This is a genomic window from Lysinibacillus sp. FSL P4-0201 (assembly GCF_038593425.1).
Lineage (GTDB): Bacteria > Bacillota > Bacilli > Bacillales_A > Planococcaceae > Lysinibacillus > Lysinibacillus capsici.
Window position 1 is genome coordinate 1844043 of sequence record NZ_CP151995.1, and the last position, 229444, is coordinate 2073486.

General features: G+C 39.5%; 256 protein-coding genes, 1 pseudogene, 2 CRISPR repeat arrays, 1 riboswitch and 1 other annotated feature (2 of these 261 only partly in view). Of the genes and pseudogenes, 198 read left to right on the top strand and 59 right to left on the bottom strand.

Translation table 11 applies throughout. The features are described 5' to 3' along the window. From MKY76_RS08975 to MKY76_RS09015, 9 genes are all read left to right on the top strand, one after another. A protein-coding gene (locus MKY76_RS08975) for an ABC transporter ATP-binding protein (protein ID WP_048390257.1) crosses the window boundary here: on the top strand, positions 1 to 656 show its 3' portion. It extends 301 nt beyond the left edge of the window; only the last 656 of its 957 coding nucleotides appear in the window; its start codon lies beyond the left edge, outside the window; it ends in the stop codon at positions 654 to 656. After that, the gene (opuFB, locus tag MKY76_RS08980; RefSeq protein WP_342557683.1) at positions 646 to 2166 is read left to right on the top strand and encodes an osmoprotectant update ABC transporter permease/substrate-binding subunit OpuFB; all 1521 of its coding nucleotides are present in this window, start codon (positions 646 to 648) and stop codon (positions 2164 to 2166) included. Before MKY76_RS08975 ends, opuFB begins: the two co-directional genes overlap by 11 nt. A 118-nt stretch (positions 2167 to 2284) precedes the next feature. Next, positions 2285 to 2923, top strand: coding sequence for a DUF2975 domain-containing protein (locus MKY76_RS08985; RefSeq protein WP_257961310.1), 639 nt, complete (start codon positions 2285 to 2287; stop codon positions 2921 to 2923). Between the two features lie 11 nt (positions 2924 to 2934). Continuing rightward, a complete protein-coding gene (locus tag MKY76_RS08990) occupies positions 2935 to 3153 on the top strand; it encodes a helix-turn-helix transcriptional regulator (RefSeq protein ID WP_004229412.1) in 219 nt (72 codons plus the stop codon). Positions 3154 to 3178: 25 nt separating this feature from the next. Next, complete coding sequence (locus tag MKY76_RS08995; RefSeq protein ID WP_048390263.1) at positions 3179 to 3502, top strand: multidrug efflux SMR transporter; 324 nt, start codon at positions 3179 to 3181, stop codon at positions 3500 to 3502. A gap of 13 nt (positions 3503 to 3515) precedes the next feature. Beyond that, positions 3516 to 3878: a multidrug efflux SMR transporter gene (locus MKY76_RS09000; RefSeq protein ID WP_048390266.1), complete on the top strand. Its 363-nt coding sequence runs from the start codon at positions 3516 to 3518 to the stop codon at positions 3876 to 3878. 422 nt (positions 3879 to 4300) lie between these two features. Beyond that, the gene (locus MKY76_RS09005) at positions 4301 to 4951 is read left to right on the top strand and encodes an HAD family hydrolase (RefSeq protein WP_269898707.1); all 651 of its coding nucleotides are present in this window, start codon (positions 4301 to 4303) and stop codon (positions 4949 to 4951) included. Positions 4952 to 5100: 149 nt separating this feature from the next. Next, positions 5101 to 5532, top strand: a complete 432-nt coding sequence (locus tag MKY76_RS09010; protein ID WP_036081468.1) for a hypothetical protein — start codon at positions 5101 to 5103, stop codon at positions 5530 to 5532. 79 nt (positions 5533 to 5611) lie between these two features. After that, positions 5612 to 7804, top strand: a complete 2193-nt coding sequence (locus MKY76_RS09015; RefSeq protein ID WP_103117834.1) for a YheC/YheD family protein — start codon at positions 5612 to 5614, stop codon at positions 7802 to 7804. Between the two features lie 76 nt (positions 7805 to 7880). Here the strand turns inward: MKY76_RS09015 and MKY76_RS09020 are convergent, their stop codons facing one another. Next, positions 7881 to 9092: an ATP-grasp domain-containing protein gene (locus tag MKY76_RS09020; RefSeq protein WP_257961307.1), complete on the bottom strand. Its 1212-nt coding sequence runs from the start codon at positions 9090 to 9092 to the stop codon at positions 7881 to 7883. Positions 9093 to 9232: 140 nt separating this feature from the next. Here MKY76_RS09020 and murF (MKY76_RS09025) point away from each other — a divergent pair, with 140 nt between their 5' ends. Both murF (MKY76_RS09025) and murF (MKY76_RS09030) read left to right on the top strand, forming a co-directional pair. Continuing rightward, complete coding sequence (gene murF, locus MKY76_RS09025) at positions 9233 to 10627, top strand: UDP-N-acetylmuramoyl-tripeptide--D-alanyl-D-alanine ligase (protein ID WP_342557684.1); 1395 nt, start codon at positions 9233 to 9235, stop codon at positions 10625 to 10627. 142 nt (positions 10628 to 10769) lie between these two features. Further along, positions 10770 to 12155: a UDP-N-acetylmuramoyl-tripeptide--D-alanyl-D-alanine ligase gene (gene murF, locus MKY76_RS09030; protein ID WP_048390276.1), complete on the top strand. Its 1386-nt coding sequence runs from the start codon at positions 10770 to 10772 to the stop codon at positions 12153 to 12155. A gap of 345 nt (positions 12156 to 12500) precedes the next feature. Here murF (MKY76_RS09030) and MKY76_RS09035 read toward each other — a convergent pair whose 3' ends face one another. Next, positions 12501 to 13442, bottom strand: coding sequence for an NlpC/P60 family protein (locus tag MKY76_RS09035; RefSeq protein WP_342557685.1), 942 nt, complete (start codon positions 13440 to 13442; stop codon positions 12501 to 12503). Positions 13443 to 13683: 241 nt separating this feature from the next. Then, complete coding sequence (locus MKY76_RS09040; RefSeq protein WP_342557686.1) at positions 13684 to 14049, bottom strand: VOC family protein; 366 nt, start codon at positions 14047 to 14049, stop codon at positions 13684 to 13686. A 599-nt stretch (positions 14050 to 14648) separates the two neighbouring features. Then, a riboswitch (cobalamin riboswitch) is annotated at positions 14649 to 14841 on the top strand. Positions 14842 to 14870: 29 nt separating this feature from the next. Between MKY76_RS09040 and MKY76_RS09045 the strand changes: the two genes are divergently transcribed. From MKY76_RS09045 to MKY76_RS09085, 9 genes are all read left to right on the top strand, one after another. Further along, complete coding sequence (locus tag MKY76_RS09045; protein WP_004229388.1) at positions 14871 to 14993, top strand: hypothetical protein; 123 nt, start codon at positions 14871 to 14873, stop codon at positions 14991 to 14993. Positions 14994 to 15055: 62 nt separating this feature from the next. Continuing rightward, entirely contained in the window at positions 15056 to 15223 is a 168-nt protein-coding gene (locus MKY76_RS09050) for a hypothetical protein (RefSeq protein ID WP_167444835.1), read from the top strand. Between the two features lie 88 nt (positions 15224 to 15311). Then, positions 15312 to 15941, top strand: coding sequence for a TetR/AcrR family transcriptional regulator (locus MKY76_RS09055; RefSeq protein WP_231595547.1), 630 nt, complete (start codon positions 15312 to 15314; stop codon positions 15939 to 15941). A gap of 15 nt (positions 15942 to 15956) precedes the next feature. Further along, positions 15957 to 16976: a 2,3-butanediol dehydrogenase gene (locus MKY76_RS09060; RefSeq protein ID WP_257961304.1), complete on the top strand. Its 1020-nt coding sequence runs from the start codon at positions 15957 to 15959 to the stop codon at positions 16974 to 16976. 177 nt (positions 16977 to 17153) lie between these two features. Next, positions 17154 to 18515: a PepSY domain-containing protein gene (locus MKY76_RS09065; protein WP_342557687.1), complete on the top strand. Its 1362-nt coding sequence runs from the start codon at positions 17154 to 17156 to the stop codon at positions 18513 to 18515. Positions 18516 to 18694: 179 nt separating this feature from the next. Beyond that, positions 18695 to 20173: a HAMP domain-containing sensor histidine kinase gene (locus MKY76_RS09070; RefSeq protein WP_103117839.1), complete on the top strand. Its 1479-nt coding sequence runs from the start codon at positions 18695 to 18697 to the stop codon at positions 20171 to 20173. Then, positions 20151 to 20837, top strand: a complete 687-nt coding sequence (locus MKY76_RS09075; protein ID WP_048390285.1) for a response regulator transcription factor — start codon at positions 20151 to 20153, stop codon at positions 20835 to 20837. Before MKY76_RS09070 ends, MKY76_RS09075 begins: the two co-directional genes overlap by 23 nt. Before the next feature lie 115 nt (positions 20838 to 20952). Beyond that, the gene (locus MKY76_RS09080; RefSeq protein ID WP_081011066.1) at positions 20953 to 21663 is read left to right on the top strand and encodes an ankyrin repeat domain-containing protein; all 711 of its coding nucleotides are present in this window, start codon (positions 20953 to 20955) and stop codon (positions 21661 to 21663) included. Positions 21664 to 22380: 717 nt separating this feature from the next. Beyond that, positions 22381 to 23463 (top strand): hypothetical protein, encoded by a 1083-nt coding sequence (locus MKY76_RS09085; RefSeq protein ID WP_342557688.1) that lies wholly within the window; start codon positions 22381 to 22383, stop codon positions 23461 to 23463. Between the two features lie 111 nt (positions 23464 to 23574). Here MKY76_RS09085 and MKY76_RS09090 read toward each other — a convergent pair whose 3' ends face one another. From MKY76_RS09090 to MKY76_RS09105, 4 genes are all read right to left on the bottom strand, one after another. After that, positions 23575 to 24180 (bottom strand): response regulator transcription factor, encoded by a 606-nt coding sequence (locus MKY76_RS09090; protein ID WP_004229368.1) that lies wholly within the window; start codon positions 24178 to 24180, stop codon positions 23575 to 23577. Continuing rightward, positions 24177 to 25289 (bottom strand): sensor histidine kinase, encoded by a 1113-nt coding sequence (locus tag MKY76_RS09095; RefSeq protein ID WP_115673960.1) that lies wholly within the window; start codon positions 25287 to 25289, stop codon positions 24177 to 24179. Before MKY76_RS09095 ends, MKY76_RS09090 begins: the two co-directional genes overlap by 4 nt. A gap of 13 nt (positions 25290 to 25302) precedes the next feature. Then, entirely contained in the window at positions 25303 to 26430 is a 1128-nt protein-coding gene (locus tag MKY76_RS09100; protein ID WP_103117842.1) for a DUF418 domain-containing protein, read from the bottom strand. A 152-nt stretch (positions 26431 to 26582) separates the two neighbouring features. Beyond that, positions 26583 to 27215 carry a methyltransferase domain-containing protein gene (locus MKY76_RS09105; protein WP_312143633.1) on the bottom strand — a complete coding sequence of 211 codons (633 nt, stop codon included), beginning with the start codon at positions 27213 to 27215 and terminating at the stop codon, positions 26583 to 26585. 208 nt (positions 27216 to 27423) lie between these two features. On the opposite strand from MKY76_RS09105, the gene MKY76_RS09110 reads away from it, so the two are divergent. After that, on the top strand, positions 27424 to 27666 hold the full coding sequence (locus tag MKY76_RS09110; protein WP_004229360.1) for a hypothetical protein: 243 nt from the start codon (positions 27424 to 27426) through the stop codon (positions 27664 to 27666). A 50-nt stretch (positions 27667 to 27716) separates the two neighbouring features. Here MKY76_RS09110 and MKY76_RS09115 read toward each other — a convergent pair whose 3' ends face one another. Further along, the gene (locus tag MKY76_RS09115; RefSeq protein ID WP_131519845.1) at positions 27717 to 28766 is read right to left on the bottom strand and encodes an NAD(P)/FAD-dependent oxidoreductase; all 1050 of its coding nucleotides are present in this window, start codon (positions 28764 to 28766) and stop codon (positions 27717 to 27719) included. A 147-nt stretch (positions 28767 to 28913) separates the two neighbouring features. Between MKY76_RS09115 and MKY76_RS09120 the strand changes: the two genes are divergently transcribed. From MKY76_RS09120 to MKY76_RS09165, 10 genes are all read left to right on the top strand, one after another. Beyond that, a complete protein-coding gene (locus MKY76_RS09120) occupies positions 28914 to 29702 on the top strand; it encodes an ABC transporter ATP-binding protein (RefSeq protein WP_048390300.1) in 789 nt (262 codons plus the stop codon). Positions 29703 to 29715: 13 nt separating this feature from the next. Beyond that, the gene (locus MKY76_RS09125) at positions 29716 to 30642 is read left to right on the top strand and encodes an iron-hydroxamate ABC transporter substrate-binding protein (protein WP_048390303.1); all 927 of its coding nucleotides are present in this window, start codon (positions 29716 to 29718) and stop codon (positions 30640 to 30642) included. Positions 30643 to 30665: 23 nt separating this feature from the next. After that, a complete protein-coding gene (locus MKY76_RS09130; RefSeq protein ID WP_279494624.1) occupies positions 30666 to 31667 on the top strand; it encodes an iron ABC transporter permease in 1002 nt (333 codons plus the stop codon). Then, entirely contained in the window at positions 31660 to 32667 is a 1008-nt protein-coding gene (locus MKY76_RS09135; RefSeq protein WP_048390307.1) for an iron ABC transporter permease, read from the top strand. Before MKY76_RS09130 ends, MKY76_RS09135 begins: the two co-directional genes overlap by 8 nt. A 157-nt stretch (positions 32668 to 32824) precedes the next feature. Further along, on the top strand, positions 32825 to 33766 hold the full coding sequence (locus tag MKY76_RS09140; RefSeq protein WP_342557689.1) for an NERD domain-containing protein: 942 nt from the start codon (positions 32825 to 32827) through the stop codon (positions 33764 to 33766). A 546-nt stretch (positions 33767 to 34312) separates the two neighbouring features. Next, positions 34313 to 34732 carry a MarR family transcriptional regulator gene (locus tag MKY76_RS09145; RefSeq protein ID WP_054550884.1) on the top strand — a complete coding sequence of 140 codons (420 nt, stop codon included), beginning with the start codon at positions 34313 to 34315 and terminating at the stop codon, positions 34730 to 34732. Between the two features lie 10 nt (positions 34733 to 34742). Next, a complete protein-coding gene (locus MKY76_RS09150; protein ID WP_342557690.1) occupies positions 34743 to 35942 on the top strand; it encodes an MFS transporter in 1200 nt (399 codons plus the stop codon). Between the two features lie 162 nt (positions 35943 to 36104). Continuing rightward, positions 36105 to 36974: an iron uptake system protein EfeO gene (gene efeO, locus MKY76_RS09155; protein WP_048390316.1), complete on the top strand. Its 870-nt coding sequence runs from the start codon at positions 36105 to 36107 to the stop codon at positions 36972 to 36974. A 9-nt stretch (positions 36975 to 36983) separates the two neighbouring features. Continuing rightward, positions 36984 to 38243, top strand: coding sequence for an iron uptake transporter deferrochelatase/peroxidase subunit (gene efeB / locus MKY76_RS09160; protein ID WP_048390318.1), 1260 nt, complete (start codon positions 36984 to 36986; stop codon positions 38241 to 38243). Then, positions 38218 to 39933: an FTR1 family protein gene (locus MKY76_RS09165; protein WP_313871938.1), complete on the top strand. Its 1716-nt coding sequence runs from the start codon at positions 38218 to 38220 to the stop codon at positions 39931 to 39933. The genes efeB and MKY76_RS09165 overlap by 26 nt, the downstream gene beginning before the upstream one ends. 41 nt (positions 39934 to 39974) lie before the next feature. On the opposite strand, the gene MKY76_RS09170 is transcribed toward MKY76_RS09165, so the two are convergent. Further along, a complete protein-coding gene (locus tag MKY76_RS09170) occupies positions 39975 to 40829 on the bottom strand; it encodes a pentapeptide repeat-containing protein (RefSeq protein WP_342557691.1) in 855 nt (284 codons plus the stop codon). 138 nt (positions 40830 to 40967) lie between these two features. Here MKY76_RS09170 and MKY76_RS09175 point away from each other — a divergent pair, with 138 nt between their 5' ends. The 4 genes from MKY76_RS09175 to MKY76_RS09190 all read left to right on the top strand — a co-directional run bounded on the left by MKY76_RS09175 (position 40968) and on the right by MKY76_RS09190 (position 46613). Further along, entirely contained in the window at positions 40968 to 42572 is a 1605-nt protein-coding gene (locus MKY76_RS09175; protein ID WP_259948813.1) for a PucR family transcriptional regulator, read from the top strand. Between the two features lie 129 nt (positions 42573 to 42701). Then, entirely contained in the window at positions 42702 to 43970 is a 1269-nt protein-coding gene (locus tag MKY76_RS09180) for a cytosine permease (RefSeq protein WP_288580393.1), read from the top strand. Beyond that, positions 43967 to 45070 carry a DUF917 domain-containing protein gene (locus MKY76_RS09185; RefSeq protein WP_257961294.1) on the top strand — a complete coding sequence of 368 codons (1104 nt, stop codon included), beginning with the start codon at positions 43967 to 43969 and terminating at the stop codon, positions 45068 to 45070. Before MKY76_RS09180 ends, MKY76_RS09185 begins: the two co-directional genes overlap by 4 nt. Continuing rightward, the gene (locus tag MKY76_RS09190) at positions 45063 to 46613 is read left to right on the top strand and encodes a hydantoinase/oxoprolinase family protein (RefSeq protein WP_342557692.1); all 1551 of its coding nucleotides are present in this window, start codon (positions 45063 to 45065) and stop codon (positions 46611 to 46613) included. The genes MKY76_RS09185 and MKY76_RS09190 overlap by 8 nt, the downstream gene beginning before the upstream one ends. A gap of 17 nt (positions 46614 to 46630) precedes the next feature. Here the strand turns inward: MKY76_RS09190 and MKY76_RS09195 are convergent, their stop codons facing one another. After that, on the bottom strand, positions 46631 to 47305 hold the full coding sequence (locus MKY76_RS09195) for an HAD-IA family hydrolase (RefSeq protein WP_342557693.1): 675 nt from the start codon (positions 47303 to 47305) through the stop codon (positions 46631 to 46633). 6 nt (positions 47306 to 47311) lie between these two features. Next, complete coding sequence (locus tag MKY76_RS09200; protein ID WP_016994653.1) at positions 47312 to 47545, bottom strand: hypothetical protein; 234 nt, start codon at positions 47543 to 47545, stop codon at positions 47312 to 47314. Between the two features lie 190 nt (positions 47546 to 47735). On the opposite strand from MKY76_RS09200, the gene MKY76_RS09205 reads away from it, so the two are divergent. The 11 genes from MKY76_RS09205 to ptsP all read left to right on the top strand — a co-directional run bounded on the left by MKY76_RS09205 (position 47736) and on the right by ptsP (position 58363). Further along, the gene (locus MKY76_RS09205) at positions 47736 to 48512 is read left to right on the top strand and encodes a hypothetical protein (protein WP_066037439.1); all 777 of its coding nucleotides are present in this window, start codon (positions 47736 to 47738) and stop codon (positions 48510 to 48512) included. Beyond that, the gene (locus MKY76_RS09210; RefSeq protein ID WP_048390347.1) at positions 48509 to 48865 is read left to right on the top strand and encodes a GntR family transcriptional regulator; all 357 of its coding nucleotides are present in this window, start codon (positions 48509 to 48511) and stop codon (positions 48863 to 48865) included. Before MKY76_RS09205 ends, MKY76_RS09210 begins: the two co-directional genes overlap by 4 nt. A 9-nt stretch (positions 48866 to 48874) precedes the next feature. Continuing rightward, positions 48875 to 49582, top strand: a complete 708-nt coding sequence (locus tag MKY76_RS09215) for an ABC transporter ATP-binding protein (protein ID WP_066037440.1) — start codon at positions 48875 to 48877, stop codon at positions 49580 to 49582. A gap of 87 nt (positions 49583 to 49669) precedes the next feature. After that, complete coding sequence (locus MKY76_RS09220; protein ID WP_009370928.1) at positions 49670 to 50590, top strand: ABC transporter ATP-binding protein; 921 nt, start codon at positions 49670 to 49672, stop codon at positions 50588 to 50590. Beyond that, on the top strand, positions 50568 to 51509 hold the full coding sequence (locus MKY76_RS09225) for an ABC transporter permease (protein WP_342557694.1): 942 nt from the start codon (positions 50568 to 50570) through the stop codon (positions 51507 to 51509). Before MKY76_RS09220 ends, MKY76_RS09225 begins: the two co-directional genes overlap by 23 nt. 178 nt (positions 51510 to 51687) lie before the next feature. Continuing rightward, on the top strand, positions 51688 to 53631 hold the full coding sequence (nagE, locus tag MKY76_RS09230) for an N-acetylglucosamine-specific PTS transporter subunit IIBC (protein WP_342557695.1): 1944 nt from the start codon (positions 51688 to 51690) through the stop codon (positions 53629 to 53631). A gap of 88 nt (positions 53632 to 53719) precedes the next feature. Next, entirely contained in the window at positions 53720 to 54889 is a 1170-nt protein-coding gene (gene nagA / locus MKY76_RS09235; RefSeq protein WP_342557696.1) for an N-acetylglucosamine-6-phosphate deacetylase, read from the top strand. 66 nt (positions 54890 to 54955) lie between these two features. After that, positions 54956 to 55666 carry an SIS domain-containing protein gene (locus MKY76_RS09240; RefSeq protein ID WP_328011839.1) on the top strand — a complete coding sequence of 237 codons (711 nt, stop codon included), beginning with the start codon at positions 54956 to 54958 and terminating at the stop codon, positions 55664 to 55666. A 20-nt stretch (positions 55667 to 55686) separates the two neighbouring features. After that, positions 55687 to 56391: a glucosamine-6-phosphate deaminase gene (locus MKY76_RS09245; RefSeq protein ID WP_103117861.1), complete on the top strand. Its 705-nt coding sequence runs from the start codon at positions 55687 to 55689 to the stop codon at positions 56389 to 56391. Continuing rightward, positions 56388 to 56654, top strand: coding sequence for an HPr family phosphocarrier protein (locus MKY76_RS09250; RefSeq protein WP_004229305.1), 267 nt, complete (start codon positions 56388 to 56390; stop codon positions 56652 to 56654). The genes MKY76_RS09245 and MKY76_RS09250 overlap by 4 nt, the downstream gene beginning before the upstream one ends. Beyond that, positions 56651 to 58363, top strand: coding sequence for a phosphoenolpyruvate--protein phosphotransferase (gene ptsP / locus MKY76_RS09255; protein ID WP_342557697.1), 1713 nt, complete (start codon positions 56651 to 56653; stop codon positions 58361 to 58363). Before MKY76_RS09250 ends, ptsP begins: the two co-directional genes overlap by 4 nt. A 40-nt stretch (positions 58364 to 58403) precedes the next feature. Here ptsP and MKY76_RS09260 read toward each other — a convergent pair whose 3' ends face one another. Together MKY76_RS09260 and MKY76_RS09265 are read right to left on the bottom strand one after the other, a co-directional pair. Next, positions 58404 to 59075, bottom strand: a complete 672-nt coding sequence (locus tag MKY76_RS09260) for an HAD family hydrolase (protein ID WP_342557698.1) — start codon at positions 59073 to 59075, stop codon at positions 58404 to 58406. 70 nt (positions 59076 to 59145) lie between these two features. Continuing rightward, the gene (locus MKY76_RS09265) at positions 59146 to 59913 is read right to left on the bottom strand and encodes a sporulation protein (RefSeq protein ID WP_054550900.1); all 768 of its coding nucleotides are present in this window, start codon (positions 59911 to 59913) and stop codon (positions 59146 to 59148) included. Positions 59914 to 60024: 111 nt separating this feature from the next. Between MKY76_RS09265 and MKY76_RS09270 the strand changes: the two genes are divergently transcribed. The 3 genes from MKY76_RS09270 to MKY76_RS09280 all read left to right on the top strand — a co-directional run bounded on the left by MKY76_RS09270 (position 60025) and on the right by MKY76_RS09280 (position 62052). Then, positions 60025 to 60879 carry a LysR family transcriptional regulator gene (locus tag MKY76_RS09270; protein WP_131519859.1) on the top strand — a complete coding sequence of 285 codons (855 nt, stop codon included), beginning with the start codon at positions 60025 to 60027 and terminating at the stop codon, positions 60877 to 60879. A gap of 76 nt (positions 60880 to 60955) precedes the next feature. Beyond that, on the top strand, positions 60956 to 61690 hold the full coding sequence (locus MKY76_RS09275; protein ID WP_131519860.1) for a sulfite exporter TauE/SafE family protein: 735 nt from the start codon (positions 60956 to 60958) through the stop codon (positions 61688 to 61690). A 41-nt stretch (positions 61691 to 61731) separates the two neighbouring features. Next, entirely contained in the window at positions 61732 to 62052 is a 321-nt protein-coding gene (locus MKY76_RS09280) for a YnfA family protein (protein WP_004229297.1), read from the top strand. A gap of 44 nt (positions 62053 to 62096) precedes the next feature. Here MKY76_RS09280 and MKY76_RS09285 read toward each other — a convergent pair whose 3' ends face one another. From MKY76_RS09285 to MKY76_RS09295, 3 genes are all read right to left on the bottom strand, one after another. Next, positions 62097 to 62861, bottom strand: a complete 765-nt coding sequence (locus MKY76_RS09285; RefSeq protein WP_131519861.1) for a class I SAM-dependent methyltransferase — start codon at positions 62859 to 62861, stop codon at positions 62097 to 62099. Between the two features lie 261 nt (positions 62862 to 63122). Further along, complete coding sequence (gene nhaC, locus MKY76_RS09290; RefSeq protein WP_131519862.1) at positions 63123 to 64499, bottom strand: Na+/H+ antiporter NhaC; 1377 nt, start codon at positions 64497 to 64499, stop codon at positions 63123 to 63125. 101 nt (positions 64500 to 64600) lie between these two features. Beyond that, entirely contained in the window at positions 64601 to 65365 is a 765-nt protein-coding gene (locus MKY76_RS09295; RefSeq protein WP_066037452.1) for a TSUP family transporter, read from the bottom strand. Positions 65366 to 65755: 390 nt separating this feature from the next. Here MKY76_RS09295 and MKY76_RS09300 point away from each other — a divergent pair, with 390 nt between their 5' ends. The 8 genes from MKY76_RS09300 to MKY76_RS09335 all read left to right on the top strand — a co-directional run bounded on the left by MKY76_RS09300 (position 65756) and on the right by MKY76_RS09335 (position 73401). Further along, on the top strand, positions 65756 to 66376 hold the full coding sequence (locus MKY76_RS09300) for a DUF47 family protein (protein WP_004229078.1): 621 nt from the start codon (positions 65756 to 65758) through the stop codon (positions 66374 to 66376). A gap of 15 nt (positions 66377 to 66391) precedes the next feature. After that, positions 66392 to 67408, top strand: a complete 1017-nt coding sequence (locus tag MKY76_RS09305) for an inorganic phosphate transporter (protein ID WP_004229076.1) — start codon at positions 66392 to 66394, stop codon at positions 67406 to 67408. Positions 67409 to 67754: 346 nt separating this feature from the next. After that, on the top strand, positions 67755 to 68453 hold the full coding sequence (locus tag MKY76_RS09310; protein ID WP_054550906.1) for a response regulator transcription factor: 699 nt from the start codon (positions 67755 to 67757) through the stop codon (positions 68451 to 68453). Further along, on the top strand, positions 68450 to 69898 hold the full coding sequence (locus tag MKY76_RS09315; RefSeq protein ID WP_054550907.1) for a HAMP domain-containing sensor histidine kinase: 1449 nt from the start codon (positions 68450 to 68452) through the stop codon (positions 69896 to 69898). The genes MKY76_RS09310 and MKY76_RS09315 overlap by 4 nt, the downstream gene beginning before the upstream one ends. Then, on the top strand, positions 69895 to 70968 hold the full coding sequence (locus tag MKY76_RS09320) for a sigma-E factor regulatory protein RseB domain-containing protein (protein ID WP_269898685.1): 1074 nt from the start codon (positions 69895 to 69897) through the stop codon (positions 70966 to 70968). Before MKY76_RS09315 ends, MKY76_RS09320 begins: the two co-directional genes overlap by 4 nt. A 9-nt stretch (positions 70969 to 70977) precedes the next feature. Next, on the top strand, positions 70978 to 71199 hold the full coding sequence (locus MKY76_RS09325; RefSeq protein ID WP_004229062.1) for a hypothetical protein: 222 nt from the start codon (positions 70978 to 70980) through the stop codon (positions 71197 to 71199). 107 nt (positions 71200 to 71306) lie between these two features. Further along, on the top strand, positions 71307 to 71522 hold the full coding sequence (locus MKY76_RS09330) for a hypothetical protein (protein ID WP_103117869.1): 216 nt from the start codon (positions 71307 to 71309) through the stop codon (positions 71520 to 71522). A 103-nt stretch (positions 71523 to 71625) separates the two neighbouring features. After that, entirely contained in the window at positions 71626 to 73401 is a 1776-nt protein-coding gene (locus MKY76_RS09335; protein ID WP_342557699.1) for a sodium:proton antiporter, read from the top strand. A gap of 262 nt (positions 73402 to 73663) precedes the next feature. Here MKY76_RS09335 and MKY76_RS09340 read toward each other — a convergent pair whose 3' ends face one another. Beyond that, positions 73664 to 74017 carry a DUF4260 domain-containing protein gene (locus MKY76_RS09340; protein ID WP_048390391.1) on the bottom strand — a complete coding sequence of 118 codons (354 nt, stop codon included), beginning with the start codon at positions 74015 to 74017 and terminating at the stop codon, positions 73664 to 73666. Beyond that, on the bottom strand, positions 74018 to 74443 hold the full coding sequence (locus MKY76_RS09345; protein WP_342557700.1) for a MerR family transcriptional regulator: 426 nt from the start codon (positions 74441 to 74443) through the stop codon (positions 74018 to 74020). A 123-nt stretch (positions 74444 to 74566) separates the two neighbouring features. Here MKY76_RS09345 and MKY76_RS09350 point away from each other — a divergent pair, with 123 nt between their 5' ends. The 3 genes from MKY76_RS09350 (at position 74567) to MKY76_RS09360 (ending at position 77926) form a co-directional block, all read left to right on the top strand. After that, positions 74567 to 75073: a sigma-70 family RNA polymerase sigma factor gene (locus tag MKY76_RS09350; RefSeq protein ID WP_342557701.1), complete on the top strand. Its 507-nt coding sequence runs from the start codon at positions 74567 to 74569 to the stop codon at positions 75071 to 75073. Next, on the top strand, positions 75066 to 76256 hold the full coding sequence (locus MKY76_RS09355) for a hypothetical protein (RefSeq protein WP_342557702.1): 1191 nt from the start codon (positions 75066 to 75068) through the stop codon (positions 76254 to 76256). Before MKY76_RS09350 ends, MKY76_RS09355 begins: the two co-directional genes overlap by 8 nt. A gap of 221 nt (positions 76257 to 76477) precedes the next feature. Beyond that, positions 76478 to 77926: a tetratricopeptide repeat-containing diguanylate cyclase gene (locus MKY76_RS09360; protein ID WP_342557703.1), complete on the top strand. Its 1449-nt coding sequence runs from the start codon at positions 76478 to 76480 to the stop codon at positions 77924 to 77926. A gap of 51 nt (positions 77927 to 77977) precedes the next feature. Here the strand turns inward: MKY76_RS09360 and MKY76_RS09365 are convergent, their stop codons facing one another. Beyond that, on the bottom strand, positions 77978 to 78526 hold the full coding sequence (locus MKY76_RS09365) for a GNAT family N-acetyltransferase (RefSeq protein WP_115673984.1): 549 nt from the start codon (positions 78524 to 78526) through the stop codon (positions 77978 to 77980). A 165-nt stretch (positions 78527 to 78691) separates the two neighbouring features. Between MKY76_RS09365 and MKY76_RS09370 the strand changes: the two genes are divergently transcribed. The 9 genes and pseudogenes from MKY76_RS09370 to MKY76_RS09410 all read left to right on the top strand — a co-directional run bounded on the left by MKY76_RS09370 (position 78692) and on the right by MKY76_RS09410 (position 86848). Then, complete coding sequence (locus MKY76_RS09370; protein ID WP_048390401.1) at positions 78692 to 79162, top strand: DUF2975 domain-containing protein; 471 nt, start codon at positions 78692 to 78694, stop codon at positions 79160 to 79162. Positions 79163 to 79172: 10 nt separating this feature from the next. Beyond that, a complete protein-coding gene (locus tag MKY76_RS09375; protein ID WP_004229042.1) occupies positions 79173 to 79394 on the top strand; it encodes a helix-turn-helix transcriptional regulator in 222 nt (73 codons plus the stop codon). Between the two features lie 118 nt (positions 79395 to 79512). After that, positions 79513 to 80163 carry a TetR/AcrR family transcriptional regulator gene (locus MKY76_RS09380; protein WP_131519867.1) on the top strand — a complete coding sequence of 217 codons (651 nt, stop codon included), beginning with the start codon at positions 79513 to 79515 and terminating at the stop codon, positions 80161 to 80163. 56 nt (positions 80164 to 80219) lie between these two features. Then, positions 80220 to 82538: an ABC transporter permease gene (locus MKY76_RS09385; RefSeq protein WP_342557704.1), complete on the top strand. Its 2319-nt coding sequence runs from the start codon at positions 80220 to 80222 to the stop codon at positions 82536 to 82538. Between the two features lie 5 nt (positions 82539 to 82543). Beyond that, positions 82544 to 83299 (top strand): ABC transporter ATP-binding protein, encoded by a 756-nt coding sequence (locus MKY76_RS09390; protein ID WP_342557705.1) that lies wholly within the window; start codon positions 82544 to 82546, stop codon positions 83297 to 83299. A 103-nt stretch (positions 83300 to 83402) separates the two neighbouring features. Next, a pseudogene (locus MKY76_RS09395) lies at positions 83403 to 83922 on the top strand (sigma-70 family RNA polymerase sigma factor). After that, positions 83909 to 84571 carry a TIGR04104 family putative zinc finger protein gene (locus MKY76_RS09400; protein ID WP_048390411.1) on the top strand — a complete coding sequence of 221 codons (663 nt, stop codon included), beginning with the start codon at positions 83909 to 83911 and terminating at the stop codon, positions 84569 to 84571. The pseudogene MKY76_RS09395 and the gene MKY76_RS09400 overlap by 14 nt, the downstream one beginning before the upstream one ends. A 141-nt stretch (positions 84572 to 84712) precedes the next feature. Continuing rightward, the gene (locus MKY76_RS09405; RefSeq protein ID WP_004229030.1) at positions 84713 to 85264 is read left to right on the top strand and encodes a biotin transporter BioY; all 552 of its coding nucleotides are present in this window, start codon (positions 84713 to 84715) and stop codon (positions 85262 to 85264) included. 18 nt (positions 85265 to 85282) lie between these two features. Further along, positions 85283 to 86848 carry an amidohydrolase gene (locus MKY76_RS09410; protein WP_342557706.1) on the top strand — a complete coding sequence of 522 codons (1566 nt, stop codon included), beginning with the start codon at positions 85283 to 85285 and terminating at the stop codon, positions 86846 to 86848. A 34-nt stretch (positions 86849 to 86882) separates the two neighbouring features. Here the strand turns inward: MKY76_RS09410 and MKY76_RS09415 are convergent, their stop codons facing one another. Continuing rightward, positions 86883 to 87092, bottom strand: coding sequence for a hypothetical protein (locus tag MKY76_RS09415; RefSeq protein ID WP_328011821.1), 210 nt, complete (start codon positions 87090 to 87092; stop codon positions 86883 to 86885). A 212-nt stretch (positions 87093 to 87304) separates the two neighbouring features. Here MKY76_RS09415 and MKY76_RS09420 point away from each other — a divergent pair, with 212 nt between their 5' ends. The 23 genes from MKY76_RS09420 (at position 87305) to MKY76_RS09530 (ending at position 106316) form a co-directional block, all read left to right on the top strand. After that, positions 87305 to 89074, top strand: coding sequence for a glycerophosphodiester phosphodiesterase (locus tag MKY76_RS09420; RefSeq protein ID WP_313871965.1), 1770 nt, complete (start codon positions 87305 to 87307; stop codon positions 89072 to 89074). A 216-nt stretch (positions 89075 to 89290) separates the two neighbouring features. Beyond that, positions 89291 to 90241, top strand: coding sequence for a stalk domain-containing protein (locus tag MKY76_RS09425; protein ID WP_342557707.1), 951 nt, complete (start codon positions 89291 to 89293; stop codon positions 90239 to 90241). A 318-nt stretch (positions 90242 to 90559) separates the two neighbouring features. Beyond that, positions 90560 to 91351, top strand: coding sequence for a DeoR/GlpR family DNA-binding transcription regulator (locus MKY76_RS09430; RefSeq protein WP_004229022.1), 792 nt, complete (start codon positions 90560 to 90562; stop codon positions 91349 to 91351). A 13-nt stretch (positions 91352 to 91364) separates the two neighbouring features. Beyond that, on the top strand, positions 91365 to 92630 hold the full coding sequence (locus MKY76_RS09435) for an aminotransferase class III-fold pyridoxal phosphate-dependent enzyme (RefSeq protein WP_004229019.1): 1266 nt from the start codon (positions 91365 to 91367) through the stop codon (positions 92628 to 92630). A 43-nt stretch (positions 92631 to 92673) separates the two neighbouring features. Further along, positions 92674 to 93693 carry a phosphotransferase gene (locus tag MKY76_RS09440; protein ID WP_269898676.1) on the top strand — a complete coding sequence of 340 codons (1020 nt, stop codon included), beginning with the start codon at positions 92674 to 92676 and terminating at the stop codon, positions 93691 to 93693. Between the two features lie 25 nt (positions 93694 to 93718). Further along, positions 93719 to 95125, top strand: a complete 1407-nt coding sequence (eat, locus tag MKY76_RS09445) for an ethanolamine permease (protein WP_048390427.1) — start codon at positions 93719 to 93721, stop codon at positions 95123 to 95125. A 20-nt stretch (positions 95126 to 95145) separates the two neighbouring features. Next, the gene (locus tag MKY76_RS09450) at positions 95146 to 95889 is read left to right on the top strand and encodes an HAD-IA family hydrolase (RefSeq protein ID WP_342557708.1); all 744 of its coding nucleotides are present in this window, start codon (positions 95146 to 95148) and stop codon (positions 95887 to 95889) included. Positions 95890 to 95893: 4 nt separating this feature from the next. Then, positions 95894 to 96184 carry a hypothetical protein gene (locus MKY76_RS09455; RefSeq protein WP_004229009.1) on the top strand — a complete coding sequence of 97 codons (291 nt, stop codon included), beginning with the start codon at positions 95894 to 95896 and terminating at the stop codon, positions 96182 to 96184. Positions 96185 to 96199: 15 nt separating this feature from the next. Next, positions 96200 to 97681, top strand: a complete 1482-nt coding sequence (locus MKY76_RS09460; RefSeq protein WP_342557709.1) for an aldehyde dehydrogenase family protein — start codon at positions 96200 to 96202, stop codon at positions 97679 to 97681. A 14-nt stretch (positions 97682 to 97695) separates the two neighbouring features. After that, positions 97696 to 97977: a BMC domain-containing protein gene (locus tag MKY76_RS09465; protein WP_004229005.1), complete on the top strand. Its 282-nt coding sequence runs from the start codon at positions 97696 to 97698 to the stop codon at positions 97975 to 97977. Between the two features lie 16 nt (positions 97978 to 97993). Then, on the top strand, positions 97994 to 98608 hold the full coding sequence (gene pduL, locus MKY76_RS09470; protein ID WP_342557710.1) for a phosphate propanoyltransferase: 615 nt from the start codon (positions 97994 to 97996) through the stop codon (positions 98606 to 98608). 5 nt (positions 98609 to 98613) lie between these two features. Continuing rightward, a complete protein-coding gene (locus MKY76_RS09475) occupies positions 98614 to 99234 on the top strand; it encodes a hypothetical protein (RefSeq protein WP_257961260.1) in 621 nt (206 codons plus the stop codon). Positions 99235 to 99249: 15 nt separating this feature from the next. Further along, entirely contained in the window at positions 99250 to 99537 is a 288-nt protein-coding gene (locus tag MKY76_RS09480) for a BMC domain-containing protein (RefSeq protein ID WP_112117869.1), read from the top strand. Between the two features lie 30 nt (positions 99538 to 99567). Further along, on the top strand, positions 99568 to 100338 hold the full coding sequence (fabG, locus tag MKY76_RS09485) for a 3-oxoacyl-ACP reductase FabG (RefSeq protein WP_016995121.1): 771 nt from the start codon (positions 99568 to 99570) through the stop codon (positions 100336 to 100338). A gap of 18 nt (positions 100339 to 100356) precedes the next feature. Then, on the top strand, positions 100357 to 100632 hold the full coding sequence (locus MKY76_RS09490) for a BMC domain-containing protein (protein WP_048390439.1): 276 nt from the start codon (positions 100357 to 100359) through the stop codon (positions 100630 to 100632). A 16-nt stretch (positions 100633 to 100648) separates the two neighbouring features. Beyond that, entirely contained in the window at positions 100649 to 101491 is an 843-nt protein-coding gene (locus MKY76_RS09495) for a phosphate propanoyltransferase (protein ID WP_066037475.1), read from the top strand. 6 nt (positions 101492 to 101497) lie between these two features. Beyond that, entirely contained in the window at positions 101498 to 101767 is a 270-nt protein-coding gene (locus MKY76_RS09500; RefSeq protein ID WP_016995124.1) for a EutN/CcmL family microcompartment protein, read from the top strand. Continuing rightward, the gene (locus MKY76_RS09505; protein WP_112117870.1) at positions 101757 to 102149 is read left to right on the top strand and encodes a BMC domain-containing protein; all 393 of its coding nucleotides are present in this window, start codon (positions 101757 to 101759) and stop codon (positions 102147 to 102149) included. The genes MKY76_RS09500 and MKY76_RS09505 overlap by 11 nt, the downstream gene beginning before the upstream one ends. 34 nt (positions 102150 to 102183) lie before the next feature. Next, entirely contained in the window at positions 102184 to 103122 is a 939-nt protein-coding gene (gene mdh, locus MKY76_RS09510; RefSeq protein WP_342557711.1) for a malate dehydrogenase, read from the top strand. A gap of 171 nt (positions 103123 to 103293) precedes the next feature. Continuing rightward, the gene (locus MKY76_RS09515) at positions 103294 to 103827 is read left to right on the top strand and encodes a cysteine hydrolase family protein (protein WP_342557712.1); all 534 of its coding nucleotides are present in this window, start codon (positions 103294 to 103296) and stop codon (positions 103825 to 103827) included. Continuing rightward, complete coding sequence (locus MKY76_RS09520; RefSeq protein ID WP_115674000.1) at positions 103817 to 104362, top strand: GNAT family N-acetyltransferase; 546 nt, start codon at positions 103817 to 103819, stop codon at positions 104360 to 104362. The genes MKY76_RS09515 and MKY76_RS09520 overlap by 11 nt, the downstream gene beginning before the upstream one ends. Positions 104363 to 104387: 25 nt before the next feature. Beyond that, complete coding sequence (locus tag MKY76_RS09525; protein ID WP_048390452.1) at positions 104388 to 105257, top strand: DMT family transporter; 870 nt, start codon at positions 104388 to 104390, stop codon at positions 105255 to 105257. Positions 105258 to 105893: 636 nt separating this feature from the next. Beyond that, a complete protein-coding gene (locus MKY76_RS09530; protein ID WP_131519882.1) occupies positions 105894 to 106316 on the top strand; it encodes a hypothetical protein in 423 nt (140 codons plus the stop codon). A gap of 35 nt (positions 106317 to 106351) precedes the next feature. On the opposite strand, the gene MKY76_RS09535 is transcribed toward MKY76_RS09530, so the two are convergent. Next, entirely contained in the window at positions 106352 to 107425 is a 1074-nt protein-coding gene (locus tag MKY76_RS09535; protein WP_054550935.1) for a hypothetical protein, read from the bottom strand. Continuing rightward, complete coding sequence (locus tag MKY76_RS09540) at positions 107418 to 107972, bottom strand: sigma-70 family RNA polymerase sigma factor (protein ID WP_054550936.1); 555 nt, start codon at positions 107970 to 107972, stop codon at positions 107418 to 107420. Before MKY76_RS09540 ends, MKY76_RS09535 begins: the two co-directional genes overlap by 8 nt. Positions 107973 to 108135: 163 nt before the next feature. On the opposite strand from MKY76_RS09540, the gene MKY76_RS09545 reads away from it, so the two are divergent. From MKY76_RS09545 to MKY76_RS09555, 3 genes are all read left to right on the top strand, one after another. Continuing rightward, positions 108136 to 108693, top strand: coding sequence for a GNAT family protein (locus MKY76_RS09545; RefSeq protein WP_048390456.1), 558 nt, complete (start codon positions 108136 to 108138; stop codon positions 108691 to 108693). Positions 108694 to 108869: 176 nt separating this feature from the next. Then, positions 108870 to 109469, top strand: coding sequence for a hypothetical protein (locus MKY76_RS09550; RefSeq protein ID WP_342557713.1), 600 nt, complete (start codon positions 108870 to 108872; stop codon positions 109467 to 109469). Between the two features lie 46 nt (positions 109470 to 109515). After that, positions 109516 to 110499 carry a hypothetical protein gene (locus MKY76_RS09555; RefSeq protein WP_342557714.1) on the top strand — a complete coding sequence of 328 codons (984 nt, stop codon included), beginning with the start codon at positions 109516 to 109518 and terminating at the stop codon, positions 110497 to 110499. A 251-nt stretch (positions 110500 to 110750) separates the two neighbouring features. Here the strand turns inward: MKY76_RS09555 and fumC are convergent, their stop codons facing one another. Together fumC and MKY76_RS09565 are read right to left on the bottom strand one after the other, a co-directional pair. Then, positions 110751 to 112142, bottom strand: a complete 1392-nt coding sequence (fumC, locus tag MKY76_RS09560; RefSeq protein WP_066037483.1) for a class II fumarate hydratase — start codon at positions 112140 to 112142, stop codon at positions 110751 to 110753. A 278-nt stretch (positions 112143 to 112420) separates the two neighbouring features. Beyond that, positions 112421 to 112636, bottom strand: a complete 216-nt coding sequence (locus tag MKY76_RS09565; protein WP_259948915.1) for a hypothetical protein — start codon at positions 112634 to 112636, stop codon at positions 112421 to 112423. Between the two features lie 386 nt (positions 112637 to 113022). Here MKY76_RS09565 and MKY76_RS09570 point away from each other — a divergent pair, with 386 nt between their 5' ends. The 3 genes from MKY76_RS09570 (at position 113023) to MKY76_RS09580 (ending at position 115967) form a co-directional block, all read left to right on the top strand. After that, entirely contained in the window at positions 113023 to 113580 is a 558-nt protein-coding gene (locus tag MKY76_RS09570; RefSeq protein WP_342557715.1) for a hypothetical protein, read from the top strand. A gap of 435 nt (positions 113581 to 114015) precedes the next feature. Continuing rightward, positions 114016 to 114747 carry an AAA family ATPase gene (locus MKY76_RS09575; RefSeq protein WP_048390527.1) on the top strand — a complete coding sequence of 244 codons (732 nt, stop codon included), beginning with the start codon at positions 114016 to 114018 and terminating at the stop codon, positions 114745 to 114747. Further along, positions 114744 to 115967, top strand: coding sequence for a GNAT family N-acetyltransferase (locus tag MKY76_RS09580; protein WP_342557716.1), 1224 nt, complete (start codon positions 114744 to 114746; stop codon positions 115965 to 115967). The genes MKY76_RS09575 and MKY76_RS09580 overlap by 4 nt, the downstream gene beginning before the upstream one ends. 30 nt (positions 115968 to 115997) lie before the next feature. On the opposite strand, the gene MKY76_RS09585 is transcribed toward MKY76_RS09580, so the two are convergent. After that, the gene (locus MKY76_RS09585; RefSeq protein ID WP_066037486.1) at positions 115998 to 117380 is read right to left on the bottom strand and encodes a PLP-dependent aminotransferase family protein; all 1383 of its coding nucleotides are present in this window, start codon (positions 117378 to 117380) and stop codon (positions 115998 to 116000) included. A 110-nt stretch (positions 117381 to 117490) separates the two neighbouring features. On the opposite strand from MKY76_RS09585, the gene MKY76_RS09590 reads away from it, so the two are divergent. Continuing rightward, complete coding sequence (locus MKY76_RS09590) at positions 117491 to 117931, top strand: GNAT family N-acetyltransferase (RefSeq protein ID WP_066037487.1); 441 nt, start codon at positions 117491 to 117493, stop codon at positions 117929 to 117931. A gap of 104 nt (positions 117932 to 118035) precedes the next feature. Here the strand turns inward: MKY76_RS09590 and MKY76_RS09595 are convergent, their stop codons facing one another. Beyond that, positions 118036 to 118728, bottom strand: a complete 693-nt coding sequence (locus tag MKY76_RS09595) for a methyltransferase (protein WP_342557717.1) — start codon at positions 118726 to 118728, stop codon at positions 118036 to 118038. Between the two features lie 384 nt (positions 118729 to 119112). On the opposite strand from MKY76_RS09595, the gene MKY76_RS09600 reads away from it, so the two are divergent. From MKY76_RS09600 to MKY76_RS09625, 6 genes are all read left to right on the top strand, one after another. Further along, the gene (locus MKY76_RS09600; protein ID WP_342557718.1) at positions 119113 to 119562 is read left to right on the top strand and encodes a CPBP family intramembrane glutamic endopeptidase; all 450 of its coding nucleotides are present in this window, start codon (positions 119113 to 119115) and stop codon (positions 119560 to 119562) included. 72 nt (positions 119563 to 119634) lie between these two features. After that, complete coding sequence (locus MKY76_RS09605; RefSeq protein ID WP_048390683.1) at positions 119635 to 119820, top strand: hypothetical protein; 186 nt, start codon at positions 119635 to 119637, stop codon at positions 119818 to 119820. Further along, the gene (locus tag MKY76_RS09610; protein ID WP_016993359.1) at positions 119813 to 119980 is read left to right on the top strand and encodes a hypothetical protein; all 168 of its coding nucleotides are present in this window, start codon (positions 119813 to 119815) and stop codon (positions 119978 to 119980) included. The genes MKY76_RS09605 and MKY76_RS09610 overlap by 8 nt, the downstream gene beginning before the upstream one ends. 8 nt (positions 119981 to 119988) lie before the next feature. Then, the gene (locus tag MKY76_RS09615) at positions 119989 to 120621 is read left to right on the top strand and encodes a hypothetical protein (protein ID WP_131519892.1); all 633 of its coding nucleotides are present in this window, start codon (positions 119989 to 119991) and stop codon (positions 120619 to 120621) included. Between the two features lie 81 nt (positions 120622 to 120702). Further along, positions 120703 to 121689 carry a YafY family protein gene (locus MKY76_RS09620; protein ID WP_259948936.1) on the top strand — a complete coding sequence of 329 codons (987 nt, stop codon included), beginning with the start codon at positions 120703 to 120705 and terminating at the stop codon, positions 121687 to 121689. A gap of 45 nt (positions 121690 to 121734) precedes the next feature. Further along, a complete protein-coding gene (locus tag MKY76_RS09625) occupies positions 121735 to 122364 on the top strand; it encodes a type 1 glutamine amidotransferase family protein (RefSeq protein WP_259419062.1) in 630 nt (209 codons plus the stop codon). 54 nt (positions 122365 to 122418) lie between these two features. Here the strand turns inward: MKY76_RS09625 and MKY76_RS09630 are convergent, their stop codons facing one another. Beyond that, positions 122419 to 122916 carry a hypothetical protein gene (locus MKY76_RS09630; RefSeq protein WP_066037492.1) on the bottom strand — a complete coding sequence of 166 codons (498 nt, stop codon included), beginning with the start codon at positions 122914 to 122916 and terminating at the stop codon, positions 122419 to 122421. Between the two features lie 93 nt (positions 122917 to 123009). Here MKY76_RS09630 and MKY76_RS09635 point away from each other — a divergent pair, with 93 nt between their 5' ends. Together MKY76_RS09635 and MKY76_RS09640 are read left to right on the top strand one after the other, a co-directional pair. Continuing rightward, entirely contained in the window at positions 123010 to 123750 is a 741-nt protein-coding gene (locus tag MKY76_RS09635; RefSeq protein ID WP_342557719.1) for a sulfite exporter TauE/SafE family protein, read from the top strand. A gap of 12 nt (positions 123751 to 123762) precedes the next feature. Beyond that, on the top strand, positions 123763 to 124698 hold the full coding sequence (locus tag MKY76_RS09640) for a PD-(D/E)XK nuclease family protein (RefSeq protein WP_342557896.1): 936 nt from the start codon (positions 123763 to 123765) through the stop codon (positions 124696 to 124698). Positions 124699 to 124735: 37 nt separating this feature from the next. Here the strand turns inward: MKY76_RS09640 and MKY76_RS09645 are convergent, their stop codons facing one another. Continuing rightward, a complete protein-coding gene (locus MKY76_RS09645; RefSeq protein ID WP_066037514.1) occupies positions 124736 to 124969 on the bottom strand; it encodes a DUF3923 family protein in 234 nt (77 codons plus the stop codon). Between the two features lie 226 nt (positions 124970 to 125195). Between MKY76_RS09645 and MKY76_RS09650 the strand changes: the two genes are divergently transcribed. From MKY76_RS09650 to MKY76_RS09660, 3 genes are all read left to right on the top strand, one after another. Further along, a complete protein-coding gene (locus MKY76_RS09650; RefSeq protein ID WP_342557720.1) occupies positions 125196 to 125849 on the top strand; it encodes a hypothetical protein in 654 nt (217 codons plus the stop codon). Between the two features lie 125 nt (positions 125850 to 125974). Next, entirely contained in the window at positions 125975 to 126127 is a 153-nt protein-coding gene (locus MKY76_RS09655) for a hypothetical protein (RefSeq protein WP_167444836.1), read from the top strand. Between the two features lie 179 nt (positions 126128 to 126306). Then, complete coding sequence (locus MKY76_RS09660) at positions 126307 to 127467, top strand: MFS transporter (protein WP_342557721.1); 1161 nt, start codon at positions 126307 to 126309, stop codon at positions 127465 to 127467. Between the two features lie 66 nt (positions 127468 to 127533). Here the strand turns inward: MKY76_RS09660 and MKY76_RS09665 are convergent, their stop codons facing one another. The 4 genes from MKY76_RS09665 to MKY76_RS09680 form a co-directional block, all read right to left on the bottom strand. Beyond that, the gene (locus MKY76_RS09665; protein ID WP_342557722.1) at positions 127534 to 127881 is read right to left on the bottom strand and encodes a VOC family protein; all 348 of its coding nucleotides are present in this window, start codon (positions 127879 to 127881) and stop codon (positions 127534 to 127536) included. Between the two features lie 107 nt (positions 127882 to 127988). Next, a complete protein-coding gene (locus MKY76_RS09670) occupies positions 127989 to 129155 on the bottom strand; it encodes a Ger(x)C family spore germination protein (protein WP_054548797.1) in 1167 nt (388 codons plus the stop codon). A gap of 130 nt (positions 129156 to 129285) precedes the next feature. Further along, complete coding sequence (locus MKY76_RS09675) at positions 129286 to 129531, bottom strand: YkuS family protein (RefSeq protein WP_004228871.1); 246 nt, start codon at positions 129529 to 129531, stop codon at positions 129286 to 129288. Between the two features lie 81 nt (positions 129532 to 129612). Beyond that, positions 129613 to 130590, bottom strand: a complete 978-nt coding sequence (locus MKY76_RS09680; protein ID WP_131519899.1) for an arginine deiminase family protein — start codon at positions 130588 to 130590, stop codon at positions 129613 to 129615. Between the two features lie 115 nt (positions 130591 to 130705). Here MKY76_RS09680 and MKY76_RS09685 point away from each other — a divergent pair, with 115 nt between their 5' ends. Then, positions 130706 to 130906 (top strand): transmembrane Fragile-X-F protein, encoded by a 201-nt coding sequence (locus tag MKY76_RS09685; protein ID WP_313872002.1) that lies wholly within the window; start codon positions 130706 to 130708, stop codon positions 130904 to 130906. A gap of 136 nt (positions 130907 to 131042) precedes the next feature. Here MKY76_RS09685 and MKY76_RS09690 read toward each other — a convergent pair whose 3' ends face one another. After that, a complete protein-coding gene (locus tag MKY76_RS09690; protein ID WP_054548794.1) occupies positions 131043 to 131618 on the bottom strand; it encodes a TIGR00730 family Rossman fold protein in 576 nt (191 codons plus the stop codon). A gap of 79 nt (positions 131619 to 131697) precedes the next feature. Between MKY76_RS09690 and MKY76_RS09695 the strand changes: the two genes are divergently transcribed. Continuing rightward, entirely contained in the window at positions 131698 to 132015 is a 318-nt protein-coding gene (locus MKY76_RS09695; protein WP_054548807.1) for a MazG-like family protein, read from the top strand. 10 nt (positions 132016 to 132025) lie between these two features. Next, entirely contained in the window at positions 132026 to 132469 is a 444-nt protein-coding gene (locus MKY76_RS09700) for a GNAT family N-acetyltransferase (RefSeq protein ID WP_342557723.1), read from the top strand. Between the two features lie 33 nt (positions 132470 to 132502). Here MKY76_RS09700 and MKY76_RS09705 read toward each other — a convergent pair whose 3' ends face one another. Next, positions 132503 to 132955 carry an NUDIX domain-containing protein gene (locus MKY76_RS09705; protein WP_259418988.1) on the bottom strand — a complete coding sequence of 151 codons (453 nt, stop codon included), beginning with the start codon at positions 132953 to 132955 and terminating at the stop codon, positions 132503 to 132505. Positions 132956 to 133050: 95 nt separating this feature from the next. Here MKY76_RS09705 and MKY76_RS09710 point away from each other — a divergent pair, with 95 nt between their 5' ends. Then, on the top strand, positions 133051 to 133551 hold the full coding sequence (locus MKY76_RS09710; RefSeq protein WP_227744841.1) for a hypothetical protein: 501 nt from the start codon (positions 133051 to 133053) through the stop codon (positions 133549 to 133551). 270 nt (positions 133552 to 133821) lie between these two features. Here MKY76_RS09710 and MKY76_RS09715 read toward each other — a convergent pair whose 3' ends face one another. From MKY76_RS09715 to MKY76_RS09725, 3 genes are all read right to left on the bottom strand, one after another. After that, positions 133822 to 134526 carry a Fic family protein gene (locus MKY76_RS09715; RefSeq protein WP_048390571.1) on the bottom strand — a complete coding sequence of 235 codons (705 nt, stop codon included), beginning with the start codon at positions 134524 to 134526 and terminating at the stop codon, positions 133822 to 133824. Positions 134527 to 134529: 3 nt separating this feature from the next. Then, positions 134530 to 134715, bottom strand: a complete 186-nt coding sequence (locus MKY76_RS09720) for an antitoxin VbhA family protein (RefSeq protein WP_131519903.1) — start codon at positions 134713 to 134715, stop codon at positions 134530 to 134532. Between the two features lie 304 nt (positions 134716 to 135019). Continuing rightward, entirely contained in the window at positions 135020 to 136192 is a 1173-nt protein-coding gene (locus MKY76_RS09725; RefSeq protein WP_193767302.1) for a multidrug effflux MFS transporter, read from the bottom strand. Positions 136193 to 136468: 276 nt separating this feature from the next. Here MKY76_RS09725 and MKY76_RS09730 point away from each other — a divergent pair, with 276 nt between their 5' ends. The 4 genes from MKY76_RS09730 to MKY76_RS09745 all read left to right on the top strand — a co-directional run bounded on the left by MKY76_RS09730 (position 136469) and on the right by MKY76_RS09745 (position 139249). Beyond that, the gene (locus tag MKY76_RS09730; RefSeq protein ID WP_342557724.1) at positions 136469 to 137320 is read left to right on the top strand and encodes a GNAT family N-acetyltransferase; all 852 of its coding nucleotides are present in this window, start codon (positions 136469 to 136471) and stop codon (positions 137318 to 137320) included. Between the two features lie 103 nt (positions 137321 to 137423). Then, a complete protein-coding gene (locus MKY76_RS09735; protein WP_103117911.1) occupies positions 137424 to 137957 on the top strand; it encodes a GNAT family protein in 534 nt (177 codons plus the stop codon). Between the two features lie 160 nt (positions 137958 to 138117). Beyond that, positions 138118 to 138333 carry a hypothetical protein gene (locus tag MKY76_RS09740; RefSeq protein WP_054548789.1) on the top strand — a complete coding sequence of 72 codons (216 nt, stop codon included), beginning with the start codon at positions 138118 to 138120 and terminating at the stop codon, positions 138331 to 138333. Positions 138334 to 138469: 136 nt separating this feature from the next. Then, positions 138470 to 139249 carry a class I SAM-dependent methyltransferase gene (locus MKY76_RS09745; RefSeq protein ID WP_342557725.1) on the top strand — a complete coding sequence of 260 codons (780 nt, stop codon included), beginning with the start codon at positions 138470 to 138472 and terminating at the stop codon, positions 139247 to 139249. Positions 139250 to 139458: 209 nt separating this feature from the next. Here MKY76_RS09745 and MKY76_RS09750 read toward each other — a convergent pair whose 3' ends face one another. Next, entirely contained in the window at positions 139459 to 139854 is a 396-nt protein-coding gene (locus MKY76_RS09750; RefSeq protein WP_048390581.1) for a hypothetical protein, read from the bottom strand. A 192-nt stretch (positions 139855 to 140046) separates the two neighbouring features. Here MKY76_RS09750 and nagZ point away from each other — a divergent pair, with 192 nt between their 5' ends. From nagZ to MKY76_RS09785, 7 genes are all read left to right on the top strand, one after another. Next, a complete protein-coding gene (gene nagZ / locus MKY76_RS09755; RefSeq protein ID WP_342557726.1) occupies positions 140047 to 141735 on the top strand; it encodes a beta-N-acetylhexosaminidase in 1689 nt (562 codons plus the stop codon). Positions 141736 to 141801: 66 nt separating this feature from the next. After that, positions 141802 to 143238 carry a helix-turn-helix domain-containing protein gene (locus tag MKY76_RS09760; RefSeq protein ID WP_342557727.1) on the top strand — a complete coding sequence of 479 codons (1437 nt, stop codon included), beginning with the start codon at positions 141802 to 141804 and terminating at the stop codon, positions 143236 to 143238. Positions 143239 to 143441: 203 nt separating this feature from the next. Next, the gene (gene deoD, locus MKY76_RS09765; protein ID WP_342557728.1) at positions 143442 to 144149 is read left to right on the top strand and encodes a purine-nucleoside phosphorylase; all 708 of its coding nucleotides are present in this window, start codon (positions 143442 to 143444) and stop codon (positions 144147 to 144149) included. A gap of 62 nt (positions 144150 to 144211) precedes the next feature. Continuing rightward, entirely contained in the window at positions 144212 to 145393 is a 1182-nt protein-coding gene (locus MKY76_RS09770) for a nucleoside transporter C-terminal domain-containing protein (RefSeq protein ID WP_342557729.1), read from the top strand. A gap of 171 nt (positions 145394 to 145564) precedes the next feature. Then, entirely contained in the window at positions 145565 to 145993 is a 429-nt protein-coding gene (locus tag MKY76_RS09775; protein ID WP_048390590.1) for a hypothetical protein, read from the top strand. 165 nt (positions 145994 to 146158) lie between these two features. Beyond that, positions 146159 to 147097: a rhodanese-related sulfurtransferase gene (locus MKY76_RS09780; RefSeq protein ID WP_288580612.1), complete on the top strand. Its 939-nt coding sequence runs from the start codon at positions 146159 to 146161 to the stop codon at positions 147095 to 147097. 287 nt (positions 147098 to 147384) lie between these two features. Continuing rightward, on the top strand, positions 147385 to 148278 hold the full coding sequence (locus MKY76_RS09785) for an SDR family oxidoreductase (RefSeq protein WP_054548781.1): 894 nt from the start codon (positions 147385 to 147387) through the stop codon (positions 148276 to 148278). Between the two features lie 166 nt (positions 148279 to 148444). Here MKY76_RS09785 and MKY76_RS09790 read toward each other — a convergent pair whose 3' ends face one another. Continuing rightward, positions 148445 to 148936 (bottom strand): DinB family protein, encoded by a 492-nt coding sequence (locus MKY76_RS09790; protein WP_281116165.1) that lies wholly within the window; start codon positions 148934 to 148936, stop codon positions 148445 to 148447. Between the two features lie 227 nt (positions 148937 to 149163). On the opposite strand from MKY76_RS09790, the gene MKY76_RS09795 reads away from it, so the two are divergent. From MKY76_RS09795 to MKY76_RS09860, 14 genes are all read left to right on the top strand, one after another. After that, entirely contained in the window at positions 149164 to 149379 is a 216-nt protein-coding gene (locus MKY76_RS09795) for a helix-turn-helix transcriptional regulator (RefSeq protein WP_279494689.1), read from the top strand. Then, positions 149369 to 149860: a hypothetical protein gene (locus tag MKY76_RS09800; protein WP_054548804.1), complete on the top strand. Its 492-nt coding sequence runs from the start codon at positions 149369 to 149371 to the stop codon at positions 149858 to 149860. The genes MKY76_RS09795 and MKY76_RS09800 overlap by 11 nt, the downstream gene beginning before the upstream one ends. A gap of 177 nt (positions 149861 to 150037) precedes the next feature. Further along, entirely contained in the window at positions 150038 to 150631 is a 594-nt protein-coding gene (locus MKY76_RS09805; protein ID WP_342557730.1) for a VanZ family protein, read from the top strand. Positions 150632 to 150786: 155 nt separating this feature from the next. Then, positions 150787 to 151098, top strand: coding sequence for a hypothetical protein (locus MKY76_RS09810; RefSeq protein WP_115674031.1), 312 nt, complete (start codon positions 150787 to 150789; stop codon positions 151096 to 151098). Between the two features lie 140 nt (positions 151099 to 151238). Then, positions 151239 to 151487, top strand: a binding site (T-box leader). Between the two features lie 78 nt (positions 151488 to 151565). Next, positions 151566 to 151715, top strand: a complete 150-nt coding sequence (locus MKY76_RS09815) for a hypothetical protein (RefSeq protein ID WP_196333027.1) — start codon at positions 151566 to 151568, stop codon at positions 151713 to 151715. 525 nt (positions 151716 to 152240) lie between these two features. Then, positions 152241 to 152471 carry a hypothetical protein gene (locus MKY76_RS09820; protein WP_259949007.1) on the top strand — a complete coding sequence of 77 codons (231 nt, stop codon included), beginning with the start codon at positions 152241 to 152243 and terminating at the stop codon, positions 152469 to 152471. Positions 152472 to 152561: 90 nt separating this feature from the next. Beyond that, entirely contained in the window at positions 152562 to 153068 is a 507-nt protein-coding gene (locus MKY76_RS09825) for a GNAT family N-acetyltransferase (protein ID WP_342557731.1), read from the top strand. Between the two features lie 138 nt (positions 153069 to 153206). Next, the gene (locus tag MKY76_RS09830; protein ID WP_281216584.1) at positions 153207 to 153710 is read left to right on the top strand and encodes a hypothetical protein; all 504 of its coding nucleotides are present in this window, start codon (positions 153207 to 153209) and stop codon (positions 153708 to 153710) included. 243 nt (positions 153711 to 153953) lie between these two features. Then, positions 153954 to 154451 (top strand): sigma-70 family RNA polymerase sigma factor, encoded by a 498-nt coding sequence (locus tag MKY76_RS09835; RefSeq protein WP_342557732.1) that lies wholly within the window; start codon positions 153954 to 153956, stop codon positions 154449 to 154451. Further along, entirely contained in the window at positions 154438 to 155553 is a 1116-nt protein-coding gene (locus tag MKY76_RS09840) for a hypothetical protein (RefSeq protein WP_342557733.1), read from the top strand. The genes MKY76_RS09835 and MKY76_RS09840 overlap by 14 nt, the downstream gene beginning before the upstream one ends. 219 nt (positions 155554 to 155772) lie before the next feature. Next, entirely contained in the window at positions 155773 to 156597 is an 825-nt protein-coding gene (locus MKY76_RS09845; protein ID WP_342557897.1) for a copper amine oxidase N-terminal domain-containing protein, read from the top strand. A gap of 538 nt (positions 156598 to 157135) precedes the next feature. Further along, positions 157136 to 158242 carry an alpha/beta hydrolase gene (locus MKY76_RS09850; RefSeq protein ID WP_342557734.1) on the top strand — a complete coding sequence of 369 codons (1107 nt, stop codon included), beginning with the start codon at positions 157136 to 157138 and terminating at the stop codon, positions 158240 to 158242. Positions 158243 to 158402: 160 nt separating this feature from the next. After that, positions 158403 to 160532, top strand: coding sequence for a DNA topoisomerase III (topB, locus tag MKY76_RS09855; protein ID WP_326141666.1), 2130 nt, complete (start codon positions 158403 to 158405; stop codon positions 160530 to 160532). Positions 160533 to 160639: 107 nt separating this feature from the next. Then, on the top strand, positions 160640 to 161485 hold the full coding sequence (locus MKY76_RS09860) for a nucleotidyltransferase (RefSeq protein WP_342557735.1): 846 nt from the start codon (positions 160640 to 160642) through the stop codon (positions 161483 to 161485). A gap of 80 nt (positions 161486 to 161565) precedes the next feature. Here MKY76_RS09860 and MKY76_RS09865 read toward each other — a convergent pair whose 3' ends face one another. Then, positions 161566 to 162177, bottom strand: coding sequence for a TetR/AcrR family transcriptional regulator (locus MKY76_RS09865; RefSeq protein ID WP_342557736.1), 612 nt, complete (start codon positions 162175 to 162177; stop codon positions 161566 to 161568). A 202-nt stretch (positions 162178 to 162379) separates the two neighbouring features. On the opposite strand from MKY76_RS09865, the gene MKY76_RS09870 reads away from it, so the two are divergent. From MKY76_RS09870 to MKY76_RS09960, 19 genes are all read left to right on the top strand, one after another. Beyond that, on the top strand, positions 162380 to 163132 hold the full coding sequence (locus tag MKY76_RS09870) for a glucose 1-dehydrogenase (RefSeq protein ID WP_004228793.1): 753 nt from the start codon (positions 162380 to 162382) through the stop codon (positions 163130 to 163132). Positions 163133 to 163595: 463 nt separating this feature from the next. Further along, positions 163596 to 164954: an aspartate kinase gene (locus tag MKY76_RS09875; RefSeq protein ID WP_342557737.1), complete on the top strand. Its 1359-nt coding sequence runs from the start codon at positions 163596 to 163598 to the stop codon at positions 164952 to 164954. A 104-nt stretch (positions 164955 to 165058) separates the two neighbouring features. Next, entirely contained in the window at positions 165059 to 165244 is a 186-nt protein-coding gene (locus tag MKY76_RS09880; protein ID WP_016994978.1) for a hypothetical protein, read from the top strand. Positions 165245 to 165448: 204 nt separating this feature from the next. After that, positions 165449 to 166132, top strand: a complete 684-nt coding sequence (locus MKY76_RS09885; RefSeq protein WP_328025332.1) for an adenosylcobinamide amidohydrolase — start codon at positions 165449 to 165451, stop codon at positions 166130 to 166132. Further along, positions 166129 to 167085, top strand: coding sequence for an adenosylcobinamide-phosphate synthase CbiB (gene cbiB, locus MKY76_RS09890; protein ID WP_342557738.1), 957 nt, complete (start codon positions 166129 to 166131; stop codon positions 167083 to 167085). Before MKY76_RS09885 ends, cbiB begins: the two co-directional genes overlap by 4 nt. Then, complete coding sequence (locus MKY76_RS09895; protein WP_342557739.1) at positions 167072 to 168166, top strand: threonine-phosphate decarboxylase; 1095 nt, start codon at positions 167072 to 167074, stop codon at positions 168164 to 168166. The genes cbiB and MKY76_RS09895 overlap by 14 nt, the downstream gene beginning before the upstream one ends. Beyond that, positions 168163 to 168771 (top strand): histidine phosphatase family protein, encoded by a 609-nt coding sequence (locus MKY76_RS09900; RefSeq protein WP_313872036.1) that lies wholly within the window; start codon positions 168163 to 168165, stop codon positions 168769 to 168771. The genes MKY76_RS09895 and MKY76_RS09900 overlap by 4 nt, the downstream gene beginning before the upstream one ends. Positions 168772 to 168783: 12 nt before the next feature. Further along, a complete protein-coding gene (locus MKY76_RS09905; RefSeq protein WP_333006722.1) occupies positions 168784 to 169359 on the top strand; it encodes a bifunctional adenosylcobinamide kinase/adenosylcobinamide-phosphate guanylyltransferase in 576 nt (191 codons plus the stop codon). 20 nt (positions 169360 to 169379) lie between these two features. Continuing rightward, positions 169380 to 170156, top strand: a complete 777-nt coding sequence (cobS, locus tag MKY76_RS09910; RefSeq protein ID WP_342557740.1) for an adenosylcobinamide-GDP ribazoletransferase — start codon at positions 169380 to 169382, stop codon at positions 170154 to 170156. After that, on the top strand, positions 170129 to 170725 hold the full coding sequence (locus tag MKY76_RS09915) for a histidine phosphatase family protein (protein ID WP_342557741.1): 597 nt from the start codon (positions 170129 to 170131) through the stop codon (positions 170723 to 170725). The genes cobS and MKY76_RS09915 overlap by 28 nt, the downstream gene beginning before the upstream one ends. Continuing rightward, entirely contained in the window at positions 170677 to 171069 is a 393-nt protein-coding gene (locus tag MKY76_RS09920; RefSeq protein WP_342557742.1) for a bifunctional adenosylcobinamide kinase/adenosylcobinamide-phosphate guanylyltransferase, read from the top strand. The genes MKY76_RS09915 and MKY76_RS09920 overlap by 49 nt, the downstream gene beginning before the upstream one ends. Before the next feature lie 31 nt (positions 171070 to 171100). After that, entirely contained in the window at positions 171101 to 171595 is a 495-nt protein-coding gene (locus tag MKY76_RS09925) for an ECF transporter S component (RefSeq protein WP_103117933.1), read from the top strand. Further along, the gene (locus MKY76_RS09930; protein WP_233732640.1) at positions 171592 to 172278 is read left to right on the top strand and encodes a hypothetical protein; all 687 of its coding nucleotides are present in this window, start codon (positions 171592 to 171594) and stop codon (positions 172276 to 172278) included. Before MKY76_RS09925 ends, MKY76_RS09930 begins: the two co-directional genes overlap by 4 nt. 435 nt (positions 172279 to 172713) lie before the next feature. Further along, on the top strand, positions 172714 to 174447 hold the full coding sequence (locus tag MKY76_RS09935) for an ABC transporter ATP-binding protein (protein WP_342557743.1): 1734 nt from the start codon (positions 172714 to 172716) through the stop codon (positions 174445 to 174447). Further along, on the top strand, positions 174444 to 176255 hold the full coding sequence (locus MKY76_RS09940; RefSeq protein ID WP_342557744.1) for an ABC transporter ATP-binding protein: 1812 nt from the start codon (positions 174444 to 174446) through the stop codon (positions 176253 to 176255). Before MKY76_RS09935 ends, MKY76_RS09940 begins: the two co-directional genes overlap by 4 nt. A 41-nt stretch (positions 176256 to 176296) precedes the next feature. Beyond that, entirely contained in the window at positions 176297 to 176716 is a 420-nt protein-coding gene (locus MKY76_RS09945; RefSeq protein WP_004228761.1) for a DUF1801 domain-containing protein, read from the top strand. Between the two features lie 126 nt (positions 176717 to 176842). Next, on the top strand, positions 176843 to 177826 hold the full coding sequence (locus MKY76_RS09950) for an alpha/beta hydrolase (RefSeq protein ID WP_342557745.1): 984 nt from the start codon (positions 176843 to 176845) through the stop codon (positions 177824 to 177826). Between the two features lie 2 nt (positions 177827 to 177828). After that, positions 177829 to 178500, top strand: coding sequence for a response regulator transcription factor (locus tag MKY76_RS09955; RefSeq protein WP_279494706.1), 672 nt, complete (start codon positions 177829 to 177831; stop codon positions 178498 to 178500). Beyond that, on the top strand, positions 178497 to 179486 hold the full coding sequence (locus tag MKY76_RS09960; protein WP_342557746.1) for a HAMP domain-containing sensor histidine kinase: 990 nt from the start codon (positions 178497 to 178499) through the stop codon (positions 179484 to 179486). Before MKY76_RS09955 ends, MKY76_RS09960 begins: the two co-directional genes overlap by 4 nt. A gap of 34 nt (positions 179487 to 179520) precedes the next feature. Here MKY76_RS09960 and MKY76_RS09965 read toward each other — a convergent pair whose 3' ends face one another. Together MKY76_RS09965 and MKY76_RS09970 are read right to left on the bottom strand one after the other, a co-directional pair. Then, positions 179521 to 180390, bottom strand: coding sequence for a DMT family transporter (locus MKY76_RS09965; protein ID WP_103117938.1), 870 nt, complete (start codon positions 180388 to 180390; stop codon positions 179521 to 179523). Positions 180391 to 180499: 109 nt separating this feature from the next. Further along, on the bottom strand, positions 180500 to 181357 hold the full coding sequence (locus MKY76_RS09970) for a LysR family transcriptional regulator (protein ID WP_342557747.1): 858 nt from the start codon (positions 181355 to 181357) through the stop codon (positions 180500 to 180502). Between the two features lie 136 nt (positions 181358 to 181493). On the opposite strand from MKY76_RS09970, the gene MKY76_RS09975 reads away from it, so the two are divergent. The 5 genes from MKY76_RS09975 (at position 181494) to MKY76_RS09995 (ending at position 185358) form a co-directional block, all read left to right on the top strand. Then, positions 181494 to 182702: an MFS transporter gene (locus MKY76_RS09975; protein WP_342557748.1), complete on the top strand. Its 1209-nt coding sequence runs from the start codon at positions 181494 to 181496 to the stop codon at positions 182700 to 182702. Between the two features lie 29 nt (positions 182703 to 182731). Then, positions 182732 to 183112: an SRPBCC domain-containing protein gene (locus MKY76_RS09980; RefSeq protein WP_048390658.1), complete on the top strand. Its 381-nt coding sequence runs from the start codon at positions 182732 to 182734 to the stop codon at positions 183110 to 183112. Positions 183113 to 183224: 112 nt separating this feature from the next. Then, positions 183225 to 183941 carry a toast rack family protein gene (locus MKY76_RS09985; RefSeq protein WP_342557749.1) on the top strand — a complete coding sequence of 239 codons (717 nt, stop codon included), beginning with the start codon at positions 183225 to 183227 and terminating at the stop codon, positions 183939 to 183941. A gap of 128 nt (positions 183942 to 184069) precedes the next feature. Then, positions 184070 to 184594 carry a hypothetical protein gene (locus MKY76_RS09990; RefSeq protein ID WP_112117924.1) on the top strand — a complete coding sequence of 175 codons (525 nt, stop codon included), beginning with the start codon at positions 184070 to 184072 and terminating at the stop codon, positions 184592 to 184594. Between the two features lie 32 nt (positions 184595 to 184626). Beyond that, on the top strand, positions 184627 to 185358 hold the full coding sequence (locus tag MKY76_RS09995; RefSeq protein WP_342557750.1) for an alpha/beta fold hydrolase: 732 nt from the start codon (positions 184627 to 184629) through the stop codon (positions 185356 to 185358). A 124-nt stretch (positions 185359 to 185482) separates the two neighbouring features. Here MKY76_RS09995 and MKY76_RS10000 read toward each other — a convergent pair whose 3' ends face one another. From MKY76_RS10000 to MKY76_RS10010, 3 genes are read right to left on the bottom strand one after another with little or no spacing between them, the layout of a single operon-like run. Further along, on the bottom strand, positions 185483 to 187957 hold the full coding sequence (locus MKY76_RS10000; RefSeq protein WP_342557751.1) for an ABC transporter permease: 2475 nt from the start codon (positions 187955 to 187957) through the stop codon (positions 185483 to 185485). Continuing rightward, positions 187957 to 188772, bottom strand: coding sequence for an ABC transporter ATP-binding protein (locus tag MKY76_RS10005; protein WP_082148110.1), 816 nt, complete (start codon positions 188770 to 188772; stop codon positions 187957 to 187959). Before MKY76_RS10005 ends, MKY76_RS10000 begins: the two co-directional genes overlap by 1 nt. Then, positions 188738 to 189352, bottom strand: a complete 615-nt coding sequence (locus MKY76_RS10010; RefSeq protein ID WP_308339955.1) for a sigma-70 family RNA polymerase sigma factor — start codon at positions 189350 to 189352, stop codon at positions 188738 to 188740. Before MKY76_RS10010 ends, MKY76_RS10005 begins: the two co-directional genes overlap by 35 nt. 105 nt (positions 189353 to 189457) lie before the next feature. On the opposite strand from MKY76_RS10010, the gene MKY76_RS10015 reads away from it, so the two are divergent. The 16 genes from MKY76_RS10015 (at position 189458) to MKY76_RS10090 (ending at position 210497) form a co-directional block, all read left to right on the top strand. Then, positions 189458 to 190351: a DoxX-like family protein gene (locus tag MKY76_RS10015; RefSeq protein WP_342557752.1), complete on the top strand. Its 894-nt coding sequence runs from the start codon at positions 189458 to 189460 to the stop codon at positions 190349 to 190351. A 5-nt stretch (positions 190352 to 190356) separates the two neighbouring features. Continuing rightward, positions 190357 to 190968, top strand: a complete 612-nt coding sequence (locus tag MKY76_RS10020) for a DUF4166 domain-containing protein (RefSeq protein WP_115673724.1) — start codon at positions 190357 to 190359, stop codon at positions 190966 to 190968. Then, on the top strand, positions 190937 to 192493 hold the full coding sequence (locus MKY76_RS10025) for a YndJ family protein (protein WP_342557753.1): 1557 nt from the start codon (positions 190937 to 190939) through the stop codon (positions 192491 to 192493). Before MKY76_RS10020 ends, MKY76_RS10025 begins: the two co-directional genes overlap by 32 nt. Positions 192494 to 192556: 63 nt before the next feature. Next, complete coding sequence (locus tag MKY76_RS10030; protein WP_103117948.1) at positions 192557 to 193000, top strand: hypothetical protein; 444 nt, start codon at positions 192557 to 192559, stop codon at positions 192998 to 193000. A gap of 162 nt (positions 193001 to 193162) precedes the next feature. Next, entirely contained in the window at positions 193163 to 194845 is a 1683-nt protein-coding gene (locus MKY76_RS10035; RefSeq protein ID WP_342557754.1) for a methyl-accepting chemotaxis protein, read from the top strand. 71 nt (positions 194846 to 194916) lie between these two features. Further along, entirely contained in the window at positions 194917 to 195876 is a 960-nt protein-coding gene (locus MKY76_RS10040; protein ID WP_342557755.1) for a hypothetical protein, read from the top strand. A gap of 142 nt (positions 195877 to 196018) precedes the next feature. Further along, positions 196019 to 196628: a CRISPR direct-repeat array (repeat unit 29 nt; unit sequence ATTTAAATTCCACTTAGTTAATGAAAAAC). Between the two features lie 457 nt (positions 196629 to 197085). Continuing rightward, a complete protein-coding gene (gene cas6, locus MKY76_RS10045) occupies positions 197086 to 197823 on the top strand; it encodes a CRISPR-associated endoribonuclease Cas6 (RefSeq protein WP_342557756.1) in 738 nt (245 codons plus the stop codon). A 12-nt stretch (positions 197824 to 197835) separates the two neighbouring features. After that, positions 197836 to 199539: a Cas8a1 family CRISPR/Cas system-associated protein gene (locus tag MKY76_RS10050; protein WP_342557757.1), complete on the top strand. Its 1704-nt coding sequence runs from the start codon at positions 197836 to 197838 to the stop codon at positions 199537 to 199539. Next, positions 199532 to 200410, top strand: coding sequence for a type I-B CRISPR-associated protein Cas7/Cst2/DevR (gene cas7i / locus MKY76_RS10055; protein ID WP_342557758.1), 879 nt, complete (start codon positions 199532 to 199534; stop codon positions 200408 to 200410). The genes MKY76_RS10050 and cas7i overlap by 8 nt, the downstream gene beginning before the upstream one ends. Before the next feature lie 12 nt (positions 200411 to 200422). Further along, positions 200423 to 201157: a type I-B CRISPR-associated protein Cas5b gene (cas5b, locus tag MKY76_RS10060; RefSeq protein WP_342557759.1), complete on the top strand. Its 735-nt coding sequence runs from the start codon at positions 200423 to 200425 to the stop codon at positions 201155 to 201157. A 46-nt stretch (positions 201158 to 201203) separates the two neighbouring features. Next, positions 201204 to 203432 (top strand): CRISPR-associated helicase Cas3', encoded by a 2229-nt coding sequence (gene cas3 / locus MKY76_RS10065; RefSeq protein ID WP_342557760.1) that lies wholly within the window; start codon positions 201204 to 201206, stop codon positions 203430 to 203432. Between the two features lie 33 nt (positions 203433 to 203465). After that, positions 203466 to 203978, top strand: coding sequence for a CRISPR-associated protein Cas4 (gene cas4, locus MKY76_RS10070; protein WP_016994000.1), 513 nt, complete (start codon positions 203466 to 203468; stop codon positions 203976 to 203978). Further along, positions 203975 to 204961: a type I-B CRISPR-associated endonuclease Cas1b gene (gene cas1b / locus MKY76_RS10075; protein WP_342557761.1), complete on the top strand. Its 987-nt coding sequence runs from the start codon at positions 203975 to 203977 to the stop codon at positions 204959 to 204961. The genes cas4 and cas1b overlap by 4 nt, the downstream gene beginning before the upstream one ends. 1 nt (position 204962) lies before the next feature. After that, positions 204963 to 205226 carry a CRISPR-associated endonuclease Cas2 gene (gene cas2, locus MKY76_RS10080; protein WP_009371077.1) on the top strand — a complete coding sequence of 88 codons (264 nt, stop codon included), beginning with the start codon at positions 204963 to 204965 and terminating at the stop codon, positions 205224 to 205226. A 249-nt stretch (positions 205227 to 205475) separates the two neighbouring features. Further along, positions 205476 to 208094: direct repeats of the CRISPR family, unit length 28 nt; unit sequence GTTTTACATTAACTAAGTGGAATATAAA. A 244-nt stretch (positions 208095 to 208338) separates the two neighbouring features. Continuing rightward, the gene (locus MKY76_RS10085; protein WP_257961180.1) at positions 208339 to 209850 is read left to right on the top strand and encodes a right-handed parallel beta-helix repeat-containing protein; all 1512 of its coding nucleotides are present in this window, start codon (positions 208339 to 208341) and stop codon (positions 209848 to 209850) included. A 455-nt stretch (positions 209851 to 210305) separates the two neighbouring features. Then, positions 210306 to 210497, top strand: coding sequence for a hypothetical protein (locus tag MKY76_RS10090; protein WP_048393895.1), 192 nt, complete (start codon positions 210306 to 210308; stop codon positions 210495 to 210497). Between the two features lie 63 nt (positions 210498 to 210560). Here the strand turns inward: MKY76_RS10090 and aac(6') are convergent, their stop codons facing one another. Beyond that, positions 210561 to 210995, bottom strand: coding sequence for an aminoglycoside 6'-N-acetyltransferase (gene aac(6'), locus MKY76_RS10095; protein WP_103117952.1), 435 nt, complete (start codon positions 210993 to 210995; stop codon positions 210561 to 210563). A gap of 123 nt (positions 210996 to 211118) precedes the next feature. On the opposite strand from aac(6'), the gene MKY76_RS10100 reads away from it, so the two are divergent. The 3 genes from MKY76_RS10100 to MKY76_RS10110 are packed head-to-tail and all read left to right on the top strand — an operon-like array spanning position 211119 to position 212991. Beyond that, the gene (locus tag MKY76_RS10100) at positions 211119 to 211715 is read left to right on the top strand and encodes a class I SAM-dependent methyltransferase (RefSeq protein ID WP_048393890.1); all 597 of its coding nucleotides are present in this window, start codon (positions 211119 to 211121) and stop codon (positions 211713 to 211715) included. Positions 211716 to 211742: 27 nt separating this feature from the next. Further along, on the top strand, positions 211743 to 212318 hold the full coding sequence (locus MKY76_RS10105) for a DNA-3-methyladenine glycosylase I (protein ID WP_048393888.1): 576 nt from the start codon (positions 211743 to 211745) through the stop codon (positions 212316 to 212318). Beyond that, positions 212308 to 212991, top strand: a complete 684-nt coding sequence (locus MKY76_RS10110; protein ID WP_315058062.1) for a DUF1963 domain-containing protein — start codon at positions 212308 to 212310, stop codon at positions 212989 to 212991. The genes MKY76_RS10105 and MKY76_RS10110 overlap by 11 nt, the downstream gene beginning before the upstream one ends. Here the strand turns inward: MKY76_RS10110 and MKY76_RS10115 are convergent. Beyond that, on the bottom strand, positions 212988 to 213293 hold the full coding sequence (locus MKY76_RS10115) for a hypothetical protein (protein ID WP_048393885.1): 306 nt from the start codon (positions 213291 to 213293) through the stop codon (positions 212988 to 212990). The two genes, MKY76_RS10110 and MKY76_RS10115, sit on opposite strands and share 4 nt — an antisense overlap. A gap of 75 nt (positions 213294 to 213368) precedes the next feature. Here MKY76_RS10115 and MKY76_RS10120 point away from each other — a divergent pair, with 75 nt between their 5' ends. Further along, positions 213369 to 213569 carry a hypothetical protein gene (locus MKY76_RS10120; protein WP_048393883.1) on the top strand — a complete coding sequence of 67 codons (201 nt, stop codon included), beginning with the start codon at positions 213369 to 213371 and terminating at the stop codon, positions 213567 to 213569. Between the two features lie 159 nt (positions 213570 to 213728). After that, complete coding sequence (locus MKY76_RS10125; RefSeq protein ID WP_048393880.1) at positions 213729 to 214028, top strand: hypothetical protein; 300 nt, start codon at positions 213729 to 213731, stop codon at positions 214026 to 214028. 116 nt (positions 214029 to 214144) lie between these two features. Here the strand turns inward: MKY76_RS10125 and MKY76_RS10130 are convergent, their stop codons facing one another. Then, positions 214145 to 214699: a hypothetical protein gene (locus tag MKY76_RS10130; RefSeq protein ID WP_342557762.1), complete on the bottom strand. Its 555-nt coding sequence runs from the start codon at positions 214697 to 214699 to the stop codon at positions 214145 to 214147. A 239-nt stretch (positions 214700 to 214938) separates the two neighbouring features. Between MKY76_RS10130 and MKY76_RS10135 the strand changes: the two genes are divergently transcribed. From MKY76_RS10135 to MKY76_RS10150, 4 genes are all read left to right on the top strand, one after another. After that, positions 214939 to 215325: a hypothetical protein gene (locus tag MKY76_RS10135; protein ID WP_103117954.1), complete on the top strand. Its 387-nt coding sequence runs from the start codon at positions 214939 to 214941 to the stop codon at positions 215323 to 215325. A 76-nt stretch (positions 215326 to 215401) separates the two neighbouring features. Beyond that, positions 215402 to 216022, top strand: a complete 621-nt coding sequence (locus MKY76_RS10140; protein WP_103117955.1) for an SDR family oxidoreductase — start codon at positions 215402 to 215404, stop codon at positions 216020 to 216022. Between the two features lie 15 nt (positions 216023 to 216037). After that, positions 216038 to 216214 carry a hypothetical protein gene (locus MKY76_RS10145; protein WP_315058070.1) on the top strand — a complete coding sequence of 59 codons (177 nt, stop codon included), beginning with the start codon at positions 216038 to 216040 and terminating at the stop codon, positions 216212 to 216214. 166 nt (positions 216215 to 216380) lie between these two features. Beyond that, positions 216381 to 216536, top strand: a complete 156-nt coding sequence (locus MKY76_RS10150; RefSeq protein ID WP_016993988.1) for a hypothetical protein — start codon at positions 216381 to 216383, stop codon at positions 216534 to 216536. Positions 216537 to 216733: 197 nt separating this feature from the next. On the opposite strand, the gene MKY76_RS10155 is transcribed toward MKY76_RS10150, so the two are convergent. After that, complete coding sequence (locus MKY76_RS10155; protein WP_016993987.1) at positions 216734 to 216934, bottom strand: hypothetical protein; 201 nt, start codon at positions 216932 to 216934, stop codon at positions 216734 to 216736. A gap of 150 nt (positions 216935 to 217084) precedes the next feature. Between MKY76_RS10155 and MKY76_RS10160 the strand changes: the two genes are divergently transcribed. The 3 genes from MKY76_RS10160 to MKY76_RS10170 all read left to right on the top strand — a co-directional run bounded on the left by MKY76_RS10160 (position 217085) and on the right by MKY76_RS10170 (position 218664). Next, positions 217085 to 217414, top strand: a complete 330-nt coding sequence (locus MKY76_RS10160; protein ID WP_048393875.1) for a hypothetical protein — start codon at positions 217085 to 217087, stop codon at positions 217412 to 217414. Continuing rightward, the gene (locus tag MKY76_RS10165) at positions 217398 to 218036 is read left to right on the top strand and encodes an O-methyltransferase (RefSeq protein WP_257961172.1); all 639 of its coding nucleotides are present in this window, start codon (positions 217398 to 217400) and stop codon (positions 218034 to 218036) included. The genes MKY76_RS10160 and MKY76_RS10165 overlap by 17 nt, the downstream gene beginning before the upstream one ends. A gap of 64 nt (positions 218037 to 218100) precedes the next feature. Next, positions 218101 to 218664: an isochorismatase family protein gene (locus MKY76_RS10170; RefSeq protein ID WP_342557763.1), complete on the top strand. Its 564-nt coding sequence runs from the start codon at positions 218101 to 218103 to the stop codon at positions 218662 to 218664. Between the two features lie 31 nt (positions 218665 to 218695). Here the strand turns inward: MKY76_RS10170 and MKY76_RS10175 are convergent, their stop codons facing one another. Next, entirely contained in the window at positions 218696 to 218917 is a 222-nt protein-coding gene (locus tag MKY76_RS10175) for a hypothetical protein (protein ID WP_342557764.1), read from the bottom strand. Further along, positions 218918 to 219265: a hypothetical protein gene (locus MKY76_RS10180; RefSeq protein WP_315058078.1), complete on the bottom strand. Its 348-nt coding sequence runs from the start codon at positions 219263 to 219265 to the stop codon at positions 218918 to 218920. It abuts the gene before it with no gap. 297 nt (positions 219266 to 219562) lie between these two features. Here MKY76_RS10180 and MKY76_RS10185 point away from each other — a divergent pair, with 297 nt between their 5' ends. Further along, entirely contained in the window at positions 219563 to 220444 is an 882-nt protein-coding gene (locus MKY76_RS10185; RefSeq protein WP_342557765.1) for an AraC family transcriptional regulator, read from the top strand. 12 nt (positions 220445 to 220456) lie between these two features. Here MKY76_RS10185 and csaA read toward each other — a convergent pair whose 3' ends face one another. From csaA to MKY76_RS10200, 3 genes are all read right to left on the bottom strand, one after another. Further along, positions 220457 to 220789 carry a chaperone CsaA gene (csaA, locus tag MKY76_RS10190; RefSeq protein WP_257961168.1) on the bottom strand — a complete coding sequence of 111 codons (333 nt, stop codon included), beginning with the start codon at positions 220787 to 220789 and terminating at the stop codon, positions 220457 to 220459. 89 nt (positions 220790 to 220878) lie between these two features. After that, positions 220879 to 221055, bottom strand: a complete 177-nt coding sequence (locus tag MKY76_RS10195) for a hypothetical protein (RefSeq protein WP_004228639.1) — start codon at positions 221053 to 221055, stop codon at positions 220879 to 220881. A gap of 77 nt (positions 221056 to 221132) precedes the next feature. Next, on the bottom strand, positions 221133 to 221474 hold the full coding sequence (locus tag MKY76_RS10200; protein WP_342557766.1) for a hypothetical protein: 342 nt from the start codon (positions 221472 to 221474) through the stop codon (positions 221133 to 221135). A gap of 116 nt (positions 221475 to 221590) precedes the next feature. Here MKY76_RS10200 and MKY76_RS10205 point away from each other — a divergent pair, with 116 nt between their 5' ends. The 3 genes from MKY76_RS10205 (at position 221591) to MKY76_RS10215 (ending at position 223604) form a co-directional block, all read left to right on the top strand. Further along, positions 221591 to 221881 (top strand): DUF5316 domain-containing protein, encoded by a 291-nt coding sequence (locus tag MKY76_RS10205; RefSeq protein ID WP_257961166.1) that lies wholly within the window; start codon positions 221591 to 221593, stop codon positions 221879 to 221881. Between the two features lie 888 nt (positions 221882 to 222769). Next, a complete protein-coding gene (locus MKY76_RS10210; protein ID WP_004228634.1) occupies positions 222770 to 223078 on the top strand; it encodes a hypothetical protein in 309 nt (102 codons plus the stop codon). 106 nt (positions 223079 to 223184) lie between these two features. Further along, a complete protein-coding gene (locus tag MKY76_RS10215) occupies positions 223185 to 223604 on the top strand; it encodes a hypothetical protein (RefSeq protein ID WP_048393864.1) in 420 nt (139 codons plus the stop codon). Positions 223605 to 223642: 38 nt separating this feature from the next. Here MKY76_RS10215 and MKY76_RS10220 read toward each other — a convergent pair whose 3' ends face one another. After that, positions 223643 to 224026, bottom strand: coding sequence for a VOC family protein (locus MKY76_RS10220; RefSeq protein ID WP_112117943.1), 384 nt, complete (start codon positions 224024 to 224026; stop codon positions 223643 to 223645). Between the two features lie 161 nt (positions 224027 to 224187). Here MKY76_RS10220 and MKY76_RS10225 point away from each other — a divergent pair, with 161 nt between their 5' ends. Next, positions 224188 to 225000: a DnaD domain protein gene (locus tag MKY76_RS10225; RefSeq protein ID WP_342557767.1), complete on the top strand. Its 813-nt coding sequence runs from the start codon at positions 224188 to 224190 to the stop codon at positions 224998 to 225000. Here the strand turns inward: MKY76_RS10225 and MKY76_RS10230 are convergent. Further along, complete coding sequence (locus MKY76_RS10230) at positions 224986 to 225906, bottom strand: aminoglycoside phosphotransferase family protein (RefSeq protein WP_342557768.1); 921 nt, start codon at positions 225904 to 225906, stop codon at positions 224986 to 224988. The genes MKY76_RS10225 and MKY76_RS10230 overlap by 15 nt on opposite strands. Before the next feature lie 368 nt (positions 225907 to 226274). Between MKY76_RS10230 and MKY76_RS10235 the strand changes: the two genes are divergently transcribed. Then, a complete protein-coding gene (locus MKY76_RS10235) occupies positions 226275 to 227051 on the top strand; it encodes an N-acetylmuramoyl-L-alanine amidase (RefSeq protein ID WP_103117966.1) in 777 nt (258 codons plus the stop codon). Positions 227052 to 227157: 106 nt separating this feature from the next. Then, positions 227158 to 227442 (top strand): hypothetical protein, encoded by a 285-nt coding sequence (locus MKY76_RS10240; protein ID WP_004228621.1) that lies wholly within the window; start codon positions 227158 to 227160, stop codon positions 227440 to 227442. 43 nt (positions 227443 to 227485) lie between these two features. On the opposite strand, the gene MKY76_RS10245 is transcribed toward MKY76_RS10240, so the two are convergent. The 3 genes from MKY76_RS10245 to MKY76_RS10255 all read right to left on the bottom strand — a co-directional run. Next, a complete protein-coding gene (locus tag MKY76_RS10245) occupies positions 227486 to 228094 on the bottom strand; it encodes a copper amine oxidase N-terminal domain-containing protein (protein WP_342557769.1) in 609 nt (202 codons plus the stop codon). A gap of 129 nt (positions 228095 to 228223) precedes the next feature. Next, on the bottom strand, positions 228224 to 228715 hold the full coding sequence (locus MKY76_RS10250) for a DUF2975 domain-containing protein (protein WP_269898600.1): 492 nt from the start codon (positions 228713 to 228715) through the stop codon (positions 228224 to 228226). 142 nt (positions 228716 to 228857) lie between these two features. After that, on the bottom strand, positions 228858 to 229444 hold the 3' portion of the coding sequence (locus MKY76_RS10255; protein ID WP_342557770.1) for a DNA alkylation repair protein. It continues 121 nt past the right edge of the window; 587 of the gene's 708 nt are visible here — the last part of the coding sequence; the start codon falls outside the window, past its right edge — the gene reads right to left on this strand; the stop codon is at positions 228858 to 228860.

The following is a 229444-nucleotide window of genomic DNA, read 5'->3' on the forward strand; positions in this document are numbered from 1 at the left end:
CAGAACTGAAGAAATGGAGTAAAACGAAAATCCATCAGCGTGTAGACGAACTATTAGCGTTGGTGGGGCTGGAGCCAGCGAAATATCGTCAGCGTAAGCCAAAGGAGCTGTCAGGAGGCGAACAGCAAAGGGTTGGCGTTGTTCGTGCCTTGGCAGCTGACCCAGAAATTATTTTAATGGATGAGCCCTTTAGTGCGCTAGACCCTATTAGTCGCACCAAACTACAGGATGATCTACTAGAGATGCAGCGTACCATCCAGAAAACCATTGTATTTGTATCACATGATATGCAGGAAGCACTGAAATTAGGAGATCGTCTCTGTATTATGAAAGATGGCGAAATTGTTCAGATAGGTACTCCACAGCAATTGCTACAAAACCCTGTAAATGATTTTGTCCAACAGTTTATTGGAGGTAAGCAGTCGGATCAATTGTTTACGATCCATGATGTGTTACAGCCAATCACAGTGACAAACGACTTTGGGCATACCATTCCTGTTGATGCCCCATTTCCGACGATTCTTGAAAAATTAGCCGAGCATGACTTGTTAGGTGTCGAAGAGAATGGCAAGCTCATTGGCATGGTGACAAGAGCTTCCACGCTTCGTTATTTAGCAGCGGATTCTAAGAAAAGAGGGCATGTGCATGGTGGCTAATGTGGTAGATGTATTTCAGGAACGGAAGGCACAGCTGCTGGCTGCATTACTAGAGCATATCCAAATCTCTTTTATTGCGCTATTTTTTGCTGTCCTCATCGCTATTCCCCTAGGTATCTATTTAACCAATAAAAAGAAAATAGCCGAGAGTATTATTGGAATCAGTGCTGTGCTGCAAACGATTCCTTCCTTAGCGTTGCTCGGCTTATTAATCCCTTTATTCGGTATTGGGAAAGTTCCCGCAATTATTGCGTTAGTCGTCTATGCGCTGTTGCCTATTCTACGAAACACCTACACGGGCATCAATGAGGTTGACCCATCACTGAAAGAAGCGGCATTAGCTATGGGAATGAATCGATCAAAGCGTTTAGTAAAGGTTGAGCTACCACTTGCTATGCCTGTTATGATGGCTGGTATTCGGACAGCAATGGTGCTGATTGTGGGGACAGCAACATTAGCCGCTTTAATTGGTGCAGGAGGCTTAGGAGATATTATATTACTTGGGATTGACCGAAATAACACGGCACTCATTCTTATAGGAGCCATTCCCGCTGCTATTTTAGCCCTGATTTTTGATGTGGCGCTTAAAAAATTAGAATCTCTGTCCTTTAAAAAAACAATAACGACGTTGAGTCTCATTAGTTTAGCGGCACTGGTAATGATTTTCTTCCCGCTCCTAAGCAGTAAACAGCAAGATGAAATTGTCATTGCAGGAAAGCTTGGTGCGGAGCCTGAGATTCTCATCAATATGTATAAATTATTAATTGAGCAGGAGACCGATTTAACGGTGACATTAAAGCCAGGGCTTGGTAAAACTTCATTTGTATTTAATGCATTGAAATCGGGCAGCATTGATATTTACCCTGAATTTACAGGCACCGCTATTTCGGAGTTTTTAAAGGAAGAAGCCATTAATAATAACCAAGAGGACGTCTATCTTCAGGCAAAAGAGGGGATGCAGGAGCAATTCGATATGGTCATGCTAAGCCCCATGAACTATAACAATACGTATGCACTCGCTGTGTCAGAGGAGCTGGCTGAGAGCTATCAACTGCAAAAAATCTCTGATCTTAAACCGATAGAGCAGAAGGTGAAAGCAGGCTTTACATTAGAATTTAATGACCGTGAGGATGGCTATGTTGGCATACAAAAACGGTATGGGATAGCCTTTACGACACTTGCAACGATGGAGCCAAAGCTTCGCTATCAGGCAATACAATCAGGGAATATTAATTTGCTAGATGCTTATTCAACGGATAGTGAAATTCGTCAATACAAGCTACGTGTATTGGAGGACGATCAAGCATTATTCCCACCATACCAGGGAGCGCCTTTACTAAGGAAAGAAACGCTGATTGACTATCCAGAGATTGGAGAAGCGTTAAATCAACTAGCTGATCACATTACAGATGATGAAATGCGAGAAATGAATTATCAGGTGAATGTAGAAGGAAAGCTTGCAGCAGAAGTAGCAAAAGAATATTTAGTAAAGATAGGATTATTAAAATAAACCCTCTACCTTTAGAGGGTTTATCTTTATCAATAATTTATTAATGATAAACATTAAAAAATTATTGATAGAGATAAAATGGTATGTATAATAGAGAGAAGGGAGGGAGAGGTGGATAATGGGGCAAACAATTCAAAGTAAAGAATTTCGATGGATGACAAAGGGGCTTCGTACCGCTTTTACCATCATCATGGTGATGATGATTTTTGTCTTGACGATGCTCGCGATTTTTATGGTGGGAGCAATGGTGGTATCAGAGCAACAAGTGAATCATTTATTAGCAAAGGGCAGTGTGACCGCTGCCGTTCAGTTAGAAGGATTGGAAATGAAGCTGGCAGACCATGTGACAAGGGACATTCACTATTCAAAAAAAGATGTCATGACCTTTCTATTTACTGCTACAATATACATAGCTATTTTATTAATGATTATTGTACAAGTGAGGAATATATTAAGTAACTTATCAAAAGGTATTGTATTTTCACTCGCTAATAGTAAAAAAATGGAGAGAATTGCCTACTGTGTGATTGTATTGAGCTTGACAGTGAATGCATTTCGTACATATACCGTCTATCTGATTATGCAACAATTCCAATTGGAGTCCCGATTTGTAGAGACGGGTTTGATCAAGGGGATTAGCTATCATTTTACAGGCATTCACTGGACTCTTTTACTATGTGGTGTGGTGATTTGGACCTTTGCACGTATTTTCCGATACGGTGCATTCCTTCAGGATGAATATGATGCAACAGCTTAGGAAGTGAAAACATGACCATAATTATTCGATTAGATCGTATGCTAGCGGATCGTAAAATGCAGCTGAGTGAACTTGCAGAGAGGGTAGATGTTTCGATTGTCAATCTCTCTAATTTAAAAACAGGCAAAGTAAGAGCCGTACGTTTTTCTACATTAAATGCCATTTGTAAAGCTTTGGGCTGCCAGCCAGGAGATATATTGGAGTATGTAGAGGAAGAAGATGACATCTAGAAGCAAAGCAGAAAGGATTTTTTGAATGACGGCTTTTAGTTTTTTAATGCTCGCTATTATAGCAGAGGTTTTTGCCAGTTCCTTGCTCAAGCGTACGGAGGGCTTCACACGAATTGGGCCATCAATTGGCGTAGTAGTAGGCTATGGAACGGCATTTTATTGTTTAGCCTTAACATTAAAAGTGATTCCTATTGGCACAGCCTATGCAATTTGGGCAGGTTTAGGGACAGCGTTAACCGCTATTGTGGGAGTTGTCCTCTATAAGGAACGATTTAATCGCAAGAAGGTATTAGGGATTCTATGCATTATCTTGGGTGTTGTGGTACTCAATCTTGCTGGTGGTCATTAGGAGGCTGAACAGGATGAAAGGCTATTTATTTTTAACACTATCGATTATAAGCGAGGTCTTTGCAACAACCATGCTGAAGTTCTCAGACGGCTTTACTGTCCTCGTTCCATCCTTGGCGGTAGCAATTGGCTATGGTATTTCGTTTTATAGCCTATCCCTCTGCTTAAAAACCATGCCATTAAGCTTGGCCTACGCTATCTGGTCAGGTGTCGGCACAGCTTTAACCGTTCTGGTAGGTATTGTCATTTGGCACGATATTTTTACTGTTTATTCTGCGATCGGTATTGTCCTCATTATAGGAGGCGTTATCTTGTTGAATCAGGGGGATAAAGATGAAGAAGTGGTGGATAGCCTAGCAAAAGGGTCAGATCTGTGAGGATAGGCGGATAGAAATGCGAAAGTAGCGGATAGCGGGTCTAAATTGATGGATAGGATTAGCAAATTGATGGATAGATTTGCAAAAGAGTTGGATGCTTGAGGAGATAGGCGGATAGAGATGCGAAAGTAGCGGATAGCGGGTCTAAATTGATGGATAGAATTAGCAAAGTGATGGATAGATTTGCAAAAGAGTTGGATGCTTGAGGGGATAGGTGGATAGAGATGCGAAAGTAGCGGATAGCGGATCTAAATCGACGGATAGGATTAGCAAAGTGATGGATAGCTTTGCAAAAGAGTTGGATGCTTGAGGAGATAGGCGGATAGAGATGCGAAAGTAATGGATAGGATTAGAAAATCGACGGAGAGGTCTGCCAAAACCTAGGCTTAGTTCAGCGCAAACCAATAGAATGGGGGAATTTGATGATAAAAGCTCTAATTTTTGATTTTGACGGTACAATCATTGATACGGAAACAGCATGGTATAACGTTTTTAAGGATGCCTATGCACAATATGGTGTTGAATTATCGTTAGCAACCTATGCTAAGTGCCTTGGGACCAATCTTCAAACCTTTAATCCCTATACATATCTTGTTACACATCATCACATACAACTGGATGTGGAGGCTTTTCAAACATCCATTCAGCAACGCCATGCACAATGGATGGAAACGGAAACGCTAAGACCTGGTATTTTAACATTGCTGCAGCAGGCAAAGGAAGCGGGTTTGAAGATTGGACTTGCAAGTAGCTCCAGTCGTCAATGGATTGATGTGTATGTGGATCGGCTGGGTATCCGACATTACTTTGATTGCTTTTGTAGCGCTGACACGGTGACAAATGTTAAGCCTGATCCAGAGCTTTACTTGCAGGCGCTTGAACAATTAGGAATAGAGGCTGATGAGGCCATGGCAATTGAGGATTCACCGAATGGCGCACAAGCCGCTGTAGCAGCGGGGCTTTATACAGTGGTCATTCCGAACGAGATTACCAAGCAATTACCATTCAATACTAAACACCATACCGTTACTGCATTAGAACAATATACAATACATGATCTCCTCGCAACATAAGCTTTTGCAAAAGCCTCCCCCTCATTGGTGGAGGTTTTTTTAGTTTCTTTAGGAAGAAGTCGCCATATTTTTTGTCGCAACATATGATAACGAGAGGGCAACTTACACGGATCAAATCGTATAGTCAAACTAAGGGAGGGGGCTACGAATTGAATAGTGATAAGAAAAGAAATCACTTTTTATGTGAAGCTTTAAGTGATTTAAAGGATCTTCAGGATATTATGATGAATTTTCATTCTAAATATTTTGGTCAGCTACTTATTAAAATTGTCGGGAGTGATACGATTCCATTTTTTTTAATTACACATAGTGGTGCTCATTTAAGCTTATTGGATACAGTGAAACAGTTTGAGACAGAGTTTTTCCGCATTGAGGCTGTTGATAGAGAGCGTTGCCGTGGCACAGTATCGTTGTTGCGTGCTTTTGATTATGAAGGAAACGATACAAATTCGATTGCAGATGTGGTGAGGTTAGAAAAAACAAGTACAAAGAAATCTATTGAACTCAGTGGTATATCGGCCATTCAGCTCTTAAAGCCAGACATGTTGAAGGGGAAATTTATCATAGAGCCGAAATGGTAGTACCATATTAAACTACTAAAGCTAGAGCATCTGTCTATATGCAAGGGATACAAAGTGAATGTAATAGAGAGAGAATCTAATGAAAGGAAGTTTAGCTATGACGATTATTGGTATGCTGCATCATCGACTTGATCCAACAACAGTGCTCAAGTCCTATGCCTTTGCAGCAGTTGCGAAAGCTGAAGGCGCAACATTTTTTTACTTCACACCTAAAAGTGTGGACTTTGCCAAACGTTCTATTCGAGCAAAGGTCTATGAGAATGGACAATGGCAAGAGAAAACAATGCCCTTTCCTGATGTTATCTATAATGCAGGAAGCCCTGAGAAATTATCTGTCTCGAAGGAGATTATTGACCGTTTAAAAGAGGAGATTCCATTCACAACCCATTCAATCGGGAACAAATGGAATGTGATGAAACGATTAAAGGAAGCGAAGGAATTTGAACAGTATTTGATTCCCTCTGAAATTGTAAAGGATGCCGATTTATTTCATAAGTTCGTTAATTATTATAAACGAGTTGTGTTTAAGCCAATTGATGGACGAAAAGGGAAGGGTATTTATTTTATAACGAAGGCGGGAGCCAAATATTTTGAGGTGCGAAAGGATAGCACCACGACAACCTATACAAAGCCACAATTGGATGCATTGATAAAGGAGCAACTTGCGTCTGGCACCTTTATTATGCAGCCGTATATTCAATCTGTTACAAAATCTGGTCAGGTCTATGATTTCCGCCTGCATGTTCAAAAAAATGGAGAAGGTAAATGGGTAGTGACAACGGTGTATCCACGCATTGCACCGAATGGCTCCATCATACCGAATATTAATAACGGTGGCTATACCAATTATTTAGATCCTTTTTTGGAGCAGGAGTTTAAGGATGAGGCCTATAATATTCGGCGAATGCTTGAGCATTTTTCACTGGCGCTGGCACATCATCTGGATGAAATTCAAATGGCGAAATTTGGGGAAGTTATTGATGAAATTGGCATTGATGTAGGGTTAGATCAAAATCAAAAAATTTGGATGTATGAGGTCAATTGGCGCCCAGGCTGTCCTCCTGCCTTTTACTTGGAATTAGATGTGGTCATTCATTCCATCCGTTATGCGATGTATCTTGCCAAAAATCAAAAACCGCTGAAAAAGAAAATTGTCCAACAAAAAACGAAGCAGGTGGAGGCAAAGAAAACCCTACCTATTATTGCGATTACAGGAAGTGCAGGGAAAACCACAACAAAGGCATTTGTGGGTTCGATCTTATCGAAAAAGTGGAATGTATTTGAATCAAAGGATTATTGGAATACGACGGAGCATACGAAAAAGCATAAGGAAGAAATCAATGATACACATCAGGCCGTTGTATTAGAGTATGGTATGGCTTACCCAGGCATTATTACCAATCACTGTAGCATCATCCAGCCGAATATTAGTATTGTAACGAATATAGGCTTAGCCCATGTTGGGAACTTTGATGGAGATGTAAGGGGTGTTGCCAAGGCAAAATCGGAATTGATTCATGGCATGGATCAACAGGGATTACTCATTGTCAATCAAGATGATGACAATTCAAGATACTTAGAGACACAGCAATTTAAAGGGAAAATCATCACGGTAGGCATTAAAAAAGAAGCGGATTACCGTGCATATGATTTGCAATATAAAGATGTCGGCATGTCCTTTAAAATGAAGCTGCATGGGCAAGAAATAGAATTATATATTCCTATTTTAGGAGAACATCATGTATACAACGCATTGAATGCAGTGGCAGTGGCTGATCTTTTAGGATTTAGTCCACTTGATATTCAGGCAGGGCTCAACTTTAAAAAACCACCAAGACGTTTAACGATTTATAATTGCCGTGATGATATAACGGTTATTGATGATACCGTACACTCTCATCCGCAGGGGGTTCGTGCTGCGCTCGATGTACTAAAGAATATCGCGACAAATCGCAAGGTAGCCATTATTGGACAAATGCGAGAACTTGGTGTCTTGAGGGAAGAGGAATATCGTAAGGTTGGAGAGTACGTGTATGAGATCGGCATCGATGAATTTATTACCTATGGCTTTAGGACAGATGAAATGAGTAATGCTGCCATCGCGAAGGGCATGGACCCATCCAGAGTACATCATTTTATTAATAAAGATCAATTGCATGCCCTCCTTGAAAAGCTCATTAAGCCCCATGATACCATTCTTGTGAAGGGTGCAAGTAAAACCAATATGTTTGAAACCGTGAAGTTTTTAGATCAAACGTTTAAAGAAGAATAATTGTTTACGACTTATGAAGATAAAAAAGCCCGAGTAACTGTCCACTGGCAAGCGGCAATTATTCGGGTTATTTTTTTCAAACTCTCAAAATGAATTTTATTTCCTTCGCTGCAGTGATTGCGTGATTTCTTGCTTCTTTCAAGGTTGCTCCCTCTGCTATGACATAGGCGTAACGGTGACCCATCGATAAAGGTGGGGTAAGGAGGGTGCCTCTTCTTGGTTTGACATATACTTCAACGACGCCAGTTGATCTTGTCGCTCTTGCCTTGCCAATAACCTTTTCTAAAATACCTCTACTTTCCACAATGACATATTTTGTATACACAAATTTTTTATGTCTTGGTTGCAGATTAGGCTGTTCTCCTAGCAAAATCTTCAGTGTTTCTTCTACTAAACTAAAACCTAGAGCTGCTTGTAGCATATTATTCATAGCGCCACCTGAAATTCGAGGATTGATCTCGATAAGTTTCCAACCATTTTGGGTTAATCGAAGCTCTAAGTGAAGAGCCCCATTCTCAATACCAAAGGCTTTCACGATGGAATGGAGTACCTCCTCGATGCCTGATTGGATGTCTTTAGGGGCTTTCACTAGAACACCATAGCCAGTAATGATAAATCGTTTTCCTTGCGTAATTTCTTGCTCAATTATACCAATGACATGTGGTTGTCGTTGATAAACAACCGCCTCTACTAAATATTGAGGGCCATCTAGATATTCTTCAATCATGATGGTTTCATAGGGATTTTTACTGCGTAGTGCTTTGAGGTGGTTATTGAGCTGGTCGGCATCCGTTGCTAGTAAGACATCTTTTGAGCCAGTTGATTTAGGAGATTTTACGATTAATGGAAAGGTTAAATTTTTAGCTATAGGTTCGTTCGGTTTCATGAGCAAAAATTTTGGTGAGTATGGTTGGTCTTGTAAAAACTTTCTTGTTTTTTCTTTATCCTCCATAGTTTCAATGGCACTGGAGGATGTATAGTTCTGACAAAATTCATCACATAGTATTGAAGCAATATGGACAAATGGATCAACAAAACTAACGATACTTTTAATATTTAATCCAGCTTTTCCTAGTTTCTCAATTTCATCTTTCATGCTCTCGATATCAAAAGTATCAATGAGTATCATTTTATGGATGTCGGGGTAGGCTCTGCGCTGCTGAAGTTGTTTTTCATTATTTGTGAAAAGTACTGTGAAGTAGCCTAATTTTTCTGCTGCCCTTGTTGCTTCACGACTAGACCCAGATTTGTTTGTACCGATAAATACAATGGCTTTCAGGTATATCACTCCTTCTATTGGTACTTAGATACTTAATCACCTTTATATATATGCAATGAAATAGATTTCCTCTAGTTATGTATCTTGTCTACATCCAAGCAACTTTTAAAAGGTTACATATACTAGAAAAGAAAGGAGGGAGAAAAGATATGAAGCCTCTTTCGGTGAAAAATTTAGCAATGATTACGGCAGGCTATCTAGTGCACGGGTCAGAGGATACACTGATTCAGCATGGGGCTTATCGATTAAAGCAAGTGAAAAAGTCTAATACGGCCCTTTTTACAAGTAAACGTATTGTTAATTGGAAAAATCTTGAGCCACTTTCTCCTCTAGTGCTAGTGACCGATAGAGCTTATCGGCCAACTGATATTCCCAATCATGTCATTATGATACAGGTAGCGAATGCAGAAGAGGCCTATTGGAAATTTGTCCATTTTTATCGCAGCCAGTTTCATATTCCGATTGTCGCAATCACAGGTACATCAGGCAAAACAACGACAAAAGAGATGATTAAACATATTCTTTCGGCTGATCGGAAAGTGACTGCGACGACATTGAGCAGCAATTCTAGAACGGCTTCTTTGCAATATTTACTGGGCATTGAGGATGAAACCGAGGCTGCCGTTTTTGAAACAGCAGTGGGCTCACCTGGAGACGTTACGAATGCAGGAAGATATTTCAAACCGACAATCGGTATTATTACGAATATCGGAGCCCATCATTTAAATTATTGCAAAACATTAGAAGGCTATATTCAAGCAAAGGGAGAAATGCTAGATATCATTCATCCAAAAGGTACATTAATTATCAATGCTGAAGATATGAATACGAAAAAAATAGATGTTTCGAGATTTCGTGGGCGTTTGATTAGGGTAGGAAAGCATGACTCCTGTGATTTTCGCGCAAGCCATATCCACTACTATCAAAAAGGGATGAAATTTATTCTGCATCATGATAAAAAAAGCTATGACATACTTGTACCAGGGTTTGGAGAGCATCAGGTTTATAATGCTCTTGCTGCCATTGCCGCGGTCCATGATATGGGGATCCCTATTCCAGTCGCAGCACAACAGCTTCAATCATTCCGTCAATTAAAAAAACAACTGCAACTCTTTGAGGGCATTAATCATTCCATGTTATTGGATGATACATGGAGTATTACAACCACTTCCTTAGAGGCTGCCTTAAAAGTGTTGAATGAATTAGGTGACGGAAAGAAAAAGATTGCGGTTATTGGTACGATTACCGATTTAGGTTCGTGGGGCTACATTATTCACGAACAGGCGGGTGAATTAATTCAACGTATTGGCGTGGATGTCCTGATTACCATTGGAGAACACGCAAGGATTATGGCTGATCATGCAGTAAAGCTAGGATTTAGCGCGCCTGTTTATACATTTAAAAATAGTACGCTAGTCTATCCGTTATTGCAGAAGATTGTGGATGAAAATACCATCATTCTCATAAAGGGAGATATGTATAGCAAACAGGTCTCTAAACTAGCAACGGAGCTAAAGCTAAAGCCTCCACCACCTGCTGATTAGCTTCTTTCCATATAGGATATTGACTGTGCCACATAGAAGAGCTTTCTAATAAGGTATAGTAATTGATCAAAAAGCAGCACGCTAGATCAAGAGAAGAAATAAGTCATCTACAAGATTGATAAAGAGAGGAGGCGTAGTACACTTGCAATCCATTAGTGTGCAGAAACTTAGGAATGTCCTACAGGGAAAGCTCATTCACGGATCTGAACAATGGTCTGTTAAGCAGGCGATCTACTATAATCGGCATGATTTAACAAAGAGCCATTCGCTCCTGTTTGTTAGTCGAAACGATCAAATCAATTGGCAAGAGATTGATCGGAAAGGTCCGTCTCTTATCATATCCGATAAACCGTCTACAGAGTTAAAAAATGCACTGGAGAATACAACCGTTTTACAAGTGAAAAGTGTTGCACAGGCATATTGGACATTTATCGAATATTATCGTGGGCTCTTTGAAATTCCCGTTGTGGCTTTAACAGGAACTTGTGGGAAAACAACGACAAAAGAGATGTTAAAACATATTGCTAGTAAGCATTGGCAAGTGCAAGCATCCATCAGTAGTAAAAACGAGCCAAGGCAATCATTACCTTATTTAACAGGCATTGACGATAAAACACAAGCCGCTATCTTTGAATTAGGCTTAGGGAATACGGGGAATATTAAACATCAATGTATGATCTATCAGCCAACTATTGGCATCATTACAAACATTGGTGTGCATCATCTAGATGGCTGTCTCAATTTGGAGGGCTATATTAAGGCCAAGGCAGAAATTGTGGAAGGCATTAAAGAAGATGGCACGTTAATCATCAATGCTGATGATGCCAATACTAAAAAAATCTCATTGAAAAGATTTAAAGGGAAGATTATCAAGTTTGGCTTACAGGATACGGCAGATTACAAGGCTTCGAAAGTGGAGTTTGCCAATACGGGCATGAAGTTTGTTTTAGAGGTAGCGGATGAAACATACAATGTGTTTGTCCCAGGCTATGGAGAGCATCAGGTCTATAATGCCTTAGCCGCGATTGCAGCTAGCCATGAAATGGGGCTGACCATTCGTCAGGCAATCGCAGGACTAAGAACATTTAAACAGATGGCAAGACATTTAGAATTTACGACAGGACTTGGTGACAGTACGATTATTGATGATACATGGACAAATAACCCAACATCTGTAGAGGCAGCCTTAAAAGTGCTAGATACGGTGGGAAAAGACAAAAAGGTCATTCTTGTTTTAGGGGATATAAAGCGATTAGGCAATTTTGAAGAAAAATATCATCGCGAAATCGGCTCCATGGTAGCAGTAAGAAAGATCGATACATTGATTACCATCGGCAAAAGGGCAGAGAAGATTGCCGATCAAGCGCAAAAGGATGGAACCAGCGCAGAGGTTCATACGTTTAAAGAGGTAGCAGGCGTTTTAGAATTATTGAAACCAAAGCTAGATGCGGACACGATAGTTTTAATTAAGGGACCGATGTCTAGTAGATCCATGATTGAATTTGCCAATAAACTAAAAAACGCATAGAAAAAGGGTGTCTCAAAATGAATGAGACACCCAATTCTTACTTATTTTAAAACACGCCGAGCTGTTACAAACTTTTGTGCCCATGTTATGCTTAAACTTTGTTTCACAACAGTTCGTTGTCATATTAATATATTGATTACTCCCTATAATAGATCCTCGTTTGTGTGATTTCTATTGGTAGAGATGAATAATAAATCTACTTTTTGAAACTGAGATTTTTGAATACGTTTACCAACTAAAGCTTGTGTTTGCTAATTTATTCTTCAACTCAATACCATGTTTCTTAAAGACATAGTAAGTAAAACCTGTACTTGTAAAAGTCAGTGCACTTAACAGGGCGTAGAGTTATTTAGTAGAGATAACGCGCTTCGCAGTAATATAGTGTTGAGCATAATAATCAACAAATAATACTCTTGTCATGACACCATCGGAATTAGGGATGATGATACGGTGATCGCCTGCATAAATCCCTACAAGAGAAGGTTTTTTTGAACCTTTCACACTATTAAAGAAGACTAAATCACCCTTTTTCAAATTAGCACGCGCTACAGTTGATCCTTTGCTCATTAAACCGCTTAAAGAAGTTGATCCGAGTTTAACGCCACTTTTACGGTAGATGAAATCGACAAATGCTGGAGCGGTAAAGCGTAGACTTGACTCATTTGTTGTCGAGCTAATCGATACTTTATTTTTATAAGTCAGCGCATTCTCAACAATTTTATCGCCTTTTGTTGCAGGGTTGGCTGATAGCAGAGTAGGTAATACTCTACGTGCCGATACATAGTTTTCTTTATAATACGGCTTACTATTTAAATCAGAGATAACTATATTTTGTTTGGTATCAGCCATATGGATGATTTTATTGTCGCCAATATACATACCGACATGATCGGGATCAGTTCCCGTTTTTTTACTTTTAAAGAACACTAAATCGCCTTTTTGTAATTGGTTTCTCGCTACATAAGTCCCTTGCTGAATCATATAATTTTCATTATACGTACCAAGGTCTACCCCGTTTTTCTCGAAGATGTACATTAAAAATGAAGCACAAGAAAATTTGTATGGGTATGTAGGCTTGTAAACCGAATTGCTGTATGTTGCTTGCCCCATTAAGCTTTTACCAGTCTGAATTAATTGGTCTGCTTTTGCAGCTACCGACTGTGCGTTGTTCTGAGCATTTGTTGTCGCAGCCTCTACTTGTATTGGCTGGATCGCTGTTTGCACCATTCCAAATGAACTAAATCCAATTGTTAATGCAAGTGTTGTAGATAAAAATCGTTTATTCATGTTGTGTAACCTCCTAAAGCATCTAGTAGGATTTCTCCTGTATACCTTTGCCATGGAAATAATCGTAGCATGAAAAAGTAGGGCTTCTGGGCGGTAAATGTTACCAGGGTAACTGAAGGGAGGGCTTCAACACTTGCTATAAAAGGCTTTATCAAGGGAATTTACAGTTTTATTACAAATGTTTCAGTAAGATGTAATATGGAACAATTCCATGAAAAAAGCTGCCCCAAAACGAGGCAGCCTACACGATTTTCTGTATCATTTCTACACGATTACCAAAGGGATCACGGAATTCAAAACGCTCGTAATGAGGAATAGGCACAGAATCGAGTATCTTGATTTGATGAGCTGCGAGTTTCTTCCGCCAATACTGAATATCCACTACTTGATATGCAATATGAGTCTTTGTGGTCAAACGATCGAAGCCATCCTCTGTCCCTACATGGACCTCCTGTTGACCAAGCTGTAACCAAAATCCCCCACGTCCTTTGAGAGAGTCAGGCTTCTCTAATTCTTGAAGTCCTAAGACATGACAATAAAAATCCTTCCCTTGCTCCTCACAACCTTTCGGAATTGTAATTTGCACATGATGTAAACCCATTATCATCTCAGACCGCCCCCTTTTTTTCTTAATTATAGAGTAATTTCTATATATTTGAAATGGATGGGAGGATAGAATTTAAACTAGCGGAAAGAACTTCAAAAGTAGAGGATAGGATTCTAAAACTGGCGGATAGAATCATCAAATGGAAGGATAGAGTTTAAACTAGCGGATAGAATTTCAAAAGTGAAGGATAGAATTCTAAAACTGGCGGATAGAATCATCAAATGGAAGGATAGAGTTTAAACTGGCGGATAGAACTTCAAAAGTGGAGGATAGAATTTAAACTGGCGGATAGAACTTCAAAAGTAGAGGATAGAATCATCAAATGGAAGGATAGAGTTTAAACTGGTGGATAGAACTTTAAAAGTGGAGGATAGAATTTAAACTGGCGGATAGAACTTCAAAAGTAGAGGATAGAATCATCAAATGGAAGGATAGAGTTTAAACTGGTGGATAGAACTTTAAAAGTGGAGGATAGCGCTTCAAATCAAGTGGATAAAACCTCAAAAGAGAGGGATAGAGCTCTAAATCTAATCTTTAGAACTTCAAAAGCCCAACATTTCTATTCTGTTAAGATTTAATACTATGGTATAATAATAAAAACGGAATAATAGGATAGAGGTACAAATTAGATTTTTTAATTTGTTTAAAAGGGAAGATCGGTGTGAATCCGACGCTGTCCCGCAACTGTAAATGGGAGCACATTTCAAAAGGCCACTGTTACGAGTCGTAATGGGAAGGTGAAAGGTGTGATGAACATAAGCCAGGAGACCTGCCTTTATCTAGTACAGCCAAAAAACCTACGCGGATAGGGGGTGTTGAGTGTGACTAGAGAATTTCTCCTGCATGCTCATAGTACGATGATTGCTAAAAAGGGTGCTTCTATGTTTAATAGAAAGCTTCTTTCCATCTGGCAATCACCGTATTATGTCGTGTATTTGTCATAGTAGACATCTTTCTGATGAGGGAAAGATGTTTTTTTATGGAAAAAATTAAAGGAGCGGTCCACATGAATCCACAAGTTGTTGAGTACTATGAAAGCTTATTCAAATTTGAAATTATGCAAGAGCCTAAACCCTTAAAGGAGCTTGTCGAACAATATGTTGGGCATGATGCTTCACATGAGCAATCTATTTTAGCAGCATACGCAAATGTTTTGAAAGAATTAAGAGGATAGAATATGTTTGGCTACTTCGAAAAACGAAGTAGCCATTTTTTAATAAGCGCATGCTTTGACAATTAATAATAGTAGGCGTAAAATTTCGTTGAACAATTGTTTTGAACGTTTGTTCAAAAAAGAGGTGAGAACTATCGATCAAAAAGAAAAAAATAAAGAGGTAAAGGATCAAATTTTACAAGCGGCAAAAACCTTGTTTTCATCAAGGGGCTTTGATGGCACCACGGTGAGACAAATTTGTGAAGAAGCAGATGTGTCACTTGCACTTGTTTCCTATCATTTTGGTGGCAAGGAAAATGTCTTTAATGCATTATTTGAACCGCTACGCCACACCTTTATGAATGCTCATTATGACGTTCAAGATTCAATCGGTGCGCTTCGTAGCTTTTGTCGTAACTTTGTTCTTTACCGAATCCAGGAGCATGAGTTAATTGATATATTACAGCAAGAAATAGTCATGAATAGTCCTAGGCTTGAGATGCTAAAGGATGTGTTTTTACCTTCCTGGGAGCAACTTCGGACAATTTTATTGGCTTGTCAGGAGCAACAGACCATTTACTTCGAGTCACTTGATGTTGCACTGAACTTTATTATGGGAACGTTAATGTATTCGTTGAACAATCCCTTTTTAAACCGTTCTTCATTACAAGCAACACCCGATCAGATTGCGGAGCTTGCAGTGAACTTCGTGTTACATGGTCTTCAAACAAACTTATAAAAAGAAGGTAATAGAATGAAAGCAGCAAAATTTTACGGTGTAAAAGATATTCGAGTAGAGGAGGCACAACTGCCAGCACTAGAGCCAGGCATGGTGAAAGTAAAAGTTGCCTTTGCTGGAATTTGTGGTAGTGATTTACATGAATATGTTGGTGGGGCTTATGCATTCCGTACACAACCCGTATTAGGGCATGAATTTGCAGGTGTCGTTGTAGAGGTTGCAAAAGGCGTTACACAGACAAAAGTAGGAGATCGTGTGGCAGTGGAGCCACCAATTCCATGTGGTAAATGTGATAATTGTCGACGTGGCTATTCCAACTTATGTAAACGTGGTCAATCTTATGGCTATACAATTTCTGGCGGATTTGCAGAATATGCAGTTGTACAAGAAGAAAATATTCACCTTCTTCCTGACAATATGAGCCTAGAGCTAGGCGCACTTGTTGAACCTACAGCAGTAGCGGTACATGCAGTGCGTCAAAGTCAATTAAAGCTAGGCGATACAGCTGCTATTTTTGGTGCGGGTCCTATTGGTTTATTGGTCTTGCAGGCTGTGAAGGCTGCGGGAGCAAGTGAAATTTTTGTCGTAGAGGTATCCGATGAACGACGCCAAAAAGCACTTGAATTAGGCGCAACGTATGTCATTAATCCAATTGATACGGATGCTGTAGCGTTTATACGTGAAAAAACAACTGGTGGGGTAGATGTTGCGTATGATGCAGCAGGTGTGCAAGCAACATTTACAAGCGGTGTTAGTGCTGTTCATCCAGGTGGCGAATTTAAAATCGTCAGCGTTTGGGAAAGACCTGTAGAATTTAACCCTAATGCGGTGGTTTCTCCAGAGGTAAAAATCAGTGGCTCGTTTGCCTATGTGAATATTTTCCCTGAAGTGATTCGATTACTTGCTCGTGGTGTAATTGATGGACAAGCTGTTATCACAAGCCAAATTGCTTTAGAGGATATCGTGGAAAAAGGCTTTGAAGCTTTAACAAAGGATCGTAGCCAATGTAAAATTCTTGTAAATATGAATTTGTAATTTATTGAAATCATATCCGAACTTGAGGTTTGGCTATGATTTTTTTGGCTACCTTAATAATATAATACCAATTGGAATACATTTGTTTGTCATAAAACTGCCTTTAGGACTTCATTCATATTTCACTTTTTATTTATATAATTAATCTGCTATAAATAGAGAGATTGGAGATTAAATATGAAAAATTTGCTTTATTCTAGATTTTGGCGGCTACATTTTTTCGCAGCACTTTTTATTACGCCTTTATTGCTGTCTCTCACATTAAGTGGGATTGGTTATTTGTTTTTTACAGATGTAGAAAATCGCTTATATGACGATTATTTCTTTGGTGAGAGCCATAAGGAAGAGGTCTTAACAATTGATGAGGCCGTGGAAAAAGCGGAGGCGGCATTTTCAGGATACTCTACTACAAAAGTGATTATGTTAGAGGAGCCTTATAATACGCGTTTAACTTTATCAAATGGCACTAAACAAAAGTACGTATTTTTAGACGATCACAATCAAATGGTTGGTAGTCAGGATGCCGATTATACATTTTCAAATATTATGCGAAATACCCATAGCTCTCTCTTTATTGGTGGTACCTTTGTAAACTATTTAGTAGAGCTAGCAGCTTGTTGGACGATCTTTTTATTACTGTCAGGTCTTTATATGACATTCAAAGGTAATCACCTAAAGAAGGGCAAGTTGGAGAATAAGAGGCAAAAAAGTAAGAGATTGCATGCACTTGTTGGGACAATCATTACCATTCCAATGGTGATGTTCATTTCGACTGGGCTATTATGGTCTGCTTTTCAAGGTTCCATGCTTGCAGATATAGCGTCAGAAAATCCTACTTTTGGGTATCCATTACTCCAACAAAAGCCACCAACATCTGATGTCTCTGAAATACCATGGGCCACTCGTCAATTAGAGGCACCGACATCAGAAGGAGAACATGCCCAACATCATGGCGGTGGAGCTGTCCGTTATACGAACGATAGCCAAATGACGATTGCTCAGCTTGAAAAAGAAATCAATTCGATGAACATTGCTAAGCCTTACTCTATAATTTATCCGTCAAACGGTGAGGGCGTCTATACAGTGGCGAAGGCTAGTAATTCTGGTGTAACAGGGCTAGATGTAAAACCTACAGCGGAAGCCACAATGTATTTTGATCAGTATAGTGGCAAGTTTATCGATCAAGTGAATTATGACGATTATGGCCCATTAGCTAAATTCTTTACATGGGGAATACCATTACATGAGGGGCATTTATTCGGCTGGCCGAATAAGCTTTTAAACTTAGTGGTTTGTCTAGCCTTTTTAGCCGTAATCGTGTGGGGCATTCGCACTTGGATTTTACGTAGAAAAAAAGGGGAGCTGTCTGCACCACCGCAAATTTCTCATAAAATATCCATGCCATTCATCATTTTCCTTGTCATATTAGGGATTATGATGCCGCTATTTGGTGCGTCATTAATCGCTGTGGTAGTAATTGAATTTATCCTTTTAGGTTGGCAAACAAAGAAGAAGCTAAGAGCACAAGAAACTAAATAAAGCAAAGATGATACGGCACAGCGGGTTTGTGCCGTATCTTTTTTTGTTTATTTCATTTATAGGAACGCAATACTATACTGAAGCGGCAAAAATGTTTATAGATTTTTCAGCATGATTTTATAAAGTTTTAAGATTTGTATGGTACATTGCTAGTAGTTTCAGCTTATGGGGGTATGTAGATGTCAATAAAAACAAGGTTTTTGCTATCTTATGTGGGTGTCATCATCATTGCCATCACACTATTACTAGCAGCGGTTTTTCTTTTTTCCTTTGCCATTACAGGTGATGTCAAAGCGATTGAGCATTTTTATAAAAAATCTTATGTCCAAAAGCCTTTGACGACAGTAGAGGAAAATGCGTTTCTAGATTTAAAATTACTAGCTAAAAAAAGTCCCCAGCAGCTTTTAGATCTCGAACAGCTTGAACAAATCAATGCGCCTTCGATAGAGATTGTGGTACGAAAAGATCATCAAATCGTGTATTCAACACAGAAAGAGCATAAACAATTATTGCTTCAAAGCTTACCTAGCTTTGAAGAGACCAATATTAATTCTCGTGACACCATCATGATAAATCGAGCCTTTTATACGTATGTTAAATTTGATTTTTATTTTCCAGATCAAACAGAGGGCAGTATTTTCGTATTGAGAGAGGTTAGTTCCCATGCAGAGGTAACGAGGGAACTGCTACCGATTCTTTTAGGTATTTTATTTGTCCTGTTTATGATGATCATTGGCTTTTTAAATTATTTAGTATCAAGAAGTATTATTAAACCAATTTCGGCATTAAAGGAAGGGGCAGAACGAATTAAATCGGGCGACTTGGATTTTGAAATTGCGACCCACTCGAAGGATGAAATTGGTCAGCTGAATCGGTCATTCGAGGAAATGAGAGTCAAATTAAAAGAATCTATCCAGCTTCAGCTTCAATATGAGGAAAATCGAAAGGAGCTCATCTCCAATATCTCCCATGATTTAAAAACGCCGATGACTTCCATTATCGGCTATGTGGAGGGCATTAAAGATGGTGTGGCAAATACAGAGGAAAAGATGGATAAATATTTAACAACTATCTATACAAAGGCAAAGGATATGGATGTATTAATTGATGAGCTATTCTTATTTTCTAAATTGGATTTAAAAAAGATTCCCTTCCAATTGGAAAGCATCAATCTCCACCAATATATGCATGATTATGTAGAGGATGCAAGCTTTGATTTTATTGCACGAGATATTCATTTACAATATCTATCAGCAGGCTCGCCGCTTTTGGCAATGGTGGACCGAGATAAATTAAGACGTGTCCTGACGAACCTTTTAAGTAATAGCGAAAAATATATGGATAAGCCATATAAGCAAATCATTATTTCCTTGCATGAGCGAGCAGAGGATGCGATTATTCAGGTAACAGATAATGGTGCAGGCATTGATCCTGTCGCATTGCCCTATATTTTTGATCGATTTTACCGTGCGGAGCCTTCACGTAATTCGCAAACAGGAGGCAGTGGCTTAGGGTTAGCCATTGCAAAACAAATCGTTGTTGAAATGGGTGGCGATATTTGGGCAAAGAGTGAATTAGCAAAGGGGACGAGCATATTCATTTCATTGAAAAAGGCTGAGGAGAAGGTGAATCATCATGAAAAAAATTCTGCTAATTGAAGACGAAGTGAGCATAGCTGAGCTTCAACGAGATTATTTAGAGATTAATGGCTTTACAGTAGATATCCAACATCATGGAGAGGATGGGCTACAGCAGGCACTTAAAGGTAATTATGATTTAATCATTTTGGATATCATGCTACCAGGGATAAGTGGCTTTGACATTTGTAAACAGATTCGAGCAGTACACAATATTCCCATTTTATTTGTTTCAGCTAAAAAGGAGGATATTGATAAAATTCGTGGTCTTGGACTAGGAGCGGATGATTATATTACAAAACCATTTAGTCCGAGTGAATTAGTGGCAAGGGTCAAGGCCCATTTGTCGAGATATGAGCGTCTGGCGACCCATCAACAAACAAATCATATGATGTCCATTCATGGTATTACAATCGATACTTCGGCTAGAAAGGTGTTTGTTAATGGTGAGGAGATTGCCTTTACAACGAAGGAATTTGATTTACTTGTCTTTTTTGTTAGACACCCCAATCAAGTATTAAGTAAGGAACAGCTATATGAGCGAAACTGGGGCTATGAATCAGCTGCAGACGTTTCGACTGTCACTGTTCATATACGAAAGCTACGTGAAAAAATTGAACGAGAGCCAGCGCATCCCAAGTTTTTGGAAACAGTATGGGGTGCAGGCTATCGCTTCAATGTTTAAGTAAAACTACCTCGTCCTTGTGGCGGGGTAGTTTTTTTAGACTTTTTTAAGAATTCGTTAATGGGCAATTTAGCATTACCGCTTACACTGAGGAAAGAAAGGCGGTGTATTAAAATTGAAAAAAAGGCAGGCAGTTATCATTGCATTAACATTTTTACTTCAAGGGTGTGCCTCAATTGATACAGAAACAATACAGCATGATAAAGGTGGGAGTGAAGTGGTGGGAACAGAATGGGCGAGTGAGTTGCTCAATGCAGCTGAAAGGGGAGATATCGATGGGCTTCAACATGCTTTGAAACAAAAAGGGGACATCAATGTACAAGATTCAAATAATCGAACAGCTTTGATGATAGCTACCTATAATCAGGATATAGAGGCAGTTAAATTATTAATAGATGCAGGAGCAGATGTTAATATTCAGGATAATCAGCAAAATACGCCATTTCTCTATGCAGGTGCGGAGGGCTATCTGGCTATTTTAAAGATGACCATTCAAGCTGGTGCTGATCCGACTATTTTAAATCGATATGGGGGAACAGCACTCATACCAGCAGCAGAGCATGGTCATGTGGAGGTCATCGAGGAGCTATTGAGCAATACCGATATTGACGTCAATCATGTGAATCATTTAGGCTGGACAGCCCTGATGGAGGCGATTGTCTTAAATAACGGCAATCCAACACAGCAAACCGTAATACAACGACTAATTGAACATGGTGCTGATGTAAATATTCCCGATCAAAATAACGTGACACCTCTGCAACATGCAAAACAACGAGGATTTAAAGCAATCGAACAAATTCTACTTGCAGCAGGCGCAAAGTAACCCAAACTGTAGAGACGGCTCTCTACAGTTTTCTTAGTGTTGAAAAACAAAACAGTCAATTGAAAGGTAGAAATGGATTTCCGTTGCAGGCTACTTGCTTTCCTGTGGGCGAGCGCCGAATCACTTCCTCCGCTACCGCTCCGTTTAGAGTTTCGCCTGTCTTGCTATCCCACGGGAGTCAAGCAGCCTTCCACTTCAACCCACTAACTTATTAGCAAAGATTTTCAAATAAAGTGAAGGTGTTCACTACTCTTTATGAAGAGGTGTTGTCATGCTTCACTTCTCCACATTGAAAATAAGAACTTATCCCCTCTAAGAATACAGTTAATGGACGATTTGTTACTATAAAAAAGTAAAGACACTTTGCAGAATGGTTGATTGGAGTGGAGCCAGCGTCACTCCTAGGGGATTTAGCGTCACAGAGGAGACCCTGGAGCGAACGTAAGTGAGTGAAGCGGCTCATCGGACGCCCCCTGGAAAGGACGCTGGCGGAACGGAAATCAACCCCTCACCTTGCAAAGTTGCTTTTTCTGGCGTTGACATCATCTTTTTTCAACAACATGCAAACTGTAGAGACGGCTCTCTACAGTTTTTTGTTCTTAAATTATTTTTCCTATTTTTTAATTCTTTTTTAATAGTTTATTTATTAGCAGTTTAGATATGGACTTTATGATAAATTTTGTAAACCAAATTACACCATAAAGGAGAGTTCAACAAATGAAATTAAGAAAACGTATTGTCCCAGCAGCATTGGCTTTATCCGTAGTATCAGCAGGTCTAGTAACCATAGGCGAGCCATTAAATGCAGATGCGACAAGCAATAAAGCAGTAGTAGCGGAAAACGAGCAAGTAGCTAAAATTACAAACATCAAGCCATTAAATACAATGACACTACAAATTACATTTAATCAGCCATTAGCAGCAGCTGATGTAGACCTAAATCATTTAGATGCTATAAAAAAACATTTTACGTTTAATGGAGATTTAGAGATTGTCAATGTGCCACGCTTAATGACAGGCTCTAAGAGTACATATATTGTACCAACAACATTCCAAGAAGATGATTTTATCTATACATTGAGCTATAAAGAGCAACGCAATAAAGTTTTTGAGGGCACAGATGAAAAGGTATATGTACGCAATGTGGAGCAAGTCACAAATGATACATTTACATTGGAATCCTTTCAGGAGGATGGCGTAGTAGATTATGCTAATATTATTGAAGCCTATCGCGCAGGCCGTGGAGATTTAGCATTTAGCTTAGATGGTCATAATCGAGATGCTAGCGGCAAACGCTTTGATGTTATTTCTTCCTTACGTGATCGCTATGTGACGGTGAGAACAAGTGAGGGAGAAGAGTTTGTTGCTAATTATGTACCATTTACACAAGCAGCTGATGGCAGACAGGCTCCTCAATTTAGACTCCCTGCTGGCAAGGTTTTAAAACCAGGTGTGACTTACCGTGTGTACGCACAATGGGCGGAAATAGATGTAAGGAGCTTTGTAGCGAAAGAAATCGCGCCAATCACTCTGCAAGCAGCAAAAGCAATGGATGAAAAATCCTTTGAATTACAATTAAGAAACGATCCGCAATCTGATTTACTTGCTGGCCGAAGTGTAGCGTTAAAAGGCAGTGATGGGAGTACATTGCAAGCACAATATCGTTATTCATCACGTAAAGGTACTGTGGGCATTTTTGATCTAACGAATGGTGGTACGTTGAAAGCAAATGTCAGCTATACTGTAATCCCATTAAACAACTGGGCTATAGCAACAGATTTAGTTCTACAAGGAAAATAAACGTTCTTTTGCTTAATAAAATAATGAATCTGTCATTTGAAGCTTAAATAAATGGAACGTATTTTATGCTAACATTGTAAAAATCTCGTCACAGCTGTGGCGAGATTTTTTTTATAGCCAGCCTTTTTCACCTGCTACCTGAGCGGCTTGCTGTCTAGATTCAACTTGTAGCTTTTGAATAGAGGTAGATAAATAATTGCGAATCGTGCCCTTCGTTAAAAATAACTGCTTACTGATTTCGTTTGTGGTCAAGCCTTTTTTGACTAGCTGAAGCACCGCAATTTCTCGTTCATTTAAAGGGTTTTGCTCCTTCATAAATAAGGAGGCGGCTAAATCCTTGCTGACCACCTTTTCTCCTTGCATGATTTTTCGAATAGTAGCAATTAAATAATCGATGGGTTCATCTTTTAATAGATAGCCGTGTACCTCGCAATCCATTGCCTTCTGCAAATAACCAGGGCGTGCAAAGGTTGTTACAATCATTACCTTGCAAGGGAGGTTGGCCTGTTTAATTTTTTCAGCAAGCTCAAGCCCTGATAGATGGGGCATTTCAATATCGACTAGGCAAATATCTGGTGGCTCCTGCTGGATCAATTCCCATGCTTGTTGTCCATCTGCAACCTCAGCTATGACCTCAATATCAGGCTCAAACGCTAGTAGCGAAGTTAGGGCACCACGTAACATTTGTTGGTCTTCTGCTAGTAATACACGTATCATGTTAGAGGCTCCTTTCCATCTTGAATTGGTAGAGTGAGGGTGACGCTGGTGCCTACTGGTGTGTCACTTTCAATCAGGGCAAAGCCTTGCAGCATATGCATTCTTTCTTTTATGGAGTGGATGCCATTCCCACGTCCTTGTGACTGTAAACCGATGCCATCGTCTTTCATCACAAGTGTATAGTGTCCAGCACAACATTGAATGGTGAAATGACATTTTTTTGCCTGACTATGCTTGAGAATATTCGTAGTCGTCTCTCGTACACATAGAGCAAGCATCGTTTCCTCCACACTAGAAAGTACGATTTGAGGACATTGATTGTCAAGGGTTGTCGTAATATTCGCGCTTTGTAAAAGCTGTTGGCAATGGATAAGCTCCGTTTGCAAAGAAATAAAATTCATATCAGACACAAGCTCACGTACTTGTTTTAAGGCGGTACGGGTAGTGGCTAATATGTCATGTAGCTCAGGCTTCACGCTTGAAGGATCTCGGTCAATCAGTTTGGTCGTTAGTTCGGTTTTTACTTTAATCATTGTGAGCGTATGGCCAATTGTATCATGAAGGTCTCTAGCGATCCGTTGTCGTTCCTCTTGCTGAACAAGCTGTGTATTTACGTCTGCCAGCTCAGCCTGCAGATTTTTCGACTTTTCCACAAAATAAATGAGAATCGGGAGCACCAGTTGAAACATCATAATCGGTACTAGTACCTGTGATTCCTTTGGTAAAAGGGAATCTGTTGTCATGTACAAAACCGTCAAAAACATGACAGCGATGGCTACAATCCCACAGGCAATATGCCATTTTGATTTTGCACGTCCTAGTAAGTCGGCAAAGGTAAAGCCAAAAATAAGCATAAAAGGATCGACAATTATGCTAAGTAAGGTGATAAGGACAAAGGCTACTAGAGATGCAGTAAGTAGCCTCCAATCTCGATGCCATAAAGCAATGTAGAAGGCTATTAGGTATAAAAGGAGCACTGTTATTTTCATAGCTAAGGGAAGGGAATGAGACCCTAATACTAATGCGAATAGGAAAATGACAGAAGCTGCATCAATGATTAAATAATGCTTAATTTGTTCTCTAGGATATATTTTTATTACTAGCACCATCCTTTGTTGCTGATTACTGTGTCATCGCTTGAAGGGCTTTTTTACGAATCCATTCCATAGGGCCCATTTGAAATTTCTGTAACCAAGCGAACGCTATAACAAGTTGTAAGATTGATAGAGATAGCCAAATACCAATGACAGTGAAGCTATTGACTTGCCCACCTAAGCCAAGCCCCCAGCCATAAAAAATAATCGACGCAAGCACGTTTTGGAGGACATAGCAGCTTAAAGACATTTTACCAACATGAGCAAAGCGCTGCCAAAGCCAGTCTAGCCTCTTATATTCTACCAGTTTACCTAAAATTCCAATATAGCCAATGGATAGAAGAGGGGCACAAAGATAGCGAACAGGTAAATCAAAAAGCCCACCAGGAATAAAAATAAGCAGATTGATAGGAAAGCCAACGAATACACCGATATTAAAGAGCTTTTGTCGAGTTTGACGTCCTTTGTCTGTTGGTGAAAATACCTCATTACGCATGAACTTCACGCCAAGTAAAAATAAAAAGACATTCATCGGGATAATAAATATAGCTTCTGAGCGATAAAATAAAAAGTTTGTGAGACGATGCTGCACCTGCGCAAACCATGTGCCATGTTCATAGAGCTCAGAAACGGATGCCATACCATTTAATGAAACACCAGCTCCTTGTAAGGTACTGATAAAAATAAGTAGAATCATTAGAATGTGAAAGCCACCAAAAAAATAAAAGGCTCCTGTCATGACCTTATCACCCAAACGTACAATAAAAGCGACGATGAATGCTGTGACAGCATAGCTCATTAAAATATCATACTCCATCACAAGCGTGTAGTGCAGTAGCCCTTCTAACCCTAAGAAGACGATAGTCCACAGGTACACTCCTGGCCAGGCTGTACCTCTCCGTAAGGCTTGCTGATATTTTAATTGCAGGCCTACTCCAAACATAATTGTTAACAATCCAAGCAGCTTGCCATTAACGAAAAATAATACGACCATACGTAAAAAATCATTGAAGGACCACCAACCAGAATAATCACTTGTTGTGATATACGATAAATCACCAAGATAAGCAAAAATCCAAATATTTGTGCCAAGCGTTCCTAAGACGGCAAAGCCTCTTAACATATCGATAAAGGGAAGTCTTTGTTGTGTTTGCATAAGTTCGATCACTCTTTCGTTGTTTTCTTACCTTAAGGATAAGAAAATTTCAAGAGAAAACCTATTCACACCAGTCAAAGAATCTTGATGACAGGTGTCATAAAGTATGCTGTGCCAGCACAAAAACCAGCAACGCTTTTGCTGCCGGCTCATTATTTTGTACAGGTATAGATGCGATAGTCTAAAATGTCTTCGTATTTTTCATTCATGGCAATATGCTGATCCATGATTTTATAGAATTCGGATTCTATATCTTTGGAAACTTGAAATTCAGGCTTGGATGAGATGGATTTGTTTTTTTGTATATGGATATCATAAAAACCAGCCTGTTGCAGTAGTCTTACCCAATCCTTTTTCCTGAGGAGAGACTGAAAGCCGTAAAATTGTTGAAGGTCGTCTGCAAGTTCGGTACGAAGTGTTTGAGGAATGGTAAATTCGATAGCAATGAAGCGGCCACCTTTTTTCAATAAACGATAAATTTCCTGCAAAGCCTGCTGCAAATTAACAAAGGCCAGAACCGACTCAGCTAGAATCAAGTCAAATGTCTCGTTCGCTAACGAGGTTTGTTCAATAGAGCCTTGCAGAAGTTTAACAGGTAGACGCGCTTTATGCATTCGCTGACGAGCCTTTTCTATCATGATGGGCTGAATATCGAGACCTGTGACGTTTGCTTGATAGGAAGATGCTAAATAAGCAGCCGTTTGCCCTGTACCACATCCCACATCTAAAATATGTGTGTTTTGCTCGATATTCTCCGCTTGCAAAACAGCCTTTGATAGATTAATGCCCCCAGGATGTGCGCCTCCGACCCCGAACTTAGCTAAAAAGGTAAGATAATGAGAGTCTTGTATAGTACCACCTTCTTTTTCTTATAGTATGACAGGGAAACTAGTATGGTTCCCTTATTATTTTTAACCTCTTCTTCAAAAGTCTAATTCGCTATAAAAATTTTTACATATACTAGTTAGAAGCTTTCAGATAGGGGGTGTATAAATGCCATATTTTCAGCCGAATGCTAGAAGAGGTCCATATCCGCCAAACAATAGGCAATATTTTGGCCCACCTTTTCGAGGTAGGATGGTGCAACCATACTATTCTCCCAATCAACAACAGCAAGGTCCTAGATTAGGAAATTTACCAGATCATTTAAATACAATTATGGGGCATGCTGGGACGATTACAAATGGAGTAAATATGTTGAGACAGATGGGAGCGTTATTAAGTCTATTTAGATAAAAACTAGAAACCCTCTTAAGATCAGGCTCTTAAGAGGGTTATATTTAGGTTTAATGGGCTGGTGCAAATTGCTTTTCGATAATAGAGCGATTTTTCTCTTTAAATAGCTCATTATGTGAGGACACCATGCCATGACGATAGGCAGTTGGTTCTAAATACGTTTTAATAGAATTGACTGCATTGGCGGCATCTTGGAATGTGCCAAGTAGCAAATTAATTTTTCCATCAAATGATAAAATATCACCTGCTGCAAAAATACCTGGCTGTGCTGTTTCACCTGTTGCCTTTCCTTCAACATAATAATCATCCTTTTTCGGAATGGCAATGGCCTCATCAAATGCAAGAGACGCCTCACGATTATAGCCATGACTGACGATTACCTCATCGATTTGACGCGTATAACTTTGCTTCGTTATCGTATTCTCACATGTGACTAATTGAATAGCCGTTTTATCAATATTTGCGGAAAGCTTTGTAATCGTTGTATTACACTCAATGCGCACACCTGCATCCAGTGCTTCCTGTACAGTGGCTTCGTGTGCTGATAGATTCTCTTTGCGGTAAACAACCGTTACGCTTTTGGCAATCGGACTTAATTCAACAGCCCAATCGATGGCTGCATTACCACCGCCTGAGATCATGATATCCTTATCGACAAAACGTTTATACGATTGCACAGTGTAATGTAGATTGGACATTTCATATTTTTCAGCGCCCTCAAGTGTTAGCTTTTGAGGGCTAATAATGCCGCCACCTACAGCTAACAGTACCGTTTTAGAATAATGCTTTTCACCAGCTGCTGTATGAATGACAAAAATATCATTGTGACGTTCAATTAAATCTACTTTTGTACCTGTCAAAATTGTAGGATCAAATGTTTTGGCTTGCTCGATTAATTGTTTAACAAATTGTTCACCCAAAACGGGAGGATGTCCCCCAATATCCCATATCAGCTTTTCAGGATAAAGTAATACTTTACCGCCAAGCTGTGGTTGACTTTCTAATAATTTTGTTTTTAAACCCCGTAAACCACTATAAAAGGCACTATATAAGCCAGCAGGGCCACCGCCAATAATTGTCACATCATACACATGCTGCATTTTTATTGCCACATCCTTAACAAATAGTAAAAAAGTAATTGACAAAATCTTATCAGGTAACTAGACTAATTCTAGTGATAATGATTATCATTTTTAGCTTTGAATATCATAGCATGGAAAGAAGTAAAAAGAAAGTGAGGGTCCGATTTGCGTTTAGAAGTTGAATCGATTCGTGTTGGTTATGAGAATAAAACGATTGTGCATGACTTATCGCTGCAAATTCCTGATGGCAAAATCACGACAATCATTGGTTCAAATGGTTGTGGAAAATCAACCTTGTTAAAAGCTATCACACGGATTTTAAAGCATGAGAGTGGACAGGTCATATTAGATGGTCAAAATATTTCCAAGATGAAAACAAAAGAATTAGCAAAAGAACTGGCAATCTTACCACAGAGTCCAGAAAGTGCACATGGTTTAACAGTGGAAGAGCTTGTATCCTACGGTCGATTTCCTTATCAAAAGGGCTTCGGGAATTTATCACAAAAAGATAAAGATGTTATTGGCTGGGCTTTACAGGTAACCAAAACAGAAGAATTCCGTTTACAATCTGTAGATGCTTTATCTGGTGGACAACGTCAGCGCGTATGGATTGCGATGGCCTTGGCCCAAGAAACTGACATTATCTTTTTAGATGAACCGACAACTTATTTAGATATGGCTCATCAGCTAGAAGTTTTAGAGCTACTTTACAGGCTGAATGAAGAACAGGGGCGCACGATTGTCATGGTCCTCCATGATTTAAATCAAGCGGCACGTTTTTCAGATTATATTGTAGCGCTTTCACAAGGTGAGCTTGTAAAATTCGGAACGGCTGAAGAAGTGATGGTTCCAGAAGTATTGAAAAAAGTATTTAATATAGATGCAGTTATTGGCAAAGATCCACGAACGAACAAACCAATGTGCATTACATATGACTTATTACAAACCATTTAAAAGGAGAATAACAATGAAAAAGTGGCTATTACCAATGTTTATGATGCTTGTGCTAGTACTTGCAGCATGTGGCAGTAAGGAAGAAAAAACAGAGAAGGCTGATGAAGGCTCAAAAGAAGAAGCTTCAACAGAAACAATCACATATCAATCAGAGTCAGGTCCTGTAGAAGTACCAGCAAATCCGAAACGTGTTGTTGTACTATCTTCTTTTGTAGGAAGCTTATTACAGCTTGATGTAAATGTTGTTGGTGTGGATGCATGGGCAGCAAAAAATCCCAACTTCGAAGATGCGATTAAAGATGCTGTTGTAGTTGAAAATACAGATATTGAAAAAATTCTTGAGCTAGAACCAGATTTAATTATTGGCTTAAATGGTATTGAAAATGCTGATAAATTAGCAGAAATCGCGCCAACTGTATTATTTACGTATGGTAAAGTAGACTATTTACAGCAGTTCATCGAAATCGGTAAAGTGGTGAATAAAGAAAAAGAAGCAACTGCTTGGGTAGAAGATTTTAAAACACGTGCAGCAGAAGCTGGTAAAAAGATTAAAGAAAAAATCGGTGAAGATGCGACTGTAACAGTAGCAGAGAACTTTAATAAACAGTTCTATATTTATGGCGATAACTGGGGTCGTGGAACAGAGATTTTATATCAAGAAATGGGCTTGAAAATGCCTGAGAAAGTAAAAGAAACAGCGTTAGAGCCTGGCTACTATGCTATTTCTCAAGAAGTTTTAGGGGAATATGCAGGTGACTACGTGATCTTCAGTATGTTCCAAGATCAAGATAATTCCTTTACAGATGCAGCATGGTTTAAAGATTTAGAAGCAGTGAAAAATGGTCATTTATTTGAAGTGAATGCAAATGCCTTTTATTTCAATGACCCTATCACATTAGAACATCAACTGAAGTTCTTTGAAGAGAAATTTTTACAATAATTAGTAGAGAGTAGCGAAGGCGAATGACAAAGTTTCGAAAGCTTCCATTTTGGCTTCAAGTATTGCTTGCATTGATTGTATTAATTGGTACTGCTAGTATCTCGCTGTGCTTAGGGGCAGCGAATACAAGCATTCAAGATGTCTTTCAAGCAATTGTCGGACAAAGTGGAGGTAAACATTACACGATTTTACGTGAAATTCGATTTCCTCGTATCATTGCAGCTATTTTTGTTGGGAGTGCCCTCGCAGTCGCTGGGGCGATTATGCAAGGGGTTACACGGAACCCATTAGCTGATCCAGGGCTGCTTGGTTTAACGGCAGGGGCAAATGCTGCCCTTGCTTTAACAATGGCATTTATCCCTAAATTCTCGTATTATACGTTAATTTTAGCCTGCTTTGTTGGGGCGGGAATCGGTATGATGTTAGTTTATGGGATTGGTGCTTCTACTAAAAAAGGCTTTTCCCCTTTAAAGCTTGTTTTAGCTGGTGCGGCTGTCACAGCATTATTACAGGCAATCGCTGAAGGGACGGGCATTTTATTTCAAATTTCCAAAGATGTTTCGATGTGGACAAGTGGCGGTTTCATTGGCACAACATGGCAGGCATTATTGATCGTACCCGTTATTATTATTGGCTTAGTGCTTTCATTTGCTTTTAGTCGTCAATTAACGATTTTAAGCTTAAATGAAGAAGTAGCAGTAGGTGTCGGACAAAATACTACGCTCGTAAAGGGTGTAATGATGTTCGTTGTGGTTATTCTGGCTGGCTCTGCTGTGGCCCTAGTCGGAAATCTAGCTTTCGTTGGCTTAATGGTACCGCATATTGTCCGCGCGTTTGTTGGGACAGACTATCGTTTTGTCTTACCGATGAGTGCCATTGTTGGTGGCTGGTTTATGGTGTTGGCTGATTTCGCAGGGCGCATGATTAACGCACCTTATGAAACGCCAGTTGTCGCTATTATTTCGATTTTAGGTCTTCCATTCTTCCTATTATTAGTGCGGAAGGGAGGACGTCAATTTGTTTAAAGAAGGTCGCAAAAAACAGCGTAAATGGTTACTCATATGGCTTGTGGTAACCTTGTTCATTTTTATTTTAGGGATTTCATTAGGTGCTGCTTCGGTTTCTATTGACCGAATTCTTCCAACCTTACTGGGCGATGGTAGTTTTAAAGAGTCCTTTGTACTCTTTTCAGTCCGTTTACCTAGAATGTTTGTGCTAGCGGCTGCGGGTATGGCATTAGCACTGGCAGGGGCCGTATTACAGGGCGTAACCCGCAATGATTTAGCAGACCCAGGAATTATAGGTATCAGTGCTGGCGCAGGTGTTGGGATTACTGTCTTTTATTTGCTAGTAGATGGCGACCTTCCTCACTTTGCCTATATTTTACCGATTGTCGGCTTTTGTAGTGCCTTAGTGACAGCACTTGGTATTTACTTTTTCTCTTATCAGCGTAATAAGGGTGTCCATCCCGTACAGTTTATTTTAGTAGGGGTAGGCGTAGCATCAGCCTTATCAGGGGTCATGATGGTATTAATATCCTCTGCTGAGCGGAGCGATGTACAATTTATTGCACAATGGCTAGCCGGAAATGTATGGGGCACAGATTGGCCATTTTTCTGGGCGCTAATGCCTTGGCTTGTACTGGGCATCCCTTACATTTTCTATAAAGCCAACGTTTTAAATGTCTTGGCCATGACGGAGCAAACAGCAGTCGGTCTTGGTATGAACATTGGGCGAGAACGTTTCCGATTATTAATTGTTGCGGTTGCACTAGCGGCTGCCGCGGTATCCGTAACAGGGGGAGTAGCCTTCATCGGTTTGATGGCTCCCCATATTGCAAAACAGCTCGTTGGTCCACGCTACCAATTCTTTTTACCACTGACGCTATTCATTGGCGCAAGCTTGCTAATGCTTGCTGATACCATTGGACGTGTTGCTATTGCAAGTGCAACGGTTCCTGCTGGGATTGTTGTTGCATTTATTGGCGCACCTTATTTTCTATATTTATTACGGAAGAATGTCTAGAAAAGTACTAATCAAAATTGAATGATGCTCGAAAGAAAAGTCTTTTGTTCTAGCGAAAATAGGGGAATTTTTATTTTAGGCATTCTATATGGTAAGTTTTTAGGAACCTCATTCATTGAGGTTCTTTTTTTATATAATCATGGCAGGAGGTGATTAGATGATTTTATTAGAACGTCAAACATCAGAGACGCAAAAGATGCTAGAGGCACTTGTACAAAGACTTCCTATATCCCATAGTAAATACACAATATATTGTGAGCATTTAAGACGCCTACAAGCAGGATTCGCTGGTGAACAGTTCGTTGATGCAAAATGGCTTGAACTTGACTTACCATTCCCCCACTATTTTCTTCATGACTTTCAAACAATGAATGACTTCGGTTCTACCCATCAAATGGACACCGTCTTTCTCTGTCCTCACTTTTTACTCATCCTAGAAATCAAAAATATTACAGGCAAGCTTTCATACGATGCTTCGTTCGCTCAATTAACACGTACGACCGCAGATGATACGGTCGAAGGCATGACGGATCCATTTCTTCAGCTGGAACGGCATGTAGTATGGATGAAGAAGCTATTACAGAAGGAACGCATCGATTTACCAGTTTTGCATGCGGTGGTATTGGCAACGAAAAATGGTATTTTGACAAAGGGATTTGACGGGCTGCCTATCTTTCATGTGGCAGGGTTACGATTTTATTTACAAAAATGGATGGAGCGGCATCAACCTAGAGTAAGAGTAGACCTTTTGCGATTCGCCAACCTTTTATTATCCCTGCAAACTAAGTTGAAAAAAGAGGTAGAGGTACCGTTCAAGGAAATAGTGAAAGGTGTGCTATGTCCACAGTGTGGCTCGGGGCAACGTTTAAAATATCACTATAAGAAATGGATTTGCCCTCGTTGTGGATTGGTGGATCGAGATGCTTTGATACGATCATTGGAAGAGTATCGATTACTAGTCGGGCAGCAGGTAACCAATCGAAGCTTCCGCGAATTCTTTGGCATTGACTCTCCCGATTTAGCGTACAAGTTGATGCAACAACTCCCTTTGAAAGCGGAGGGTGTCAAAAAGCATCGGAAATATTGGATTAAGGAATAGCGAACTAAGCGTTACAATTCAAGCGGTCTGAATTGTAGCTTTTAGTGCTGTAGAGAGAAAGGGCGCTTGAAGTAGGTGGATAGAATGCTGAAAGTGACGGATAGAACGCGCAAAGTGATGGATAGAACAGAGAAAGTGGAGGATACGCTTCGTGTAGGTGGATAGATTGTTGAAAGTGACGGATAGAACAAGGAAAGTAGCGGATAGAACGCGCAAAGTGGTGGATAGAGCAGAGAAAGTGGAGGATACGCTTCGTGTAGGTGGATAGAATGCTGAAAGTGACGGATAAGATAGAGAATGTAGCGGATAGGCCGCGAGAAGTGATGGATAGAACAGAGAAAGTCGAGGATACGCTTCGTGTAGGTGGATAGAATGCTGAAAGTGATGGATAGAACAAGGAAAGTAGCGGATAGAACGCGCAAAGTGATGGATAGAGCAGGATACCACTCACCCCCAAGAGCGATGTTTCGCGTATTTCCTACTAGACAAATAGAGTTTTTAGGTATATAGTTAGCTAGGCTAACTAATATAAAAGGAAGTGATAGTGTGACAATTGAACAGGAATTTTTTAATCAGTACCGCTTAATGTATCGGCCGTTTATTAATCAGCTGAATGTGCAGCTTGAACCCTATCAGTTATATAGCTCACAGTGGGCAGTGCTTCGTTTCTTGAATGATAAGGGTCCACATTCATTTGTAGATATCGCGAATTTCATGTCTATAGAGAAGCCAAGTGTCACGAAGCTTGTACATAAACTTGTGGAGCTAGGCTATGTGGAAACGATGACGGGCAAGGATAAGCGTGAAAAGCTGGTACACCTATCAAAGCATGGGGAAGAGCTTGTGCTGGAAATAAAGTCGCATCTAAATCCATTTTTTGAGCAGGCTTTGGCAGGCGTGCCAAAACAAGATATTGACATTGCGACACAGGTTTTAGCAAGAATTTGTATGAATATTAATCAATAGGGAGAGCAACGTGGAAGCAGCCAGAAAGAAACTATGGACAAAAGATTTTTTAATTGTCTCACTTATTAATTTTACCATTACGTTAATCTTTTATTTATTAATGGTTACGATAGCAGCATATGCGGTGGAGCATTTTAAAGCCTCTACAAGTACAGCGGGGCTTGTATCGAGTATTTTTATTATCGGGACACTATTAGGTCGTCTTGGGACAGGGCGTATTATTGGAGACTGGGGTAGCAAAAAAACATTATTTTGTGGACTATTATTATTTATGTTATCAACAATGTCTTATTTTATAGCAGGCAATTTACCGCTGCTGATGATCAATCGTTTAGTACAGGGGATTGCACTAGGGATTGCCAGTACAGCAACAGGTACCATTATTGCACAAATTTTACCAGCTGAGCGTCGTGGAGAAGGGATTGGTTATTATAGCTTAAGCGCTATTCTAGCCACAGCCATTGGCCCATTTATTGGAATATTATTAACACAGCTATTTGCAGATTATCGTATGATTTTTGCAGTAGATTCTGTGTTAGCGATTATTTGTTTCTTTATGTATTACATTGTGACCGTGCCAGATGCACCGAAAAAAGCAAAGGATACAGCTGTAAAGGCTGGGTTTAAAGTGACGAACTTTATTGAAATGCGTGCAGTACCGATTGCCTTTGTGGCACTTGTGATTGGCTTTGCTTATTCAGGTGTGATGTCGTTTATGACGTTTTATGCAAAGGAGCTAGATTTAGTATCAGCAGGTAGCTACTTCTTTATTATCTATGCTATTGTCATTTTGGCTACACGTCCATTTACAGGGAAATTGCTTGATACAAGAGGGGCGAATATCATTATCTATCCATGCTTAGTGTTGTTTGCAATAGGCATGTATGCCTTTAGCTCAGCAACAACTACGATTGCCTTTTTAATCGCTGCCGCTTGTATCGGGATTGGCTATGGAAACTTCAACTCGGTGGCACAGGCAATTGCCATCAAAGTAACACCAAATGAGCGTTTAGGACTTGCGACATCTACGTATTTTATTTTTTATGATTTAGGCTTAGGTGTCGGGCCTTATTTCTTAGGCTTATTTGTACCATCTATGGGCTACAGCTCGATTTTCTTCTCGATGGTCTTTGTTATTTTAGTGTCGATTGTGCTTTATTACCTTTTACATGGAAAACATGAAAATTTGAAACAAGCAAAAATTTCATAGATTAGAATCATTATATTGTAGAAAAAACGTCTTTTTTCTATTTGTTCGTAAAGAATAACTGAAAAATGACGTTTTTTTCTATTTACAAAAATAGTTGTTGCAATAGATGATGATAATCATTATCATCACAATATAAAACAAATTCGGAAGTAGGTACGAAGTATGAAAAACAAATCATTTTTGTCGGTATTAGTAGCAGGAGGCATTTTAATGGCTGGCTGTGGCAATACAGAAGAAGTAAAAAAAGAAGATAAGCCAGCAACAGAACAGGCGGAGCAAGCTACAAAAGAGGTGGATTTATCTTCTGAATTATCAGCCTATCAACAATTTGCGTTAGAGCAAATGGATCAATTTTTACTAGATACAGAGAAATTTGTGAACCTATTCAAAGCAGGCGATATTGAAGGGGCAAAGGCAGCGTATGCGCCAGCACGTATGTATTTTGAACGCTCTGAGCCAATTGCGGAAAGCTTCGGTGATCTTGACCCTCGCATCGATGGACGTTTAGCAGATATTCAAGAAGAAGGTAAAGGTGAGGAAGAATGGTCAGGCTACCATAAGCTTGAGTATGCGCTTTGGGAAGAAAATACAACAAAAGGTTATGAGGCTGTAGCAGATCAGCTTCTTGCAGATGCGAAGGAATTGCATGCACTTGTACAAACAGTGGAAGTGACACCTGACTTAATGATTACAGGTGCAGTAGATTTATTAAATGAAGTATCAACATCTAAAATTACAGGTGAGGAAGAAATTTACTCTCATACAGACCTTTATGATTTTAAAGCGAATATTGAAGGCGCAGAAAAAATCTTTGAGATTTTACGCTCAAAATTAGAAGCAAAAGATTCTACATTAGTGGCAACACTTGATGAAAAATTCAAAGCAGTAGATGATTTATTAGCACAGCATACAACGGCTGATGGTGGCTATATATCTTACGAAGAATTAACGGAGGAAAACACAAAAGCACTGGCAGCAGCGGTGAATCAGCTTGGAGAACCATTAAGTCAAATGGGTATCATTTTGGAGTGAACATAAACAATGACAACGTCAAACGAGGAAAAATTTATAAATAAAAAAATTTCTAGACGTGATATGTTAAAGCTAACAGGTATCGGTGTGGCAGGTGTTGCCATCGGTGCCTCTGGCTTGGGTGGTGTCATGAAAGCAATGGGCTATGATGTCTTTGAGCCAGTAGCAGATAGCACGACGGCTAGCAATAAGGTCAATTTCTATGGCAAGCATCAGTCAGGTATTGTGACACCTGTACAGACGAATATTTATTTTGCTTCTTTAGATGTATTAGTGACATCAAAGAAGGAACTACAAGCGTTGTTCCAGCAATGGACACCCCTTGTTGTGCGTTTAATGAATGGTGAAGTCATGGTCGATGTATCGACAAATACAAGAGTGCCAACTGGCGATACTGGAGAGGCAGAGGGCTTAGATGCATCTAATCTATCCATTACCATTGGTGTCGGGCCTTCATTATTTGATAAACTGGGCATCCAGCATTTAAAACCAGCGGAGCTAAAGGATTTACCACATTTCCCTAAAGATCAGCTACAGAAAGAATACACAGGTGGTGATTTGTGTATTCAGGCTTGTGCAGATGATCCGCAGGTGGCCTTCCATGCTGTTCGTAATCTAGTACGAGCTGCTTCAGGTAAAGTAGAAATAAAATGGTCACAGGCGGGCTTTAACTCGTTTCCAGCTAGTGGAGGGACACCACGAAACCTCTTCGCCTTTAAGGACGGTACTGTAAATCCAGCCATTACGGATGAAAAAGACTTAAATGAGGTCGTGTGGGTGGATAAAGGCTGGTTAAAGGGTGGCTCTTATTTAATTGCACGTAAAGTTCAAATGCATCTTGAAACTTGGGATCGTACATCATTGAAAGATCAAGAGGCAACATTTGGCCGTTACCGCGACAGTGGGGCACCTTTTGGCAAAACAAAGGAATTCGATGATTTTGATGTAGAGGCAAAGGATGATAAGGGCAATTATATTATGCCTGATACATCACATGTCCATTTGGCGCGGAAATCAGGTGCGCGTATTTTGCGACGCTCTTATTCTTATGCGTCAGGCGTGATGTCGAATACAGGGACCCATGATGCGGGGCTAATCTTTATTTCTTTTCAAAAAGATCCAGCCCAATTTACAACCATTCAAAATAGCTTAGGGCGTATGGATAAAATGAATGAGTACATTACCCATCGAGGCAGTGCCGTGTTTGCTTGCTTCCCTGGTGTACAAAAGGGGAGTTATTTAGGTGAAGCACTTTTTAACGCGCTGTAGTATCGTGTTTGCCCTTATGCTGACTTTAGCTTTACCTGTGCAAGCTGCGCAGTCCTATAGTCATCTCTATATTGCGATTAGTGATGCACTGATGAATACAAAGCAGGATAAAGAGGCAGAGGCCAAGCAGGCACTTGAACAATTTGCTATTGATTGGGCTAAAGTATCTTCAGAGCAGAAAGAGGCAAAAGCAAAGGTTGATGAAATCCTTGCACAGGCTACTGAGGCAACGTCCAAGGATGAACGTTTAGAGGCGCTATCCGCACTATCCAATGCATTGCGTGCATTAGAAAAGCTTGAAAATCCAGTGGATGAAGCGGCACAGCGAGCAGAGTTTGGACAAAAATTTAAGCCGATAATGGCAGACTTTGAAAAAGCTTTAGCAAGTGGTGATATTCAGGCAATTGATGAAGCCTACAAAGATTTTAATAGTAAATGGAATAAAAATGAGCGACCTGTGCGTGAACAAAGTATCGCAATGTACGGGCAAATCGAAACACAAATGGCATTTCTTCGTATCTCTATTTCTGCTGAGGAGCCTGATGTAGCGCTTATGCAATCTCAATTTGCTGCTTTAAAGCAAACGATTGAGGATTTTGTAGCTGGTAAAGAAACAGCCGAAGTGGTAGAGGGAGAGTATTCATTAGCGACATTAATTGCCTATATAGATGAGGCCAATGATTTTGTCAATGCTGGTGATTACCAGGCAGCTTCAAATAAAATACGTGAGTTTATTACCATTTGGCCAAGCGTAGAAATTGAAATCTCCACACGTAATGGTAGTCTTTACACGAAAATTGAAAGTGATATGCCGATTATCGCGAGTGATTTATTAAAATCCAACGTCGATCAGCAAGCTATTACCAAACAATTAAATACATTCCGTACGGAAATTGAGCTAATTCAAGGGGATTCCGATTACACAATTTGGGACGCTGCGTTAATTTTATTACGCGAAGGACTAGAGGCATTACTGATTATTTTAGCCTTAGTGTCATTCCTTAATAAATCAGGACAAAACAAGATGCGCAAATGGATTTATGTCGGAGCGTTTGTCGGCGTTCTATTATCCGCCGTAGCTGCCATCCTTATGTCGACGATTTTAAATTCGGCAACGATTGATACGAATCGCGAGTTAATGGAAGGCTATGTAGGGTTAATTGCTGCAGCGATGATGATCGGTGTGGGTATTTGGCTGCATAGTAAATCAAGCGTGGTCAGTTGGAATCGCTATATTTCCAAACAAATGGGTAATGCCATTTCGAGTGGCTCTATTTTTGCGATGGCTATGATTAGCTTTTTATCGGTCTTCCGTGAAGGTGCAGAAACACTAGTCTTTTATGCGGGGATTGCACCTAAAATGGAAACGTCGCAGTTTATACTTGGAATTGTGGTGGCACTGCTCATTCTTGCTGTACTTGCAGTTGTGTTATTTAAAGCAAGTGGCAAAATTCCAATTCACAAATTTTTTGCAGTAGCAACTATTTTAATTTATGTGCTAGCCTTTAAAATTATTGGTGTCAGTCTGCATACTTTGCAGCTGACAGATAATCTGTCCACAACGATTGTTGATGGCTTACCTGTTATTAGCTTGATTGGCTTCTATCCAACGGTGGAAACAATCATAGGACAGTCTATTTTACTTGTGTTAGTGGCGGCTACTGTGCTTTATAAAAAGAAACAAGCCTAATGAAAAAGGGTAGATGAGCGTAAAACGCCATCTACCTTTTTTTATTGCCAATGAGCAGGTCGTTTTATATAGGAAGGTAATTTAGTCGAACGATCCCCCTGTGCGGCGTTGATTTGCATTTGGGTTAAAAACAGACTTGTTGAAAGATCAGCACCGCGTAAATTGGTATCTCGCAAATCAGCCCCGATGAAATCTACTCCCTGTAAATTCGCATCTTGAAGATTAGCTGCTATTAAATAACTCCCCCTTAGATCAGTCGCTCGTAAATCCTTGCCTTTTAAATTTTTGCCCATCCAATTAGCCCCACGCTGATTCAAGTTTCTAGAAGCCTTTCCCTTCACACTTTGCTGGCGAATTTGTTCGCTAGTTTGGAGCAATAGTGCATTGATCGGCATACGAATAGCTACCATATCCAATGCTAATAAGGTATCTGCATCCTGAGCTATTGTCTGCTGTAGGTGCTTCAATTGAGCAATTAGCTGTTCATAAAGCATATTATCCACCTGATAGGACAAAGCCTCCGCCACATATGCAATCATTTCGTAAAGCTGTTCCATAATAGGAAAAACACGAAACATCTTGTCAGCATGCTCACGAGATTGTCGCCAATCCTGTCCATGAAATGTCACCTGTGAAACCTGTTGACCTGCGCCTAGGCAATCAAAAACGGTACAGCCCTTAAAACCTGTTTCTCGTAGCTGACTATGTATGTGACAGCTATAGTTATCCTGCAAATTAGGACATGGCGTACCTGCGGGTTTATTGATCGCAAAATCACTAGAAGCCACAATATTTAAAGCGGTACAGCACAAGCCAAAACAGCTTTGACAATCTGCCTGTAGACTGTGTCGGATTTTTGTACCAATGGTTGTATCTTTTTTTGTCTGATTAGACATTCTCATTTTCCTCTCTAATCTTATCCATTTAGTTACTATTTTAACACTAACAAGCTATCAGTTAAAATAGAGAGCAAACTGTATTTTGAAAGATAATAGGGGATATGGTATTCTTCTTCAAAAGAGTTGTAAAGAAAAGTGGTGGTGGAACATGGGGTAACGGTCAATGAATTATTACAATTGCCATCTTTTCGAGGGGCAGAGGTGTTAACAGGGCGAGATAACCTGCACCGTACTGTATCATCTCTATCTGTATTAGAGGTATCGAATGTTGATTTTTATTCGAAAATTATTAACCGTGTACAGGAGGAATGGTATGCAGAGGAGCTTGTCATTAGCTCCTTTTACTCCATTCGAGATAGTGTGGAGCAGCAATGTGAAACGATACAGCATTTACATGATTTAGGAGAGCTGGGGCTTATTTTATATTATGTCGGCATTGTATTGCCTGATATTCCAGAAGAAGTGCTTGCGTTAGCGGAGGCACAAGGCTTTATTATCATTTGTATGCCGCGAAATGATTATTCACTGCGCTATAACGAGGTTATCTATGAGGTTATGGAAGCGATTGTTAGTAATCAAGGCGTTAATGATCATTTTGTCAAAGAGACATTAGAAAAGGTATCGTTACTACCTGAGCATTTAAGAAGTGTTGAAATTACACTGAAAATGCTTTCAGATCGTTTAAAGGCTAATATTGTGCTCACCAATAGTCATTTTGACATTGTGAACCAAGTGATGTGGCCACGAAATTCATCATTAGATGTAGCGAATGTCATTGAAGAATGCTCCCAATCCAATTTTCAGAGGGAAGCAGGCAAGCTCGAGCTGCTAAGAAGTGATGTCGCCTGTGTCGTAGACTATAAAAGAGTACATCAAAAAAATGGCGAGCCGCTATTTTTATTTCTGATTAAAGAAAATACAAAATTACCTGCTAAGACAATTGAAAAAGTAAGTGAGGTTGTGCAAGTAGCCATAAATTTATGGGGAGACAAGCATGATGAGGTTAGTGAATATGCCTTAGTTAAAGCTATTATCAATGACGAGGGGGAAAAAATGAGAAGATTAGCCAATCTTCTTCATATTGATGTTTCCGCCATTCAAATGATGTGGCTTGTCTACATGCATGATTTAGCAGACGAAAAAAGAATTCGCGATGAATTAGAAGAGCAACTGTCCAAATATTATCAAACAAGAGTCATCCAATGCATTGACCATTGTATGATTGTACTGGTAGGCAATTGCTTTTATAAGCATCATGAGTTTGAGATTGCCATTGAATATAGTGAAACTACTCAGTATGATGCCCAAATCGCAGAAATTGTTTATGCACCTAAAATGAGAAATACAAAGTCTGTTCGTCAAATGTATCAATTGGTCAATCAGGTGGGGGACAAAGCCCATACGATTTATCCGATGCGAAAATTGTTTACTGCAGCGGAAGTGCGCTCCATGAAAAGGGCAATTGATGTCAGTAAGCAGGGCGAGGAAATGATTGAAGAATATTTGTCTGTAATTGAACCCATTTTACGCGACCATGATTCCTTGCAGACTTTGATAACCTTTTTATTAGATGCAAATGCTAGTGTGGAGCGCTGTGCAGAGCTCCTCTATATCCATAAAAACACGGTGAAATACCGCATCAAAAAAATTAGTGAGCTGATTGGTACAGATGTTACCGTATATTCGGAATTTTATGATGCCTACATGGCTTGCATGCTATATCGATTGATTAATGATTAGAATAATCTGAAATTTTGTCATTTTGAACAAAATTTCAGATTATTTTTTTCATTTGCGCAAAAGACTCAACTCTTACCTATCTTCTATAATTAAAAACATTAATCCATCACCAAATAAGGAGGGAGTCACATGCAAAATGAAAATAAAGGTCAATCTTGGTATAGCTTAGGCATTATTTGGGCTGGTGCCATGATTTGTATTCCCAGTTTATTAGTCGGTAACGCACTGATTACCAATATGAGTTTATCAAAGGCACTGGCTGTTGCTTTTGTAGGCTATGCTATTGTCGTGATCATCATGATTTTGCAAGGCATGCAAAGCAGTGATTTAGGAAAGCCCACTGTCCATATAGCAGGACAAGTGTTTGGAAAAAAGGGCTCTCGTACAATATTATCCATTATCTTAGCTATTGCTTGTTTAGGGTGGTTTGGCATTCAGGCCAATGTGTGTGGCGTAGCCTTAGCAAACTTATTAGCAATCTATCATTTGAATATACCCATTCCAATCGCTTCATTCATTAGTGGTATGGTTATGGTCGTATCCGCACTTTATGGGATGAAGGTGTTGCGTATTTTAAGCTATATCGCCGTACCATTGCTCGTCATCATTTGTCTGTATGGTTTAGGTCAAATATTAACTGGTGAGCAACTACAGCTCGTTCGGGATTATCAGCCACAGGGCAATATGAGCTTTATGGATGGTTTAGCTGTAACGATTGGGTCCTTTGCATTAGGGGCTGTTATCGCGGGTGATTATTCGCAATTTTCAAAAAATCGTTCAGACGTTTTCAAAGCCGCTACATTAGGGATTATTCCTGCAGGGGTGCTAATGATTGCTGTGGGAGCTGTCTTAACGATTGCCTATCAAACAAGTGATATTACAGCAGTCTTTCTGCATATCGCAACACCCTTTATTGGTGGAGTGGGTCTGATTTTAGCAACATGGAAAACTAATTTGGTCAATGCAATTTCAGGTGGAATTGCCTTAATTAATGTATTTGATGTTGCTAAAAACAAAGAACGATTAGCCATAGGTGTGGCGGGTACAATTGGCACAATCTTAGCCGTTGTAGGGATTTTAAATTATTTTACACCTATCATGTCAATTTTATCGGCGATGATTCCGCCTGTTGCAGGGGTGATGATTGCTTCCTACTGGGTCATTCATAAAGGCAAAACAGATAGCTGGCAGGAAGTTGAAGGGGTCAATCGATTAGGTGTATTTTCTTGGCTAGTAGGTGCTGTAATTGCCTGTATGCCAGTGGTATTTTCCTTATTCCCTGCATTGCCAGCGCTACCAAACCAACCGATGATTGGCATCATTATTTCATTCGTGATTTATTATGTTGGGTATCGTGTATCTGTACAAAAAACGGTCATATTGGAGGAACATAGATGAGATATTTAGATCAGGCAGCTATTGAACATATTGCCATAGGGGCAGCATTTTTAGGAACAGGTGGGGGAGGAGATCCCTATATTGGAAAATTAATGGCGCTTTCTGCTATCGAAAAAAATGGCCCTGTAAAGTTGTATTCAGTGGATGAAATTGCGGATGATGATTTTTTCATTCCAGCCGCAATGATGGGGGCACCATCAGTTTTAGTAGAAAAATTCCCACGTGGCGATGAGTTTGTTAAGGTTTTTCAAAAGCTTGCCCAATATTTGGGAAAAGAAAAAATTGCAGGCACCTATCCAATGGAAGCAGGTGGGGTCAATTCGATGATTCCTATTGTAGTAGCAGCACAGCTTGGCTTACCATTGATTGATTGTGATGGCATGGGGCGTGCATTTCCGGAATTACAAATGGTGACATTCCACTTAGATGGGATTTCGGCAACGCCAATGGCCATCACTGATGAAAAAGGGAATATTGGTATTTTTGAAACCATTGATAATAAATGGACCGAGCGTATCGCCCGAACAGCAACAGTAGAAATGGGCGCTAGTTCTTTAGTGAGCCTCTACCCAACAACGGGTGCGCAAATTAAACAAAGCGGTGTTCATCATATAGTGACGCTTTCCGAAAAAATCGGTGAAATTATTGCCTCGAAAGATCAAGAGGTGAACGATAAGCTACAAAGCCTTTTAAAGCTTGCAGAAGGATATGAGCTTTTCCAAGGAAAAATAGTGGATGTTATTCGTGAAACGAAGGGTGGCTTTAACCTAGGTAAAATGAATCTTGAAGGTATTGAATCTTATAAAAATGATCAAATGAAGGTTCATTTCCAAAATGAAAACTTATTAGCTGAGAAAAACGAGCAGGTTATAGCGATGACACCAGACTTAATTTGTTTGGTGGATTATGAAACTTTATTGCCTGTTACAACAGAGAGCTTAAAATATGGTAAACGTGTGCGTGTGATCGGCTTACCAGCACATGAAAAATGGCGTACAGCAAAAGGTATTGAAACAGCTGGACCCAAATATTTTGGCTATGAATATGAGTATACGCCAATTGAGGAATTAGTGAAAAAGGAGGTAGCAGAGCATGTATAAAATTGGAATCGATGTAGGTGGAACAAACACAGATGCCATCCTTTTAGATCATAATAGCCAGCTTATTTACAGTGTGAAATCACCAACAAGCTTAGATATTAAAACAGGGATTGAAAAGTCACTGCAACAATTACTAGAGGGTGCAAATATTGACAAAACAAAAATTACTCATGCGATGTTAGGGACAACACAATGCACCAATGCCATTGTTGAACGTAAAAAGCTAGCAAAGGTTGGTGTCATTCGACTAGGTTATCCAGCGACGGCTTCCGTACTCCCTTATACAGCTTGGCCAGCGGATATGATTGATAAATTATCTGGTAATTATGCCATTGCCCATGGTGGTTATGAATATGACGGCCAATTATTGAGTGCGCTTGATCAACAGGAAATTACAAAACTACTAGAGGAATGGCGTGGTCAAGTAGAATCCATTGCGATTGTTGGTGTCTTTTCCTCTATTAAAAATGATCAAGAATTGCAGGTTCGTGAATGGATTCAAGAAGTCTATGGCGAGGAATTCCCAATTTCCTGCTCCTCATTAATAGGTTCAGTCGGGTTAATAGAACGTGAAAATGCTACGATTCTAAATGCTGCATTATGTAAGGTGATTGAGACAACAACACAGGGCTTTGTACAGGCGTTACAAGCGGAAGGCATTTTTGATGTAGAGGTGTATCTATGCCAGAATGACGGTACATTAATGTCTATCGACTACGCCAAGCAATTCCCAATTTTAACAATTGCCTGTGGACCAACAAATAGTATCCGTGGAGCATCGTATTTATCCCAAATTCAAAACACAATGGTATTGGATGTTGGGGGTACCACTTCAGATATCGGTGTATTACAGGATGGTTTCCCGCGAGAATCCTCGGTCGCAGTTGAAGTGGGAGACATTCGGACAAACTTTAGGATGCCAGATATTATTTCAGTCGGACTTGGCGGGGGAAGTATTGTTCGTGTGAACGGCAACAAAATTACAGTCGGGCCGGATAGTGTAGGCTATAAAATCAGTGAGGAGGCCCTTGTTTTCGGTGGCTCGACCTTAACGACAACAGATATCGCTGTCCGTTTAGGCTTAGCAGATGTAGGTGATTCCACGTTAGTGGCACATATTGATGAAGCCTTTGCCAAAGCCGTTCAAGAAGAAATTTCTTCGTTACTAGAACAGGCGATTGATAAGATGAAAACTTCCTCAGAGGATGTGTCATTAGTCTTAGTAGGGGGCGGTGGTATCATTGTGCCAGAAAAGATTCGGGGCGTTTCCACAATTGTAAAATCTGAATACGGTGGTGTTGCGAATGCCATCGGAGCCTCGATTGCACAAATTAGTGGTCAATATGAGCAAATTTATATTTATTCCAAAGAACCGCGTGTGGAATCCTTAAAGGATGCACAAAACAAGGCTGTGAAACAAGCCGTATTAGCAGGTGCTCTTGAGGATACCATTGAGCTAGTGGAAGTAGAAGAAACACCTCTCGCGTATCATCCAGAAAATGCAACAAGATTGAAGGTAAAAGTAGTAGGGAAAATGGTGTAACAGTCAAAGGAAGAGTCCTAGTTAAACAGGGCTCTTCCTTTTATTAATTGCTCAAATGAATGAATCACTGCATCAGGTTTAATGTCAGTAGGATTCGTGAGCCGATGAGGATTGTACCATATGCCCTTCATCCTTGCTCGCTGACAACCAGCAATATCTTTTGCTAAGTCATCCCCAACGAATAAGGCTTCATTTGGCTGAACTTGTAGCTGATGTAGAGCTAATTCAAATATGCGTTTGTCAGGCTTAGTTAAGCCTACTTCCTCCGAAATAAGAATAATATCAAAATAGCTAGCTAAACCTGTATGTGTGATTTTAGCCTTTTGTCGCTGTGTAGAGCCGTTTGTGATAATGCCAACTTGTACTTGCTTCTTAATCGTTTGGAGAACCTTCAACATATGTTGATCGATAGAAAAGCAATATGGAAACTGCTGATCCCAAAAATCTTGCATGTCATGGCGAGGTAATTGAAAGGTTGATGGAAACGCATCAAAAAACGATGATAAAACATTGGTTTTAACGGCAATCCCATAGTCTCTTTTATCGTATTCCTTAAATTTTTCCAGCATGTCCTTTTTGAGCATACCCTGAATAGCACCATAGTATTTTTCCAAAATAATATAAAACAGGTTATCGACAGCATGATCTCGATTAAGTAAGGTATCATCTAAATCAAGTAGTATCGCTTTCAACGAGCTTCATGTCCTTTCTTGCTCATCAAGAGGTTTTCGTTTATGTTTTTCATTAATAATTTTTTTGTTTAGGATCGTAACCTTGCCAACCATGAGCAACCTCATATCTTCCACAATATACTTAGCTAGCTCTTCGTCCGATATGTCATCTCCATCAATATCAAGGCGAAAATCCTGCCCTTGTATGCCACCACCATTGGTAAATTCAATTTCAAAATCAAAGACAACTCTTTTATCCATTCAAGTACCACCTTACGCTTAGTGTTAGAGTGCTATCCATATATTCTGTGTTTAATAGGTGAATACCTTCTTTGAGCATAAGCGTAATTGTTGAGTAAACAAAATTTCCTTTTTCTTGTATTTGCCACTTGCCAACAAAAAAGTCATAGTGTAATATGTAACTAGTACACTATGACACGAGGTGTTGTGATTGAAAAGCTTTACAGGACTTTTAAAAAAAGAATGGGTACTTTATCGCTCATGGTTTCTAGTAGGGATATTTATGGGACTTATGCTATCTTGGATCGTTCCCTATATCTTACATCAGTATGTCGATCTCTTTGCACATGAGCATCAACTAGCATTTGCATTTACGATGCTCGTCCTTTTTCTAGGTGGATTCTATTCTATCTTACAATTTTTAGCATCGATGCGTTTGGATATTAAAGCAAAGGAGAGCTGGCTCCATTCAACAAGCTCTATCACAAAGCTTATCGGAGCAAAATTGGTTTGCTCATTAGTAGGTTATGTCCTCTTCACTATCCTTTTCACTAGTATAGCCATTTTCAATATTAAGGATGAGCTGATCGCGAGCGCTGGACAAATTTTATTAGTTTTAGTAATAATTGTTATTATATTGATGATTTTACAATTAATGCTATTTATCGTTCTTTTATTCTTTTTAGCTTTTTATTTGCAATTGAAGCGCATAATAGGTCGTTTTTCAATTGTGCTGACAATGATTGTGTTTTATGTAACCACAGCTGGTTGGGCGCGGGTAACGGAGAGTCAGCTGTATCGAGCGATCTTCCTCCATGGGGAAGTTTCGCTTCAAAACATCGAACACTATCTACCAAAAGCGAAAGAAATGACGATGGAATGGATGCTTGGCTCGATATATGTCGTTGAGGAAATAGCCATTACGTTATTATTACTACTGCTGTTTTTAGCAGCATCGAAGTGGCTTGAAAGGGTGGTTTTACGATGACGATGGATTTTTCGCGTGACAAACCCATTTATAGCCAGCTTGTCGATCGAATTTGTGGAGACATTTTGAAGGGGAAGTTGGAGCTAGGTGATCGACTTCCCTCCGTTCGAGAATATGCAGTAGAAACAGGTGTCAATGTCAATACGGTGCAACGTGTATACAAGGAGTTAGAGGCAATGAATATAACGGAAACCAAACGAGGACAGGGTACATTTATTACGAGCAATGAGGAGCGCATTGAGTTATTGCGAGAAGAGATGAAAAATCAGCTGGCTGAAAATTTTTTAACATCGATTGAGGCATTAGGCTTTTCGAAGGAAGAGATGCTTGTGGTTTTGAAAAATAAAGCGTGAGGTGAAGGGATGTTACAGCTATCAAATGTATCTTTTCAATATAAGAAAAAGCCAGTTTTACAGGATCTATCCTTCTCCTTTCCGATTGGACAAATCATTGGACTAGTTGGAGAAAATGGTAGTGGTAAATCTACGCTTATGAAAGTTTTAGCTGGTTTACTGCGACCCACTGCTGGTGAGATCACACTAGAGGGTAAGCCAGTCACACGTAGAAGTGCTGACAAAATTGCTTATTTACCAGATACAGATTTGTTTTTTGAGTACTACACGGGTGAACAGCTTTTCCAGCATTATGCTTCGCAATTTGAAGATTTTTCCTATGACAAAGCCTGTATCGTCGCACAATTTTTACAGGTAGATACGCGCACAAAGCTACGCCAATTATCAAAGGGTAATCGTGGTCGTATGAAAATGGCTGCCACCCTTGGACGAGAGGTTCCTTATTATGTCATGGACGAACCATTTGCTGGGCTAGACCCAATTGTGAGAGAGCAGTTGATTAAAGGCTTAATTCAATTTACGGACATCGAAAATCAAACGATTTTGCTATCCACACATGAATTATATGAGGTAGAGCCTATTTTAGATCAAATTATTTTATTGCAGGCAGGATCAATCATGGCCTACGAGAATGTGGAAACATTACGCGATGTGGCTAATAAGGATGCAGTTGAGTGGATGAAAGGGTTTTATCGTCCTTCAGTAAAAGACAGCTAAAGGTGAAGAAAGAATCGTCAATAAAGCAATGTTGTCGTGCCAGACTGCATAATGCTCAGGCGAAATAGATTAGAAAGGGTGAAAAATATGACAGAACCGATTGTACAATTGCAAAATTTATCGAAAACTATTCGAGGAAAGCAATTAATTCAACAGTTAAACATTGATTTATATCCAGGCCAAATTACAGGATTTTTAGGACCGAATGGAGCGGGGAAAACAACAACAATCCGAATGATGACAGGGCTTATGCATCCAACAGAGGGCAATGTCATCATCGACGGGCTTTCACTGAAGGAGCATTACGAGGAAGCCATTAGTAAGGTTGGTGTGATTGTTGAAAATCCAGAAATGTATAAATTTATGTCAGGCTATAAAAATTTACTACATTTTGCACGTATGCATAAAAATGTAACAAAGGAACGAATTCAGGAGGTCATTCAACAAGTTGGGCTCGAAAATCGTATACATGAAAAGGTCTCTACGTATTCACTTGGTATGAGACAACGACTAGGATTAGCCCAGGCGTTATTGCACAGACCGAAATTTTTGATTTTAGATGAGCCGACGAATGGCTTAGACCCTGCTGGTATTCGTGAGTTTCGTATGTACCTGCGTAAGATTGCTTCAGAAGAGGGCGTATCCGTCTTTGTCTCAAGTCACTTGTTATCAGAAATTGAATTGATGTGTGATCGAGTGGCCGTGATTCAAAATGGGCAGCTAATTGATCTGCGCGATATTCACAATGAAAGCTCATCATTTTATTATGTGGAGGCACAGCCAAAAGAGCAGGTGTCTGCTTATCTGGAACAGTGTGACTTTAACTTTGTAGCAGAGAATCAAGGCTATGTGGTGGAAATGAAGAAAGAGGATGTCCCAGCTATGACTACACAACTAGTCCAAGCGGGTATTCAATTATTTGCTGTACAGCCACATCAAAAAACATTAGAGGATCAATTCTTAGAAATGACTGGAGGCGGACAAATTGCTGAAGCTAATTCAAAATGAGTGGATGAAATTATGGCATAAAAAAGGAACATGGGCAATGGTGGCCATGCTGATTGTTGTCATTCTTGTTCCTGCTGGAATCACCAAATATTATGAAGTAAAATCCCCGACGGAAGGCTCTTGGCAGGACATAGAGCAGGATGCCATTCAATCTTATAAAGAGACGCTAGCAGGTGAAGATTTAACGGAGGAAGATAAGGCATACTTTCAAGAGCAGATGGCTATTTCTGAATATCGTTTAGCGAATGATGCACCAAGTCAAAAAGATAGTAGTCTTGCAAGCTTTATGTCCTTTACAAGCGGTATGCTTACGCTTGTTACTTTATTTACAGTCATTACCGCAGCTAGTATTGTATCGAGCGAATTTTCAACAGGGACGATTAAAATGCTCTTAACGCGCCCAATGTCCCGTGCCAAAGTGTTAACGTCTAAATTACTGACAACATTCCTTTTTGGTTTGTTATTGTATGTGGTCAATGTTGTGGTAAGTGCCCTTATCGGCTTAGTCTTGTTCGGCATGGGAACAGGTGTGGAATTAGAAATGGTCAATGGACAGGTCGTTGAAAAGGCTGTATGGAGCGATTTAGCCTATCATTACCTATTATCTGGTGGCGATTTTGTGATGTCTACATTATTTGCCTTTTTGATTGGCTCAGTATTCCGTTCAAGCTCATTAGCAATCGGTTTAACGATGTTCCTTTCTTTTACAGGCGGCATGATAGTTATGTTCTTAAGCCGATACGACATCGTCAAATATATTTGGCTCACACATTCTGATTTAACACAGTATGAGCATGGTGGTGGCTCCATGATTGCTGATGTGACGTTACCCTTCTCATTAACAGTACTTGCTATATACGCAGTAGTTTTCCTTGTCATTAGTTATTCAACCTTTATGAAACGTGATGTCACGGCATAAGCTAAAGAAGAACTGTGCCCTAATTTTGGATTAGGGTGCGGTTTTTTTGTTTAACATCACGAAATATTAAAAAAGTATTTATTTTTTTTTGAATTGCGCCTATAATAATAGCAACTTAGTGAAAACGCTTTTTTTTTACTAAAGTGGTCTAGACAACTATACCAAAGGGGGATAATGAATGTTTGCTTTCTTACAAAAAATCGGTAAGTCGCTCATGTTTCCAATCGCAACATTACCAGCAGCAGCATTACTATTGCGTTTAGGTTCAGCGGATATGCTTGGGGCCGTACCGAATGAAGCCATCCAGTACATTGCTAGTATTATGGCCGCTTCTGGTAATGCTATACTAGGGAATTTACCAATTATTTTTGCTATCGGTATTGCGATGGGGTTTGCACATGATAGCAGTGGTGGCGCAGCTCTAGCAGGTGCGATTGCGCATCTTGTTTTAGTCGCCGTTTTAGGGACTGTTAACGAAGAATTAAATATGGGTGTGTTTGGTGGTATTATTGCCGGTATTACGGCAGGCTTATTATATAACAAATATTATAATGTAAAATTTCCAGAATGGTTATCATTCTTCGGTGGACGGCGCTTTGTACCGATTATTACGTCCATCACCATGGCAATTTTAGGTAGTATATTAGCAATTGTTTGGGGACCAATTCAAGGTGGTATTGATGCTGTCGGTAATTGGATGATCGGTGCAGGATCACTCGGCGTAGGGATGTATGGCTTCTTCAACCGTCTATTAATTCCAGTGGGTCTCCACCATGTAATCAATACAATTATTTGGTTTGATTTCGGTGAATTTACAAATGCTGCAGGCGAAATCGTGAAAGGGGATATCAACCGCTTCCTAGCAGGAGACACGACAGCTGGACATTTCCAATCTGGTTTCTTCCCAATCATGATGTTTGGCTTACCAGCAGCCTGTCTAGCAATGTATTTTGCGGCGAAAAAAGAAAAGCGTCCAATCGTTGGAGGGATGTTCGTTTCCATCGCTTTAACAGCCTTTTTAACGGGTGTTACAGAGCCTATTGAATTTTCCTTTATGTTCTTATCACCAGTTCTTTATGGTATTCATGCTGTATTAACAGGTATTTCATTGGCGGTGGCCTATCTCGTTGGATTCCGTGACGGCTTTGGGTTCTCTGCAGGCTTAATTGACTACTTACTCAACCTTGGTCTAGCAGATAAACCATGGCTCTTATTACCTTTAGGTTTAGGCTTTGGGGCGATTTACTTTGTGGTATTCTATTTCTTAATCAAAAAATTAGACTTAAAAACACCAGGACGTGAAGACGATGAGGATGAAGATGGCGAAGTAAATGCTATTGCTGATGATGTCGATTTACGTGCATATTATACAATTGAAGCATTAGGTGGAAAAGACAATATTAAGCAAGTGGATTATTGTACAACTCGCCTACGATTATTAGTACAGGATTCTGCTAGCGTCGATGAAAAAACATTGAAGCAAACAGGTGCAAGAGGAGTTATACGTATTAGTAAAACCAATGTCCAAGTAATCATTGGGACATCTGTTGAGTTTTTAGCTGAAGCCATAAAAGAACGTTTGAAAAAAGGCAATCCAGCACCAGCCGATGTAGGACTTCCATCAGCTCAGCCTGTCATGGAAGAAAAGGTGAAGAATGACACGATGACATTCCGTGATTTTGAAATGCCAATGACGGGTGATTTATTGCCTTTAACAGAAGTGCCTGATGAGGCATTTTCAGCAGGCTTGATGGGCCCAGGTTTCGGGATACGTCCGACAGATGGAGCAGTCTATGCACCATTTGATGGTCAAGTAGTGATGGTGTTCCCAACAAAGCATGCAATTGGCTTAAAATCTGATACGGGCATTGAAGTATTAATTCATGTTGGCTTAGATACGGTCAAACTAAATGGTGATGGTTTTGATCTGTTCGTTACAGATGGTCAAAAAGTTAAGCGTGGGGATACGTTATTAAAAGCAGACCTTGTACAGATTGAAGGGCAAGTACCTTCTGTTATCACACCAGTTGTCTTTACAAGTTTAATGGGGCAAGAGATTACACTTGAAAAGACTGGCTATCAACGAGCAGGCTCAACGAATATTATTACAATGAAGAAGTAACGACTAATGGGGCTGTTAGCGAAGGTATACAGAGGCAATGAGCTATTGCACACGGATGCCTATTCGACAGCCCTTGTTCAAGAAGGAGATGTTTTTCTTGAGTTTACTCATTCGAAATATCACAGTAGTGAATGGCAATGGACGAGATGAACAGGTAGATGTATGGATGAAGGATGGTAAAATTGCGCAAATTGCTCCTCAGCTTGATATCCACGATGTAGAACAGCTTGATGGTTCAGGGAAATTTTTATTGCCAGGATTTATTGATATGCACATTCATGGATCCGCTCAAATGGATACGATGGATGCTTCTGATGAAGGGCTTCATACGATGGCTCAATCCCTTTTAAAAGAAGGAACGACAAGCTTTTTAGCTACAACGATGACACAAAGCTATGTCAACATTGAACGAGCTATTGAAAATGTAGCACAGTTCCAGCCACAGCCAGATGAAGCAGAGGTACTAGGTATTCATATCGAAGGGCCATTTGTTTCAAAGCAGCGAGCAGGGGCACAGCCTCTTGAATATATTGTCGAGCTAGATTTAGATATATGGACAAAATGGCAGCAACTAAGTGGCCATAAAATTAAGCAAATTACGCTAGCACCAGAAGAACCGAATGGCATGGCAGCTGTGCAAAGTATTTCTGCTAGCGGTGTCATTGTTTCAATTGGTCATTCGGATGCTACCTTTGAGCAAATGCAACAAGCGGCTCAATTAGGTGCCACACAGGGGACACACTTATACAACCAAATGCGTCCATTCCACCATCGAGATCCAGGTGTAGTTGGCGGTGTCCTGCTGCTAGATGCGATTAAGGCAGAACTGATTGTTGATTTTATCCATATGCATGAAGGAGCGGTGGAAATGGCCTATCGCTTAAAGGGAGCGGACGGGCTTATTTTAATTACAGATGCCATGCGCGCAAAGGGAATGCCCTACGGAGCATATGATTTAGGCGGTCAAACAGTCCATGTGACAGAAGCAGGTGCCCATTTGTCAAATGGATCGTTAGCAGGCAGTATTTTAAAAATGGATCAGGCTGTACGGAATATGCATCACATTACGAATTGTACGCTGGAGGAGCTTGTCAAAATGTCCAGCTTTAATGCTGCTGAGCAATTGAAGCTAGGTAATAAGGGTCAGCTTAAACAAGGCTTTGATGCGGATGCAGTGATTTTAGATGAACATTTAAAGCTCCACCAAACGATTAAGGCGGGCAAGGTCTTATATGATGCAAATTCAAGTGGACAATAGTTACTAATATGCAGCAGGTATACAAACATCTTGCATGAAACGATGGAAATGAAAAGGTGATAGAACATGAATACCTATTTTCAACAAGTAAATCGATATTTAACAATGGTGGCACAGCAGGAAAGCAACCAACTTATGCATATTGCCAAGCAAATTGTTAAACGTCTCACAAAGGGAGGCATTATCCAGCTCTTTGGCTCTGGTCATTCCATGCTATTAGCACAGGAATGTTACTATAGAGCAGGTGGCTTAGTGCCTGTCAAACCGATACACATAGAATCGTTAATGCTACATCAGGGTGCACGGCAATCCTCACAAAATGAAAAAAAACAGGCTTTTTTAACCACCTATAAGGATCAGCTGCAATTTGATGACCAAGATGTTTGTATCATCATTTCAACCTCTGCCAATAATCCAGTGCCCATTGATATGGCTATCTATGCAAAGGAAGCGGGCGCTTTGACTATTTCACTCCAATCACTGGAATATCAGCACCAGCCGTCGCGCCATCCGTCAGGCAAGCGTTTAGAGCAAGTAGTAGATGAAGTTTTGAATACACATGTGCCATTAGGTGATGGTGTGTTAACCGTTGACCAATTGCAATATGCCCCTGTATCAACGGTGTTAGGTGCGACTTTATTAAATGCTTTATTCGCTCAAATCATTGAGCTTATGCATGCACAGGGCACTAGTGTACCAGTGTTTGGTAGCAGTAATTTAGGGAAAACTAATAACGATGCGCTCATTGATCAGTATGGTCAGCGTATTCATTTCTAGGATACAAAGGAGGATATGTGGTGAAAGTAAAAAGATTTTCCTCAATGGATGATTTATATTCACATGCAGTAGCGACCATCGTTGAAGCCAAAAATAATGGCGCCACAACGTTCGGGTTAGCTACTGGTGGAACAATGGAACCACTATATGCTAAAATCTGTAAAACAGATATTGATTTTTCACATTGTATTAGCTTTAATTTGGATGAGTATGTTGGGCTTGAGGCAACTCATCAGCAAAGCTACGCCTATTATATGAACAAACATTTATTTAACCAAAAACCATTTTTAGCATCGTATTTACCAGATGGATTAGCAGTAGATCCTTTAGTAGAAACAGCTCGCTATGAAGGATTACTGCAACAATATCCCTTAGATTTCCAACTGCTTGGTATCGGTCAAAATGGTCATATCGGCTTCAATGAGCCTGGTACGTCATTTGCTTCTTTAACACATCTTGTAACACTCGAAGAATCTACTCGTCAAGCTAACGCGCGTTTCTTTTCATCCATTGACGAAGTGCCAACACAGGCATACACGATGGGTATTCAATCGATTATGCGGGCAAAATGCATTTTGTTACTCGCAGTGGGAGAAGCTAAGCGTGAGGTGTTAGAGCGTTTACTGGCATCTGATTATACAGAAGACGTACCTGCAACTGCTTTATCGAAACATCCAAATGTAATGGTTTTAACAGACTTACAAGAAGAGGAGAATAAATTATGAAAACACAACAATTTACAGTAGTCGATCCTTTAGGTATTCATGCACGACCAGCGAGCCAGCTTGTGGCAAAAGCAACACCATTTGCTTCATCTATAGAAATACGTACAGAAGAAAAAGCAGCTAACTTGAAATCAATCTTAGGTGTGATGGGATTAGCCTTAAAGCAAGGTTCACAATTTACACTTGTTGTAGAGGGGGAAGACGAAGAGCAAGCATTAGCAGCACTAACGACACTCATCACGGAAATGGGGCTTGCACAATGACACGACTCACTGGTATTGCCGCTTCAGACGGCATTGCCATTGCGAAAGCATATCGTTTCGTCCAACCAGATTTATCATTCGCTAAAACAACTGTTCATGATATCGAGGCAGAGCAGAAACGTTTAGCAGCCGCTCTTGCCAAAGCAGAGCAAGAACTGATTGTCATTCGACAGCAAACATTAGAAAAATTTAGTGCAGAAGAAGCCGCAATTTTTGAGGCACATTTATTAGTGGTTCATGATCCCGAATTAATTGGGCCTATCAATCAAAAAATTGCCGACGAAGCGGTAAATGCGGAGTATGCATTGCATGAAGTAACCTCTATGTTTGTGGCATTATTTGAAGGTATGGATGACGAATACATGAGTGCCCGTGCATCAGATATTAAAGATGTGACAAATCGCATATTAGCACATTTACTCGGAGTACATATTCCAAATCCAAGCAATATTAACGAACAGGTAATTATCGTAGCGAATGATTTGACACCTTCAGAGACAGCCCAATTAGATCGCAACTATGTTCTCGGTTTTATTACCGATATTGGTGGGCGTACATCCCATTCGGCCATCATGGCTCGTAGCTTAGAAATCCCAGCAGTCGTAGGGGCAGGGGTTGCTACGACAACAATTCAGGATGGCGATACTATAATTGTTGACGGTTTGACGGGTCAAGTCCTAGTGAATCCAAGTGCCGATGTGATTGCAGACTATCAGGAAAAGGCACAAAAATATCGTGTACAGCAGGCGGAATGGTCTACTTTAGTGAATGAGCAAACCGTTTCTAAAGATGGCGTGCATGTTGAGCTAGCGGCTAATATTGGATCGCCAAATGATTTGGATGGTGTATTGCGTCATGGAGCAGAGGGAATTGGCTTATATCGAACAGAGTTTTTATATATGGGCAGAGAAAATTTACCCTCTGAGGAAGAACAATTTACAGCGTATAAAACAGTCTTGGAAGGAATGAAGGGCAAGCCAGTTGTTATTCGAACACTCGATATTGGTGGCGACAAGCACCTGCCATATTTACCTTTGCAAGAAGAAATGAATCCATTCCTTGGTCACCGTGCCATTCGTCTATGTCTTGACCAGCAGGAGTTATTCCGCACACAATTGCGAGCACTACTGCGAGCATCTGTCTACGGAAACTTAAAAATTATGTTCCCTATGATAGCGACCATTCAAGAATTCCGTGCGGCTAAAGCCATTTTGCTTGAGGAAAAGGAAAAGCTGATAGCTGGAGGGGTTGCAGTAGGCTCTTCCATCGAGGTCGGGATGATGGTTGAAATTCCCTCGACAGCCGTAATGGCAGATATTTTTGCCAAAGAAGTGGATTTCTTCTCCATCGGTACAAATGATTTAATTCAATATACAATGGCGGCAGATCGGATGAATGAAAAAGTTTCTTATTTATATCAACCATATAACCCAGCCATATTACGTTTAATTCAAATGGTCATTAAAGCTGCCCATCAAGAACAGAAATGGGTAGGAATGTGTGGAGAAATGGCTGGCGATGAGCATGCTGTTCCACTATTGCTAGGCCTAGGCTTAGATGAGTTCTCTATGAGTGCTACGTCTATTTTAAAAACGAGGGCCTTGCTAAAGCAATTATCTGTCCCAGAGATGCAGACTTTAGCAACAGAGGCATTACAGCTAGCGACAGCTGAAGAAGTGCTGGAAAAAGTAAAGCAAGCTGTGAAATAAGATAGAACAAAAACCCATCTACTTATTGGTAGATGGGTTTTTAGCATGATGGGCTGAAAGAGTCAATGAATATCGGTATTTCTAATAAATCCTCCACGATGGCATCCGCTTGAACATGTTGCCATTGTTTATCTTTTTTCCAAATGCCCTTCATTCCCACATGTTGAGCACCTTTGACATCATTCACAGGATGGTCGCCGATAAAAACACATTCATGAGGAAGGACATTCAGCTTTTCGATGGCATTTAAAAACAGTTGAGGATCGGGTTTTTTCATTCCTGCCCATTCCGAAACTAAAATGACATCAAAATAATGTTCAATTGCTAATGCCTTTATATTGTCCATCTGAAAATGCCCATAGCCATTCGTAATCATGCCTAAAGCCAACTGATCCCTTTTCAATTGTTCTAGCATAGGGATAAGGTTAGGAAAAGGGACACAGCTATATTTAAATTCGTTTAGGTAATCTTGAAGAAGTTCTTCCCACGTAATATGAACAAGATGAAATTCTTCTACTAATTGCTGGTAGACGCAATCCTTCCAAACGTAGCCTCGCTTATCTAGTTGGATAAAGCGAGTTATATACTGTTCTTTTGAAATACTACCTAATACCGACTTTAATCGCTCATATTGCTGCTCAATGAAGAATTCGATAGATGCATCTCTATTTAATAATGTTCCGTCTAAATCAAATAATGCTGCTTTCATCACATCTTTTTCGCCCTCCTATTTGATCATAAAAAAAGTAGCTGAAGTTAGGCTTCAACTACTTTTTAGTTCATTAGGCATGTTTTGAAATGATTTGCTGAAGCTTTGCTTGTAGTGTCGGTAGGTCATGCATCGTAACCGTTGTGCGAACATAGCTTTCATCCATATCTAATGCTTCAGCAAAAAAGCTACCAATGCCTTTTACTTTGCGATCAATTTGCATGAAAATCTCTGCAGAATGGTTGGATTGAGAAAGGAAAACTAATTCAAGCTCATCTAAATGGCCTCTATATTGTCCAGTGGGTACAAATTCAAATTCCTGGACAAATGGATAGTAGCCGCGGAAGCGTGAAGGAGCTTGTTCACATTCAGCTTCACGTAAACGGAAACCTAATCCACGAATCGCATCTAATATATGACCTGCTAGTGCTGTTGGCTCGACACGAATATAATCCTTATCACTCGGATCGACCGCATTTTTAATATCAAGACCAGTTTGAATCCATACCTGTGTTTTACCTGCACTAATCGGTGTTTCAAATGGCAATGTTAATGAAATAGGGAAGATTTTTTCCTCGCCGGCGCCCAGTGTGAAAGGCTCTGTTACTTTGACCTTCTGCAGTGCGGCAACCTCTGTATGTTTGTGATCATTCGACTCACGGATATAGGTCGTATTGACGGATAGGTAAATCGTGTCGACCTGTTGCTCAACTTGACCGCCACGCACAATGATTTCACCCTGCATGACCTCTCCAGCACGATAAGTATCCTTCTCCAATCTTGTATCCACTGTCGCTGAACCTATACCAATACTTGCTAATGCTTTATGAAAAAAAGACATCTTTCATTCCTCCTACTGACATCGTTAGCTATACATACGCTTATGTTGAAAAAAGGTTTCAAGACTTACAAATTTTTCGTTATACTAGTTGAAAACGAAAGAGGGATGGCGATGGAGACAGAGTGGCTACGCACATTTATAGTGGCAGCACAAACTGAAAACTTTCGAGAAACAGCTGAAAAACGATTTATTACACAATCGACTGTAACGAAGCATATCCAGCATTTAGAAATGGCATTGCAAACCCCATTATTTGATCGACAGAGCAAACAGGTGACGTTAAATCAGCAGGGTGCTTATTTTCGTCTGCAGGCACAAAAAATCCTGTCCGCTTTAGATGAAGGGCTACAACAAATGGATTCCTTCGTAAAAGGCTACACCGCTAAGCTTACGATTGGCGTTGCTCCGCAAATAGCGAATTCAACATTACCAGCTATTATCACAGCATTCCAGCATCGAAAGCCCTCTACTCAGGTAGTGATAGAACTTTTAAAATCCAATGAAATTGGGGAAGCGGTATTTACTGATGTAATCGATATTGGCTTATCCAAATTAACCTCAACTCGTGAGCTTCACACAGTGATGCTCGCACAAGAACCATTGCATTTAATTGCTCCTATTGCTAAAAAGGAATATGATGCTTTCACCCTTTTACAGCAGGAAACGCTTTTCACACATGAATATGCGCCCTATTGGCAGGAAGTACAACAGGTGCTACAGCAATTTACTAGCCATCAAACAATGCATATTAATCAAACAGAGGTAATCAAGCATTTCGTCAAGCATGGTCTTGGTATTGCCTTGCTGCCTAAGAGTGTAATTGAACCAGATTGTCAGCAAAATCTTCTACATAGCTATTCAGTAAAAGAATTTTCTCATATTGTATCGGATACTTACTTGCTTACAAAGTATGTCTCGGCTGATTATGATGATTTTTTAGTAGCGTGTAATAGCGTGTATGGGTAAAGCCGTTTTCTGCACTGTTTATTCATAATGTTCCTTTATACTATTTTAGTATAAATAATAGATAGAGGGTGTTTAGATGTATAGTATATTGTCCACCATTAGTCAGTTTATTAGTGAACCGCTTACGCAATTTGTACAGGGCTATGAGCATTCTGCACTGATGATGGCCATTCTTCTTGGCTTGATAGGCGCCTTTGCTCCATGTCAGTTAACAGGTAATATGAGTGCCATTACATTTTACGGCAATCGAACACTTCAAAAGAGCAGTAATTGGCAAGAAATTATGTTTTTTATAGTGGGGAAAGTGTTTGTTTTTAGTGTGCTTGGCTTTTGTGCTTGGCTTTTTGGGCAATCATTTGAAACAAAGATGACCGTTTATTTTCCAATCTTTCGTCAGGCTATTGGGCCGATGATGCTGCTAACAGGGCTGGTGCTAATCGGTTTATTCAAATTAACCTTTCTACAACGTTTAACATCGCTGCTGCCGCCTGTAGTAAAAGAGGGGAAATTTGGCTCGTTCTTAATGGGCGCTAGTTTTTCTATTGCCTTTTGTCCCACTATGTTTGTTCTATTTTTTGTATGGTTAATGCCCCTTGTGGCAAGCACTTCCTATGGGTTGCTTCTACCTAGTATTTTTGGCGTAGCGACCGCTGTACCGCTCATCATCATGCTTCTGTTGATCTATGTCTTTGATGCCAAGCGTATTATCCTACGAAAAAGCATGAAGATGGGAAGAGCTATTCAACTAACAGCAGGTATCCTATTAATTTTAATCGGAATAACGGACACCATTACATATTGGAGTATGTAAGACATGTATAATAGAGTGAAAATGAGAAAGAGAGATACAGTATGATCGCTATATTATTATTTATTCTTGCAGGAATTGGTGAAATAGGTGGGGGCTATTTAATTTGGCTTTGGTTACGAGAGGGTAAACCATTTTATTGGGGCATTATTGGCGGTATTGCACTTGCTCTGTACGGTGTTGTTGCAACATTCCAGTCCTTCCCTACCTTTGGCAGAGTTTATGCAGCCTATGGTGGGGTATTCATCGTGTTATCTATTTTATGGGGGTGGGGCATTGATGGCAAAAAGCCCGATCATTTAGACTTTATTGGCGCAGGGATATGCTTAATAGGCGTCATTGTAATATTGCTGCCTCGCTCTTAGCATTGAAAAAAGGTTACTACAACAGAATAGTAACCTTTTGTAATCTATTTTTTACGAGCAATAAAGCGCAGACGATAATAATCAATGACCCATTCATTCTGTTGGAAACAAGTTGGCTTTAATAATTCCTCACATGTCGCATAAACCTGCTCTTTCTCATCAGCCTTTAAGTGCTGTAGAAGATTTTCACTAAACATGACCAACCAGTTGCGAAGCCCATCCTGCCCTTGAAGTGGTGTAGGGCGTTTATAGAGTGTGATATTCTCGACCTGAAAGCCTGCCTTTTCTAATTTTGATTGATATTCCTCGACGCTTGGAAAATACCAAGGGAAATAGTGGTCGATATAGGGAAATTGTAAAGTTTCCATACTTTTTTGCAGAGCCCAAATGATAGATGCAATATTGCCTTGTCCACCCATTTCAGCAACAAAGCGTCCACCGTTCTTCAGTGCACCATAGACATTTTCAATAACTACATCAGGTTCCTTCATCCAATGAAGTGCGGCATTGGAGAAAACGGCATCAAATTGCTGAGAAAAGTGCATCGCTGTAGCTTCCATCGTTTGAAAGTTAATGGCAGGATATTTTTGCTGAGCAGCTAAAATCATTGTAGCCGACGCATCTACTCCGAGCACAGAAGCTCCAAGTGCTGATATGTCATTAGCCAAATCTCCTGTACCACAACCCACATCTAAAATATGTTCATTTTTTTGCGGCGCTAGTAGATCGACTAAGCTTGTACCCAATTTTGACACGAAATCATGCTTTTCATCATATAAATGAGCATTCCATTTTGTTTTTGTTGTCATCCTATTTCATCTCCTTTAGTAGAGCATAGCAAAGGAGGTCATCCAACAGAAATGCGAAAAATCATGAATTTTGATTCCAAATTGGAATGATAGCTTTCTCTCCAACAGCTAGCTTTACACGCTATCAAATTTCCGATCCGATAAGGGATTAAAATTATTTTATACAACACATAGTCAAGGTAGTAAGAAATGGTGTTTCCATAAAAATTTTGAGTAAAATAAAAAGGTAGCTGGTGTTTTTTCAGCTACCTTTTGCTATGGTTAAAGCTTTGTTAATGTTTTGCCACTCCAGCCAAACAAGATCGTAAGAATTGGTCCAAGTAAACAGAAGAAGGTGAATGGTAGGTAATCCAGTGTGGAAATACCTAGAACACTTGCGATAAAAATACCACAAACACTCCAAGGCACAAGAGGGTTGACAACCGTACCTGCATCCTCCATGACGCGTGAAAGGTTTTTTGGTGCAAGCCCAACCTTTGCAAATTGTGCCTTAAAGGCCTCACCAGTTAATAGAATGGATAAGTACTGTTCACCGATCAATGTATTAACACCGATGCCGGTGATGGCAGCGCCTGTAATAACAGAACCAGCACTTTTAAATAAGCTTTCGACCTTCGCTAAAATGCTTTGAATAATGCCTAGTGTGAATAAAAGGCCACCCATTGTTAAGGCAAGTAAGACAAGCGCGATTGTAAATAGCATACTATTCATCCCACCACGAGTGAGCAAGGCATCTACCTCTTTATTACCAGTTTGAGAGACATAGCCATCAAACAGAATTTTGAAGACATCTGAAGCGGGAACTGGGTCAAGTAAAGAGCCAAGACCTACTCCAATAATGGACACAACAGCCAATGTAATGACTGCAGGTGCCTTGTAAAAAGTCATGATTACGAGAACAACAATTGGCAATAATGTATACCAATGAATAAGTCCTGTAGACAGTAAACCCCCTTTAAATTGCTCCACTGTCTCAAAGGATGTAGCAGCTCCTGTTGGGGAGATAATAGCATAGAGCACAAAGGAGATAAGAAAAGCAGGGATGGTTGTCCAGCCCATATTTTTAATATGCTCAAAAAGGTCTACACCAACTGTACCAGAAGCAAGATTGGTTGTATCGGATAATGGAGACATTTTATCACCAAAGAAGGCCCCAGAAACAATCGCTCCAGCTGTAATGGTTAGCGAGATATCCATAGCTCCGGCAATGCCCATAAATGCTACACCAACCGTTGCTACAGTTGTCAGAGAGCTTCCAATTGAAATACCAACGATACTACAAATTAAAAACACGATAGCAAAGAAAAAGTTTGGCGACACAGTTAAAAAGCCATAATAGATAAGGGTTGGGATCGTTCCACCCATAATCCAGCTGGAAATTAAAATGCCAATAAAAAAGAAAATAAAAACGGCGCCAAGTCCAGCGCTAGCACCAGCAATCATACCACCCTCAAGATCGCGAAAGGGTACTTTTTTCAGTAATCCATAAGCCAGTAAAAGGGCAATCACAAGAAAAATCGGGATATGCGGCGTAGCCTTTAAATAGCCAATACTATAAGCCATTATGGCGATAATTAAAATAGTGATAAAGCTTGCCTCAAGAAATCGAGGGTTACTCTTTGCTTCTATTCGAAACATGTGAATCCTCCTAATAAATACTTCTGCGCTTCAATGCGGTGAAGCCCAAAAGTATTATAGCACGCTAATATTTTTTGTCAATTGACTGAAAATTGGCGGTCTCAATGAAAGAAATAATCCCAGGCATTTTTCAAAATCAATAAACATGTCATGACAATAAAGATGACACGCATCATGCTCGTTCCACGCTTCAGCGCAAATTTGGATCCAAGGATTGCCCCAAAGATCATGACAAAGCCCATCGAAAAACCATAGAGAAAATGAACTTCTCCTAAAACTAAAAACATGATTAATGCCGCTAAATTTGAGGTGAAATTAAAAGCTTTCGCATTACCAGCAGCTTGGAGAAAATCATAACCCATCATTAATAGAATAAAAATAAAAAATGAACCCGTACCTGGTCCAAAAAAGCCATCGTAAAAACCAATAGCCGCAAATGCACCTATATAGGCTAAATGTTTGGCTGTACTAAGTACACGCTCTTGATATTGCTGTCCCCAATCTTTTTTAAACATTGTATAAGCAGCTACAAGGACGAGCATAACAAGCATAAGTGGTTTTAAAATAGCAGGGGACACAAGATGGACAGTAAAGGCACCGAGTAAAGACCCTACAAAGATAAAGGGGAGGATTTTTCCGATTTTCTTGATATCAACTTTACCTGCACGTAAAAAAGTTAGCATACTTGTACCATTACTAATGGTATTGGCCAGTTTATTTGTGGCAATGGCTGTACTTGGAGGTAAACCAACAGCCATTAATGCAGGTAAGGAGATGAGCCCACCACCTCCAACAATCGCATTTAAAAAAGATGCGATAAAAGCAAGTAGTAATAATATTGTGAGTGAAAGTAAATCAATATCCATAAATATGCTCCCATCTTTCCTCATTGCGTTTTAACATAGCGTACTGCGGAAGTCAAAAAATAACAATGAAATTCCAGCATTTTCATGTAAATTTCGTTTACAATTCCTTAACATTTCACAAGACAAACAAATAAGCAGAAAAAAGTTTATTTCAAGTATTTTTATAAAAATAAAAGAAAAAATGGTCATTTTTAAAGAAAAAATAGTGATTTTTAATATTTGATTTCCAACGTTTACAACTTGCGAAATAGCTTAAAAATAAATGTGGCAAATTTTATATTACAGTTTTGTAAAATCAACATCTTAGTGTTTAAAATTTTGTAGAATTGTGTAAATGTTTTGTTATGATGGTTCAGAAATTGACAATATTTTTTCAACAGGAGGAACAGGATGTTCAACTCAAATAAGCAAGATCCATTTTTTCAGTCACTATTAAAAATCGCGAAAAACGTGAATGAGGGTATCTATTATGCTCATAATGCCCGTATTCAAGATATAGATGCGCTAAAAGAAATTGCAGATACAATGAAGCAATACGAAACAAGTGGCGATAAATTAATCCATGAGCTAATCGTTATGCTGAATAAATCCTTTATGACGCCAATTGAGCGTGAAGATATTTTAGCATTAGCCAATAAATTAGATGATGTGATTGATGGAATGGAAGGCTGTATTGCGCACTTCAATATGTACAACCTAACAGAAGTAACAGAGCCAATGCGTCAATTCCTCACATATATTGCGAAAAGCACGGATGAAATGGTACAAGCCATGGAACTGTTAAATAGTAAAAAGCTTGTGGAAATGCGTAAACATGCTATTCAAATTAAGGATAATGAACGTGAATGTGATGAAATTTTCCGTTCTTCGATGAAGCAATTATTCATCCAAGAAAAAGACCCAATGCGTTTGATTGTTTTCAAGGATATTTATGAGCAATTTGAAGACATTGCGGACAGCTGTCAAACAGTAGCAAACACAATTGAAACAATAATTATGCGTAATGCATAAGATGGAGTGTACGAAATGGATACGATCTTATTAATCACCATATTAGTCGTTATTTTCGCACTTGTGTTCGACTTTATTAACGGCTTCCATGATACAGCCAATGCGATTGCTACCTCTGTATCGACCCGTGCCTTAAAGCCACGTACTGCGGTTTATATGGCAGCAGTAATGAACTTCGTCGGAGCGATTACATTCGTTGGGGTAGCCAAAGCCCTAACAAAAGATATTGTGGACCCATTTTCTTTAAATGCCTATGATGGCGATATTACAGGTTCTGTTGTGATTTTAGCAGCCTTATTATCTGCCATTACATGGAATTTATTAACATGGTATTTTGGGATTCCATCAAGTTCTTCTCATACATTAATAGGTTCTGTTGCAGGGGCAGCTATTGCCGCAGCAGGATTTGATATTTTGAACTATGCTGGGTTTATTAAAATTCTTCAAGCACTTATTTTTTCACCATTACTAGCGTTCGCAGCTGGTTTCCTGATGATGACATTATTAAAAGTCATCTTCAAAGATATGAATTTATATCGAACGAATAAAGGCTTCCGTACAATGCAAATTGGGACAGCAGCCTTACAATCCTTTACACACGGGACAAATGATGCGCAGAAGGCAATGGGTATTATTACCTTGGCGCTAATCGCCGGCGGCCTACACCAAGGAGATGATATTCCTTTCTGGGTACGTTTTGCTGCAGCAACTGCGATGGGTCTTGGTACATCTGTCGGAGGCTATAAAATTATCAAAACGGTTGGCGGTAAAATCATGAAAATCCGCCCAGTAAATGGGGTAGCAGCAGACTTAGCTTCTGCATCGATTATCTTTGGTGCCACATTAATCCATTTACCAGTTTCTACAACACATGTAATTTCTTCATCCATCATGGGTGTCGGAACAGCACACCGTGTTAAAGGCGTTAAATGGGGGATGGCACGTAAAATCGTTACAACATGGGTCATCACGATGCCAATCTCTGCTGTCATGGCAGCATTGATTTACTATATTCTAAGTTTATTTTTCTAGTTCGCTAAGGAATGCACAATCACAGTGCATTCCTTTTTTAAATGGATAAAAATGAAGGATGTAGCGGATAGAACCGGCAAAGTGGCGGATAGCCCGGTTAAAGTAGTGGATAGAACCGGCAAAGCTGAAGGATAGCCCGGTTAAAGTAGTGGATAGGAACGGCAAAGTGAAGGATAGCCACACAAAATTGGCGGATAGCCCGGGCAGGAAGAAAACTGCTTCGATGAAATCGGTAGCCTCCTCCCCTTGTATAAAGTGCGGATACGCTCTAAGGTAATTATAAAGAAAGTGTAAAGTTCGGAGAAAATCGTTTTTTCCGTAGTAAGGTGAATGCAGGAGGAAAATGATGAAGGAAAAATTACTACTGATTGAGGATGATACAGCGATTGGGCGCATTGTGAAGGATACGCTAGAACAGGAGGGCTATTGTGTGACATGGGCTACTACGGGCCTTGAGGGACTGGAAGATTTTCAAACGCAACCTTTCGATTTAGTGCTAGTGGATTGGATGCTGCCAGAAATGGATGGGTTAACGGTTTGTCAAAATATCCGTTGGGAGAGTGATGTGCCAATCCTAATGATGAGTGCCCGCAAGGAAGATGCGGATAAGGTGGAGGGCTTGCAGGGGGCAGACGATTATATCGCTAAACCATTTAGCTTAGAAGAATTAAAGGCACGAGTTGCCTCTCATCTTAGACGCTGGCGACGCTACCACAAACAAGACGTGATAGAAGAGCATACTGCCTATGCGAATGGTTTAACAATAGATTGGCAACGACAAATAGTATGTGTTTATCAGCAAGAAATTGCATTAACTCAAAAGGAGTTTGCCCTTGTTAGGCTGCTAGCTAAAAATCCGAGTCAAACCTTTACAAAAGAAGAACTGTATCAGCATATTTGGCAGCAAGCAACGTTAGAGGACACTCATACTGTCACAGTGCATATCAAGGCATTGCGCGAAAAGCTCAAGGATTCTGTGAAAAACCCAAATTTCATTCAAACTGTGTGGGGTAAGGGCTACCGTTTTATTGGTGAACCATTATGAAAATAAAAGCGTGGTTACTAATTATGTTTTTTATTGTAATGGTCATACCCATAGTAGGAGCTTATAGCCTTTATGTGTGGATTAATGCTTATTACCAAGATAAAAATGTGGCGGAGTACTTTGACAAGTGGACAGAGCTAAATCAGGTAAAAGATGTCGTTGACAATCCAGTGCTTTATCAAAAAAATGCCGATTTTGAGGAGATAGAGGAACTTACCAATGAGAAGCTGGCGATTACCCTCTATACGAAATCTGGCTATGTTTTATATTCCTCCAACCCTTTGCTAACGGGCTATGTAGGGAAAGAGCGTATGTTAAATGGTTTATATGATTTACAGCAAGCATACAACGCCTTTACATACAAGGAGCCTGTATATCTAAAAGGTGATTTGCTTGGCATCTATGAAATTCAATTAATACGAACAGATTGGGTAAAGGGTGTAGAAAAGCGTTCATGGCTTGTCATCGCAAGCACGATCCTGTTGTTTCTTATCATTTATTTAACTGTCATCTTGTTGCTTCATCGGAAACTGAATCGGCCATTAGGTGAACTGATGCAGCACATGCGTCATTTTGCGAAAGGTCAGCATGTTAAATCAACTCTAAGCGTAAGAAAAGATGAGATTGGGGCACTCGCCAAAACATTTGAGGCGATGCAGGTTGAAATTGAAAAGACTCGGGCTTCCTTAAAAGCGGAACAACAGCAAAAAGAAATGATGATTGCAAGTATTTCCCATGATTTGAAAACACCCCTTACAGCCATCCAAGCCTATGCGGAATCTTTACAAAATAAAGGCTTATCAGAACAGCAGGTGGCAGAATATCAGCAGGTCATCGTTACGAAGGCAGATCGGATGAAGCATATGCTAGAGGATTTAATGATGTTTACCTTACTTCAATCAACGAACTATACATTAGAGCTCATTGCTGTGGATGGAGAAGAATTTTTTGACATGGCCTTGTCTGACTATGAACCGTTATGTGAGGAAGAAGGATTTACATTAAAAGTCTTCTGTGCCGTGGATGGACTCTATGCTGTGCATCCTAAACAACTTCAGCGTGTCATTGATAATTTATTGAGCAACGCCTGGCGTTATGGGGAAAAGGGGACAACAATAGGCTTAGCGGCAGTCAATGCTGGAAATGATCCCGAATGGGGCTTTGATTTCTTGAAGTCTGCTTTAAACAAGCAAGAAGGTATGTATATAATTGTGCAAAATCACGGAAGAGGCATACCACAACAGGACATTGTTAAATTATTCGAGCCAATGTATCAAGCAGATTATGCGAGATCAAAGGCTGGTGAACGAGGAACAGGACTAGGCTTAAATATTACAAAACAAATTATTGAAAAACATGGGGGTACTGTCGAACTGCTTTCTAGAGAGAACATTGGAACAGCGGTAATTTGCTGGCTACCACCTTATAAAGGAGTAAATGAATGATGAATTGGAAAAGATCTTGCCGAGCAGCAGGCTTAATTGCTGTTATGACATTTAGCTTGGTGGGCTGTAATTCAGAGGCAACTTATACACCTCAGGAAATTATCGACCAAGCCCTTCAAGAATCGAAAGAGCCACTCACTTATTATGGCGAATATACGTTAGATATGGGAGAGCTAGGTGGTAAAGCTCAAGTGAAGGAATGGGTAAAGGATAGCAATAGACGGATAGAAATGACAGGCGATAATGGTGAACATGTTATCACAGTCAAAAATGATGCTAAAGTGATTAGCTATGATGTCACTGAAAAAACAGCCTACACAATGGATTATTCACAACCCGAATTAGACAGCTTGCAATCACCTAAAGATCAGGTACAGCTTATTTTTAATATGGTTAAAGATACGCATGATATTAAGATAGCAGGAGAAGAGAAGGTTGCAGGTAGAGATACCTATAAAATCGTCGCAAAAACGAAGAATACGGAATCGTTATTCGGCGATATTGAAGCTTGGATTGATAAAAAGACTTGGCTGACATTAAAAATGAAGACAGATAGTGCAGGGACTCATATGCTCACTGAATATTCTAAGATTAATTTTGGTGAAAAAATAGATGCTCAACAATTTACACTAGATCTACCAAAGGATGTAACGATTCAGGAAATTAGCGGACAGGATACTTCTGAATCCGTTTCATTGGACGACGTAAAGCAGCAGCTTGAAAAGTTTTTATTAGTACCAGAAGTAAATGGTCTAACGTTAGACAACATATCCATGGTTAAAGGGATAGAGGAACGACCAGAATACTCTTTCGATTATGTTTTAGATGGAGAGCTAGCCTTTTTTGTCACGATTTTTAAAGCAGATGCTAGTGTTGCAGATATTGGTCCCATTTTAAATGAAAAAGAAATAGATATTCGAGGACAAAAAGGCACTGTTATGGATGGTGAAAATTTCCGTTCCCTTGCTTGGCAAGAAAACGGCTACCAATATAGTATGGTTGGGCAAAATCCAGAATTAACAGTTGAGGATCTTTTAAGCTATGCGCAACAAATGACCGTTGTACAATGAGGTGATACTATGAAAAAAGCGCAAGGACTAAAATGTCTGGCATTATTTTTATTTACCACTATTTTCTTATATGGGGTAGGAGAAACATATGAGGTGTCTTGGCTACAATTTCACTTTACGGGACAATATCAGGATGTAGGCTTTTATTTCAGTTTTACATCCCTCATTCCAATATTAATTGGATTGTTAATGGTGGGTCTATATGAATCATTGTTAAAAAGATTCATCTAAATAATTAGGAGCAGGATCAGAGTGGAGGATCCTGCTTTTTTATGGTAGAAATAGAATTAGTATATTACAATATTTATATAAAGAGGATATAATAGGAGGTTTCTTCAGTGGCTACATTTCTACATGGCTTTGCTCAACAACTCATTTTCCCCTTGTTTATGATTTTATGCTTTTATTTCACATTAACTTATTTTCATCATCTAAAGACAGGTGATGATCGTGGTATTAAGAACACAAAATGGGCTGCAGTGGTGTGTTTCGCTTTCGCTTTGGTTGCACCAGCGCTTTATAATGTGATTACGTTCATGATCATGATGAGGTAAAGTGATAATTTTGGCACAATACGTACATAATGTAAGGTAACAGGTTTAGTCCTTCTAAAATGAGGGAATATACATTCATCCTAGGATATTGTAGGTGGTACATATGTTTGACAATTTACTATTTCAGTTACCTTTTATTATTTTTATCGGTTTGTTTTCACAGTGGTTAGCATGGCGTTTTCGCATGCCTGCCATTGTCATTATGAGTATCGCTGGGCTAATTATTGGTCCGTTTACAGGGTTAGTGTCTCCAAAAGAGACATTTGGCCCTATTTTTCATACCATTATTTCTCTGGCAGTTGCCGTTATATTATTTGAAGGAAGTTTAAGCCTTGATTTTCGAGAAATACGTGGCTTTAAGAAGTCCATATTGCGTATTTCCACAGTAGGGGCAGCCATCGCTTGGATTGCAGGCTCTACTGCCGCGCATTTTGTTGGAGGGCTATCATGGCCAGTCTCTTTTGTCATTGGTGGATTATTTATTGTGACAGGTCCAACCGTTATTTTGCCTTTATTGAGACAAGCAAAATTGAAGGAGCGACCAGCAGCTATCTTAAAGTGGGAAGGCATCGTTGTAGATCCTTTTGGCGCATTGTTAGCGCTATTTGCGTATCAGGTCGTTTTGGGTATATATCATTTAGAAGGTGGGACATCTCTAACCGTTTTCTTTGTTTCCGCTTTTTTAGCCGCCCTGTTAGGAGGGGGCGTCGGTTATGTAATGGGGCAATGCTTGGAGCGTGGTTTAATTCCAGAGTTTTTGAAATCACCTCTGTTACTTGCTACTATTTTACTTGTTTTTGCCCTAAGCGATGCCATCATGCACGAGACGGGCTTATTGGCTGTGACAGTGATGGGGCTTGTGATGGCAAATATGCATTTAACAAGTCATCATGAGCTGTTGCATTTTAAAGAAAATATTTCGGTTATTTTAATTTCAAATGTCTTTATTATGCTGACGTCGTCTTTAACCATCGATACGTTATGGCAAATCGTTGATTGGCGTATGCTACTATTCGTGCTAGCAATGATGTTTATTGTTCGACCGTTATCGATTTGGATTGCGACCATTAATACGGGCTTAACATTGGAAGAACGGGCCTTAATTGGGTGGATTGCACCGAGAGGGATTGTAGCATTAACCGTTTCAGGTTACTTTACAACGGCACTACAAGACGTAGGTTTTCAAAGTGCACAATTATTAACAGCGCTCACATTAGCACTTGTTTTTGCGACAGTGGTTGCCCATGGCTTTAGCATTGGCTGGCTTGCGAAAAAATTAGATCTACAAGCTTCCACTGGGAAAGGTATTGTGATTGTAGGCGCTTCTCCATTTACAACACAGCTCGCAACGTCCCTGCAAAATAACGGAATTGATGTGTTGATGATGGATCGTGCATGGGAAGATTTATCTGCTGCTCGACAAAATGGTATTAAGACGGAAACAGGTGATATTTTAAGCGAGCATACTGAGTTTTATGTTGATTTAACCCCATATGATCAACTAATTGTAGCAACAAAGCAGGACGCCTATAATGTCCTTGTTTGTGCAGACTTTGTTCCAGAATTAGGGCGTCTCAATATTTTTCAAACGGCTTTACATTATACAGACCCTAAAAATTACTCACGGAAGTACGGGGGACAGCTTCTTGTCGATGCACAGCATGATATTCATCAGCTCAATGAACTGATAGAGCAAGGTGCACAACTTCGTCAAACGAAAATTACAGAAGTATTTACATTTAAGGATTATGTAGAACAAAATCCTCATGCCGTCTGGGTGTATGCTATAACACAGGATGGAGCTATCGTGTTGGATATGGTCAATAAATATGACGATATAAAACATGAACCACATACTATTATTAGTTTAATTCGCTAAAACCAGCCACCTGTTTGTGCAGGGCGGCTGGTTTTTTGATGCAAGAGAAAGGAGACTAGTTGACTGAAAATGACCATGCTTGGAATTAGTGTTCTGCCTGTTTTATACAAAGCACGAACAGCTAGCTTAAAGAGAGCAACTCCATATTCCAATGATGAATAATGGTAATCCCACCCCAAGAGAGCATTTAATTGGGAGATTTTTCTAACCCATTTCTACTAAAAGTCGCAGTGTTAAATGGCTAGCCATACTTTCCTCCTCATTACGCAATCTGCTGTAAATGTGTCTTCTTAAAAGCGTCATCATATTTTAAACCATAGCCAAGTGCGCGATCTAAGAAAATATGTGCGAGCCAAATTAGGGCAGCCATCAGAGGTATTGATGTAGTCGTTAGTAAACCAATCACCATCAACATGGCAGGTAGCACAAAACTATGCCCCATATTATAGAAAAGAGCGCCTATTTTTGTATTGATGAGATAGCCAACCATGGTGATGTCTGGGAGCAATAAAAACACAATAAAATAAAGCCATGGAAAATTTAGATGACCATAGAAAGAAGCTGTGATGATGAAAGCAAGGATATATTCGATTGAGATGATTTTACGTAGTGACATTTAACCACCACCTTCCAGTAAATTTTGATACATATCCTCAATGAGTAAGGCAATTTTTTCTTGATTTTCTTCAAATTGTCCGTCAGCCATTAATGTTTTTGTCAGTTGTAACGAATGAAGCGCATGCTGATAGAATCGTAGTTGCTGCTCAATCTGGGCAATCTTTGTGGAAAATAGCTGTACTGTTTCTTCATTACATGCTGTTGAAATAGGCTTTTGTTCGAGTGTCAGTAAATGTTTAATTTCTTGAAGCGTAAAGCCTAGCTGACGTAAAACGATAATAAATTTCATTGTATGTTCACACATGGCATCATACACACGGTAGCCATTGTCTTGTTTTTGCGGCTGTAAGAGTCCCTCTTTTTCATAGTAGCGAACGGTATCAGTTGTTAATTGAAATTTCTCGGCGAATTGTTTAATTTTCATGTAAGTACCTCCTAAATTCATCCTAACATTGGAGTATGCTCCAAGGTCAAGGTGCTTGAGGAAAAAATTTAAAAAAATGAAACGGTCATTCAGTGGCAGTCGTTTATAGTGTAAGAAGGGGAGGTGGACGGCATACTTGAGAAAATGATCGAAGAACATGCAGCACATTTATTACGTCTCGCCTATTTTTATGTAAAAAACCGACAAACCGCAGAGGATATTGTGCAAGAGGTCTTTATTAAATTTTCTCAGCGTGGTTATGAAGAACGCGGGCAGTTGCGTGCGTATTTATCCACTCTAACGATTAATCAAAGCAAGGATTATTTAAAAAGCTGGCATTATAAGAAATTACTATTACAAGAAAAAATATTTCCTATTCAGGGGAATAGACAACGAGATGAGCTCGTGGCAGCAGAGGAACGGTCTCACATTGGGGCAGCTATTTTAAAGCTTTCACTTACCTATCGGGAGCCTATTATCCTTTATTATTTTGAAGAAATGAAAATTCGTGATATTGCCCAGCTACTTGGCATTGCGGAGAATACGGTGAAAACAAGACTGAAGCGGGCAAGAGAAGCATTAAAGCCTCATCTAAAGCAGGAGGAATGGGAGGTGCTTAGACATGAATGAGATACAGAAGGAATTACTCAAAGTCGCTGGTGATATGACAGCAAGCAAAGAACGAGTCAAAAAACAAGTACTACAACAGTCTATCAATAGAAGGAAGCCATTTCGTTTCACTCTATTAACCATCCTACTGACACTTTGTGTGGTGGGGTTTATGATGGTGCAGCTTCTTACGAACGAAACAGAGCAAACAACCTCACTATTTCATGAAAGACAGCTTGAGCATTTCGAACGTATTAATCGGCTAATGTGGCCAGGGAAAGAGCAGGAATTTTATAAAGAGGAAGCCTATCTATCGTATGAGAAGCTCGCTGCCGCCTACTATTTTGCGAAATCATTAGGAATTGATTATTCTAAGGCAGAGCTAGAGGCGGAGAGAAAGAAGCAGGTAGAACAGTTGGAAATGCTTTATCAAGCATCTGAATACGAAGCACTATTTCAGGGATTAGCACCGAAACAGTATGTTGAAACATATCTCGAGCCCCTACTGCCGATGTATACAACGCGAACAAAGCTTTATGCCTTCTATAAAGAAAAATATCCAACTTTTTATGCTTACCAAGAAGTAGCCAATATTGATGCCAAACGATATTTCCAAGCGCATTATACTGATCAGGCAACAGCCTTTCAAGAGGAGCATAACATCGTCATACGGACCAGTTCACATGGCTCTTCAATGGTTGGAACAGTTGCAGAGGTTGAAGCGAATGTTTTCTTATTTATTGAAGGAGTGATTCCCGAGGACCTTGATCATATGACGGAAGAACAGCTTGCTGAAAAATATGAACAGGCCAATTGGTATCCTGTGCTGGACGATTTTCCTGTCAAGCAGGGGGATTATATTACTTTAACTTCTATGGGAACAGGCAGTATAGAGGAAAGCGGGGTCGTAAGAAAATATGGTTTATTATCTAAACTGGAAAAGCTAGAGCCAACCATTACAAAAAAGCTTGAGCTAGAAAATGACAAAGAGGTCGCTCAGTTTTTACAGGATATCCCTTGGCAGCCCGCAAATTATATGAAAAGGCCACCCGAATATTCATTTGAAGTAGAAGGCGTCCGTATTGAAATGTGGAAGGGCTATGGCGGTTCAATTTATCTCCAAAAGGCTGGAAGCGGAGAAATTCACCTTAGTGCCAACAGAGCGAAGGCATTAATAGCCATCCTAGGCATAGAAGAATCTTAACAAGTCTCTTGAAAGAGGCTTGTTTTTTGTTTAGGGGAAAATTATAGTGAAAGTACCATGTTAAAATAACCTTTAATTGAATGTAGGAAAAAATACACAGTGATTTTCTTTATTAGGCTGAATTACTTAATGTTGAAAAAATAAATGAGTCCAAAGAATTGTAATATTTTAAGGTCAAAGGTAGTATTAAAGAAGTAAGGATGAAGAAAAGGAGGGGCGGTATGAACGCACAAGAATTTGAAGAACTATGGATTACGCTTAATGAGTTATATAATGCGGATCGTTTTTTAGAATATATAGAAATAAGTAGTGCCGCAATTGAAAGTGCCATTAAGCTTGAAATGTACGATAAGGCTATCCTTCTATTACGTTATAGCTGTGCCAGTTATTTTCAAACGGGTGATTTACAGCTTTCTATAAGTGTCCTTGAACAATATCGTGAGTTAACCTTTCAACATGGCAACGATATTGATTTAATTCAATATTACAATTTAGCAGCCATTTATTGGGGAACATTTGGTCATTTAAAGAAATCAGAAGAGTTGATGCTGAAAGGCTTAAAAATTGCTGAAGCAATCCAGCACGTGGAGAGCATGGGGAAAATCTATAACAATCTGAGCGACTTAGAAATATCCATGGGAAGCTATCGGACAGCTAAGGAATTTGCCTTAAAGAGTTTATATTATGCGAATGCGTTTGAAATAAAGCATAAAGAGCCTTATACAGGGATTATCCATCCGAAGACAAACCTAGCTGTTGCACTTATTTGGCTTGAAGAATTTGAGGAAGCCAATACGATATTACAAGAATTAATGGCAACGATTCATCATCCACCCTATTCGAAAGTACAACTTGAGGTACTCAATGCCTATGCCTTCCTATGTGAAAGACAGGGACGTATAAGTGAGGCCATAGATTTATATCAAAAGACAAAGCATTATGCTTTACAAAACAATGACCTTTCTTTACTTCAACTAATTTATAATTCTTTAGTGAAGCTAATTGAGGAGCAAGGCAATAAAATTGTATTATGTGCGATACAAAAGGAATATATTAATATTTTGTTAGAAATCCAGCGTGAAAACTATTCACATGTATTGTTTGAAATGGAATATAACGATCATAAGAAGCAGTTTGAAAAAAATGCCTATATTGATCCTCTGACGAATATTTACAATCGTCGCTATTTTGATGAACAGGCCAAAAAGATGGTCGAGAAGGCGGCTGAAAAACATCAGCAATTGGCCTTGATGATGGTGGATTTAGACCATTTTAAAGAAATCAATGACATGAATGGTCATTTATTTGGCGATGATGCTTTGACGAATACAGCCAAAACTTTACAGGACTATTTTCAGCCCTTTGAGTCCATTGTTGCCCGTTTTGGTGGGGATGAATTCATTGTGTTGAGTCAAGTAAAGGAAGGTGAATCAGTGCAAACATTGGCTGACAACCTGTATCAAACCTTAACGGCACTGTCACTAACAGTGAATAATCAAACGGTTCAGTTGGAATTTAGTATTGGTGTCAGTACGAATGATCATGGCAAAATTCAGAAAGTAGAAGAGCTTATCCAGCATGCGGATGAAGCGCTCTATAAATCAAAGCGTAACGGCCGCAACCAAATTACGCACTATAATCATTATTGCGATGTGGGAAATGGTATTTAAAAGAGAGAGAGGCATATCTACGAGGGAAGTGCCTCTTTCGTAAACGTGTTGCTAGTGTGATGGATTAAGCAAGCCATAAAACACAATATCTTCAAAAGTACCGTTTTTATAAATATGATCCTTTAATGTTCCCTCATAGCGCATGCCACATTTCTCCATAATTTTCCCAGAGGCGGGATTGGAATGGAAATACCGGGCATAAATACGATGATACTGTTTCTCCTGAAAGGCAAATTCAATCATCGCTTGAGCAGCTTCTGTTCCGTAGCCATTACCCCAATAGGGCTCTCCAATCCAATAAGCGATTTCTCCTCTTTGATGTTGGGATTGATTTGACAGTCCTATCGCTCCATATAATTGTCCACTTTGTTTGTCTGTTATCGCAAATTCGTAACTTCGATTTTCCTCAAAGTTTTGTTGATGCGTGGAAATCCATGATAATGCACATTCTAATGTATAAGGATAAGGTAAACTCAATGTGCTTTTATAGATCGCATAATTGTTACATAAAACACTTACTTCCTGTGCATCTGCATTCGTAAAAAGTCGAAGTATTAAACGTGTCGTTTCTATCGTCTTTTCGGTTGGCGAATAAATCATCGAATACCCCCTTTTCAATGGTTGGATTGATTATAGCACAATAAAAAGTAAAGTAAACCAAATAATGGGTGTTATAACGCATCTTGAATTGGAATAAAAATTTATTGAAAAACGATAAACTATATGATAAATTAAACAGGAGAATAAATAAAAGAGGTGCGTAAGATGAAACGAGAAACGCTCTTTTTAAAGATAGCTGTTTTTCTAATAGGTATACCCGTTCTTGCCTTATGTGTATGGGTGGTGCCTCGTGTTGCTTTGAATACAGTGGAGCATTCTCCCATTTTAACCATTGTTGCTTTAATCGGCGTCTATGCAACGGCTATTGCTTATTTTGTTGCGCTATTTACGACGATCAAACTATTAAGCTATATTGACCAAAACATTGCATTTTCAGAGCTGTCTGTCAAAGCTTTAATCAAGATCAAATATTGTGCAATTATTATTAGTAGTGTTTACGTGGTTGGCATGCCACTGATATACTATGCTGCGGAAGTAGACGATGCCCCAGGTCTTATCCTTATCGGAATGGTCATTATTTTTGCTTCCTTTGTCGTGGCAGTCTTTGCTGCTGTGCTGCAAAAGCTTCTAAAAAATGCCATCGATATCAAATCAGAAAATGATCTAACGGTTTGAGGTGAATACTATGGCAATGATCATTAACATTGATGTAATGCTGGCGAAACGAAAAATGAGTGTAACAGAGCTTTCAGAAAAAGTTGGCATCACGATGGCGAACCTTTCCATTTTAAAAAACGGCAAGGCCAAAGCCATCCGCTTTTCAACATTAGAGGCTATTTGTGAGGCATTGGATTGCCAGCCTGGCGATATTTTGGAATATCGGAAGAACGAGGAACTACAAAAATAAGGATCTGCATAAAGCAGATTCTTTTTTTGTAGAAATTATTGCCAACAGAAGTAGTCCTATGCTAGGATAAAGAAAAGATATATCGACAGGCAGTCGGTCAATTATAAGGAGTTGTCTTATGAGAGAAATAAAAAAAGCGGAAGAACGCAGAAATGAAATATTAGATGCAGCGGATGAATTATTTGCACAGAAGGGATTTGATGGCACTAGTACGAGTAATATTTTGGAAAAAGTAGGCATTGCTCGAGGTACCCTCTATTATCACTTTAAATCTAAGGAAGACATTATGGATGCGCTCATTGAGCGTTATACAAGCACAATGCTCGCAAAGGCGAAAACCGTTGCAGCAGACAAGACTATAGCTGTAAATGAGCGGATATTGCGCGTTGTCATGGCATTGAATATGCAAAATGAACAGGGTGGACAGGAAATGATGGAGCATGTTCATAGACCGCAAAATGCCTTGATGCACCGTAAAATACAGCAAGTGGTCATCAATCAAGTGCCACCAATCCTTACTGCCATTATTCGGGAGGGCATTGAGCAAGGTATTTACCAAACGCCTTATCCCTATGAGTGTATGGAAATGATTATCGCTTATACCAATACGGTATTCGATGATGATCTCGTCTTGATGACAGATGAGGAAAGAGCTGCTCGTATTCCGGCATTGATTTTTAATATTGAACGAATGCTAGGGGTGGAAAGTGGTAGCTTATTGTATATGATGCAAATGTTTGGAAATAAAGGAGAAGGCAGTCCGAACTAAATATTTTAGGTCTTGTTAGATTTGATGGCGATTAACAATATACAAAGAGGTGACTTATGTATTGGAAAATTGTGCGAAATGATATGGCAAATAGCAAGCTAATTACAGGTATGACCATGCTATTTGTGGCGGTAGCAGCTTTACTTGTCACACTATCAGCAGTACTTATGGTCCATTTGACAAGCGCAATTGACACACTGATGAAACAAGCAGAAACGTCTCATTTTCTTCAGATGCATGCAGGGGAAATCGATCAAGTGCGGCTTTCTGAATTTGCAGAGCAAAATAAATATGTAGATGAATATCAAATGAATGAATTTCTAAATGTGGAGGGCTCAAAGATCCATATTGCGGGTACCACATTGGCACATAGTGTGCAGGACAATGGTTTCAGCACACAAAGTGAGAAATTTGATTATTTACTTGATCTTGATGGTCATGTGATTGAAGTGGCAAATGGTGATATTTATGTACCTGTAAGCTATTGGAAGGACGGTATTGCCGACTTGGGGGATACTGTCATCGTTCAAGATCAAACCTTTACAATAGCTGGATTTCTAAGGGATTCACAGATGAACTCAATGCTGGCTTCCTCCAAACGCTTTCTTGTCAGTGAACAAGATTATGCAGCAATCCAGGAAGCGGGAACAGTTGAATATTTAATTGAGTTTCGTTTGAAAAATTTGGCGGATTTAAAGAATTTTGAGGAAGCCTATACAAGTGCAGGGTTAGAAGCAAATGGACCAACCATTACCTATAAGCTTTTTCAAATGCTGAATGCCATATCAGATGGGCTTATGATTGCTGTGATCTTGCTCATCAGTGTCCTTGTAGTCGCTATTGCGTTTATGTGTATTCGATTTACATTGCTCACTAAAATTGAAGAGGATACTCGAGAAATCGGTGTGATGAAAGCAATTGGCCTACGAGTGGCAGATATTCAGAAAATGTATTTAGCCAAATATGGCGTTATAGCTGTGATTGGTTGTATGCTCGGTTTTGCCTGTTCCTTCTTCCTTCGAGATATTCTATTAGAAAATATCCGTCTGTTCATGGGAGAAACGGACAATGTTTCACTCATTTGGTTGTTCACAGGTCTGGGGTTGTTGCTCGTGTTTATCGTGATTATGGGCTATGTACAATCGGTACTGAAACAGTTTCGCAAGCTATCAGCCACGCAGGCTCTGCGCTTTGGCACAATGCAAGGAAAAGGGCAACATGCAAAATTATTGAACCTCAGCGCCAATAAAAGGCTACCGATTAATCTTTTCCTTGGCATAAAGGATGTGCTATCAAGAAAAACACTTTATGCGACAATGCTCGCAGTATTAGTATTGGCAACATTTATTATCATCGTCCCTCAAAACTTACACAACACAATTGCAGCTAAAAGCTTTATTACGTATATGGGTATTGGGAACAGTGACATCCGAATTGATATCCCACAAGGCAAGCAAAATGAACAACAGGTTTCAGCGGTGATGGATAGGCTTGAGCATGACACAGCCATTAAGAATTACACTGTTTTGACAACAAAAAAATTCACAACGATTGCCGAGGACGGAACAGCGCAAAACCTAAAAATAGAGCTGGGTGACCATACGATTTTTCCCTTAGAATATGCACACGGAGAGGCTCCGGTTGCTCCTAATGAAGTGGCACTTTCGGTGCTCAATGCAGAGGAGCTTCAAAAAAAGGTTGGCGATAGTTTAGCAGTGGTCATTAATGGACAGAAGAAAAATTTGAGGATCAGCGGTATTTATTCAGATATTACCAATGGAGGCAAGACTGCGAAGGCAGCTTTCTCTGACTATTCTACGGATAGCATGTGGAGTGTCGTCTATAGTACGATGGCAGATCCATCTCTTGTTGCAGATAAAAGGGCGGAATATGCAAAAACCTTCTCATTTGCCAAAGTGTCAGGTATTGATGATTATATTTATCAAACTTTTGGTACGACGATTCATGCCATCGAAAAGGCAGCTCGTGCAGCACTCGTCATTGCCTTATTGCTATGTGTGCTCGTGACATTATTATTTATGAATATGCTGATTGCGAAGGATCAAGCGCCCATCGCTATCATGAAGGCATTGGGATTCACGAATGTCGATATAGCTATACAATATGCTGCACGTTCGATTTTTGTATTACTGCTTGCTATCTCGATGGGGACGTTGCTCGCAAACACGTTAGGTGAATATTTAACTAGTACGGTCATTGCCTCATTCGGGGCGGCTTCCTTTGATTTTATGATTAATCCACTAGCAGCGTATGTTTTTTGCCCACTAGCGCTTACAAGCGTTGTTCTGCTAGCTACGCTATTTGGTACGTCAAGGGCAGGGCAGGTAAAAATTATTGAGCATATAAAGGAGTAGAACCTATGAATATCGTAAGTGGTGAGCAAATAGCAAAGACGTTTCAGGTAGGTAAAGAACAGCATCCCGTTTTACTGGATGTATCAGTTGCCATCAATCAAGGGGAGTTTATTTCCATCATGGGCCCATCAGGCTGTGGTAAATCGACACTGTTGTATGCCCTTAGCGGAATGGACAGTATTGATCAAGGTCAGGTCATCTTTGATGGAATGGACTTAACGACATTAAGTGACAAAGAACTGGCTGATTTGCGTAGAACGAAAATGGGCTTTGTCTTTCAGCAGCCGACCTTTCTAAAAAGCTTAAATATCCTCGATAATATCCTGTTACCTGCGATGCGTGATGAGCGAAAAAATGTCAGGGCCTTGACAGAAAGGGCACTACAGATCATGAACAAAATGGGGATTGCAGACTTGGCAAAGCGAGATATTACACAAGTGTCTGGTGGGCAGCTTCAACGGGCAGGCATCTGCCGGGCCTTGATTAGCAACCCGCAAATGATCTTTGGAGATGAACCCACAGGCGCATTGAATTCAACGTCTGCTCAGGAAATCATGGATTTATTAGCCTCCATCAATAGTGAAGGCACAACGGTGATGCTTGTGACCCATGATCCAAAGATTGCCGCAAGAACAGAGCGTATCCTTTTTATGTCTGATGGTGCTATCGTGAATGAATTGAGATTGCCTCGATACACAGGCGCCGATTTAGACGATCGAATGGTCAAAGTTGTCTCTACTATGCAAAAAATAGGTATTTAGCTTGAAGAAATCCGTAATGATTTAAAAATTACGGATTTTTTTTGATAAAATGAATCGCATTCGTTACGGCGACCGTCAGTAGTGTAGAAAGTAGGTGAGGGCAATGATGGCTATTGAACAGATAATCGAGGAGCACGGTGATTACTTATTAAAGGTCGCCTATCTATATGTAAAAAAATAAGGCAACGGCGGAGGACATCGTGCAGGATGTGTTCATCGCCTTTTATCAAAAGCAGGGACAGTTTCGTCAGGAAGCATCCTTACGTACATATTTAGTGAAAATGACGGTTAATCGAAGTCACGATTATTTACGAAGTTGGAAAAGTAAACGACTGACATTGTTTGAAAAGATCACGGGGCGCACAACAGCTATGACACCTGAAAAGGAGATGCTAGAGAAAACTGTAAAAAAAGAGCTGGTGGAGGCACTGTTTACATTATCAGTTGCCTATCGAGAGGTCTTGATTTTGTATTATTTTGAGGAGATGTCGACAGTGGAAATTGCACAGCTTGTACACTGTCCGGAAGCAACGATTCGCACAAGATTACAGCGAGCTCGTAAACAATTAGCAACAGCAATGGGTGACTTTGATTGGGAGGTGCTACGCCATGAATCAATTTAAAGAGGAACTATTAAAGGAGCTACAAGATGTCAAGCTCTCACAGCAGCGCAAACAAGTAATCGCGGAAAAAGCACGACGAAAAGTTCAACGTAAAGCAGATGGTCAATGGACGTATCGCATCGTGTTCGCAACCTTTACTATTTTTGTTATCGGTTTTAGCTATATCCTGACACAACAGAAGGGGCAACAGGGTTCAGGCCATCAGGCGGCTAGCCTACAGTCCGATAATTGGCATTGGTGGTCACTATTTGCTTCGGATTATGTAAGAGGAATGATTTTACTGAGCATTTTTATAGGCGCTACATTTATTGTCAAACGCTATCTATTGAAAAAGGGGTATGGTTTACCTGTTTGTATTGAATGTGGGGAGAGTTGGTCTGAGAAGGATGCACGTAAATTATATCGCAAAAATAGTGAAATTGTGTGCCCTCATTGTGGACAAAAACAATATCGCACAAAAAAATCCATGCAAATCAGTGGTGTAATGACGATGCCAGTGCCACTGCTGATTATGCTACAGCATGTTTTCCATCATTTTGTTATCGGTCTCATTTTCTTTTTAGTGGGCATGTTCTTCTACCATTATCAAATTGCGCCATATGTGTTTAAGCTACAAGAGAAAGACCCGATGAATGAACCTTTATGGTAATGATTTTGGCAAGAAATTGCTAGGCTAATCTAGCAATTTCTTTTTTTATTCTAAAATAGATTGACAATGGTTTTCATTTGCTTTATCTTTGTGTTAACTTATTTTTATTATTAGTTAACGCACAAGGGGAGGCTTTTTACATTGAAAAAAGGAAGTACATATCAATATGTGTTAGCAGCATTTGGGGCAGCAATAATCGCAGTTTTAGCACAGGTAACAATCCCACTACCACTTATCCCGATTACAGGTCAAACGTTAGCGGTTGGAATTATCGTGACGATTTTAGGGACAAGATTAGGCACGTTATCTGTTCTATTATATATTTTACTAGGGGCAGCAGGTTTACCTGTATTTAGCGGTATGTCAGGTGGACTAGGAATTTTAGTTGGTCCAACAGGTGGATATATTGTAGGCTTCCTTGCCACAGCCATTATTATGGGCTTATACTTAGATAAATTTGGTATTACATTTACTCAAGCTATTATTGCGAATATCATTGGGATGATTGTTACATTAGCGTTTGGGACAGTGTGGTTAAAAATTGTAGCAGATTATACATGGACAGCTGCCTTTATGGGTGGTGTTGCACCATTTATCGTGGTTGGTATCGTCAAAGCGGTACTTGCAGCATGGATTGGTGTGATCGTTCGGCGTCGCTTAGAAAGAGCGCACTTAATTGAAGCAATAGCATAGGACATGGGAGGAATTGTTTTGGCAACATTATGGACAGGTGGTAAGATTTACACGATGGCTCAGGTTGGTGAAACAGTGGATGCAGTCCTTGTTGAAGATGGAAAAATTGTGGCGACAGGCTCAGTGGAGAGCTTGTCGCCACTAGCTGCTTCTATCCAACATTTAGAGGGTAATATCATGTATCCAGGCTTTGTCGACAGCCATTTACATATTATTGGCTACGGAGAAAAACTCAAGCATCTTGATGTATCGGCAGTTACGAGTAAAGAGGCGTTACTTGTGAAGCTTCAGGAGCGAATGGCTCAGGCGTCAGCACATGAATGGGTCATTGCGATTGGACTAAATGAAAACCAATTTGAGGAGCCCGTTTTTCCGACCTTAGCAGAGCTAGATGCCCTTGGAGATGCTCATTTAATCATTAAACGGAGCTGTCATCATTTGATTCTAGCCAATTCCAAGGCACTCGCTTTTGCAGGAATTACAAATAGGACTCCTTCGCCAGAGGGGGGTGTCATTGACAAAGTAGATGGTCAGCTCACAGGGATCCTAAAGGATGCTGCATTGTATTTAATTGTTAACCAGATGCCACATATTACACCTGCTTATATTGAGGATGCACTGACAAAGGCGGTGACCTCATTGCAATCCTATGGTTTAGTAGGGGGACATTCAGAGGATTTAAGCTATTATGGACCGCCAAGCCAGCCGATTCAGGCTTATCGCAAAATAGTAGAGGCACAGCAATCCTTTAAGGTGCATGTATTACAGCATCATACAGTCTTTGAAGAGGTTGCGAAGATGGATTTAGCTTCCTCACCATTTTTGGAGTTTGGTGCGATGAAAATTTTTATTGATGGAGCCTTTGGAGGTCGTACGGCTGCACTACGTCAGCCTTACTGCGATGATTCGGACAATGCAGGGATGCTTATTCATACAACTGAGCAATTAACAAGCTATGTTCAGCTGGCACGTCAATATGGACAAACCGTTGCCGTGCATGCCATTGGGGATTTAGCAATCGACACGATTTTAGACGTTTTTGCGGCATATCCTCCTCAGGAAGGTCAGCTTGATCGCGTAATTCACTGTAGCTTAGTCGATGAGGAACTATTAGCCAAGCTAGCTGCATTACCAGTGGCAGTGGATATGCAGCCGCAGTTTGTACAGGGAGAATACCAAGCAGAGCTATCGAGACTTGGAGAGGAGCGCGCACAGGGCTTACATCCTTTAAAATCGCTTCTTGACAGAGGGCTGATTGTCGCAGGCGGCAGTGATGCGCCAATTGAAGTGCCAAACCCGTTGCATGGTATTTATGCGGCTGTCACTAGAAGAAATTTTGAGGAAACACATGATGGCTATAACCCTCATGAGAAAATTTCCCGATGGGAGGCAGTCCGTTTGTATACAGTAGGAGCGGCTGAAATCATTGGACAGCAATTGATGCGTGGCAAAATTGCAGAAGGCTTTGCTGCAGACTTTACGATTTTACAAGAAGATGTTTTTACGGTAGAGATGGAGCAGCTTCCACACATTCAAGTCGCATGTACGGTTGTGAATGGTCAGATAGTATATGAAAATCGCTGAGAAGGTTATCCTTCCCAGCGATTTTTTTATGGGACTATTGTTTGTCAGTTAATTGTTTTACTTGTTGTTCTAGGGTCGACACACGTTTTGATAAGTCCTCTACTTGCTGTTGCATGGTTGGTGGAGGAGACACAGTGGCAGTGGATTTCATTTTTTTAATCATATGGATCATTACGAAAAAGATCGCTAGAAACATACATAAAAGAACGGTTGTACTAATGATATCACCAAGGTTGAATTTCATGTTTGCGCTCCTTTCTGTAGTGGGTATCTAGTTATATACAGGGTGGCCTGCTAAAAAGTTTCAAAAAAATGGTGAATGTCACGATTAATACAAAAATTGACGCCTACTTTGGTGTAGAGGAGTGCTATTTTATTGGCTTCGAGGAATGGGTCATAGCAGTCAAAACATACGTTAGTAGTGAGCGATTTTAACAGCATGATAGGGGTGAGTATGTGCACAAGGCAGGACAAGTAATGCGACAGGCTGTCCATAATATTTATGTTTATCGATTCGATTATGTACAGGTTTTCGCATTAATTAGAATCTTTCAGTTTTTATTAATGATCCCTGTAACCTCTATCGTTTTGAAGCTCATGCTACGAGTAACAGGGTTTACACATATTACTGAGCAAAATTGGCAAAGCTTTTTGACGCATCCCTTTGTGATGATAATGATTTGTCTATTAATTTTGCTGTTTTTATTATTTGTATATTATGAGATGGGCTTTCTATTTCTCATGGCCTTTCATCAGCAACGAGGACTTCGCTACCGATTTCTTCCTTTATGGCAACAATTAAATCGCAAGGTTGTCTATTTTTTTAGTGTGCAAGTTCTATTTCTCATCGTCTATTTAGCACTATTAATGCCACTAGCTTCCTTTATGCTACCCCTTACTTTGACTCAATCCATCTCCCTACCACATTTTCTAACTGAAGAAATCATGAGTAGTCGAGCGGGTAGGCTAGCATATGCTGCGGTGGCAAGCATCATCGTGATGATAGGTATTCGAAGTATCTTAACGTTACCTATCTTTACAATCCAGCCGAACATCTCTATTTTGCGTTCTTTTAAGCAAAGCTGGCGATTTTCCAAGCGTGGTTTATTTGAACTAGTCGTGCTACTAGCTATGCTTTTAACAGGTCATCTGTTGATGATGCTTGGTATCACAGTGGTCGCTACGTTTCCGCTCTATTTAATTGAACGTTTAATGCCAAGTGCAGCCTTGGTTACGGCTGGGCTGACACTAGCCTTTTTAGAAATGGTCTTTGTGGTGCTATTTAGTTTATTACAGGCGATGTTTTCACAAGTTATGGTCGCCATTACGTATAATACGCTAGTTATAGGCAAAGTGAGCGGGACTACACATCGGAAGCGGCGCTATAAGCCATTACTATTGATCAGTGGCATTGTGTTTCTCGTATTAAGTATGATGAATATCAATTCATTAGAGAAAAGTGTCTATGCGCCAGATACCAAAATTATTGCCCACCGCGGCTATGTAGCAGGCAATGTAGAAAATACAATTAGTGGATTGGTGAGTGCAGCCAATGCGGGGGCAGATTTAATTGAAATCGACATTCAACAAACGGTGGATGGGGAATTCGTCGTCTTCCATGATCGAACATTACGAAGGTTAGCAGGTAAAAATGGTGTTATTGCGAATATGACCCTGAGCGAACTAAAAACGTTAACCATTCATCAAAATGGCTTTAGCGATAAAATTGCTTCATTAGATGATTGTATTGAAATTGCCAAAGCGTTAGATGTGGCGCTTCTAATCGAATTAAAGGTGCATGGTCAAGAAACAGAAGATGTTTTACCTAAATTAGTAGAGAAGCTACGAAAATACAAGGTGCTAGATTCCTATTATGTGCAATCCGCTGATGGACAGAAAATGACGCAATTAAAAAAATTGGTGCCGAATTTGCGAGTCGGTATTGTCTATGCACTCAATATTGGACCGATGGAGGAAAATGTTGATTTTATCGCACTGGAGGAATCCTGGGTAACGGAGCAGCTTATAGAAGAATTGAAGCAACATCCGACCGATTTATTTGTTTGGACACTCAATGACGACCGCTCCCTGCAAACTTTTATCGAAAAAAATGTCAGCGGCGTCATCACTGACCACCCCGACGTCGCCCGTGAGCTAAGAACCCAGCAAAGCGAAAACCAGTATTTCTTACAGCGCATCCTGAATCGTCTGAGATTTATCTTTTGATCGGGGGAGAATAAAATTGCGAAGAAGCGAATATCCGCGAAAGCAAAGCACCGCCATCTAGTAAATCGAATATTCAAGAGAAGTCGCTCGCAAATCGCTATCGCTCAAAATGAGGAAGCAAAGCTCTAGCCATAAAAATGGAGACAGTTTGTAACCTTTTTCGTGTGAACACGACTACTTTATTGAATTCGGGAAAATGAAGGAGATGCTTTTTGTATGAAAATGACGAAAGTCGTACCATTTGCTATGTCAGCATTATTATTAGGGGGCGCGATTGGAGCTCCAACTGCATCAGCGAACGAAGGAGAGGCTACTGTGATTAACGCAGAAACTTCAAAGCAACAAGTGCAGCCTATTTTTATTAAAGTGACAGGTACAGTTGAAAACGTAGAAGTACGTGAAAATGCCACATACTATACAGTGGTTGATGGTGACAATACAAATATTGTGATTGCCAATAAAGACTCATTAGTTTTTGACAATATGGGAAAAGAAGTCAAGCTTCAAAAAGGAGATAAGGTGTCAGCTTACTCATATGCCAAGAAGCCGATGCTTGCGATTTATCCACCACAATACAACCCAGAAGTAATCATTGTAGAAACAGAAGAAATGGGTAGCGTGGAAGTGGATTTCTTCAATAAAGATTTAGTGGATACTGAAAATAACCTCAAGTTAAATGTTGGGGAAGACACGAAGCTAGCAAGTGCTACTGGCAAAGCTGTGAAAGTGGACGATTTAAAAGAGCAGCATTTAGTGGTGTTCTACACAATCGCAACGATGAGCATCCCTGCTCAAACACCGCCATCAAAAGTGATAGTATTAGATACAATTGAGAAGGAAGAGCCTGTTGAAGTGGATCCAACACCAGAACCAGCTCCAGCTCCAGTTGATTCAGCGGTTCAAGAAATTATCAATAAAGACTTTTACGAAGTAGATGGGACAAAAATGGTGCCGCTACGCTTAATCGCTGAAAAGCTAGGCTTTAAAGTAGAAGTAACGCCAAAAGGTGCCATTGTTTCAAAAGGAGCCCTTTCGTATACAATTACGCGAGGTCAAAAAGAATATGGTTATAATAAAGCGCTTCGCCAATTTAAAGTAGCCCCTGCTTTATTAGAATCTGGCAAAACATACGTACCTGTTGAATTTGTAGAGGAATTAACAAAATAATCTCGTCATCTCCCTTTATGGTTTCTACCATGAAGGGGGATTTTTTATGGGAAAAAATAGTTGTAGAAAAATATTTTAAAAAAGGTTTTAGAGAGCAGTTGGAGACAACTGAAATTGGTTTTTTGTGGAGTTTTCATTTTACGCTTAAGAGAAATAAGTGGCTTTAGAGAGAAAAAATCATACAGAAAATAAGATTCAGAGTATTGACAATTGTTAAACTATTATTTAAAATTCAAAACAAATCCACATAAATACAGAAAAAAAGTGTTGGATTTGTGGATTTTGTTGGATTTAACTTTGTGTTTGGAGTGATGATGTATGTCTCTTTCGTTTGAGGAACGTAAAAAAGTGATTTTAGATATTTTAGATTTAGAAGGAAAAGTGAAGGTAAGTGATGCAGAGCAGCTATTAAATGTATCAGGCGAGACTATACGTAGAGATATGGATCGATTGGAGAAGGAAGGGCTTCTACACAAAGTCTATGGGGGGGCTGTGAAGGCAAAGGAAAAGTATGAGAGGACCTTTGAACAGAAAACGTCACTTAACAATATAGAGAAGAGAAGGATTTGTAAGGCTGCTGCAAGTATTGTGGAAGACGGTGATGTTATTTTTATCGGTCATGGTACAACAGCCTATGAAATCGTTCGTTATTTAGGTGATAAGCCCAACGTCATTGTCGTCACAAATTCACTCCCAGTTCTATCATTAGCCGCAGAATGCTTTCAAGGGAAGGTGCTCTTTGCGGGAGGAGAATATGAACATCGACAAAAATTTATGGGAGGTCCATTAGCTGATTTATTTTTTAATCAACTAAAGGCAAATAAAGCCTTTGTTGCTGCAGGCGGAATTTCGTTAGCAGATGGTATTACCGACTATGATATTACGGGCGCAGCGATTTCAAAGAAATTAATAGAGCGGGCAGAAAATACGATTATTTTAGCAGACCATACGAAATTTGGTGTCTCTACATTTGCGCATATTTGTCATTTAGAGGACGTTTCGATGGTGATTACAGATCAAAAGAGCTCCACACAATGGCAGGAACGATTACAGCAGAAAAAAGTGGAATTATTCATTGCAGGTGAAATGTTGGATGACGTCAATGTATAGGAAGGTGGAAACTATGGACTATTTTGCAAATAAACAGGCAACCTTACAAAAATCAATTGACTGGTGGAATCCAGGAAAAACGAAACAGTGGCAAATCGATGGTGTCGATGTCGTTATCGGGAAACGAGAGGGCTATTATTTCTACGATGTGGATGGAAAAAAATTAATGAATGCGCATCTCAATGGCGGAACGTATAACCTTGGCCATCGTAATCCAGAAGTCATTGCTGCATTAGTGGAAGGAACCAATTATTTTGACATTGGCAATCATCATTTTCCATCTACTGCACGTGCACAGTTAGCTGAAAAATTAGCAGCCTGCACACCAGAAGGCTTAACATATTCTATTTTCTCTAGTGGTGGAAGTGAAGCAATTGATGTGGCTCTAAAGTGTGCACGTTATGCTACAAAACGTAAAAAAACGATTTCCATTAAAAATGGATATCATGGACACACAGGTCTTGCGGTTTCGCTTGGCAATGAACGCTATTCAAAACCATTTTTAAGTGAGGGCAGTCCCCATGAATTTGTGCACGTACCATTCAATGATCTTGCGGCAATGGAACGAGAGCTTGCTAGAGGGGATGTAGCTAGCGTAATTATCGAGACTATTCCTGCGACATATGGTTTCCCCTTGCCCACTGCTAATTACTTGGCTGATGTCAAATCACTTTGTGAACGATACGGGGCATTATATATTGCAGATGAGGTGCAAACGGGCTTAATGAGAACAGGTAAGCTGTGGGGAATTGAGCATTATGGGGTGAAACCGGATATTCTGGTGACAGCAAAGGGTCTAAGTGGCGGTATCTATCCAATTGCAGCTACAGTGGTCAATGAACGAGCAGGCGGCTGGATGGAAGAAGATGGACTAGCCCATATTTCTACATTTGGTGGAGCAGAACTAGGTTGTGTAGTGGCGATGAAAGTATTAGAAATCTCCCAACGTCCTGAAGTAGTAAAGAATGTAGAATATGTTGCTCGTTATTTACGAAGTGGTTTAGAGCGTATTCAACAACAATATCCTGATTTCTTTGTGGGCATTCGTCAGCTTGGCGTTGTTATGGGCCTAGAATTTAATCATCCTGAAGGGGCTAAATATGTGATGAGCTCCTTGTACAAACATGGTGTATGGGCCATTTATTCAATGCTGGATACACGTGTGTTGCAATTTAAGCCAGGGCTATTATGTGATAAAGCGTACTGTGATGAATTGCTTGAAAAATGTGAGGCGGGCATAAAAGAAGCAGCGCAGCTTGTAAAATTTGCACGCTATTAAAGGAAAGAAAGCTTGTCAATTTAGTAAACAGGGGGTTTTCTAGATGGGTCAAATGGATTTCATAGATTTAGAATTGGTCCTTTCCAACTTTCATCAAGCAGCAAATGATGCATTAAAGGAGTTTAGTTGTTTACTAGAAGCATCTTGTAAAATGATTGATTATTCCGAAAATGCGACGTATCTCGTAGAAGATGGGCAGGGCAAAAAATATATTCTGAGAATCAGCCGACCAAATTACCATAAAAAAGAGGAGATTGAAGCGGAGATTGCCTGGTTAAACTCGCTCCATGAGCAATCTCCTATTGATGTATCACTACCGATGCGAGCAGATGACGGTGACTACGTACATGCTCATTCGTATAATGACACGATATATTATAGCACATTATTTACATTTTTGGAGGGCAATGCTCCTGATGAGAATAATGAAGATGACTTAATTCAGCAATTTGAAACATTAGGCGAAATTACAGCCATGTTCCATAAACACACAATCGAGCAGCATGATTATTACCAAGCCTTTCAGCGCATGACATGGGACTATGACACGATTCTAGGTCAATCTCCAAAATGGGCGAGATGGCAGGATGGACTAGGAATGACCCCTGCACGAATCGCTTTATATGAGGAAGCATCACATATCATTCAAAAGAAGCTTGAGGCATTTGGGAAAGAGAAAACACGATTTGGTCTTATCCATGCGGATTTACGCTTAGCTAATTTACTCATCTATGGGGACGAAATTAAAGTGATTGATTTTGATGATTGTGGTTTTGGGTGGTTTTTATATGATTTAGCCACATCGGTGAGCTTTATTGAGCACATGCCGTATCTTGATGAGTTGATCGCTTCATGGCTTAAGGGCTACAGCAAAATTCGATTATTAACAGACGAAGAAAAAGAAATGATTCCAACTTTTATATTAATGAGAAGACTACAGCTTATTTCGTGGATTGGAAGTCGTGATAATGAGACAACGCGCTTACTTGGTGAAAATTACACGCTTCAGAGTGATGATTTAGTGAAAGCCTATGTAGAAAAGTATCAAGACTGTACCAACTAAATAACGATAAAAGGTGGCGAATAACATGTCTTCGAAAAAGGATGAAATCATCGTATTAAAGAAAGCCCTTACACCCATCCATTTATGGACAATTGGCGTCGGCATTGTGATTTCTGGTAACTACTTTGGCTGGAATTTTGGTTTAAGTCAATCTGGTTTTTTAGGAATGCTCATTGCCACATTATTTATGGCGATTATGTATTTAACGATGACCTTAGGTATTTCTGAATTATCGACGATGTTACCTTATGCAGGAGGACCTTACTCCTTTGCTCGACGGGCGATGGGGCGTTATATCGGTTTTATTACAGGAGTTGGTGTCGTGCTGCAATATGTCATTGCCGCACCAATTATCGCGATTGGTATTGGGGGCTATATCAGCTTTTTGTTTCCAGCCGTACCGACAGTGGTGGCAGCTGCCTTTATGTATGCTCTGTTCATGGGGGTTCATATTATTGGCATTAAAGAATATGCCACGATCGAAATGGTGCTTGTTTTTATCGCTTTAGGCTTACTAGTCTTAATGTATTTCGTTGGTTTACCGCAAATTAATGTGGGCCATTTATTCCCTGAGAATGGCGATCTTATACCAGGTGGATTTAAAGGCATCTGGTCAGCATTGCCCTATGCGATGTGGCTATTCCTAGCAATCGAGATGTTGCCTATGTTATCGGAGGAGACGAGAGATGTGCAGAAGGACATGCCGAAGGGGTTAATTTCAGGTATGGTGACCTTGCTGATTTTATCCATTTTGACAACAACTGTTGCCATTGGGCTAGCTGGCATCGATGTCATGACGGTTGCTGAAGATCCATTGCCAGCAGCGATTGCCGCTGTTTTTGGAAATACGTATTGGTTGGCGCAGATTTTAGCATCTGTTGGCTTAGTAGGACTAATTGCAAGCTTTTCGGGTGTGATTTTGGCTTACTCTCGTCAGGTCTATGCTTTATCACGTGCAGGCTATTTGCCAAGCATGTTATCGAAGATGCATAAAAAGCGTCAGACACCATATATGGCCATTATTTTGCCAGGCTTTATCGGGTTAGTGTTAGTCATTTTATTTAATCCAGATGATTTAATTTTAATTTCTACATTTGGGGCATTAGTATCGTATATTACGATGAATTTATCGGTGTTGATTTTGCGTAAAAAAGAACCTCATTTAGTACGTACCTTTAAGACACCGCTGTATCCATTTACGCCTATTGTCTCACTTGTGCTAGCCGTCATTGCTATCTTTGCGAGCTTCTTTGCGAATTTGACTTTTTTCATCGTTTGTTTGGCTGTTTTTGCTGTGGCAACGATCTATTATTGGGTGTGGGCAAGACATCATATTAACGAGGATGCACCAGAGGAACGCTTTGCGAAGGACGCTACAGTGCAGGTAGAGGTGCAAGCACCAGTATCGCCAATAGAGGCTATACGAGAATAAATAAAGGGATGGGTTTTCCTATGACAAAAGTGGAATGGGTCATTTTTGATAAGGATGGAACAATCATAGAAATGGATTCTTTATGGATTGCCTGGGCCAAAAATTTATATGCTAATTTAACTGAAAATTCAGACTTGAAGATCTATTTTTCCTTACAAACTTTATTAAGAAACATAGGGGTTAATGACAATGGAACAACGATTGACCCAACGAGTCCTCTAGCTATTGGAAGTATACAAGAAGCCGAGACGATCGTGGCGTTCTTACTCTATCAGCAGGGAATCCCATGGAGCAGAGGGGTAACACTTGCGAGAGCAGCTTCCAACTTAGCCACATCGCAGCAGGAAAATAGCAAGGTACAGGCATTACCAGGTATTCGTAATCTCTTAATAACCTTAAAAAATAAAGGGATGAAATTAGGGGTGATTACAGCTGATCAAACGGCACGAGCCAAATCACATTTACAACAGCTAGAGTTATTAGCTTTGTTTGATTTCGTTCTAGGAAGTGACCAAGCTACATCCAGTAAGCCCTTCCCAGACTTAGCATATGTGGCAAAGGAACAATTTCAAGTATCGCTTGAGAAAGCCGTGATGATTGGCGATTCGAATGCAGATATGCTCTTTGCTAAAAATGCTGGCATGTGCTTTTCAATTGGCATCATTCCTAGTGCCACATACCCAAAGGATTATTTACCTGATGCAACCGTAATTATTGAAGCGTATGACGAATCTGTTCTCACCATGCTAATCGAAAAGGAGTGAGCATATGGACAATCAGCTAATTGCCAAGATTACTGAATTGGTATTGGAAAAACTAACGCAAGGCTCTCAGCCTGAACAAGCTTCTAAAACGTTATCAAATGAGGAATTACAGGAATGGCAATCATTTCGATTAATAAAAGAAAACCAACATCAGACGCAGCAAACAACTGCCCCTGCATATGTAGCATTATCTACGCATGAATTACAGCATTGGCAAAGTCTGCACCAGCAATCATCAGGCACTGTCTCTGTAGCTAATTCGAGCGACTTAATTGCCCTAAAAAAATTTACATGACGGGAGGTTCGTCATATGGTGAGAGACCAAGATTTGGTTTCGATACAAGAGGCAAGAGACGGAATAGCAGCCGCTTCGATTGCGCAAAAAATGTATGCCAGCTTTACGCAAGAGCAGGTCGATCGAATTGTAGAGGCCATTGCCCAAGCTGCTTATAAACAGGCAGAAAATCTTGCTGTATTAGCTGTTACGGAAACAAAGATGGGCATTATTGAACATAAAAAAATAAAAAATGAGTTGGCTTCTCAAGGTGTCTATGAAGCCATTCGGCATGAAAAGACAATCGGCATTATACATGAGGATATGGTAGCAAGGCAGGTGGAAATTGCTTATCCATTCGGTGTTATTGCGGCAGTTACACCTGTTACAAACCCGACTGCTACAGCCATTTTTAAAACGCTAATTGCCCTAAAGGCGCAAAATGCCATTGTCTTTAGTCCTCATCCAACAGCAGTCAACTGCACTATCGAGGCATTGAAAATTTGTCAGCAGGCAGCCGTTCATGCAGGAGCACCAGAGGGACTTATTCAATGGATTAGCCATCCAACAATAAAAGGAACAGAGGAACTTATGCATCATCGTGATGTACAGCTAATTTTAGCAACTGGTGGAGCAGGGCTTGTCAAAGCTGCCTATAGCTCAGGGAAACCAGCCTATGGTGTTGGCCCTGGGAATGTTCCTGTCTATATTGATCGCACAGCAAATGTGAACGAGGCAATGAAGCAAATTATCGATAGTAAATCATTTGATAATAGTACGATCTGTGCCACAGAACAAGCTATTGTCGTACATCAGGAGGTCAAAGCACAGGTGATGGCTGCTTTAGCAGAAAATGGGGCCATCCTTCTAAGTGGGCAGGACAAGGAAAAATTAGCAAAGGTGATTTCACCAGTAGCTCGTACATTAAATAGCCAAATTGTCGGGAAGCCAGCAACCGTAATAGCCCAAATGGCTAATATTGATGTCCCTCGACATACACGCGTATTAGTCGCGGAGGAACATCAGATTGGGAAGGAGTATCCATTTTCCATGGAGAAGCTTTCTCCCATCCTAGGTCTTTATACGGCTCGTTCTCAGGAAGAAGCCGTAAAGATTTGCCGTCGCTTGCTTGACGTTGGAGGGAGAGGACATAGCCTGGCTATTCATGCACAAGACGAACATTTTGTTAAGCAGTTTGCCGCTCAAATGCCCGTGTCCAGAATATTAGTCAATACTTTAGCATCTGTTGGGGCTGCAGGCGGTACGACAAGTTTAACGCCTTCCTTTACATTGGGCTGTGGGGCCTATGGGGGAAATATTACGAGTGATAATATTTCTGCACATCATTTATTAAATAAAAAAAGAGTGGCCTATGGTGTGAAGGCACTAACGATTCCACCCCCACGACATCCACAAAATATACAGGCTCCAGCGATGCAAGCAATTGAAGGGGTGTCTATTGACAGGTTGTCCATTGAAAAGATTGTAGAGGAAGTACTCACAAAGCTAAGTAATTAGAGGAGGAAAAGGAAATGAGCGTAGAGATAAATGGAGCTTTAGGCATGATTGAAACAAGAGGCTTAATCGGATCAATTGAGGCGGCAGATGCCATGGTAAAGGCAGCAAACGTCAATATTGTAGGGAAAGTACATGTTGGTGGCGGCATTGTGACGGTGCTGGTGACAGGTGATGTCGGGGCAGTCAAGGCAGCGACGGATGCAGGCTCTGAGGCCGCACGTCGGGTAGGTGAGCTATTATCGGTACATGTTATTCCACGCCCTCATTCAGAATTATACGCAATTTTACCTAAGTGAAAAGTGAGGGATTGTGATGACAAACAATCAAATACATGCCACTGAAGTTACAAATCAAAGTATCCCGATTGCGATTTCTGCCCGTCATTGTCATGTTAATGAGGAGGATTTCTATTATTTATTTGGTAGAGACGCAGCGTTACAGAAATGGAAGGAACTTTCCCAGCCAGGTCAATTTGCTTCACAGCATGTTCTAACGATTAAGGGACCCAAAGGCCAAATTGACAAGGTTCGGGTTTTAGGCCCATTTCGCACTGCAACCCAAGTCGAAATCAGTCAAACGGATGCCATCAAGCTTGGTGTAACACCACCGATTCGTATGTCAGGCGACTTAGAAAAATCTGAATCAATCACATTGATTGGACCTCATGGAACTCTCCATAAAACACAAGGATTGATTATTGCACAAGCACATATTCATATGGCTGTATCCAATGCTGCTGCCTTCAATGTCCAAGATAAGGAAATCGTGACGGTTGAAATCTGTGGGGATGGACGTCAGCTCCGATTAATGAATGTGGTTGTGCGTGTCTCCTCAGAATTCGTCCTTGAGATGCATGTAGATACAGATGAAGCGAATGCCGCCGCTCTTCAACAGCATTCAATTGGCAAGCTTATCAAAATGGAGTGACAGGTATGGATATAAAAGAATTACAGAGAATCATCGAAGAAGTAGTCATATCGATGATGGATAAAAAGCATAAAAGACTTTTGCTTGTCCATTCTCATACGACCATTTCTAAGAAACAGGTGGACGTATTACAAAGCTATTGCCATGTTGAGGAGTGGCAGGCAAATGAAACCACAAGTCCCACTCAGCTATTCTACGATGCTATTGTTTTTCTCGAAGTGGATCAAGCATTTATCGTCAGCAGTGCCCAAGGCTTGCCTACTACACCGGCAGCCTTGTACCTGTCTGAGTTGCTGGTTAGCAATCAAACAGCAATTTTAATTCCAAATGAAAAATTATCTGCTGTTGTCACAGCAAAGGAACCGAATCCTTACATGAAAATGTTGCTGCATCATATAGAGCGCTTAAAGGAGTTTGGCTGTGACATTCAGTTATTTGCACAGCTTATTCGATTTTTAAAGCAGCAAGAGGAACCGGCTCGTTCGACTATAGTGGCAAACTATTTGACAGCAGAGATGCTTCAATCGTACAAGGGGCAACGGCTGATACTACCTGCCCACACAAAACTTACAGCACTAGCACAAGAAATGATTCAGGAAAAAGGGATGACGATACAAAGATATTAGCAGGAGTGTTGTTACATGAAATCGATTGGTATTGTGGAGACAAGAGGACTTGCGATTTCAATACGAATCGCAGATGCTATGCTTAAAGCAGCGGATATTCGAATACTTCGACAAGAAACCATCGATTTGGCTCTAGTAACCATTGCCATTGAAGGGGACACAGCGGCCATTCAGGAAGCGATAGCCATTGGTACACAACTAGCTAAAGCAGCCAACCAATGGATTGCCTCTTCAACTATTTTAAGGCCAGATATCGCGGTGAATGGATTAGTAACAGAAATTGCGAAAAAGCCAAGTACTTAAAATGAATAAAAGGAAAGGTGGAGGAACGAGTTGAAGGTCGATTTAACGGGGAAGGTTGTCATAGTTACTGGTGGTAGTAAAGGAATTGGGAAGGGGATTGCTACCGTATTTGCTGAACAGGGTGCTCATGTGGTGATTGCAGCAAGAGGTATGGAAGCTGCCACAGATGTAGCAAATCAATTACAAGCGCAAGGATTCTCCGCTTCTGCTGCCACTGTTGATGTTGAAAACTATGAATCTGTTGAAAGCATGGCTACGGAGGTTGCTAGCTCTTTTGGTTCCATCGATATTTTATGTGCCAATGCTGGTATTTTTCCCTCGATGAAACTAGAGGACATGACGACGGACCATTGGGATCAGGTATTAAATGTCAATGCCAGAGGAACGATGTTTGCTGTCAAAGCTTGCGTGCCCCATTTAAAGAAAGCGAATGCTGGCAGGGTCATTATTACCTCGTCGATAACGGGTCCAGTGACTGGTTATGCTGGATGGACACATTATGCCGCAAGTAAGGCAGCTCAATTAGGGTTTATGCGGACTGCGGCTCTTGAATTAGCACCCTATCATATTACGGTCAATGCCGTGTTACCAGGAAATATCGCAACAGAAGGCTTAGATGGTCTTGGTGACACCTATCTACAGAAGATGGCGAAGGCAATTCCATTTGGCAGCCTTGGTCGTGTGGAGGATATAGCATATGCTGCATTGTTCCTTAGTAGTAAGGAGGCAGGCTTTATTACGGGTCAATCGATCATTATTGATGGTGGCCAAACATTACCTGAAGATGCAGAGGCATTTTAATAGAAGGAGGGATACGAAATGAATTTAGGCGCATTAGGAATGATTGAAACAAAGGGCTTAGTGGGCTCTATTGAAGCAGCTGATGCAATGGTCAAGGCTGCCAACGTGAATATTGTTGGTAAAGTCCATGTGGGTGGCGGTATTGTCACGGTGCTTGTTCGTGGGGATGTAGGGGCTGTGAAAGCCGCAACAGATGCAGGAGCAGCAGCTGCACAACGTGTTGGAGAGCTATTATCTGTACATGTGATTCCGCGACCACATGCAGAATTGGAAGCGATTTTAAAAATGCAATAATGAGTGAGGTGGCTATATGAATGAACAAGCAATAATAAAAATTGTTAATGATGTCATAGCCGAATTACTACCTAAAAAAGAAGCAGCTCCTACACCCAATGAAATTCCTATAGGTATCTCAGCAAGGCATATTCATTTACAACAAGAGCATGTCGAGCAGCTATTTGGCAAAGGTGCTACGCTGAGTGTAAAAAAAATGTTAGCTCAACCCGGTCAGTTTGCAGCACATGAAACGCTACAGGTGGTGGGACCAAAAGGAAGCATCCAAAATGTACGTGTATTAGGTCCAGCTCGCACCTTCACACAAATTGAAATTAGTCATACAGATGCCATTGCCCTAGGAATTCAACCACCTTTGCGTGAATCGGGAGAAATTGCTGGCTCAGCTAGCTGTATACTGGTAGGACCTAGAGGAAGTTTGATTTTACAAGAAGGGGTCATTATCGCACAAGCACATATTCATATGGCACCTGCTGATGCACAGCAGTTAGGGGTTCAGAACGGTCAATACGTCTCCGTTAAGGTGCAAGGGCGACGTCCCATTACCTTTGAGCAAGTGAAAATTCGTGTGGCTGATCACTATCATTTAGAAATGCATATTGATACAGATGAAGCAAACGCAGGCTTCATCCAACAGGGTGAAACGGGTACAATTATAACAGGCAAGATGGCAGGAGAGCCTTACAATAACTTCGTCAGTCCTCCAATTGAAATTAACCACAAGATTATAACGGCAAATGATGTAAGCCGTTATCAAGGTGAGACAGTGATAGTCCCCAAAGAGGCAAGGTTGACGGCACTGGCGAAGGAGGCCGTGGAAAAATTAGAAATTGAACTTCAGTTTCACGAAAAAGGATGAGGATGCATGCGGATAGGAACAGTGGTCGGAAATATCTGGGCAACACGTAAAGAGGAAGGGCTACAGGGATTGAAATTACTCATTATCCAGCCAATAAAGCTGGATGGTCAACTGAGTGATGAACAAATTGTTGCGGCAGATCGTATAGGTGCAGGTGTGGGAGATAACGTCATTTTAACAATGGGCAGTGCTGCTGTACGAAGTTTTTCTACGTCCAGTATTTGTCCAATTGATGCCATTGTTGTTGGCATTATAGATGGCACAGATGAATCGTGAGGTGAGCACAGTGACAGAAGCGATAGGAATGATCGAAACGTATGGCTTGATTGGCTCCATTGAAGCTGCGGACGCCATGCTAAAGGCAGCCAATGTCCAATTAGTGAAACAGGAGCTAGTAGACGGTGGTATCGTAACCATTATTGTCGAGGGAGATGTTGGTGCAGTACAGGCTGCGGTTGATGCTGGTAAAGCGGCAGCAACGCGAACGAGCAAGCTACTAAGCGCACATGTAATTCCACGAGCAGCCAATGAAGTATTCACAGCGATTATTGATGAAACACAGCCGATAAAAGCGACGGAGGCAGCAGCCAAAAAAACAAGCACTCGCCAGAAGCCTCAACAAACAAAACTTGTAGAGGATGAGCAGGCAGATAAGTAGTCGATGAATCTATGTTGTTAGGAGGGGGAGGCAGATGAGCTTTAGGCGACCCAAAATCGCCATCATTGGCGCTGGACATACAGGTGCAACCGTAGCGTTAATGGTCGCACAGAAACAGATCGGGGATATTGTGCTTATGGATTTACCAGACTTCGAAAATGCTGCGAAAGGGAAGGCATTAGATATTCTCCAAGCTGGACCAATAGAAAGATTTAACGTACAGGTGACGGCTACTTCAAAGTATCAGGAAATAGCTCATGCTGATATTGTGGTTATCACGGCAGGTATTGCAAGAAAGCCTGGCATGACACGGCAGGATTTAATTCATACAAATGCGGCAATCATCCGCACGGTAAGCGAACAAATCAAACGTTATGCGCCAACTAGCTATATTATCGTCTTAAGTAACCCTGTCGATGCCATGACCTATGTTTGTCTGGAAACAACGGGTTTTCCAAAAAATCGTGTCATGGGACAATCAGGTGTTTTAGATACAGCGCGCTTTAATACCTTTATCGCACAGGCTCTTCAGCTTGCTGTCGAGGATATATCGAGCTTCGTTTTGGGTGGACATGGCGATGAAATGGTGCCACTCGTTCGCTATACGTATGTCGGAGGAATACCATTAGAAAAATTAATGCCACAAGCACAGATTGAGCAATTAGTGGAGCGAACGCGAAAAGGTGGAGGCGAAATTGTCGCCCTACTTGGCAATGGCAGTGCTTACTATGCCCCAGCTGCCGCCATTGTCCAAATGATTGAAGCGATTGTGAAGGATCAACGGAAAGTAATGCCCATCATTACGTATTTACAGGGCGAATATCAAGTAGACAATGCCTGCATTGGTGTCCCTGTTGTTTTAGGGGGAGCTGGTATTGAAAGTGTAATTGAATTGCATTTAAACGAAGAGGAACAGCAAGCATTTAATCATTCGGTTCACCAAGTTTATCAAACATTAGCCTATATCAAATGATGCAAGCGCATGACACCATCTAATAGTGGCATGTATTAGATGGTACTGTACATAGTTGAGGCACCTTACGATGTTGTAAAGGTGCTTTTTGTTGTGCAAAATTTTCTTTTAATGGAAGATCGTTTTCTGTACAATTAAAAAAGTTACTACTGATGCACAAAGGAGGATACGATGAAACAAGCACTCATCATTATCGATATACAGGAGGCTTTCTTTCTAGATGGCCAGCAAAATCTTTGGAACAGTGAAGCTATTATCAAAAATATTAATGCCTCCATTACATGGGCACGGCGCAACGAAGTACCCGTTATTTTTATTCAGCATACAGACGTAGATGATGTGGATTTTGCATTAGGTCAACCAGGCTGGGAACTGTATCATGGATTACTTAGACAGGCGGAGGATCAAGTGATTCAAAAAACAACGTGGGACGCTTTCTATCAAACGGAGCTTGCAGCTTATTTACAAGCGCATCACATCGAGCAATTGATTTTCGCGGGTGCTCAAACAGAGTTTTGTCTTGATACAACAATCCGTAGTGCTTTTAGTCATGGCTACCATCATAATATTTTAATAGAAGATGCACATAGCACCTTAGATAGTAATGTACTGGCAGCACCACAAATTATTCAACATCACGAATCCATTTGGCATAATCGTTTTGTGCGGATTCAGTCAATTGGAGGATTCCAACATGCTGATTGATCAGAAAGAGCTCCAGATAAAAGAGCTATCCTATACAATTCGCTGTGCCCGACGCGAAGATGCCCAAGCCTTATCAGATTTACGCTTGCAATTAGACGGTGAAACGGAAAACTTCGATCGTGAACAGGGCGAGGCATTGATTGATCGAGCAGGCTTTGAGCAGCTTATTCAACAGGATAGCGAAAGCTCAAAAAATTTATGTTTAGTAGCGGTTGTCGGTGATCGGATCGTTGGGTTCTCAAGATGTGAGGGCTCTCCACTCAAAAGGCTTGCCCATAAAGTAACCTTTGGTGTTGGAGTCAGTAAAGAGTTTTGGGGCTATGGCATAGGAAAAGCCTTGCTGCAAGAATCCATTGATTGGGCAGATACCAATGGTGTTCGCAAAATAGCACTAGAAGTGTTAGAAACCAATGAGAAAGCGATACAGCTCTATAAAAAAATGGGCTTTTTAGTGGAAGGCATTCTGAAAAATGATAAATGTCTTGCAGATGGCAGGTTCTATCATACGATCATTATGGGAAGATGGCAGGAATAGCATCGGAGAAGGAATTTAAAACAGCATGACAAATTTTATGTATATCTTTTGTTTGATTGTCTGGGGTCTTAATTTTATTGCAGTCAAAATTCAAGGAACGCCAGTCAGTTTAGAATTATCTTTAACCTATCGTTTAGTCATGACAGCCCTTTTATTTTTCATCCTTGCTTGGTTCTTGAAGCCACAGGGTAAACCACAACAGGGCGACGTACCTTTTATCATCGTTTTTGGCGTTTGTAATTTTGCATTCAGCTATTTAGCGCTGTATTATGCGACGATATGGAGCTCGGCTGCTATTGTCACATTAATTTTTTCATTAAAAGTCATACTAACACCCATCGCGCTACGGATATTTCTCAAGGAGCCATTGCATCGTCGTGTTTTAATTGGCGGTATTTTAGGCGTCATCGGCGTGGGGGTGCTGATTTATCCATCTTTACATAATATGGAGTTAAAAGGAGTGTTAATTGCCTTCGTAGGGACTATCCTAACAGCCATTGGGGATGCAAGCTCTGCCAGAAATGCCAAGCATCAAATCAACCCGATTTATGCGAATGCCATTGGTTTTGCAGTGGGTAGTGCAGTCATGTGTGCCATTGTTTGGCTACAGGGACAAACAGTCGTAATACCCAAATCCTTTACCTACTTATCGGCGCTCTTGTATTTAACGCTTATTGCATCCTTTTTCGCATGGTTATTTTACTTAAAACTAGTCGAACGAATTGGAGGGGCAAAAAGTGGCTATATGGTTGCATTATTCCCCGTGATTGGTGGTATTGCGTCTGTTGTCATCGGCGAATCAACACTCAGTATTTATTTAATCTTAGGCTGTCTTTTTAGCTGCATTGGTGCTGCGATTGCCTTAGGCTTTAAAATTAAGCCTATTTTACGATGAACGAAAACCCCTTTCCCTTCATAAACTAGAGAAGAACGCTTGAAAAGGGTGAGGGACAAAATGTCATTCGTTCCATTGAATGCAATGGGTATCAGGAGAGAAAAAGATGAGGATCACTGGGACATTGATCGCTGGGAAAATGATGGTGGCAGAAGCCTAGAGGCGTAAGGGAGACAGAAATTTGTCTCCCTTTAAATATTTTTGAAACCTTTTGATCAATTGCTCGTATGATAAGTAGACAAGTTTTCGTTGTCAGCTATAAAAAAGGGAGAAATGATTTTTTTGAACCATTGAACAAAACGATTACTATTCATTATTTACGTGATTGTCATTGCGGATGCGTATTACACAACGCTCTATATTGAACCAAAAACACCGCCGCAACACCAAACCATCAAAGCAACAGCCATCACGGTAGACCAACTACGGTAGCAAGCCTCACAAAAGGAAGCGGACAACCCGTCGTTTGAAGCCTTTTTGCTTCAAGCAATTTCTTCAAAGCGTGGTCCAGGAATTGGTGATGCAAGAAAAATTCGTAGAAGCACGAACTCCAAAGCGTGTCTATTTACACTATCAACAGCTACGTTGCTGACACCCTGTACATTTACAGGGTTTTTTTAATAGGAGGAGCAAAATATGAGTATGGCAACCTATATAGGCTTCAATTTTCCAGTTGAAATACAGGATGACTATACAGAAAATGAAGTTGACATAAATTATTTTTTCTCAGTAAAAGAGAATCGCCAAATTGTACAGGCAAAGCATTTTACAACACCCTATGTATATGAAATCGAAACAAAGGGAGAGCCCATTTGGCAAATGCATAACGAAAATAAAGTGTATTCCCCCCATAACTATGAAAAAGCCAAAAGAACTTTTCACCATGTATGTGACTTTCTAAAAAAATTCCTTCCCAAAGGAGATTATTGCGAAATCTACATTTGCTGGATAGGAGAAGAAGGAGAGGAACATGAGAAAAAACTGGCACTGCTGTTAGACCAACTGTCAGTAGATGAGGTAGAAATAGTTGAGAAATGTTTGCTGATGTTGAGAAATTAAAATCTTCATAAAGTAAAAGATTGAAGCAATAAGCCTCAATCTTTTTTCTGTTTGCTAGGAAGCTGATAGCCCTCTAAGTCTGGAATAAATTCTTGTGGGTCAATAGATACATTCACTTCAAGCCTTTCTGGATGAACATAGCTTGTCAGCTCACCATTTTGGTCATATGTTTCACTTTTAACGAGAATCCCAGTATCTTTATCCACCCAAAAACGAAACGCTTCTGTCGTGCCTTTTAAATTTTCACTATTTGTCACCGTTTCATCCATTTTCCCAGCTAATACGATTGTATTATGACCTAACAACGCTTCATTTTGTTTTTCAATCTCCCAATGCTCCATATTTCTTAAATAACTAGCAGCTTTCTCATAAGCGAATAACGACATACTTGAACTTCCAAATGAAGGTCTTTCTCTCAATTTATTATATGAAATAGGCGGATATTTCAAGTCAATACTAAAAGCTTGCTCAGGAGTAACTACGTCTCGTTTTGATTTCTGTTTCGTTTCACTAACTGTATAAACTTTTTGTCCATAAAGTGCTGTATATTTTAACCAGCTCTTTCTGTTGTTATAAAAGTACTCCTGTGTATCGTTCTTGATTCCCGTCGTGTTATCATCTAAAGCGATTATTTTTTCATAGCCTCCAACTTCTTTTTTGGTACTTACTTTATAAGTAACACCCAATGTTCTAGTGGAACCGTCTTGAGAAATTTTATGTTCTTCAAATTTTCCAGCTGCTGAGTGAAAATAATCAATCGAATTTAATAATTTACTCACGACATCCTCTTTCGTCATATCCCCGTAAAATTCTTCTTGGATCGGGGGATGATAAAGAGTAGTTTCCATTATAGGTTCTTGTGAACGGTCTCCCTTATCAACTGGTTGTACTGTCAGCTCCGTGACCATAAAATAGCTAGCTCCTATAAGAAAAAAACCAATGACTGCTATAGGTAACAAATGATTGAAAATGGATTGGAATTGGGGCTGTTTCTTGTAATCTTTTCGAAGCCTCTGCCTTACTTTTTCTTTATGTTTCTCATTAAAATGAATGTCCTGGAATGCCGTGTCATCCAATGCCTTGCCTATATTTTTAAACATATCATTCATTTATCTTGCACCCTTCCATTGATTTTTTGAGCATAAGTCGAGCCCTATGAAGTCGAGACTTAATGGTTTGTAAACGCAAATCTAACAAATCAGCTATTTGGTTATAGGACAGCTCTTCATAATAATAGAAAATAATGAGTTCTCGGTATCTTATTGGTAGAGCAAGGATTTTTTCAGAAAGTAATCGTTTATCCTCCTGTCCGACTAATTCCAACTCAGGGGATTGACTAGTACTCTTAATTTTTGAGAAAAATTCTGTCAGAACAATATTTCTATAAGACCAGCTTTTTAATTTATCTTTACATAGATTGACAGTAATTCGATATAACCATGTTTTATAGGAAGATTCATTCCTGAAATTATCTAAATGCTCATAGCACTTTATAAACACTTCTTGCGCAATATCTTCCGAAAGCTGCTTGTGCTTCATATACGTAAAGGCAAGACGTGCTATGTCATCTCCGTATGCCTTCATCAACCATTCAAGCCTCTCCTCCTTACTACATTCACCGCTAACTTCTATTGATGTTCTCACATGTTCAAGCATCTTCCACACCCTTTCAATTATTAGACGGAGTTGGTGCCATTTGGTTGTAATCAATTTACTATAATAACGAGTGATTTGTAATAGCAGTAAAAGAGAGTATGAGAGATTTTTGTGTTATTATTCAATAGTAAAATGCTAATAAATGGTGAAAAAGGGGAGTAGTATGCATACACAATTCGAATTTACGGTTTTTCCTCAATTGGAAACAGAACGTTTTATTTTACGAAAAGGGATAATGGATGATGGCCAAGATATTTTGAGACTTTATTCTAATGAAAATGTAGTGAAGTACCTGCCATTACCATTGTTTGCTTCAGTTGAAGATGCTATTGATGAAATCAATTGGTATGAGAAAATTTTTAAAGAACAAAAAGGCTTAAGATGGGTAATCGAGGAAATTCAGACCAACAAGGTGATTGGCACATGTGGCTATTTGAATTATGAAAAAGAGCATAATCGTATAGAAATTGGCTATGATTTAAACCCTGACTATTGGGGGAAGGGTGTGATGCAAGAGGCTTTAAGTTCGATCATCCACTTTGCCTTTACATCCATGGGAATCAATAAAATCGAAGCAAAAATAGAGCCAGAAAACACAGCATCTATCAAACTATTGGAAAAATTAAACTTTTCTCAAGAGGGTCTTTTGAGGCAACATGAATTTGAAAAAGGGAAGTATGTGGATCTCGCTATCTTTTCCCTATTGAAAAGTGAATATTAGGAGGTTAGGAAAGTCGCTCTCATCATGAGGGTGGCTTTTAATTTTGCTATTACTGCGAGATACATAGAGAATCAGCCATGTTAAACGTAACTTTTAAATGGAAAATATTATAAAAATTAACTAGTGTAAGGTATTATTATAATAAATGGCTAACCTTCTAAAGAGGAGTGAGAGAGATGAAGCTCGTAAATGTTGTATTGACAGGACTATTGATAAGTGGATTGTTAATAGGTTGTACCGAGGAAGGAGAAACGAAAGGGGAACAGGTAAAAACAGAAGAAACAACAATCAAACACGTAGCAGCAGTAAACCCTTCGAAAATCTGGAGTGATGTATCAACCCCTGAAGGCTTCAATAACTATGAGATTGAACCAACGTTGGAAGCTTGGATTGCCTATCATGCCCAAGATATTAACAAAACAACAGACGTAGACGAATACTATCTAAGGGCAGATCGTCTCACGAAGGAAATGCTATATTTTAGGGTTCAAGGGGAAGACCTTCAAAAGGATTTTGAAAATTTAAATGTACTGCAAATTTTGATGGGACATCTGGATTATGTAATATCGGTTGAGAAACAGCAAGGTCTTGATACAGCTGAGTCCTATGAAGAATTAACTAAGTGTTTTACGTATTTCACTGAATTACTTCACGATCTCAACGTAATCATCAATAACGATGGCAAGGGTGAAACATATGGGCTCACACACCAATTAGACGGGAGCAAGGTGGACGAACTCGAAAAACTTCTTTATACAGAAGCCAGAAAGGAGTAAAAGCTCAAAGTGAAATATTTATTAGCTATATTGAAGGGGGATATTTTTGAATAATAAACAACTAATTCCTACAAATGAAATTAAAGAAGAGTTTGAGGCTATTTTATTAGAACATGCTAGTATTGCGCATTGTGAGATTAATTTAAAAAACGGCACGATCAAAAATATACAACGATTAGACACCCGCTATGACGAATTTGCTTTGGATATTATGAATAATGAATTTTGTTTTAGTCTAAAAGAAAAAAATAACATAAACTTTTATAGAATTAATCTTGAAACATTTAATCAAATACATGCTATCACATTAAATTTAAATAATTATTTTTCTTCTGAAGAAATTAAGGATGAAAGCTATTATTCCAAGTTAATTTATCTTAATCCTCAATATTTATTGTATTTTATTACGAAAAGAGAAATTAACTATGGACATCCCTTTTATCAATGTATTTTTTTAGTAAACACTTCAACAGGAGAGATAAAACGATTAAATCCATTACTTCCAAACGGAGATAATTTACTTAGATTAGATATTTCCAAAAACATCTATCTAAGCAATCATAATCACTTATTACTATTAAAAACCGGGAGAATAAGACCCTTTGAGAAACAAGCAATGTATAATGGAGTAGATATTGAAAATCCTTATCATGACCACCTAGAATCGATTTACTTAATGGAGATTTCATCTTTAACTAACCAACAGAATTTTAATAATGCGACATTACTATCTTTATTAAATTATTCAGGTGCCTCTGAAAACTTACGATATGAGAACAATGTTCTTTCATACGTAGTATCTGATTTTACGAACAACACTAAAGAGTTAATAAAATATGATTTGCTAGACGGGGATGTTTCAAAATTTCAAGATGACCAATTAATACGAGATTATTTAAATTATGATTTTGAAATATTACCAAACTACTATCATTATATCTCTAAATTATCTAAGCAAGATAAAGCTGATACGTTTAGTCTAATTGACGATGAATTGTCGTTTAATGTAAAGCTGGATAAAATAAGCTGAGAGAATTTTAACTAGTTATAAGCATCTGTAATGGAGTATGGATTACATAGGAGGCAGAATAAACCACTCTCCGATGAAGTGACTGCATAGGATAGATACAATTATTTTCATTAGGAAGCTATTTGGCATGGATTCGATAGTCTATCGAGATTCATGTCTTTTAATTTTGCTTCCATCCATGCTAAAAATATTTCTCATAAACAAAAAAAGATTGAAGCACATTAGCATCAATCTTTTTATGGTCGCTTTCATTATTTTACGTTGGGATAAATCATTGTTGCTGGGTCTACATATTCATCGAACTGTTCTTCTGTAAGTAAGCCACTTGCGATGGCTGCTGCCTTTAAGGTCGTACCTTCTTTGTGGGCCTGTTTTGCGATTTTTGCTGCGTTTTCATAGCCAATATATGGGTTTAACGCTGTTACAAGCATTAATGAATTTTGTAAATTATGATCGAGTACTTCTTTGTTTGGTTCAATGCCTACTGCACAATGGTCGTTAAATGATTTCATTGTATCCGCTAATAGGCGAGTTGATTGCAAGAAGTTGTAAATGATGACTGGTTTAAAGACGTTTAATTCAAAGTTACCTTGAGAAGCGGCGAAGGCAATTGTTGCGTCATTTCCAACTACTTGTGTGACAACCATTGTCATTGCTTCACTTTGGGTAGGGTTTACTTTACCTGGCATAATGGAAGAGCCTGGTTCGTTTTCTGGGATCGTAATTTCCCCAATACCTGAACGAGGGCCACTTGCTAGCCAGCGAACGTCATTGGCAATTTTCATTAAATCAGCCGCTAAAGCCTTTAATGCACCGTGTGCTACAACTGCTTCATCATGACTCGTTAGGGCATGGAATTTATTTGTAGCTGATGTAAATTGTTTGCCTGTTAGCTCACTAATTTCCTCAGCCACACGATCACCAAATTCAGGGTGAGCATTGATTCCTGTACCGACCGCTGTTCCACCAATTGCAAGCTCCTTCATATAGTCAATATTTTGGATAATCATATGCTCTGATTTTGAGAGCATGGCTGCCCAACCACTAATTTCTTGACCTAATGTGAGAGGTGTCGCGTCCTGTAAATGCGTACGACCAATTTTAATAATGTCCTTAAATTGAGCTGCTTTATCTTCCAAAGTTGCCTTTAGTAAACGTAGTCTTGGTAATAAATAATCTTCCACTTTTAAAACAGCCGCAATATGCAATGCTGTTGGGAATGTATCATTTGAGCTTTGTGATTTATTGACATCATCATTTGGATGAATACGGTCCGCTTCACCAGCATCCTCTAATAGTTGATTCGCACGGTGAGCAATGACTTCATTCACATTCATATTGGATTGTGTACCACTACCAGTTTGCCAAACCACAAGAGGAAATTGATCGTCCCATTGACCATTTAAAATTTCATCTGCAGCCTGCACGATGGCATTTGCTTTAATATCAGAAAGTTTGCCTAGTTTATTATTCGCAATCGCCGCACTTTTCTTTAGGATTGTCATAGCTTGCACAAGCTCGATTGGCATTTGTTCTGTACCAATTTGGAAATTTTCTTTACTGCGCTGTGTTTGCGCGCCCCAAATTTTATTAGCAGGTACTTTAATTTCACCCATAGTGTCTTTTTCAATACGATAATCCATGTCAAAACAGCTCCTTTAGTATGTAAAGTTCTCCTCATGTACAGATAAAAACGGATACTCTTAGTCTGATGTAAGAATATCCGTTTGATACATGCTTATTCAAAAAAGAGGGGGATTCTGAATGAAGCAATTTGGAGAAAGAAATAATCTATTGATAATGATAATTGTTATCAATTAAAAAGTCAACGGTTTTGCTTGAAGAAATTTAAAGTGAATGATTCGCAATCATTACCTATTTTATTCCCGAAAATTAAGGGAATAAACCATGTTTTAGTTGATTATCTCTTTTTCTTTCCAAGCTCTTTAAGAGGCTGCTTTTTAGGGATTTTTTCGAATAATATCTTCACATGAAAATTGTTGTCATCAACTTGAAGTACCTCCAACACCTTTGCCTTGCGCCCTTTAATGCGAATATCTTCATCCACAGTAGGTAGCTTGACGAGCAATTGACTTAAAACGGACGTCTTGTTTTCGTAGTAATGCGTCACAAACATCGCGATTCTCCTTCTGACTTTTGATTGTTACTCAATTTATGAGCGAAAGATAATAGTTAGAACTTTGGAGATGGTGAGCAAAGAATGAATGAAACCGTTCGAAAAGCCGTTAGAGGTGATCATAAAGAGAGGAAACCCGCTCATCGAGTTACTGAAGGTAATCATAAAATGAGAGAGCCAAGCACAGAGGAAAACTAGTAATTAGTTTCCTATAGAAGTTTATAACTTAGTGAGGGGAAAGAGGCGTAGAATCCCATACAATACTTAATAGTCATATTGTGGGTGAATGGAATAAATATATTTTACATTTCCGGTTGGTTAATTATGTTAATATCACGTTATATTAACATGATTAGATAGTAAAGAAAAGGAGGCGAGTAAGTAGAATGACAAATAATATCATTGAACAAGCAAAACGAGGGTTGGAGGGTTTTGCTATTGGGGGTTATCATACTAGCGGAAATTTTAGTAAGTATCGGGAGGATTACTATAAATATTTTGGAGATCCAGATGATGAAACAAGAAGATACGCTATAGCTGCATTTACTTGTATGCTGGGTACTTGGGAAACGGGTTCTCTTCAGATATTTCAGCCCATACAAGAGTGGGAGGAAAATAAAAAATGGAGCTCCAATCCATTAGACCAGAAGCGATTTTATCGTTTTAAAGATTATCTTTATGCACTGTTAGCACATCATGAGCAGATAGAGAAAGAATTCCCGTATATGTATGAAGATATTGTTTTATTTTTAATAAAAATAGAATTAAATCAAGGGGTCAGATATGAGGAATGGTTTCCAGAGCATAACCCGAATTTGTTTCAGCGATTAAGAGAAGAAATTTTAATACCTAAACAACATTTGGTAGATAAAAGAAGTCATCGGAAATTCTTATTAAAAGAAATAGGTATTGAACCTTTTTTCGAATCGGATCAATTTAGGTAATGAAAGTAATCCAAAAGTGGATGGAATCGCTCAGAAAGGGTTCCAAGGTGATCGAAAAGAGAGGCACCCCGCTTATTCAGCAAGCCACTGCGAAATAAAATTGCAATGGAAAACACTACTGCATGTTGCAGGGAAATCATTCACTTAATCAGTTAGAGAGGAGGTCAATGTCCACTTTTTTTATAAAAAAATCAAAAATATGACATGATACTACATGTAGGAATTGCAACTTTCGACATGTTTTTTATTTATTTCTCGGGAAATATCTCATAGCGAGTTGTGAAAATGGTAGGGACTTCGTCAGCTGTTTTAAGCTATTTATGTTGGGCTGGCTCGGGTGGATACATAAAAAGGTAACATTTCAATCAAACAGGTAGGTGGATTACGTTTCAGCTTGAGGGATGTTCGCTATAATAAGAGTAAGGAGGAAATGAAATGTATTTAAAGTCATGTAAGGTGTTACAGGATACGATTCCCAATAAACAGGAGTATCCTTTTAATATTCCAAGCTTGCAGGATTTGCATGAGCTAGAATTCCCGACAAATGTGACGTTCTTTGTTGGGGAAAATGGTTCGGGGAAATCAACATTACTGGAGGCGATTGCTGATCGTTGCGATTTCAATACGGCTGGTGGCGGTCGTCAAAATTTATATGAAGTACATAAGGCGGAATCTTCATTGGGGGAATATATCCGTTTGTCGTGGCTGCCGAAAATATCGAATGGGTTTTTTCTTCGATCAGAAACATTTTATCAATTTGCCAGTCATATTGATTTGTTAGAGCGCCATCCAAACAAATATGCTGCTTTTGGTGGGAAATCACTACACCATCAATCTCATGGTGAATCCTTTCTTGCGTTATTTATGAATCGTTTTAAGGGTAAAGCCATTTATTTATTGGATGAGCCTGAGGCGGCATTGTCACCAACGAGGCAGCTGAGCTTGCTGAAAATAATCAAGGACCTTGAGCATGAGGCACAATTTATTATTGCTACACACTCACCCATTTTGCTTGGCTATCCGAATGCAACGATTTATAGTTTTGATCAAGGAGAAATTGAATCCATTCGCTATGAGGATACCATTCATTATATTGTGACCAAACGTTTTTTAGATGCACCACAGTCGATATTAAGAGAGTTATTTGATGAGGAGAGGGAATCATGAATCAACGAAAAGGCTTAATCATGCGAGAAATTCGATTGGATGAAATGGCACAGTCCATTGATTTACTGAATTATGTCTTTCAAATGTCAATGTCCATTCACAAGGATCGTCGCTTTGTGAATGCTAAGAGTAGGCAATTTAATGAAGGGCATGCGATCGGGTGGTTTGATGGTTCACAGCTTGTATCGCAAATTTTAAGTTTGCCTTTTGAGGTGAATGTGCATGGCAAGATTTATGAAATGGGTGGCATCACAGCAGTTGGGACATACCCTGAATATTCGGGACATGGCTTAATGGAGAGTTTGATAATTGAAAGTCTGCAAAGTATGCGAAATGAAGGACATTATATATCCTATTTATTTCCATATTCTATCCCTTATTACCGCAAAAAGGGATGGGAAATTATGAGTGATATTGTGGAATTTCAAGTGAAGGATACACAGCTTCCGCATTATGCAGGGCTTAATGGGAAAATTCGCCGAGTTGATCCGAAGCATGAGGATGTGGTGGCTATCTACGCACGCTATGCGCAGAAAACGCATGGGGTAATGGTGCGCAATAGTATTGCCTGGAACGAGAAATTTCAGGAGGATTTCTGGGAGGAGAAATTTATAGATAGTGATGTGAACCTTCAGGCGGCGGTCTACTATGATGAAGAAGATGTGGCACAGGGCTACATGTTCTATCGTATTATGGAGGAAAATTATTACATTGATGAAATCGTCTATTTGCAGGAAGAGGCTCGTAAAGGTTTATGGAATTTCGTCTCGGCTCACAGCTCAATGGTCTACAATGTCTACGGGAAAACAACTGGTAATGAAGCGGTAGCCTTTCTATTAGAGGACAGTGAGATCATTCAAAAGGTATCGCCTTATTTCATGGCAAGAATCGTCGATGTCAAAGAATTTTTAATGCGCTATCCATTTATTGGTCAGAATTTCGAGCTTCAGCTAGCTGTCAGTGATCGCACTGTGGCGTGGAATAATGGCACCTACATCATCAAAATGAAAGATGGAAACCTTTCTGTGCAGAAGGTAAGTGAGACGTTGAACGCGAATGCTGTGCATTTAACAGTGCAAACACTGGCTACTATGCTGTTAGGCTACAAACGTCCAACCTATTTAGAACGAATTGAACGATTACAGGGACGTACAGAGGAAATTGCATTGCTCGAGGCGGTTTTACCAGTAGGTATCCCAACATTTATTGATTATTTTTAAGTGGTATGGTAAGAGCCATAACGTTGAAGGTTATGGCTGCCACGCCTCTTTTAACAGCTCGATGCCCAGCTTGATTTCTTCCAACGCTAATTTACTAAAGCCTAATTGCAGCATTGGTTCCTCATTTTTTTGATGGATAAAAAAGGGGCTTGTCGGATAAACCTTCACACCGTAAGTCGCCGCTCGTTGGATCAGCTGCTGCTCAGAAAGTGGAGACTTTATCTTCACTAATACATAGAGTCCTGATTGCTCGCCTAACACGGTTATTTGCTGACCAAAATGTCGTTGTAGCTCCTGTACAAGGTGCTGCATTTTTTGTTTATAGGTCAAACGCATTCGTTTAATATGGCGTGTCCATTCCCCCTGCGCCATAAATTGGGCCATTGTGCGTTGATGGAGGGACGAAGCATTTTGTTCAAAATGAGCAAAACGCTCTTTATAGGGCTGAACAAGTGCATTTGGTAGCACCATATAGCTTAAACGCACACCTGGTAAAAACGATTTGGAGAAGGTGCCGAGATAGATTACCCTTGATGAGTCGATGGAAGCAAGGGCAGGAAATGGCTGTTGTGTATAGCGAAACTCTCCATCATAATCATCCTCTAGAATATAACCATCGACTTGTTGAGCCCATTGTATTAAGGTCTGTCGCTGCTGAATAGACATGGACACACCGTATGGGAAATGATGTGACGGGGTGACATACATTAAGCGTGATTGACAGTTTTGGAGTATGTCAAGTTGAGCTCCTGTTTCCATTACAGGTAGTGGCTCTATTTCGAAGTGATGTAACTGGAAGGCTTCCCGTGCACCATCATAGCCAGGGTCTTCCAAAAGAATGCTTGGGAAAGATTCTTTTAGTAAAAATCCAAGATACAAGAGCATTTGCTGTGTGCTACTACCAATAACGATATTGTCGCTCGTTGTATAAACCCCTCTTGCTTGCAGTAAATATTGCACAAGCTGCTCCTTTAGCACTGATTCTCCAAACAGTTCTCCATATTCGTAACAGGTTGATTCCTGTAATACTTGATTGGCAATTTGGCGCCATGTTTTCATGGGAAAATGTTGCTGATCGACAGCCCCAGCGCGAAAATCTACAAGATAGGATGCAGCCTTCTTTTTTGGCTGTGTCATAGGGGACTGTTCCTGCTCCTTTAGAAAAACCTGCTCTAGTGCATTGACGAAATAGCCTTTTCGTCCCTCCCCACGTATGTATCCTTCTGCCACAAGCTGTTCATAAGCAGTTAATGTAGTATTACGACTGACCTGTAAAGTTTCTGCAAGTTTTCGTATGGAGGGCAGGGAATCATCTGTTTGAAGTGTACCTTGCATAATAAGTGCTTTAATTTGCTGGTACACTTGCTTATATTTTGCCTCTTTTTCTGTTAATAGAAAGATTAAATCGTCCATCAGGCACCACCTTGACATGTTAAAATGTTTGGAACTGTTTCTTTTGAAATGTCAGATTATTTACTACCATCATACTAGAAGGACAATCAAAAGGAAATGGAGATCAAAACATGAAAATTTGTATGGTGACACAGCAAACGATGGGAGACGTAGTCCCATTATTTAATGCCTATCGTGAATTTTATGGACAATCATCTGATTTACAGCAAGCTGAGCAGTTTATACAGGAGCGAGTAATGGGAGCAGAGTCTATTATTTTTCTGGCATATTTGGAGGAGGAGCCAGTTGGATTTGCACAATTGTTTCCAGTCTTTTCATCCGTCGCTATGAAACGAGCGTTTCTCTTAAATGATTTATTTGTGGCGAAACAAGCCAGAAAACAAGGTGTAGCACAGGCGTTGATGGAGCAATGCTATATCTATTGTCAGCAGGAAGATGCGCGTTACATGATGCTAGAAACTGCCAGAGATAATGTCCAAGCACAGAAGCTCTATGAAAAAATGGGCATGACGATTGATGAAACTGTTTATTATTACAGTATTTATTGGTAATTTTTTTCGATGTGATGAATGTTGGTTGAGAGCCCGCTCAATACCACTATAAATCTAAGTTTCAGCCCCCACCATTGATTGTGACTATGGTGGGGGCTTTGTGGTTAGGCGTGGCTCATCCATCCTGCGAAGAGACCTGATGAGAAAAAACGGGTAATGTTTTGAAAGCCCGCTTCACTTAATAGCTGTTGGATTTCTTGATCAGAGAGGAAGGAAATATTCATGATGCCCTTGCCCATGCTATCTACCTTTTCTTTTGTATAGCCGGCATCTAAAAAGTAGCTTTGCCATATTTTGATGCGATCTTGTAGCTCGTCACTTTCTCGTTCTCCGTAGGCACAAGCGAGGACAAAGGGCTTTCCAGGTTTTAATTGCTTGTGAATGTTTTGCAGTAAATGGAGTTTCTCCTGTCGATCTTCAATAAAATGAAGAACGAGGATACAGCTTGCCGCATCGAATTTCGGTGTTGATTGGGGTAAGCGCTCAATTGTTCCTTGTAGTAACTGAACGCGACTTTCAATATCCAGTTGTACGGCTTTATGTTGTGCGATTTGGAGCATTTCCTCAGATGGATCAACCCCAGTGAACATCCATTTAAGGTTTGTTGGTCCCCATGCAGAAAGCTCGTTACCCCCACCAGCTCCTACAACAAGCAGGGATGCTTCTTGTTCTCCTAAATGCATCCGGAAATAGGCTTGTGTCACGGCAAATAATGTGTCATAGGCAGGCACTGAAATTCTTGTGCTGTGCTCATATGTTCGTGCCTTTTCTAATAAATGTGTAGATAATGTACGCATTGTGATAGCCTCCAGTGTTTTATCATATCTATTACAGACCTTTAATATCTGTAATAGAGTATAAATGAAAATAACTGAAAAGACAAAGGAGAAGCCCTTTGACATCGTTTTTTTATTGTAAAACATTTAATAATTAACAATAAAGATAAATGATTTAATGTTTATCGTTAAATAACTATTGAAAAAAATGGCACTTTCTTCTATGCTTGTAGTAAACAGGAGGGGAAATAAGATGATGAATAGTTTAATCAGTGCCATTTTGCAAGTGATGTTATTTTCAGTGATTCCGTTTATTTGGTGGCTTTGTACAGCGAGAAAAAACAGCTCTTTTTAACGTGGATAGGATTGCAAAAGCCTATTATTGTGCACAAGGGAAGGTATGCTATGTACATTGTACTTTCTACTTTCACGATGTTAATACCGAGCTTTGCGCTAGTCTTTTTCTATATTGATCGCTCTTTGCTAGCGGCGAATCAATTCGCGGGACTTGGAGCTGCTGCCGTCATTCCAGCACTTTTCTACGCTATTATTCAAACAGGTTTATCAGAGGAGCTATTATTTCGCGGCTTTTTATTAAAGAGATTGATGAAGATTTTTGATTTTCAAGGAGCAAATCTGTTGCAAAGTATTGTTTTTGGCTGTGTTCATGGGGCCATGCTATGGTCGGTGCTTCCGCTTCATGTAATCTTATTAGTTGTGCTTACTACAGCGCTTGCTGGCTATGTGATGGGCTGGGTGAACGAACGAATTGCTGGAGGTTCCATTGTCACTAGCTGGAGTATCCATAGTATTGTAAATTTCATAGCGGCGTGCTTGTATATGTTTAAATTTTGACTTATTTGCATTTCTTTGCTGTCACTTGCATAATAGGGCAGAGAAGATTTTTTCGTGAAGGGACGTGCAAGCATGACAGAGTGGCCTAAGGGAGTAGCGAAACCAGCAATTCGCGCATTACATGCAGCGGGCTATACAGAATTGAAGCAGCTAGAAAGAGTTGAGCTTTCTACATTAGCTCATCTTCATGGGATGGGTCCAAAAGCTTTAGCAGCGATTGAGGCGGCACTAAAGGAAAGTAGGGAACTTCGTGAATAAGCTGACATTGTTTTTACTGGCGATGGTTGTCTATTATATCCTCGTTGTAGTCGTTATTAGCAAGCTGTTTATTATTCCTATTATGAAAGTGATGGCTCTTATCTTTTTTATAGGGGCAGGCTATATCTTTTCTCGTAAAATGCGTAGGAAATTACAGTAGGAGGTAATATGAAAATTGTTAAATTAACATTCTTTTATTTAGCTATTATTTTATTGGCATTGACGCTGTCCTTAGCGGGTGTTCGTCTATCCATCTCTCTTGGGATATTTGCATTAATTGCGGTAGGGATGATTTATCGCCATATACATATTTTATATCGCACAAACAATATGGAGCAGGTGGATAAATGGGTTAAAAATCACCGAAAAGAGCCTATATTTGCTGCTCTCTATGCATCAGCTTACGGGACAAAAGAGGAACAGATTCAGGCAATCGATGTCATCATCCATCATTATAAGCAGCCAGCCATTAAGTACAATTACCTCTTTATTAAGGCCATTATGGAGGAAAATCTTGGTGCTGCTAAAGTAGCCGCAAGACAAATTGATAAGGAGCCTTTAACTAGCTATGCACTATGCTATATTGCTGCGCTGGAAGGTCGAGCGGCCGATATGAGAAGTGATAAATTAACACAGCCGTGGATGCAACCTGCAATTGAAGCGGTCTATGCCTGTACAATAAAGGATCAGGCTAATTTCCGCCAATTCGCGGATGCCAGCATTCAACAAGCACGTGGCATACAGAAATACGGTTTAATACATAATTTTAAGCAAATGGAAGATGAATTGGTAAAGGCATAATGGAAGGGCTACTTGATAACAGTATCAGGTAGCCTGATTTTGTGTCAGAAATCATAAATTAATTCAATGAGGTGAAAATGTTTGTCTAAAATGGATCATATGATGCAGATTTTATGGATGTTGAATTCAGGTAGGAAAATTACCGCGAAAGAAATCGCTGAAAAATTAGAGATTAATATCAGATCCGTTTACCGCTATATTAACTCACTTTCTGCCAGTGGTGTGCCGATTATAGCTGAAACAGGTCATCATGGAGGATATACCCTGTTAAATAATTTTATTAAAAGTCCTCTTATTTTTGATGTTGATGAGAAAGCGGCATTACTTCATGCTTCTATTTTTGCAAAAGAAGCTGGCTATTTTTTAGATGAGGCATTAAACAGTGCAACAGCAAAGCTTACAATGTATTCAAATCAAGAGCAAGAAAAAATGATTCAACAGCATTTACAAGGTTTCGAGATAATCGGTCCTGATGAATCTTCCTTGGAGCCACTGTTAAAAAAATTAGAAGAGAGTATAGTAAAGGGAACATCTATAGAAATGGAATACCATACTAATAATGAAGAGCAATCTAAGTCTAGGGTGGTTAATCCATATGGTTTGGTTTATTGGAAACAAAACTGGTATGTCGTTGCATTTTGTCATGTAAGAAATGAAATCCGTACTTTTAAAGTAGGCCGAATTAGTAGTCTGCATCAAACAGGCATTCCCTTCCAACGACCACAATCTTTCTCTGCCAGCGATTTTTTTATGAAAAGCCTTTTTCCCCAAGCCGAAGATAAACAGAACCTTGTGCCCTTCATCATTTGTGGAAAGACAAGTGCTGTGGATGCAATCAGTCAGCATTGGTTTTTAAAGTATCACCTCCAAGAACGCACCAATAAGAACGCAATATTTTTAGTAGATGAGGAAGCACTACATACATATGTACCCTATTTACTTTTTCCCTATGGAAAATCAATCCAAGTAGTAGAACCCATAAGTCTAAAGCAAAAGATAATTGACGTTCTATATGAGCTCATCCATTTTTATGAAAATGAAAACTTTACTGACGGAGAATGTCAGTAAAGTTTTTTTATACTAAGCATAGTTTCAATAAAAGGAGTGTTTATTATGCAGACAAGAAAAGTGTATCTTTATGTATTTGATACGATGGCAGATTGGGAGATAGGGTATTTAATGGCCGAATTAAATACAGGTAGATATTTTAAAAAGGGGTTAGAGCCTTTAGAGGTGATGACAGTAGGGATTGATAGAAGTCCTGTTACGACGATGGGTGGCATCACCATACTTCCAACGATGGCCGTTGCTGAATGTCACTTGAATAGCATGGATGTCTTGATTCTCCCAGGAGGCAATACATGGCTAGAATCTATTCATGAGCCTATATTGAATGAAGTCTCAAAAGCGTTGAATGAAGATGTTTTCGTAGCTGCAATTTGTGGTGCAACATTTGGTCTTGCAAAGGTTGGTTTGCTTGATACAAGACAACATACGAGCAACGATCTCGAATACTTGAAGATGCTTTGTCCACATTATATTGGGGATGAACATTTTAAACAGAAGCCAGCCGTAACTGAAGGGAATTTAGTAACGGCATCTGGCATTGCACCTTTGGATTTTGCCTACCATGTTTTGAGGCTACTAGATGTTTTTACACCTGAAACATTACATGCTTGGTATAAGCTTTATGAGACGCAGGAGAAAAAATATTTTTATGAATTAATGACATCCATTGAATAATAATTAATCTAAGAAGAGCATGTTTATTGTTAAAACATGCTCTCTTTTTTTACATTAACTTTTTTTAGCCAACAAAATGCCTCGCACAATCCCTATCATGAAGATGCCAAATAACAGCAGTAAAAATAAGTAAGCATGCCATTGTTGTAAAATACGTTCACGACCTAGAGCTACCGTCAGGTCATTGAATAGGGAGTAGGTAAAATACAATAGAATACTATTTTTGATGAGACAAAACGTAAGGATGCCATTTTGTCGCTGTTTATGGGAGAGAGGTGCTTTATTTTTACGCATCACAGGATAAGCTGCCTTTATCTCTAAATAGTGTAAAAGTAGAAAGAGCATAAGAGCCACAAAGGGTAAATAAAAAATAGCAATTTTTGGACCGAATTGGGCATGTTCACTCGTGAAGCTTTGCAAGACAGGAATCATGGCAGGGAGCTTGCCGTATTGAATGAGTGTCGCTGTAATGCCAGCTAGAAAAATAGTCGCCACAATAACCGTTAACTGGTGACAAAAGCGTGGTGTAGGTGTTTTTTGTTGTATATGCATCCTTGCTCCTCATTTCCATCATCATTGATAATAACAATCTGTTATACTGTATCATAGAATGATTGCTTTTTGTGTTAGGGAAAGAAGGATATTATGGAATACTTGTTGTTTTTACTTATTGGCATCATTGGGAATGTCATTGGGACGTTAGTTGGGGGTGGTGGCTTAATTACCTTGCCAACGATGATGCTAATCGGTGTACCCGTCCATTCGGCTATTGGCGCAAATAAAGTGTCCAATATGGTGAGTGCTTTTTCAAGCTTTTATACAATTTATCAACGTAAGGAATTAGCATGGAACGAAATGCGTTCGGTGTTACTTGTCTCTTTAATCGGAGGTACATTGGGGGGACTTTTCGCTTCATTCATGAGTAGTCAATCATTAACGTTCATTGCTATTATTTTACTTGGCTTTGCGCTTGTCATGTCCTTTATGGGTGGAGCTGATTTTGGCGACAAGGAACGTTTTACGATGAATCGAAAAAACGGTCCTATCCTTCTTGGAGTTGGCTTTTATGACGGTATGTTTGGTCCGGGCAGTAGTACATTGGCGCTTTATACATATGCACATGAGAAGATTTCCTATATTAAAGCCGTGGGGCTATCACGGGTAGGGGTATTTGCAATGTGCTCAGGAGCAGCGATTACCTATATTGCTACAGGGAAAATCGAATGGCCGTTAACGCTTATTTTAATGATTGGCTCGACGATTGGTGCACAAATTGGGCTTGTGCTAGCCAGAAAAGTGAAAGCACATCAGGTAAAGCTTTTACTGCGTATTGTAACGATTGTGCTGATTATACAGCTTGTTTATGATTTCATCCATCAGCTTTAGGAGGTGATTGTCCTGTTTGAAATTTCACCCTATCCAACCTTTTCGTGGTCGTTATCGCGTCATAAAACATTGACAAGCTGTGCCCGCAAATACGGCTATGAATATTACTTTTCACATAACGGGTGGCTCAGTTACAATGTGGAGCCATATCATCAACAGGTGTATCGCTTAAAAAAGCTGCAATCGATGCCTATTTTATTTGGGCAAATTGTCCATCGATACATTGAGCAGGCCATTAATGATTATTTACAAACAGGAAAAGCTCCAACAGTAGAGGAGCTAATTCAATTGGGGCGCGGGCAGCTGAATGCAGCCTTTATTGACTCCACTCGTCGTCTTGAATTTTGGAGGCAAAAACCAAATAAGTATTATATGATGCAGGAAATCTATTATCATGGCACCCTTTCTCCTGAGCTTGTGCAAGACTATAAAGAACGTTTACGACTAGTTTTTAATCATTTTTTAATGAGTGAAACATTCCAGCAAATCACCTCACAAAAAGGCTCTCTCCGTATCGGAGAACCAGAGCAATTCCGCTCCATGAAAATAGAAGATGTCCAGGTATTCGTTGTTATGGACTTTCATTATTATGATGAACTGAGGGATAAATGGATTATTGTTGACTGGAAGACCGGTGGAGAATCTGATGATGACCGTCAGCAATTAGCCCTCTACGCGTACTATGTTCAGCAAAAATACCGTGTGTCTCTAGCGCAAATCGAGGTCTATAATGAATATTTATTAACAGGCAAGCGCAAGAAATATAGTTTTACAGACATGGATATGGAGAATATTTTGTATACGTTTCAGCGCAGTGTTTTAGAAATGAAAAAGTATCAGGCAGATATTTTTTCCAACGAGCCCGTAGACATCGAGGACTTTGAACAAACACAAGAAAAATGGCATTGTCGTGGCTGTAATTATAGGGAGTTATGTGCATCAAGGTGAAAAAGAAGCGAGTGCTAATATAGCCTCTCGCTTCTTTTTAAGTGATTTTCGTAAAGTGAGCTTTTGTGCTTTTTTTAATAAAGTAAAGAAAAATTAATTGCACAAGTAAAACGATTAGAAACATGATGCCCAAAATAATGAATGAAACCATTTTCACTTCAGGTGTTTGCACAATCCCTGCACCATCAACATTTCTTGCCCCAATAAATACGGCGATGCCAGAAAAGATCAATAACCATACAATATTTACAGCCCACCAGAATATTTTCATACGCAATATAAACACCTCTTTCTTCTTGTAATTCCCACTCGGAGCTTAATTATAACAATTTACCTTAAATTTGGAAATGTCCGATAGACGGTGCTACATCTCAGCCTACAGACGGATTGACTATTTTAAAAATAGAAGTTTTTCATAGGCTTCATTCCTTGTTTAGGGGATATATGGTAAATTTGGTATGTGCATATTACTTATTACCTTAGAAAGGAGGCAGCATATGGTTAACAATAAAAAGGCGTTTATCGGGTCAATCGTTATGTTGGGTATATGTATGTGTCTGTTTTTTCCTTATCCCTATAATGAAGCGATGATCGCACATACTACATTCATGTCAATTCCGATCGAAACACAAGATGGATACGTGTTACTTGGCATCTTTGGCTCGATTTTATTTATAATTGCTATGATTTTACTACTTAGGAGCATCAACAAATATCATTTTCGAACATTTGTTATTGTAGTATTACTTTATTCATTTTTACCTCATTTGCTTATTGTGGCATACCAAGAAACCTTTGCTAGTGGCATTATGGCCATTTCATACAAAGGGGAAGGAGAATGTCGTTTTGATATGGTGAGAAAAGACTTAATGAATGGGGAATGTACCATTGTCTTACATAATCGAAGCAATGAAGCTGTGTCCTTTGATTTACAATTTATGGATACGAATTTTTTTAAAGGCGATAAGCGGATGAATTCACTTATGAATATAGCAGGGCCATATCATGTGACCATCGAGGCCAATCGTGAAAAAGCTATTCATCTAAAGGAATTACTCAATTTAACAAATGTTCCTAATCATATAGAGGGAGGTGGCTCCTCCAAGGTGCATGTTCAATTAATAGACGGTGACAAGGAAAGAACTTTATAAATAGTAAATGCGTGGAAAATATGTTGCGTCTTATACATAGTTCAACATTGTATTTGCTTTTGTGGTAAACTTGTATTAAATTATAGTAAGCTATGAATTGATCTTGAGAGAGGAGGCAAAAAGTCATGGAAACTATTTTCAGAAGAACGGCGATTGAGGTAAAGACATTTTTACAATTAGATGATTTAGGCTCAAAGGGACCAGTCTGTGGTTTTTTAAGAAAACAGCATAGTGAAAGTAGTAACCGGAAGCTTTTTGCTTTTGTCAGTCATGTGTGAAAAATGACTTTTTAACCATACAAAGTAATTGGTAGACGCCGGTTTTAGGGCGTCTTTTTTGTTGTGATAAAACTGAGAGAGGGTGAGTGAATTGCTAAAAAAACTAAGACAATTAAGGAATGTTGCAGTGTTCCAAGCGCTTCTAATTTAGAAAAATAATTAGAAGCGAGGAATTTACTATGAAAAAACAACCAATTTTTACTTCATCATTTCTTTTTCTATTCATAAGTAATTTTTTTATTTTTATAGGATTTGAAATGCTATTGCCTATTTTACCAGCCTATTTATTAAGCATAAACGCCAATCCGATGCAAGTAGGCTTGGTGACGACGGTATTTACACTAGGTGCCATTACGATAAGACCTTTTGTAGGGTACTATTTAATGGATCATAATCGGAAAAAAATGGCAATTATGGCAAGTATAGCATTACTCTTAATTACAATGCTGTATCCATTGCTTAACACGATTTGGATTTTCCTATTACTCCGACTTTTCCATGGAAAAGCGTGGGGTGTATCCACGACAGCCAATAGTACAATGGCTGTAGATAGTATCCCTAAAGCTCGATTAGGAGAGGGAATGGGCTATTTCTCGGTATCCACAACCGTGGGAGCGATTGTTGCACCAAGTCTCGGTATCCTTATTTACAGTACCTTTTCTTTTCACACGCTGATTTGGTCGTCAGCCCTCCTAAGCCTATTTGCGATCATAATGCTTTCCTTTGTGCATGCAACGACACCTATTCAAAATGACAAGCAGCCATTTCGGTTTATGGAAGCGATATTTGAAAAAGAAGTAAGGTTTCAAGCAGTATTGACTGTTGTGACGACGCTTGGTTTTGGCGCTATTATTACATTCTTAGTCCTTTTTGGTGAACAAAAGGGATTAAAGCATATTTTTCTATTCTTTCTTATCAACGCAATTGTTTCCACCTTAATACGTCCTTTTACAGGGAAATGGTTTGATAAGCATGGACCATGGTCGATCATTATTGTGTCAGCGATTTTCGGTTTTCTATCTTTAATCGTGTTATCCTATACTACAAATAATTTCACATTGATTATCGCCGCGATTTTATTTGGTGCAGGCTATGGCACCGTTATGCCGTGCCTACAAACCTGGGCTGTTCAAAAAGTAAGTGAAGCCAAAAGTGGTGCAGCCAATGCCACTTTTCTTTCCAGTTTTGATGTTGGAGTAGGTATGAGCGCATTTATCTTAGGAATTTTAGCTGAATGGATAAGTATAGAAATGATTTTCCGACTTGTTAGCCTTAGCTTTCTTCTTGTCGCTCTGTTAGTCTATCGGGATTACATTCTTAATAAGAAAACAAACCATTAATATAGGAAGAAGGACCAGTCTCAAGTGTCTGGTCCTTTTTTCTTTGACTTATAACGCAAGGGTAAACTATTTCTCCCAAAGCTCAATCAGTCGACCTTCTGGATCTTTAATCCAAATAAACTTTCCAAATTCGTTACTCTCTAGAGGTTTTGCGAGTGGGACATCAAGATGTTCAAGATGCTTTATCATCTCGTTTACATCATGAACTTGGAAATTTAACATCACTTGCTGTTCTGCTGGAAAATAATTGTCCTGTTCAGTGAAAAAAGAAAAGATCGTTTCATTGCCTTCTTGGGGTTTAATGATTGTCCCATTCCAATCGTTTATTTCTAGCATCAAGGTTTCGCTATACCACTTTTTTACAGAATCTAGATTCTTTGTTCGCCAAAATATACCTCCAAAGCCTTTTATCATCGCCTCGATCTCCTGTCTGTTTAACGTTTCCTCATCTTTTCCATTACTATAGCATGACAAGATGGCCATAAGAAAGAGACCATGCCATTTTGGATGGTCTCTAGCTATTATTCGGTAATCGTTTCTGCAAATGTTTTACGGCCAGGGCTTACTTTATTAATATGAATATCGATTTTACTGATGGAATCTTTGCTTAAAGGAATTTTGCCATCCTTCTCTAATCTCTTCCAAGCCTTTACATTACTGCGATAGAGATATTCGGATAGACGAAAGACATCCGCATCCATTTTTAGTCCTTCCTCAAAGGTAGTTAGGATTTCTTCCTTGACGGCTTTTTCTACTTTTTTTCTTACCTGATTGGGTGTCAGCTTTCCTTTAAAACCATTTAAAATCGTATCGAATTTTAAATTTACCTCAAACTTTACATCATTACCTTTCACAATTGGCTTGACTTTAACATCTAGCTTTTTAATATCGACGGTTAAGTAATCACTTTTTTCATTATTTTCTAATTCGACGGTGATTTCTCCTTGCTTTGTTTCATCATTCATCCACTCTATTCCACGTGCAGATTTGCCTTTAATATAGCCTTTAAAACTATCCTTTGAAAGAATACCAACGCCAGCAAAAAAGGTTTCTGTTTTGGGGCCATCCATTGTCTCCCAGTTTTCGTTGACGGTTACATAAGGAATTTTCATTTCGTGGTTGGGCTCATTTAAGCCTATGACGAGCTGTCTTAAATTAACGGGCTCTACAAATGACTCCTGCTTCGCTGTATTTTTAGGATTACTTAATTTGGTGGCAGTTGGTGATTTCTCTAACAATGGAGAAACTAATAAAACATCCTCAATAGGATCTTGGGTACAGTAAACCCAAATATGATATCTTGTCTCTCGAAAGCGTAGAAAAGTATCAATAACCGCAATCGCATGTTCAGCTTTCATGGCACTCTCTGAGAAGAGAAGAAAGGTCATATGTCCCCAAAATACTTCTTGGTCCATTGAACGATACAATTTGTAAATGGCTTCTTCTATTGTCTTACCCTTCGCTTGACCAATTTCGGTAGGCGCTGCATTAGGGTTAGCTGATTCTGTTTTCGCTACGTTAGCAAAGTTGATAATTTGTAAGTATGCTGTATATTCATTATCCTTGTAGTCAACCCCCACACCTTGTACGTAATACATGCGTTGCGGCTCTGTTACATCCCAACAGCCTGATAGCAGTAGTGTAGTCGTCAGCATTAAAATAACAATCGCAATTTGTTTTTGGCTCATATATCTCCCTACTTTTTGAAGTTCGTGTATATTAGTTTGTACAAGAACGCAAGGTATTATAAGTAGAGACCATTTGTATGTAGGAAAGTGCTGCTCTCGTCAAAATGACGTAGAGACAGCACTAATGATTTTAGTGGAAATATTTTTGGACGCGTTCAACGACCTCGTTTGCCGATAGTCCATTCGCATCAATCACAGGACCTTCCATAACTGGATCACTAATTCCCATGACATCGCGATCCTGACCTGTAATAATACAAGCATCACATTTTTTCGCATCCTCTTCATTGCGAAGCTGGATGACTTCAAAGCCTTGTGCTTTTAAAGCATCTTCGATATTCGTTAATGATTGTTCCACACCAATAATTCTAGACATTTCTTGTCCACCTCCTACAAATAATGTGCCATTTCAGGTTGCTCATTATTCATACTATTTTTTAGTGGGGAGAGATAATTTCTAGAGATCCGTGCGTAATAGGGGTTGTGTACTACATCTAAAAGAACCGCCAAAGCTTCGAGAAATCGTAAAATCAACATATTCTACGGTGATACCTCTCTTCGCTAGTTGCTCGCCAATCCATGTAAATTCTTTGTCTGTAATATAGACTTCTTCATTAATAGGTAAGCCGTTAGTAGCAAGTTTTGCGGCATCTTCTAGGGAAACGTGAATTTTATCCCAATCTTTTAGCTGTTTGGGAATACCATCAATGAGTGCTTCCTCGCAGACAATCATTAGACCCTCTCTAACGAGGCTAAGCGCACAGTCGAGATGAAGAATGGTTGGATGAAGCGGCACTTCGACCACCGTATAATCAAAGTTACTTGCTAAATTACGCAGCCACTGCACACCATTTTTATTGGAGGCTAGTCCTGAATTCCCGACAAAAATCGTTTTATTTAACACTAACACATCGCCGCCCTCTAAAAACGGGCCAGCTTCAGAATCTAAACCATCTGCCATATCAGGCTTTGGAATGGAGACATAGAAGCATTGATTTTCATTTGCTTCCTGTGCTAAAAGATTACGTACGGGCAAAACTTCGTTGCGTCTATGTGGGAATCGAAGGGAGCCCTCGATTAAAAAATGGCCGATAGTGAAAAAGGGATCGCGAACGAAGAAATTGCTATAGCCATCTTCTTTTCCTACTTCTTTTTCATAGTCTGTTAAACGTCTTGGTACTTGTACTTCTACCCCGTATTTTTCTAATACTTTTTTTAAATTTGCTCGTTCCAATTCCCATTGCTGCTGTCTTTCTGGAAAGACATCTTTAAAATTTTTACCGAGTGTATCTACGCTTGCATAAAGTGCTAGTGTTTCTTCTGTTAAAAATTCATCATCTGTTGGAGCCTCCTTAGCTGGAAAAGCAAATTCCGATTGCGCCATGACAACTCGTTTTAAAGGAGCAAACTCACTTTTTACAAAAATATTCGTCATCTTACTGCCTCCTGTTGTATGATTTAGAAAAAGTAGTGAAAATTTTTCCTGTAATGTTCCTTATCGTAAGATATATAGTTACTATATAGTCAAGGATGGGCTGTAAGGTGGTGAAATGATGGGCATTGCAGAAGTGTTGACCATTGTCTTTGTCGTATTAAAGCTAACAAATGTCATTACATGGTCGTGGTGGCTGGTATTATTACCAGCGATTCTTTCATTTAGTCTGTATGCCATTATTGGGCTGGTGAAGCTTGGGATGGTATTGATTGCTGTGGTAGCAGTGAAAAGGCGGGAAAAGAAAGCAGAATTATGAAATCATAGTAGCCAAATTCTAGTAATCAGAACAATCAGGTCCTTCTTTTGTTTCGCATAGTCATGTAGGATCGTATTGGAGATTAGAGCATGAAAAAGGTGAGGATAGTTCAATTAGGTCCACCCTCACCATTTTATTATTTGCTTAATTCATAAGTTTTCACAGCTGGAGGAACAAAGCTTTCACATTTATCTAATAGTGCTGCTGCGTCCTCATCAACAATAAGTGCATCACGATATTGTGCTTTTAAAAATTGTTCATTTTGCATATGGTCAAAGAAAGATATTAATAAATCAAAATAGTTTTCCATATTGAAAATAGCACAAGGTTTTTGAAGCAGCCCGATTTGATTCCACGTAAATACTTCAAAAAATTCCTCTAATGTTCCAGGTCCACCAGGAAGGGCAATAAAGCCATCTGCTAATTCCATCATTTTACTTTTACGTTCATGCATTGTCTTTACAACAATCAGCTCTGTCAGCTGTTGATGCGCAATTTCACGTTCTTCTAATAATGTCGGAATCACCCCAATGACCTTGCCGCCTTCTTCTAGCACTGTATTCGCTACTGTTGCCATGATGCCTACAGAAGCACCACCATAAATAAGAGTAATTTGTCTTTTGGCTAATTCTTTTCCTAGTAAAATCGCTCCTTGACGATAAGCATCGGAAGCGCCTAGACTGGATCCGCAAAATACGGCAATACTTTTCATAGCTGATTTCCTCCATATCTGATCGAATTCTTTTATAGTATAATTTATTTTGAAGAGGAAGGAAATGGAGGAAACTGAATTGGAACTAAATGAATTTCAACGCTGGGTAAAGGATTACTATGAAGCACGTGGCTGGTCAGAGCTTAATATTTTTACACGTATTGGCTTCTTGGCAGAAGAAACAGGTGAGGTAGCCAGGGCGATTCGAGCAATCGAGATTGGTAGAGATCGACCAGATGAAAAAACACCATCCTTTGAAGAAAATAAGCAGGAGCTAATTGAAGAGCTAGGGGATGTCTTAGGAAATCTTATAGTGATTGCCAATCAGTACGATATTCCATTAGAAGAAATATTTGCAGCTCATCAAGACAAGCTGATAAAGCGTTACCAGGAATAGGAGGATCGAGATGGAATATCAAGTAGAGGTTTTACGGGGACAGCATGAGGATTTTACAAATTTTTTAAGCGAAAAAATTCGTGCCTTTAATAATGAGCAATCTCCTTATCATCGCGAAAGTAGAAAGAAGGGTGCGGTTCTTCCTTTACAGTTAATCGTCACAGATCAACAGCAGCAATGGATAGGTGGTATAACAGCTGAAGTCTACTGGGGATGGATAGAAATACATAAATTTTGGTTTAGTGAAGAATATCGTGGAAAGAGAATTGGCACAAAGCTCTTAGCACAGGCAGAGTTAGTAGCCAAGGACATGGGGGCAACAAAAGCCCTACTGACAACCTACGAGTTTCAAGCGCGTACCTTTTATGAGGCACATGGCTATCAAGTAGTGGGAGAAATTAAAGATTATCCACCAGGCAGTAGCTACTATACGATGGTGAAAGTGCTTCCTTAAGAATAGGCTGTCTAAGGAGATAGACAGCCTGTTTTAATTGACATCGCCCAAATAGATTGTTGTTTGTTGTCCTCGTATAAATTTCTGTAATGGTTGGGTAAGCGCTTTGGGGTAAAGTCTATATGTATGAAGCTTTTCAATCGGTATCCATTGTGTCCCAATTTGAAGACTATCAGGATTCGTTGGTTGACAAGTTTGCGCATTTAGCTGACAGAGAAAATAATATTCTACCTGATGTACATCAGCGTCAAAGGCGGCATGCTCATGATTTTGTCCGATGTATTCACGGATAAATAACAGCTCTCCAATGTGAACGGAGGAGCCAATTTCCTCCAGGCATTCCCTTTGCAACGTCTTGTGAAAGGTCTCTCCATGCTCCTGTCCACCACCTGGACAAAGGTAAAAGTAGCCCTCTATATCTTGATTTTTTGTTAGCAATAGTTTCCCATCCACGATGATGATGGCTTTGACAGAATTTCTAATCATGGACTTCTCCTTTTAATTGTTATTTTTCGTGATCATGACTAAAACGCTTCATGAATGTCTACCTTAGTAAAAAGGGGAGATGAAGCGTGTATTCAATGTCCAATTTTAAATTACTTGTCGAAAAACAGACCGAAATTGATACCATTTATCAGAAATGTAATGATTTAATTCAATCAACTGTTACGCCAAAGCTAGATGCAGAGGTCGAGCAGTTTTTAATGCTAGTTGAACAGCATTTGACACAGCAAGGCTTTACAATTACGAATACATCAACAGGGTTAATCGCCAATTATCAAGAGGCTGTCATTAATGTAGATAAACATTCAAAGCATTTGGAAGAATGCTTTTTTATCAATTTAAATAGTTATGCTGAGGATCAAGTCTCTATTGTACTCGATATCTCACCAACGATGCTACCGAAAATTTCAAACCAGCTCGATGGCTACACAGATATTATTGAGCAAATGACGGATAAGCTAAAGCAAGCAAAAAGTCTAGAGAAAGCCTGTACGAATCCCAAATTTCTTTATAAAACGCAAAGCAACAAAGTTTTTCATACCCCTCAGGAAGTGTTGGATTATTATTTTCAAGGATAGGAGAAGCAGCTAGAAAAAACTAGTAGGTGTATAAAAAGTGGAAAATTGATGTTGAGGACTGACCTCAACAGTATAGACAAATAAAAAAATACACCTTCGATTGAATATGGGGTTAAAAACTAAATTTCAATTAGGAGGTGATTTTTCTAAGAGTAAAAGGTTTTAAATGAATTAATTGATCCCATTTGCGAAATATATATATAAAGGATGATGATTCAATTACAAATCACCATCCTTTTTAGCGTATTAAATCTGTAAATAAATCATTCCTTAATCCGTTTCAAAGGGCTTTTCTTTATACTTGGAAACATCATAACGCCCAATTACTTGATAATTAGACGTTTCATCGTCAGCCTTGAATTTATTGAAATCAGCTACATCCAGAGCATCTGTCATCATCTTCAATAAATATTGTGGTTCCGGAGCTTCTTCTACTGCTGCAAGAACTAGTGCATTTCGTAAATATCCTGCATACTGTGAGAGCAATTGAGCATTGAAGTCTAGCCTATTTGCTTCAGCAAAAAGCTTCATGAAAATCGATACCGTTCGTGTATTTCCTTCTCGGAAAGGATGAACACGCCAAAGTTTTGTCATAAATGAAGAAAAGTCCTCAACAAGGAGAGGATTAGAATACTTCCATTGCTTAGATTTAGACCAACTGAAAATAGTTTTTAAATCAGATACAATGTGATCTTTATCACTATAAGCAACAGATAATCCACTTAAAACATGTTCGCTTTTATAAATATTGACTGTGCGGAATTCTCCTGCCCATAAATATAGCTCATGAAAAAGGAAGTGATGAATCTTTTGGAGACTTTTATATTTTTGGAAGTCAATCTCATGCGTGATAGAAGAAATATCTATAATCCCAGCGATTAACAGTTGTGCTTCAACGTCAATCAATTGTTGTTCATCTCGAATATTTAATTTGTTGATTAAGACATTTGTATTAGGATAAATATATGGGTCCATAAACTACTGTGAAGCCCTTGTATATTTTTCAACAATCGCTTGTTTCAATTGGCTGGATGATACTTGACCATTTTCATATTGGTTTAAGAGGTTCTGTGTAAATGCGCTCGGTTTTCCACCGTCAATGGCAGCCAAACCAACTGCGAATTGCACTTGCTTTTTACGTTCTAAGGATGAATTTTCTTTCATAAATAACACCCCTCACTTTAATGGTATATCTATTATATCAGTTTTATGCATCAGGAGATAGTTAGATCACTGCACGATGCCTACTGACATAGTTCAATCTTTGTCATTAAGTATTTACACTTTGAGTGAGAAAATTCAATAGGTGCCAGTGGGGAAAATTTAGAGCTAGGCTATCCTATAATCAAAGTGGGTGAAATTTTACGAAGAGTAAAATTTCACCCACTTTTTCTATTCGGAGGAGAGGTTTTGTTCTAGTCTTTCATCTATCTAAAAGAGATAGCGATTGGAAGCCCGCTTTCTTCCATTATCGAATAAACTTTCTCCCGCAAAGCCACATTATCAAGGATAGACCTAAGAAATAAAGTGGCATTGTCAGTAAAGAACCGTTATGCAGTAAGCTCATACCAGATGTGATGGCACTGACGAGTAAGTAATAGCCGAGACTAAAGATAGCGCCTGCTGTGCCAATCACATCCTGAAAATCTACTAACGCTAAACTTAAGCAATTAGGAAGTGCGATGCCCGAGCCTAGCAGTGTGATAAAAATAGTAATCAGCATACCAATGGCCATCATGCTCGCGTGCAATGGCAGGGTACAAACGATGGTCAAAAGCAAAGTGCCAACAAGCATTACCAAACAGCCCACATGGATGATTTTTTGTGGCGAATGGCTGATGACGAGTCGCTTTGAAATCATAGCCCCAATTATGGAAGCAAGGGCAACGATAATGCCAAGAAATCCGTACAGGCCAGGTGACAGCTGGAAATGCTCGATGAATATAAAGGGTGCTTCGGCATAGTAGCTAAATAGAACACCATTAATGCCTCCTATTAGTAGCCCATAGACAAGCACGATGGGTGAAGCAAAGATGCGTTTGACGACAGGCCAAATCGCTGTTCTTTGTCTTGTTGCAGGATTGGTTGTTTCTGGAAGTCTGCAATAAGCATAGATAAACAACAGGATACTCATGATGACAAGGACAAAAAACACGGCTCGAAAGCCTAATGCTTGATCCACCCAACCACCAATTAACGGCCCTATAGCTGGGGTAAAGGCAATGACGGCTGAAATTTGAGCAAACATAGCATGGCGTTGACTTCCCGTCACACTTTCACGCAAAATGGTTTGCGTAATAATGGAGCCAGTTGCAGCGCCGAATGCTTGTAGCAATCGACTTGCTAATAGAAAAGGGATTGTCTCTGCGTAAAAGCAGAGTAGGCTACCTATTCCATAAAAAATTAAACCACCTAGCATGGCAGGTCTACGGCCAATAAAATCAGAAATCCATCCCCAGCAGAAAACACCGAACGCAAAGCCAATAAAATAGATACTTAATGTTAATTGGACAGAGCTATTGGCTACATCAAGTGCAGCGGCAATATCCGGAAGTGATGGTGTGTATATTGTTTCACTAATTTGTGGAAAAGCCACAAGAACAATCATTAATAATAAAGATGGTACTGCCTGTTTTTTCAACATATTGCCCTCCTACAAGCAAAATTCTACTTTGTTAGTTACAAGTAGATTGCGTAGCTAGGGAAACGGCGGGACCATTATAAGAATACGTTCATAGGATGTCATGTTGAAATCACCTTTATATGCTTGAAGTAGGAGTGCATAGTCTAGCAACTATTATAGGCTATTTTACAATAATTATATAGTAATAATTGCTAAAGCTAAGAGATATTGCTTGTATATGGAAGGGGGATTTTGTAAAATGGAACATACGTTCTTTTGAGAGGGTGTATCTAATTGAATTTTGAGCTAACTTTATTTACTTCTAGTGATATTCAGGGATTAATCGAGCTATCAGCTTCCGTTGGATGGGATTACGATGCCTACGAAATTGAAACGATTATGGCAGCAGGTAGAATAGTTGGACATAAAAATATGGAAGGAAAAATTGTTTCCAGTGCAGCCATTATTCCCTACGACACAAATGTAGCTTCCATTGGCATGGTGATTGTACATGAGCAATGCAGAGGTTTTGGCTTAGGTAGAATCGTTACACAAGCCTGTATCGATAGTGTTTCAGCGGAAACAGCGATTATGCTCGTAGCTACAATAGAAGGACAACCTTTATATCAAAAAATGGGCTTCACGACTGTTGAGCATGTACATAAATATTTGGCAGACAAATATGTTGAGACGACTAGCAAAGCCGATTTTTTAGGCACTATCAAAGAATTTCAAGAACAGGATTTTGAACAGCTGGCCCAACTTGATGCAGCAGCCTTTGGGGATAGTAGAAGAATCTTTTTGCGTAAAAGAATACAGCAGTCACAGCGCTGTGTTGCTATCAAAAATCAAGACAACCAAATGATTGGCTATGGCTTAACAATCGCGGGGCCAATTTATCTACTTTTAGGACCAATCGTTGCGCCAAGTAAAGAAATAGCGCATCATATTATCAATGAATTGGCTAAGGGCTATCAGGGAAAATTACGTATCGACTGTCCATCAGTTCAAAAGGAGCTTGGTCCAATTTTACAACAAAGTGGTTTTACGATGGCTGCCACACCACCTGTCATGATCTGTAATGCCAAAAAAATACCTACAAGAAATCAAACATTATTTGCTCTAGCAGCACAAGCTTTCGGGTAATCAAACGTGCAAGCCTACTTTGGGGTTTGCACGTTTGTATTGTCAAAAAAGGATTTTGTAGGAAGAGTAGAGAATGATATGGATGGTAGAGGAGGGGAACAGCATGTTTCCAGAATTAGAAACAGCAAGACTTAGGTTAAGAGAGCTCACAGAGGAGGATGTTCCTGCGATTTTTCGTTGCTTTTCCAATGAGGCTTTAACACGCTATTATGGGCAGGAGCCTTTTACTGACACACAGCAGGCTGAGCAGTTAATTAAGCAATTTGCTAAAAATTTTGAGGAAAAGCGTGGGATTCGTTGGGGAATTGAACGAAAAGATTCGAATGAAGTGATTGGTACAGTTGGCTTTCATTTATGGTCGGCGGCACATCAACGAGCAGAAATTGGCTATGAAATTCACCCTGATTACTGGCGGCAGGGTTATACAAAAGAAGCTGTGCAGAAAGTAATTGCATATGGTTTTGGGGATATGAACTTAAACCGAATTGGAGCCGTTGTTTTTTTAGAGAATGAGGCATCTTCCAAGCTTTTAATTCAGCTTGGATTCCAACAGGAAGGCATATTGAGGGACTATATGTATCAAAAGGGACAAGCACATGATACATTTATCTATTCTTTGTTAAAAAAAGATGAATAACATAGCTTTAGCGCTTTTATAGAATAATCATTTACTTGGAAATGGATAATAAATAATAATTTAGATGGAGTTTTGAGGCTGCTTTTTTCGGTTATAGTTCTTATATGAACAACAATTCATAAGTTCGTGTAAAAAAGTAACAGATGAGGGGCTGGGTGTTATGGAGCAATATAGCACAGCTTATTTTCAAAAGCTAGATTTACTGTCAAGCTTATACGCGGGACAGGCTGCTTTAAAGGATTCCCTTCCAACAGAGAAGGTCAAGCGAATGGAGCGCTATCAACAAATTGAAGCGGCGATTACAAAACTAAATAACGAAATTAGAATAATTGAACGGACCATATTAAAGTCCTCCCATCCTACTAGAAATAGTTAATGGTAGCTCAACCCATGCAGATCCCAGCATGGGTTTTTCGTTTGATAAGGTAAGCTTATGTATTTTTATAATAATTATAGATTTTTCTTATGGGTGATCTACTAGTACACTAAAATAAAAGGGGAGGGTGAAGAGAATGGGGATTGATTTTCATAGTCAGCAACATCGCACGTCTTATACAACTAGACAGGCAGATAGCTCATGGAAGGCAGCGTTAGCGAAACATATTCCTTTTCATAGTATGGGAAGGGCAGTAGATATCGGCTGTGGCGGAGGGATTTATGCCAAGGCACTTGTCGATATGGGGGTGGCATCTGTAACAGGTGTAGACTTTTCACTAGCCATGCTAGACGGAGCGAAAGAAAATTGTCGAGCATATCCGCAAATCACATTTGTTCAAGGAAATGCTTTCAATACAGGGCTTGCAGGGGATACTTTTGATATCGTGCTTGAACGAGCCTTAATTCATCATATACAAGATGTCAAAGCATGCTTTCAAGAGGCATTTCGGCTTTTACAGCAAGGCGGTTATTTTATCGTACAGGATCGCACCCCAGAGGATTGCTTACTTCCAGGGGATGCTCATCATATAAGGGGCTATTTCTTTGAAAGTTTTCCTTCGCTTATTCAAAAGGAGGTAGAGCGCAGACACAATAGTCAGTTGGTGACAGAAAGCTTACAAGAAGTAGGCTTTCAAGAAATTAGTGAACTCAAACTATGGGAGACGAGACAGGTCTATGCTAATAAGGAGCAATTATTGGCTGATTTACAAGGTAGAGTGGGGCGTAGTCTATTGCATGAATTGAATGACAACCAATTATCGACCCTTCTTGAGGATATAAGGAATGCAATTACCACTGAAGGTGCCATCATTGAAAAGGATCGATGGACGATTTGGATTGCCAAGAAAAAATAATAACCACCTTCTGGAGAGGATCAAACCTCTCCATTTTTATTCGATTGCAGCATCAAAATCTTACTCCGCTTTCTCAGAGCTATCCGTCAATTTACAGGATCTATCCGCCACTTTTAACTTTCTATCCATCACTTTAGGGTTGCTATCCACTACTTTGCACATTTTATCCGCTTTCCCAGAGAAAACTCTTATAGCATCACTATAAGGGATTATTTAGCAAGTGCTAGCAAAAATTCATCGCGGTCTGCTTCTTCCTGCATTTTACTATCGACAAGCATTGCACCTGATTGAACACTTGTGATGTCGTTGTCTACAAGAAACTGTACATTGACCTTGGCTACTTCATTGTTAACCGTGCAATCACCCTCAAATTCAACAACATCCTGTCCCTTTTGTGTTTCAAAATAGACCCAATATGGATTTTCACAGGCAGAGGCAAAGGCACTCTCCAAAGTTTTTGCGCTATTTTCATAGGAATAGTTTTTTACGTATGTAATATATTCATTGTCTGTAATATCCTTTTGTGGACCATAGAAGTACCAAAATACCGCTAAGATACCGATTGGCACAATCCACAGTATATTTCTTTTACTTAATTTCCCCATGTGTTATATCCCCCTTTATGTGAATATTTTAACATCTTCTTTTGCATTTTTGCTAGCTTACGATAATATTTTCTATTGAAGGCTGCGATTCTGTTCACAGCGTGAGCTTTGAATTCAGGTGGCAGTTATGATAACGTTAGTTGATAGATTTGTTTCGATGTCGCCAAATGGCTTGGTGAAGGAGGTTTTTACATGCATAAAAGAAGACGTGGTGTGCTGCTAGTTCTTGTGCTGATGTTAATGGGTCTAGCCTTTTTTATCGGCATGAAAGTGAGGCCAGTCACATTACCGACTAGAAATCCTGAGACAACGCCCGTTCAAGAGGATGCGTCCGAACAGGAAGGTGGTTCAGACAATATAGAGGTCCTCATTCAGGATATTGCTCAATTCGCGCGAGAAGGAAAAGTACCTGATGTGCCATTTGCAGCAGGAGATACAGAACAACAAGCGGTTCGTGAGCAATGGGGAGAACCACAGCAGGTCACGGAATCCGCCAATGGACAATATGAAGATTACGAGGATGTGACGATTGGTTATCGAGGTTCACTGGCCTTCGATATCCGTTCATCGAAAGAGAATATCAAAAGCATTCGTTTAGCAGATATTAAAAATAAGTTGGGTGAACCTGATGAAGTTCGTTACTATCAGGATCCTTCAACCGATCAAATTATTCTTGTCTACCAAGTAAATGCCAGCTATCAATTAAAGTGGATATTACCGAAACCGATTGACAGTGATGCCAATCCTACTGTTCATCATATTTCGGTCTATACGGAACTGAAGCCACAAGCGCCAGATACGGTGGAACAAATGACATTGGACGAGAAAATCGGTCAAATGATGTTTGCAGGTGTTTCAGGTACGACGCTTCAGCAGGAGACAATAAGCCTTATTCAAAAGGCTAAAGTAGGTGGTTTAATTCTTTATGGCAATAATCTTGAAACACCCCAGCAAACGGTCACATTGATGAATGACTTAATGGCTGCCAATTCGAATAATCAGCTACCACTTTTCCTTGGCACCGACCAAGAGGGTGGAAAAGTAGTCAGATTACCAGGCGCTTTAAAAAATTTCCCAACGAACCGAAAAATTGGGGACATTAACCAATCCAAGTTTTCATTTGAAGTAGGCCAATTATTAGGGGAGCAATTAAAGGCATTTGGCTTCAATCTGGACTTTGCGCCTGTATTAGATGTCAATAGCAATCCGAATAATCCAATTATCGGGGATCGTTCGTATTCCAATGATCCAGCTATCGTCAGCAAATTGGGCATTCAAACAATGAAGGGTCTGGAGTCGGAGCAGGTTATTCCTGTCGTGAAGCATTTCCCTGGGCATGGTGACACATCTGTGGATTCCCACTTAGAATTGCCAAAGGTGACAAAAAGCTTGAACGATTTGAATCAGCTAGAGCTTGTCCCATTTAAAGAGGCCATTAACAATGGTGCAGATGTCGTCATGGTCGCACATATTTTATTGCCAAAGATCGATCCCCAGTATCCTTCCTCCATGTCGAAGGAAATTATCACGGGTATGCTAAGAAAGCAGCTGGGCTTTGACGGTGTTGTGATGACTGATGATATGACCATGAAGGCCATCACGAATCATTATGCGATCGGGCAAGCAGCTGTCGATTCAATCAAGGCTGGTAGTGATATTATTTTAATCGCTCATGAATATGCCAATATTACAGATGCGATAGAAGCGGTGAAGGTAGCCGTCAGCAATGGGGAAATAACAGAGGAACGCATCAATGAAAGTGTCCAAAGAATCCTAAAACTAAAAGAAAAATATCAGCTTGTCAATCAGCCCGTGCCAGCAGTTGATATCAACAAGCTTAATACGGACATCGAAAAAGTTTTAAATACGTATATGAAATAAACGCAAAAAGGGACATACAGCTACCAGTGTATGTTCCTTTTTGTGAATGATGGATAGGGTGAGAACGTGGATAAGGAATTCAAATTAGCTAGTCAATTATTACTGTTACTAGATTCTGAACAAAGATGGTTTACTTTAGGGGAGGTTGAAAAAAGCTTACATATTTCAGATAAGACCATACGGAAGCTCGTAGAAGAGATCAATCGGCAATTACCAGCAACAATGACGATTGACGTATCTAGAGGAAAGGGAATTTTTCTACAACGAGATGGGCGAAGTACAACCGTTAGTGAAGTGCTTTCGAGCATGTTCAGGCAAACCATCTTCTATCGCTTCATGCACTTATTGTTTATCAATGGGCAACCTTATTCGATGGAGGAGCTAGCAGAGGCGATGTTTATGAGCACTTCCTCGTTGAAGAAGCTGATTACGCAACTAAATAATCATGATTTGAAGCCGTATAAGCTACGCATTACATACTCGATGCCCGCCGTAAAGGGAAATGAATTGAATATCCGCTATTTTTATTGGAAATTATATGGTGATGCCTATGAGTATACAGGATGGCCATTTACCAATAGTGACTTTGATTTTATCAATCAATGCATCACGCAAATAGAGCATGAGCAAAGCATTGTTTATTTTATTAACTCCAAAAGGAAATTATCCTTTTTAGTGGCGATTGTCTTGGAAAGAGTACGAAAGGGGAACTATGTCAAAATTACGGAGGATGATTACGCTTGGGAAAGAGGAATGTTCTATTTGCCAGTAAAAGACTTTGCACAGGCACTGGAAGAAAAATTTTCGATTGAATTACCAAAGCGTGAATTGTTTTTTATGCAATCTCTATTTAGTCTAAGCCAATATCATTATTATGAAGGATCAGACATGACGCCAATGAAGGAAATCGAATTATATAAAAATAAAGAAATTGATCAAATGGCGCAGCAGTTGTTCACCTTATTGGCAAAGGCTTACCCTAATCTACATATGAATGAGCGGTTTAGCTTGGAGGTATATGAGTTTTTAGACAAGCTTTTAATCGATAATGCCATCCCTGAATGGCTGATGATTTCAAAAAGTAATTTAACAAACTATGTTCAAATTGAATGTCAGCAAATTTACCAAGATATGCAGATCTGTATGCAAACATGGAAAAAAGCGTACCCTTCTATCCTGTATAATGACTTTCATTTAACCAAGCTTACCTTGCTTGTTCGTTCAGGGCTACGTTATAAAAGTAAACGAGCCTTCTTGGTTATTGGAGAGGAATTTTCAATCCGCCATTATATCGCCAATTTAATCAAGAATGAAATTGGGGACCAGCTGATTATTAATACCTCTATTATGAAGGGGTTAACGGATGAGATGGTACAGCAGCATCACATTGATTTTGTCATAAGTAATTTTCCCGTTGCCTTAACGACAGTGCCGGTTGTTATTATATCTACGATTCCTACCAAAAGGGACTTAGATAATATTCGTCAAGAATTGCTTCGGTAATTTGGTCAATTATTTCCCGTACACAACGTAACAATCTGGTCTAGTTTGTCAGGATTATTAAACCTTATACTCATAGTAGTTTCTGAACAGATTTCTTGTAAAAGAAGTAGTTTTGGAAATGGCTGTGGGTATTTTTTATTGGTAAATGAAAACGGTTACCTAATTGGATTGGAGATAAATGACAAGTTTTTGGAGGAATGAAAATGAGTAGACATTTAGGAGCAAAAAAGGGAGAAATAGCTGAGCGTGTCTTGCTGCCTGGAGACCCTTTACGTGCAAGATTTGTAGCAGAGCATTTTTTAGAGAATGCTTATTGCTATAACGAAGTAAGAGGAATGTATGGGTATACAGGAACGTTCAAAGGTGTACCGATTTCCGTGCAGGGGACGGGCATGGGGAATCCATCGATGAGTATTTACGGTACTGAATTGGTCAACGATTATGGCGTGAAAAAATTGATTCGTATTGGCACATGCGGCGCGATGCAAAAGGACATTCAAATCCGCGATATCATTCTAGCCCAAGCAGTGTCTTCAGACAGCAATTTGACGGAGAAAATTTTCTACGGCAATAATTACGCACCAATTGCGGATTTTTCCTTATTAATGAAAGCGTTTCAACTAGCGCAAGGGAAAAAAGGCAATGTTTTTGTTGGCAATATTTATAATTCAGATGAATTTTATCGTGAAACATTAGATAGGCTTCATAAGTTTATGGAATTCGGTGTTTTAGGGGTAGAAATGGAAAGCACCGCCCTCTATACGTTAGCCGCAAAATATGGAGTAAAGGCATTGTCTATTTTGACGGTAGGTAGTCAACTACTAACAAATGAAAGCTTAACGCACGAGGAAAGTGAAAAATCCTTTTTTGATATGGTGGACATTGCTCTTCATACAATCATCGATGCGTAAGAGATTGCATGGGATGGGAAGAAAAAGCATTTGAAAACATTGTTCGTTACGGAGGGGACAACATGCATTATATTATTTCGATAGTAGGTCTACTACTCGTGCTATTTTTAGCATGGCTTGCAAGTAATAATAAGAAAAAGATTAAATACCGCCCAATCATTGTGATGATTGTTATCCAGCTTGTTTTAGGGTTTCTATTACTGAAAACAGGTATTGGGGAATTTTTAATTAAAGGATTTGCTGATAGCTTTGCAAAACTACTTGAATATGCCAATGAAGGCACAAATTTTGTATTTGGTGGGATGGCGAATGAGGGTGCACATACATTTTTCCTCTATGTTTTAATGCCAATCGTATTTATGTCAGCCATCATCGGCATATTGCAACATTATAAAATTCTACCGTTTATGATTAAATATATAGGTTTCGTATTAAGTAAAATCAATGGCATGGGAAAACTAGAATCCTATAATGCGGTTGCAGCGGCAATCGTAGGGCAAAATGAAGTATTCATTTCAGTGAAAAATCAAATTGGCTTTTTACCAAAGCATCGGCTTTATACCTTATGTGCTTCTGCGATGTCAACGGTATCGATGTCCATTGTGGGCTCCTATATGACGATGCTAGAGCCAAAGTATGTAGTGGCAGCTCTCATATTAAACTTGTTTGGTGGTTTTATCGTGGCCTCAATCATTAACCCGTATGAAGTACAAGCGGAGGAAGATATAATCGAAGTGCAAGAAGGTGAAAAGCAAACGTTTTTTGAAATGCTAGGCGAATACATTATGGACGGTTTTAAGGTAGCCATCATCGTCGGGGTTATGTTAGTAGGCTTTGTTGGGTTAATTGCCCTCATTAATGGTGTGTTTAATGGCATTTTCGGTATCACATTCCAAGGTTTCCTAGGCTATGTCTTTGCCCCAATTGCGTTTGTCATGGGTGTACCTTGGTATGAAGCTGTGAATGCAGGGAGTATCATGGCGACAAAGCTTGTGGCAAATGAATTCGTTGCCATGCTGGACTTCGTTAAAATCCAAGATAGCTTCAGTGAGCGTACAGCAGCGATTGTCTCTGTATTCCTCATATCCTTTGCTAACTTTGGCTCAATTGGTACCATTGTAGGTGCCGTAAAAGGGTTAAATGAAAAGCAAGGCAATGTAGTGGCACGCTTTGGATTAAAATTGCTATACGGTGCCTCACTTGTAAGTGTTCTATCAGCCATCATTATTGGGATTGTGTTTTAAAGAGAAGAAATGAGAGGTGCATATTTTAGGCGTATCAATCCCTAAAATATGCTTTTTTTTTTGATCTTTTGTCAGGTGAGAAACATTGTAACTTTCTTCCATGATTTTCGTTTGATCTATTAAGAGGTTGAATTGTACCAGCAGTAAAAATTCATAAGGGGAAGGATAAGAATGAAAACTTTCTATCATTGTTTAATCATGTGGATACCTTTTATAGTGCTGTTTGCCTTAGCTGGATTTGGCTTAGAAGTTTTAGAAGGAAGAAAAATCAGGACATCAGAATATATGACGGGATTTCGTGATTTAGGCGTTGGCTATATGTTCTTAATGGGCTCTTTTGCTTTTATTCTCTATCCGATTTCGTTTTTACCGCTAACATTTATTGTGAGTCGTTTTATGAAAAATTGGCTGTTTAAAGTGGTTACCTTCACTTTATTTGGTGGGGCAATAGGGGCTTTTTCTTTCGTAATCATTTATGATTCGCGATTTATAGAAGAATATAATTTAAGTATTATCAATTCGATGCTTATTTTTGGTATTGCGAGTTTACTCTATGCTTTAGTAGAAAATGCGGTGAAGAAAAATATAAAATTTGTTTAACGAATGAATGTGTCTTTTTTTATCTAGCGGCATATGGAAAATTATTTCTACTCATTTCAGTCTAATTACCGATAGCATATTAACGGATTATCCTTTATGGTTAATAGGTCGTAAAAGACACTATCAGGAATATCCTGCAAATATTGAAATGATAGGTGGAAAATAATGAATTATCGAGTTTTATTATATTACCATTACACGAAGATTGAAGACCCAGAGACGTTTTCAGCAACGCACTTAGAAATGTGTAAAGAAATCGGTTTAAAAGGTCGTATTTTAGTAGCCAATGAGGGCATTAACGGGACTGTTTCGGGGACGATTGAGCAAACAGAGCAATATATGGCAAACATGCAAGCAGACCCATTATTCGAAGGCATTGTCTTTAAAATTGATGCGGCAGAAGGACATGCATTCAAAAAAATGCACGTTCGCCCACGTCCTGAGTTAGTCAACTTAGGCTTAGAAGAAGACGTCAACCCACATGAATTAACAGGTCGCTACCTGTCACCAGAACAATTCCTTGCTGAAATGCAAGATGAAAATACAGTAGTATTAGATGTGCGTAACACGTATGAATACGATGTCGGCCATTTTCGTGGCGCGATTCGACCAGAGGTAAAAAATTTCCGTGATACACCAGAATGGGTCCGTGCAAACCGTGAGCTCTTCGAAGGGAAAAATGTTTTAACATATTGCACGGGTGGTATTCGTTGTGAGAAGTTTTCGGGTTGGATGAAACGTGAAGGCTTTGGCAATGTCGGTCAATTACATGGTGGTGTAGCAACATATGGAAAAGATCCTGTGGCGAAAGGTCAATTATGGGATGGGCAAATGTACGTTTTCGATGAGCGTTTAACGGTGCCAATCAATCAAGTAGAGCATGTGATTGTCGGTCGTGATCACTATGACGGTGAACCTTGTGAACGCTACATTAACTGTGCAAATCCTGAATGTAACAAGCAAATTATCGCATCTGAAGAAAATGAAGCAAAGCATTTAGGTGGCTGTACAATCGAATGTACACAGCATGCGCGCAATCGCTACATCGTGCGTCACAATTTAACAGAAGAGCAAGTAGCTCAAGCAATTGAGGCGTTAATTTAAACAAACAAAGCGTTATTAAATATCTTTCATAACCTACTTTATAGAGGTTCTTCAAACACTCAATGTAAGTGTTCAAACTATCCATTTCAACAGTGGACTAGTCTGCTCGCTTATATAGGGTGTTTTTTCTTTTGTAAGGAAAATGTAAATGACTCCATCATTGGTGGAAGGGCGGAAGAAATCTGATGCTGTTTAAAGTAAATGTTCAGAGGGTATTCAACAAAATGTAACAGTGTAAGCACACAAAGTGTTTGTCACTAATTAATCAAAATAGGAGATGATAGCTGATGGGAAACCCACATCTAACCGATCCACGTAAAAAATTTCATACCGAAAAATTCCCAAATCAGGAACAGAACACGCCAGCGCTACAGCATGGAATGATCCCCAAACCTGACTGCGGAGAAGAATCATATAAAGGATACAATCGTCTAGAAGGGCGCAATGCCTTAATTACAGGAGGCGATTCTGGGATTGGCCGTGCTGCCGCTATTGCCTATGCACGTGAAGGAGCCAATGTAGCCATACAATTCTTCCCTGGTGAAGAGGAAGATGCCAACGTCGTTAAAGAATTAATTGAAAAAGCAGGAAGAAAAGCATTACTGCTACCGTATGACTTGCGAGAAGACGGCACAGCGACAGAGATTGTTACAAAAACCGTAGAAGCCTTTGGCGGATTGGACATTCTTGTATTAAATGCTGCGCAACAGATCGCACAGCCATCCCTAAGTGACTTAACAATTAAACAAGTGCAAGACACTTTCAAAGTAAACATCATCAGCATGTTCGAGACCGTAAAAGCTGCTGAAGAACATTTGGAGCCAGGAAGTGCAATTATCACCACCACATCGGTTCAATCTTTCGATCCATCCTCATCTTTAATGGATTATGCCGCGACAAAAGGTGCAATAAGCAACTTTATGGTATCCCTCTCCTCGTACTTTGCTTCTAAAGGTGTCCGTGTCAATGGTGTTGCACCTGGCCCGATTTGGACGCCGCTTCAGCTGGATAACGGGAAATTAGAAGGAGAGATTCCTGAGTTTGGCCAAAATACGCCCCTCGGCCGTGCGGGACAGCCAGTAGAGCTTGCACCCGTTTATGTTCTTCTGGCCTCGGATGAAGGAAGTTATATCACGGGTCAGATTTATGGAGTGACAGGTGGTAAGCCGATAGACTTGTAAACTTACTAAAACCACTCTCGACATTAGTGATGTTCCACTGATTATGGTAGATAAACAGCTTAAGATGGATAATGAAAACGAATTAAATGATATGCCCCCTATAGTTAGTAGTTTGTCTCTAACTTAAGGGGGCATCTGCTTTTCAATCACCAATTGGAATCATCGTTTATAAGTAGGAGCGCTTAGCAGGCCATGAACCTTGTAGTTTACGAAGTTGAACAATTTGTCCTGTATGGTAAGCGTCGTGCAAAAGGATATTTAGATATTGTTGCCAAACTGGAAGAGCGGGACTAGGTTGATCTAATGCCTCTTCTTGCAAGGATGCTAATGAAGATTGTAGGGCATCATGTACGTGAAGGGTTCGATTCACTGTTTCTTGCCAAGCATCTTCATCATGAGCACCGCCTTGGACAAACGTTTCATCATTATTTTGTGGAGCAACAAATGTCTCATCTTTATGTAAGCGAGAAAGTAAGCGCTCTTTAAAGATTAATAAATGGGTTACATTTTCCCAAATCGTATTAGCAGCATTTCCTTCTGGTTGCCAACTAGCTTGTGCAGCAGTGAGATTCTTTAATGCTTCTGATAACGGTGGGTACCATTCCTCTTCGTAAAAAACCTGATTGACTCCATTTTGCAAGAGCTCTTTTTTACTCATTTGGATAACCTCCTTTTTGTAACGCTCAAAACATTCCTTACTATTAATTTATCAAATTTTCCGAAAATAGTACATAGTAATAGAATTTTGTTGTTCTTTACTCGACATTGCCATTTCATCTAACTAAAAATCAAATTGTAAAGTTTGCTTGACATACATAGTGATGTAAAGTAAACTTTACTTAACATTAAATGTATAGTTTGCTTTACATTTATAAAGGAGGCATTATGAAAAACAGAATTCGAGAATTACGAAAATTGAACAAGATTACGCAGGAAGAATTGTCGAAACAAGTTGGCGTTTCACGGCAATCAATCATTGCTATTGAATCAGGCAAATTCAATCCATCCTTAGAGCTTGCCTACAACATTTCCAAAGCGTTCAATAGCACAATTGAAGAAGTGTTTATATTTGAAGAGGGGAGAATGAATAATGGAGATTAATATCTGGGGTATGATTGGATTGTATGGGGGAGTGATTGGTGGACTTCTTGGATGGTGGTTCGGGCGACAGAAAGCTAGAAAAAATAGAGGTTTAGACGAGCTGTACTATCATATTTGGCAAAAGGCGAGATCCTATTCATGGTATGTGACATTAGGAGCGCTGTATGTTTTCTTTACGTTACTCAGTTTTGGGATTGAATTAAGCACTGCTATGGTTTTAGGTATCCTTTTATTAACACACGTAGCGAGTTGGGGAATCATCGGAATTATGATGACCATCAATATGTCCAGCGCAGCCCCATTACAGCCCTCGCGTGTGAAGGTGGGCCTATTCGTCTTCATGACGTCCATTATTGTATTCACGATCATCTCGATCCTGACGACAAACTGGCTGTTTTTATTATTTAGCATTCCACCTAATTTAATTGCACTTTTTACTGCACTTATTCCGAAGCGAAAAGATTCCGAGGTAACCTACTAAACTTCATACGAATATCGTACCGTTTTTTCCCCTATAGATATGGTGGTCTATGGGGGTGTTTTTTATAATGATAATAAAAACAGCTAAATGAAAAAATGGTAGTGGAAGAACACTATTTGACTAACATTGTTAAAATAAGTAAAATGATAGTTGTTACAAAATTTGGGAGGTGTTTACTTGCATACAAACTATGTTCTATATAATATTGTTCCTTTCGGATTTTTAGTGTTGTTGGTCTATATTTTTATAGATGTATTTCTTGATTACTTTAGAAAAGAAATCAAGAATAATCAAAGACGTGTTACTTTATACAGCTTTCTCTTCTATTTACTATGTTTACTTCAAATTAAAGTAGGGGGAATAACACTTTTACCTCTAAATCCAGCAGACAAGAGTAGACGTTTTATTACAGCTAATGATTGGTTTGGAATTTTTGATAGTATCCACTTCAATATGTATTTGTGGAGCTATTCATCTATAGTTTATAATTTTTTATTATTACTTCCTTTAGGGATATTTTTATGCGTTCTTTTCCATTTTAAAAATAGAAATAAAGCCATTTTTCTAGTGATATTGTGTTGTTTAGGTACAGAGCTTTTACGTCTACTATTAGGGTCGTTTAGTTTAGTTCCTAGGAACATTGGTGCTATAGATGCTATCTACTTGTTATGTAATATACTTGGTGGAATAATTGGTATATTAATAGTGAAAATATTTACGCATATACAAATGAAGCGAAAAGATAAAGTTTATAATGGTAGTTTTAATTGAATAATAGTTTTCGGCAATTGGGCGCGTTTATTTATAAACGTGTCTTTTTCTTTTAAAGGTCGATATTGTTGAATAATACAGTTATTTGAAACCTTTCCTACAATTTACCGTTAAGTATTGTTAAACGGCAATACAAATAGAAAGAGGGATTCGTTATGATTGGTTGGCTTAATATTGGCAGTCTCTTACTAGGAATAATCGCTTGGATACTTCCGATTATTTATCTAATGGGAAATAAAAAACATGAACATTCTAATTGGGGTATCCTTGCCGTTCTCAGCATCAGTGCCTGCGCTATTTCAATTAGTTTTCAGATGTTTTATAATTATCATTTAGTAAAAATTGAGGATTGGACGGCACTCATGGACACGACACGTGCAGTCGTGATAGCCACAGCAGTTCTTCTCATTTTTACATTGCTATTAAATGGCCTTACTTTTATTGTATATCAAAAGAACAAAAAGTAAGATATTCGTTGCCTGTTCGTATGATTGAAATATATTTTTGGTTTTCAGAGAGTGTAATGAAGCGAATGGTAATTTTTGGGCCTTTTACAATCGGGCGCTTTATTTAGCGAAAATCTACTCTTTCTCGTGAGATGGCTAGAACAAAGGCTATGAAAAAAATAGTATCAATTATTTTTACGAACAGAAAGCTACCGGTTGATGAGAGGTGCATGTAAAACGAGTGAGAATTCATCTTGGAGCTATGTACCGAAAAGATTATTCTAAGTAGGCTACGCCGGTAAGCACCCGTAATCATGTGCGAGAGTATCGTCAAATGACCGTACTTCTTAAGGTAAGTAATGTGAATTGCTTATAAATAAGGTGGTAACACGAGTTGAATCGTCCTTTTGGTTAATCCAAAAGGGCGTTTTTTTTATTCCTTTTTTGAACAAGTATTTGAAAATCTAAACGTATGAGGAGTAAGCATTATGAAAGATAATCATCAAGATTCACAACTAAAGCGGGAATTAAGTACGCGTCACATGCAATTAATTGCACTTGGCGGATCCATTGGGTCGGTTTATTTTATGACTCTAGTTCAACCACTCAAATGGCAGAGCAGGCAAAGTGAGGAATAGGCTCTAAAGTAGCGGTTAAAACATGAAAAGTAGCGGATACAACGTGAAAAGTGATGGATAGAGCAGGTAAAGTGAGGGATAGGTTCTAAAAAGGCGGTTAAAACATGAAAAGTAGCGGATACAACGTGAAAAGTGATGGATAGAGCAGGCAAAGTGAGGGATAGGCTCTGAAGTAGTGGTTAAAACATGAAAAGTAGCGGATACAAGGTGAAAAGTGATGGATAGAGTAGGCAAAGTGAGGGATAGGGCCATCTATTTTGCTCTTTTTCATTTAAGGGTCATATTGTTGAGTAAAGCAATACATCTTACATTTGCGTGTTTATCTTAACATTGGGTCCAATTGTTGAATAACATTCTTTTAAGTAAAGTTTCCAAACAAAGCTTCTGGCACTTTAAGTTTCAGCATTTTAATACATGATATACTTAAACGCACTTGAATTAACACAAGGTATATTGTTATCTTTGTAGAATCTAATTATTATAATAAATTGCGGTGAAATTCAATTCTATAAAGGGAGTGTAAAGGTGGACCTACTACTTTTGGTAACTATTGGTTTCATAATAATTGGATTTGTTGTGCTCGCTTCTATGAAAAAAGGTATGGAAAGTAAGGTCGCTTTTATAAAATTGAATATGGAAGAAGAGGGAAATTCATCAAAAGCAAGATCTGTAGTTTGGTGGATATGGAGTACCACTGCTTGGGGGATAGTAAGTCTGTTTCTTGTTGTTTGGTGTGTCCATCATTACTTTGGGTAACTTTTTGGCTTCAAATGGGTAAAAACAGGTACTGCACATTTCTAAATGAAATATTGTAGCAAAATATATTAAAAGCAAAGGGTGGGTATTTTGAAGATAATCGAGACGGAACGATTATACCTTAGAGCGTTAAAAATGGACGATCATCATGAATTATCAAAAGTGCTTTCCGACCCCGAATCTATGCAATATTACCCTCATCCCTTTAATCAAGAAGAGGTTAAAAATTGGATCAGATGGAATGAGAAAAATTATAAGCAATATAATCACGGACTATGGGCAGTTGTTTTAAAAGAAGGGGATCGATTTATCGGTGATTGTGGAATAACCATGCAAAACATTGACGGTGTATGGTTACCTGAAATCGGTTTTCACATTATTAAAGCGTATTGGAATAAGGGGTATGCGACAGAAGCGGCATCTGCTTGTAAGGAATATGCATGGAATGTTCTGGGCTATTCTGAAATATTTTCATACACGACCTTAAAAAATATCCCATCCCAAAAAGTTGCGGAAAAAATCGGGATGAAAAATTATAAGATTTTTGAGAAGAATGGTGAACAACAAATCGTTCAAGTTGCCTACAAAAGTTTATGAATAGTTAGTAACTCATTTTTTATTCCAGAAAAGGGCGCGTTAATATAGGAACGTGTCTTTTTCTTTAAAGAGTTGAATAGCATTCTTTTTGGGAATTAGATATTTATTTTATAGAAGGAATGTTATAAGGGGGATTGAATGAAGAAATATATAAAAGGTTTAGTACCTTGCATTTATTTGATGTTGTCGTTCTTTGTACTATCTGGCTGCAATGCTCAAAAAAGTGGTAATACTTATTATTTATTATTGATGGGTGAAAGTGAAAGCTGGAATCTAACTGGGTATGAAATTGTTATAACACCAGAAGACTTTAAAGCAGGATTTGGGACCTTAAAAATGAAAAACGTCAATACGTATATGACAGATTTCTTCCACTTTGAAACGCATGTGGTTATCGAGAATGATGATTCAGTCGTTCATACTGATTCAGTTACTGGTGAGACGAATATAGCAGAATATACAACTGGTGCTATTGCAGGGCCATACATCAATAAAAATGGTGACTTTATTACACTGAAAGATATACATGAGATTTATGTGGTCGTTGAATGGTGGGATACTAGTAAGAACGAAAGTATAAAAGAAAGAGTAGATTTATTTAACAAATCGAAAAAAGAACAGTCCTTCTTGAACGAACTATAGGTAAAGTTGAATAACGATCTTCTCGGACGCTTTTCTGAAATAATAGGAAAGCGTCTTTCTTCATGAAAAGGGCCATTATCAGTAAGCCCATCTAATACATAGGTACTGTTGCATCATCTAGAAGTGCATTGCATACTACTGCAATCTTGATAAAAAGGCTACTCTAAAATATTTCCAGGAGATTGAACAATTTTTTAGAAAACGAGCGTCTAAGTAGTAGGATTGAAACGAGGTGAGTTGTTGTTGGAACAAATCGTAGAACAATATGGTGAATATTTGTATCATCTTAGCTATTTATATATGAAGGATTTTCAGCTTGCAGAGGAGATTACACAGGACGTACTCATGAAGTACTTATTACATAAAGACGATTTTAGAAAAGATGCTTCATTGAAAACGTATTTAACCCGTATCGCTATTAATTGCTGTCACGATGAACTACATAAACAAAAGAGAAAATCATTTATTTCAAAGCTTTTACCACTAGGTAGAACTGAACCCTCCGTAGAGCAAACATATATAGCAACTGAAGATTTTGCAACTTTAAAGCAAATTGTCTTTGCATTACCACTTCATTATAGGGAAGTCATTGTACTGTTTTATTATGAAGAATTTGATGTTTCTGAAATTGCTAGTTTATTAAACGTCTCACAAAACACCGTTCGTACAAGGATTCGTCGAGCGAGAGAATTGTTGAAAACAAATCCGGAACTGGAGGCAATATTTTATGAAGGAATTTAAAGACAAGCTAAAAGAAGAATTGCGACAAGATGCCCCATTTACAAACGACATCAAGCAACGTATATTGCAAAAGAAACCCATAAAAAGAAAGTTTAACTGGCAGGTTGTCACCGTATCTATTGCAGCTTGTTTCATTATTGGGTTAATGCTATTCGTTGAGTTTTCTCAAAAGAATAACCTACAAACCGCAAGTCAGCAAAATGAGCTACTACCGATTGTCGATGATGTTTCTTCGTTAGACATCATTCAACCTAAATATGCCCATCTACTTGGAAAACAATGGATGCTGCATTTTTTACCAATGATTATCGATAAGGAAGCCCCCATTACGTATGGAGATTATATTGCTTTTTATGGCACGGATGGGCTTGTCGTTTCAACTGTATTAGGATTAGGGAATGATCATGTAACAATGAAGCAAGGGCAAATTTTAGTAGAGGATACCCCATTAAAAGTACATGGATTAAATGAGCAAATAAAAAAAGAGGATATCAATGACCCATTGAAAAACCCTTACTTTTTTCATAACTTTGGAACAAGACCAGCGCCATTCAATGACAAATCGATTTCTGCGAAAGAAAAAGAAATGGTTGTTTATGACAGTGACGAAGGCCATACGATTATGAAAATTAGTGAGGGGCAATTAGTCGGTAAGGTCGTAGGCTTCCAAAATTTTGAGCTAACATTTGAATTGTCTGAACAGGAGCAGCAAGTTTTTGATGCCTTTAAAGCGGATTATAATATTGAAAAGTTAAAAAATATGATACCCCAAGCGATTACTAAAATGTTTTTATTGAGTGATATTGAAAAAGATTATGAAACATATGAAGCATTGTTTACAACAAATAAGAACGAAGAAACAGAAAGTGTTCGAAGATATTATGAGAAAACGAAAATCGTACGTCAGGAGTTGTTTACAAAGGAAATAAATCGCCTTATTATTGCAAACCTCTTTGCTGGGCTAGAACATGCGGAGTTTGAGCAACAAACAGATACAACAGGTGTTGTAAAATTTATTTCACTTGAAGGACCAACAGAGCTAGGTATGGAGAAAAATGCCCAAGGAATTTGGCAGCCAGCCTTTAGTAGGGGAATTTATTAGGTTTTTAGAAAGGACATCAATTCTAGTTGATAATTTTCATCAGTATCTTTATCTAACAATCGGACGCGTTTATTTCGAAACGCGTCTTCTTTTATAGGTCATGTAGATTGAATAAAGAGCAGGATAGTTTAACGATATAGGTGGATTTTTATGGTAAAATATTTAGTGGAATGTATTTTTGGGGAGAATAGTGAGTTTTAAGAAAAGGAGTGTTCAATGTTGAAAAAAGTGTTCTCAGGAATTTTTCTTGGGTTGATTCTAATCATGACTTCGTCACCGGCATATGCAGCCGATTTTCAAATAAAAGTTGACGGTGTTACAATTGCATCTGATGTAAATCCAGAAGTTAAAAGTAATCGGACAATGGTTCCTTTACGTGTAATTAGTGAAAATTTAGGGGTAAATGTTGTATGGACGGATGCCCAAATCACACTTACTAAAAACGATATACAGGTAACACTAAAACTTAATCGTAATCAAGTGGTGAAAAACGGTAAAACAGAACTGCTTGATGTAGAGCCATATATGAAGAATAATCGTACTTTTGTTCCGATGCGTTTTCTTGCCGAAACATTTGGCAGCAATATCACTTACAAAAACGGTACAGTAACGGTTGAGACACAGCCTCTCTTTATTGATGGTATAAAAGTAAAAGCATTGCAATACGAATATCATATGACATTAGGCGGAGTCGTACAGCAAATCAATGGGAATGGTTATAACGAAGCTATTTATAATACTTTTATAAAAAATAATGGAAGTAAAATCGAAGCACCTACTTATAATCCTTGGGATTCTCATCCCATTCCAGTAGGAGACTATGATAAAAATGCGCAATTTGATTTTTTAGACCAAGACTCGAACAGTATCAAACGGTTTGATATTTATTTTTCCACGGGGGACTTGGGCGGAGTTTTGGTGCATGATACTACTGCAAATCATTGGTATGTCTACAGTGATACCGCAAGACTGGGAATACTTCAATTAATTGATACAGCCTCGTTGAACGGCTTTGTGACGGTTATGAGTAATACAGTTCCATAAGGTGGATGATAGTATAAACGGGGTTCTATATGGTCACTAATTCACCAATTCCAATATTATCGACACAAAGTAGGATAAAAATCAAAAACTGCATCCATTTAGATGCAGTTTTATTTTTTTCTAATCAGGGTTTCACCAAGTGGGATTCCAACCACAACAACCAAAACAGTTAAAATTAACAGTGCTCTAAAAATAAAATATGCAGCTTCATCAAACATCGTATCCCTCCTTCTTTTTTACAATACCTACCTCATATTCCGAAAGAATTATTGTTGTGTTTTTATAGTTTACGTCATTACAAGGTACGTATGCAGTTTTTAAAAAATTTGTGGTCTTCAGACATTTCTTTAGTAAGGAATGCGTCATGCTTCCTCTAAAGGGTCATTTTAAACCTTTAGAAAATGAAAGAATAAAAACTTTGTAATGATGCTATACAAGATCTTCAATCGTTATTTGCTAAAGAATGAGCTAAAGGTTAATAATCCTTTACCCGAGATAATAAATAGTAAACGATACATAAGTAAATTTAATGGGGGTTATGATGATGAGGATAGTGAAGAAAATAGCCAAGATGGCAGGAATCCTTCTAGTTATACTGACTTTGTTTATGGGGATTGGATACGCTATTCTTGTGATTAATCCGTTAGGAAATAAACCAGGCAAGCCAGTTGCGGATATTGAAGACAAGGTGGAGATTTGGGGAGAAGAAGTGGCAGGTAATCATTCGGGAAGTAAGCTTGACGATATGAATATTAAGGGCAATCCTAACAGACTTTTGGCGACATTCAAATTTTCCACTGGCATTGTGGGAGAAGACTATAAAGACAATGAAGCGGCCATTGATACCTTTACCTATGTCTATGAAATTGAAGGGGGCTATGAAAAATCAACCTATGAAGATAAGCCCTATCTGATTCCTTATACGGTAGCGAACAGTGACAGTGCCGTCATTATTATGCCAGGTGGTGGTTATGGCTTTAAGGAAATGGATGGAGGAACAGCGGAAGGAAAGGAAGTAGCTGCATCATTAAATAAAGCAGGTATTAATGCATTCGTTCTCCACTATCGTTCCAATCCCTATGAGTGGCCTATTCCACAGCTAGATGTTCAGCGTGCCGTCCGATTTCTACGTTATCATGCCAATGATTATGGTCTCCATCCAGATCGAATTGGTTTAATAGGTTTTAGTGCTGGAGGCTATCAAACGGGTAGCTTTATTAACCTCATTCAGGGAGAAAAACTGTTTCCTGCTAGTTATCAGCCTGATGCCATTGATGCTGTTGATGATCAAGTAGCATCCGCTGCTATGATTTACCCTGCATTGACGTATCGCTATAATGTGCCCATGCTCTTTGCTTCTTTTAATGATGAAGATGTCAGAAATCCAGAAAAACGTGAAGAGCTCTTGCAGCAGACAGATTTATCTACGCATTTCAGAACAGCTCATATACCTCAGTTTATAGCTTATGGGACAAAGGATTTAGCAATCGGGGTAAAAGGTCCACAGGAGTATATCCAATCTGCACGAAACGCAGACGCGGATGTGACTGTGTTAGTAGCAGAGGACCAGAATCATGGCTTTAAGCAGGAATACTATATGCGAGCGTATCTTGAATGGGTAAAGAAAATTTTTGCTTCTTTATAATTTGCTTAAGAGGTCAAAGATTTTAGTAAGTGCTATTTTATATGGTTTAAAGTAAAATAGTAGTAAGGTATTTCACCATCAACTCAACTAATCTGATTAGTTGAGTTTTATGTTTTTATAGAAAAGCTACTAAAATATTGTAAAGAAGATGTGATGATTAATGGGGAAAATTGCTATATTAGCAGAGAAACCATCTCAAGCAAGAGCATATGCAGACGCCTTTAAAGTGAAGCAAAAAGAGAAAACCTTTATTGAACTGGAACCTTGTGCTACTTTTCCTCATGGTGCAGTTATTACCTGGGCGGTTGGTCATCTTGTTGAATTAAAGGAGCCGAAAGAATATCAAAAGGAATGGGAGAAGTGGTCGCTTGCTTCATTACCGATCATTCCGCAAAAATTTGAAGATAAAGTGGTCTCTAAAATGTATCCACAATTCAATGCAGTCAAAAAAATCTTTAGTGATCCCCAAGTAACAATGATTTATAACTGCTGTGATAGTGAACGTGAGGGTTCAAATATCTTCTACTCCCTTTTGAAAATGACAAAAGTAAATAAGCCAGTTAAACGATTATGGATCAATTCATTAGAAGTGGAGGAAATCCGAAAAGGTTTTAATCATATGCAAGGTAATGAGCGTGATTTGCTTATGTACCAAGAAGCCAAAACGCGTCAAATTAGCGATTGGCTAGTAGGTATGAACTGTAGTCGCCTCTATACGCTACTGTTGCAGAAAAAGGGCTTCAAGGGCAGTATCTCCATCGGACGAGTACAATCGCCAACCGTCTATTTAATTTATAAAAGACAGCAGGAAATTGAACAGTTCAAGCCTGAAAAATTTTATGAAATCGAAGGGGTATTTAAAGCTCAAAATGGTGTATATAAAGGGAAGGCGAAGCTAAAGACAAAAGAGCGGGCTGAGGCAGTGCAGTTATTGCAACAGCATGGGATTGAACCGAATGATACAGGTCTCATTACAAGTGTCACGAACAAAACGAAGCGGATGGCACCACCTAAACTACATGCGCTATCAACTTTACAAGCGGCTGCCAATAAACGTTGGAAATACAGTCCATCACATGTGTTGAAACTTACGCAATCACTTTATGAGAAAAAGCTCGTTTCTTACCCACGTACCGATTCACAGCTCATTACACATAATGAGTTTGCTTATTTAAATGAATCATTAGGAAACTATCAGCAGCTCGTGGGAAAAGCATTTCAGCCAATCAATAGAGGGAAGAACAAGCGCTATGTCGACAGTGCCAATGTTGGGGAGCACTATGCGATAATTCCAACGAAAAAAATACCGACCGCCAAAGCGTTGCAATCCATGAATGCGGATGAACGAAATATTTATTTTGAAATCCTCAATACGACACTCGCTATGTTTCATCAGGATTATGAATACGATGAAAAAACGATTATCACGAATGTCAAAAATGTAGAGTTTAAAACAGTAGGGAAAACAGAGCTTGTCAAAGGCTGGAAAGAATTATTTTCAAATGAGACAGAGGTGCAGGCGCGTGAGGAGTCTTTACCTGTTGTCTTCCAAGATGAGCTGGTACAAAGTAAGATTGCTATACTAGAAGGCACGACAACACCTCCGAAGCCCTATACAGAAGGTCAACTCATTACGATGATGAAAACCTGTGGTAAATCGGTTGAGGATGAAGAGGAAATCGAGGTGCTGAAATCGATTGAAGGGATTGGGACGGAAGCAACTCGAAGTGGCATTATCGAGACGATTAAGAAGCATGGATTTATTGAAGTACGAAAAAATATCGTGAGCATTACACCGAAAGGACAGCTTTTATGTCAGGCAATTGAAGGAACATTACTGTCAAGTCCTTCCATGACGGCCAAATGGGAAATTTACTTACATAAAATTGGCCATGGGGAAGGCTCTGCCAAGCATTTTATTGAGAGCATAGGCAAGTTTATTCATCAACTAATAGCAGAGGTGCCTAAACAGTTAGAGTCACTGACAATTGAAGCAGAGCAGTTTAAACCAGCTGTGGTCAAAGATATTGCCATGTGCCCAGCATGCAAGGAAGGGAAAATAGGCTTGCGTAAAAGCTTTTACGGATGTTCGAATTATAAAAATGGTTGTAAGCAAACGTTCCCACAAAGGCTATTAGGAAAAAAACTAACGGAAAAAAACATCCATGATTTATGTAAGAGTGGGAAAACTGCTATGATGAAGGGCTTTAAATCAAAGAATGGCAAACAATTTAATGCAGCCCTACGTTTGGTAGAAGGAAAAATTGAATTTGAATTTAAAGAAAAGTAAATGCTGATAGTTTCAAAGGACTTCCAACATGAAAGTAGGATAGTGTGTTTTTATAGGACATGCTATCCTATTTTTAAGTAACTCAGTCACCTAAAAGGAGAGATGTAATGACGACTATAAAAGAAATTGGCAGCTTATGTCTGACAGATAGTGATGGATACATTATTAATCAAGCAGATTGGAATAAAATCAACCCTATTTTTCTTGCTGTCATCAACGATGTGGTTCATACCTATCGCACCCTTCTCCAAGATGACTTACATAGCATTTATATAAGGGGATCGATTCCAAAGGGTATAGGTATTGAAGGAGTAGCTGACTTAGACACAATAGCGGTCACGAAGCAAAATCCTAAAAAACAGCAGGTAAAGCGGATAAAAGAAGTAGAGCAAGCGTTAACTCAAAACCATCATTGTGTAGATGGGATTGAGCTAAGTGTATTCGGCAAAGAAGATATTTTAAATACGACATCTTTTTCAATCATTAGTTTCATCCTCCAAACCCATAGTATATGTGTCTTTGGAGAGGATTTAATACCTCGATTACCAAGATATAAAGCGAACAAGGCTTTAGCGAATGACCACCTTATTCATTTGCAGGGGCAAATAAAAAATGCCTGTGATGACCTTCAAGATAATTCGGATAGAGAGGATATTAAAGATTGTTGTAAGTGGATTATGAAAATTATAGTAAGAGCAGGGCTTGCACTTGTCATAACAAAGGAAAACACCTATACAAGGGATTTATACCCCGCCTATAAACGGTTCTCAGAATATTTCCCTGACAAGGAAAGCGACATGAGAAGGGCACTTGAATATGCAATAACACCCATAATCGATACGAACGTTTTGTTATTGTTTTTAAATGAATTTGGAACGTGGATGATCAGTGAAGCGGAGAAATGGTTACAATTCTATAACCCTACTAGAGAATTAAACATGAAAATCGTATAACTTTCGAGACAAATAGAGAAAGGTAATCACATTTGCGTTGTGATTACCTTTTGTTGTTGATTGAAATTTGGTGTTCTGCTTTATCTTTCAAAAGGGTTGTCAATATAAGGGCCTTTAATGGTAATACGCATTAACTGGGTCGCCATAAATTTGGGGGTATAGGGCATATCATTTTCTAACCACCAGACGATTACTTCAAGAAAGGCGGCTGCATAAAAACGGACGGCCATTTCGCGCGGCACGGTCAGCTTTTGGTCGTCAGGCTCCATCATTTGAATGCCGCTCGAGACAAAATTGATAATAATGTCTTTAAGGCCATCGGAGAAATAAGGGATATTTTTTTCTGTGAGATAGACCTTGTATAGCTTACTATTCAGCGCTATTTGTTCAAATAAATGCATAAATGTCTCATGTGGCTGGTCATAATTTGGTAATAAATCAAAATCCTTCTTCTCTTCGAAGGGTGGATGAATACTACTTACAAGCTCATGCAAGGCTTCTTCTGAGCTTTGATAGAGAAGGTCTAATTTATCACGGTAATGTAAATAAAAAGTGGCACGGTTTAATGTAGCTCGTTGTGTAATATCTTGTACCGTAATCTTTTCATAGCCTTGTTCATCAATTAATGCCACTAGTGCATCACTTAATAATTGGCGCGTTCTGATGACGCGAGGGTCCATTTTTTTCGACATTTTGAAGCTCCTTGTATTAAATTTTCTATTTAAGCAACAGTCCGATTGCAAGTGTTGTGAAAGCATCATTATGGGCTTTGGTGTTGTTTGCCCTTTTTCAATTGCGCGTTATAATTATATTAACGACACAGTGTCGATAATACAACTAGTTGTTAACGTGTTCACGAATTGTTCATTTATATAGAAGAAAGGGAGTTTTATGATGGGTCGTTTAAATGGGAAAGTAGCAATTATTACAGGAGCAGCAATGGGAATGGGCGCTTCTGAGGCAAAACTATTTGCACAAGAAGGCGCAAAGGTCATTGCAACAGATGTACAAATCGAGCCCCTGAATAATTTAGTAAAAGAAATTAAAGAAAATGGTGGGGACATTATTGGTCTTCAACATAATGTTACTTCTGAGGATGAGTGGAAAGCAGTGATTGCCGAGGCTGTAAAGGCATATGGCAAAGTGGATATCCTCGTCAACAATGCGGGCGTTTCATCACCTAAAACAATTGCCAACATGGAAATGGCTGAATGGAATAAAATTATGGATATTAACCTGAATGGTTGTATCATTGGCATGAAATATGTGATTCCTGAAATGCAAAAAGCTGGCGGTGGTTCAATTATCAATATTTCTTCGATCGGTGGAATCGTGGGAATGGCTGGTACAAGCCCTTATACAGCAGCAAAAGGAGCGCTTCGTGTGCTTTCTAAATCGGCTGCGATTGAATATGGTAAAGATAAAATTCGTGTGAATTCTGTTCATCCAGGCATTATTGTAACACCAATGACAGCGCCTACGATGGAAGAGGGCGGTGCATTGCCATACTATCAAGCTTACACGCAATTACCATACTTCGGTGAACCTGAAGATGTAGCTTATGGCGTAGTGTTCTTAGCGTCAGACGAATCCCGCTTTATGACAGGCGCAGAGCTCGTAATCGATGGCGGCTGGACAGCCATTTAATCCAATAGCAAAATCAAAACTAGGCATCACTCGACGTGAGCCTAGTTTTTTATATCCACAGTCACTCCATAAAGGCCTCAGGAACGAGCGAAAAACCTTATAAATAAAAGAAAAAGCCTTGCTGAAGGAATCCTTGATACATACAAAAATAGCACAGACATAGTGGATATTTGTGCATATCATAAATGGAGTAAGCGTTTTCTTCATTTATATAGAAGAAAGTCAAAACCGAAAATTTCACGATTATGTCAACGTCACGAAAAAAAATTCACAAAAACCTTAACTATTTCATGTGAAATCCGTATAATAAATCAAACAGTACGAAAATTGTCCATATTTCTCGAAAAATTGCGTGAATTTTTTAAATTGTATTGACGTAGGAAACGATAATTTGTACACTGTGTACAGTCAATTGTTTTGTGGAGGAATACAATTAATTTGAAAAAGTTAGGATTTGATAGATATGATCGTGTGTAAATTTGGTGGAACATCTGTAGCAAGTGCAGAACAAATACAAAAAGTAGCAAACATTGTAAAATCTAATCCGGCGCGTAAGATTGTTGCCGTTTCAGCACCAGGGAAACGTTCTGGTGACGATATAAAAGTAACTGACCTATTAATACAATTAGCAAATGCAGCGTTACTACAAGAGAATACAGAGGAAAAATTGCAAACTGTTGTGGATCGTTTTAGAGCGATTGCTGATGGTTTGGGGCTAGATAATGCCATTTGTGACGTAATCGCAGAAGATTTACGTGAACGTGTACAAGGTGACAAAACAAATGTGGAATTATTCAACGATAGTATTAAAGCAGCAGGTGAAGATAATAACGCCAAGCTTATTGCAGCTTACTTTAATGCCATTGGTATGCCCGCACGCTATGTCAGTCCTAAAGAAGGTTTAGTGGTCAATGATTTACCAGAAAGAACCTTTGCATTACCTGAAGCGTATGCTAATTTAGCCCCTTTAAAAGACACAAAAGAAATTATTGTGTTCCCAGGGTTCTTCGGTTACACTAAAGCGGGCGTATTGCGAACATTTGACCGCGGTGGCTCTGATATTACAGGCTCTATTTTAGCAGCAGCCGTTGAAGCGGAGCTGTATGAAAACTTTACGGATGTGGATTGTGTGTTCTCCGCGAATCCGAAAGTCGTCAACGATCCAGTGGAAATTAAAGAAATTACGTATCGCGAAATGCGCGAATTATCATATGCAGGCTTTTCAGTGTTCCATGATGAAGCGTTAATGCCTGTCTACAAGATTGGGGTGCCCGTTAACATAAAAAATACAAATAATCCATCAGCCCCAGGTACACGTATTGTACCAAGCCGTCCTGCAACAGGTCGTCCAGTTACAGGTATTTCGGCAGACAGTGGCTTTTCAACTTTATATGTCTCTAAATATTTGATGAATCGTGAGGTAGGCTTTGGACGTAAGCTACTCCAAATTTTAGAAGATGAAAATATTTCTTATGAACACACACCATCTGGTTTAGACGATATTTCTGTCATCATGCGTTCGAATCAACTAACACCAGAAAATGAAGCACGCATTCTTAGTCGTGTGAAAGAAGAGCTACATGCAGAGTATGTAGAAATGCGTCACGGTTTTTCCATGATCGTGATTGTGGGCGAAGGGATGCGTCATAACACAGGATTAGCTGCCCGTGCTGCCACAGCGATTTCAAAAACTGGCGCAAATATTGAAATGATCAATCAAGGTTCTTCTGAAGTGAGCCTCGTGTTTGGTGTCCTTCAGGAATATGAAAACCGCATTTTACAAGCGTTATATGAAGAGTTTTTTGCCCATGCAAAAGCATAATGACACAATCGTCACTAATCCAAGTGTTTCTTGCTTGGATTAGTGTTTTCTTTTTGCTGAGAATACGGTAAAATCGAGGGCGTACATAGTTGGGAGGGTTATTCGTGAAGAATTTAACAATTGGTATGCTTTTTTCAATCATCGGGATACTTTTTGTCTGTTTAACGATTATGGATATTTTACCGTCATCGACAAAAACAATGAAAATTGTTTACATAGGCATTGGGTGGGTCTTTATTATCATCGGTTCTGTCATCCGCTTTAAGAATCTCAAACAAAAGCAACAATAACACTTTGAAAATGGAATTGTGACAATAGCCAAAGTTATGATACAATTTCAAAGAAAATAAATAATTTGAGTATTATGAAGTTGTTATTCTGTACAAATGTTCAGAAGGTTCAAATTTTAATAAAGAATCGACCGTACAAATTCTTCTTTGTAAGAATTTGTTTTTTTATGTTCCGTCATAACTTTATCGCGAGGAGGCGATTGATTGCCTATACTTACTAAGGATTGCATTCATATTTTTGACGATTATGTTGCCCTTCAAACAGCTTCAGCCATGAAGGTTGTATCCTCAGCCATGCATAACCCAGGCTTTGGTCATTATACGCATCTGATGAATCGAACGGTGCCTATTACCTATGATGAACGACAGCCACATCAGGAATTGCTGCAATTTTTGCAGGCACAGCATTTCCCGTATGACAATACAGTGGCTATGATGACGGCTGTCCAAGCCAAGTTTGCGACTATTCGTGACTTTACATATGAGGGAATCCACCTTGTCATTATGATTACCGCAGGGCTTGGCAATGCGGTGGATATTACCCGTGCTTTTCAACGAGAGGAGCAGTACCATGCAGGCACCATTAATACTTGGGTGCTGATCAATGGCAAGCTGTCTGATGAGGCACTTTTTCAGGCAATGATTTCAACTACGGAAGCCAAGGTCAAGGCTTTAGTAGATGAAGGTGTTACGGATCCTACGACAGGCACGCTAGCTACAGGTACATCTACTGATAGCTTGCTTATTGCCTCGACAGAAGAAGGGGACTTCCATCAATATGCAGGTCCCATCACTATGCTTGGTAAGGTCATTGGCTATGGTGTTTATGAAACGATGTGTGAGGCGGTTAGAAAATACAAAAAAGATAAAGAGGAGAGGTCTAAATGATTGCTATCGTGATTGCCTGCATCATAGGGCTTATTTTTGATTTAGTAGTAGGGGACCCTCCGAAGCTTCCTCATCCTGTACGCTGGATTGGACACTTGATTCAATCGCAAACAGCTTTATGGAATAAGGGCAAATGGCGCAAGCTACGTGGGACAGTGATGGCACTTGCTGTTGTTGGCACGACCATGTTTGTGGTGACGCTAATTCTATTACTAAGCTATCAGGTGAGTATCATTTTTGGCATCCTTGTAGAGGGTCTGCTGATTGGTATCGGACTGGCACAGCGGAGCTTGAAGGAGGCGGCGATGGCTGTCTATGAGCCGCTTGTCAAAGGGGATTTTTCCGAAGCACGTGTTAAGCTGTCTTGGATTGTCGGACGTGATACCGATAAACTAGGTGAGGATGAAATTGTGCGTGGTGTGGTAGAAACGGTTTCTGAGAATACAAGTGATGGTGTGACAGCTCCACTCTTTTATGCCTTTCTATTTGGGGCAATTGGTTTATGGGGCTATAAGGCTGTCAATACCTTAGATTCGATGGTGGGCTATAAAAATGAAAAATATAAAGACTTTGGTATGTTTTCAGCCAAGCTTGATGATGTCCTGAATTTTATTCCAAGTCGCATTACAGGCTTACTGATCGTGCTTGGTACGAAAAATGAAACAGATCGTTCGCTTGGCAAGCGCTTAAAGCGTTGGGTACAGGACGCTAAGAAGCATCCTAGTCCAAATAGTGGCTATTTAGAGGCAGCGACTGCAGTGCAGCTTGGTGTACAGCTAGGAGGGAAAAATACGTATCAGGGCGTTGTCTCTCATCGAGCAATTATGGGGGAAAAATTAGTGCCATTAACGAAAGAGCAAATTGCAACGTCCATTATTCATATGCGTATTGCCACAGTGCTGTTTGCGCTTGTTATGTTAGCAGTGGAGGTGTTAATTTATGCGGTTACCTAATCACGGAGCAAATCCGCAAAATGTTTATCAGCAATTAGGCTTAACGATGCCTGAGGTGGTGTATGATTTCAGCGAAAATGTCAATGCGGCAGGACCACCAGCCTTTGTGGAGGCACGTTGGCGTACTTTTTATCCACTAATTCAGCGCTATCCAGATCCAGATGGGGAGCCTTTTTTAACGAAGGTTGCTGCTTTTCATCAAGTAGCAAAGAATACGATTTTACTAGGCAATGGGGCTTCAGAGCTTTTTAGTGTACTAGCAAGACGCTATACCAATAAGCGTGTCATCATTGTGCATCCAACTTTTTCAGAGTATGAGCGAACATTGCGTGCTACAGGTGCTACGATCGTTCCTATTGTCGTGACAGATTTTATCAATTACACATTGCCATTAGAGCAGCTACAGCAGGAAATGATGACGGCAGATGCTGTATATCTTTGTACACCTAATAATCCGACTGGCGTACTGCCAAATAAGGAAGATTTACTCGCCTTAATCGCACACGGAGCAATCGTTAATTGTGAGCTTGTTATCGATGAGGCATTTATGGATTGGGTAGATGAGGCGCATTCGCTGATTCAATTTAGTGCACAAAACCCACATGTTATTGTCGTTCGTTCGATGACTAAAATGTATGCGATTCCAGGTTTACGACTTGGGTATTTGGTTGCGCATGCTACAATTGTGAGCGCCTTAAAAGAAATGCTACCGCATTGGAATTTAAATGCCTTTGCGCTTGTAATTGGGGCAAGCTGTTTAGACGAGCAGCACTATTGTCAGCAGGCAATTACCTATGCCGCTGCGCAAAGGGAATGGCTGCATCGTTACTTACAGGACAATGGCTGCCAAGTAACGAATAGTGTGACGAATTATGTGTGCTTCTCCTTACCGAAAACACAGCAAGCGGACGCCTTTTTCACCTATTGTCTTGCACAGGGGGTTGTGCTGCGTCACACAAAAAACTTTCAAGGCTTGCAGGGTGAGTGGTTCCGTATTGGCATAAAAGACATTGCAGCCATGACATCTTTACATAATTGTCTACAAACGTGGTTTAACCTAAATAAGGGGAGAGAAAAGTGACAACTTTTTATCTAGTAAGACATGGGGAAACACAATGGAATCAGGAGCATCGACTACAGGGGTGGCTGGATTCTCCATTAACGGAAAACGGTAGAGCAGCGGCTGAAAAACTTCACAAGCAACTGCAACAGATTCCTTTTACCGCTGCTTATTGTAGTTCAAGTGGTCGTGCAAGAGAGACGATGGCTATTTTGATGGCCAATCGCAAGCTGCCTATTGCCTATGAAGATGATTTACGGGAGATCTATTTAGGGAAATGGCAGGGGCAGACAATCGACGATATACTGGCGACACATAAGCTTGATTATGAGCTATATACGAACTACCCTGCGCAGTTTGTGGCGAGTCATACAGAAAGCTTTGGAGCCGTGACAGAAAGAGCGATGTTTACATTAAAAAAAATAGCAGCCGAACATCACAATGAAACGATCCTCATCGTCTCCCACGCTGTAACGATTAAATGCATTATCAATGCTATTTTACAGCGCAGCATTAGTGAGCTGTGGGCAGCCCCATACATTCATGGGACAAGTGTGACAGTGATTGAACGGCAAGGTCAACAATGGCTTGTGAAGGATATTGGTAATTTACATCATTTACAATAGGAGGTGTCCTACATGGCGCTTATTTTTATTACAGGTGGTGTACGTAGTGGTAAATCCCATTTTGCCGAGCAAGCAGCGCTTCAGCAGTATGAGGCACAGGCATGTACAGCGAAACGCTTGCTCTATTTGGCTTCGGGTATTGCCTTAGATCATGAAATGGAAAAAAGAATCTTACGGCATCAGGCAGATCGCCAGGCACAGCCTGTACAATGGCTGACAGTGGAGGCTCCCTATGCAATTTCTGAAGTATTTGAGACACTTCAGGATGGAGATGTGGTGCTGTGGGATTGCGTGACAACTTGGCTGACCAATGCTTTTTACGAAGGCTATGACAAGGGGACACCCTGTTTACATCAGCCTGGTTGTTTAGCTAAGAAGCTACAGGCCGTCAAGCAGGCGATCCAATCACTACTGAAGAAGGATTTGACTTTTTTTGTGGTATCCAATGAACTGTTTGATGAACCTCCTTATGCTAGTGATGAAGTAGAATTATACCGACGAACGCTCGGACAGTTCCATCAATGGTTGGTTTCTATGGCACAGGAGGCCTATGAAATGAACTATGGCATTGTAAAGAGATGGAAATAATCAAGAAGGAAGGCAAGAGGATGAAAAATTTTTGGCATAGCCTCCTACTGGCATTTCAATTTTTTACGGTATTGCCAGTACATAAAGAGCTTCCGCTAACAAGGTCTACCATCACAGGCATGTTTGCTTGCTTACCGTGGATAGGTGCTTTAATGGGAACAACGGTGGCAGCTGTGCTTTATAGTCTTATGCAGTGGACAGCCAGCAGTGAAGTGATGCTAGCTTTCACTGTGATAGGGCTATTTGCTTTATGGACAGGTGGTTTGCACTTAGACGGCTTTATTGATATGGGCGATGCCTATTTTTCCTATCGAGATCGAGAAAAACGATTGGAGATTTTAGATGACCCCCGTGTGGGAGCGTTCGGAGTATTGGCTGTGATGTTTTTATTAATGGGGAAATTTGTTATTCTACATGAGCTTTTTGTGCAGCAGAAGTTCGACTTGTGGATGGTACTATTCGTTCCATTTCTAACAAGGGTGGGCATGAGCTTTTATTTTATGTCACTCCAGTGCTCAAAGGAAAAAGGTCTTGCTTATTTTTTTAAGTCTCATATGAATGCTAATCGATTAAAAGTGATCATGCTGTTATCGCTCGTATTGGCGATGACGGTTGTTTTTATCAGCACGCAGTTCTTACTTCTTCCTGTTGTCCTAGTCGTCGTTTTAGCCATTGCACTTTTTATTTTTCGACAATTTACGTTGCGTAATTTTGGTGGAGTATCTGGCGATTTACTGGGTGCCTCCATTGAAGGGATGGAGGTTGTGCTATGGGTGACATTGTTACTGTGTGCTTAATACGTCATGCGCCTACTAAAGAGAATCTTGAAAAGCGTTACCTTGGGTGGACGGACGCACCATTAGCAGATACAGCCAAGCTTGCTGTTGTGGATGCATTGGTTAAAAAGGTATATGGCAGTGATCTACAGCGCTGTCGACAAACGGCTGCTCATTATTTTCCCAATGCTAGCTACCAGGCAGAGGCATCCCTTCGAGAGACGAACTTTGGTGCATTCGAAGGGAAAACCTATGAGGAGCTAAAAATGGATGCTCACTATCGGGCATGGATAGATGATCCAATCAGTACACCCCCTCCACAAGGTGAGGCATTCGATGATTTTATGAAACGTGTTGTAGATGGATTTCATTATTTACCGAAAAATGAGGATAGCTATTATTTAGTGGTTCATGGTGGGGTTATTCGTGCCTTACTTGTTGCCTTTGCGCCAACAGAACAGCCCTTTTGGTCCTATCAGGTGCCACATGATAAACAATTTGTTTTAACATTTACTAGAAAGGCTTGGGAGGAGGGAGCACGATGCATGTCTTTATCGGAGGTGCCTATAACGGCAAAACCGACTATGTGAGGCGCTTGTATGAACCGCAACAGATGGTTATGATTGCTGGCGAACTACCTGAGGTAGCGCCCGCCTGTAATGTCCTTGTCCTAAAGAACTTAGAAAAATGGCTTGTGACACAAAACTTGGAGGAAGATGAACAAATCGTACAAAAGGTGCTAGCCACATTACAAGAGCTTGAACACCATTGTACACTCGCACTTATTGTGACGGATATGGGGCGTGGGGTTGTGCCAATGGAAAAACAAGCCCGACAGCTACGCGATACCTGTGGTCGACTATACCAAGCTTTGTTCAAGGAAGCGGAGCAAGTTGTACGGATTTGGTATGGAATAGCTGAGCCATTGAAGTAAAGTTGACATTCAACAGAAAAGAGGGAATGAAATGGAACGACAAAAATTAAGAAAATTGATTTTGACGGCGATGGTAGCGGCCATCTGTGCAGTAGGAGCAATGATTAAGGTACCAGCGTTTATTTCAACGGCTGCACTGGATTCGGCTCCTGCCTTTTTAGGTGTTGTCTTTCTATCCCCCATCTTAGCAGGGGTTGCTGGATTAATCGGCCATTTTATTACAGCATTAACATCTGGATTCCCCCTAGGACCTTTACATATTATTATTGCGGTAGAAATGTTGATTGTCGTATGGGTCTTCGGAATGATGCATAAAAAAGGCATGCACTTTTGGAAATGGCCAGTTGCCTTAGTATTAAATGGTATTGTTGCGCCACTACCATTTTATTTTATTATTAGTCCAGCATTTTTCTGGGGTGCTTTAGGTAGTATTCTAATGGCAACGGTGATCAATTTAATCATTGTTGCGGTAGTAATGCCCGTCCTCTCAAAGGTTTTTGTGCGTAAGGAAGGTCGTGCACAGTGAGAAATGCGATGAAAGTAGGGGCATTCATTGCGACCATGGATAATGCCGCAGCCATCGGACAAAAACCGCAAGATGTTGTGTCGGCACCAGACCAATTGACAGCCTACATGACAGCCCGTGTAACGTTTTTAGAACAGCTTGCTGCACAGGCACTACCTATTCAAGTTCTACTTGCGAATTTTTCTGGAGATGCCGCATGGTCTCGCTATGAAAAAGGTATACAGCAAGTGTTTGCAGAGGCAGGTCTTACATGCCCAGCCATTACGGGGAGTACGGAATCCAATATGCCTACATTGCAGTCAGGCTTAGCTGTTACGATGCTTGGAGAAATTCAGCAGCAGCGTCGAGCATTTGACCACGATCAGCTTAGCTGGTACACCTATGGCCTGCCGCTTGTGGGTGAAGAGGTGTTGGCACAGCCTGAAGATGTGGCGCAGTTGCTGCCTGTTTTCAAGGCATGGCAGTCAGAAATTGTTCAGCAAGTATGGCCAGTCGGATCGAGGGGGGTGCAAGGAGAATTTGCCCGTCTGTTTGGGGAGCGACATGTGGAATGCGCCCTTGATGGTGCAAAATCAGCAGGCCCCTGTACAGTCATTTTGCTAGGCATTTCTCCAGACAATGAGTCACAGGCACAAAAAATTTTCCTGCGAAATTTTGAGAAACTACGCATTTCTGAAAAGTGATGGGGCTTGTTTTGAGCAAATGATCGCATCTTGGGACAGGGCTAGATAACCCAGAGCAAGTGTTATTTTACTTCGATATGATTCTTGCTCTGGGTATTTCCTTACTTATTGACAGGATGACGCTGAATCTAAAGTAGCTGGCTGTTGCTTGTAAAGGAATAGGCCCGCTCTGAAAGGTGAGGAAGTCGCTCTTAAGCAGAGCAACCCGCTCCAAAGTAAATGAAAGCCGCTCATAATAAGTGGAACTTCGCTCTAAAAAGTCACCACCCTCCAAAATCTGCTTAGAAATTAGATTTTTTCTCCTTATGAAGACACTACACCACAATCAAACCACCCCAATAATATTACGAGACCCGAAAAATTATTTATCAAATGGGAATGATTTTCAGTTATAATAAGGAACGAATGGGATTTAAATAGAACGGAGACGAATGTATGCAGGCAGTTAAACAATTAGGGCAGTATTTGGGGCCTTATAAATTTTTCACGCTGATTGCACCGTTATTGATGGTGCTAGAGGTGACGATGGATTTAATTCAGCCGACCATCATGCAACATATGATTGATACGGGGATTGCCAATGGGGATAATCGTTACGTATTGAGTATGTTTGTGTGGATGCTTGGCAGTGCAGTGCTCGGACTTATTGGTGGGGTTGGTTGCTCGTATTATAGCTCGAAGGCGGCGATTCATTTTGCCTCGGACATTCGACAGGCTCTTTATGAGAAGATGATGACTTACTCAGCCAAGGAGCGAGATGCTTTTACAACGGGGAAGCTGATTACGATTTTAACGAGTGATGTGGAAAGTATTCAGCGTGCCTTTATGATGACGCTGCGTATTTTTGTGCGTGGGCCTTTGCTCTTTATCGGCGCAGTGATTATTGTGTTTGTCACAGCACGTGAGCTTTTTTCCATATTGCTCATTATCGTACCATTGTTGGTTATAGCGATGTATTTTTTTACGAAGTATTCGGGTGTATTGTATCGTCGTGTTCAGGAGGCCATTGATGCCGTCAATACGAAGCTACAGGAAAATTTGGCGGGTATTCGTGTAGTTAAAGCCTTTCGCCGTGAAACACAGCAGGTAGCACAGTTTGGAGAATTAAATGAGGCGTTGACGAAACGTTTTATTACAGCTGAGCAAATTGTCGGCGTGCTTGTACCCTTTACGATGTTTGTTGTCAATCTAGGGATTGTAGCCGCGCTTTGGCTTGGAGCCATTAAGGTAGACGCGGGTACACTGCAAGTTGGCGTTATTCTTGCATTCATCAATTATTTAACGATTATTTTAAATGGACTGATGTCCTCTAGTATGGTGCTGATGCAAATAGCGCGAGCCTTGCCTTCAGGAGAACGCATTGTGGACGTGTTAAACAAAGAGATTGCTGTTAAGGAAGCGGAACATGCGCTGACCGATCCAATAAAAGGGGCCATTGACTTTGATCAGGTGAGCTATCGTTACTATGAAACAGCTGAGGATGTCCTCAAAAAGATTTCATTTTCGGTGAAACCAGGGCAAACGGTCGGCATTATTGGGAAAACAGGTAGTGGTAAATCGACGCTGGTGAAGCTATTACCTCGCTTATTTGATCCCTCTGGTGGCGAAATCCGCATAGACGGAAAACCGCTAAAATCCTACTCACTCGCAACCCTACGTGAGCATATCGGATTTACCTCACAGAAAGCATTATTGTTCTCAGGACCGATTGAAAAAAATATTCTTCTCGGTAAGGATGATGCTACAGCTGAGGACATACAGCAGGCATTAGAGGCGGCCTGCGCCAGTGAATTTGTAGAGCGACTTGATAAGGGCTTAGCACATGAATTATCACAGGGTGCTACGAATCTTTCGGGTGGGCAGAAGCAGCGGCTTGCATTAAGTCGTGCGTTTATTCGAAAGCCTGCCATTTTGGTGCTGGACGATACAACGTCAGCGCTCGATAGTGCATCAGAACAACAAGTGCAGCGAGCTATTGCCACCTATTATCAAGACACAACGACCTTCATCGTAGCGTCGAAAATTGCCTCCATTCAGCAGGCAGATGTTATTTTGGTACTAGAGGATGGCGACATTGTTGGGCAAGGAACCCATCAGCAGCTTCTACAATCAAATGCGCATTATCAAGCAATTTATGCGTCACAGCAAAAGGCTGGTGAACAAGGATGAGTCAAGGTCAACCAAAGCAAATGAATTTTGGTCGTGGACCGCGTATGGGAGGACCAGCTGAGAAGGCGAAAAATCAAAGGGAGACATTGTCACGTGTGTGGCATTATGTCAAGCAACAAAAAATAGGGCTGTTTTTCTCTATCTTTTTTGTCATTGCCTCGACCTTTTTAAGCCTTGCAGGGCCCTATATGATTGGGCATATTATTGATGATTACATTATGAAAAAGGATATCGACGGAACGATTCGTTTAGGCATCCTGTTGGCCGTTATTTTTTCAGTAGCCTCTATTCTGACATGGCTGCAAACCTATGTCATGATTCATGTGGCGATGAAAACCATTCGGACATTGCGTCTGGAATTATTTCAAAAGCTTCAAACACTGACATTACGTTTCTTTGATCGGCGTGCACTTGGGGATTTAATGAGCCGTGTGACCAACGATATTGATAATTTAAATACAGCACTTGCGCAAAGTGTTACGCAAATCGTGTCGTCCATTTTAACTGTAATCGGTGTCAGTATTGCCATGTTTACATTAAGCTGGCAATTAGCAATCGTGACATTGATTATTATTCCGCTAATCGTTTTCACAACCAAGCAAATCATTAAACGCAGCAGTAAAAATTATGCAGCACGACAACGGGATCTTGGGAAGCTGAACGGCTATATTGAGGAAATGATTACAGGTTCGGAGGTACTTACGCTTTTTGGTAGGGAGCAGCAAACGATTGATACGTTCCATCAGCAAAACGAAAATCTACGAAACTCTGCCCAACGAGCAGAAATTACCTCTGGCTTACTAGGTCCGATTAATAACTTTATGAATAATTTAGGCCTTGCCATCGTCATCGGAACAGGTGCCTTTTTAGCAGTAAAGAGTATTGTTACAGTGGGGATTATTGCCGCCTTTGTGACCTATACACGGCAATTTTTCCGTCCGCTTAATCAGCTATCTAATCTATTAAACACCTTCCAGTCTGCTATTGCTGGGGCAGAGCGTGTTTTTGAGATACTAGATGAACCCTCAGAGGTAGCCGACAAGCCTAATGCTATCAAGACGGCATCGCTCAAGGGGGATGTTGTTTTCAAGCAAGTATCATTTAGCTATGAGCCAAATAAGCCTGTGTTAAAAAACATTGACTTCCATGCCAAGGCAGGAGAGACATTTGCTCTTGTTGGCCCAACAGGCTCAGGCAAAACAACGATTATCAATTTATTAACACGTTTTTATGACGTCGATCAAGGTGAGATTTTAATTGATGGGCATAATATTGAGCACTATCAGATGGCGACGATTCGCCAAAGAGTCGGTGTGGTTTTACAGGACACCTATTTGTTCTCGGGAACGATTCGTGAAAATATTCGCTTTGGTAAGCTAGATGCGACAGATGAAGAGGTTGTGGAAGCGGCAAAAATTGCGAATGCCCATCATTTTATCAAATATTTACCTGCCCAATACGAAACACCCGTGCAGGCAGGAGGAGCCAATTTAAGTCAGGGGCAGCGTCAGCTTATTGCGATCGCCCGTGCAATTTTAGAGAATGCAGATATTTTAATTTTGGATGAAGCGACATCTAGCGTGGATACCCAAACAGAGGTCGATATTCAAAAAGGCTTACAGCATTTAATGCAGGGACGCACAAGCTTTGTCATTGCCCATCGTCTGAAAACAATCGAAAATGCCGATCAAATCCTCGTGATTCAGCAGGGAGAAATTGTCGAGCAGGGCAATCACCAAGAGCTGATGCAGCAGCAGGGGATCTATCGTCATCTTCAACAAAAACTATTGTTAGAGCAGGTAGAATAGGGAATAATAAAGGTACATCTTCCAGAGGGCGAGGGATTGACATGTATGAATTAAAGACCAAAGAAACCGATGTAAGTGTCATTGAATTTATTGAAAGTGTAGACCATCCAAAAAAGCGAGAAGACGCCTATCGATTATTGGACATTTTTACAGAGGTCACAGGCTATGAAGCCAAAATGTGGGGACCGAGTATTATAGGCTTTGGTAAATATCATTACAAATATCAAACAGGCCATGAAGGGGATGCCCCACTAGCTGCCTATTCCCCTCGCAAAGCGAAAATTAGCTTATATTTTGCTCCAGGGGATGAACGAGAGCAACTATTACAACAATTTGGTAAACACACAACAGGAAAAGCCTGCGTTTATATTAATAAGCTAGCTGATGTGAATGAAGACATCTTAAAAGCCCTTATACAACAAACGATCGATTTTTTACGAAAAACCTATCCAGATGCTTAATCAAGAGAGCTGCCTATTAGTTAGGTAGCTTTTTTGTATGAAATTTATCTATTTTCTCCAAAAGTTTAGTAGATATTTATTTTTACCGTGTATCCTTGCAAGTATCAACGAAAAGAGGAGATACGTATGAAAAAGAAAGCAAAGAAAATGATTGTCTATATGGGGGCATTGATTGTGCTTGGAATGGTGATAATTTGTATTTATCACTATAGCTTAATACAGAAGGAGTCAGCTATTTTACAACCTAACGGCACATTAAACAATGTAGATGGTCACAATCTCCATGTTTATCAGGAGGGGGCTGGCGAGGATACATATATTTTTATGGCTGGCTCAGGTATCGCAGCACCCGTATATGAGCTAAAAGGGCTGTATCGTAAGTTTTCACAGCATCATCAAATTGCAGTAGTGGATCGAGCTGGCTATGGCTATAGCGACGTAGCCCATGATGATAGAGGAATCGATACGATTTTAGCGCAAACGCGACAGGCACTTCTGCAAAGTGGGCTTGAACCGCCCTATGTCCTTGTGCCACATTCCATTTCAGGGCTAGAGGCCATTTACTGGGCGCAAAAATACCCAGAGGAAGTAAAGGGCATCATCGCGCTAGACATTGGCCTACCTAGTCAATATGTAAAGCATCCAATGGGCACAGTCGATCGGTGGATGGTGAGAGGCATGCACCTCGCTACTAAACTCGGCTTACATCGACTTTTGCCAACACAGGTCTATAATCCGCAAGTACTTCAAATGTCGTTTTTAACAGCACAGGAAAAGGAAATCTATCAGGCGTTGTCCTTTAAGCAATTTTTTAATGAAGATATGCAAAATGAGCTGTTGCAGGTCTACGAAAATAGTTTACAATCAGAACAGCTCAAAAAGCCGCAAGACACGCCTATCTTACTGATTGATGCGATTGCGGAAGAAAACAAACATTCGAAATATACGAAGCAAAATCGGCAGGATTATGCTGACTTTGTAAAGCAATTCACTAATGCACAAGTGAAAGAGGTCAGTGGGACACATAGTATTTATCTCTATCAGCCAGATGAAATCTATCAACTGGCAATGGAATTTATGAAAACAACGGGTGATGAGAAAGGTCGATAAGTATGAAAGGATTTAGAATCTTAATTATAGAAGACGATCACATGATTGGTGATCTACTGCAAAAAATAGTACAGCGTGAGGGCTATGAGGCAATCTGGAAAACAGATGGCAAGGATATGATGGCGCTGATTCAGCAGGTGGATTTAGTCATAATGGATATTATGCTGCCAGGAGAGGATGGCTATCAATTGAGCAAAAATATTAAACGATTAGGCTTAAATATTCCAATCATTTTTCTATCGGCACGTAATGATATTGAAAGTAAGCTAGAGGGGTTGATGGTCGGTGAGGATTACCTGACAAAGCCATTTGATCCGCGAGAACTGTTGCTAAGAATGCAAAAAATGCTAGCACAACAGTATGGTACACTTACGCAAATTCAGCATTTATTGATCGATGGGGAGCACCGTCAAGTATTTCATCATAGTATCCATGATGAAATCGCCCTAACAGCGATTGAGCGAAAAATTTTCTTTTATTTATTTGACAATCGAGACCGAGTATTAACAAAGGAACATTTTTTTGATTATCTTTGGCCGCTCGATGAACGCAATCATAATATTTTGAATGTCCATATTAAAAAAATTCGAACAAAGCTACAAGACCCAGCAGGCATTATTGTGCAAAATATTTATGGAGAAGGGTATCGTTTAAATACCTATAATAAAAAATGACCTTAAAAACAAAATACCGTACTTTGTTATTTGTAGCCATTGGGAGTGTGCCTGTTGTACTATTAGGCATTAGTGTGGCCATGTCAATTTTGTATGACAAGGCCTTTAAAATGAAAAATGACGGCATTCCGTTTCATGAGTCCTATGCCTATCCTGTGATGCTGATTGCGTTTGTGCTAGCGTTAGGAATGCTCGCATGGCTATTTTCCACATCGATTCATTCGTTACTATCCAAAATTACACTACTTAATAAAACAATACGAGAACTAGCAAGTAATGAGCGAATACCTGAGACGTTAACGATAAAAAGTGAGGATGAAATTGGACAGCTTAGCCAATCTGTCAATCTTTTAATTGAGCGTACAACTTACCGAGAATTAGAGCTTGCCCAGCAGCAGGAGCTTCAAAAAGAGCTGCTACAAAAGTTGCGACATGACATTCATACGCCGTTAACGGCTATCCGTTTGCAGCTGTTTTATCTAGAGGATCAGCTACAGGGGCAGCCCAAATTGGTGGAATCCTTACATGCACAAATTCAATATATCACGAATTTAACTAATGCATTTCAGTTACAGTCCTTTGATACGAGTGAACAGTCCTATGTCATGCAGGAGGAGGTTCAACTTGTCCCATTGTTACAAATGATGATAAAGAAGTGGCAGTATCTATATCGCATGCAGAATATTACGCTGCATTTTCAGCACGATGATTTACAAGCAGCTTGGCTTAGCAATGAATTGTGGCTACAGCGTTTATTCGATAATGTCTTTCAAAATACATTAAAGCATGCCCAAGCATCCAAGCTAGAGGTGACGATCAAGGACGGGCAAGTTGTCATGTGTGATGATGGTATTGGCTTTACGACGGAAGATGAGCATGGCGGACTTGGGCTTAAAATCATTCAGGATATTGCTAAAACATTGAATATCGAAGCTTCCTTACAATCAAACAAAAATGGCACGACCTTCTACTTTACACACCAATAAAAAACAACGGCAGCCTTTGCCGTTGTTTTTTCTTTTACACAGATTTTCGTTGCTGTAGTAAGAACAGGGCCAGTCCTAGTAAAATGACCACAATACCGATCCCCTGTTGAACGGAAATCATCTCATCTAAAATAAAATAAGCTAATATACATGTGCCGATTGTTTCGCCTAAAATACTCATGGAAATCACCGTTGTACTTAACCATTTCAATAGCCAATTAAAAATGGTTTGCCCAAAAATCGTTGCAATGACAGCCAGCCCTACAAGGGACCACCAGGTGGAGGCTGAATATTCGAAAAACGATTCTTTCATAAAGAGGGCATAAACGGCTAAAAAGATCGAGCTACTGCCATAGCCGATAATAGAATAGGGAATGAGCGATAAATCCTTGCGCACTGATTGCCCAATAAAAAAGTAGGCTGTAATAATACCTGCCGCAATAAAGGCAAGAATATCGCCATAAAGGGCTTGTCCACTAATCTGGAAATCTTGCCAGCCAATAATGAAGCAGCCGATGATCGCTACGAAGCAGCCAACAATCGCTCCTTTTGAAAATCGCTCCTTAAATAAAAAATAGCTGCCTATTAAAGAGAATAGTGGCTGTAGTGTCACAATGACGGTTGAACTAGCCACAGATGTGTAGTTTAATGATTCAAACCATAACACATAATGACAGGACAAAAATAAGCCTGATAAAATGCCGAGTCCCCATTGTTTTTTCGAGAGACTTGTAAGCTCCTGCCGCAAGCTCTTCTGTGCCAATAAAAATGGAAGAAGAACTAGCATCGCAAAAAATAGTCGATAAAAGGCTGTAATCGCTGGTGGTGCATCAGCTAGCTTAACAAAGATTGCTGAGGTAGATAATGCAAATACTGCAAAAAATAACGAGATGTAATAAAACATGATGTACTCCTAAGCATTTACAAGATTAATAATGACAAACCTATTATAGTGTAGTCCGCATGAATAATATAGGGTTTTTAGAATATTAGCACAAAATAGGTTTATGGTGCTAATTCTGCTCAAGCAAGGATTCAATGACCTGTTTTAATTGCAGGATGAAGGGCTGCTTACGGTCATCTTTTTTATAGATATAAACTGTTTCGATCACACTGTGAAGCCCATCTAAATCATAAAAATGCATGTCGGGACAAGGATAAAGTGCTAGTAATTTGGTATTTAATACAGCCAATGTATGCTCGATTTCAAGAAAATCTAAAATACTACTAACTGATTTAATTTCCTTCATCGTAAAAGGTACCTGCTTGTCAGTGAGCCATTGTGCTAATGCATGGGTATACATGCAGCCCTTACTTAACACAAGCAATGTGACAGGTGTTCGTTGATCAAAGTCAATGATATGAGCGGAGCTTGAGATAACTTCAAACGTCTCTGTGGCTAGTACATCATAGTGTAGATCGCTATAATGCTTGATTGGATTACTTGTCAATGCGCAATCTATTTCCGCCAGATGGACTTTGTGATTTAAGGCTGTACTTGATTCCACAGTGAAATCAACATCTATCGGACTTCGACTAGTTTGCAGTGCGTTCATAATGGATGGTCCATATATTTTAATGGTTGTATGAGATGTACCAACCAAAATGCTCGTTTGTGTAGGGCCGATGGTATGTAAAAAGTCTTCATACTGCTCGGCAACTTTCTTTAAAAACTGTAAATAATGTTGACCTACCTCTGTCAGCTTTAAGCCTTGGGGTGTTCGTTTAAAGACGTCCTGCCCAATTTCACGCTCCATTTTTTTCACCTTTGCTGTTAAGGCAGATTGTGTATAATTGGTGATTTCAGCCGATTTACTCAAGTTTTGCCTCTCTAAAAGCTCCATTTTTAAGGCAATTTCTTCAATGTTCATGTTGTTCCTCACATACCTATAGATTTTTTTAATAGCCGCTATCATTTTCCTCCATTTTACGTTCGCTAGCTGTCCACGTACACTCTAGATAATGAAAAGGTAGACTGCAAAAGCAGTAACCTGATGGAGGGTTTTTATGCATACATATTATCGATGGGTCATCTTGCTTGTGGCTACACTTTCGCAAACAGCCGCAACCTTTGTGACCTACGGAATGGGGCCAGTTGCCTCTTTTTATCAAATGGAATGGCACTTAACGTCCTTCCAGACAGGGCTAATTGTTTCAGCCGTCAATATAGGGCCAATTTTCTCCATGCTGCTATTTGGTTATCTCATGGATAAAAAGGGAGAAAAGCAGATTATTGGATGGGGCTCGATACTACTGGGCATGTCAGCCTTATTGCTAATACCCGTGAATCATTATACGACATTGCTTCTCGTATTAATAGTTGTGGGGATATGGTATGGCAGTGCGCAAACAGGTGGCAGTACTGCTATTGTGAAATGGTTTCCTAACAAGCATCGAGGACTTGCTATTGGGATACGCCAAACAGGTATTCCGATTGGTGGTGCATTGGCTTCCACTTTGCTGACCTATTTGTATCAACATCATCATCTATCCTCTGTCCATTTAGCACAGGGCTTGATGGCGGTTGGTGGGGGACTATTATTTTTATTGCTGTACAAAGAACCAAAACAGCATGACACCGCTACGGCACCTCTCATTCCTTTTAAAGAGAAGATGCGTGCTATTCGGCACAATCGAGCGCTCTATCCTTTATTTTTTGTGGGCATGGTCATGATGTCCCTCCAAATGATTATCATTGCTCACTTTATGAGCTATTTACATCATGAAGGTGGGTATACATTAACCGAGGCGGGGCGCTATTTAAGTCTGATTTTATTTGGTGGGATGTTTGGGAGAATTGTACTTGCTTGGATGAGTGATCTTTATTTCGCTCAAAAACGAGAGCCATTATTAGTGCTCGTCATGGTCGCTACATTCCTGATGGTTGGCTTTTTGCCCTTTGTCATACATAGCAAGGGCCTCATGATTTTATTTTGCAGTTTATTTGGGTTTTTAGCGCTTGGCTGGTATTCCATATATATCACTTGTGTCACGGAGCAATCCGATTCGCAAGCAGTAGGACTAACTGTTAGTGCAGCGTTAACGATTAATCAGTTCTTTATTGTCTTGGCACCAACGGTTTATGGTTTATTGGTTACTGTTTTTTCCAGCTATCAGCTCGCTTTGGATGTTATCGCTGTGATGGTTATACTGGGGGCATTTCACTTATACAGAACATCCCAAGGTAGTCTAACTTCTGAAAGTTCGGTAAAATAATGGAAAAGAGGAAATGGAGGTTGCTGTGAATGACCAGTTCGATTTGGATTGAGGCAAAGATTGATAAAGTATGGCAGGCGATTACAGAGGAGCAATCCCTCTCCCGATGGTACGCACCAGGCTCCATATGGGACATCCCTATACTAACAGCTGGGGAAAAGATGACATTTACCTTAATGCCAAATGCGCATAACCAGCTTTCTGAAAAACTGCCGATGGAGCTAACGATTCAGCAAGTGAAGAAAAATGAGGAATTTTCCTTCTATCTAGAAGTTCCTGAAACATTGATTGCTATTACGCTAGCCCAACAGGGTAATGGCACTACGGTGAGCTTTAATTCGTCAGGCTATGATGCCTCTCTTGCGAATTTAAAGGCATTGCTGGAGGGGCATGACATTCCTTATCAGTAAGCCTCTCTACGTCTTAGGTCTTAGATGAATTTCGAGCGGAGGGTCGTATTTTAATTTCCTCCCTTCTATATAATGAAATTATTGGTAGATTATACGGTGGGAGGAAATAATAGTGAAAAAATTAGTGGGTTTAGGTGTCGTGATAGGCACGTCAGCATTGGTATTATCGGGGTGCTTTTCCTTTATTCCAAATAAAATGCGAGAGGAAGCCATTTTGGTGGAAAAGGATAAAGCGAAAGTATTAGAGGTAGACATTGATTTAGGTGTTGGCGAAATGAATGTATCGAGTGGTGCAAAGGAATGGGTTGAGGGCAACGCAGAATATAATGTAAAAAAGCTAGCCCCTCAGATAGACTATGATCTACATGGCGATACAGGAGAAGTGGAAATCAAGCATAAGGGCTCAACAAGGCTGGGGCTCTCGAATATTAAAAACACATGGGCGATTCAACTGAACGACAGCATCCCCATGGATCTGAATGTGGAAACGGGTGCCTCTCTTGCCAATCTTGATTTACAGGGTCTTCAGCTGGAAAAGCTCGATATTGAAGCGGGTGTCGGTGATCTAACGGTTAATCTAGGTGGCGACTGGAAAAAGAGCTTTACAACGACTATTGAAACAGGTGTCGGTCAAACAACAGTTATTTTACCTTCAAAGGTTGGCGTGAAATTAACGACAGAAAAAGGCATTGGCTCGTCTAATGTGGAGGGCCTTATATCAAAAGGGAATGGTGTCTATGTCAACGAAGCTTACGACAAGGCGGATGTCGTGCTAGAGGTCAATTCGGAATTGGGCATCGGGGAAATTACCTTTAAGTTAGATCGATAGAAAATGGAGTAGGCTACTTGATTGAAATAAATGCAATAACCATAATAGGAGCGTCAAATACATCCTTTGTATTTGACGCTTATTTTATGGTAGTTTTAAGAAAGCAATGTTTCAAAGGAGCGAATAGATTGAAGACCTATACATACAAGCAACCAGCGGCCATCGAGTCAACAGAGGCCGTTAAAATTTTAAATGAAGCGGGGGAGGTATCGTCCACCGTTCAACGCGTGTATTCCAATGCACTAAAAAAAGCATTCGATAAAACGATGGACTATCGTTATTTCGTTCGTTTTGATGTTCACGATCGCAATGGTCAGCCGCTTTTTACGTGTAAAAAAGTATCCCGTCGCGGGCGCGTGCATTTCCGTGGCAAGGATTTGGTAACAGGTAAAGACTATATGATTGCCTATGATGGCTGGCAAATTATGATTCCTGATTTAGTTATTACCGATGGCGAACAGCAGATCAAGCTCAACAAAGAAATGGAGGACTGGTCTGTTTTTACTGTGAATGAGCAGCCTATCGCACGCTGGCAAGCGACTTTCTGTGAGACGCATTTTGACATTACACTACAAATTGAAGACAGCAGCCCCATTCAGCAGGAAGCCTTTTTTATTGCCATCGGACAGGCAGTGCTGTTTGTTGGGGCTTAAATAAAGGTAGATGGAAGAAAGGGCTTGATGAAATGCTAAACATATTACCAGCAAAAGAGATTTATTTACAGGGAAATGAGCAAGCCCTATTGCTTTTACATTCCTTTACAAGTCATACAAGAGATATGAAGACAGTAGCCACTGCACTACATAACCAAGGCTATACTTGCTATGCGCCGCTGTATCGTGGACACGGCACCCATCCAGAACAGTTATTACACTATCAGGTAGACGACTGGTGGCAGGATGTAGTGAATGCTCATCAATTTTTATTGGATGAAGGCTATCAAAAGATTTCGGTCATCGGTCTATCCATCGGGGGAATTTTCGCGTTGAAGCTTGCTCAATTAGAAAGGCTCGAGCAAATCATTGTCTTATCTGTGCCGTTTGATAAGGAGCCAGAGCAATTAAAACAAAGGATTATGGACTATGCCCATAATTACAAAACAATAGAAGGCAAGCCACCACTTCAAATCGCTCAGGAAATGGAGCCATTTGAGAACATGCCATTACATGCAATGAACGTATTCCAAACATTTATCCAAGCAACGATGGAACAGCTTGATAGAATTATCATTCCTATCGCTATCTACTATGGTGAAAAAGACGATGCCTTATACACGCAAAGTGCTGAAACGATCTATCGGCACGTTCATTCATCTAGAAAGCAGAAGAAAGGCTTTGGAAATTCTAAGCATCTCATGACATTAGGACGAGATCAAGAGGCTATCATAAAGGAAATGATAGAATTTCTTCAAATTTAGGGAGAATTTCATTTATAAAAGGAGTGGGGGTGCTCCGCTCCAAAGAGGGGTAAAAGCGCTCGCTCAAGAGAGAGCCCCGCTTCTAAAAAAACAGCCACCTCTAACCATAGAGGGGCTGTTTTACTTATATTTCCAAGATCTCATTCGCTAATTTTTGTCTGCTCATCCAGTAGCCTTGGAGGGTAAAGACAATGAGGGTTGACCCTAGGAACGCGAGACTTGTGAGGCCCAATGTTAGAAAGTCATAGGACATCGGCGAGCCATCATCAATGAAGCCTAGCATCCTCGTTAAAACGAACCCCAGAAATGTACCGACCGTGAGACCATAAAGGACAAACGATAGGACTTGTGTCAGTATGAGTTTCATCAGCCCATTTGGTGACAGACCAATTAATCGTTGGATGGCATAGTCACTGCGTTTTGTATAAATGGTATGCAGTAATGTTTGGAGGACACCAAGCCCCGTGGCAGCTATTAAAATAACAAAGACGCCAACAAATAAGCTCCACCGTTGGAAGAACATTTCATTGGATTGTGCTAATATGGTCGCTTTATCTGTCAACTTCAGGGCTGGCCAGCGCTGTTCCAAGAATGACAGCTCCGCCAATGTCTGCTCTGGGTGGGATGTTTCTACCATAATGTCTTCGATAATTGGGTGATCCTGTGCCGTGAGGAATGATGACCAATCAACGATTAAATCAGCACGGTGAATAGGTGTATCAGTAATTCCTATAATTTGTAACTCACCAGTAGGCATATCCTGCCGGGCAGTAAAATCATAGGTACCCATCGTTACACGATCACCCACTGCCAAATGATAACGCTCGGCAAAGCCCTTTGTCACGACAAGGCCATTTTGCAAATTTCCTTCCTCAATTTGAGGCAACTTCTTTAATTGCATAAATTTCTTAATATCAATGGTTGTATAGTTCTCTGGTAGCCATTCATCGCCGAGTTGTAGAGCAATATACGCATTATTACTTTGTGTATACGCGTACTGTACGCTTGGCAATGCTTCTATTTCCTCTATCATTGCAGGCGTGATAGTTGGATCATTTAATTCATTATTGATTTTTATGGCTGTTTCGTATTGTGATTCTGTGTAGGCAAGGTCATTGTGTTGTAGGGTTTTCATTAATGAACTTCCAAAGGTTAAAATAACCATTAATCCTATCATGCTGAGCACCACGGGCATATTTTTGCGTACTTGTGGCATGAGCTGCTGGCATGCTAAATAGGCTTCCTTGCCAAGTACCCTTCGAATCGGCTTTAAAGCCAGATGAAGGATGGCTGTAAATAGATAGGGGATTAGTAACAGTAAAATTCCACATACAAATAGTGTTCCGAGTAAAATAAATAAGGCACCTTGATCGCTTCCTGTCCCAGCTAAATAGGCTTGTAAAAAGAAGAAGGTAGCTGACACACCTACAATACTGACAATAATTGTTTTCCATTTTGTCCAACGCAGCTCTAAATTTTCATTATCTGTCGCGATTTGTAATGGCAGTAGTCGAGAGCTTTTCGCTACTTGCCATTTTGTCATCACTTGAAGAATGATGAAGCTGGAAAGGGCAATTAAAAGAATAAACACAATAGGAAGCTCTGTTTTAGCTTCGGGTAAATGCAAAAAGCTAATTAATTGTGGTAGCCAGCTTTTTATTATCACAAGGCTCAGCGTTGTTCCAAGCATAACGCCAAAGCTAATGATCAGTGATAGTTGGAGCTTGACTATACGTCCAACCTGTTTCACGGATGCCCCGAGAGCCCGTAAGATCATGAGCTGCTCTTTAATTTTATAAAATAATAGCTGGAATGTGGACAGCAATAGGACACTTGAAATGAGTAAAATAAAAACGGATAGTACAATCATAAAAACCATTAAGCTCTGTAAATTTCTTTTAATGACATCGTAATCACTCATAACATCAACACGTAATGTTGCATCCAGTTGTTTGATTTCTGCGCCTACAGCCTTGGCACGCCCCTCATCAGTTTTAATGAGCGCAAATATGCCTGCCGTTTGTGGCTGACTGTTGTTCATCCATGCCTTAACTACGTCATTCGCTAAGAGGATGATATTAGGGCTGTCAGTGCCGTTCATCGTCGGTAAAATTTCTTGCACGATAAAATCCTTTGATTGAATATGAATAGAGTCCCCAACTCGTTTGTTGAAAAGACGGGCAACATTTTCCGAAAGAATGGCATCGTTCGGTCCAAGATTGACCGCAAAATGGTAGCGACTTTTCACAAGGTCATCATTTTCAACGCCAACGGTATAAAATGCGGTGTATTTTTCATGTTCAACGATTGTATGGGCTATCGATAAGCGGGACACTTGTGTGACACCGGCTAGAGTAGAAAGCTCCTCTATTTGATTTGTCGTCAACAATTTTTGCTGATCAGGATTATAACCAACCATTAAATCCATTTCCCCATACAACGCTTGGATGTCTGCCTTCATCTGGCTATTCGCATTCCAAATGTAGACGGTCATCGTCATCACCAGGCAAATCGAGATCGTAATAATACTAATACTCGTTAGGACATTTGCCCAAGCTGCACGAAAAAGCTTGAGGGCAATATTGCGCATCGTAAACATTAGCGATCCCCCCTCGTTATTTCCTTGAATTTCATTAGAATACAATCTAAATCCTCTTCATTTTGCCGGTTTTGATAGGAATCCACAATCGCCCCATCATGGAAGAACAATACCCGATTGGCATAGGTAGCCACATAGGGGTCATGTGTGACAAGTAATATCGTTTGCTGGTTCTTTTTTTGCAGAGCAACAAGCAGCTCTAAAATTTCATCTGTTGTATGAACATCCAAAGCCCCCGTTGGCTCATCTGCAAGTAAAATAGGAGGATTGGCAATAATCGCTCGCGCAATGGCGACACGTTGCTTCTGTCCACCAGAAAGCTCATGTGGTCGATGCTTTGCCCAAGCAGCGATGTTTAAGGTTTCCATCATATGCTGCACACGCACCTTAATCTCCTTGCTAGGAATATCATTTAAAATAAGGGGAAGTGCAATATTATCCTCGACGGTTAAATCCTTTAGCAGATGAAAGGATTGGAAGATAAAGCCGATATTTTCTTTTCGGAATTGCGATGCTTTTGGCTCTTGATAAATAGCCTGCGCTTCCTTGCCAAATAAAAATAATGCTCCATCTGTTGGCTCATCAATGGCACTGATCATATTTAGAAGAGTACTTTTACCAGAGCCGCTTGTCCCCATAATCGCCACCATTTCCCCTTGATAAATGGTGCAATGGATATTTTTCAAGGCATTCACAGTATGATGCTTTTGCTGATAAATTTTGGACATCCCTTCAACACGTAGCACCTCTGTTAAACGTCCTTCAGGGATGGGTATTGCATTAATGACTTCTTTCAGCGGATTGAACCCACTCATCGAGATATGCCCCCTTTAATTGTTGTCGTAATGCATGCAAGCCACGGCGAATATGTGTTTTCACGGTACCTTCAGGGCATTGCAAAATCGCCGCAATATCCTTGACAGAGTAGTCTTGATAAAATCGTAGTAATAGCACCGTTTTGTACTTTTCCTCAAGCCTGCAAAGAGCCTGCCATAAATCCAGCTCTTCTTCGATGTATGTAGGAGATGCACTTGTTAAATCCTCGAAAGTTTGTGGTTCAACAGGCATAACTGTTTTTTTCTTCGCAATATAGGTTTTACAGCAATTTATCATAATGCGGGTAAGCCAAGTGGCAAAATAGTGAGGCTCCTTTAATTGCGGTAGCCCCTCATAGGCTCGAATAATGGTTTGCTGAAAAACTTCTACGGCGTCGTTTTCATTTTGTACGTAGACATAGGCCATTCGGTAAAGCTTATGCTGCTCCTGCTCAATGAGCTGATAAAACGCCTGCTCATCACCTTGTTGGGCTAAGGCTACAAGAGTTTGTTGGGTGCTCGTAATGAAAATCGCCTCCTTTTCGACCATTAGACTCAGCAAGTCATCATTTCGATTCAAGTTTTTTATTTTTATTGAGAAACGTCATAAGCATACCCATTTAATAGAAGGTTATCAATTTACTGCTATAATGATAGTGGCTTCATCAAAAAAAGGAGTGAGTTTATGAGCAGAAAGCCTATTTATGTCGAGATAGACATTCAGGCTCCTATAGAGAAAGCATGGGATTATACACAAAATCCTCATCTGCATGAGCAATGGGATTTACGTTTTACATCGATTACATATATTCCGAAAAAAGCACCCGAGGAGCCACAGCGTTTTACCTATGAAACGAAGGTAATGCCAGGCTTACAGGTAAGCGGCTGGGGAGAAAGCAAGGGGGAGCATCATAAAGAAAATGGCACGCGAACATCCTCACTGCATTTTGGTACGCCTCAAAAGCGCTCACCCATAGCGGAGGGAAAAGGCTATTGGCAATATATCCCGCATCAACAGGGGCTGACATTTCTGACCCAATATGATTATGATACACGCTATGGCAAGCTTGGCGTATTCTTTGATTTATTTTTTCGTCCATTAATGGGGTGGGCGACGGCACTCAGCTTTGACGTTTTAAAAAGATGGCTAGAAAAAGGAGAAAATCCTACCGCACAGTATAGACGATTCTTTTTAACGATGCTTCTGTGTCTATTCTTTTGCTTTGTCTGGTTCTATCATGGTCTTGTACCGAAGATCATCCATTTGCATCCGCAGGAATTAAAGATGACCGCTTCATTACTAAACCATGCAGATCAGCTAGTTATGTGGATAGGGGTTGCGGAAATTCTCTTTGCTTTTTGTTGGCTTTACCCGCGAGGAAAACGCTGGCTCTTTGGCATGCAAATCATCGTTTTTCCGCTCTTGACGATAGCTGCTATTGTTGCGGACCCGACAAGTGTACAAGCACCCATTAATCCACTTACCTTTAATAGTGCTTTATGGGTGTTGTCGATTGTCGGATTTAGCTTAAGTAAGGATGTACCGAGTGCTAAAAGTTGTAAAAGAAAGCGAGGATAACAAGGATGACGATCTATCAAACATTATTAGGGGATGATTTTGCAAGACTTCATCCGATGCTACAACAGCGTTATGCGTTACCAATTGATGAATCATTTTTTGCTAAGGGCGTGATGCATCAAATAAAATCTGGTGCTAAATGGATGTGTCCCTTCTATACACTGGCTGCGAAAACGCGATTTCTGTTTCCAGAGTCAGGGGAGGATATCCCCTTTACTATTTCGAATACATGCAGAGCCCTGCCAAGTGGGGAACTAGAGGTACTATGGGAGCGCACCTTTTATTTCCCGCAGAAAACAAGGCATTTTGATGCAAGGATGACCATTGATCCAATCCAAAAAATTGTGAAAGATTATTTAGGCACACCCGCTCTTTTTTATTCCGATTTGCACTTTACGGTGACACGAGCGGGGACATTGGTTATTCGTTCAGGTAAGCAGCGCTTTGTCCTCTCGCGTTTCGAATGCCCGATGCCTAGACTGTTAGAGGGGCGAGTCATTGTAGAGGAAGGCTTTGATGAATCGAAAAATGTCTTTACCATTCATGTCTCCATCCATAATCCATTCATAGGGAGGCTCATGATGTATGCTGGTGAATTTACGCAACAATCGAAGTAATTTCATTTTTTTACTAGGGATTTTGTTCACGGTGATGTGCTATGTGCTTAGTGGGCAACCCAATTACTTATGGTTACTAACCGTTGCTCAACTAGTTTTCGTTCCCACCATGGTATCAATGGTTGTGGATGTTCAGAAAGTCGGCACAGCCATTACTATGGGGATGATGCTAGCCGTTACACTGCTGCATTGGTCGAAGGATGGCGTTTTGGCTAATGTTTTGGCAGGCATGTATGTACTGTATACCTTCTATATCGCCATGCAAGGCGTGAAAAGATTTTTACAACGAGGTTTTACAAATATTGAGGAGTTTGCTATCGACATGGGGCTTTTCTACCTAGCCCTCGGTGGTCTGTGGTTTTTCGCCTATGTCACCAACATGGATACTGGTTTTTCACCATTAATAACGTGGTTAACGGCCATTCACTTTCATTATTCGGCTTGTTTATTACCCATTTCAGTCGGACTTTTAGGTCGATTACATGATAGTAGCGGCTACCGTGTGATGGTGATAATGTTGCTGGCAGGACCACTCCTTGTTGCGATAGGTATTGCCTTTTCCATTCTCATCGAAATCATCGCAGTCGCTCTTTATATTTTCGCCATTTACGGCTTGTTTTTCTTAGCGCTCAAAACAAAGCTTCCGTTTGGACAGGGGCTATTGCTGAGGACTTCCTATGGAGCGCTCTGTCTGACGATTCTTGGATCTTGTCTGTATGTTTACAGTCGTGTCAGCGGAAACATTTCCATCGGCATTCCAGAAATGCTTCAATTCCATGGTGTGATCAATGGTGTTTTCTTTGGGGGAATAGGGGTCATCGCCTGGCTAATGGCTGTCCCCCCAACAACACAGCGTCCGTTTGAGTTCCCTGTAAGCCAAATTCGCGGGAAGCTACATCATGAGAATATACCACACCCTGGCTTGGTCGATGCCTTACAGGATTTTGTTGATACAGCAAAGCTACCGCCTGTCATTCCACATTTTTATGAGTATACGACGACCTATCGGCTGCTTTCGACGGTGCAATGGAAGGCTTGGTTTCGACCTTTTGCCTTTCTGTATCAAGGAATGAGCCGTTTGCTCCAACAGCTCAATTTACCCTTTTCCAGTAAGCCAGTTGAGATGACGGGTAGCATTGTTCAGGTCGATCCTGCACGAGATAGCCGTCCGTCTCCACGTGCATGGATTCGGACAATTCATCAGCAAACCGTTTTTGTTGCGATTTATTCGAAGCACACAAGCGACGAAACGACCTATATGAATATAGCCTTACCACTCCCGTTCTCAACAATGGTTGGCATTTTGTATGCCTATGAAGAAAATGGTCAGCTACACCTAACAAGTCGCCATGATGGAGATGCAGGAATTTATTTGGCGATAGGAAAAAATGTGATGAGGCTACCCCTACAGGAGCATTTTCAAATTTCTGCGGTAGATGACAAGACATTGTCAGCACGCCATCAGATGACGTTATTTGGTATTCCATTCCTACAAATTGATTACCATATTAAAAGAAATGCATAGATTGGCAGGAATTTCCTCAACCGAACGAGAAGGTCCTATTATAGAGACAAATAACAAGGAGTGATGGAAGGCTTGCGTTTAACAAAAGGAATTTCTGGTTTCGATGCAGCGCATTTAATTGAGCAGGACATGCGCATGTTTCAGTCGATGGTGTACCATTTAGTGACAAGCGAACAACGAGCGAAAGTAAGGCAATTTATTGATCAAGCGCCCTTTGTCTATATGCAGGCAGTGATTGAAATCGATGGAGAAACACTGACGATTCTTCATCATCGTTTGATGCCGTACATCGCATTTGCCAAGCAGGAGGTGAATAGCTTTACCTTTTTATCCAAGCCTCACCTGCATAAATATTTTCCTATGCGAAAATGCTTGGAAGCGGAGACACTTACAACATTACTAACAAAGGATGAGGCGTTCCATAGCCTATCTGCTACAGAATGGAAATACGTCTCTTATTTTAATAGTCAAACAATTGGCGATGTAATGTTCAATGGCTGGGATTAAGGATAGTACTATAGGCGTGCGATAAAAGATGCTATAAAAAACATTATATTGACCAAGTTATTTCTGGAAATATAGCAAAAATTCCTAAAACCGCTAATCGTCCTAATTAAATGGTAGATTTTTAAGGATGGAATAGATTAGGAAAATAAGGGGTTTTTGCAAATGAAGTTCAAAACAATCAGTAGACGCATTGTTTTTTCCTTTAGCATTGTGATTGCAATCATGATAGGATACATTGTTTACAATTACTTTGCCATCAAGCAAAGCAATGATGCGACAGAGCAAATTGTACAGCAAGAATTACAACTATTAATCATCGATTACGAGCAGGCACAGTCCATTGATTTAAGAATAGCGGCAGCTAGAGGCTATGTGCTTTCTGGGAGAGAAAAGTATAAAGAGATATTTCAGGATAATGTTGCAAAGGAACTAAGCAATGAAGAAAAGCGATCAGCATTATCTTCCTCAGGCGAATTCGGACAATTTGCGGAAATGTCTAAGGAATGGAACCGTTATATTGAGCAAGAGGTATTTGCGGTATATGATCAAGGGAACACCGAGCTGGCTACCCAAAACCTCACAAAAATGGATGACACAGCTACGACCATTCGTGAAGGCTACGAAGACTTAGCGGCGCAACGAAAGCTAGCCATTAATGAGGTAGGGACGGACAGCATTGCTGCTGGAGAGCAGAAACAGCGAATCGCCATTATCGTAGGTATTGTGATTGTTCTTCTAGCAGTGATAATTGAGCTATTAAGTGCTCGTGGTATTTCAAGACCAATCGTGACGTTAACCAAGCGTATGCAACAAATGACCAATGGCGATTTAAGTGAGCCGCCTTTGAAGGTTCAATCGAAGGATGAAGTAGGGCAACTGATGGAAGCGACCAATACGATGTCAGATATTTTAAATCGTCTATTAAAGCATATTCAAACGGTGTCCAATGATGTAGCGGCACATAGTGAGGAGCTTCTTCAGTCGACTTCTGAGGTCAAAATGGGGACAGAGCAAATTGTTCATACGGTTACAGAAAAGGCAAGTGGGACAGAATTACAGGCAGATCATGCCTCTGATGTCGCTTCCGCAATGAATGATTTTACTAGCAAAGTCACTACGGTTCATCACGGCAGTAAAGATGTTCAACAGTATTCGCAGAATGTAAAGGCTTTAACACAAGAAGGTAGAAGCTTAATGACCACTTCCACCAAACAAATGGAAGCCATCCAGCATACAGTGAAGGACGCGGTGAATCAGGTAAATGGCTTAAGTAAGCAAACACAGGAGATTTCTAAGCTTGTAGCGGTCATTCAAACGATTGCTGCCCAAACTAATTTACTCGCATTGAACGCAGCGATTGAAGCAGCTAGAGCTGGGGAACAGGGGAAAGGCTTTGCCGTGGTGGCCGACGAGGTTCGAACATTAGCCGAACAGGTCGCCTTCTCCGTCGATGATATTACAGCGATTGTCAGAAAAATTCAGGATGATTCCGATACAGTAACCTCCTCGCTAGAGCAAGGCTATGAGGAAGTCGAAAAGGGCACAACACAAATGGCCGCAACCAATACGACATTCAACCAAATTGCGGATGCTATTGAGGCCATTGCGACAGGCATTGAAGGTATGTCAGTGGAGCTAGCTGAGGTTGTTCACAATACTGTCACGATTAATAAAGCAGTCGATGAAATTGCTGCTGTCTCCGAACAATCAGCGGCAGGCATTCAGGAAACATCGGCTACCATTGAGCAAACTGCAAGCTCCATGGCGGAAATTAAACATAGTGCCGAGCATTTAGCAGAAATGGCTGAACAACTAAATGCCCTGATTCGTCAATTTAAGCTATAGAAAATACTTGTGGATTTCAAACTTCCCTCACATTTCATCTGTATACTAAGGCATTGGAAGGTGGAATCATTTTGAGAAAATATTTACTTTTATTATTGATGAGTACTTTATTCATGGCACCCGTTGCCTACGCCCATACGATGGATAAAAGTACACTATTCACGGATGTCCCTGAAACAGCCGCCAATATTCAGGACATTATGATACTACACAGTATTGGGCTTCTTGGGTACAATGGCAAAGATATGGCCTTAAACCCAACAGACAATCTTTCACGCAAGGACTTTGCAGGCTGGGTAGGTGGCTTTTTCGGCCTTGAGGGAGCAACAGTGGATGAGCTAGCACAAGCAGCTCAAAAAGAGGATTACGTGTCTTCACTAGAGGGAGATATTACGTACAAGGAAATAAATACAGCACTTTTTCATCATAAACTTGAGCTAGCTAATCCTGACGCAACCATGACGAAAGAAGAGTACATTGCATTCTTAACAGAGCACCTTACATTTGATATGGGCGGACATACGCTTATTCAGATGGGCGGCTTTGCAGAAGGACCAACGGGTACGATTGAAGACGTTGTCACAGGTGACCAAACAGGAATCATCATCGACGGTAAAACATACATGCTGTCAGGACACCCTCGCATCTTTGCCGATTCAACAGATGCCAAAAGCTGGGTAGGGCAACAGCTAGAACGTTCTATTTTTACAACAGCAGCGGATCACCATCATGGACATGACGGTGGGCAAGAGGAAAACCACGGGGATCATGCAGAAGGCCATGGTGACAGCCACGAGCATGAAGCATCCGACTCGAATGAAGCAACACTACAATATGTGCAAATTAGCACTGCACAAGTGGTGAAAGAGGATGCCAAAGAAACGGAGTCTTCGAACGCTACACCAAGAGAAGAGCAACAAGCAGCCGCAGCAGATGACACAGCATCCAACTCAAACACAGTTTGGATGATCGCTATCCTAGCAGCACTAGCCGCTATTTTTGTTATTGTATTTGTGAAACGCAAGAAATAATGTAAATGAAAAAAACCAGCAATGACCGAGGGAATTCGGTTGTTGTTGGTTTTTTTAGCGAATAATAGATTGCAAGGGTTTAAATGCCACTTGCTAATAAAAATGCCTTCAGTTGGACAATATCTTCCTAACCTATTTACTTATTATAAATCCACTTAGTTAATGAAAAACGAAATATCTTTATCAGCTGTCTATCTCTTCACAAAATTTAAATTCCACTTAGTTAATGAAAAACTGGAACGGGTGACGCAAAGGTTTTCCCACGCTACAAATTTAAATGCCACTTAGTTAATGAAAAACGCCAAGCTATCGCCAAAGTGTTAGCTGAACATATATTTAAATGCCACTTAGTTAATGAAAAACATTTAGCGTAGGAGCGATTGGATGATAAAAGACAGATTTAAATTCCACTTAGTTAATGAAAAACGTACTTATTCATTTCGGATGGACTTAGCTTTTCAATATTTAAATTCCACTTAGTTAATGAAAAACTATCACTATGAAAGTTTATATAACACATATACAAAAATTTAAATTCCACTTAGTTAATGAAAAACTTTAAAACAGATAAGTCAGGACGTGCAATAGCAGCATTTAAATTCCACTTAGTTAATGAAAAACTTTAATGAGTATGGCTTAACGCTTTATGTTGGAGACCAATTTAAATTCCACTTAGTTAATGAAAAACCAAGAGGTGTGTCTGCTGATGCATCTACAATTTCCATTTAAATTCCACTTAGTTAATGAAAAACCCCCCTTAAGCATAATCAAAAAAACCTTATTTTTCAACGCTTTATCAGGTTGTACTTTGAGACTAATATCATTTTTTTGCAGTTAATCGGTATTCCAATAACATGCCTTTGCAATCAAAGGCCCTTAAAGCTAGATATGATAAGTTTTAAAAAGATCAATGTTGTAAATGATTCACTGCACTTGTACAAAAAAGTCTTCAAACAAATTAATAATTACTTGAAAAAATATTTATTTGTATTCTACTTATTTAAAAAGAACCTTCTATTCTAATCAAGAATAGGAAAGAGATTAATAAGCACCAAAATCTAAAGTAAACATAATGCCTATATAATTGTCAAAAAATGTTGATGAGTGACGAAAAAAAGATTAGTATATAAGTAAGTTTAATTTTGGGTAATAAGCCTATTTTTAACTATATCTAGGTTAAACAAGGAAATGAAAAGGAGGTGAAGCCAAATGAGGTTGCAGATCATTATGGAAGCGGAGAAAATACCTAAGCATTATCATTTTTTAGCTGGGAGTGTAGTTAAAGCCGGACTATCTTCTGTCAATCCAGAATTAAAGGAAAGTTTGTATAGCTTTGAGGAACATCAAGCTAACAAGGCGATGCGTCCTTTTACAGGAGCGATTTATTTAAATGGTTACACGCTAGAAGGTGATGAATTTATCATCCATCAAGACATTCGTATGACCATTTCTTCTTCTGATATAAATTTTATGATAACTCTGTATAATGGCTTACTTGAGCATCAGCAAATGCAATATAAGTCATACACCCTACACATTAAGCATGTTAAATTTTTATCTGAAAAATTACCTACAAAATCTCAAGCTCTATTTAAAACAAACAGCACCATCGTTATTAAAGATAAAAACAATCAATATTTAAATATTGATGATCCTGATTATGAGAAGGAATTGAATTATGCAGCAAATGAATGCCTAAAATCTGTTGCTGGGCGGCCATTGCATCAGCCACTAGTTTTTACACCTGTAATGATGCATAAAAAAGTTGTGCAGTTAAAGTCTGACAAGTTTAAAAATTTAAATGAAAAAGGAATTCTTTATTTGAATGGTTTTGAAGGAAGCTTTGTACTAGGAGGATATCCAGAAGATTTAGCTTTATTAACGCAGACGGGTATTGGTTTTAGAAGATCACAAATGCTAGGCTGCATTGAAATGGTGAATGAATAGGAGGTGAAGTGAATGATTGAACTACAGTTAGATGAATCAATTTACAATGCCAGTATTTTGGGACTTTGCCGTGTATTTGACTATGCAAAGCTAGAGTATAGTAAGAGCGATTATCAGACTATTAGTTTTCCAGAAAGCAATTTAGCGAACTTTGAAGAACATTATTTTGCCTATTTATCTGCTCAATATGGACATGAAACAAATTACTATAAAATGACTAATCCTACTATTGTAGAGTTTTTATTAAGAGCGAAAACTGACATTGGAGATGAAAAAAACTTAGAACGGCTCAATGCCCATATTGAAAAAGTGAAATACTGGCTGTCATCGAATAGTTATAAGAATGTCTATCCATTTCTGTCTGCGATTCCATTTGATTTTTTAGAGGCTGCAAAAAGTTTAAAAAAGGTAACACAGAGGAAAAAAGAAACCTTGGAACAAATACAGCCGCAAATTGGAGACGCTGTGGACGCATTACTACAAATTGTCGAGCATTTAAAGCATAAGGATGCAAAGCGATTTATCATCCCACGTGTCCTTACATATCAAGTTATTCAAGGTTTTTGGTCCAATGTCTCCTTCCTAAATAGCAATGCGAGTAAAAAGGATCTCTATGAAGAATATTTTAATTACTTCATCAAACCTGCTCAAGATTTTCTAACGTCAAAGAAAGATGAAAAAAAGTACGGAAAAAATAAATTAACATGTGCGTGCTGTGACAATAAAATGAAGTCTATCTCAGAGGCATTTGATCTTACTTGGGTACAAAATTTAGGGGTTGATGGGGCAAGAAAATCCTCTCATTATTGGAACCATCAGCGCAATTTATTTATTTGTCCAATCTGTAATATTGTGTATAGTTGTCTGCCATTAGGCTTCACATTGAAAAATGGGATAGGTCTCTTTATCAATAGCAATCAATCCATTGTCGAGTTACTAGCTTACAATAAAATCCAGTTGCGCAACGATAGAGGAGAAGAATATACACGCGATAAGCTGGAGGAAATGGCATATTCAAAAATTATCAATGAAATGTATCAACACGCAGAAAACAAGAAGAATGTAGAAATTGATAATATCCAGATTGTTAAATATGACAAAAATAATGAATCCAGACCTTATACATTCAATATGTTATCCCGGGACAAAGCACAGCAGCTTTATGATAGCCGGAATGACTTCCATTACTTGACGGGGAAATTTGTTAAGGAAAATGGAGACTATATAAGCCTCTATCAAGAAGTTATTCGACGTTTTTATAATGGACAACGCTTTAGTGATTTACTCTATCGTTTAATACGTTTAGTAATCGATGATAAATATGCGGATACTTTTTCTATCTATAAAATTCTGAAAATTTCAAATTATGCATTAAATGGAGGTTCACATTATATGACAGATAAAGAGTTAAGAAGTATTCGGATTAGCGGCTACGAATTAAGAAAAGTATATCGAGGTCAAGAAACAAAATTAAATGCTATTTCACACCGTTTGTTAAATGCTTTAAAAGTAAAAAATCCTAATAAATTTATGGAAACAATTGTACAGGCGTATAGCTACAAACGCCATGAAAAATTAGGTATCCCCCTATTTTTCACAACAACACTCAGTGATATTGAAAAATTCCAAACAATTGGCTACGCATTTTTAATAGGATTAAATGGAAAAGATTTCGAAAAAGAGGATATGGCAAAGGAGGAGCAAGTAAATGAATAAAAAAGGATTAACAGTCAGTATGATAGTTGAAGCAGAAAGTGCCAACTATGGTGAGGGTGTTGGTAACGTTGCTTCTTTGAAAAAAATTTCCCGCGGAGATCATGAAGTGTACACGTATATTTCACGTCAAGCATTGCGTTATAACATTGTCGAACAAATGGATATCAATCACACGCCATTAGGTATGGATGGCTCCGTTATTCAATTTCACCCAGATGCAACAATCGCAGATTATCCTGAAATTGATTTGTTCGGCTATATGAAAACGGTAAAACCAACGAGAACTCGTGCTGCCGTGGTACGCTTATCCAATGCTGTCGCATTGGAAAGTTATAATACAGATTTAGAATTTTTAACGAACAAAGGGTTGTTTGACCGCCATAAAAGTGCAACAGCTAATGAGGAATTAAGAGGTGGAAATATTGCACAAAGTGAAATTCATAAATCCTTTTATGCTTACACACTGACGGTGGATTTAGATAAGATTGGGATTGATACAAACGATCAAATCGAAATTCCATTAGAGGAACGTGCTAAGCGTGTTATTTCTTTATTACGTACATTAAAATTTTTATATCGTGATATAAAAGGGCGTCGAGAGAATTTAGCTCCAATTTTTGCTATCGGTGGTGTCTATGATTTAAAAAATCCATTTTTCGAAAATCGGTTAAAGCTTCAAAATAATAAGCTTGCCGTTGCAACGGTTGAGGGAGTTTTAGCATTGGATTCACATATTCAACAACATACACATGTTGGCTTAGTCAAAGGATTATTAGCAAACGACGAGGAAATTGAGCAAAGTTTACAAGCAAAACCAATGGCAGACTTCTTCGCGCAGCTAGAGCAGGCTGTATCAGACTATTATAAGTAAGCAGGTGAACATATGAAGGGGATTCGGATTGAGGCTTATCAGAACCTAGTGAATTACAAAAAGCCTACGAGTTTTCAATTAAAGGAATCATATCCACTGCCCCCATACTCAACTGTTATTGGCATGGTGCATGCGGCATGTGGCTTTACAAGTTATGTGCCAATGCAGGTGAGTATTCAGGGGAAATATCATGCAAAGGTCAATGATTTATGGACGCGCTATGAGTTTGCTGGTAGTTCGTATGAGCAAGGTCGCCATCAGTTGAAAGTGGAGTTATCAGATGGGAAAGCACATGGGATTACACGCGGTGTTTCCACAACAGAGCTATTAGTAGATGTCGAACTAGTATTGCATATTGTACCAAAGGACAAGCAATACATTCCAATCATTATCGACGCACTAAAATCACCTGCTGAATATTTATCACTAGGTAGACGAGAGGATTTATTGCAGATTAATGTAGTGACGGAAGTGGAGTTAGAAATTCAAGAAATGGAAGAAGACATGAGAGTTGATTTTGATATTTTTATTCCGCAATCGATGACCAAGAATGATATTTATGGAAAAGTCGGTACATCCTATCGTTTAAATAAAATATATAAATTATTAGAAATTGCTAAAGGAAAGCACATTCGTCAGTGGGAAAAAGTGATTGTTTCCCATGTACCGGCTTCTTCAACTAACTATCTTGCTGCATATGAAAACGTGCTTTTCGATAAGGATGGCTATACCGTATTTTTAGTATAAGAGTGGGGGAATGTTCTCCATTCTTTTTTTATAAGGAGGTTTGTAGATGTTTGAAAAGCTACTAGCAAAATCAGCAACAAAAACATCCGCCGCACAAACGATTATTGAGCATACAAACCATTTAATTAAAAAATGGGAAATATTTCGTAAGATTTATCCAAATGCACTGTCAAAGAAAGATTGGGACATTTTATTACAAGCGGTGAAGTACCATGATTTAGGAAAGGCAAATACCAAATTTCAGAATAAAGTACGCACAATAGAAGAGCGTATAGAGGATTTATTTCCTGAAATAGATGAAATTCCTCACAATTACTTAAGCTGTGCATTTATGCCGATTAAAAATCTAATCACTCACTATGGTAAAGAGGATGCTAAGTTATTAATTTTAGCTGTTTATTATCACCACGAACGAGCAGAGCAAAATATGTACGAGAGTGGTGATGAGATTAAAAAGGATTTACAAAAATATGTGTCACTATTAAATGATGATTTTAATATTCGTGAAGAACCTAAATTTGATTATCGAAAATTTACCGATCGAAAATTTCTTAAAAACCGTGAGCAACTGTATCGTTTCGTTCGCATAAAGGGCTTATTAAACAAGTTGGATTATGCGGCAAGTGGAGATTATGAAGTTGAAATTCCTCCTGAAGATTTACCGCAAAAAATGAAAAAGTATTTTGATAATAAAAAGCGCACTAGGAATGAGTTGCAAGACTATTTATTTACTCTCCAACAAGAGAATCATATAGTCATTGCGTCAACGGGTATTGGGAAAACAGAAGCAGCTCTTTGGTGGCTTGGTAATGACAAGGGCATTTTCACGCTGCCATTAAAAGTGTCCATCAATGCGATTTATGACAGATTGATTAATGAAATTGGCTGCAGCAAAAAGAATACAGGATTGCTACATAGTGGTATGCATGCTGAATATGTCAAACGTGCAGATGAGCAAGACCTTGATTTAATAACGATTACACATGCGAAAAATTTATCTATGCCGCTTACAGTGACGTCAATCGATCAAATTGTTGATTTTGTCGGGTTATATCCAGGCTTTGAAATGAAACTTGCCACATTAGCCTATAGCAAAATTATCATTGATGAAATTCAAATGTACAGCGCAAGATTAGCTGCCTTTATCGTAATAGGGTTGAAGTATGTTACGTATATAGGCGGTAAGTTTTTAATTATGACTGCCACATTGCCACCACTTTTTATAGAAGCGTTGAAACGATTGGAAGTGCCATTTGAAAAACGAGAAGACCCATTTTTAAAATTCAATGCCAATAATCAGCCAATTAAGCGTCATTTTATGCAAATCGTTGAAAAGGATTTGACGATAGAAGAAATTTTAAAGCATCCAATGGAACAAAAGGTATTAATCATTGTGAATACGGTGACGAAAGCACAGCAATTATATAAAGAATTTGAAGAAACAGGGGTAAAGGCTTCTCTTTTACACAGTCGTTTTATCAGCAAGCACCGTCAAGAAAAGGAAGATGCAATTTTAGCATTAGGAAACAAAGATTGCCTAAACATGGGAATATGGATTACTACACAGTTAGTAGAGGCAAGCGTTGATATTGATTTTGATATTTTATTTACTGAGCTTTCAGAGGCATCAGGTTTATTTCAACGTATGGGACGTATTTATCGAACGCGAGATTATGTTAAAAATATACCTAACATTTATGTTTTTACAGGCGGTCCATTACCATCAGGTATTGCAAACAATAAAAAATCTGTTGTTGATTTTACAATTTTTTCTAAATCAAAGGAAGTGTTACTGCAATATAACAATCAGCTAATAGATGAGAAAATTAAAATGAAGATTGTAGAGCAAGTGTATAGTAGAGAAGCTTTAGGAGCAGAGTGCGAATATATTCAAACATTCGATGAAACATTGGCTTGGTATGAGGATTTATCACCTTATCAAGAGGAGAAAAAACCGACTTTAAGAGATATTCAAAATCAATTAGTGATCCCATATGGCGTTTATAGGGAAAATGAATTAGAAATAGAGAATATGAAAAATGAATTAACTAAAAAGTTAGAATTGAAGGCGAAGATTAATTTTTTAATCGAGTTACAAAAATTCACAGTGCCAATCGCCACTTGGGCATACGATAATGCAAGAAAACGAAAAAATGGAGAGATTATTTCAACAATTAGAGTTGATCGCTATACAGAATACCCAGTTGTGACCTATCAATATACAGAAGAACTCGGCTTAATTTTTGCAAATGATGTAGATAGCTTCTTTCATTAATTATGGAAAATGCCATACAAGGGGTGAAAGCATATGCAATGGGACGATTTAAAGGCAACCGGTTTGCAAGTCCAATATTTGAAAGTATGCGAGCGCAAGCTATGGTTACATTCACATCAACTTGGCTTTGAGGATGAGGACGATAAAGTACAACAAGGGAAAGTATTGCACGATACGTCCTATCAACGCCAAAAGTCAAAAGAAGTATTGATAGAAAATTTAATTCGGATTGATATGATGGACAAGCATTATGTAGGAGAAGTGAAATCTAGTAGTAAAATGGAACAGGCTGATAAGGCGCAGCTTCTATATTATTTATTCGTACTTGAGCAAATGGGGATATATCGAAAAGGCAAAATACATTATCCAAAAGAAAAACGTGTTGATGAAATTGAATTAACGGAAGAGGATAGAGAGGCCATTCCTAAATGGTTAGCCCAAATCCAACAAATTATTCAGCTAGACAAGCCTCCTAAGAAGAAAAAATTAAGATATTGTACAAAATGTGCTTATTATTCATTTTGCTGGGTAGGTGAAGAGGATTGAAAAATGTATATTTATTTAATAACGGAAGGATCCAAAGAAAAGATTCTACTATTTATTTAGTATTCGAAGATGGTACGAAAAAAACATTACCAATAGAAAATACAGAAAATCTACATGTATTTGCGGAAATGGACTTTAACACCTCTTTTTTTAATTTGATGAATCAAAAAGATGTAAATATACATTTTTATAATTACTATGGTTACTATTCAGGTAGTTACACACCTAGACGAAAAAAAGTGGCGGGCTTCGTTGATGTTCAGCAAGCAGCCCATGTAATGGACTTTAATAAAAGGCTGTATATCGCACAACAATTTGTCTATAGTGCTATTCATCATATGTTACGCAATATTCGTCGCTACAAAGATGAGGTAGAGCCATTCATCAATGAAATAACACAACTAAAGAAACAAGTTGCAGATGCTACGGACATACAAACCTTAATGGGCATAGAGGGGAAAATTCGCTTTGCTTACTATCAATGCTTTAATGCGATTATTAAAAATCCTGATTTTCAATTTACAAAGAGAGAAAAACGTCCGCCTACAAATCCAATTAATGCACTTATTTCATTTGGCAATAGTTTAATGTATACAGCTGTATTATCTGAAATGTACAAAACGCAATTAAACCCAACAATTAGTTATTTACATGAACCAGGTTCTCGAAGATTTTCCCTATCACTGGATATTGCAGAAATCTTCAAACCGTTGTTAATGGATAATTTAATTTTTATGTTAATAAACAAAAAGATGATTCGTGCTGAACATTTCGAATATATCGAAGAACATATTTGCTTATTAAATGAAACAGGACGTAAAATTTTTATTGCTGAATTCGAAAAACGAATGAGCACTACCATTAAACATCGAAAATTAAACAGACAAACCTCTTACCGATTTTTAATTCGTCTAGAATGTTATAAATTAATTAAACATCTGATTGGTGATGAAGATTATAAAGCATTGAAAGCGTGGTGGTAGCGTGTATGTACTGATTGCGTATGATGTGGATGTGAAACGGGTGGGAAAAGTCCATAAAGTATTGAAAAAATATTTAACGTGGACACAAAATTCTTTATTTGAAGGAGAAATTACTGAAGGACTTTTAAAACAATGCCTAGCTGAATTAGCAACAAAGGCTAATCCGAATATTGATTCAATTTATGTTTACCGAATTGCCAATCCAAAAAATATGAAAAAAACTGTATATGGGGTCGAGAAAGATTTTGAGAGCATGTTTTTATAGTCATCTATTCTATTAGTAAGACTAGAAAAGTGAGTATCGATTGTATTCAAACTCTCTTTTAGTAGAATTGCAGTGAATCATTTTACAACATTATATTCCTTCCAGGCATATCATACCTGCTTTGAGGGCACTTTGATTGCAAAGGCAAATTTCTGGACTACCGATTGACTGCAAATAATCATATTTGTCGCAAATTACAAGCCGTTAAAGCGTTGAAAAATAAGGGTTTTTTGATTATGCTTAAGGTGGGTTTTACATTAACTAAGTGGAATATAAATCTTCTTGCTTGGGGTGCTAGTGTGATTGGTGGTTTGTTTTACATTAACTAAGTGGAATATAAATTTTTTTACCCCCCTCCATAGGTGTCTGTCCGCTAAGTGTTTTACATTAACTAAGTGGAATATAAATAATTTCAAACATTGATGTATAGTAGTTTGGCTATCGTTTTACATTAACTAAGTGGAATATAAATCAATGTATTCGATTTTCAAATTGACGAAAAAATCTAGTTTTACATTAACTAAGTGGAATATAAATGATTACAGACGACACTAAAGGTGCGTTTGTGACGGGTTTTACATTAACTAAGTGGAATATAAATGTAACTGAAATGCCTGTAGAAACGCTTAATGCTCCGTTTTACATTAACTAAGTGGAATATAAATGAACTAATTGAACGAGAAATGCTGTTACATGTGGAAGTTTTACATTAACTAAGTGGAATATAAATTTTGTCGCAAGCAAAGACATGAAACGATTACGTGAAGTTTTACATTAACTAAGTGGAATATAAATTAGGCAGAAGCTAAGTCTTTAACTTTCATTTGACGTTTTACATTAACTAAGTGGAATATAAATTTTGTTATTTTTTCGAGGCTCGGCTGGCGGCTTGCGTTTTACATTAACTAAGTGGAATATAAATCAAATTAATCAATGAAGGTGTAATCGTTGCTTATAGTTTTACATTAACTAAGTGGAATATAAATGAAGTGTTAGCACCGATCAGTGATGTTCGCGCATTAAAGTTTTACATTAACTAAGTGGAATATAAATTTAAAAAGCAGGCAAACAATATCATAACTGATAGACGTTTTACATTAACTAAGTGGAATATAAATCCCACGTAGTCGGATTTAACACAGCAGGGACGCCAGTTTTACATTAACTAAGTGGAATATAAATTTGATAATCGTATTTTCTAGGTCTTGGCATAGCTACCGTTTTACATTAACTAAGTGGAATATAAAGTTGATATTATGTCACTGGAGTGCAGCTGCGCTTTGCGTTTTACATTAACTAAGTGGAATATAAAGATATCTGCGCTAGCTTATCTGGAAACGATAGTATAGGTTTTACATTAACTAAGTGGAATATAAAGGATCCAAGACCGTCTAAAGAATACCGAAGTGTCACTGTTTTACATTAACTAAGTGGAATATAAAGTTAGCGGTTATAAGAGGACAATTCCAATGCATAAGTGTTTTACATTAACTAAGTGGAATATAAAGCCTTATGGGATCGGATACTTCGCACTTCCTCCAGTGTTTTACATTAACTAAGTGGAATATAAAGGATAAATATTTCGTGATGATTGCTCCGAATCTTCCGTTTTACATTAACTAAGTGGAATATAAAGTTTTTATCGTCAATTGTGCCACGTTTGCAGAGCGTTGTTTTACATTAACTAAGTGGAATATAAAGAAAGTACCTAACAATCGTCCAACGTTGCGCAAACGGTTTTACATTAACTAAGTGGAATATAAAGGAGTATGAACAGCGTCAAATAAGGAAAGGTAAAAGTTTTACATTAACTAAGTGGAATATAAAGAGGTAAGACTTTTTTTATGTTATGTTTGTAAAAAAAGTTTTACATTAACTAAGTGGAATATAAATGTTGTGACAGTAGTCGCAGAACCACCATAGTCAAAGTTTTACATTAACTAAGTGGAATATAAATGATGTTATGGCAAAAGGTATCTTTAAAGATGGTTCTAAGTTTTACATTAACTAAGTGGAATATAAATGCGTCCGTTATGCACTGGAGAAGAAGGAACGGTTTCGGAGTTTTACATTAACTAAGTGGAATATAAATTAGGAAAGGAGGGAAAGAATGCGTTTTTTATTCAAGTTTTACATTAACTAAGTGGAATATAAATGCATAAATAGTACCCATGTCTCCACTAAGGTCTGAGTTTTACATTAACTAAGTGGAATATAAATACGAAGAATGGCAAGAAAACGGAACTAAAAGTTAACGGTTTTACATTAACTAAGTGGAATATAAATGTTGCAGGGAAATTGAATTTTGATGCGGTATGGATGTTTTACATTAACTAAGTGGAATATAAATTTAACCATCTTAGCAATAGACCCATCTGCAAAAAGAGTTTTACATTAACTAAGTGGAATATAAATTTAAACCATCTATTCTAGCAGCTAAAAACCACAATGTTTTACATTAACTAAGTTTAATATAAATTTATATCAAGCAAATTTATTGAGTCAATTATTGCGTAGTTTTACATTAACTAAGTGGAATATAAATCAAGAACGTAAAAGATTAATAGTGATTGGAACCAGTTTTACATTAACAAAGTGGAATATAAATATCATTTGTATAGACATGAAAAGCTTCTATGCCAGGTTTTACATTAACAAAGTGGAATATAAATCTGATTGACATGCATAGCGTTCCGTTCTGACTGATCGTTTTACATTAACTAAGTGGAATATAAATGAATACTATGAGAAACTGGATGATGAAAAATTGAAAAGGTTTTACATTAACTAAGTGGAATATAAATATATGTGGGGAAATACATTGCGAAGGCGTGCCTGGGTTTTACATTAACTATGTGGAATATAAATAGACTCTAAAACCCCGATACCAACCAAAAAAACGAACAGCACACCCTTAACCGCTGTTCATTTTTATTGCCTAAAACCATCCCACTTTCATTAAACCGTCAAACATTCCAAATAAACACCTGCATATTCCATCAATTTTACACAAAATTGAATAAGCACAAGCATGTTCGGTATATAAATAGGGTACGAACATTTTTTGGTTAGGAGTGTGTAAATGGCTGTACTTGTGGTGAAGAGGAGCATAATGCATCGTTATCAAAGTATCGGGCAGGCGATTGAAGAGGCGGCGCCTGGGGATATGATTGAAATTCGGGATGGGATTTATGAGGAAAGCTTGGATATTGCTAAGCGGCTGACGTTGTATGGGGTTGGCAATGTGACCATCAAGGGTGGTGTATTTATTCGCTATCAAACTCCTGTCGCGATGCGTAATTTACGGTTCCGGCAAGGGCAGGGGCTATATGTGAAAGGTGATTTACAGCTAGAGAATTGTGTCATTGAGGAGCAATTGATTCGAACGCAGATGATGGTGAGCTATGGTAGTTTGCTGATGAAAAATTGTGCAGTGCTTGCTACGCCACTGAATCATTTTGGTTTGCGTGTGGCGAATGGCTCCAGTGTTATTCTAGTCGACACGACATTTGAGCATCATAGGAAGGCACAGATTATCGCTCAAAACTGTGAGCTGACCTTGACGAATTGTATGCTGTTGGAAGGGAAGAAGCATGGTATTTTTGCGATTCGCCATGTCAAGATGACAATGGAGGACTGTGAAATTCATGGGCATGACAAGGCACAAGTAATTGCTGCGTCGAGTGAGATTACGATGACCAATTGTTTAGTGCACCAAGGGCAAGGGGTAGGCATTCAATTGTTTGATAGCACGACTTTCAGGATGGATGGCTGTGAAATAAAAGAGCATCTTGATACGAATATGGTGGTTCATCGCAGTGAACTAATGGTTTCTGATTCTATTTTTTCAGATGGTCAAAGTCATGGGGTGTATCTTGGAGAAAAAACCGAAGCCAAGTTCTATGATTGTCAAGTTTCTCGGCATGTCAAGGCACAGGTGTTGATAGAAAATAGCAAGGTGGAATTGCATACATGTCATGTTCGTAATGGCATGGCTGTCGGGCTTACCATTGTGGATGAGGCAAATGTTTCGATGAACCAATGTAAAATTCAAAACCATCAGCAATTTCATATTATTGTTGATGCTAGTGGATTAAAGCTACAGCAATCAATTATTCAATTTGGGCAATCAGGTGGTGTTTATGGTAATGAACATGCCAAAATCATGATGCATCATACAACGATTCGAGAGCTGCAAAGCCACCATATCTATATCAACAATGCCCGATTATTTACACAATATTGCACGTTTGAACAAATGGAAGGAAACGGAATTACTTGCATTGATGCAATTTTTGAGATAGCTAATAGCTATTTTAAAGATGGTCAAGAAAGCTCTTATGCCATGATTTGGTCAGATCAATCAATGGGGCGTATTGAAAATTGTAGGGTGGATAAGGCGGCTAGACCATTCTTAGCGCTGTCCAATAAATCATTATTGGAAATGCGTCATACTGATATAGCCGCAGTAAAGGCTCCAGCGGTGGTCCAGGAAAACAGCCAATTATTTGTACAAGGACATGTGCAGTCAGCGACATGGCAGAAGGATACAGCATCAAAGGTTTCTCAAATTGAGGACATGAAATTAGAAATAGTGAAATATGATATTAAAAAAATAATATAAAAGCCGATTATACAAATAAGACAAGTAGTTTCAATTTTGAAATTACTTTTTTTATGGATTCGTGTATTGATATTTCATATATGTGAAAAATGGGTAAAGGAATACGTTTGGGCTGTTAATTAATTTTAATTTGTGCAAAAAAATCTATAATTCGACAAAATGCAAGAATATTTTTATAATGGTATAGATGTCTTGTTGCAATTACTGCAATATTTTGAAATATTCCACAGGGAAACTTATACAATCTTTGTATAAGTTATAACCAACATAATAAAAGTTTTTACTTAATGTAAAATAAATATTAAATAAATGTGGATAATAGATTGATTATTTTCTATGTTTAAACCTATAATTAGTAAAAATGGTTCATGCAATAAGATAAATTTTCGTTAATTATGAAATGGGAGTAATGATTTTACAATAATAAATAGAGAGAGTATTGGGGTGATATGAGTATGTTTGGGCTGACAAAAGAGGAAATTATGTTAATGCTAGAGGAGATGGAATTAGCAGAGAAGCACAAGAATGTGATTGCTGATATCTTACATCTAAATAATATGCGAATCGAACAACAACTCGCATTAATGATCCATTTAATCATAGATGAGCGCGAACGAAATATTTCCAACAATACATATCTAAACTAAAAAAATGTCGAAAAATCACAGGTGCTATGTTTGCAACGCCTGTGATTTTTTTGTCAGCCATTTTTATAATTTTTTCGTGAAGCAAATGATGCGATTAGCTTCTGTAAAACCGAGCTGAAGATGAACCCTTAGGCTTTCGTCATTGTCCCATTCACAGTCACTGGCAAACTCTAGACAGCCCCTATGCTTTGCCCATTGCTCACATTTCTCCACAAGCAGTCTTGCATAGCCCTGCTGGCGATATTCCTCTCTCACAAAAAGGCCTTCTAAATAGCCGACTGGACTCGAGTCAGTCCCTTCTACATAGTCTGTTCTTAACTGGCATTGGGCAAATCCAACTGCTTCGTCATCGTCATAGGCAAGGAAAATAGCTGCGTTTTCTTCCTTTAGCAGCTGTGTCATCTCTTCGGTAAATTCCTCTAGTGTATGATTGGGCCAGAGCAGTAAGGCTAATGAGGCTGCAGCATGAGCGTTCTTCTGGTTTGCTTGTTGAATCATAAAATCTTCCTCCTTTGTAAAAAATGAAACAAATTGTTTTGAAGTACGTACAAACTAGTAAGCGTTTTTATTTTAAAGCTCTAATTCTATTTTAACAATCTTACTTTAGGGGGGAATCCAATCATGTCACTCTTACAAACGTTAATTGAACAAGCGAAAAAGCCAAATGGATGGATTGGCTCAACGATGCTACAAATTATGAATTTTGCCCATCGTGGTATGAATGCATGGTTCATCAGGCAAGGAGCTATCAATGACGGTGATCGTGTGTTAGACATAGGTTGTGGTGGTGGGAAAACGCTCCAAATTTTATCCAAATTGAATCCAAATGGTATAATATATGGGATAGATTTTTCCACACAGGCAGTGAAGGAATCAATCAAATTGAATAAAGCAAATGTTGCCAGGGGTAGCGTCATTGTGAAAGAGGCAAGCGTTTCAAGCATTCCATACGATGATCAGTTTTTTGATGCGATTACAGCCTTTCAAACGCACTATTTTTGGCCATCCTTGGAGCAGGATGTAGAGGAAGTATGGCGGGTTCTGAAAAACGGTGGGAAATTTATTATCATAGCAGAGCTCTACAAAATGAACTATCATATGAAAGCCTATCAAACTCCTGAGGCAACGAAGCAATTATTAGAACGTATCGGTTTTCAAACCGTGTATGTCACCGAAAAATCAAGTAAAGGATGGCTTTGCATTACAGCTATTAAGTAAAGGATACATAAAATGGAGGGTATAAAAATGAAAAGATGTGATTGGGTCAAGCTAGATGAGCCTTTGTATGTGGAATACCATGACAAGGAGTGGGGTGTACCGGTCTATGATGACCAGCATTTATTCGAGATGCTTTGCTTGGAGGGGGCACAGGCTGGCTTGAGCTGGTGGACGATTCTCCAAAAGCGTGAAGGCTATCGTGAGGCATTTGATCAATTCGATGTGGAAAAAATTATCCATTATACAGCAGACAAGCTAGAGGAATTGCAGCAAGACACACGGATTGTACGCAATAAATTAAAAATAGCTAGCGTGGTGACAAATGCTAAAGCATATCTCCAAATACAGGAAAAGCATGGCTCATTCTCAGATTATATTTGGGGCTTTGTAGATCACAAACCAGTTATGAATGAGTGGGCATCCATCAAAGAGGTGCCTGTGACGACAGAAATTAGTGATCGTATGAGCAAGCAATTGAAGAAAGATGGCTTTAAATTTATCGGTAGTACTATTTGTTATTCTTTTATGCAGGCAGTGGGCATGGTAAACGACCATACAACAGATTGCTGCTGTCGACAAAAGGAGCTAGCGGATGGCAATTGAACAAATTCGGGCTCAACTAGCCACGCAGGCCACGATTTTTCAAACTGGTGGTATTCGACCTACACATGATTTATTGGAAAGCTGGATTGGCTATGTGGGCTGGTCCTTACCAGAAGAGCAGCCACCATCTGGCTATCAGCCGCTCGCTACGTTTTTTCTAAAAGGTCTACCCTATGTACCGATGGCATTACAGCCTTTTCAATTAGTCACAGTCTTTGTCGATGAACGTCTATTAGATCATCTGATGGAGGATGATCTTTGTTCTTATTTTGATATTAGAACGTACACCACTTTGGAAGGCTTAGTAAAGCGCGAATGGCAGCATGAACAAATTCGCGCGTTTCCACTCATACCACAACATATCACGAACGACTATCCAACATGGGATGGGGGCGGTATTCCTGCTCAATTGGAGGAAGAGATTTTGACGTTGGAGCATGAAAAGCAGCTCGACTATTTTGAGGATATTGTTGAAGACCTCTATCCACTCCATAAAATTGGTGGCTATCCAAGCTTTTGTCAAAGTGGCGTTGATTTCGGTGACGATGCGCCATTTGTCCTCCAAATTGCCTCCGATGCAAAAGCGCGTTTGAACATCGTGGATCATGGTAATTTTTATTTATTCTACAATCCAACAATCCAGACTTGGCACGTCTATTGTGATTTCTACTAAAGGGATGGCGGCTTGTCTCTTTCATGAATTGTCATCATGATGAACCGGTAAATCAGATATAAGCCAAGGTACGCCCCTGTAATTAGAAAGACAGGGTTTAAGAACACAGCATGGATCGTTGTCATAAAGACTACATCCTCAAGAATAATGTTCGTTATAGCTGTAGCGGCAATCGTGCTAAACAGAATCGCAGCAAGGACACCTAGTATGTTGAAAAGAAGGCGAAAGCTAGCCCATTTGTGCTGAAGATATGCCATAAGGCTGGGGATGCCAATCGTGGCAGTCAGCATGAAAATTGTCATAACATCACATCCTTTCTTTCAGATTGCCCTTGTTCGTTCCTGCATAAACATAGAAAACGATAGGAGGGAAACCGATTGCGATGGCAAGAAGGAGAGTTAAAAAGCACTAGGAAGGTGAAAAAAGTGGAGCATAAAACGGTGGTCAAAAATGGCATTGGCTTTGGTTCGGTTTTAGCGATTACGATCTCCTGGAGTGTGCATCACTCCATCATTTGGGCAATCATCCATGGCTGTTTTAGCTGGCTGTATGTTATTTACTACGCTATCATGCGCTAAACTTGTAGGTCAGCCTATCAACTAAGATGTTGTTTGAATAAAAATAACATTGGGTACATAAAAACAAAGCGTTCATAATTTTTAATGAGCAAGCATAAATAACAAAGTGCTCTTTTTCCAAAGTACCAATTGTATGAACGTAGAAGAAAGGTTGATAGAATGACACATCAAGTAACGGCTTTAAGTAATGTTAATGGTAATGCTACAGGCGTGGAAGGAATATTACAAAATGTAGCATTTATTTTATCGACGTTTACGATTCCTTGTCCGCTCCGCGAATATGTGACAAGGTCTGATATTCGTAAACCCTTCCAGCGTATGAAGAAAATAAACACAAAACGCCTCATTGAATGTATCCAACGTTTTGAACCACGAGCTGTCGTAGTAGATGTTGATTATCTTGGCGATGTGAATAGAGGAAAATTAGAGCCCATTGTCAAAGTCATTGTCAATGAATAGCTGAAAAAATATGAATTCTGCCAGGTATGGTTTCACGAACCTGGCAGAAGATTAAATGTGCTTATAGTGGTAGGATTATGGTATATGAATTGGTGTCAAGTAGGATAATGGAACAGTTACGCGTTTCTAATGGCAATAATTTGCTGGCAATCAATGATAAGTGGTGTTGCTGCTGCAGCATCTACCTCTAAGAATGTAGCACAGCAAGTTTTAGGATCTAAGCTGATGAATAAAATTCCTGCAAAGCTACCGCCACCTGCTAAAATAACATCAACCAAAGTGCCAGGAGATAAGCATCTTAATAGATGACAAATACAGCCTTTACACTTGTGATCTTTGGAATAATCCTTCTCGTAGTAGTAATCTTCCTCCTCTTTTTTGCAAGAGCAAGAATCCTCCTTATGTTCCCATTTACAATGGTCATCCTTTTCATGACACTTACATCGCTGGTGCTTCTGTTCCCATTTGCAATGGTCATCCTTTTCATGACACTTACATCGCTGGTGCTTCTGTTCCCATTTGCAATGCTCATGCTTGTGTTTGCATTTGCATCCTTCTTGTTTGTGTTCACATTTTTTTTCTAAATGACAATAGCATTTTACATATTGTTCACAGCACTTTTCTTTTTTATGATTCCAATTCATATATTGACTAAATCTACTATCCTGCATCTTTTTAATCTCCCTTTTTGTTTAGTTTTTTAGTAATGGTAGCGCTAACCTTTACATTTCTAATCTATGAAGCCACAAACAAAACTTCTTGGTAATTTGCCCTTTGTACAAAAAGAAAATTATTTTTTAATAATTAAAGAGAGAAATAGCCATACATAGCTGTGAGAATAATAACAATTTCAGGGAAAAAGATTGCTAGACTTCCGCCTGTAAATTTCATGGAGAAATGGAGCGAGTGTATGAAAAGTGTCCTGCAAATCTTCTTTTTATTCATGTGCTTACTGGTTGTGATGTCATTGTGGATGGCACAAAGGGAGCCTTTAGCTATAGCTCCGAGCACCGAAAGAGCAACTCCCTATGCAGAGGAGCTTGGCGAAAAATTACAAGCTACGAATTTTACAAAACAAGTGTTACAGGCGATACGGTCGGCAGGCTACTCGCCTGATAGTACAGTTGGTTATCTAATAGACTCTCCAGCGCATCAAGTCATCACTATTCAATTACACGATGGGGAAGAAATTGATGTAAGTACAGAAAGTGAAATTCAATCGATTATCGATGAGCTAGCTGAAAAGAATAATATGCATCTATTTATGGTTGATGTTCAATTACTAGAGCGTGAATAGTAGAGGGGAGGCACTGTGATCTGTGCCTTTTTACATATAAAGGGAATTGTAATATAATGATAAAGAGGTGAGAGAAATGAAAATATTAATATTAGGCGCGAGTGGACGTGTCGGCAGCCATTTGGTAGAACTAGCAATAAAGGATCAGCATGAGGTCACCCTATTAGTCCGAAATCCCGATAAATTACCGCACCATCATCAACAGCTGTGTGTAATGAAAGGGGATGTTTTAAACAAGCAGGATATCGAGCAGGCAATGCATCATGTGGATGTGGTGGTGAGTGCATTAAATACAGATGGAGGCACTACATTATCGGCTAGCTTACCATTGATTCTTGAAGCGATGACAAAGCAACGGGTGACAAGAATCATTACGATTGGAACAGCAGGGATTCTACAAAGTCGTGTAACGCCGACTCTTCTTCGTTACCAATCAACGGAATCGAAACGAAAATCGACCTTTGCTGCACAGGAGCACCAACGTGTATTCGAACAGCTACAGCAATCTGCAATGGATTGGACAATTGTTTGTCCTACCTATTTACCTGATGGGGCCTGGACAGGAAACTACCGCGTTGAACGCAACTTCTTGCCAGAGGGAGGTAGCGAAATTTCAGTAGCGGATACAGCAGATTTTGCCTACCAACAAATCTTCAGTGAGGAATTTTTGAGAACACGCGTCGGACTTGCCTACTAGAAAAGGGGAAATATAGTGAAATATATTCATGCCATCATGGGGATGGTAATCATTGTCGTAGGATGTGCCTTTCTCAGTACAACCATAGAGGAGGCGCCTGTTAGAAATGTGATGCTGAAAGTCTATGGAGCTATCATTGTTTCCATCGGGTTTTTCTACCTCAAAAAAATTGCGAAATTTGGTAAGCAATAAGCACTTTTACACACGGATAGTCTAAATGGACTTATCGCTTTAACCATTCTTTATCCTAAATCGTCCAAATGATAGCTATTTTAGTGAAAAAATATACTGTTATTTTCCTTTTTATAGAAGGTTTGCTATACTTTATGTCGAATATATCTATTGAAGAGGTGATTGTATGGACAAGGAGATATCAAATAACTATCAATATCCTAAACACCTAACAAGCCTTGATGGAATCGAAACGACAGAATTATATGTCATCAAGATAACAAAGGAACAAGTGGATAGGTTGATTGAGGATATCGATCAAACATTAAAGACGTCGACATGACGTCTTTTTTCATGCCAAAAAAGGCCACCTTCCAAGGAAAGTGACCTCAAAACAGGAGAGCTGTGGAAAGGCTAGATTTGCTTTACCCTACTATTTGTATGTAAAAGTAATCTTGTTAGCTAGCCATTTGCCTGAAAGATAGATGAAATTTACTCGATTTTCTAGCAACTCAGTTCACTATCCATATATGTACTACCTCAGTTCTTCTGACATGAAAAGGAGTAATTCAAAGCCAAATAATCGCGGATGATAGTAGGCTGTCCGCCATTTTCAAGACATAGCTTACTGGCAATTTTAATTTCCTTCTGATTATAGTGAGATTGTGCCCCAATCAAAAATATGCCTGACAGTATCAATAATGTACCGATGCCCAACACATATTTTATAACCCTTTTCACTCATCTAACCTCCATTTCGATACGTTTACCCTATTGTCTAACATATGTTGAAGCATGAAAGCATTATGTTTAATTGACAATTTGTATACATTTGTATACAATCAGTTTAAATTAATGTATACAAATGTATACAAAAGGAGTGTTTTAGAAATGAGAGGATCTGGATTTAGAGAGCATATGAGAGAGGGACATCACCGTGGTGGACGCCACAGAGGCATGGAAGGCGCGCCACAGCGAGGAGCAAAAACGTTCCGACGCGGCAAAGCGATTTCATTTTTAGAGATGCTGCATGTGAAGCGAGCTACCATTAAACAGCAATTAGAACAGCCAGAATTTCAATCGATTCAGCAAATTTTAGTCGGTGAATTAAAAGCCATCGATCTAGTTATCCAAGAATTTTGCCAGTTGTTTGATATTCAAGAAAATGAAACCAACGACAGTCTACAAGAGGAAGATAACGCACATGAAACAAATGAATAACTATATAGATGAGGTATTTTATCAGGACGATGCCCTATTAGAGGATGTCCTGTCCTCTATTGCCGAAAATGGTATGCCTGCTATTTCTGTCTCTCGATCATCAGGAAAGCTGTTGACGATGCTTGTATCGATTACTAGGTCAAAGGCTATTTTAGAAATTGGTGCTCTTGGCGGCTATAGTGGTATTTGTCTGGCGAGAGGAATGGAAGGGAAAGGCAAACTGACATCCCTAGAGTTAGAGGATAAATATGCACAGCTAGCCGCCAAAAACCTTGCCAAGGCAGGCTTTGCCGAGCAGGTAACGTATATGACAGGTCCTGCATTGGATAGCCTTGAAAAGCTTGTGGCAACGGGACAGTGTTTTGATTTTTTCTTCATTGATGCTGATAAGGATAACTATGAAAATTATTTAGACTATTGCATACAGCTAGCAAGCCCTGGTGCATTCATTGTGACAGATAATGTCCTAGCAGGAGGCAGTGTAGCAGACCCTATGGCGACACCCAAGCGCTATACAGCCATCATGAAAAAGTTCAATGTCACAGTGGCTAATCATCCGCAGCTGGATTCGATTCTTTTACCCATTGGGGATGGTATGACGGTTTCAAAAGTTATAAAATAATGCATATCAGAAATTAACTATTAATGGTAAAATGTTGTTAGCAAACGATAAGGGAGAGATGCTTTTGAAGCAAGCACTAGTGATCATTGATGCACAGCAAGAATTAATCGAGGGGAATCAGGATGAACAAGCCGTCTATCGCAAGGATGAATTGCTTAAAACAATCAATGCCGTTATTCAAAAAGCTATTGAGGCAGAGGCATATATTATCTTTGTACGTGATCAGGATGTAGCGGGTGGAGAAGGGGAAGGCTTTCAAGTACATCAAGCGATCCAAGTACCAACTACCGCTGTTTATTTTGATAAACTGGCTACAAACGCTTTTTATAGGACGGGATTACTCGATTACTTACAGGCCAATGAGGTAGAGCATTTGGTGATGATGGGCTGCAAAACCGAGCATTGCGTGGATACAGCAGTTAGAGCAGCAACTATACAAGGCTTTGATGTCACTTTAGTGGGAGATGGCCATTCAACAAATGGTTCCGACTACTTATCACCAGAAGATACGGTTGCACACCATAACGACATCCTACATGGCCATTACAATGTGGATCATTTCTCACTTGTACGAAACGCCGACGAAGCATTATTTGAACCCACACATAATAGTTATCGCTTATTGTAAAATGACCAAGAATCTAGGTTCTTGGTCATTTTTACATATAGAAGTGATTGAGCAACCAACCTATAACATTACTCAAGATACCAACTACTATCAAGACTAGCCCATGGGTTGGTGCTTGATAATCCTTTTTAAGTACAAACCCCATACAGATAGCCATGAGCCCACAAAAAGCTTGGAACAGGAGAAGGGCAGCTACCACATTGACCCAACCGATGAATAAAAGTAATCGCTTACTATTATTTTCATGTACCATTTATTGTTCTCCTTCATCATTTCTATGTAAATAAAGTACCGTACCTAACACGCCTAGTAGTAGGATTGAAAAAATAATAGACATTATCGCTTGATAGACAATGGCAGTTATAGCCAAAAACAGTAAAATAATCAGTATGATGAGACGCAGTAGGAATTTTGTTTTTTTACGAATGGCGAAAAAATCCTGTAGAATAATGAGTAAAAAGCTCACCCCAAATAGGAGAGCATATTCAAGAATGATTAGAGGATGCGCATTCGGTAGATCCCCATCATGAAAGTATTTTAAAATAATTATAGGAATGAGTATGTATTTTAAATACTTGTACCACTGGAAAAGACGATCCATGTTGCTGCCTCCAGCTCAATAGACTATTTTTACAAATATTGTAACGGAAATTATGATGCAACACAATGATCTTTTATTTTCATAGGGCCACTGTGCGAGCAGTGACCCTAAGTATCAAGTCAGGAGGTGTAAGGCTAAAATTAGCTTTACACTATTATATGTATGTGAAAGTAGCTTCAAAAGCTAGTTATCTGCCTGCTCGATAGATTATTTTTTGGAAGGCGACTAAATGGGGCACCAATTGTCGGATGAAGGGCTACTATTCCTGCTAAAGTAAAGATAAGGAAGGTGATAGAAGTGGATTCTTTAACAAGGTTGAATGAGGCGATTACGTATATCGAGGCCAATCTAACAGAGGAAATTGATGTGCAAGAAGCTGCGAGATTAGCTTATTGCTCGGAATACCATTTTAAACGTATGTTTTCCTTTCTAGCAGGCATCTCGCTATCAGAGTATATTCGTCGTAGGCGTCTGACGCTTGCCGCACTGGAACTATCAGATTCATCTATGAGAATTCTCGATATCGCGATTCGTTATGGCTATCGCTCTGCAGATGCATTTACAAGAGCCTTTCAGCAAATGCATGGCATCACACCATCGGAGGCGAGGCAAAATGGTCAGCACCTAAAAGCGTTTCCACGAATGACCTTCCAACTTACCATACAAGGAGGTTGTGAAATGAATTACCGACTCGAACAAAAAGAAGCGTTTCACATCGTAGGTCTTATGAAAAGAGTACCTATCGTCTTTCAAGGAGAAAATCAAGTGATAACTGAAATGGCACGTGCATTAACAATGGAGGATATTGGGCAACTAAAAAAGCTGTCGAATGTAGAACCAACAGGAATCATCCAAGCCTCCACAAACTTTTCTGAGGGCAGAATGGAGGAAAAGGGCGAGCTTGATCATTATATCGGCGTAGCCACAACCGAAACGGCTCACCATTTTTCACAGTTGGATGTACCCGCTTGTACGTGGGCTGTCTTTGAAGCGGTTGGACCATTCCCACAAACACTGCAGGAAACATGGGGGCGCATTTATGCGGAGTGGTTCCCATCATCTGGCTATGAACAGGTTGCTGGTCCAGAAATCGTGCGCCATACAAGCACGGATTTTTCCTCACCAACCTTTACAAGTGAAATCTGGATACCACTTCAGAAAAAGAAGCCTCTTGCATAATGCGAGAGGCTTTTACTGTATTTTCGTTCCATTGGGCAGCTGCTGATCGGGCGTTAACAGGATTACATCTCCCTCCACAGGTACACCACCAATGACTAATACCTCTGACTTAAAACCCGCAACACGACGTGGCGGGAAATTAACAATCGCCACTACTTGCTTCCCAATAATGACTTCGGGTGTATAACGCTTCGTAATTTGTGCGGAAGACTGTTTAATGCCCAATTCTTCACCAAAATCAATTTTCATTTTAATCGCAGGAACCCGAGCCTTTGGCAGTTCCTCCGCCTCTAAAACCGTGCCAATTCGTATATCAAGTGCTGTAAAATCTTCTATTGTCGCCATCACTGTACTCCTTAAGCTTTTATGACAATGTTAGCATTTAATAGAAAAAAATACAAAAAAAGAAGAGCACATTGCGTGCCCTTCTCTCGTTAACGACGATGCTCTACCAGGTCAATCGCACCTAACACAATGTGTGCTAAGCCAAAGCCAAAAATCGTATTGGCCACCATTTTGTTAGAGCCATGTTTTTGCTTCATTGCATAGCCTGCCGCCGTAACAGCTGACCCGAGTATAGTGGGGATTAAACCTTCACGAATTCCATTCATAAATTGATCCCTCCGTCGTATGATTCGGCGTGAGTTTCACACCATACTTACTATGAACGTTTGGCGCGGATACTATACTAGGCATCAACCGTATCAATCATGAAAGCAGTGATCTCTGTTTGATCTGCATTTGTATAGGCCTTGCAAAAAAGAACCACAGCACTTTCTTCATCATCAAACCATAAATAGCGAATTTCTGTTGTAAAGCAACTTTGGTCATTCATTTCATACACATCAATAGCTACGGAAGCTTCATCCAGCGGCCATGTTAAGGTACCTTGCAAGGCGAAAACCTCCTGCATAAATATAGCAGTATCCTCTGTTAATATCTTCTCCTGTTGAAGTTTCTCATATCTATTATGTACTAAATCATCTAAGGTCATTTTCGTTAATGCTCTTATTTTGTCTTTCATTTGCATAGCCTCCCTCCTTATAGTTATTTTACTGGAAAAGGAAAAATATTGTATAGGTACATAGGGATTTATTGAAACGAAAAAGAGCAGTTAGCCGTATAATAAACGAAGGGGGGCTGAAAATGAAGTATATAGGCATTGGCACCATCTTGTCCATTCTAGGTGTTATATGCTCCATTCTCATATGGGGTACAGAGAAAGCCCATTTGCTTTCAGGGCTACTCGGTGGAATTTTCATCGTTTCTGCCATGTTATTATCAGGAGCCATCGCAAGCGGAGATAGAATGCGAGCCAATTTCGCAACAGAAACCAATGAAGACAGAAACGAACGCAATCTTCTCATGAATAATGCGTTACTATTAGCAATACCAAACATTATCGTAGCAATCTTTATGTATTATCTAAGAAACTAATAGCAGCCATCAATTAAGAATAAGGCCTTGCATTCAACACATTTAGCATTCAATCCACCGATTTGCATGAGCAATCCATTCTAAGCGATTCTATCCATCAAAATGAGCGTTGTATCCGTCAGATTAGACAGTATATCCGTCACATTTAGCATTCAATCCACTGATTTACATGAGCAATCCATTCTAAGCATTTCTATCCATCAAAATAAGCGTTGTATCCGTCAGATTAGACAGTATATCCGTCACATTTAGCATTCTATCCACCGATTTGAATGAGCAATCCAATCTAAGCATTTCTATCCATCAAAATGAGCATTGTATCCGTCAGATTAGACAGTATATCCGTCACATTTAGCATTCTATCCATCGATTTGAATGAGCAATCCATTCTAAGCGATTCTATCGATCAAAATGAGCATGGTATCCGTCAGATTAGACATTGTATCCGTCACATTTAGCATTCAATCCACCGATTTGAATGAGCAATCCAATCTAAGCATTTCTATCCAACAAAATGAGCATTGTATCCGTCAGATTAGACAGTATATCCGTCACATTTAGCATTCAATCCACCGATTTTAAATGAGCAATCCATTCTAAGCATTTCTATCCATCAAAATGAGGATTGTATCCGTCAAATTAGACAGTATATCCGTCAAATATAGAATTCTATCCACCGATTTGAAATGAGCAATCCATTCTAAGCATTTCTATCGATCAAAATAAGCATTGTATCCGTCAAATTAGACAGTATATCCGTTACATTTAGAATTCTATCCAACAATCATTACATATAAAAATCATAAAAAGTGTCACATCTACCCTAGGTGTGGCTTTTTTTGTTGCATTTAATAGAGAGGAGTACATTTGCAATAGAGAGGTGGTACTATGCAATTAACAGATGGTACACAGATATTTGACACGGACATCATTGATGAGGCTGCTAAAAAGAGGGAGCGTGATGAGCAGGAGCGGGAGATGCTCAACGCCTTTGCCCGCTATGCATATCTACGATATAAGCAAATACGAGACAAAGTAAATCCGCGGAAATGCAAATATATGTATATTCATCAGGTGCGCCAGCAATTAGCATTACCTGCTAGACTACAACGTGTTTGCAAGCTGCTAACGATGACGGAAGAGGAAGTTCTCTACATTGTTGAATTTGTGCGGAAGTATTTGAAATACGTTAAATAAGCCTCATCTACAAAGATGGGGTTTTTTTACATAATTTCTAGGGAGAATTGTTTCTCAACAACCGCTCCATATAGTATGATGAACGTGTATAAAGGAGTGAGCGTAGTTGAGATTGATTAAATTTCTAGTGGTAATTGCTATATTTGTTGGTGTAGTGGGGTATGGTGTACTACATTTCGGCACAAAATTTGCCTCTGAAAAAATTGTAGATACCTTGTCGACAGAATTAGAAAATAGCGGACAAAAGGAAGAAATCAAAAATACCATTGAAAATGACCCACAATTAAAAGCCTATATGGAAGAGGCGAAAACGGTCGATAGCAGTACCTTACCGTTTACGACAAAAGAAGAGGCAACGAAAGTCTTAATTCAAAAAGTGGGCATTACCGATTTGAACGACATGCGTGTAAAATTGCAGGACGGCTCGATGACGCAGGAAGAAGCTCTACAAATGGTGGAAGGCAAATTATCCGATGAAGAGATTGCAGCTTTAAAAGTCATTGTCTATAAAGAGCTTTATGAATAACAAACAGCAGAAGCAATTGTTTGCTTCTGCTGCTTGCATTACCCATTACAGATCATGATTATATTTCCATCTAAATCTTGAATGTTGAAGTAAGCAAAGTCATCAAAACGTTCTATAGGCCGAACAATCGGAATGCCCTTGTCTTTCATAGACTGATAGGCATCGTCAATATTGTTTGTGTAGAAATTAAACAACACATGCTTGGACGGCTGTAACTGAAAGCCAGGATCAAATGTGTGATCGTCTAAGGTAATTCCCGTCTCAGAGGAAATGGGTAAATTGTAGACAGGCGAAACTACCTTCTCTTCACAAAAGGGCAGACCAAGAAGTTGGCTATACCATTCTGCTGATTGACGTAAATCTCGGACATGAATAAAAACATTATTCACCTTCTTGGTAAGAGGGGACGTTACAAAATTCATTCTTTCTACCACCTTTCGCTTGTTCTTATAGGAATTCGCTAAAAAATTTTTTTCACCTGCTTAAAAGAGCATGCTTCATGGCATGTTCTTTTTTTATGTCCCATTTTTAAAAATTTTCTTTATATAGTTAGAAAGGACATTAGATGGAAAGAGGGATCGTCATGATTTATCGAGTAGCCAAAAAGGAGAATTATGTGGTTTTGGATAAAGCCTTTTTAAATGATGAGCAATTAAGCTGGAAAGCAAAGGGTCTGCTTGCCTATATGCTGTCTTTGCCAGATGATTGGTCATTTAGTCTTGCAGATTTAGCAATACGTAGTAAATGTGGGCGGGAAGCGACAGCCAAAATTTTGGACGAACTCATAGAGGCGGGCTATCTTCAAAAAGTACAGGAACGAGGAAAAGACGGCAAGTTCGGTAGGGTAGAATTTTTCGTCTATGAAGCATCAAAACGTGCTGCTATACCGTCAACGGGAAATTCGTCAACGGTCGTACCATCGACGGAAAAAACCACACTACTAAATAATAATTTACTAAATAATCAATTACTAAAAGATAAAGATGATAAGGAGTCTACTAACACTGCCTACCACTTTTATGTGCAACAAGGCTTTGGCAAACAAACAGCCTATATTGATAATAAAATTCGTCATTGGCTCACTATTTTTTCAGAGGACATGGTCATCTATGCGATGAAGCTAGCGGTGGAGCATAATGTTTTACGCTGGCGGTATGTCGAGAGCATCTTACAAAATTGGTGCCATCAGAACATAAAGAGTCTTGCAGATATTGCTATCAACCAGCAGCGTTTTCAAGCCCGCAAGCAGCAAGTGTCATCACATTCTAAAGCCAGAAGACGGGAAATCATTCCGCAGTGGTTTCAGCAGCGTGGTGATCAGGAACAAGAATCTCAGCCAACAATTGATTTTGCAGCAGAACGACAAAAAATTTTAGCCCTCTTACGGAGTGAATAAATTTTCCGCATACCATAAAGGCTTAATCGATGAAAAGTTATCATGATCCTGTAAAATCATGTGAATTCTTTCCAACGCATCGTCAAAGGAGCGTGGGTCATAGTGACGAGTCCAAACAATGGTTGAAAAGACCGTCATTGCTGCATAGAGAGCATATAACTGCCAAAACATATCGTCTGGTGCAGATGAAAAATAGCCATCAATCTGCCCAATACAATAGGGGATACTTTGTCGTCTACTAAACAAGGCAAGATTATAAAAGTCATGATAAGGATCACCCACATCATAGCCATTAAAATCTATCACCCCATTGTAAGTATGACCTTTACAAATAATGTGACCAAGATGAAAATCATCATGAAGCAGGGCGATGGGGCGTTGCTTTAATAGTGGTAAGTGCGTTTCAATAAAGCGCAATAGTTTAGCTTCTTGTGGAAGTTGATAGGCATCTTGTTGGTATGCCTTCAAATAGGTAGAAAACTTTTTGAGCTGTGTTGTCTCCCAATGAATTATTTGCGGAGGGCTCACTTGATGTATTTTTCTCAATTCTTTCCCCGCCGCAAGACCAAGGTGGAATTGCTCAGAGTCAGAAAGTTCCTGAATAATTTCATCTGCTGGTGTTTCTTCTAAAAAGCTAACGACCATTGCGGATACATTGGCTTCCTGAAACAAGGTATAGTCAACGGCTTTATGTGTTCTTACACCCTGGTTTGCTAACTCTTGGAGCAAGGAAAACTCTACTGCACGTTTGTCATGATGTGCTAGATCTGACAAGCGCACCAAATAGCGCGTTTCACCAACTGTTACCAGATACTTGCTATCAGGTGAATAGCCTTTGTTAATTTTCACTAGCTGTGTAAAGCCGTGTAAGCTTGGTAATTGACGAATAATCTCTACTGCCTGCACACTTTCTTTCCTCGCTTTCAATATTTTAGAAGAACTAAAATACTACAGAAAACAATACTTTGTCAATGCTTGGAAGCGAGAAAAGAGGTTATAAAATCATAATGAAAAAATAGTAAAAGAGCACAACTAACTAGAAAACACTTTTGTGCGCGCATTTACTAATAGTAAGTGGATGTCCTTGTGACATTCACACTTCATAGCTTCGAGGAAAGAGAGGTGAAACGATCGCAGTAGCCTTAAGCGCGAAAAGAAGCTAATAAGCCTCAAAAGGAACCTCTAATTATCTGTTGTTTACCCTAAAAACCCAAAAAGAAGAAAAGAATAACATAGCGTCAGTCGCTAAAAATAATAGGAAAGGACGGTGCAACATGAGTTATGTTATTGAAAAACAGATGATGTCAGGGCTACCGAATCAAGCGCTAACGGCAGTCAAATACGTTGTGGCGCATGAATCAGGTAATGGCAGCAATACAGGTCCAAATGCATTGGAAAACGAAATTGCCTATATGAATCGAAATAAAGCCAATGCCTTTGTTTCTCACTGGGTAGGCGGTGGTGGAAGAATCGTACAAGTAGCCCCAGTCAATCTCGTGCAATATGGCTGTGGACCAAAGGGAAATCCGTATAGCTATGCCCAGGTGGAATTGGCACGGACTGCTGATAAGGAACAATTTAAAAAGGACTATGCGGCTTATATTTGGCTGTTACGTAAGCTTGCGATAGAGGCAGGGATTCCCACTGTTTTAGATGGTAGCGGCAACGGCATTAAGTCACATCGATGGATTGCGGAAAATCTAGGAGGCACTACGCACAAAGATCCTTTTGACTATTTAAAAAGTATGGGGATTACAGAAGCACAGTTCCAGCAAGATATTAAAAATGGGCTTGAGGAGGGATTAACTGTGTCACAATATAATGAGCTAAAACAAGAAATAGAGACGTTGAAAAGCTTACTAGCTGAAAAAGCTAGTTTACAAACAAGTAGAGAAGTGGGAGCAGCCCATAAAGAGGCTTGGGAGTGGGCTATTAGCGAAGGCATTATCCGAGGCGATGGAAGTAAGAACATGAATCCAGCAGGCGCCTTAACAAGAGAGCAAATGGCGACCATGCTGAAACGCTATTACGACAAATTTATAGCCAACTAATTGTGCAGGATAAAGCTCCTATGTCATCACGAGCTTTATCCTTTTTCATTGAATAAAGGTTTTTTCAAAATTTTGTCGAATGTAGTAGAAGAGAGGAGGGGTTTTGATGTTAACCAAAATAAGAAAAGTAAAATTTGAACAAGAAAGAAAAAATCCATTATACCAAGTGGTGATGGAATGTCCCGATGGTAAGCAACTCTATGTAAAATTTGATTATACGTATAAAACAAAAAATTTCTGGCCATTAGAAGTGAATTATAATAAAAAGAACTATGGTGCAAAGCTAGCATGGTATACAAATGAAGTCGAGAATATGACAGTGGCTTTATTTCTAGAAACGATTGCTGGTAAAATCAACAAGAAGTATGATTTTAACTTTAGGAAACAATAAAAAAGCAGCACCTTGTAGGAGCATACTGCTTAAGACTTGTCCATTATTTAGTTGAGATATAAACAACAAGTGCTGCCTCATCAAATGTTACATTTGCGCCAAGTGCTTGACTGACAAAGCGTAAAGGCACCATTGTTGTACCTTGATATATTTCAGCAGGATGGCTGAGTGTGATTGTTGATGCAGAACCATTTGTATCAACATAAGCCGTTTTATTCCCCACACCAATCACAATTTTTTTACTGTCCTTTGTTGCCGTTACTTTTTTTGTTGCATTATCATAGCTAACCGTTGCCCCAAGAGATTCAAAGATTGCCTTCATTGGCACTAAGGTTGTGCCATTTTTCATATAAGCGCTAGGCGTATAATTTTGCTTCACGTCATTTAAATAGACAGCAACCTTCGTTAATACAGGTGCTACCGTTGTTTTAGGGGCTGGCGTAGAATAACTTTGACCGCCTGAAGAAGACCCTGCATCATTGCCACCATTGCCATTATGATAATGATAGCCAGAACAAAGCCCTTTAGCCTTTGATTTGTCAGAACAGTTGTGACCGTCATTGCTATCTAAACGCCCTGGATGTGCGCTCGCAATAGAGGCTGTGGTAAAAAATAATGTAAGCATCGCCACCAACAAAACCAATTTCTTCATATAAATCCTCCAATTCTCAAAATATGTAATTATTATACTATTGAAAAGAGAATTTTGATATGTTTTTATAGGAAATTAGTTTTAACCCAATAAAAGGCACTACCAGTCAAGATTGGTAGTGCCATTTTGTTATACGGTTAATTGATTTTCGTTTTGGAGATCAATGGCTTTTTGGAGCAGTCGATGCAGAACGGCTGCAAAGGTTGCAATCGTACTGGTTACAAAGATGCTGATAAGTGTCAGCGTAATAATTCCTGTAATATCTTCCTTGCCAGTAAACATTATCATAATTGATGCAATACCTAGCGCAAGGCCGGCTACAATAGTGAGAGCACAATTTTTGATCGTTCTCAAAGCCCGTACAGATGATTTGGAGAACGCTTTATGCTGGTCGATGTTCGTTAAGAGGCGATAGGCCTGATACAACGCCGTGTAATAGGGAATGCATAGTGCATACACATAGAGTAAAAAAAGATAAGACAAATAGGAGGATTCGGGATGTGCCGCTGCATCTCTACTGGCTATCCCAGGTAGCCAAAATAGTCCTAAAGCTAATACAGGGATACCTAGCAGCATAATCACACTCTTTAGGAAAATGGTTGACCCCTTTTTATGTTTCATACAAAACACCTCACTGGTAATGATATATTGATTTTAAAATAAAATTTATCGATTTTCAATAAAAATATATTATTATTCATTGATTTTTTTCGTTTTAAAAGACATCCATCCTTATAGGATAGATGCCTTTTAAGTGGGATGATTAACATCTTACATATTTACGTTTAAAGCCAATTCTGCCTCTTTCTATTTCCTTTTGAATTGTTTCATAAGCATTTAGCTGTGTGCTTTTCTTGTTATCTCGCTTCATTTCTACAGGACCAATCGCCTGTGCGGTTGCTACTGCTTGTTCGTGGAGCGGCACATAGGAAATAGCTACTGTGTATAGAAAATTATTCATGGCCGATTTTGTACGTTCTGGTACGTCGTGGATGGTATTTTTCACGACATCCAGCATGTTAGCTAGCTTGCTCTCGGAAAATTCGCTATCCTTGCGATTCCCTAATAGCCAGCAATAGCAGCTCCAGCCCGCAGACATTTTCAGTTCCTCATCACTGGCAATCCACGCATCTGCCACCTCCTGAGCAATCGGTGCCTCTGCTAAAGTAACCGCTACTACATAATCCGACAGCATATAAAAATAAGCTGCCTCCATCCATCGATTAAAATCTTCCACAGTCATGGCTTTTGGATCTGCTATGATGCCAGCAAAGTACATCGCATCATAGTTGCCCGTAGCATAAAGCTCTTCTGCTAGAGCCTGATCGATTTTAATTTTCTTCGCAATAG

Excerpts from the sequence above, each read along its gene's own strand:
- opuFB (WP_342557683.1), top strand. The coding sequence starts at position 646 with ATGGTGGCTAATGTGGTAGATGTATTTCAGGAACGGAAGGCACAGCTG.
- MKY76_RS08985 (WP_257961310.1), top strand. The coding sequence starts at position 2,285 with ATGGGGCAAACAATTCAAAGTAAAGAATTTCGATGGATGACAAAGGGG.
- MKY76_RS08990 (WP_004229412.1), top strand. The coding sequence starts at position 2,935 with ATGACCATAATTATTCGATTAGATCGTATGCTAGCGGATCGTAAAATG.
- MKY76_RS08995 (WP_048390263.1), top strand. The coding sequence starts at position 3,179 with ATGACGGCTTTTAGTTTTTTAATGCTCGCTATTATAGCAGAGGTTTTT.
- MKY76_RS09000 (WP_048390266.1), top strand. The coding sequence starts at position 3,516 with ATGAAAGGCTATTTATTTTTAACACTATCGATTATAAGCGAGGTCTTT.
- MKY76_RS09005 (WP_269898707.1), top strand. The coding sequence starts at position 4,301 with ATGATAAAAGCTCTAATTTTTGATTTTGACGGTACAATCATTGATACG.
- MKY76_RS09015 (WP_103117834.1), top strand. The coding sequence starts at position 5,612 with ATGAAAGGAAGTTTAGCTATGACGATTATTGGTATGCTGCATCATCGA.
- murF (WP_342557684.1), top strand. The coding sequence starts at position 9,233 with ATGAAGCCTCTTTCGGTGAAAAATTTAGCAATGATTACGGCAGGCTAT.
- MKY76_RS09035 (WP_342557685.1), bottom strand. The coding sequence starts at position 13,442 with ATGAATAAACGATTTTTATCTACAACACTTGCATTAACAATTGGATTT.
- MKY76_RS09040 (WP_342557686.1), bottom strand. The coding sequence starts at position 14,049 with ATGATAATGGGTTTACATCATGTGCAAATTACAATTCCGAAAGGTTGT.
- MKY76_RS09050 (WP_167444835.1), top strand. The coding sequence starts at position 15,056 with ATGAATCCACAAGTTGTTGAGTACTATGAAAGCTTATTCAAATTTGAA.
- MKY76_RS09060 (WP_257961304.1), top strand. The coding sequence starts at position 15,957 with ATGAAAGCAGCAAAATTTTACGGTGTAAAAGATATTCGAGTAGAGGAG.
- MKY76_RS09065 (WP_342557687.1), top strand. The coding sequence starts at position 17,154 with ATGAAAAATTTGCTTTATTCTAGATTTTGGCGGCTACATTTTTTCGCA.
- MKY76_RS09070 (WP_103117839.1), top strand. The coding sequence starts at position 18,695 with ATGTCAATAAAAACAAGGTTTTTGCTATCTTATGTGGGTGTCATCATC.
- MKY76_RS09075 (WP_048390285.1), top strand. The coding sequence starts at position 20,151 with ATGAAAAAAATTCTGCTAATTGAAGACGAAGTGAGCATAGCTGAGCTT.
- MKY76_RS09085 (WP_342557688.1), top strand. The coding sequence starts at position 22,381 with ATGAAATTAAGAAAACGTATTGTCCCAGCAGCATTGGCTTTATCCGTA.
- MKY76_RS09090 (WP_004229368.1), bottom strand. The coding sequence starts at position 24,180 with ATGATACGTGTATTACTAGCAGAAGACCAACAAATGTTACGTGGTGCC.
- MKY76_RS09095 (WP_115673960.1), bottom strand. The coding sequence starts at position 25,289 with ATGGTGCTAGTAATAAAAATATATCCTAGAGAACAAATTAAGCATTAT.
- MKY76_RS09100 (WP_103117842.1), bottom strand. The coding sequence starts at position 26,430 with ATGCAAACACAACAAAGACTTCCCTTTATCGATATGTTAAGAGGCTTT.
- MKY76_RS09110 (WP_004229360.1), top strand. The coding sequence starts at position 27,424 with ATGCCATATTTTCAGCCGAATGCTAGAAGAGGTCCATATCCGCCAAAC.
- MKY76_RS09115 (WP_131519845.1), bottom strand. The coding sequence starts at position 28,766 with ATGCAGCATGTGTATGATGTGACAATTATTGGCGGTGGCCCTGCTGGC.
- MKY76_RS09125 (WP_048390303.1), top strand. The coding sequence starts at position 29,716 with ATGAAAAAGTGGCTATTACCAATGTTTATGATGCTTGTGCTAGTACTT.
- MKY76_RS09130 (WP_279494624.1), top strand. The coding sequence starts at position 30,666 with ATGACAAAGTTTCGAAAGCTTCCATTTTGGCTTCAAGTATTGCTTGCA.
- MKY76_RS09140 (WP_342557689.1), top strand. The coding sequence starts at position 32,825 with ATGATTTTATTAGAACGTCAAACATCAGAGACGCAAAAGATGCTAGAG.
- efeO (WP_048390316.1), top strand. The coding sequence starts at position 36,105 with ATGAAAAACAAATCATTTTTGTCGGTATTAGTAGCAGGAGGCATTTTA.
- efeB (WP_048390318.1), top strand. The coding sequence starts at position 36,984 with ATGACAACGTCAAACGAGGAAAAATTTATAAATAAAAAAATTTCTAGA.
- MKY76_RS09170 (WP_342557691.1), bottom strand. The coding sequence starts at position 40,829 with ATGTCTAATCAGACAAAAAAAGATACAACCATTGGTACAAAAATCCGA.
- MKY76_RS09180 (WP_288580393.1), top strand. The coding sequence starts at position 42,702 with ATGCAAAATGAAAATAAAGGTCAATCTTGGTATAGCTTAGGCATTATT.
- MKY76_RS09185 (WP_257961294.1), top strand. The coding sequence starts at position 43,967 with ATGAGATATTTAGATCAGGCAGCTATTGAACATATTGCCATAGGGGCA.
- MKY76_RS09190 (WP_342557692.1), top strand. The coding sequence starts at position 45,063 with ATGTATAAAATTGGAATCGATGTAGGTGGAACAAACACAGATGCCATC.
- MKY76_RS09200 (WP_016994653.1), bottom strand. The coding sequence starts at position 47,545 with ATGGATAAAAGAGTTGTCTTTGATTTTGAAATTGAATTTACCAATGGT.
- MKY76_RS09210 (WP_048390347.1), top strand. The coding sequence starts at position 48,509 with ATGACGATGGATTTTTCGCGTGACAAACCCATTTATAGCCAGCTTGTC.
- MKY76_RS09215 (WP_066037440.1), top strand. The coding sequence starts at position 48,875 with ATGTTACAGCTATCAAATGTATCTTTTCAATATAAGAAAAAGCCAGTT.
- MKY76_RS09220 (WP_009370928.1), top strand. The coding sequence starts at position 49,670 with ATGACAGAACCGATTGTACAATTGCAAAATTTATCGAAAACTATTCGA.
- nagE (WP_342557695.1), top strand. The coding sequence starts at position 51,688 with ATGTTTGCTTTCTTACAAAAAATCGGTAAGTCGCTCATGTTTCCAATC.
- nagA (WP_342557696.1), top strand. The coding sequence starts at position 53,720 with ATGTTTTTCTTGAGTTTACTCATTCGAAATATCACAGTAGTGAATGGC.
- MKY76_RS09240 (WP_328011839.1), top strand. The coding sequence starts at position 54,956 with ATGAATACCTATTTTCAACAAGTAAATCGATATTTAACAATGGTGGCA.
- MKY76_RS09250 (WP_004229305.1), top strand. The coding sequence starts at position 56,388 with ATGAAAACACAACAATTTACAGTAGTCGATCCTTTAGGTATTCATGCA.
- ptsP (WP_342557697.1), top strand. The coding sequence starts at position 56,651 with ATGACACGACTCACTGGTATTGCCGCTTCAGACGGCATTGCCATTGCG.
- MKY76_RS09265 (WP_054550900.1), bottom strand. The coding sequence starts at position 59,913 with ATGTCTTTTTTTCATAAAGCATTAGCAAGTATTGGTATAGGTTCAGCG.
- MKY76_RS09270 (WP_131519859.1), top strand. The coding sequence starts at position 60,025 with ATGGAGACAGAGTGGCTACGCACATTTATAGTGGCAGCACAAACTGAA.
- MKY76_RS09275 (WP_131519860.1), top strand. The coding sequence starts at position 60,956 with ATGTATAGTATATTGTCCACCATTAGTCAGTTTATTAGTGAACCGCTT.
- MKY76_RS09280 (WP_004229297.1), top strand. The coding sequence starts at position 61,732 with ATGATCGCTATATTATTATTTATTCTTGCAGGAATTGGTGAAATAGGT.
- MKY76_RS09285 (WP_131519861.1), bottom strand. The coding sequence starts at position 62,861 with ATGACAACAAAAACAAAATGGAATGCTCATTTATATGATGAAAAGCAT.
- nhaC (WP_131519862.1), bottom strand. The coding sequence starts at position 64,499 with ATGTTTCGAATAGAAGCAAAGAGTAACCCTCGATTTCTTGAGGCAAGC.
- MKY76_RS09295 (WP_066037452.1), bottom strand. The coding sequence starts at position 65,365 with ATGGATATTGATTTACTTTCACTCACAATATTATTACTACTTGCTTTT.
- MKY76_RS09300 (WP_004229078.1), top strand. The coding sequence starts at position 65,756 with ATGTTCAACTCAAATAAGCAAGATCCATTTTTTCAGTCACTATTAAAA.
- MKY76_RS09305 (WP_004229076.1), top strand. The coding sequence starts at position 66,392 with ATGGATACGATCTTATTAATCACCATATTAGTCGTTATTTTCGCACTT.
- MKY76_RS09310 (WP_054550906.1), top strand. The coding sequence starts at position 67,755 with ATGAAGGAAAAATTACTACTGATTGAGGATGATACAGCGATTGGGCGC.
- MKY76_RS09315 (WP_054550907.1), top strand. The coding sequence starts at position 68,450 with ATGAAAATAAAAGCGTGGTTACTAATTATGTTTTTTATTGTAATGGTC.
- MKY76_RS09320 (WP_269898685.1), top strand. The coding sequence starts at position 69,895 with ATGATGAATTGGAAAAGATCTTGCCGAGCAGCAGGCTTAATTGCTGTT.
- MKY76_RS09325 (WP_004229062.1), top strand. The coding sequence starts at position 70,978 with ATGAAAAAAGCGCAAGGACTAAAATGTCTGGCATTATTTTTATTTACC.
- MKY76_RS09335 (WP_342557699.1), top strand. The coding sequence starts at position 71,626 with ATGTTTGACAATTTACTATTTCAGTTACCTTTTATTATTTTTATCGGT.
- MKY76_RS09340 (WP_048390391.1), bottom strand. The coding sequence starts at position 74,017 with ATGTCACTACGTAAAATCATCTCAATCGAATATATCCTTGCTTTCATC.
- MKY76_RS09345 (WP_342557700.1), bottom strand. The coding sequence starts at position 74,443 with ATGAAAATTAAACAATTCGCCGAGAAATTTCAATTAACAACTGATACC.
- MKY76_RS09355 (WP_342557702.1), top strand. The coding sequence starts at position 75,066 with ATGAATGAGATACAGAAGGAATTACTCAAAGTCGCTGGTGATATGACA.
- MKY76_RS09360 (WP_342557703.1), top strand. The coding sequence starts at position 76,478 with ATGAACGCACAAGAATTTGAAGAACTATGGATTACGCTTAATGAGTTA.
- MKY76_RS09365 (WP_115673984.1), bottom strand. The coding sequence starts at position 78,526 with ATGATTTATTCGCCAACCGAAAAGACGATAGAAACGACACGTTTAATA.
- MKY76_RS09370 (WP_048390401.1), top strand. The coding sequence starts at position 78,692 with ATGAAACGAGAAACGCTCTTTTTAAAGATAGCTGTTTTTCTAATAGGT.
- MKY76_RS09375 (WP_004229042.1), top strand. The coding sequence starts at position 79,173 with ATGGCAATGATCATTAACATTGATGTAATGCTGGCGAAACGAAAAATG.
- MKY76_RS09380 (WP_131519867.1), top strand. The coding sequence starts at position 79,513 with ATGAGAGAAATAAAAAAAGCGGAAGAACGCAGAAATGAAATATTAGAT.
- MKY76_RS09385 (WP_342557704.1), top strand. The coding sequence starts at position 80,220 with ATGTATTGGAAAATTGTGCGAAATGATATGGCAAATAGCAAGCTAATT.
- MKY76_RS09390 (WP_342557705.1), top strand. The coding sequence starts at position 82,544 with ATGAATATCGTAAGTGGTGAGCAAATAGCAAAGACGTTTCAGGTAGGT.
- MKY76_RS09400 (WP_048390411.1), top strand. The coding sequence starts at position 83,909 with ATGAATCAATTTAAAGAGGAACTATTAAAGGAGCTACAAGATGTCAAG.
- MKY76_RS09415 (WP_328011821.1), bottom strand. The coding sequence starts at position 87,092 with ATGAAATTCAACCTTGGTGATATCATTAGTACAACCGTTCTTTTATGT.
- MKY76_RS09425 (WP_342557707.1), top strand. The coding sequence starts at position 89,291 with ATGAAAATGACGAAAGTCGTACCATTTGCTATGTCAGCATTATTATTA.
- MKY76_RS09430 (WP_004229022.1), top strand. The coding sequence starts at position 90,560 with ATGTCTCTTTCGTTTGAGGAACGTAAAAAAGTGATTTTAGATATTTTA.
- MKY76_RS09435 (WP_004229019.1), top strand. The coding sequence starts at position 91,365 with ATGGACTATTTTGCAAATAAACAGGCAACCTTACAAAAATCAATTGAC.
- MKY76_RS09440 (WP_269898676.1), top strand. The coding sequence starts at position 92,674 with ATGGGTCAAATGGATTTCATAGATTTAGAATTGGTCCTTTCCAACTTT.
- eat (WP_048390427.1), top strand. The coding sequence starts at position 93,719 with ATGTCTTCGAAAAAGGATGAAATCATCGTATTAAAGAAAGCCCTTACA.
- MKY76_RS09450 (WP_342557708.1), top strand. The coding sequence starts at position 95,146 with ATGACAAAAGTGGAATGGGTCATTTTTGATAAGGATGGAACAATCATA.
- MKY76_RS09455 (WP_004229009.1), top strand. The coding sequence starts at position 95,894 with ATGGACAATCAGCTAATTGCCAAGATTACTGAATTGGTATTGGAAAAA.
- MKY76_RS09460 (WP_342557709.1), top strand. The coding sequence starts at position 96,200 with ATGGTGAGAGACCAAGATTTGGTTTCGATACAAGAGGCAAGAGACGGA.
- MKY76_RS09465 (WP_004229005.1), top strand. The coding sequence starts at position 97,696 with ATGAGCGTAGAGATAAATGGAGCTTTAGGCATGATTGAAACAAGAGGC.
- pduL (WP_342557710.1), top strand. The coding sequence starts at position 97,994 with ATGACAAACAATCAAATACATGCCACTGAAGTTACAAATCAAAGTATC.
- MKY76_RS09475 (WP_257961260.1), top strand. The coding sequence starts at position 98,614 with ATGGATATAAAAGAATTACAGAGAATCATCGAAGAAGTAGTCATATCG.
- MKY76_RS09480 (WP_112117869.1), top strand. The coding sequence starts at position 99,250 with ATGAAATCGATTGGTATTGTGGAGACAAGAGGACTTGCGATTTCAATA.
- MKY76_RS09490 (WP_048390439.1), top strand. The coding sequence starts at position 100,357 with ATGAATTTAGGCGCATTAGGAATGATTGAAACAAAGGGCTTAGTGGGC.
- MKY76_RS09495 (WP_066037475.1), top strand. The coding sequence starts at position 100,649 with ATGAATGAACAAGCAATAATAAAAATTGTTAATGATGTCATAGCCGAA.
- MKY76_RS09500 (WP_016995124.1), top strand. The coding sequence starts at position 101,498 with ATGCGGATAGGAACAGTGGTCGGAAATATCTGGGCAACACGTAAAGAG.
- MKY76_RS09505 (WP_112117870.1), top strand. The coding sequence starts at position 101,757 with ATGAATCGTGAGGTGAGCACAGTGACAGAAGCGATAGGAATGATCGAA.
- mdh (WP_342557711.1), top strand. The coding sequence starts at position 102,184 with ATGAGCTTTAGGCGACCCAAAATCGCCATCATTGGCGCTGGACATACA.
- MKY76_RS09515 (WP_342557712.1), top strand. The coding sequence starts at position 103,294 with ATGAAACAAGCACTCATCATTATCGATATACAGGAGGCTTTCTTTCTA.
- MKY76_RS09520 (WP_115674000.1), top strand. The coding sequence starts at position 103,817 with ATGCTGATTGATCAGAAAGAGCTCCAGATAAAAGAGCTATCCTATACA.
- MKY76_RS09525 (WP_048390452.1), top strand. The coding sequence starts at position 104,388 with ATGACAAATTTTATGTATATCTTTTGTTTGATTGTCTGGGGTCTTAAT.
- MKY76_RS09530 (WP_131519882.1), top strand. The coding sequence starts at position 105,894 with ATGAGTATGGCAACCTATATAGGCTTCAATTTTCCAGTTGAAATACAG.
- MKY76_RS09535 (WP_054550935.1), bottom strand. The coding sequence starts at position 107,425 with ATGAATGATATGTTTAAAAATATAGGCAAGGCATTGGATGACACGGCA.
- MKY76_RS09540 (WP_054550936.1), bottom strand. The coding sequence starts at position 107,972 with ATGCTTGAACATGTGAGAACATCAATAGAAGTTAGCGGTGAATGTAGT.
- MKY76_RS09545 (WP_048390456.1), top strand. The coding sequence starts at position 108,136 with ATGCATACACAATTCGAATTTACGGTTTTTCCTCAATTGGAAACAGAA.
- MKY76_RS09550 (WP_342557713.1), top strand. The coding sequence starts at position 108,870 with ATGAAGCTCGTAAATGTTGTATTGACAGGACTATTGATAAGTGGATTG.
- fumC (WP_066037483.1), bottom strand. The coding sequence starts at position 112,142 with ATGGATTATCGTATTGAAAAAGACACTATGGGTGAAATTAAAGTACCT.
- MKY76_RS09565 (WP_259948915.1), bottom strand. The coding sequence starts at position 112,636 with ATGTTTGTGACGCATTACTACGAAAACAAGACGTCCGTTTTAAGTCAA.
- MKY76_RS09570 (WP_342557715.1), top strand. The coding sequence starts at position 113,023 with ATGACAAATAATATCATTGAACAAGCAAAACGAGGGTTGGAGGGTTTT.
- MKY76_RS09575 (WP_048390527.1), top strand. The coding sequence starts at position 114,016 with ATGTATTTAAAGTCATGTAAGGTGTTACAGGATACGATTCCCAATAAA.
- MKY76_RS09580 (WP_342557716.1), top strand. The coding sequence starts at position 114,744 with ATGAATCAACGAAAAGGCTTAATCATGCGAGAAATTCGATTGGATGAA.
- MKY76_RS09585 (WP_066037486.1), bottom strand. The coding sequence starts at position 117,380 with ATGGACGATTTAATCTTTCTATTAACAGAAAAAGAGGCAAAATATAAG.
- MKY76_RS09590 (WP_066037487.1), top strand. The coding sequence starts at position 117,491 with ATGAAAATTTGTATGGTGACACAGCAAACGATGGGAGACGTAGTCCCA.
- MKY76_RS09595 (WP_342557717.1), bottom strand. The coding sequence starts at position 118,728 with ATGCGTACATTATCTACACATTTATTAGAAAAGGCACGAACATATGAG.
- MKY76_RS09600 (WP_342557718.1), top strand. The coding sequence starts at position 119,113 with ATGTACATTGTACTTTCTACTTTCACGATGTTAATACCGAGCTTTGCG.
- MKY76_RS09605 (WP_048390683.1), top strand. The coding sequence starts at position 119,635 with ATGACAGAGTGGCCTAAGGGAGTAGCGAAACCAGCAATTCGCGCATTA.
- MKY76_RS09615 (WP_131519892.1), top strand. The coding sequence starts at position 119,989 with ATGAAAATTGTTAAATTAACATTCTTTTATTTAGCTATTATTTTATTG.
- MKY76_RS09625 (WP_259419062.1), top strand. The coding sequence starts at position 121,735 with ATGCAGACAAGAAAAGTGTATCTTTATGTATTTGATACGATGGCAGAT.
- MKY76_RS09630 (WP_066037492.1), bottom strand. The coding sequence starts at position 122,916 with ATGCATATACAACAAAAAACACCTACACCACGCTTTTGTCACCAGTTA.
- MKY76_RS09635 (WP_342557719.1), top strand. The coding sequence starts at position 123,010 with ATGGAATACTTGTTGTTTTTACTTATTGGCATCATTGGGAATGTCATT.
- MKY76_RS09645 (WP_066037514.1), bottom strand. The coding sequence starts at position 124,969 with ATGAAAATATTCTGGTGGGCTGTAAATATTGTATGGTTATTGATCTTT.
- MKY76_RS09650 (WP_342557720.1), top strand. The coding sequence starts at position 125,196 with ATGGTTAACAATAAAAAGGCGTTTATCGGGTCAATCGTTATGTTGGGT.
- MKY76_RS09655 (WP_167444836.1), top strand. The coding sequence starts at position 125,975 with ATGGAAACTATTTTCAGAAGAACGGCGATTGAGGTAAAGACATTTTTA.
- MKY76_RS09660 (WP_342557721.1), top strand. The coding sequence starts at position 126,307 with ATGAAAAAACAACCAATTTTTACTTCATCATTTCTTTTTCTATTCATA.
- MKY76_RS09665 (WP_342557722.1), bottom strand. The coding sequence starts at position 127,881 with ATGATAAAAGGCTTTGGAGGTATATTTTGGCGAACAAAGAATCTAGAT.
- MKY76_RS09670 (WP_054548797.1), bottom strand. The coding sequence starts at position 129,155 with ATGAGCCAAAAACAAATTGCGATTGTTATTTTAATGCTGACGACTACA.
- MKY76_RS09675 (WP_004228871.1), bottom strand. The coding sequence starts at position 129,531 with ATGTCTAGAATTATTGGTGTGGAACAATCATTAACGAATATCGAAGAT.
- MKY76_RS09680 (WP_131519899.1), bottom strand. The coding sequence starts at position 130,590 with ATGACGAATATTTTTGTAAAAAGTGAGTTTGCTCCTTTAAAACGAGTT.
- MKY76_RS09685 (WP_313872002.1), top strand. The coding sequence starts at position 130,706 with ATGATGGGCATTGCAGAAGTGTTGACCATTGTCTTTGTCGTATTAAAG.
- MKY76_RS09690 (WP_054548794.1), bottom strand. The coding sequence starts at position 131,618 with ATGAAAAGTATTGCCGTATTTTGCGGATCCAGTCTAGGCGCTTCCGAT.
- MKY76_RS09700 (WP_342557723.1), top strand. The coding sequence starts at position 132,026 with ATGGAATATCAAGTAGAGGTTTTACGGGGACAGCATGAGGATTTTACA.
- MKY76_RS09705 (WP_259418988.1), bottom strand. The coding sequence starts at position 132,955 with ATGATTAGAAATTCTGTCAAAGCCATCATCATCGTGGATGGGAAACTA.
- MKY76_RS09710 (WP_227744841.1), top strand. The coding sequence starts at position 133,051 with ATGTCCAATTTTAAATTACTTGTCGAAAAACAGACCGAAATTGATACC.
- MKY76_RS09715 (WP_048390571.1), bottom strand. The coding sequence starts at position 134,526 with ATGGACCCATATATTTATCCTAATACAAATGTCTTAATCAACAAATTA.
- MKY76_RS09720 (WP_131519903.1), bottom strand. The coding sequence starts at position 134,715 with ATGAAAGAAAATTCATCCTTAGAACGTAAAAAGCAAGTGCAATTCGCA.
- MKY76_RS09735 (WP_103117911.1), top strand. The coding sequence starts at position 137,424 with ATGTTTCCAGAATTAGAAACAGCAAGACTTAGGTTAAGAGAGCTCACA.
- MKY76_RS09740 (WP_054548789.1), top strand. The coding sequence starts at position 138,118 with ATGGAGCAATATAGCACAGCTTATTTTCAAAAGCTAGATTTACTGTCA.
- MKY76_RS09745 (WP_342557725.1), top strand. The coding sequence starts at position 138,470 with ATGGGGATTGATTTTCATAGTCAGCAACATCGCACGTCTTATACAACT.
- MKY76_RS09750 (WP_048390581.1), bottom strand. The coding sequence starts at position 139,854 with ATGGGGAAATTAAGTAAAAGAAATATACTGTGGATTGTGCCAATCGGT.
- nagZ (WP_342557726.1), top strand. The coding sequence starts at position 140,047 with ATGCATAAAAGAAGACGTGGTGTGCTGCTAGTTCTTGTGCTGATGTTA.
- deoD (WP_342557728.1), top strand. The coding sequence starts at position 143,442 with ATGAGTAGACATTTAGGAGCAAAAAAGGGAGAAATAGCTGAGCGTGTC.
- MKY76_RS09770 (WP_342557729.1), top strand. The coding sequence starts at position 144,212 with ATGCATTATATTATTTCGATAGTAGGTCTACTACTCGTGCTATTTTTA.
- MKY76_RS09775 (WP_048390590.1), top strand. The coding sequence starts at position 145,565 with ATGAAAACTTTCTATCATTGTTTAATCATGTGGATACCTTTTATAGTG.
- MKY76_RS09780 (WP_288580612.1), top strand. The coding sequence starts at position 146,159 with ATGAATTATCGAGTTTTATTATATTACCATTACACGAAGATTGAAGAC.
- MKY76_RS09785 (WP_054548781.1), top strand. The coding sequence starts at position 147,385 with ATGGGAAACCCACATCTAACCGATCCACGTAAAAAATTTCATACCGAA.
- MKY76_RS09790 (WP_281116165.1), bottom strand. The coding sequence starts at position 148,936 with ATGAGTAAAAAAGAGCTCTTGCAAAATGGAGTCAATCAGGTTTTTTAC.
- MKY76_RS09795 (WP_279494689.1), top strand. The coding sequence starts at position 149,164 with ATGAAAAACAGAATTCGAGAATTACGAAAATTGAACAAGATTACGCAG.
- MKY76_RS09800 (WP_054548804.1), top strand. The coding sequence starts at position 149,369 with ATGGAGATTAATATCTGGGGTATGATTGGATTGTATGGGGGAGTGATT.
- MKY76_RS09810 (WP_115674031.1), top strand. The coding sequence starts at position 150,787 with ATGATTGGTTGGCTTAATATTGGCAGTCTCTTACTAGGAATAATCGCT.
- MKY76_RS09815 (WP_196333027.1), top strand. The coding sequence starts at position 151,566 with ATGAAAGATAATCATCAAGATTCACAACTAAAGCGGGAATTAAGTACG.
- MKY76_RS09830 (WP_281216584.1), top strand. The coding sequence starts at position 153,207 with ATGAAGAAATATATAAAAGGTTTAGTACCTTGCATTTATTTGATGTTG.
- MKY76_RS09840 (WP_342557733.1), top strand. The coding sequence starts at position 154,438 with ATGAAGGAATTTAAAGACAAGCTAAAAGAAGAATTGCGACAAGATGCC.
- MKY76_RS09850 (WP_342557734.1), top strand. The coding sequence starts at position 157,136 with ATGATGATGAGGATAGTGAAGAAAATAGCCAAGATGGCAGGAATCCTT.
- topB (WP_326141666.1), top strand. The coding sequence starts at position 158,403 with ATGGGGAAAATTGCTATATTAGCAGAGAAACCATCTCAAGCAAGAGCA.
- MKY76_RS09860 (WP_342557735.1), top strand. The coding sequence starts at position 160,640 with ATGACGACTATAAAAGAAATTGGCAGCTTATGTCTGACAGATAGTGAT.
- MKY76_RS09865 (WP_342557736.1), bottom strand. The coding sequence starts at position 162,177 with ATGTCGAAAAAAATGGACCCTCGCGTCATCAGAACGCGCCAATTATTA.
- MKY76_RS09870 (WP_004228793.1), top strand. The coding sequence starts at position 162,380 with ATGGGTCGTTTAAATGGGAAAGTAGCAATTATTACAGGAGCAGCAATG.
- MKY76_RS09875 (WP_342557737.1), top strand. The coding sequence starts at position 163,596 with ATGATCGTGTGTAAATTTGGTGGAACATCTGTAGCAAGTGCAGAACAA.
- cbiB (WP_342557738.1), top strand. The coding sequence starts at position 166,129 with ATGATTGCTATCGTGATTGCCTGCATCATAGGGCTTATTTTTGATTTA.
- MKY76_RS09895 (WP_342557739.1), top strand. The coding sequence starts at position 167,072 with ATGCGGTTACCTAATCACGGAGCAAATCCGCAAAATGTTTATCAGCAA.
- MKY76_RS09905 (WP_333006722.1), top strand. The coding sequence starts at position 168,784 with ATGGCGCTTATTTTTATTACAGGTGGTGTACGTAGTGGTAAATCCCAT.
- cobS (WP_342557740.1), top strand. The coding sequence starts at position 169,380 with ATGAAAAATTTTTGGCATAGCCTCCTACTGGCATTTCAATTTTTTACG.
- MKY76_RS09915 (WP_342557741.1), top strand. The coding sequence starts at position 170,129 with ATGGGTGACATTGTTACTGTGTGCTTAATACGTCATGCGCCTACTAAA.
- MKY76_RS09920 (WP_342557742.1), top strand. The coding sequence starts at position 170,677 with ATGCATGTCTTTATCGGAGGTGCCTATAACGGCAAAACCGACTATGTG.
- MKY76_RS09925 (WP_103117933.1), top strand. The coding sequence starts at position 171,101 with ATGGAACGACAAAAATTAAGAAAATTGATTTTGACGGCGATGGTAGCG.
- MKY76_RS09935 (WP_342557743.1), top strand. The coding sequence starts at position 172,714 with ATGCAGGCAGTTAAACAATTAGGGCAGTATTTGGGGCCTTATAAATTT.
- MKY76_RS09940 (WP_342557744.1), top strand. The coding sequence starts at position 174,444 with ATGAGTCAAGGTCAACCAAAGCAAATGAATTTTGGTCGTGGACCGCGT.
- MKY76_RS09945 (WP_004228761.1), top strand. The coding sequence starts at position 176,297 with ATGTATGAATTAAAGACCAAAGAAACCGATGTAAGTGTCATTGAATTT.
- MKY76_RS09950 (WP_342557745.1), top strand. The coding sequence starts at position 176,843 with ATGAAAAAGAAAGCAAAGAAAATGATTGTCTATATGGGGGCATTGATT.
- MKY76_RS09955 (WP_279494706.1), top strand. The coding sequence starts at position 177,829 with ATGAAAGGATTTAGAATCTTAATTATAGAAGACGATCACATGATTGGT.
- MKY76_RS09960 (WP_342557746.1), top strand. The coding sequence starts at position 178,497 with ATGACCTTAAAAACAAAATACCGTACTTTGTTATTTGTAGCCATTGGG.
- MKY76_RS09965 (WP_103117938.1), bottom strand. The coding sequence starts at position 180,390 with ATGTTTTATTACATCTCGTTATTTTTTGCAGTATTTGCATTATCTACC.
- MKY76_RS09970 (WP_342557747.1), bottom strand. The coding sequence starts at position 181,357 with ATGAACATTGAAGAAATTGCCTTAAAAATGGAGCTTTTAGAGAGGCAA.
- MKY76_RS09975 (WP_342557748.1), top strand. The coding sequence starts at position 181,494 with ATGCATACATATTATCGATGGGTCATCTTGCTTGTGGCTACACTTTCG.
- MKY76_RS09980 (WP_048390658.1), top strand. The coding sequence starts at position 182,732 with ATGACCAGTTCGATTTGGATTGAGGCAAAGATTGATAAAGTATGGCAG.
- MKY76_RS09995 (WP_342557750.1), top strand. The coding sequence starts at position 184,627 with ATGCTAAACATATTACCAGCAAAAGAGATTTATTTACAGGGAAATGAG.
- MKY76_RS10000 (WP_342557751.1), bottom strand. The coding sequence starts at position 187,957 with ATGTTTACGATGCGCAATATTGCCCTCAAGCTTTTTCGTGCAGCTTGG.
- MKY76_RS10005 (WP_082148110.1), bottom strand. The coding sequence starts at position 188,772 with ATGAGTGGGTTCAATCCGCTGAAAGAAGTCATTAATGCAATACCCATC.
- MKY76_RS10015 (WP_342557752.1), top strand. The coding sequence starts at position 189,458 with ATGAGCAGAAAGCCTATTTATGTCGAGATAGACATTCAGGCTCCTATA.
- MKY76_RS10020 (WP_115673724.1), top strand. The coding sequence starts at position 190,357 with ATGACGATCTATCAAACATTATTAGGGGATGATTTTGCAAGACTTCAT.
- MKY76_RS10025 (WP_342557753.1), top strand. The coding sequence starts at position 190,937 with ATGCTGGTGAATTTACGCAACAATCGAAGTAATTTCATTTTTTTACTA.
- MKY76_RS10030 (WP_103117948.1), top strand. The coding sequence starts at position 192,557 with ATGGAAGGCTTGCGTTTAACAAAAGGAATTTCTGGTTTCGATGCAGCG.
- MKY76_RS10035 (WP_342557754.1), top strand. The coding sequence starts at position 193,163 with ATGAAGTTCAAAACAATCAGTAGACGCATTGTTTTTTCCTTTAGCATT.
- cas6 (WP_342557756.1), top strand. The coding sequence starts at position 197,086 with ATGAGGTTGCAGATCATTATGGAAGCGGAGAAAATACCTAAGCATTAT.
- MKY76_RS10050 (WP_342557757.1), top strand. The coding sequence starts at position 197,836 with ATGATTGAACTACAGTTAGATGAATCAATTTACAATGCCAGTATTTTG.
- cas7i (WP_342557758.1), top strand. The coding sequence starts at position 199,532 with ATGAATAAAAAAGGATTAACAGTCAGTATGATAGTTGAAGCAGAAAGT.
- cas5b (WP_342557759.1), top strand. The coding sequence starts at position 200,423 with ATGAAGGGGATTCGGATTGAGGCTTATCAGAACCTAGTGAATTACAAA.
- cas3 (WP_342557760.1), top strand. The coding sequence starts at position 201,204 with ATGTTTGAAAAGCTACTAGCAAAATCAGCAACAAAAACATCCGCCGCA.
- cas4 (WP_016994000.1), top strand. The coding sequence starts at position 203,466 with ATGCAATGGGACGATTTAAAGGCAACCGGTTTGCAAGTCCAATATTTG.
- MKY76_RS10085 (WP_257961180.1), top strand. The coding sequence starts at position 208,339 with ATGCATCGTTATCAAAGTATCGGGCAGGCGATTGAAGAGGCGGCGCCT.
- MKY76_RS10090 (WP_048393895.1), top strand. The coding sequence starts at position 210,306 with ATGTTTGGGCTGACAAAAGAGGAAATTATGTTAATGCTAGAGGAGATG.
- MKY76_RS10100 (WP_048393890.1), top strand. The coding sequence starts at position 211,119 with ATGTCACTCTTACAAACGTTAATTGAACAAGCGAAAAAGCCAAATGGA.
- MKY76_RS10105 (WP_048393888.1), top strand. The coding sequence starts at position 211,743 with ATGAAAAGATGTGATTGGGTCAAGCTAGATGAGCCTTTGTATGTGGAA.
- MKY76_RS10110 (WP_315058062.1), top strand. The coding sequence starts at position 212,308 with ATGGCAATTGAACAAATTCGGGCTCAACTAGCCACGCAGGCCACGATT.
- MKY76_RS10115 (WP_048393885.1), bottom strand. The coding sequence starts at position 213,293 with ATGACAATTTTCATGCTGACTGCCACGATTGGCATCCCCAGCCTTATG.
- MKY76_RS10125 (WP_048393880.1), top strand. The coding sequence starts at position 213,729 with ATGACACATCAAGTAACGGCTTTAAGTAATGTTAATGGTAATGCTACA.
- MKY76_RS10130 (WP_342557762.1), bottom strand. The coding sequence starts at position 214,699 with ATGCAGGATAGTAGATTTAGTCAATATATGAATTGGAATCATAAAAAA.
- MKY76_RS10135 (WP_103117954.1), top strand. The coding sequence starts at position 214,939 with ATGAAAAGTGTCCTGCAAATCTTCTTTTTATTCATGTGCTTACTGGTT.
- MKY76_RS10140 (WP_103117955.1), top strand. The coding sequence starts at position 215,402 with ATGAAAATATTAATATTAGGCGCGAGTGGACGTGTCGGCAGCCATTTG.
- MKY76_RS10150 (WP_016993988.1), top strand. The coding sequence starts at position 216,381 with ATGGACAAGGAGATATCAAATAACTATCAATATCCTAAACACCTAACA.
- MKY76_RS10160 (WP_048393875.1), top strand. The coding sequence starts at position 217,085 with ATGAGAGGATCTGGATTTAGAGAGCATATGAGAGAGGGACATCACCGT.
- MKY76_RS10165 (WP_257961172.1), top strand. The coding sequence starts at position 217,398 with ATGAAACAAATGAATAACTATATAGATGAGGTATTTTATCAGGACGAT.
- MKY76_RS10175 (WP_342557764.1), bottom strand. The coding sequence starts at position 218,917 with ATGGTACATGAAAATAATAGTAAGCGATTACTTTTATTCATCGGTTGG.
- MKY76_RS10180 (WP_315058078.1), bottom strand. The coding sequence starts at position 219,265 with ATGGATCGTCTTTTCCAGTGGTACAAGTATTTAAAATACATACTCATT.
- csaA (WP_257961168.1), bottom strand. The coding sequence starts at position 220,789 with ATGGCGACAATAGAAGATTTTACAGCACTTGATATACGAATTGGCACG.
- MKY76_RS10195 (WP_004228639.1), bottom strand. The coding sequence starts at position 221,055 with ATGAATGGAATTCGTGAAGGTTTAATCCCCACTATACTCGGGTCAGCT.
- MKY76_RS10200 (WP_342557766.1), bottom strand. The coding sequence starts at position 221,474 with ATGCAAATGAAAGACAAAATAAGAGCATTAACGAAAATGACCTTAGAT.
- MKY76_RS10205 (WP_257961166.1), top strand. The coding sequence starts at position 221,591 with ATGAAGTATATAGGCATTGGCACCATCTTGTCCATTCTAGGTGTTATA.
- MKY76_RS10210 (WP_004228634.1), top strand. The coding sequence starts at position 222,770 with ATGCAATTAACAGATGGTACACAGATATTTGACACGGACATCATTGAT.
- MKY76_RS10220 (WP_112117943.1), bottom strand. The coding sequence starts at position 224,026 with ATGAATTTTGTAACGTCCCCTCTTACCAAGAAGGTGAATAATGTTTTT.
- MKY76_RS10225 (WP_342557767.1), top strand. The coding sequence starts at position 224,188 with ATGATTTATCGAGTAGCCAAAAAGGAGAATTATGTGGTTTTGGATAAA.
- MKY76_RS10235 (WP_103117966.1), top strand. The coding sequence starts at position 226,275 with ATGAGTTATGTTATTGAAAAACAGATGATGTCAGGGCTACCGAATCAA.
- MKY76_RS10240 (WP_004228621.1), top strand. The coding sequence starts at position 227,158 with ATGTTAACCAAAATAAGAAAAGTAAAATTTGAACAAGAAAGAAAAAAT.
- MKY76_RS10245 (WP_342557769.1), bottom strand. The coding sequence starts at position 228,094 with ATGAAGAAATTGGTTTTGTTGGTGGCGATGCTTACATTATTTTTTACC.
- MKY76_RS10250 (WP_269898600.1), bottom strand. The coding sequence starts at position 228,715 with ATGAAACATAAAAAGGGGTCAACCATTTTCCTAAAGAGTGTGATTATG.